This window comes from Haemophilus sp. CCUG 60358 (genome assembly GCF_001679485.1).
Classification (GTDB): domain Bacteria; phylum Pseudomonadota; class Gammaproteobacteria; order Enterobacterales; family Pasteurellaceae; genus Haemophilus_D.
Genome location: NZ_LZOZ01000008.1, coordinates 447 through 200,195, shown reverse-complemented (window position 1 = coordinate 200,195; position 199,749 = coordinate 447). Strand labels below are relative to the sequence as shown.

194 protein-coding genes, 1 other RNA gene, 5 pseudogenes and 1 CRISPR repeat array are annotated in these 199,749 nt (G+C 40.4%); of the genes and pseudogenes, 93 read left to right on the top strand and 107 right to left on the bottom strand.

What is annotated here, in order from left to right; all coding sequences use genetic code 11:
- Window positions 1-173: 173 nt before the first annotated feature.
- From murI to gmk, 5 genes are all read right to left on the bottom strand, one after another.
- Window positions 174-965, bottom strand: coding sequence for a glutamate racemase (gene murI / locus A9500_RS03545; protein WP_065243910.1), 792 nt, complete (start codon window positions 963-965; stop codon window positions 174-176).
- Window positions 966-997: 32 nt separating this feature from the next.
- Window positions 998-3,079 (bottom strand): ATP-dependent DNA helicase RecG, encoded by a 2,082-nt coding sequence (gene recG / locus A9500_RS03540; protein WP_065243909.1) that lies wholly within the window; start codon window positions 3,077-3,079, stop codon window positions 998-1,000.
- Window positions 3,079-5,199, bottom strand: a complete 2,121-nt coding sequence (gene spoT / locus A9500_RS03535; protein WP_049367044.1) for a bifunctional GTP diphosphokinase/guanosine-3',5'-bis pyrophosphate 3'-pyrophosphohydrolase — start codon at window positions 5,197-5,199, stop codon at window positions 3,079-3,081. The genes recG and spoT overlap by 1 nt, the downstream gene beginning before the upstream one ends.
- 75 nt (window positions 5,200-5,274) lie before the next feature.
- Window positions 5,275-5,541: a DNA-directed RNA polymerase subunit omega gene (rpoZ, locus tag A9500_RS03530; protein WP_049367045.1), complete on the bottom strand. Its 267-nt coding sequence runs from the start codon at window positions 5,539-5,541 to the stop codon at window positions 5,275-5,277.
- A gap of 60 nt (window positions 5,542-5,601) precedes the next feature.
- A complete protein-coding gene (gene gmk, locus A9500_RS03525) occupies window positions 5,602-6,228 on the bottom strand; it encodes a guanylate kinase (RefSeq protein WP_041918290.1) in 627 nt (208 codons plus the stop codon).
- Between the two features lie 218 nt (window positions 6,229-6,446).
- On the opposite strand from gmk, the gene gap reads away from it, so the two are divergent.
- Window positions 6,447-7,466: a type I glyceraldehyde-3-phosphate dehydrogenase gene (gap, locus tag A9500_RS03520; protein ID WP_049363694.1), complete on the top strand. Its 1,020-nt coding sequence runs from the start codon at window positions 6,447-6,449 to the stop codon at window positions 7,464-7,466.
- 229 nt (window positions 7,467-7,695) lie between these two features.
- Window positions 7,696-9,513 (top strand): long-chain fatty acid--CoA ligase, encoded by a 1,818-nt coding sequence (locus A9500_RS03515; protein WP_065243908.1) that lies wholly within the window; start codon window positions 7,696-7,698, stop codon window positions 9,511-9,513.
- Window positions 9,514-9,560: 47 nt separating this feature from the next.
- Here the strand turns inward: A9500_RS03515 and selD are convergent, their stop codons facing one another.
- From selD to A9500_RS03500, 3 genes are all read right to left on the bottom strand, one after another.
- Window positions 9,561-10,598, bottom strand: a complete 1,038-nt coding sequence (gene selD, locus A9500_RS03510; RefSeq protein ID WP_083180274.1) for a selenide, water dikinase SelD — start codon at window positions 10,596-10,598, stop codon at window positions 9,561-9,563.
- Window positions 10,599-10,660: 62 nt separating this feature from the next.
- Complete coding sequence (locus tag A9500_RS03505) at window positions 10,661-11,929, bottom strand: HlyC/CorC family transporter (protein WP_065243906.1); 1,269 nt, start codon at window positions 11,927-11,929, stop codon at window positions 10,661-10,663.
- Between the two features lie 78 nt (window positions 11,930-12,007).
- Window positions 12,008-12,793, bottom strand: coding sequence for an inner membrane protein YpjD (locus A9500_RS03500; protein WP_065243905.1), 786 nt, complete (start codon window positions 12,791-12,793; stop codon window positions 12,008-12,010).
- Between the two features lie 139 nt (window positions 12,794-12,932).
- On the opposite strand from A9500_RS03500, the gene ffh reads away from it, so the two are divergent.
- On the top strand, window positions 12,933-14,324 hold the full coding sequence (gene ffh / locus A9500_RS03495) for a signal recognition particle protein (protein ID WP_065243904.1): 1,392 nt from the start codon (window positions 12,933-12,935) through the stop codon (window positions 14,322-14,324).
- A gap of 183 nt (window positions 14,325-14,507) precedes the next feature.
- Window positions 14,508-15,503, top strand: coding sequence for a gluconate operon transcriptional repressor GntR (gntR, locus tag A9500_RS03490; protein WP_049374634.1), 996 nt, complete (start codon window positions 14,508-14,510; stop codon window positions 15,501-15,503).
- A gap of 47 nt (window positions 15,504-15,550) precedes the next feature.
- On the opposite strand, the gene A9500_RS03485 is transcribed toward gntR, so the two are convergent.
- Window positions 15,551-16,081 (bottom strand): gluconokinase, encoded by a 531-nt coding sequence (locus A9500_RS03485; protein ID WP_239660608.1) that lies wholly within the window; start codon window positions 16,079-16,081, stop codon window positions 15,551-15,553.
- Between the two features lie 227 nt (window positions 16,082-16,308).
- Between A9500_RS03485 and A9500_RS03480 the strand changes: the two genes are divergently transcribed.
- From A9500_RS03480 to hda, 6 genes are all read left to right on the top strand, one after another.
- Window positions 16,309-17,658, top strand: a complete 1,350-nt coding sequence (locus A9500_RS03480) for a GntP family permease (protein ID WP_049374633.1) — start codon at window positions 16,309-16,311, stop codon at window positions 17,656-17,658.
- A gap of 332 nt (window positions 17,659-17,990) precedes the next feature.
- The gene (locus tag A9500_RS03475; RefSeq protein ID WP_049385003.1) at window positions 17,991-20,234 is read left to right on the top strand and encodes a nitric-oxide reductase large subunit; all 2,244 of its coding nucleotides are present in this window, start codon (window positions 17,991-17,993) and stop codon (window positions 20,232-20,234) included.
- Between the two features lie 183 nt (window positions 20,235-20,417).
- Window positions 20,418-20,756, top strand: coding sequence for a hypothetical protein (locus A9500_RS03470; protein ID WP_049374631.1), 339 nt, complete (start codon window positions 20,418-20,420; stop codon window positions 20,754-20,756).
- A 121-nt stretch (window positions 20,757-20,877) separates the two neighbouring features.
- Complete coding sequence (gene upp, locus A9500_RS03465) at window positions 20,878-21,504, top strand: uracil phosphoribosyltransferase (protein WP_005695610.1); 627 nt, start codon at window positions 20,878-20,880, stop codon at window positions 21,502-21,504.
- Window positions 21,505-21,624: 120 nt separating this feature from the next.
- Window positions 21,625-22,872 (top strand): NCS2 family protein, encoded by a 1,248-nt coding sequence (locus A9500_RS03460; RefSeq protein ID WP_065243903.1) that lies wholly within the window; start codon window positions 21,625-21,627, stop codon window positions 22,870-22,872.
- Between the two features lie 71 nt (window positions 22,873-22,943).
- Window positions 22,944-23,639 (top strand): DnaA regulatory inactivator Hda, encoded by a 696-nt coding sequence (gene hda, locus A9500_RS03455; protein ID WP_065243902.1) that lies wholly within the window; start codon window positions 22,944-22,946, stop codon window positions 23,637-23,639.
- Between the two features lie 56 nt (window positions 23,640-23,695).
- Here hda and A9500_RS03450 read toward each other — a convergent pair whose 3' ends face one another.
- The 12 genes from A9500_RS03450 to ccmA form a co-directional block, all read right to left on the bottom strand.
- Complete coding sequence (locus A9500_RS03450) at window positions 23,696-24,016, bottom strand: hypothetical protein (RefSeq protein ID WP_257005664.1); 321 nt, start codon at window positions 24,014-24,016, stop codon at window positions 23,696-23,698.
- Complete coding sequence (locus A9500_RS03445) at window positions 24,003-24,596, bottom strand: hypothetical protein (protein ID WP_065243900.1); 594 nt, start codon at window positions 24,594-24,596, stop codon at window positions 24,003-24,005. The genes A9500_RS03450 and A9500_RS03445 overlap by 14 nt, the downstream gene beginning before the upstream one ends.
- A 19-nt stretch (window positions 24,597-24,615) precedes the next feature.
- Window positions 24,616-25,014, bottom strand: a complete 399-nt coding sequence (locus A9500_RS03440; protein WP_065243899.1) for a VOC family protein — start codon at window positions 25,012-25,014, stop codon at window positions 24,616-24,618.
- On the bottom strand, window positions 25,014-25,931 hold the full coding sequence (gene ccmI, locus A9500_RS03435; RefSeq protein WP_065243898.1) for a c-type cytochrome biogenesis protein CcmI: 918 nt from the start codon (window positions 25,929-25,931) through the stop codon (window positions 25,014-25,016). Before ccmI ends, A9500_RS03440 begins: the two co-directional genes overlap by 1 nt.
- On the bottom strand, window positions 25,931-26,395 hold the full coding sequence (locus A9500_RS03430) for a cytochrome c-type biogenesis protein (protein WP_065243897.1): 465 nt from the start codon (window positions 26,393-26,395) through the stop codon (window positions 25,931-25,933). Before A9500_RS03430 ends, ccmI begins: the two co-directional genes overlap by 1 nt.
- Window positions 26,395-26,940 carry a DsbE family thiol:disulfide interchange protein gene (locus tag A9500_RS03425; RefSeq protein WP_065243896.1) on the bottom strand — a complete coding sequence of 182 codons (546 nt, stop codon included), beginning with the start codon at window positions 26,938-26,940 and terminating at the stop codon, window positions 26,395-26,397. The genes A9500_RS03430 and A9500_RS03425 overlap by 1 nt, the downstream gene beginning before the upstream one ends.
- A 54-nt stretch (window positions 26,941-26,994) precedes the next feature.
- Window positions 26,995-28,944 carry a heme lyase CcmF/NrfE family subunit gene (locus A9500_RS03420; RefSeq protein ID WP_065243895.1) on the bottom strand — a complete coding sequence of 650 codons (1,950 nt, stop codon included), beginning with the start codon at window positions 28,942-28,944 and terminating at the stop codon, window positions 26,995-26,997.
- Complete coding sequence (gene ccmE, locus A9500_RS03415) at window positions 28,944-29,474, bottom strand: cytochrome c maturation protein CcmE (protein WP_065243894.1); 531 nt, start codon at window positions 29,472-29,474, stop codon at window positions 28,944-28,946. The genes A9500_RS03420 and ccmE overlap by 1 nt, the downstream gene beginning before the upstream one ends.
- Complete coding sequence (ccmD, locus tag A9500_RS03410; RefSeq protein ID WP_005699972.1) at window positions 29,471-29,674, bottom strand: heme exporter protein CcmD; 204 nt, start codon at window positions 29,672-29,674, stop codon at window positions 29,471-29,473. Before ccmD ends, ccmE begins: the two co-directional genes overlap by 4 nt.
- Before the next feature lie 45 nt (window positions 29,675-29,719).
- A complete protein-coding gene (locus tag A9500_RS03405; protein WP_065243893.1) occupies window positions 29,720-30,460 on the bottom strand; it encodes a heme ABC transporter permease in 741 nt (246 codons plus the stop codon).
- Between the two features lie 68 nt (window positions 30,461-30,528).
- Window positions 30,529-31,194, bottom strand: coding sequence for a heme exporter protein CcmB (ccmB, locus tag A9500_RS03400; RefSeq protein WP_014063992.1), 666 nt, complete (start codon window positions 31,192-31,194; stop codon window positions 30,529-30,531).
- Window positions 31,195-31,200: 6 nt separating this feature from the next.
- Window positions 31,201-31,842: a cytochrome c biogenesis heme-transporting ATPase CcmA gene (ccmA, locus tag A9500_RS03395; RefSeq protein ID WP_014063993.1), complete on the bottom strand. Its 642-nt coding sequence runs from the start codon at window positions 31,840-31,842 to the stop codon at window positions 31,201-31,203.
- Between the two features lie 283 nt (window positions 31,843-32,125).
- Here ccmA and sodA point away from each other — a divergent pair, with 283 nt between their 5' ends.
- On the top strand, window positions 32,126-32,773 hold the full coding sequence (sodA, locus tag A9500_RS03390) for a superoxide dismutase [Mn] (RefSeq protein WP_065243892.1): 648 nt from the start codon (window positions 32,126-32,128) through the stop codon (window positions 32,771-32,773).
- Between the two features lie 55 nt (window positions 32,774-32,828).
- On the opposite strand, the gene A9500_RS03385 is transcribed toward sodA, so the two are convergent.
- The 7 genes from A9500_RS03385 to A9500_RS03355 form a co-directional block, all read right to left on the bottom strand.
- Window positions 32,829-33,272, bottom strand: a complete 444-nt coding sequence (locus tag A9500_RS03385) for an isoprenylcysteine carboxylmethyltransferase family protein (RefSeq protein WP_065243891.1) — start codon at window positions 33,270-33,272, stop codon at window positions 32,829-32,831.
- Window positions 33,273-33,324: 52 nt separating this feature from the next.
- On the bottom strand, window positions 33,325-33,939 hold the full coding sequence (locus A9500_RS03380) for a YfgM family protein (protein ID WP_049356996.1): 615 nt from the start codon (window positions 33,937-33,939) through the stop codon (window positions 33,325-33,327).
- Window positions 33,940-33,957: 18 nt separating this feature from the next.
- Window positions 33,958-35,229, bottom strand: a complete 1,272-nt coding sequence (gene hisS / locus A9500_RS03375) for a histidine--tRNA ligase (protein ID WP_065243890.1) — start codon at window positions 35,227-35,229, stop codon at window positions 33,958-33,960.
- 9 nt (window positions 35,230-35,238) lie between these two features.
- Window positions 35,239-36,345 carry a flavodoxin-dependent (E)-4-hydroxy-3-methylbut-2-enyl-diphosphate synthase gene (gene ispG / locus A9500_RS03370; protein WP_065243889.1) on the bottom strand — a complete coding sequence of 369 codons (1,107 nt, stop codon included), beginning with the start codon at window positions 36,343-36,345 and terminating at the stop codon, window positions 35,239-35,241.
- An 18-nt stretch (window positions 36,346-36,363) separates the two neighbouring features.
- Window positions 36,364-37,392 (bottom strand): RodZ family helix-turn-helix domain-containing protein, encoded by a 1,029-nt coding sequence (locus tag A9500_RS03365; protein ID WP_065243912.1) that lies wholly within the window; start codon window positions 37,390-37,392, stop codon window positions 36,364-36,366.
- A 75-nt stretch (window positions 37,393-37,467) separates the two neighbouring features.
- Entirely contained in the window at window positions 37,468-38,010 is a 543-nt protein-coding gene (gene pilW, locus A9500_RS03360) for a type IV pilus biogenesis/stability protein PilW (RefSeq protein ID WP_065243888.1), read from the bottom strand.
- A 69-nt stretch (window positions 38,011-38,079) separates the two neighbouring features.
- Window positions 38,080-39,228, bottom strand: a complete 1,149-nt coding sequence (locus A9500_RS03355) for a bifunctional tRNA (adenosine(37)-C2)-methyltransferase TrmG/ribosomal RNA large subunit methyltransferase RlmN (RefSeq protein ID WP_049363743.1) — start codon at window positions 39,226-39,228, stop codon at window positions 38,080-38,082.
- Between the two features lie 30 nt (window positions 39,229-39,258).
- On the opposite strand from A9500_RS03355, the gene A9500_RS03350 reads away from it, so the two are divergent.
- The 6 genes from A9500_RS03350 (at window position 39,259) to A9500_RS03325 (ending at window position 44,025) form a co-directional block, all read left to right on the top strand.
- Window positions 39,259-39,441, top strand: coding sequence for a hypothetical protein (locus A9500_RS03350; RefSeq protein WP_049372889.1), 183 nt, complete (start codon window positions 39,259-39,261; stop codon window positions 39,439-39,441).
- 90 nt (window positions 39,442-39,531) lie between these two features.
- On the top strand, window positions 39,532-40,407 hold the full coding sequence (locus A9500_RS03345; RefSeq protein ID WP_049363744.1) for a D-alanyl-D-alanine carboxypeptidase family protein: 876 nt from the start codon (window positions 39,532-39,534) through the stop codon (window positions 40,405-40,407).
- Window positions 40,408-40,560: 153 nt separating this feature from the next.
- Window positions 40,561-41,442 (top strand): metal ABC transporter substrate-binding protein, encoded by an 882-nt coding sequence (locus A9500_RS03340; protein ID WP_065243887.1) that lies wholly within the window; start codon window positions 40,561-40,563, stop codon window positions 41,440-41,442.
- The gene (locus A9500_RS03335) at window positions 41,442-42,344 is read left to right on the top strand and encodes a manganese/iron ABC transporter ATP-binding protein (RefSeq protein WP_065243886.1); all 903 of its coding nucleotides are present in this window, start codon (window positions 41,442-41,444) and stop codon (window positions 42,342-42,344) included. The genes A9500_RS03340 and A9500_RS03335 overlap by 1 nt, the downstream gene beginning before the upstream one ends.
- Before the next feature lie 3 nt (window positions 42,345-42,347).
- Window positions 42,348-43,199 carry a metal ABC transporter permease gene (locus A9500_RS03330; protein WP_065243885.1) on the top strand — a complete coding sequence of 284 codons (852 nt, stop codon included), beginning with the start codon at window positions 42,348-42,350 and terminating at the stop codon, window positions 43,197-43,199.
- A complete protein-coding gene (locus A9500_RS03325; RefSeq protein ID WP_065243884.1) occupies window positions 43,192-44,025 on the top strand; it encodes a metal ABC transporter permease in 834 nt (277 codons plus the stop codon). The genes A9500_RS03330 and A9500_RS03325 overlap by 8 nt, the downstream gene beginning before the upstream one ends.
- A 33-nt stretch (window positions 44,026-44,058) precedes the next feature.
- Here the strand turns inward: A9500_RS03325 and rlmC are convergent, their stop codons facing one another.
- The 12 genes and pseudogenes from rlmC to rpmH all read right to left on the bottom strand — a co-directional run bounded on the left by rlmC (window position 44,059) and on the right by rpmH (window position 53,978).
- Window positions 44,059-45,231: a 23S rRNA (uracil(747)-C(5))-methyltransferase RlmC gene (rlmC, locus tag A9500_RS03320; protein WP_065243883.1), complete on the bottom strand. Its 1,173-nt coding sequence runs from the start codon at window positions 45,229-45,231 to the stop codon at window positions 44,059-44,061.
- Window positions 45,228-46,271 carry a beta-N-acetylhexosaminidase gene (gene nagZ / locus A9500_RS03315; protein ID WP_065243882.1) on the bottom strand — a complete coding sequence of 348 codons (1,044 nt, stop codon included), beginning with the start codon at window positions 46,269-46,271 and terminating at the stop codon, window positions 45,228-45,230. The genes rlmC and nagZ overlap by 4 nt, the downstream gene beginning before the upstream one ends.
- A 3-nt stretch (window positions 46,272-46,274) precedes the next feature.
- A complete protein-coding gene (locus tag A9500_RS03310) occupies window positions 46,275-46,622 on the bottom strand; it encodes a DUF1425 domain-containing protein (RefSeq protein ID WP_005698418.1) in 348 nt (115 codons plus the stop codon).
- Window positions 46,622-46,972, bottom strand: coding sequence for a purine nucleoside phosphoramidase (gene hinT, locus A9500_RS03305; RefSeq protein WP_005695575.1), 351 nt, complete (start codon window positions 46,970-46,972; stop codon window positions 46,622-46,624). The genes A9500_RS03310 and hinT overlap by 1 nt, the downstream gene beginning before the upstream one ends.
- A gap of 100 nt (window positions 46,973-47,072) precedes the next feature.
- Window positions 47,073-48,950 (bottom strand): peptidylprolyl isomerase, encoded by a 1,878-nt coding sequence (gene ppiD, locus A9500_RS03300; RefSeq protein ID WP_065243881.1) that lies wholly within the window; start codon window positions 48,948-48,950, stop codon window positions 47,073-47,075.
- Window positions 48,951-49,017: 67 nt separating this feature from the next.
- A pseudogene (locus A9500_RS03295) lies at window positions 49,018-49,575 on the bottom strand (manganese efflux pump MntP family protein).
- A gap of 10 nt (window positions 49,576-49,585) precedes the next feature.
- Complete coding sequence (gene mnmE / locus A9500_RS03290; RefSeq protein ID WP_065243880.1) at window positions 49,586-50,944, bottom strand: tRNA uridine-5-carboxymethylaminomethyl(34) synthesis GTPase MnmE; 1,359 nt, start codon at window positions 50,942-50,944, stop codon at window positions 49,586-49,588.
- Window positions 50,945-50,997: 53 nt separating this feature from the next.
- Window positions 50,998-51,573 (bottom strand): hypothetical protein, encoded by a 576-nt coding sequence (locus tag A9500_RS03285; protein WP_179854548.1) that lies wholly within the window; start codon window positions 51,571-51,573, stop codon window positions 50,998-51,000.
- A gap of 43 nt (window positions 51,574-51,616) precedes the next feature.
- Window positions 51,617-53,245 (bottom strand): membrane protein insertase YidC, encoded by a 1,629-nt coding sequence (gene yidC, locus A9500_RS03280; RefSeq protein WP_065243878.1) that lies wholly within the window; start codon window positions 53,243-53,245, stop codon window positions 51,617-51,619.
- On the bottom strand, window positions 53,245-53,508 hold the full coding sequence (yidD, locus tag A9500_RS03275) for a membrane protein insertion efficiency factor YidD (protein WP_005695569.1): 264 nt from the start codon (window positions 53,506-53,508) through the stop codon (window positions 53,245-53,247). The genes yidC and yidD overlap by 1 nt, the downstream gene beginning before the upstream one ends.
- Window positions 53,463-53,831 carry a ribonuclease P protein component gene (gene rnpA / locus A9500_RS03270; protein WP_065243877.1) on the bottom strand — a complete coding sequence of 123 codons (369 nt, stop codon included), beginning with the start codon at window positions 53,829-53,831 and terminating at the stop codon, window positions 53,463-53,465. The genes yidD and rnpA overlap by 46 nt, the downstream gene beginning before the upstream one ends.
- A 12-nt stretch (window positions 53,832-53,843) precedes the next feature.
- Window positions 53,844-53,978 (bottom strand): 50S ribosomal protein L34, encoded by a 135-nt coding sequence (gene rpmH / locus A9500_RS03265; RefSeq protein ID WP_005539760.1) that lies wholly within the window; start codon window positions 53,976-53,978, stop codon window positions 53,844-53,846.
- Window positions 53,979-54,296: 318 nt separating this feature from the next.
- Here rpmH and dnaA point away from each other — a divergent pair, with 318 nt between their 5' ends.
- Genes dnaA through recF form a run of 3 tightly spaced genes read left to right on the top strand, consistent with a single transcriptional unit; the run spans window position 54,297 to window position 57,863 of the window.
- The gene (dnaA, locus tag A9500_RS03260; protein ID WP_065243876.1) at window positions 54,297-55,664 is read left to right on the top strand and encodes a chromosomal replication initiator protein DnaA; all 1,368 of its coding nucleotides are present in this window, start codon (window positions 54,297-54,299) and stop codon (window positions 55,662-55,664) included.
- A 10-nt stretch (window positions 55,665-55,674) separates the two neighbouring features.
- A complete protein-coding gene (gene dnaN / locus A9500_RS03255) occupies window positions 55,675-56,775 on the top strand; it encodes a DNA polymerase III subunit beta (protein WP_014064018.1) in 1,101 nt (366 codons plus the stop codon).
- A gap of 5 nt (window positions 56,776-56,780) precedes the next feature.
- Complete coding sequence (gene recF / locus A9500_RS03250) at window positions 56,781-57,863, top strand: DNA replication/repair protein RecF (protein ID WP_065243875.1); 1,083 nt, start codon at window positions 56,781-56,783, stop codon at window positions 57,861-57,863.
- Window positions 57,864-57,926: 63 nt separating this feature from the next.
- On the opposite strand, the gene nagA is transcribed toward recF, so the two are convergent.
- From nagA to A9500_RS03220, 6 genes are all read right to left on the bottom strand, one after another.
- Window positions 57,927-59,072, bottom strand: a complete 1,146-nt coding sequence (nagA, locus tag A9500_RS03245) for an N-acetylglucosamine-6-phosphate deacetylase (protein ID WP_065243874.1) — start codon at window positions 59,070-59,072, stop codon at window positions 57,927-57,929.
- 36 nt (window positions 59,073-59,108) lie between these two features.
- Window positions 59,109-59,912 (bottom strand): glucosamine-6-phosphate deaminase, encoded by an 804-nt coding sequence (gene nagB / locus A9500_RS03240; RefSeq protein WP_065243873.1) that lies wholly within the window; start codon window positions 59,910-59,912, stop codon window positions 59,109-59,111.
- A gap of 90 nt (window positions 59,913-60,002) precedes the next feature.
- Window positions 60,003-60,881, bottom strand: coding sequence for an N-acetylneuraminate lyase (nanA, locus tag A9500_RS03235; protein WP_005695560.1), 879 nt, complete (start codon window positions 60,879-60,881; stop codon window positions 60,003-60,005).
- A 9-nt stretch (window positions 60,882-60,890) separates the two neighbouring features.
- On the bottom strand, window positions 60,891-61,757 hold the full coding sequence (locus A9500_RS03230) for a MurR/RpiR family transcriptional regulator (RefSeq protein WP_005698439.1): 867 nt from the start codon (window positions 61,755-61,757) through the stop codon (window positions 60,891-60,893).
- Entirely contained in the window at window positions 61,750-62,688 is a 939-nt protein-coding gene (locus A9500_RS03225; RefSeq protein WP_065243872.1) for an N-acetylmannosamine kinase, read from the bottom strand. Before A9500_RS03225 ends, A9500_RS03230 begins: the two co-directional genes overlap by 8 nt.
- Window positions 62,689-62,703: 15 nt before the next feature.
- Window positions 62,704-63,393, bottom strand: coding sequence for an N-acetylmannosamine-6-phosphate 2-epimerase (locus A9500_RS03220; protein WP_065243871.1), 690 nt, complete (start codon window positions 63,391-63,393; stop codon window positions 62,704-62,706).
- A gap of 227 nt (window positions 63,394-63,620) precedes the next feature.
- Between A9500_RS03220 and nagE the strand changes: the two genes are divergently transcribed.
- Window positions 63,621-65,087, top strand: coding sequence for an N-acetylglucosamine-specific PTS transporter subunit IIBC (gene nagE, locus A9500_RS03215; RefSeq protein WP_014064025.1), 1,467 nt, complete (start codon window positions 63,621-63,623; stop codon window positions 65,085-65,087).
- 501 nt (window positions 65,088-65,588) lie between these two features.
- Here nagE and crp read toward each other — a convergent pair.
- From crp to coaBC, 5 genes are all read right to left on the bottom strand, one after another.
- Window positions 65,589-66,257: a cAMP-activated global transcriptional regulator CRP gene (gene crp, locus A9500_RS03210; protein WP_065243870.1), complete on the bottom strand. Its 669-nt coding sequence runs from the start codon at window positions 66,255-66,257 to the stop codon at window positions 65,589-65,591.
- Between the two features lie 16 nt (window positions 66,258-66,273).
- A complete protein-coding gene (locus tag A9500_RS03205; protein WP_005695554.1) occupies window positions 66,274-66,492 on the bottom strand; it encodes a YheU family protein in 219 nt (72 codons plus the stop codon).
- Window positions 66,493-66,513: 21 nt separating this feature from the next.
- Entirely contained in the window at window positions 66,514-67,167 is a 654-nt protein-coding gene (gene slmA / locus A9500_RS03200; protein ID WP_005698358.1) for a nucleoid occlusion factor SlmA, read from the bottom strand.
- 3 nt (window positions 67,168-67,170) lie between these two features.
- Window positions 67,171-67,626 carry a dUTP diphosphatase gene (dut, locus tag A9500_RS03195; RefSeq protein ID WP_054419707.1) on the bottom strand — a complete coding sequence of 152 codons (456 nt, stop codon included), beginning with the start codon at window positions 67,624-67,626 and terminating at the stop codon, window positions 67,171-67,173.
- Between the two features lie 73 nt (window positions 67,627-67,699).
- Complete coding sequence (gene coaBC, locus A9500_RS03190) at window positions 67,700-68,902, bottom strand: bifunctional phosphopantothenoylcysteine decarboxylase/phosphopantothenate--cysteine ligase CoaBC (protein ID WP_065243869.1); 1,203 nt, start codon at window positions 68,900-68,902, stop codon at window positions 67,700-67,702.
- Between the two features lie 201 nt (window positions 68,903-69,103).
- Between coaBC and radC the strand changes: the two genes are divergently transcribed.
- From radC to mutM, 4 genes are all read left to right on the top strand, one after another.
- Complete coding sequence (radC, locus tag A9500_RS03185) at window positions 69,104-69,769, top strand: DNA repair protein RadC (RefSeq protein WP_065243868.1); 666 nt, start codon at window positions 69,104-69,106, stop codon at window positions 69,767-69,769.
- Between the two features lie 218 nt (window positions 69,770-69,987).
- Window positions 69,988-70,224, top strand: a complete 237-nt coding sequence (gene rpmB, locus A9500_RS03180) for a 50S ribosomal protein L28 (protein ID WP_005599762.1) — start codon at window positions 69,988-69,990, stop codon at window positions 70,222-70,224.
- Window positions 70,225-70,235: 11 nt separating this feature from the next.
- Window positions 70,236-70,406, top strand: coding sequence for a 50S ribosomal protein L33 (gene rpmG / locus A9500_RS03175; protein WP_005613503.1), 171 nt, complete (start codon window positions 70,236-70,238; stop codon window positions 70,404-70,406).
- Between the two features lie 73 nt (window positions 70,407-70,479).
- Complete coding sequence (gene mutM, locus A9500_RS03170) at window positions 70,480-71,295, top strand: DNA-formamidopyrimidine glycosylase (RefSeq protein WP_065243867.1); 816 nt, start codon at window positions 70,480-70,482, stop codon at window positions 71,293-71,295.
- A gap of 20 nt (window positions 71,296-71,315) precedes the next feature.
- Here mutM and A9500_RS03165 read toward each other — a convergent pair whose 3' ends face one another.
- Both A9500_RS03165 and A9500_RS03160 read right to left on the bottom strand, forming a co-directional pair.
- A complete protein-coding gene (locus A9500_RS03165) occupies window positions 71,316-72,035 on the bottom strand; it encodes a DUF554 domain-containing protein (RefSeq protein WP_065243866.1) in 720 nt (239 codons plus the stop codon).
- A gap of 113 nt (window positions 72,036-72,148) precedes the next feature.
- Complete coding sequence (locus A9500_RS03160; protein ID WP_065243865.1) at window positions 72,149-76,630, bottom strand: YadA-like family protein; 4,482 nt, start codon at window positions 76,628-76,630, stop codon at window positions 72,149-72,151.
- 463 nt (window positions 76,631-77,093) lie between these two features.
- On the opposite strand from A9500_RS03160, the gene nrfA reads away from it, so the two are divergent.
- The 9 genes from nrfA (at window position 77,094) to A9500_RS03115 (ending at window position 87,036) form a co-directional block, all read left to right on the top strand.
- The gene (gene nrfA / locus A9500_RS03155) at window positions 77,094-78,617 is read left to right on the top strand and encodes an ammonia-forming nitrite reductase cytochrome c552 subunit (RefSeq protein ID WP_179854547.1); all 1,524 of its coding nucleotides are present in this window, start codon (window positions 77,094-77,096) and stop codon (window positions 78,615-78,617) included.
- A gap of 72 nt (window positions 78,618-78,689) precedes the next feature.
- Window positions 78,690-79,355, top strand: a complete 666-nt coding sequence (gene nrfB, locus A9500_RS03150; protein WP_014064034.1) for a cytochrome c nitrite reductase pentaheme subunit — start codon at window positions 78,690-78,692, stop codon at window positions 79,353-79,355.
- Window positions 79,355-80,032: a cytochrome c nitrite reductase Fe-S protein gene (gene nrfC, locus A9500_RS03145; protein WP_065243863.1), complete on the top strand. Its 678-nt coding sequence runs from the start codon at window positions 79,355-79,357 to the stop codon at window positions 80,030-80,032. Before nrfB ends, nrfC begins: the two co-directional genes overlap by 1 nt.
- Window positions 80,029-80,994: a cytochrome c nitrite reductase subunit NrfD gene (nrfD, locus tag A9500_RS03140; protein WP_065243862.1), complete on the top strand. Its 966-nt coding sequence runs from the start codon at window positions 80,029-80,031 to the stop codon at window positions 80,992-80,994. The genes nrfC and nrfD overlap by 4 nt, the downstream gene beginning before the upstream one ends.
- A gap of 147 nt (window positions 80,995-81,141) precedes the next feature.
- Complete coding sequence (nrfE, locus tag A9500_RS03135) at window positions 81,142-83,046, top strand: heme lyase NrfEFG subunit NrfE (protein WP_065243861.1); 1,905 nt, start codon at window positions 81,142-81,144, stop codon at window positions 83,044-83,046.
- The gene (locus A9500_RS03130) at window positions 83,039-83,569 is read left to right on the top strand and encodes a DsbE family thiol:disulfide interchange protein (protein WP_065243860.1); all 531 of its coding nucleotides are present in this window, start codon (window positions 83,039-83,041) and stop codon (window positions 83,567-83,569) included. Before nrfE ends, A9500_RS03130 begins: the two co-directional genes overlap by 8 nt.
- A 1-nt stretch (window position 83,570) precedes the next feature.
- Window positions 83,571-84,626: a heme lyase NrfEFG subunit NrfF gene (gene nrfF, locus A9500_RS03125; RefSeq protein WP_065243859.1), complete on the top strand. Its 1,056-nt coding sequence runs from the start codon at window positions 83,571-83,573 to the stop codon at window positions 84,624-84,626.
- A 3-nt stretch (window positions 84,627-84,629) separates the two neighbouring features.
- The gene (locus A9500_RS03120; protein WP_065243858.1) at window positions 84,630-85,832 is read left to right on the top strand and encodes an NAD(P)/FAD-dependent oxidoreductase; all 1,203 of its coding nucleotides are present in this window, start codon (window positions 84,630-84,632) and stop codon (window positions 85,830-85,832) included.
- 109 nt (window positions 85,833-85,941) lie between these two features.
- On the top strand, window positions 85,942-87,036 hold the full coding sequence (locus tag A9500_RS03115; RefSeq protein WP_065243857.1) for a 5-methyltetrahydropteroyltriglutamate--homocysteine S-methyltransferase: 1,095 nt from the start codon (window positions 85,942-85,944) through the stop codon (window positions 87,034-87,036).
- 150 nt (window positions 87,037-87,186) lie between these two features.
- Here the strand turns inward: A9500_RS03115 and A9500_RS03110 are convergent.
- The 4 genes and pseudogenes from A9500_RS03110 to A9500_RS03095 form a co-directional block, all read right to left on the bottom strand.
- Window positions 87,187-88,454, bottom strand: a pseudogene (locus A9500_RS03110) (MFS transporter).
- 101 nt (window positions 88,455-88,555) lie between these two features.
- Window positions 88,556-89,299: a 2-succinyl-6-hydroxy-2,4-cyclohexadiene-1-carboxylate synthase gene (gene menH / locus A9500_RS03105; RefSeq protein ID WP_065243856.1), complete on the bottom strand. Its 744-nt coding sequence runs from the start codon at window positions 89,297-89,299 to the stop codon at window positions 88,556-88,558.
- A 45-nt stretch (window positions 89,300-89,344) separates the two neighbouring features.
- Entirely contained in the window at window positions 89,345-91,051 is a 1,707-nt protein-coding gene (gene menD, locus A9500_RS03100) for a 2-succinyl-5-enolpyruvyl-6-hydroxy-3-cyclohexene-1-carboxylic-acid synthase (protein WP_065243855.1), read from the bottom strand.
- A 5-nt stretch (window positions 91,052-91,056) separates the two neighbouring features.
- Window positions 91,057-92,337 (bottom strand): isochorismate synthase MenF, encoded by a 1,281-nt coding sequence (locus A9500_RS03095; RefSeq protein ID WP_065243854.1) that lies wholly within the window; start codon window positions 92,335-92,337, stop codon window positions 91,057-91,059.
- 154 nt (window positions 92,338-92,491) lie between these two features.
- Here A9500_RS03095 and A9500_RS03090 point away from each other — a divergent pair, with 154 nt between their 5' ends.
- Window positions 92,492-93,706, top strand: a complete 1,215-nt coding sequence (locus A9500_RS03090) for a pyridoxal phosphate-dependent aminotransferase (RefSeq protein WP_054419737.1) — start codon at window positions 92,492-92,494, stop codon at window positions 93,704-93,706.
- A gap of 50 nt (window positions 93,707-93,756) precedes the next feature.
- Here the strand turns inward: A9500_RS03090 and A9500_RS03085 are convergent, their stop codons facing one another.
- The 8 genes from A9500_RS03085 to grcA all read right to left on the bottom strand — a co-directional run bounded on the left by A9500_RS03085 (window position 93,757) and on the right by grcA (window position 101,032).
- Window positions 93,757-94,689, bottom strand: a complete 933-nt coding sequence (locus A9500_RS03085; RefSeq protein ID WP_179854550.1) for a phosphatidate cytidylyltransferase — start codon at window positions 94,687-94,689, stop codon at window positions 93,757-93,759.
- A 9-nt stretch (window positions 94,690-94,698) separates the two neighbouring features.
- Window positions 94,699-95,331, bottom strand: coding sequence for a lysophospholipid acyltransferase family protein (locus A9500_RS03080; RefSeq protein ID WP_065243852.1), 633 nt, complete (start codon window positions 95,329-95,331; stop codon window positions 94,699-94,701).
- A gap of 11 nt (window positions 95,332-95,342) precedes the next feature.
- Window positions 95,343-95,948: a CDP-alcohol phosphatidyltransferase family protein gene (locus A9500_RS03075; RefSeq protein WP_065243851.1), complete on the bottom strand. Its 606-nt coding sequence runs from the start codon at window positions 95,946-95,948 to the stop codon at window positions 95,343-95,345.
- Between the two features lie 77 nt (window positions 95,949-96,025).
- Window positions 96,026-96,940, bottom strand: a complete 915-nt coding sequence (era, locus tag A9500_RS03070) for a GTPase Era (protein WP_065243850.1) — start codon at window positions 96,938-96,940, stop codon at window positions 96,026-96,028.
- Window positions 96,937-97,620 (bottom strand): ribonuclease III, encoded by a 684-nt coding sequence (gene rnc, locus A9500_RS03065; protein WP_049357777.1) that lies wholly within the window; start codon window positions 97,618-97,620, stop codon window positions 96,937-96,939. The genes era and rnc overlap by 4 nt, the downstream gene beginning before the upstream one ends.
- Before the next feature lies 1 nt (window position 97,621).
- Window positions 97,622-98,671, bottom strand: a complete 1,050-nt coding sequence (gene lepB, locus A9500_RS03060; protein WP_065243849.1) for a signal peptidase I — start codon at window positions 98,669-98,671, stop codon at window positions 97,622-97,624.
- 12 nt (window positions 98,672-98,683) lie between these two features.
- Complete coding sequence (lepA, locus tag A9500_RS03055; RefSeq protein WP_054419904.1) at window positions 98,684-100,480, bottom strand: translation elongation factor 4; 1,797 nt, start codon at window positions 100,478-100,480, stop codon at window positions 98,684-98,686.
- Between the two features lie 168 nt (window positions 100,481-100,648).
- Window positions 100,649-101,032, bottom strand: coding sequence for an autonomous glycyl radical cofactor GrcA (gene grcA, locus A9500_RS03050; RefSeq protein ID WP_005697846.1), 384 nt, complete (start codon window positions 101,030-101,032; stop codon window positions 100,649-100,651).
- A gap of 250 nt (window positions 101,033-101,282) precedes the next feature.
- Here grcA and ung point away from each other — a divergent pair, with 250 nt between their 5' ends.
- Window positions 101,283-101,957: a uracil-DNA glycosylase gene (gene ung / locus A9500_RS03045; RefSeq protein WP_257005665.1), complete on the top strand. Its 675-nt coding sequence runs from the start codon at window positions 101,283-101,285 to the stop codon at window positions 101,955-101,957.
- On the opposite strand, the gene tadA is transcribed toward ung, so the two are convergent.
- From tadA to ampD, 6 genes are all read right to left on the bottom strand, one after another.
- Window positions 101,954-102,472 (bottom strand): tRNA adenosine(34) deaminase TadA, encoded by a 519-nt coding sequence (gene tadA / locus A9500_RS03040; RefSeq protein ID WP_143421579.1) that lies wholly within the window; start codon window positions 102,470-102,472, stop codon window positions 101,954-101,956. The two genes, ung and tadA, sit on opposite strands and share 4 nt — an antisense overlap.
- Before the next feature lie 9 nt (window positions 102,473-102,481).
- Complete coding sequence (locus tag A9500_RS03035; RefSeq protein WP_049364941.1) at window positions 102,482-103,333, bottom strand: thymidylate synthase; 852 nt, start codon at window positions 103,331-103,333, stop codon at window positions 102,482-102,484.
- An 11-nt stretch (window positions 103,334-103,344) separates the two neighbouring features.
- On the bottom strand, window positions 103,345-104,154 hold the full coding sequence (gene lgt / locus A9500_RS03030) for a prolipoprotein diacylglyceryl transferase (protein ID WP_065243846.1): 810 nt from the start codon (window positions 104,152-104,154) through the stop codon (window positions 103,345-103,347).
- Between the two features lie 8 nt (window positions 104,155-104,162).
- The gene (locus A9500_RS03025) at window positions 104,163-104,957 is read right to left on the bottom strand and encodes a sulfite exporter TauE/SafE family protein (RefSeq protein WP_065243845.1); all 795 of its coding nucleotides are present in this window, start codon (window positions 104,955-104,957) and stop codon (window positions 104,163-104,165) included.
- Window positions 104,957-105,550, bottom strand: a complete 594-nt coding sequence (gene rppH / locus A9500_RS03020; RefSeq protein ID WP_065243844.1) for an RNA pyrophosphohydrolase — start codon at window positions 105,548-105,550, stop codon at window positions 104,957-104,959. Before rppH ends, A9500_RS03025 begins: the two co-directional genes overlap by 1 nt.
- Before the next feature lie 484 nt (window positions 105,551-106,034).
- The gene (ampD, locus tag A9500_RS03015) at window positions 106,035-106,598 is read right to left on the bottom strand and encodes a 1,6-anhydro-N-acetylmuramyl-L-alanine amidase AmpD (protein ID WP_065243843.1); all 564 of its coding nucleotides are present in this window, start codon (window positions 106,596-106,598) and stop codon (window positions 106,035-106,037) included.
- Between the two features lie 144 nt (window positions 106,599-106,742).
- Between ampD and ppdD the strand changes: the two genes are divergently transcribed.
- The 8 genes from ppdD to rhlB all read left to right on the top strand — a co-directional run bounded on the left by ppdD (window position 106,743) and on the right by rhlB (window position 113,012).
- A complete protein-coding gene (gene ppdD, locus A9500_RS03010; protein WP_065243842.1) occupies window positions 106,743-107,186 on the top strand; it encodes a prepilin peptidase-dependent pilin in 444 nt (147 codons plus the stop codon).
- Between the two features lie 6 nt (window positions 107,187-107,192).
- Entirely contained in the window at window positions 107,193-108,572 is a 1,380-nt protein-coding gene (locus A9500_RS03005; RefSeq protein ID WP_065243841.1) for a GspE/PulE family protein, read from the top strand.
- 8 nt (window positions 108,573-108,580) lie between these two features.
- Entirely contained in the window at window positions 108,581-109,804 is a 1,224-nt protein-coding gene (locus A9500_RS03000; protein WP_065243840.1) for a type II secretion system F family protein, read from the top strand.
- Window positions 109,801-110,478 (top strand): A24 family peptidase, encoded by a 678-nt coding sequence (locus tag A9500_RS02995; protein WP_065243839.1) that lies wholly within the window; start codon window positions 109,801-109,803, stop codon window positions 110,476-110,478. The genes A9500_RS03000 and A9500_RS02995 overlap by 4 nt, the downstream gene beginning before the upstream one ends.
- 86 nt (window positions 110,479-110,564) lie before the next feature.
- Window positions 110,565-111,185, top strand: coding sequence for a dephospho-CoA kinase (gene coaE, locus A9500_RS02990; RefSeq protein ID WP_065243838.1), 621 nt, complete (start codon window positions 110,565-110,567; stop codon window positions 111,183-111,185).
- Window positions 111,178-111,384 carry a DNA gyrase inhibitor YacG gene (gene yacG, locus A9500_RS02985; RefSeq protein ID WP_005695505.1) on the top strand — a complete coding sequence of 69 codons (207 nt, stop codon included), beginning with the start codon at window positions 111,178-111,180 and terminating at the stop codon, window positions 111,382-111,384. The genes coaE and yacG overlap by 8 nt, the downstream gene beginning before the upstream one ends.
- Entirely contained in the window at window positions 111,381-111,662 is a 282-nt protein-coding gene (locus tag A9500_RS02980) for a GNAT family N-acetyltransferase (RefSeq protein WP_065243837.1), read from the top strand. Before yacG ends, A9500_RS02980 begins: the two co-directional genes overlap by 4 nt.
- Before the next feature lie 90 nt (window positions 111,663-111,752).
- Window positions 111,753-113,012 carry an ATP-dependent RNA helicase RhlB gene (gene rhlB, locus A9500_RS02975; RefSeq protein WP_065243836.1) on the top strand — a complete coding sequence of 420 codons (1,260 nt, stop codon included), beginning with the start codon at window positions 111,753-111,755 and terminating at the stop codon, window positions 113,010-113,012.
- A 41-nt stretch (window positions 113,013-113,053) separates the two neighbouring features.
- On the opposite strand, the gene mreD is transcribed toward rhlB, so the two are convergent.
- The 4 genes from mreD to A9500_RS02955 form a co-directional block, all read right to left on the bottom strand.
- A complete protein-coding gene (gene mreD, locus A9500_RS02970; protein WP_065243835.1) occupies window positions 113,054-113,542 on the bottom strand; it encodes a rod shape-determining protein MreD in 489 nt (162 codons plus the stop codon).
- Window positions 113,542-114,606, bottom strand: coding sequence for a rod shape-determining protein MreC (mreC, locus tag A9500_RS02965; protein ID WP_065243834.1), 1,065 nt, complete (start codon window positions 114,604-114,606; stop codon window positions 113,542-113,544). Before mreC ends, mreD begins: the two co-directional genes overlap by 1 nt.
- An 86-nt stretch (window positions 114,607-114,692) precedes the next feature.
- The gene (locus A9500_RS02960; protein ID WP_014064069.1) at window positions 114,693-115,748 is read right to left on the bottom strand and encodes a rod shape-determining protein; all 1,056 of its coding nucleotides are present in this window, start codon (window positions 115,746-115,748) and stop codon (window positions 114,693-114,695) included.
- Window positions 115,749-115,919: 171 nt separating this feature from the next.
- Complete coding sequence (locus A9500_RS02955; RefSeq protein WP_065243833.1) at window positions 115,920-117,710, bottom strand: ABC transporter ATP-binding protein/permease; 1,791 nt, start codon at window positions 117,708-117,710, stop codon at window positions 115,920-115,922.
- Window positions 117,711-117,875: 165 nt separating this feature from the next.
- Between A9500_RS02955 and A9500_RS02950 the strand changes: the two genes are divergently transcribed.
- The 10 genes from A9500_RS02950 (at window position 117,876) to lipA (ending at window position 127,777) form a co-directional block, all read left to right on the top strand.
- Entirely contained in the window at window positions 117,876-119,528 is a 1,653-nt protein-coding gene (locus A9500_RS02950; RefSeq protein ID WP_049364926.1) for a putative transporter, read from the top strand.
- 152 nt (window positions 119,529-119,680) lie between these two features.
- On the top strand, window positions 119,681-119,989 hold the full coding sequence (gene rsfS, locus A9500_RS02945; RefSeq protein WP_049384529.1) for a ribosome silencing factor: 309 nt from the start codon (window positions 119,681-119,683) through the stop codon (window positions 119,987-119,989).
- Window positions 119,990-120,028: 39 nt separating this feature from the next.
- Window positions 120,029-120,496, top strand: coding sequence for a 23S rRNA (pseudouridine(1915)-N(3))-methyltransferase RlmH (gene rlmH / locus A9500_RS02940; protein WP_005695494.1), 468 nt, complete (start codon window positions 120,029-120,031; stop codon window positions 120,494-120,496).
- Window positions 120,497-120,511: 15 nt separating this feature from the next.
- A complete protein-coding gene (mrdA, locus tag A9500_RS02935) occupies window positions 120,512-122,488 on the top strand; it encodes a penicillin-binding protein 2 (RefSeq protein WP_049384530.1) in 1,977 nt (658 codons plus the stop codon).
- Window positions 122,488-123,603 (top strand): rod shape-determining protein RodA, encoded by a 1,116-nt coding sequence (gene rodA / locus A9500_RS02930; protein WP_049364923.1) that lies wholly within the window; start codon window positions 122,488-122,490, stop codon window positions 123,601-123,603. Before mrdA ends, rodA begins: the two co-directional genes overlap by 1 nt.
- A 53-nt stretch (window positions 123,604-123,656) precedes the next feature.
- Complete coding sequence (locus tag A9500_RS02925; RefSeq protein ID WP_065243832.1) at window positions 123,657-124,517, top strand: septal ring lytic transglycosylase RlpA family protein; 861 nt, start codon at window positions 123,657-123,659, stop codon at window positions 124,515-124,517.
- Window positions 124,518-124,535: 18 nt separating this feature from the next.
- Window positions 124,536-125,723, top strand: a complete 1,188-nt coding sequence (locus tag A9500_RS02920) for a D-alanyl-D-alanine carboxypeptidase family protein (RefSeq protein ID WP_065243831.1) — start codon at window positions 124,536-124,538, stop codon at window positions 125,721-125,723.
- Between the two features lie 107 nt (window positions 125,724-125,830).
- Window positions 125,831-126,109 (top strand): DUF493 family protein YbeD, encoded by a 279-nt coding sequence (gene ybeD, locus A9500_RS02915; protein ID WP_065243830.1) that lies wholly within the window; start codon window positions 125,831-125,833, stop codon window positions 126,107-126,109.
- A gap of 1 nt (window position 126,110) precedes the next feature.
- On the top strand, window positions 126,111-126,752 hold the full coding sequence (gene lipB / locus A9500_RS02910; protein ID WP_065243829.1) for a lipoyl(octanoyl) transferase LipB: 642 nt from the start codon (window positions 126,111-126,113) through the stop codon (window positions 126,750-126,752).
- A 62-nt stretch (window positions 126,753-126,814) separates the two neighbouring features.
- On the top strand, window positions 126,815-127,777 hold the full coding sequence (gene lipA, locus A9500_RS02905; protein WP_005697928.1) for a lipoyl synthase: 963 nt from the start codon (window positions 126,815-126,817) through the stop codon (window positions 127,775-127,777).
- Window positions 127,778-127,846: 69 nt separating this feature from the next.
- Here lipA and A9500_RS02900 read toward each other — a convergent pair whose 3' ends face one another.
- The 4 genes from A9500_RS02900 to galE form a co-directional block, all read right to left on the bottom strand.
- Window positions 127,847-129,862 carry a hypothetical protein gene (locus tag A9500_RS02900; protein WP_065243828.1) on the bottom strand — a complete coding sequence of 672 codons (2,016 nt, stop codon included), beginning with the start codon at window positions 129,860-129,862 and terminating at the stop codon, window positions 127,847-127,849.
- A 97-nt stretch (window positions 129,863-129,959) separates the two neighbouring features.
- The gene (gene adk, locus A9500_RS02895) at window positions 129,960-130,604 is read right to left on the bottom strand and encodes an adenylate kinase (protein WP_049374331.1); all 645 of its coding nucleotides are present in this window, start codon (window positions 130,602-130,604) and stop codon (window positions 129,960-129,962) included.
- Window positions 130,605-130,702: 98 nt separating this feature from the next.
- Window positions 130,703-131,977, bottom strand: coding sequence for an MFS transporter (locus A9500_RS02890; protein WP_065243827.1), 1,275 nt, complete (start codon window positions 131,975-131,977; stop codon window positions 130,703-130,705).
- Between the two features lie 80 nt (window positions 131,978-132,057).
- On the bottom strand, window positions 132,058-133,074 hold the full coding sequence (gene galE / locus A9500_RS02885; RefSeq protein ID WP_049357696.1) for a UDP-glucose 4-epimerase GalE: 1,017 nt from the start codon (window positions 133,072-133,074) through the stop codon (window positions 132,058-132,060).
- Between the two features lie 204 nt (window positions 133,075-133,278).
- Here galE and A9500_RS02880 point away from each other — a divergent pair, with 204 nt between their 5' ends.
- Window positions 133,279-136,512 carry a S8 family serine peptidase gene (locus A9500_RS02880; RefSeq protein ID WP_065243826.1) on the top strand — a complete coding sequence of 1,078 codons (3,234 nt, stop codon included), beginning with the start codon at window positions 133,279-133,281 and terminating at the stop codon, window positions 136,510-136,512.
- A 154-nt stretch (window positions 136,513-136,666) separates the two neighbouring features.
- Here the strand turns inward: A9500_RS02880 and fghA are convergent, their stop codons facing one another.
- Together fghA and A9500_RS02870 are read right to left on the bottom strand one after the other, a co-directional pair.
- Window positions 136,667-137,494: an S-formylglutathione hydrolase gene (fghA, locus tag A9500_RS02875; protein WP_065243825.1), complete on the bottom strand. Its 828-nt coding sequence runs from the start codon at window positions 137,492-137,494 to the stop codon at window positions 136,667-136,669.
- 8 nt (window positions 137,495-137,502) lie between these two features.
- Window positions 137,503-138,612: an S-(hydroxymethyl)glutathione dehydrogenase/class III alcohol dehydrogenase gene (locus tag A9500_RS02870; RefSeq protein WP_218836888.1), complete on the bottom strand. Its 1,110-nt coding sequence runs from the start codon at window positions 138,610-138,612 to the stop codon at window positions 137,503-137,505.
- 148 nt (window positions 138,613-138,760) lie between these two features.
- Between A9500_RS02870 and A9500_RS02865 the strand changes: the two genes are divergently transcribed.
- Window positions 138,761-139,168, top strand: a complete 408-nt coding sequence (locus A9500_RS02865; protein WP_049367164.1) for a MerR family transcriptional regulator — start codon at window positions 138,761-138,763, stop codon at window positions 139,166-139,168.
- Window positions 139,169-139,279: 111 nt separating this feature from the next.
- Here A9500_RS02865 and A9500_RS02860 read toward each other — a convergent pair whose 3' ends face one another.
- A complete protein-coding gene (locus A9500_RS02860; RefSeq protein ID WP_005695476.1) occupies window positions 139,280-139,810 on the bottom strand; it encodes an inorganic diphosphatase in 531 nt (176 codons plus the stop codon).
- Between the two features lie 200 nt (window positions 139,811-140,010).
- Between A9500_RS02860 and A9500_RS02855 the strand changes: the two genes are divergently transcribed.
- The 20 genes from A9500_RS02855 to secF all read left to right on the top strand — a co-directional run bounded on the left by A9500_RS02855 (window position 140,011) and on the right by secF (window position 161,718).
- Window positions 140,011-141,327: an NCS2 family permease gene (locus A9500_RS02855; RefSeq protein ID WP_065243823.1), complete on the top strand. Its 1,317-nt coding sequence runs from the start codon at window positions 140,011-140,013 to the stop codon at window positions 141,325-141,327.
- A gap of 180 nt (window positions 141,328-141,507) precedes the next feature.
- On the top strand, window positions 141,508-142,887 hold the full coding sequence (gene yegQ, locus A9500_RS02850; protein WP_049371619.1) for a tRNA 5-hydroxyuridine modification protein YegQ: 1,380 nt from the start codon (window positions 141,508-141,510) through the stop codon (window positions 142,885-142,887).
- Between the two features lie 298 nt (window positions 142,888-143,185).
- Window positions 143,186-145,477 (top strand): CRISPR-associated helicase/endonuclease Cas3, encoded by a 2,292-nt coding sequence (locus tag A9500_RS02845; protein WP_065243822.1) that lies wholly within the window; start codon window positions 143,186-143,188, stop codon window positions 145,475-145,477.
- A 146-nt stretch (window positions 145,478-145,623) separates the two neighbouring features.
- Window positions 145,624-146,028, top strand: coding sequence for a TIR domain-containing protein (locus A9500_RS02840; protein WP_065243821.1), 405 nt, complete (start codon window positions 145,624-145,626; stop codon window positions 146,026-146,028).
- Window positions 146,029-146,040: 12 nt separating this feature from the next.
- Window positions 146,041-146,517: a TIR domain-containing protein gene (locus tag A9500_RS02835; protein WP_065243820.1), complete on the top strand. Its 477-nt coding sequence runs from the start codon at window positions 146,041-146,043 to the stop codon at window positions 146,515-146,517.
- A gap of 9 nt (window positions 146,518-146,526) precedes the next feature.
- Window positions 146,527-147,384: a DUF4231 domain-containing protein gene (locus tag A9500_RS02830; RefSeq protein WP_065243819.1), complete on the top strand. Its 858-nt coding sequence runs from the start codon at window positions 146,527-146,529 to the stop codon at window positions 147,382-147,384.
- A 146-nt stretch (window positions 147,385-147,530) separates the two neighbouring features.
- A complete protein-coding gene (gene cas5c, locus A9500_RS02825) occupies window positions 147,531-148,205 on the top strand; it encodes a type I-C CRISPR-associated protein Cas5c (protein WP_065243818.1) in 675 nt (224 codons plus the stop codon).
- A complete protein-coding gene (gene cas8c / locus A9500_RS02820) occupies window positions 148,202-149,980 on the top strand; it encodes a type I-C CRISPR-associated protein Cas8c/Csd1 (protein WP_065243817.1) in 1,779 nt (592 codons plus the stop codon). Before cas5c ends, cas8c begins: the two co-directional genes overlap by 4 nt.
- A gap of 11 nt (window positions 149,981-149,991) precedes the next feature.
- Entirely contained in the window at window positions 149,992-150,858 is an 867-nt protein-coding gene (cas7c, locus tag A9500_RS02815) for a type I-C CRISPR-associated protein Cas7/Csd2 (protein ID WP_065243816.1), read from the top strand.
- 15 nt (window positions 150,859-150,873) lie between these two features.
- Complete coding sequence (gene cas4 / locus A9500_RS02810) at window positions 150,874-151,524, top strand: CRISPR-associated protein Cas4 (RefSeq protein WP_065243815.1); 651 nt, start codon at window positions 150,874-150,876, stop codon at window positions 151,522-151,524.
- 33 nt (window positions 151,525-151,557) lie between these two features.
- Entirely contained in the window at window positions 151,558-152,508 is a 951-nt protein-coding gene (locus A9500_RS02805; RefSeq protein WP_065243814.1) for a hypothetical protein, read from the top strand.
- 185 nt (window positions 152,509-152,693) lie between these two features.
- On the top strand, window positions 152,694-153,707 hold the full coding sequence (gene cas1c, locus A9500_RS02800; RefSeq protein WP_065243813.1) for a type I-C CRISPR-associated endonuclease Cas1c: 1,014 nt from the start codon (window positions 152,694-152,696) through the stop codon (window positions 153,705-153,707).
- A gap of 3 nt (window positions 153,708-153,710) precedes the next feature.
- Window positions 153,711-154,004, top strand: a complete 294-nt coding sequence (cas2, locus tag A9500_RS02795; protein WP_005702619.1) for a CRISPR-associated endonuclease Cas2 — start codon at window positions 153,711-153,713, stop codon at window positions 154,002-154,004.
- Between the two features lie 191 nt (window positions 154,005-154,195).
- A CRISPR array of direct repeats spans window positions 154,196-155,160; the repeat unit is 32 nt; unit sequence GCAGCCGCCTTCGGGCGGCTGTGTGTTGAAAC.
- A gap of 145 nt (window positions 155,161-155,305) precedes the next feature.
- Window positions 155,306-156,397, top strand: a complete 1,092-nt coding sequence (gene queA / locus A9500_RS02790) for a tRNA preQ1(34) S-adenosylmethionine ribosyltransferase-isomerase QueA (RefSeq protein ID WP_065243812.1) — start codon at window positions 155,306-155,308, stop codon at window positions 156,395-156,397.
- Between the two features lie 112 nt (window positions 156,398-156,509).
- On the top strand, window positions 156,510-157,658 hold the full coding sequence (gene tgt, locus A9500_RS02785) for a tRNA guanosine(34) transglycosylase Tgt (protein ID WP_005695471.1): 1,149 nt from the start codon (window positions 156,510-156,512) through the stop codon (window positions 157,656-157,658).
- Between the two features lie 64 nt (window positions 157,659-157,722).
- Window positions 157,723-158,235, top strand: a complete 513-nt coding sequence (locus A9500_RS02780) for a hemerythrin domain-containing protein (RefSeq protein WP_065243811.1) — start codon at window positions 157,723-157,725, stop codon at window positions 158,233-158,235.
- Between the two features lie 3 nt (window positions 158,236-158,238).
- The gene (locus A9500_RS02775; RefSeq protein WP_065243810.1) at window positions 158,239-158,466 is read left to right on the top strand and encodes a sulfurtransferase TusA family protein; all 228 of its coding nucleotides are present in this window, start codon (window positions 158,239-158,241) and stop codon (window positions 158,464-158,466) included.
- A 102-nt stretch (window positions 158,467-158,568) separates the two neighbouring features.
- Window positions 158,569-158,859: a preprotein translocase subunit YajC gene (gene yajC, locus A9500_RS02770; protein WP_005695468.1), complete on the top strand. Its 291-nt coding sequence runs from the start codon at window positions 158,569-158,571 to the stop codon at window positions 158,857-158,859.
- A 23-nt stretch (window positions 158,860-158,882) separates the two neighbouring features.
- Window positions 158,883-160,733, top strand: coding sequence for a protein translocase subunit SecD (gene secD / locus A9500_RS02765; protein ID WP_065243809.1), 1,851 nt, complete (start codon window positions 158,883-158,885; stop codon window positions 160,731-160,733).
- A 10-nt stretch (window positions 160,734-160,743) separates the two neighbouring features.
- The gene (gene secF, locus A9500_RS02760) at window positions 160,744-161,718 is read left to right on the top strand and encodes a protein translocase subunit SecF (RefSeq protein WP_005697896.1); all 975 of its coding nucleotides are present in this window, start codon (window positions 160,744-160,746) and stop codon (window positions 161,716-161,718) included.
- Between the two features lie 79 nt (window positions 161,719-161,797).
- On the opposite strand, the gene A9500_RS02755 is transcribed toward secF, so the two are convergent.
- From A9500_RS02755 to A9500_RS02725, 7 genes are all read right to left on the bottom strand, one after another.
- Entirely contained in the window at window positions 161,798-162,838 is a 1,041-nt protein-coding gene (locus A9500_RS02755; protein ID WP_065243808.1) for an AI-2E family transporter, read from the bottom strand.
- Window positions 162,838-163,176, bottom strand: coding sequence for a nitrogen regulatory protein P-II (gene glnB / locus A9500_RS02750; protein ID WP_005697836.1), 339 nt, complete (start codon window positions 163,174-163,176; stop codon window positions 162,838-162,840). The genes A9500_RS02755 and glnB overlap by 1 nt, the downstream gene beginning before the upstream one ends.
- A 1-nt stretch (window position 163,177) precedes the next feature.
- A complete protein-coding gene (gene mog, locus A9500_RS02745; protein ID WP_065243807.1) occupies window positions 163,178-163,771 on the bottom strand; it encodes a molybdopterin adenylyltransferase in 594 nt (197 codons plus the stop codon).
- Between the two features lie 113 nt (window positions 163,772-163,884).
- On the bottom strand, window positions 163,885-166,455 hold the full coding sequence (gene clpB, locus A9500_RS02740; protein WP_065243806.1) for an ATP-dependent chaperone ClpB: 2,571 nt from the start codon (window positions 166,453-166,455) through the stop codon (window positions 163,885-163,887).
- Window positions 166,456-166,590: 135 nt separating this feature from the next.
- Window positions 166,591-167,163 (bottom strand): 5-formyltetrahydrofolate cyclo-ligase, encoded by a 573-nt coding sequence (locus A9500_RS02735; RefSeq protein WP_065243911.1) that lies wholly within the window; start codon window positions 167,161-167,163, stop codon window positions 166,591-166,593.
- A 26-nt stretch (window positions 167,164-167,189) separates the two neighbouring features.
- Window positions 167,190-167,387, bottom strand: a non-coding RNA gene (ssrS, locus tag A9500_RS02730) — 6S RNA.
- Window positions 167,388-167,479: 92 nt separating this feature from the next.
- The gene (locus A9500_RS02725; RefSeq protein ID WP_014064094.1) at window positions 167,480-168,271 is read right to left on the bottom strand and encodes an outer membrane protein assembly factor BamD; all 792 of its coding nucleotides are present in this window, start codon (window positions 168,269-168,271) and stop codon (window positions 167,480-167,482) included.
- A 109-nt stretch (window positions 168,272-168,380) separates the two neighbouring features.
- Here A9500_RS02725 and rluD point away from each other — a divergent pair, with 109 nt between their 5' ends.
- Both rluD and pgeF read left to right on the top strand, forming a co-directional pair.
- Window positions 168,381-169,355: a 23S rRNA pseudouridine(1911/1915/1917) synthase RluD gene (rluD, locus tag A9500_RS02720; RefSeq protein ID WP_065243805.1), complete on the top strand. Its 975-nt coding sequence runs from the start codon at window positions 168,381-168,383 to the stop codon at window positions 169,353-169,355.
- Between the two features lies 1 nt (window position 169,356).
- On the top strand, window positions 169,357-170,094 hold the full coding sequence (gene pgeF, locus A9500_RS02715; protein WP_065243804.1) for a peptidoglycan editing factor PgeF: 738 nt from the start codon (window positions 169,357-169,359) through the stop codon (window positions 170,092-170,094).
- 48 nt (window positions 170,095-170,142) lie between these two features.
- Here pgeF and ruvX read toward each other — a convergent pair whose 3' ends face one another.
- The 4 genes from ruvX to fadR are packed head-to-tail and all read right to left on the bottom strand — an operon-like array spanning window position 170,143 to window position 172,643.
- Window positions 170,143-170,562 carry a Holliday junction resolvase RuvX gene (gene ruvX, locus A9500_RS02710; protein ID WP_014064097.1) on the bottom strand — a complete coding sequence of 140 codons (420 nt, stop codon included), beginning with the start codon at window positions 170,560-170,562 and terminating at the stop codon, window positions 170,143-170,145.
- Window positions 170,562-171,122, bottom strand: a complete 561-nt coding sequence (locus A9500_RS02705) for a YqgE/AlgH family protein (protein ID WP_049364895.1) — start codon at window positions 171,120-171,122, stop codon at window positions 170,562-170,564. Before A9500_RS02705 ends, ruvX begins: the two co-directional genes overlap by 1 nt.
- Complete coding sequence (rsmE, locus tag A9500_RS02700) at window positions 171,122-171,856, bottom strand: 16S rRNA (uracil(1498)-N(3))-methyltransferase (RefSeq protein ID WP_065243803.1); 735 nt, start codon at window positions 171,854-171,856, stop codon at window positions 171,122-171,124. Before rsmE ends, A9500_RS02705 begins: the two co-directional genes overlap by 1 nt.
- 58 nt (window positions 171,857-171,914) lie before the next feature.
- Window positions 171,915-172,643: a fatty acid metabolism transcriptional regulator FadR gene (gene fadR / locus A9500_RS02695; protein ID WP_065243802.1), complete on the bottom strand. Its 729-nt coding sequence runs from the start codon at window positions 172,641-172,643 to the stop codon at window positions 171,915-171,917.
- 133 nt (window positions 172,644-172,776) lie between these two features.
- Here fadR and nhaB point away from each other — a divergent pair, with 133 nt between their 5' ends.
- Both nhaB and dsbB read left to right on the top strand, forming a co-directional pair.
- Window positions 172,777-174,315: a Na(+)/H(+) antiporter NhaB gene (nhaB, locus tag A9500_RS02690; RefSeq protein WP_065243801.1), complete on the top strand. Its 1,539-nt coding sequence runs from the start codon at window positions 172,777-172,779 to the stop codon at window positions 174,313-174,315.
- Window positions 174,316-174,334: 19 nt separating this feature from the next.
- On the top strand, window positions 174,335-174,868 hold the full coding sequence (gene dsbB / locus A9500_RS02685) for a disulfide bond formation protein DsbB (RefSeq protein WP_065243800.1): 534 nt from the start codon (window positions 174,335-174,337) through the stop codon (window positions 174,866-174,868).
- A gap of 80 nt (window positions 174,869-174,948) precedes the next feature.
- Here dsbB and A9500_RS02680 read toward each other — a convergent pair.
- From A9500_RS02680 to A9500_RS02640, 9 genes and pseudogenes are all read right to left on the bottom strand, one after another.
- Window positions 174,949-175,224: pseudogene (locus tag A9500_RS02680) on the bottom strand (DUF1294 domain-containing protein).
- Window positions 175,224-176,486 (bottom strand): serine hydroxymethyltransferase, encoded by a 1,263-nt coding sequence (gene glyA / locus A9500_RS02675; protein ID WP_065243799.1) that lies wholly within the window; start codon window positions 176,484-176,486, stop codon window positions 175,224-175,226. The pseudogene A9500_RS02680 and the gene glyA overlap by 1 nt, the downstream one beginning before the upstream one ends.
- A gap of 115 nt (window positions 176,487-176,601) precedes the next feature.
- Window positions 176,602-177,171 carry a hypothetical protein gene (locus tag A9500_RS02670; protein ID WP_065243798.1) on the bottom strand — a complete coding sequence of 190 codons (570 nt, stop codon included), beginning with the start codon at window positions 177,169-177,171 and terminating at the stop codon, window positions 176,602-176,604.
- A 96-nt stretch (window positions 177,172-177,267) separates the two neighbouring features.
- Window positions 177,268-177,813, bottom strand: a complete 546-nt coding sequence (locus tag A9500_RS02665; RefSeq protein ID WP_065243797.1) for a hypothetical protein — start codon at window positions 177,811-177,813, stop codon at window positions 177,268-177,270.
- Between the two features lie 63 nt (window positions 177,814-177,876).
- Window positions 177,877-179,100, bottom strand: a complete 1,224-nt coding sequence (locus A9500_RS02660) for a DUF711 family protein (RefSeq protein ID WP_065243796.1) — start codon at window positions 179,098-179,100, stop codon at window positions 177,877-177,879.
- A gap of 14 nt (window positions 179,101-179,114) precedes the next feature.
- Window positions 179,115-180,410: a phosphoribosylamine--glycine ligase gene (purD, locus tag A9500_RS02655; protein ID WP_065243795.1), complete on the bottom strand. Its 1,296-nt coding sequence runs from the start codon at window positions 180,408-180,410 to the stop codon at window positions 179,115-179,117.
- Window positions 180,411-180,603: 193 nt separating this feature from the next.
- The gene (gene purH / locus A9500_RS02650) at window positions 180,604-182,202 is read right to left on the bottom strand and encodes a bifunctional phosphoribosylaminoimidazolecarboxamide formyltransferase/IMP cyclohydrolase (protein ID WP_065243794.1); all 1,599 of its coding nucleotides are present in this window, start codon (window positions 182,200-182,202) and stop codon (window positions 180,604-180,606) included.
- Between the two features lie 181 nt (window positions 182,203-182,383).
- Window positions 182,384-182,781 (bottom strand): annotated as a pseudogene (locus A9500_RS02645) (DoxX family protein).
- A 117-nt stretch (window positions 182,782-182,898) separates the two neighbouring features.
- Window positions 182,899-184,665 carry a protein-disulfide reductase DsbD gene (locus A9500_RS02640; protein WP_065243793.1) on the bottom strand — a complete coding sequence of 589 codons (1,767 nt, stop codon included), beginning with the start codon at window positions 184,663-184,665 and terminating at the stop codon, window positions 182,899-182,901.
- A 179-nt stretch (window positions 184,666-184,844) separates the two neighbouring features.
- On the opposite strand from A9500_RS02640, the gene arcA reads away from it, so the two are divergent.
- The 4 genes from arcA (at window position 184,845) to ykgO (ending at window position 186,727) form a co-directional block, all read left to right on the top strand.
- Window positions 184,845-185,558 carry a two-component system response regulator ArcA gene (gene arcA, locus A9500_RS02635; protein ID WP_065243792.1) on the top strand — a complete coding sequence of 238 codons (714 nt, stop codon included), beginning with the start codon at window positions 184,845-184,847 and terminating at the stop codon, window positions 185,556-185,558.
- A 112-nt stretch (window positions 185,559-185,670) separates the two neighbouring features.
- Window positions 185,671-186,153 carry an SsrA-binding protein SmpB gene (gene smpB, locus A9500_RS02630; protein ID WP_049357636.1) on the top strand — a complete coding sequence of 161 codons (483 nt, stop codon included), beginning with the start codon at window positions 185,671-185,673 and terminating at the stop codon, window positions 186,151-186,153.
- A 160-nt stretch (window positions 186,154-186,313) separates the two neighbouring features.
- Complete coding sequence (locus A9500_RS02625) at window positions 186,314-186,580, top strand: type B 50S ribosomal protein L31 (protein WP_005695437.1); 267 nt, start codon at window positions 186,314-186,316, stop codon at window positions 186,578-186,580.
- Window positions 186,581-186,589: 9 nt separating this feature from the next.
- Complete coding sequence (gene ykgO, locus A9500_RS02620) at window positions 186,590-186,727, top strand: type B 50S ribosomal protein L36 (protein WP_005695435.1); 138 nt, start codon at window positions 186,590-186,592, stop codon at window positions 186,725-186,727.
- A 50-nt stretch (window positions 186,728-186,777) separates the two neighbouring features.
- Here the strand turns inward: ykgO and cgtA are convergent, their stop codons facing one another.
- The 4 genes from cgtA to rplU all read right to left on the bottom strand — a co-directional run bounded on the left by cgtA (window position 186,778) and on the right by rplU (window position 189,671).
- A complete protein-coding gene (gene cgtA, locus A9500_RS02615) occupies window positions 186,778-187,950 on the bottom strand; it encodes an Obg family GTPase CgtA (RefSeq protein WP_005697855.1) in 1,173 nt (390 codons plus the stop codon).
- 27 nt (window positions 187,951-187,977) lie between these two features.
- Window positions 187,978-188,895 carry a DMT family transporter gene (locus tag A9500_RS02610; protein WP_065243791.1) on the bottom strand — a complete coding sequence of 306 codons (918 nt, stop codon included), beginning with the start codon at window positions 188,893-188,895 and terminating at the stop codon, window positions 187,978-187,980.
- Window positions 188,896-189,081: 186 nt separating this feature from the next.
- Window positions 189,082-189,339 (bottom strand): 50S ribosomal protein L27, encoded by a 258-nt coding sequence (gene rpmA / locus A9500_RS02605; RefSeq protein WP_005539872.1) that lies wholly within the window; start codon window positions 189,337-189,339, stop codon window positions 189,082-189,084.
- A gap of 20 nt (window positions 189,340-189,359) precedes the next feature.
- Window positions 189,360-189,671, bottom strand: coding sequence for a 50S ribosomal protein L21 (gene rplU / locus A9500_RS02600; protein ID WP_065243790.1), 312 nt, complete (start codon window positions 189,669-189,671; stop codon window positions 189,360-189,362).
- A gap of 229 nt (window positions 189,672-189,900) precedes the next feature.
- Between rplU and ispB the strand changes: the two genes are divergently transcribed.
- Window positions 189,901-190,890 (top strand): octaprenyl diphosphate synthase, encoded by a 990-nt coding sequence (gene ispB, locus A9500_RS02595; RefSeq protein ID WP_005697829.1) that lies wholly within the window; start codon window positions 189,901-189,903, stop codon window positions 190,888-190,890.
- Between the two features lies 1 nt (window position 190,891).
- Window positions 190,892-191,632 (top strand): epoxyqueuosine reductase QueH, encoded by a 741-nt coding sequence (locus A9500_RS02590; protein WP_065243789.1) that lies wholly within the window; start codon window positions 190,892-190,894, stop codon window positions 191,630-191,632.
- A 49-nt stretch (window positions 191,633-191,681) separates the two neighbouring features.
- Here A9500_RS02590 and A9500_RS02585 read toward each other — a convergent pair whose 3' ends face one another.
- Entirely contained in the window at window positions 191,682-191,987 is a 306-nt protein-coding gene (locus tag A9500_RS02585) for a cell division protein ZapA (protein ID WP_065243788.1), read from the bottom strand.
- 160 nt (window positions 191,988-192,147) lie between these two features.
- Between A9500_RS02585 and polA the strand changes: the two genes are divergently transcribed.
- The 7 genes and pseudogenes from polA to A9500_RS02550 form a co-directional block, all read left to right on the top strand.
- A complete protein-coding gene (gene polA, locus A9500_RS02580; RefSeq protein WP_065243787.1) occupies window positions 192,148-194,946 on the top strand; it encodes a DNA polymerase I in 2,799 nt (932 codons plus the stop codon).
- Between the two features lie 11 nt (window positions 194,947-194,957).
- Window positions 194,958-195,272 carry a cupin domain-containing protein gene (locus tag A9500_RS02575; protein ID WP_065243786.1) on the top strand — a complete coding sequence of 105 codons (315 nt, stop codon included), beginning with the start codon at window positions 194,958-194,960 and terminating at the stop codon, window positions 195,270-195,272.
- Between the two features lie 18 nt (window positions 195,273-195,290).
- The gene (locus A9500_RS02570; protein WP_065243785.1) at window positions 195,291-196,595 is read left to right on the top strand and encodes a serine dehydratase subunit alpha family protein; all 1,305 of its coding nucleotides are present in this window, start codon (window positions 195,291-195,293) and stop codon (window positions 196,593-196,595) included.
- Window positions 196,596-196,761: 166 nt separating this feature from the next.
- Window positions 196,762-197,805 carry a YeeE/YedE family protein gene (locus tag A9500_RS02565; protein ID WP_065243784.1) on the top strand — a complete coding sequence of 348 codons (1,044 nt, stop codon included), beginning with the start codon at window positions 196,762-196,764 and terminating at the stop codon, window positions 197,803-197,805.
- 9 nt (window positions 197,806-197,814) lie between these two features.
- Entirely contained in the window at window positions 197,815-198,036 is a 222-nt protein-coding gene (locus A9500_RS02560; RefSeq protein WP_005626781.1) for a sulfurtransferase TusA family protein, read from the top strand.
- Window positions 198,037-198,278: 242 nt separating this feature from the next.
- Window positions 198,279-198,755: a hypothetical protein gene (locus tag A9500_RS02555; protein ID WP_065243783.1), complete on the top strand. Its 477-nt coding sequence runs from the start codon at window positions 198,279-198,281 to the stop codon at window positions 198,753-198,755.
- A 20-nt stretch (window positions 198,756-198,775) separates the two neighbouring features.
- A pseudogene (locus A9500_RS02550) lies at window positions 198,776-199,749 on the top strand (cell wall anchor protein); the annotation flags it as partial.

The window sequence follows — 199,749 nt, the reverse complement described above, 5'->3', positions numbered from 1 at the left end:
TATTGTTAAAGAGCAAAAAACAACGACGCACTGGTTTTATAAAGCTTCACAACAGCGCGTCGTTGTGTGGGACGTATTATAGGCATTTCAGATGCCTTTGCAAGATCTTTTTGTAAAAAAATGTAAATTTTTTTGCTATTTGCTTACAAACACACCAACATGACGAGAAAAAATCATTTTAAAACGGTAATTCCATCAAATCCCCAGAGAGCCAACGCTTGTTCTAATTGGTGTTTATTCTCTACATCTTGCGTACAAAAAACCTGATTTTTCACCTCTAATTTTGACCGCACTTCTAATTTATCAAGTAAGAACTGCAATCGCTTGGCAATAGCGAATCCTGGATCCATAAAATTCTTCACTTGAGGTAAGCAAATTTGTATTTCATCTTTTATTAAAGGGAAATGGGTACAGCCTAAACAAATCGTATCTAAGTTCTCTATTGAAGCCCAAGGACTTAATTCATTTTTCAATGCAATCAAATCGACCGATTTCCCTTGGATTTTATGCTCTGCGATTTCAACCAGTTTAGTTGAGCCTAATCGTTCAACTATACAATGGGAGGCAAACTGATGAATAAGATCATTAACATAAGGGCGTTTAACCGTCCCCTTTGTCGCCAATAGTCCAATATGTTTCGTTTGTGAGATTTCTGCTGCTGGCTTAATAGCTGGCACAGTACCTACAATCGGAATAGAAAATTGTTCACGCAAAGGTGGTAACACTACAGTACTCGCAGTATTGCAAGCAATCACAATGGCATCAAGTGGATAATCCTGATTAATTTTTTTACAAATACCCAATGTTCGCTGAATAATTGTTTCTTCTGATTTTTCTGAATAAGGAAAGCCAGCATTGTCAAAGCAATACAAATAATGGTTATCGGGCATCAGCTTTTTCGCTTCGCGATAAACGCTTAAGCCCCCCATTCCAGAATCAAAGAAAAGTACCGTTGATTTATTCATTTATATAAAACTCTTTCAAAAATAACCGCACTTTAGGCATTCGAATAAATTTCTCGATTATTTAGCCAACGGCGGATTAAACTTTCTGCCACATCCGGATATTTTACGATTAATGCCTTAGCATAATGTTGAACTGTTGGGATCATTTTACGATCGCGCATTAAATTCGCCACTTTAAATTCGGCAATTCCTGTCTGTTTAGTGCCCAATACTTCACCTGGGCCACGAATTTCTAAATCTTTCTCTGAAATCACAAAGCCATCTTGGCTATCACGCAATACCTGTAAACGTTTTTGCGACACTTTACCCAACGGCGGTTTATACATTAAGACACAAAAAGACGCCGTACTGCCACGCCCTACTCGTCCACGTAACTGATGGAGTTGTGATAAGCCCAAACGCTCTGCATTTTCAATGATCATAAGACTGGCATTCGGCACATCCACACCCACTTCAATCACGGTTGTAGCCACAAGCAAATCAAGTTCTGCATTTTTAAAGGCAGCCATAATATCTTGTTTTTCTTGCGGTTTCATTCGTCCATGTACAAGACCAATTTTAAGCATCGGCAACGCTTTTATTAAATCTTCCCAAATTGCCTCGGCTGCTTGCGCTTCTAATACTTCAGACTCATCAATCAACGTACAAACCCAATAAGCCTGACGTTTTTCATTAATACAGGCATTTTTGACTCGAGCAACAATTTCATCTCGACGCTCTTCAGAAATAACCACTGTCGTAATCGGCGTTCGACCTGGTGGCAATTCGTCAATAATCGACGTATCAAGATCAGCATAAACCGTCATTGCTAACGTTCTTGGGATTGGCGTTGCTGTCATAATCAGTTGGTGCGGATAAAATCCTGCTTTTTCGCCTTTTTCTCGTAACATTAAACGCTGATGCACACCAAAACGATGCTGTTCATCTATAATTACCAAGGCTAAATCAGCAAATTCCACTTCTTCTTGGAATAAAGCATGTGTGCCCACCACCATTTGGACAGCACCCGATTTAATTTTTTCCAATTCAGCTTGGCGAGCTTTCCCTTTCACCTTACCCGCTAACCAGCCAACTTCAATACCAAAAGGCTCTAACCAACGGCGGAAATTATTCGCATGCTGTTCCGCTAAAATCTCTGTTGGCGCCATTAAAGCCACTTGTTTGCCATTATCAATCGCTAATAAGGCGGCTAATGCTGCTACCAATGTTTTTCCTGAACCTACATCGCCCTGAACAAGTCGCATCATCGGATAATCTTTCGCTAAATCCTGTTCAATATCCGCCACGACTCTATTTTGGGCATTCGTTGGTTGAAAAGGCAAAGATGCAAGAAAACGTTGCTTCAAATCAGTTTGATAATGCAATGGCAACGCTAAAAACTGCTGCGTACCCAACCGCACTTTTTGCATTGCAAGATTGTGTGCAAGCAGCTCTTCAAAGATAAGTCGCAGCTGTGCAGGATGTTGCCCTTTTTCCAAAACATCTAATGAAATGTCTGGCGGCGGACGATGCAAAAATCGAATAGCCTCCTTTAGGCTAAAAGGATGTGGATTAAATTCATTAGGTAAAATTTCCGTTAATTGGATTTTATCGAGTAAAGCCAATGCTTGATCGGTTAGCTTACGTAATGAATTTTGTTTTAAACCTTCCGTTGTGGAATAAATAGGCGTAAGTGTTTCCTCTAAAACCAATGGCGCATTATCCCGTATGATTTGATATTCAGGATGATGAATTTCCGCCATAAAGCGTCCACGTTTAATTTCGCCAAACGCTTTGACGCGCGTACCAATCTGAAAACTGTTTTTCATCCCCGCATTAAAATTGAAAAAACGGAGCATAATCTTGCTCGTTCCATCAGAAAGACTGACGGTTAAAATAGGACGGCGCCCAAACGCGACTTCACAAGTTTGGACAACGCCTTCAATGGTAGCATATTGTTCAGGACGAAGATCGGCAATAGGCATAATTCTCGTGCGATCTTCATAACGGATAGGTAAATGAAAAAGCAAGTCTTGGAGATTATGAATTCCAATACGGCTTAATTTATCGGAGATTGCCGCACCTACACCGGATAAAGTCGTTAAAGGAACGGCATCGAGAAGTTGCGTGCTCATTATGCTTCATTAATATTGCGCTTCAAACGAATCACACTGGTAATTTGTTTGATTTTTCGCATAATGTTTTCTAAATGATAGATATCTCTCGCGCCAACTTGGATAATGACTAATAGCAGATTATTCTCTAATTCTTCCGTCCAAATACTTTGAATATTACTTTCACAAGTCGCGACCGCTGTCATGAGGCTACCTAATACATTTTGTTCATTAAGCATTTCAATGTGTAATTCGGCATCAAAATTGACCGCACTTTCAGCCTCTTCCCATTTTGCCGCGGTGAAATCTTTGGCATTACCTGACGTTAAATTAGAACAAGCTTGATGATGTACAACCACACCTTTCTTCGCCGTACTTAATGCCACGATCGGATCACCCGGAATTGGATGACAACATTGAGCGAAAGACGCTTTCATTTCGCCATCTCGGCTCAATGTTAGTGTACTTTGTGTATTTTCAGACACACCATCCACATCAATTTCAATAGCTTCATCCATTAATTGATGAGCAATGACACTCGACATTTGGTTACCTACGCCGATTTCCTCAAAAAGCTCATTGAGGCTTGAGAGATTCAATTCATTTAGTAACGCTTGGATTTTCTCTTCAGAAACCTCAGAGAGATAATGTGGTTTTAGGGCCATTTCTAGCTGTTTTTTACCAGTTTGAACGGCATCATCTGCACGCAATAATTTTAAGAAATGACGAATACGAGTTCTTGCACGAGCAGTTACTACAAAGTTTAACCAGCTAACGTTTGGATGAGTATTTTCACTGGTCACAATCTCAACGGTTTGACCAGACTCTAAAGCTTGTGATAACGGATAAGGTTTATGCTCTACTACTGCCGCAACACAATGATTTCCCACATCAGAATGCACTGCATAAGCAAAATCGACAGCTGTTGCGCCCATTGGTAATTCAACGATACGACCTTTCGGCGTAAAGACATAGATTTCTTTCGGGAAAAACTCAGATTTTACGTTCTCAATAAACTCAAAGGAGTTACCCACGTTTTGTTGAATATCCACTAAGCTTTGCAACCAACGTTGCGCACGTACTTGAGCGGTGGTGCTATCGTTTTTACCACCTTCTTTATACACCCAATGGGCGGTAACTCCCATTTCAGCAACCTGTTCCATTTCTTCAGTCTGAAGATGAACTTCTACGGGCACCCCATGAGGGCCAATCATTGACGTTTGCAGTGCTTGGTAGCCATTTGCACGAGGCACAGCAATATAATCTTTCACTTTACCAGGGCGAGGTTTATACAAACTATGCATTTGCCCCAACCCGCGATAGCAATCATCAACCGAATTCACAATAACGCGGAAAGCATAAATATCCATAATAGAATGGAATTTCTGATCTTTCGTGCGCATTTTTTGGTAAATTTTATAGAGATGTTTTTCACGTCCCCAAATACGATTTGTAATGCCTACATTATCAAGACGTTGTGAAATATCATTAGATATGCGTTGAATCAATTCTTGACGAGAACCACGCGCTTGTTCGACGAACTTTTTAAGTACTTCATAACGGCGGGGGTGCATAGCTTCAAAAGATAAATCTTCTAATTCATTCTTGATATGTTCGATGCCTAAACGGTGGGCTAAGGGACAGTAAATCTCTAGAGTTTCTTTTGCGATACGACGGCGTTTATCCGGACGCAATGAACCCAACGTTCGCATATTATGGGTACGGTCAGCCAGTTTGATTAAGACGACGCGAATATCTCGAGTCATCGCTAAAATCATTTTGCGGAAGTTTTCAACCTGTGCTTCTTGGCGGGTACGGAATTTCAATTTATCTAGTTTCGATACGCCGTCAACAATTTCGGCTACGCTAGCACCAAATTCATCTTTTAATTGGGATTCGGTATAAGGGGTATCTTCGATAACATCATGCAATAATGCAGCCATGATTGCTTCATGGTCTAAATGCATTTCCGCAATAATTGAAGCTACTGCAACAGGGTGAGTAATGTAAGGTTCGCCGCTTGAGCGAAATTGTCCTTCGTGAGCATCTCGCGCAATGACGAATGCACGTTTGATTAATTCAATTTTATCGGCGGGCAAATACCCCTGAATAATTCGATCTAAATCTGCAAACAATTCCAAAGGACACCTGACTTTTTGTAGAGAGAAAGACTAGGCGATCAAAATAGCTTTAATTTTGACCGCACTTTAATGAGATTATTCTGCGATTAACGCTACAGCCACTTCTTCGCTACGTTGAGAAGCTGCCGCATCTAAATACTCTTTTGCATCCATGATTTCTTGGTTGATTAACCCTTTTTCGATTTCACGTAATGCGATTACAGTTGGTTTATCGTTATCTTCCGGCACTAACGGCTCACTTTGATGTAACTCTAATTGTCTCGCACGACGAGCGGCGGTTAAAATTAAATCAAAACGGTTACCAATTTTTTCTACTGCATCTTGCACAGTCACTCGAGCCATGTTTTACTCCGATGTTAAAAATAATGTCTATAAAGGGAAAATATTGTACTCAATTCAAGCTTATTTTGCTAGTAGCTGATGAATTAAGTCCGCATTTTCTGTTTGTTGATAAGCTTTGGTCAAGCGTTCTGCCTGCAAAATGCTTTGTAAATCTGCCAATGCCTGTTCAAAATTATCATTCACAATCACGTAATCATATTCATCATAATGCGAAATTTCGCTGATTGCTTTTGACATTCGCTCAGCAATGACCTCTTTGCTATCCTGTCCGCGTCCAACCAAGCGACGCTCCAATTCTGGCAATGATGGAGGCAAAATAAAAATGCTTTTTACAGAAGGTACTTTTTGACGAATTTGCTGTGCACCTTGCCAATCAATATCTAAAAACACATCAATACCTTTAGCCAAGTTTTCTTCAATTGCTGGCAATGAAGTGCCGTAATAATTACCGCCAAACACTTTTGCATATTCTAAGAAGTGGCCTTTTTCAATTAAGGTTTCAAATTCTTCTACTGAAACAAAATAATAATGCACACCATGACTTTCGCCTGGTCGAGGTGAACGCGTTGTGTGTGAAATGGACACCATTTTTTTCGTGCCTTGATTTTTTTCTAATAACGCGGAAATTAATGATGACTTGCCCGCCCCACTCGGTGCAGAAAGAATATATAAATTACCTTGAGACATAATTGAAACCTCTTATTGTTGTTTGTTTTTATTATACAAAAAGAAAATGAAAAGTGCGGTCAAATTTTCATTTGTTTTACCAAATTGTTAAAAAGTGATCGAGATCACAAAAAAGTGGTATATACCCTTTTTTTTATCAAAATGCCCATGCTATAATCCACGAGAACTCGTTAGAGCAACGATTTTGTTTAACTTAAAAAATAGAAGGTGAAAATCTTATGGCTATTAAAATTGGTATCAACGGTTTCGGCCGTATCGGTCGTATCGTATTCCGTGCAGCACAACATCGCGATGACATCGAAGTTGTAGGTATCAACGACTTAATCGACGTTGAATACATGGCTTACATGTTGAAATACGATTCAACTCACGGTCGTTTTGACGGTACTGTTGAAGTTAAAGACGGTAACTTAGTCGTAAACGGTAAAACTATCCGTGTTACTTCTGAACGTGATCCTGCAAACCTTAACTGGGGTGCGATCGGCGTTGATGTTGCAGTTGAAGCAACAGGTTTGTTCTTAACTGATGAAACAGCACGCAAACACATCACTGCTGGTGCGAAAAAAGTCGTATTAACTGGTCCTTCTAAAGATAGCACACCAATGTTCGTACGTGGTGTAAACTTTGGTGCATACGCAGGTCAAGATATTGTGTCTAACGCTTCTTGTACTACAAACTGTTTAGCACCTTTAGCACGTGTTGTTCACGAAACTTTCGGTATCAAAGATGGTTTAATGACTACTGTTCACGCAACAACAGCGACTCAAAAAACTGTTGATGGTCCATCAGCTAAAGACTGGCGTGGTGGTCGTGGTGCATCACAAAACATCATCCCTTCATCTACCGGTGCTGCGAAAGCTGTTGGTAAAGTATTACCAGCATTAAACGGTAAATTAACTGGTATGGCGTTCCGTGTTCCTACTCCAAACGTATCTGTAGTTGACTTAACTGTAAACTTAGAAAAACCAGCAACTTACGAACAAATCAAACAAGCAATCAAAGATGCAGCTGAAGGTAAAACTTTCAACGGCGAATTAAAAGGCGTTTTAGGTTACACTGAAGATGCAGTAGTTTCTACAGACTTCAACGGTTGTGCTTTAACTTCTGTATTTGATGCTGATGCGGGTATCGCATTAACTGATTCTTTCGTGAAATTAGTATCTTGGTACGATAACGAAACTGGTTACTCAAACAAAGTATTAGACTTAGTTGCACACGTATACAACTACAAAGGCTAATCAAAATAGCTAAAAAATTAACCGCTCTTTTTAGAGCGGTTTTTTTATTTCTAATCAATTTAGATTTTCTCAATATTTTATATATTCTTTATTGCTCATTTGAATATAATAATAGAAAAATAAATATGTCTATTATTTATTCTATATTCACAAAATAATAACATTTTACTAGATTTTAAATTTATTTAGTTTATATTAGCGTACAGTTGTTCGCTCAAATAAGGCTTATATGAATTTAGAACGTCATTTCGTCAATCGAATTCGCCAGCAGGCAAAAACTCGTCAAAATGCAACCGCACTTCGCCATAAAATTAATGGCTTGTGGAAAGATATTTCGTGGAACGCATTCCAACAACAGCTTGATCAGCTTTCATTAGCTTTTCTTGCTTGCAATATTCAAGTACAAGATAAAATTGCAATTTTTGCGCACAATATGTCACGTTGGACAATCGCAGATATTGCGGCACTTCAAGTCCGAGCTATCACCGTTCCCATTTATGCAACCAATACGGCACAACAGGCAGAATTTATTTTAAATCATGCCGATGTCAAAATTCTGTTTGTTGGCGATCAAGAACAATATGATCAAGCGTTAGAAATTGCACATCAGTGTCCACAATTACAAAAAATTGTGGCCATGAAAGAAAAAATTCAACTGACAGAAACTACCCTTTCCTACCATTGGGACGATTTAATTCAATTAGGTACAGCAGAATTTCAGGCTGAATTTGAAACTCGCTTAGCAAATAAAACGATGGATGATTTATTCACGATCATCTACACCTCTGGCACAACAGGTGAACCGAAAGGCGTAATGCTCGATTACAATAACTTGGCGCATCAACTTGAAGCCCATGATATTGCATTAGATGTTAATCAAGATGAGGTTTCACTTTCTTTTTTACCATTTAGCCACATTTTTGAGCGTGCTTGGGTTGCCTATGTGTTACATCGGGGAGCAATCCTTTGTTATCTCGAAGACACCAATCAAGTACGTGAAGCATTAACGGAAGTGCACCCGACCTTTATGTGTGCGGTACCACGTTTCTATGAAAAAATTTATTCTGCCGTGCTTGATAAAGTACAAAAAGCCCCTTTTATTCGTCAGATGATTTTCCATTGGGCAATTGCAGTGGGACAAAAACGTTTTGATCTTCTCTCTCAAAATAGAAAAGTCCCCTTCTTCTTGCAAAAACGCTATGCACTTGCCGATAAACTGGTGCTGTCTAAACTGCGTTCATTGTTAGGCGGACGAATTAAAATGATGCCTTGCGGTGGTGCAAAATTAGAACCAACCATTGGGCTTTTCTTCCATAGTATTGGGATTAATATCAAACTCGGTTATGGCATGACTGAAACCACGGCAACTGTTTCTTGTTGGGATGATCATCATTTTAATCCAAATTCTATCGGTAAACTGATGCCAAACGCCGAAGTTAAAATTGGTGAAAATAACGAGATTCTGGTTCGTGGCGGTATGGTGATGAAGGGGTACTATAAAAAGCCTGAAGAAACTGCCCAAGCCTTCACCGAAGATGGTTTCTTGAAAACAGGAGATGCCGGTGAGTTTGATGCTGAAGGTAATTTATTTATTACCGATCGTATTAAAGAATTGATGAAAACCTCTAACGGCAAATACATTGCTCCACAATATATCGAAGGTAAAATCGGTAAAGATAAATTTATCGAACAAATTGCGATTATTGCCGATGCCAAAAAATATGTTTCAGCCCTAATCGTGCCTTGTTTTGATAGCGTAGAAGAATATGCGAAAAAACTGAATATTAAGTATCAAGATCGCATGGAATTACTCAAACACTCTGAAATTATTAAAATGTTTGAGAAGCGCATCGAAAGCCTCCAAAAAGAATTGGCGCACTTCGAACAAGTGAAGAAATTTACGCTACTCTCTCAAGCATTTAGCGTAAAACTTGGTGAAATCACCCCTACGCTCAAATTACGCCGAAAAGTGATTATGGAACGCTATCGTCATATTATTGACTCGATGTATTCCAACAACAAAGAAAATAAGGAAAATAAAGAATAAAAAAGGCGGTGAATTTTCACCGCACTTTTTATTTTCACTAAAGCCATTTATTCGACTTCTACTAGTACGCCTGCTTGACGAGGTTTCAATACGCCTACCTCACTAAGCTCAATACCGGCTTTTTTCGCAATCTCTAAAATTTCCGCTTCACTTTCTGGTTTAACCGCAATCAACAAACCACCTGAAGTTTGTGGATCGCAAAGTACCGCCTTTTGATAATCGGTAAGAGGGCCGATTTTATGTCCATAGCTTTCAAAGTTACGATTGGTTCCACCTGGTACACAACCTTCTGCAATGTAATCTGCTACACCATCTAATAATTTGATTTTATCAAAATGCACAACCGCATTAAGATTTGAGCCTTCACAGATTTCAGCCAAGTGCCCTAACAAACCAAACCCTGTTACATCTGTCATAGCGGTTACACCTGCAACTTCTGCAAATTGACTACCAATCAGATTCATTTGGCACATTGCTGCTGTTGCCAATCCTTGATGTTCTGGTTTTAATTTACCTTTTTTCTCTGCAGTAGTCAGCACGCCGATACCCAATGGTTTCGTCAGATAAAGCTTACACCCCACTTCTGCCGAGGCATTACGTTTTACACGATCCGTTGCAATAACGCCTGTTACCGCTAAACCAAAAATAGGTTCTGGTGCATCAATCGAGTGTCCACCCGCTAGCGAAATCCCTGCTTGATGACAAGCAAAACGACCACCATCAACTATTTTTTGAGCCACTTCTGGTGGCAATTTATTAATCGGGAAGCCTAGAATGGCAATTGCCATAATTGGCTTACCACCCATTGCGAAAATATCACTAATGGCATTGGTTGCAGCAATGCGACCAAAATCAAAAGGATCATCCACAATCGGCATGAAGAAATCCGTGGTACTGATAATTGCAGTACCATTACCAAGATCATAAACCGCAGCATCATCCGCTGTTTCGTTACCGACCAATAAATTGGGATCAGCAAATTTTTCGAGTTTAGTCTGTAAAATTGTCCCTAACACCTTAGGCGAAATTTTACAGCCTCAACCTGCGCCGTGGCTGTATTGTGTTAAACGAATCTCATCCGTCATATTCAATCCTTTGTAAAAATAATGTACTTCTTAAACAAAAGAGCGGTTAGAAAAAGCCACATTTAAGAGGCCAATTTCTCTACTTTTGCTTGTTTAATCATATTATCGCTGACTTCTAAAATAGTAATTCGTAAGCCATCGATTTCACAAACGGTTCCTTCATCAGGAATATCTTCAAGATGCTCGAGAATCAGACCATTAAAGGTGCGAGCATCTTCTGTATCTAATTCCCAACCAAACATTTTATTCAAATCACGAAGATTTGCCGAACCTTCAATAATCATTGAGCCATCAGATTGTTGCACCACTTCTTGTTCAATAGTCGGTGCAGTAGTGGTTGTAAAATCCCCTACAATTTCTTCTAAAATATCTTCAAGCGTGACTAATCCTTTAATATCACCATATTCGTCCACCACTAAACCGATACGTTCTTTTTTCGTACGGAAATTCTCTAATTGTGTTTTTAGTGGTGTCCCTTCTGGAATGAAGTACACTTCATCAACTGCACGTAATAAAGTTTCTTTGGTGAATTCATTTTTTTCTAATAACAAACGAAACGCTTCACGCACGCGCAAAATCCCTAATACTTGCTCATCAAGGCTGCCTTTATACAACACAATTCGGTTGTGTGGTGCATGATTAAGCTGGCGCATAATCGCTTTCCAATCGTCATCAATATCAATCCCTGCTATTTCATTACGTGGCACCATGATATCGTCGACCGTCACCGTTTCCATATCTAAAATAGAGAGCAACATTTGTGGATGCTGTTCATCCGGTGTGGCTTCTCCCGCTTCCGATACGATACTACGTAGTTCTTCACGACTAATCACTTGCTTTTGCATATCAGGTTTTAAACCCACCATTCGCATTAATGTCTTCGTGAAAAGATTCATTAACCAAACTAACGGATAAAATATTTTTAATAGCAAGACCAAGATATGACTTGAAAATAATCCCACCTTTTCAGGATGCATTGCCGCGACGGTTTTAGGGAAAATTTCAGAAAAAACAAGCATCACAAAGGTTAATAAACCTGTTGCAATAGCCACACCCGCATCGCCATATAAACGCATACCAATCATGGTTGCAATAGCTGAAGCACTGATGTTAACAAGGTTATTAAAGATCAGAATAAAACTTAACAAGGTATCTGGCTTCTCAAGCAGTTTTTCTGCTTTTTGCGCACCTTTATTACCTTGTTCCGCCATAAAACGAAGGCGATATTTATTGAGAGAGAGTAATCCGGTTTCTGAGCCGGAGAAATAGGCTGATAAAACTAAACAAATAATGAGTGTAATAAATAAAGTACTAAGGGGGATACTGTCCAAGGGTAAATCCTTTTGTTCGTTAATCAACAAAAAGTGCGGTCATTTTCACCGCACTTTTTACCTGTTCTTTGATTTTAATTAAATCAAACGGCTACCAAAATAGCCAATCGTAAGCAGAATGATACCTGAAATTGCGTAAATAATCATCCTTTTTCCACGCCAGCCCAATCGCCAATGACCAAAACAAGCAATACCAAAACTAATCCAAGCTAGGAAAGAGAAAATTGCTTTGTGCAGATTTTCTGGGGTCACTGCTTGCAACACATGATAAGTGCCTGAAATTAACGTCAGCGTGAGTAAAACCTCCCCCATCGCAAATAAACAAAAGAAATGGCGTTCTACTGCCATCAATGGCGGAATTGCTGGCGAAAATTGAATTTTACGTTTTTTCAAATTACGGTCTAACCATACCAATTGGATCACATAAAGCGTTGCAATAAAACAAACTGCATAGGTAAATAGCGACAAGCCAATATGGAATAACATCAACGTATTTTGATTAAGCATTTGAATAATGTGGCTTGATAAGAATGTCGCAAAGATCAAGCTAATGATCGAAAACGCATACACTATCGGTAAAACAAACCACATTGTCGAAACGAGAAACATTGAAAGCGTCGCCAATGCCGCAATAATGACGCTCATTAAGGAAGCGATTTGCATTAGCGTAAAACTTTGCCCTGAAGCAAGATCCTCTAGCAGAGGGAACGTGCTGACTGCATGCAGAACAATTGCTGCAAGTGCGGTCAGAAAAAACGGAATTTTACTTTGACTCAACTTCCCTTCTGATGAATTCATCAAAAACGGGGCGATCAACAATAAACTAAGAATGTAAAAAATAATCGAAAAAAGGGCAAACCACATAATGCTTTCTCTTTACTAGGAATTATTCTTATTTTAACGGATCTTTTCTCTAGATCGCCATAATTTTATTTGAAATGATGAAAAACGCCCAAATTTCGGTATAATCACGTCAATTTTTTAAGAAAAAACAGGATTTAAAATGTTTGAAAATTTATCGGATCGCCTTTCCAAAACGCTACGCAACATTAGCGGTAAAGGGCGTTTAACTGAAGATAATATTAAAGAAACCCTACGCGAAGTGCGCATGGCGTTATTAGAAGCCGACGTTGCTTTGCCTGTCGTACGTGAATTTATTGCTAAAGTAAAAGAAAGCGCGTTAGGCGAAGAAGTCAATAAAAGCTTAACACCAGGCCAAGAGTTCTTAAAAATCGTTCAGCGCGAACTCGAAAAAGCCATGGGTGAAGCTAATGAAAGCTTAAACTTGGCGACACAGCCACCCGCAGTTATTTTAATGGCTGGTTTACAAGGTGCGGGTAAAACCACTAGCGTGGGTAAATTAGCAAAATTCTTACGCGAACGTCATAAAAAGAAAGTGCTTGTAGTATCTGCCGACGTATACCGTCCTGCAGCGATCAAACAACTTGAAACCTTAGCGCAATCTGTTGGCGTGGATTTCTTCCCATCTGATGTTAAACAAAAACCGGTAGAGATTGCCAAAGCGGCACTTGCTGACGCCAAACTCAAATTCTACGATGTGTTAATTGTGGATACCGCGGGTCGCTTACACGTTGATAGCGAGATGATGGATGAAATCAAGCAAGTTCATGCGACATTAAATCCAATTGAGACCCTCTTCACCGTTGATGCAATGACCGGTCAAGACGCAGCAAATACAGCAAAAGCCTTCAATGAAGCTTTGCCACTTACTGGGGTTATCTTAACCAAAGTGGATGGTGATGCACGTGGTGGTGCGGCCTTATCTATCCGTCAAATCACCGGCAAACCGATTAAATTCCTAGGTGTGGGCGAAAAAACAGAAGCCCTCGAGCCATTCCATCCTGATCGCGTAGCGTCGCGTATTTTAGGCATGGGTGATGTGCTTTCCCTTATCGAAGATCTTGAACGTTCAGTAGATCGCGAAAAAGCGGAAAAAATGGCACAGAAATTCAAGAAAGGTGATGATTTCACCCTAGACGATTTCCGTGAGCAGCTCCGTGAGATGAAAAAAATGGGCGGCATGATGTCGATGCTTGAAAAATTACCGGGTGCGAAAAACTTACCGGATCATGTCAAAAATCAAGTAGATGACAAAATGTTTATCAAAATGGAAGCCATCATTAATTCCATGACCTTAAAAGAACGTGCCAATCCAGACATTATCAAAGGATCTCGCCGTCGTCGTATTGCATTAGGTTCTGGTACACAAGTGCAAGATGTGAATAAGTTGCTGAAACAATTTGATGAAATGCAACGTATGATGAAAAAAATGCGTAAAGGCGGAATGGCGAAAATGATGCGTGGTATGCAAGGCTTAATGGGCGGAGGCAGCTTAGGTGGCCTTGGTGGTTTAGGCGGTATGTTTAAACGGTAGTTTCTTTATACAAGATCAACCTATAAAATCAAATAGATCAATTAATAATATTCTGAGTTCTGTATATTACAGAACTCAATTATTTTTACTCAAAATTAATTTATTTTTGATAGAAAGTGCGGTCAAAAAATTAAATGTTTTTTGCTATACTTTCCTACAAAATATTCATAATTACTCATTTCAATGAAACAAAAACGCCCTACTTTACAAGATATTGCCGACCATCTCGGGATGACTAAAATGACGGTAAGCCGTTATTTACGCAATCCTGATTCTGTTGCCAAAGATACCCAACAACGTATCGCTGCAGCCATTGAGCAGTTTGGTTATATACCTAATCGTGCACCAGAAATTTTGTCTAATGCAAAGAGTAAAGCTATTGGCGTGTTACTCCCTTCTTTAACTAATCATGTATTTGCTGATGTATTAAAAGGCATTGAACAAGTTGCTGATATTGCAGGTTATCAGACGATGCTTGCGCACTACGGATATAGTGTCAAAAAAGAAGAAGAACGTATTGAAAGTTTACTTTCTTACAATGTGGATGGATTAATTTTATCGGAAAACTACCACTCTTTACGCACGCTTAAAATGATTGAAATCGCCAATATTCCAGTCATTGAAATCATGGATAGCTCACAAGCAGGTATTCAACAAGTCATTGGTTTTGATAATGTTGCTGCAGCACAAGCTATGGTCGAAACCATGATTCAGCGTGGTTATAAAAATATCGTCTATTTCACGGCAAGAATGGATAAACGAACCCAATTAAAAATGCAAGGTTATGAGCAAGCCATGAAAAAATATGGGTTAGAACCTTATAGCTTGATTACAGAAGCCGCGTCTTCTTTCACATTGGGTGGAAAACAGCTACGTAAAATTTTAGAAGAACATCCAGAAACAAACGGGATCTTTTGTACAAATGATGACTTAGCAATTGGAGCATTATTTGAATGTCAGCGATTAGGGATTGCTGTGCCTAAACAGATTGCAATTGCAGGCTTCCATGGTCATGACGTAGGCTTTTCGGTCACACCTCAGCTCGCAACTGTTATGACCCCTCGTTTAGAAATTGGCAAACTTGCCGCACAAGAATTGTTAGCGAGACTGAATAACGAGCCACTAAAAGAAAAAATAATTGATCTAGGATTTAAAATCCATTTAGGTGAAAGCATATAAGCTGTGCGATCAAAAAATACTAATATTTTGACCGCACTTCTTTTATTTTAGATCAGTGGTTTTAATGCCTCTACACAGCGTTCAACCACTTGCTCAAAACGACCAGAAATATCAACATGAATAACATCTGGTTCATCTTGGCCAGGTACTTCCAATGTCTCAAACTGACTTTTTAGCATATCGGTTTTCATATAATGCCCTTTACGCTGTTTCATTCGCTCAAGTACCAGTTCAAAAGTGCCTTCTAAAAATAAGAATTTTACGTTTCCATTCCCTTCACGAATGAGATCGCGATATTTTTTCTTTAATGCAGAACAAATAATGATCCCCACTTCACTTTTTCGCTCTAGACTAAATGCTGCATCACGAATACGCTCCAACCAAGGCGCGCGGTCTTCATCATTTAACGGATGCCCCTCTCTCATTTTGATGATATTCGCTCTAGGATGAAGATCATCACCATCAATTAATTTTATTCCTAAACGATGAGCTACCTCTGTTCCTACGGAGGTTTTCCCCGTACTTGATACGCCCATTAGAATAAAACTTTTTCCCATCTGTTCTTGTTTATGATTCATCATACACCTCTTCAAATTTTCATTTACCATACTCTAATTACAAACAAAATGTTACCAGTAACATTTTATTTTGTGATCAAGATCACAAAATAAATTCATCACCATAATTAACCGCACTTTTAAAGATAAAAATAATGTGAATGAGATCACAATTTTGAAAAGTAATCGTTTACCAAATGTTAAATCAAGCGTATGTTACGGGTAACAATTCAATTCGGAGAACAACCATGCTCATTGCAATTATGATCGTAGCAATCTTATTGCTACTTTTACTCATTATTAAATTCAAAGTTCATGCTTTTGTGGCATTAATTATTGTGAGTTTACTTACCGCACTCGCTGCTCAGATTCCGGTAGATAAAATCCTGCCAACCTTGCTAGGTGGATTTGGTAATACACTGGCAGCAGTTGCCTTATTGGTAGGTTTGGGTGCAATGATTGGTCGACTTCTTGAAATTACTGGCGGAGCCAAAGTGCTTGCAGATTCACTAATCAATAAATTTGGAGAGAAAAAAGCCCCCTTTGCATTAGGTGTTGCTGCACTACTTTTTGGCTTCCCTATTTTCTTTGATGCGGGGCTTGTCGTGATGTTACCTATCGTCTTTAGTGTCGCTAAACGTTTTGGTGGCTCCGTTTTACGTTATGCCTTTCCTGTTGCAGGCGCATTTGCTGTAATGCACGCTTTTTTACCTCCGCATCCTGGTCCAGTAGCTTCTGGTGATTTATTAGGTGTGAATATCGGTTTATTGGTGATTGTGGGCTTAATTTGTGCGATTCCAACATGGTATATCGGTACTTATTTATTTAGCCTATTCATCAGCAAGAAAGTTCATATTGATTTACCAAAAGCATTTTTAAATGCCACTGCAATCAGTGAAACATCTGTGCAAAATCCACCGAGCTTTGCCCGTGTAATAACAATATTATTACTGCCAATTCTGTTGATCTTATTAGACACTGGCTTAAATACATTAAGCGTGGCAAAAGTCATTGATGGATCACAAACCTGGGTTGAAGCACTTCGCTTAATTGGTAAAACACCTGTTGCACTGTTAATCACCTTAATCGTCGCAATTCTGTTACTAAAAGACCAACGTAGTTATGAACAAATTGAAAAAATTTGTGATAATGCCTTGGGCCCTATCTGTTCTATCGTGCTTGTTACGGGGGCAGGCGGAATGTTTGGTGGTGTATTACGTGCCAGTGGTATTGGCGATGTGCTATCTACGATGCTTTCCAATACAGGAATGCCGATCATTGTTGCCGCTTTCGTTATCGCTATGGTAATGCGTGTCGCACAAGGTTCAGCAACCGTTGCTTTAACCACAGCAGCTGCGCTGATTTCTCCTACCGTTGCTGCGGCAACTGACTTAAGCCAATTTGATCTTTGCTTTATTGTGATCGCTATTGCATCAGGGGCTACTGTGCTTTCTCACGTAAATGACTCAGGTTTCTGGCTAATCAGTCGTTTCTTAGAAATGGATACAAAAACGACTTTAAAAACATGGACATTACTCGAAACCTCAATCGGTGTCGTAGGTTTTATTATTGCATTAATTGGAAGTATCATTCTCTAGTCTCTAAATAAAACCTATTTTCTAAAAATTAATATCTTCCATCCTGAGCTTTACCATCGTAAAGCTCAGTCTTTAATAATCTGGTTGATTTTTCTTAGCCTCTATCCTTTCCTTTTAAATTTAATAACGTCATTCATCACCAAAGAAACACATTATTTTGCTCTGCATTCTCCATTACCTGATTAAATTACTCAATTTTAGGTAATTTTGGTAAAACATACCAGATATAATTGCTCAGGTATTCTACTTGGCGTAGAATCTAGGTTCTGATGATTATCTACGACATTTAATCATCAGGAAGTGATATTTTCTAATAATCTAGGAGTGATAAAATGGGACAGTATAAAAAGTTCTGGTACCTATTAGTCGCCGTATTGATTGGAGCCTTCTCCATTCTCGGTTACTATGGGTTCGAAGTTTATCGTGAAGCACCACCAATTCCGCAACAATATGTTTCTGAATCTGGCGAAAAAGTGATTACTCACGATGATATTTTACATGGTCAAACCGCTTGGCAAACCACTGGTGGTATGCAAGTCGGGTCAGTTTGGGGTCATGGTGCATACCAAGCGCCAGACTGGACGGCAGATTGGCTTCACCGTGAATTAACTAACTGGTTGGATATTACAGCGAATCAAGAATTTGGTAAAAACTTCGCTGATTTAAATGATGAACAACAAACCTTATTAAAAGCGCGTCTAACCAAAGAATATCGTGGTAGCAAAGTTGAAAACGGTACCGTTGTGCTTTCAAACACCCGTTTAGCGGCAATGGAAAAAACAGCACAATACTACATCTCTTTATACGGTGATGATCCTGCAACCAAAGTGACCCGTGAACACTTTGCAATGAAGGATAATACTCTTCCTGATTTACAAGCTCGTAAAGACTTAGCTAAATTCTTCTTCTGGACCGCATGGACTGCATCTGCTGAACGTCCAAATACTCATGCAAGTTATACCAATAACTGGCCACACGAGCCGTTAATTAATAACGTGCCAACTCCAGAAAACGTCATTTGGTCTATTGCGAGTGTGGTATTCCTCATTGCAGGTATTGGTTTCGTGGTATGGATTTGGTCATTCAAAAAACGTGAAGATGAAAAAGAACCACCTACACCTGAGTTCGATCCGCTCACAAAATTACAACTTACCCCTTCTCAACGTTCATTAGGTAAATACCTCTTCACTGTGCTTGCACTTTTCCTCTTGCAAGTCACATTAGGTGCCGTTGTCGCACACTACACGGTTGAAGGTCAAGAGTTCTATGGTATTGATATTTCTCAATACTTCCCATATTCATTAGTACGTACATGGCATATTCAAGCAGCCTTATTCTGGATTGCAATGGCATTCTTAGCTGGTGGTTTATTCCTTGCGCCAATCATTAATGGCGGAAAAGATCCGAAATTCCAAAAATTGGGTGTGGATGTTCTCTACTGGGCATTAGTGGTATTAGTCGTCGGTTCATTCACTGGTAGCTACTTAGCGATTGCGCATATTCTTCCAGAAGAATGGAGCTTCATGTTCGGTCACCAAGGCTATGAATTCATTGACTTAGGTCGTTTCTGGCAAGCAGTGAAATTCGCAGGTATCTTATTCTGGTTAGTCTTAATGCTTCGCGGTACAGTGAACGCATTTAAACAACCGGGTGATAAAAACTTATTGGCATTATTCTTCGCTTCCGTAATTGCGATCGGTTTATTCTATGGCCCTGCATTATTCTATGGCGAGCACACTCACATTTCTGTGATGGAATACTGGCGCTGGTGGGTAGTTCACCTATGGGTAGAAGGCTTCTTCGAAGTATTCTCTGTAGCGGCACTTTCATTCATCTTCGTAAGTTTAGGTTTAGTTTCACGTCGTACTGCGACTGTGGCAACCATTACTGAAGCGGCATTGTTCCTAATCGGTGGTATCCCAGGTACTTTCCACCACTTATACTTCGCAGGTGCAACCACTCCGATTATCGCAGTAGGTGCATCATTCTCTGCACTTGAAGTAGTTCCATTAGTGTTATTAGGTCATGAAGCTTGGGAACACTGGGCAATGAAACAAAAAGCACCTTGGATGGATCGCTTAAAATGGCCTCTTTACTGCTTCGTAGCTGTAGCATTCTGGAATATGCTAGGTGCTGGCGTATTTGGTTTCTTAATCAACCCACCAATTTCGCTTTACTATATCCAAGGCTTGAATACCACTGCCGTTCATGCTCACGCTGCATTATTCGGTGTATATGGTTTCTTAGCATTAGGCTTCGTCTTCTTAATTGCTCGTTACTTACGCCCAGATACACCATTTAACGATAAATTAATGAAATGGGGCTTCTGGTTGTTAAATGGCGGTTTAGTGTTAATGATCGTATCAAGCTTATTACCTATCGGTATTATTCAAGGTTATGCAAGTATCTCTGAAGGCTTATGGTATGCTCGTAGTGAAGAATTTATGCAACAACCTCTATTCGATACCCTACGTTGGGTTCGTTTCGGTGGCGACGTTGTCTTCATCTTCGGTGCACTCGCTTTCTTCTGGCAAATCTTTACGATGATTTTCTTTAAACCGAAAAAAGCAGCGTAATTAAATTAATAATCATGCAAAAGCGGCTAAGCAATTAGCCGCTTTTTATTTATAAAAAATCCATTAAATTTTCTGACCGCACTTTGATCTCTATCAAATCATTTACCTTCTTTTAAGTATGATTAAATTCGTCTTTAGATCTATACTTTCTACACTTTTCAACTTTTCTTATAACATTTCAACATGATTGACAATCCATTCAACGCTAGTTGGTCATCAAAAGGCAATACGCTATGTCTAGGTCATTGGGATATTAGTTATCTCGGTTTACCTGTGGTACTGCCAATTGAACGTCGAGATAAAGATATGGGAACAAATAATATTTATAATTTTATGGATCCCGAAGATGAGCTTTATCGAGAAGGCTTAATGGAAGATGATTGGATTGTGGAAAACATCGATTGGCTTTCTGATGTTTTTATCGAGCACAATATTCCTTTAGAAGAAGAAACCATGCGAGCATTCTATCAAGCGGTGAATAAGGAAGATTGGCGCTGTGGTAGCTGTGGTGGATGTATTTAATAGCAAAGTGCGGTCAATTTTTTCACCGTTTTTATACCGAACTGTCATAATAAAAACACTAGGAAATTCAATATTTCTGATATAGAATTCTTCGATTTGTTTTTTAAAAGGGAGAAAAAAGATGAAACTTGTTGAAGTTAAACATCCGCTTGTTAAACATAAATTAGGCGTGATGCGCGAAGCGGATATTGATACCAAAAAATTCCGTGAACTTGCCACTGAAGTAGGCAGCCTACTTACCTATGAAGCCACTGCCGATCTTGAAACAGAAAAAGTAATTATCGAAGGTTGGAATGGCCCAGTTGAAATTGAACGTATTAAAGGTAAAAAAGTCACCGTTGTGCCAATTTTACGTGCAGGCCTAGGCATGATGGACGGTGTATTAGAACATGTTCCAAGTGCTCGTATCAGTGTGGTTGGCATTTACCGTAATGAAGAAACTCTTGAACCCGTTCCTTATTTCCAAAAACTCGCGAGCGATTTAGAAGAACGTTTAGCTATCGTTGTAGACCCAATGCTTGCAACGGGTGGTTCAATGATCTCTACAATTGATCTATTAAAAGCAAAAGGTTGCCAACATATCAAAGTATTAGTATTAGTAGCTGCACCAGAAGGGATCAAAGCATTAGAAAAAGCACATCCAGATATCGAACTTTATTGTGCATCGATTGATGATCACTTAAATGAACAAGGCTACATCATTCCAGGCTTGGGTGATGCAGGCGATAAGATTTTTGGGACGAAATAATTCCCTTTTAATAAGACGGCATTTATGGCCGTCTTTTTTCCGTGCGTGAAAACACAAAAGCTAAAAAAGCATTAAAACCGACCGCACTTTCAGTTAATTCAAACCGAGAGTTGAAACTAAATGAGTAATCAAACTACAACCGCACCTGTTGAGGTGCAAAGCATGGGCAAACAAGCGTTTGTCGGTTTACAGATGTTATTTGTGGCCTTTGGCGCCTTAGTATTAGTCCCCTTAATCACCGGATTAAATTCTAATACAGCCCTTCTAACCGCAGGTATCGGTACACTACTTTTCCAACTTTGTACCGGTAAACAAGTCCCTATTTTCTTAGCCTCCTCTTTTGCCTTTATTGCGCCTATTCAATATGGCGTACAAACTTGGGGCATTCCAACCACAATGGGTGGACTTGCTTGTGCAGGCTTCGTCTATTTCGCACTATCAACTTTAGTAAAATTGCGTGGTAGTGCTGCACTTGAGCGCATCTTCCCGCCTGTTGTTGTAGGTCCCGTAATTATCATTATCGGTATGGGACTTGCACCCGTTGCTGTGGATATGGCATTAGGTAAAAACAGTGCATATAGCTATGAGCATTCGGTATTAGTTTCTATGATTACCTTGGTCACTACCCTTTCTGTTGCGGTATTTGCTAAAGGTATGATGAAACTGATTCCAATTATGTTTGGTATCGTTGCTGGCTATGTGGTTTGTTTATTCCTAGGATTAATTAACTTCCAACCTGTTTTAGATGCAAAATGGTTTGAATTACCTCAATTAACCAAACCAGAATTTAATTTAGAAGCCATTCTTTATATGCTACCCATTGCTATCGCACCAGCCGTTGAACACGTTGGCGGTATTATGGCAATCAGTTCTGTAACAGGTAAAGATTTCCTTAAAAAACCAGGCTTACACCGCACCCTATTAGGCGATGGTGTTGCAACGGCTGCAGCGTCATTAGTAGGTGGTCCACCAAATACCACTTATGCTGAAGTAACGGGTGCTGTAATGCTAACTCGCAACTTTAATCCAAATATTATGACTTGGGCTGCAGTATGGGCAATTGCAATTTCCTTCTGTGGTAAAGTAGGTGTATTCCTTTCTACTATCCCAACCATCGTAATGGGTGGCATTATGATGTTAGTATTCGGTTCGATTGCCGTTGTCGGGATGAGTACCTTAATTAAAGGTAAAGTGGATGTAACTGAACCTCGCAACCTTTGCATCATTTCTGTGGTGATGACTTTCGGGATCGGTAATATGTTTGTCAACGTCGGCGATGCTGTTTCCCTAAAAGGTATCAGCCTTTGCGCTATCGTCGCGATTGTACTGAACTTGATTTTGCCAAAAGCAAAAAATGAAGTAGAATAAAACGTCCCAAACAAAAGGGTTAAATGAAAATTTAGCCCTTTCTTTTTTATTTTAAATCAACTCGTTAATCCGTGAATCAGCAACTTTCTTTACCTATTCATCAAATTGATGATGAAACACTTGAGAATTTTTATAGTGATAATAATGCATTATTGCTCAATTCTTTGCGTCAAAATATGACTGATTTACAGCAACAATTCTTCTACCTTTGGGGAAACCAAAGCGTCGGAAAAACTCATCTTCTACGCGCACTCTGTAATGAATATATTCAGCAACAACGTAGTGCGATTTATGTTCCATTGAGCAAATCACAATATTTCTCCACTGCGGTTTTTGAACATTTAGAACAGCAAGAGTTGGTTTGCCTGGATGATTTACAAGCAGTTATCGGAAATTCAGAATGGGAAATATCTTTATTTGATCTCTTTAACCGTATTAAAGCTAATGGCAAAACCTTATTGGTTGTCAGTGCAGAGCAATCTCCAGCTGCTCTCCCCGTTAAATTACCAGATCTGGCTTCTCGCTTAAAATGGGGAGAAAGTTATCAATTGATTCCACTCAGCGATGAACAAAAACTCGCTGTATTGAAACAAAATGCCCATCAGCGCGGCATTATGCTTTCAGATGATACTGTCAATTTTATATTTACTCGTCTAGATCGTGATATGGCGACATTAAAAGAGGCATTAGTTCAACTCGATAAAGCCTCATTGCAAGCTAAACGAAATCTGACCATTCCTTTTGTGAAATCTATTTTAGGCTTATAAACAGATAAAAAAATAACCGCACTTTTTCAAGTACGGTTAATTTTTTAGTCATTTAATTACCAGCAGTGATGGCAATAACCAACACCGACACTCGGCATTATTGATACAGGAATGCGAGAATAACCCGTATGTTTAGAACGATGATCACTCGCATTCATTTCATTTGGAACGCTATCTCTTTGTGCAACTTTCGCTTTTTCTCGAGCAGTGACAGTATTACCACTTGTTACACGTGCATTATAATCTTGTACAGTATTCATATCATACGCAGCAGCACCATTGCCAATACTTGAAGCTTCCTGAGGTGCAGTACAAGCTGTTAAAACCGATAATGCTGCAATAGAAATTAATTTTTTCATGCCGTTACCTTTTATCACAAATTACTTTATTAAGTGTTTCTCTACCTTCTTTAATCCGCTCATTCGCTTTTTTTCTGACGTTGGGATCTTCATTTTGCTCAATATATTTTGCTACATTGGCATTTTTGATTGCATAAACAGGGATATACTGTGAATGTTTCGTTTCACCTTTTTTATAAATTGTGGCACCTAAAACACTACCATAATACTCGCTAGCATCATTAGGTTTAATGTAATAATTGCTAGAATTTGTTACATCTACACCATCATCACTTTTAAAGCCACTGCAAATCCCAGCGGGTGAAAGGAAGGTTGTTTTTGAAGCGGCAACTTCGTTAAACTTGTATACCTCAAACTCAACACTATTAGCAAGCTCTTCCATGTCTTTTTCAGACTTAGGATCTAAACTTCTTTGGTCTTTTCCATCAATATATTTCACTGTTTCAGAAATATTACTTTCAGAAACATTGACTGAAACATGATTTTCAGGTGTCTTCGCTTTTGTTGCATATACAACACTACTACCTTCGGCTAAAACAACTGATGATGCTAAAACACAAAAAGAGTAAATCCCAATTTTTTTCTTAATATGACTCATAATAATTTGATTTTCTACGTTAATAATTATTTTCGCATAATTCGATGGGTAAATAATCTGGGTCTCGGAAGAAAGTGTACTTCATTCCCGTTAATTCATCAACTTGAATTGGTTCACAATCAATGCTATTTTCCAAAAGATAAGCGACATATTCATCAATATTTTCGACTTTAAATGCTAAATGTCGCAAACCACAAGCCTCTGGAGTGGTTACTCTTGGTGGTGGATTTGGAAAAGAAAACAACTCTACTTGACTCCCATCGGGAAAACTTAAATCTAGTTTATAGCTATCCCTTTCTGCCCGATAAGTTTCATTTAGCTGTTTAGCGCCTAAAATCTCCATATAAAAATGCTTCGAACGTGCATAGTTCGAAGCAATGATCGCAATATGGTGAAAACCTAATAATTGGGGTTTCATTATTTCTCCGGTGTGACACTCTTCGCTTTTTCTTCTTCCTGTAAAGCGAGTGCATCACGTGCTGCACGAATACTTTTCTCAAGCATTGGCACACGAGGATCATCTGGCTCCAATAAACGTAACATCATCGCCCAGGTGACGGCTGCCATTTTATAATCCTCACCTTCAAAATAACTGAAAGCCAGTAAACTTAATGCTTCAGGATTAGAATGATCTTGACGAATAATCTCACGTAAAAGCTGATTACCTTTCAGTTTATCTGTTTGATCTTCAGAAGACATTAACATACGCGCATAAGAAAGCTTATAATCTAAATTATCCGGCTCAAGCTTATTCGCTTGTTGGTAACTATCAAACGCTAATTTTCCATTACCTAAATTCATCCCTACCTGACCTAACAACCACCATTTTTTAGCATCCTTTGGTGTTTTTTGTAAATCCAAACGAAGTGCGGTCGAAAATTGTTGCATTTCTGCATCCGTCATTGGGTTTGTGTCTTCTTCTTTGATTCGTTCAAAGAAATAAGGTAATTTTGCCAATGTTTTTTCCATCATATCCTCGGCTTTCCAAGATCCCAAAGGGAAATAAGCCCCGCCGGCAATAATGGCCAAACCTAATAAACCAGAAACAAACCACAACTTACCGTAATTTTTGGCATTTTTATCGATAGCTTGTGTTTCTTGTTGAGGAATATCTTCCAACAATGTTTTTTGTAGCTCTTGCTTGAGTTGTTCAACATTTTCAACTAAACCCTGTTGATTATCTTGTTCAATCTCTTGCAAACGAGAAAAATATAACGCCTTATTTAATTCATCACGTTTTTTATCTTCTTTCGCTTTAACAGAACGCAACAATGGATAAAAACAAATCAATGCCACCACTAAAGTGAGCGCAATAATACTTAATGCAAAATTCATTATTTATCCTTTTCTTTGAGTAAAGCCGACAAGCGTGCATTCTCTGCATCATCTAAAACAACGTCAGAATTAACCGCACTTGGGCTTTTCGATTTACGTTTAAATATAAATAAAATGCCAACAAATACTAATAAAATTGGTGCAATCCATAACACCATTGTAGCCATTGTCATAGGTGGGTCATAAGTCACGAAATTGCCATAACGTTGGATCATATAATCTACCACTTCATTTCGATTTTTGCCTTCTTGCAACAATTCAAATACTTTGCCACGCATATCAACAGCAATGGTTGCATTAGAATCGGCAATATTGTTATTTTGACATTGTGGACAACGCAGTTCTTGCGTTAATTGATGATAGTCCTTTTCTTGCTCTGGCGAAGCAAAATTTAGCGCATCAATTGCGGCAGTCGCAGAGACGCTCATAAAAAGTGCGGTCAAAAAAAGCCATGATTTTCTCATTATGGTTTCTCCGCTAATTTGTCATAAATAGGCTTCAATGTCTCATTCCAAACACGTTCATTCACATCACCCGCTAAGCGATAATGAATCACACCTTTACCATCTACAATGAATGTTTCCGGTGCGCCATAAACGCCTAAATCTAATGCAAAAGAACCTTTTTCATCTTTAAGCACAAGGCTATAAGGATTGCCCAAATCTTTCAGCCATTTCATCGCTTTTGGCGATTCATCTTTATAATCTAAACCAATGATTGTTACGCCTTGTTTAGCCAATTGATTCAAATATTGATGTTCTGCATAACAAGTTGGACACCAAGTCGCCCACACATTTAAGAGAATTGGTTTACCTTGTTGGAAAATTTCATTACCGTAGGTTTTATTTTCCAATAAATCCGTTAATGTTTTCTGCGGCACAGGTTTTCCTACCAGGGCAGACTCTAATGCTTTCGGATCATCACCTTGTGCATTGCGTCCAAGCTGAACTAAAAAGGCTATAACAACAGCTAGAAAAATAATAAGTGGGATAAGTAGTTTTTTATTCATAACACGATCAATTTACATCTATTTTTAGGGGCTAAATTTAGCCCCTCATCACAATTAAGACTGTTTTACCAAACGACTAAAACGATAACGACGGTCAAACATACAGAGCAAGCCACCTAGCGCCATAAACAATCCACCAATCCAAATCCAGCGGATAAACGGTTTATAGTAAAGGCGAAGCGCCCATGAGTTATCCTCTATTTTTTCACCCAAAGCAACATAAAGATCGCGGGTAAAGCCCCAATCAATTGCCGCTTCAGTCATTGGCATTTTACTGACGGTATAAAAACGTTTTTCAGCAAATAATGTTGCTTCTGGTTTACCATCTTTTGAAATATCAATTTGTGCTTTGCCACCCATATAGTTTGGACCATTTGCATCACTCACGCCGGTAAATTTGAAGTCATAGTCAGCGATCTGCACTGTATCGCCAACGGCCATTCGCACATCGCGCTCTACACTAAAGTTTTGGCTAAATGCAATTCCCCAAACCGTCATTGCCACACCAAGGTGAGCCAAAATCATCCCCCAATGGGAACGGGAAAGCTTGGTAATACCTTTAAAGAACAATTCTCGGTGTGTTGCACGTTGTTTCATTTCATAAAGGCTTAATAACACAATAATGACGGACATCATGGTGCCAAGCACAACACTAACGGTGAGTTTATTGTGTAGGAAATATGGTAAGGCAAAGCCTGCAATCGCCATTACAACCACACTCACTACAACCGGTGTACGAATTTCAGAGAACTGATCACGACGCCATTTAACTAATGGCCCAATACCTAGTAATAAGGCAAATGGGGTCATAATAATCAAGAACATTTGATCAAAGAACGGGGCACCGATCGAAATGGAGCCCAAACCTAATTGTTTGTGAACTAATGGCAATAACGTCCCTAAGAACACCACACAAAGTGCGGTCATTAATAGGATATTATTCAATAACAATAAGGTTTCGCGAGAATAGCGTTCTGCATTATCACGCGAGCGAATTTGGTTTCCTTTGTAAGCATACAAGGTTAAAGAACCACCAATTACCACAACCAAATAAGCAAGAATATATAAACCACGTGTAGGATCTGAAGCAAAGGCGTGTACTGACACTAAGATACCGGAACGAACTAAGAACGTACCCAGTAAGCAAAGTGAGAAAGCAAGGATTGCTAAAAGCACTGTCCAAGCTTTAAAAGAGCCACGTTTTTCAGTAACCGCTAAAGAGTGGATTAATGCGGTTCCTGCAAGCCAAGGCATTAAAGAAGAGTTTTCTACTGGATCCCAGAACCACCAGCCACCCCAGCCTAACTCATAATAGGCCCACCAAGAACCGAGCACGATCCCGAGTGTTAAAAAGACCCAAGCTGCCATCGTCCAAGGACGAGACCATCTTGCCCAAGCGGAGTCTAATTTCCCTGTCATTAATGATGCAATCGCAAAGGCAAAAGCCACAGAAAAACCAACATATCCCATATAAAGCAATGGAGGATGGAAAATCAAGCCCACATCTTGCAACATTGGGTTGAGTTCTCTACCATCTACTGGGAAATCAGGGAATGTACGGGTAAATGGATTTGAGGTAAATAATACGAAGAGTAAGAAGCCGATGCTAATAATCCCCATAATACCCAACACGCGAGCCACGGCTTCTTGTGGTAAGTGTTTGCTAAATAAGGCAACCGCTGCGCCCCAAAGGGTTAATAACCAAATCCAAAGTAATAATGAGCCCTCGTGTGACCCCCACACCGCAGATAAACGATAATAAATCGGCAAGCTGCTGTTAGAGTTATTTACCACATATTGCACACTGAAATCATTAACAGCAAACAGATAGAATAATGCTGCAAAAGCAATGGTTAAACTGAAAAATAAACCATAAGTCATTGGACGAGCCAATGACATTAATTGAGGGTGACCTTTTTCTGCGCCCCATAACGGGAAAATCGCTAAAAAGAATGAAACGGCAAGACTTAAAGCAAGCGCATAATTTCCTAGTTCAGCAATCATTATTGACCTTCTTGCGGTTTTTGCTGGGTTTCTTTATAACGACGATCAGATTCACTCTCGCCTTTTAACTCTGCGCCCATTGGCTTATGTACTTTCTGCATTTTTTCGCCTAATTCTGGTGGTACATAATTTTCATCGTGTTTAGCAAGCACTTCTGTCGCCTCTAATAAAGTTGGCTCTTTTAATACGCCTTGCGCGACGATACCTTGCCCTTCACGGAAAAGATCAGGAAGAATACCTTCGTATTCTACAGTGATCGATGGACCAATATCATTTAAGTCAAAGCGAACTTTTAAGCTTTTTGGATCGCGTTTTACTGTGCCTTCCACAACCATGCCGCCTACACGGATACGTTGCCCCACTTCAGGTTTTTGATCTGCTTTGCCTTCTTTACCTTCAATGACTTCTGATGGCGTATAAAATAAATCGATATTTTGGCGAAGTGCATAAAGGACTAAACCTGTTGCAATCGAAATACCTAAAATCACAAAGATGATGATCGAAAGTCTTGATTTACGTCTTGGATTCATAGCGTATTTCCTTTATTTGCTTGGTTTAAACGGGCTTCACGTTGTTGCTCGCGTAACACTTCTTTTAATACTGCTTTACGTCCTTTGACGCTTTGTATCGCCAAAATGATCATTGCCACAAGGCTAATGCCGTAGGAAAGCCACACGTAAAAACCGTAGCCTCCCATATTGATAAAATCACTCCAACTTTGGAAAAACATTTTCCGCTCCCTAAAATCCTAAAATCCTAAAATAAAAATGAAAAACTATTTTAGCTTACTTGCTAACTCTTTTACCCATGGACGTTTGCTATCTTCTTTTAGCAATTCAACACGATAACGCACGAGCGTAAACCAAATGGATAAAAATAAAAATCCAAAAATACATAAAATCAGTGGAATTAACATCGGCGTTGCAATAGACGGTTTTTCAAACTTCGTGATACTTGCCCCTTGATGTAAAGTATTCCACCACTCTACCGAGAAGTGAATGATTGGTAAATTAACCACACCAACAATACACAAGATACCCGCTGATTTTGCGCCCACCGCACGATCAGAAAATGCAGAGTAAAGGGCTAATACACCGATATATAAGAAGAAAAGAATGAGTTCTGCGGTTAAACGCGCATCCCACACCCACCAGGTTCCCCACATTGGTTTACCCCAAATTGCGCCTGTGACTAGCGCGATAAAGGTAAACATCGCACCAATTGGTGCCATGGCAACCATCGAAAGGTGTGCGGCTTTAATCTGCCAAACTAACGCAATAATCGCTGCAATCGCCATCGAACCATACACGCCCATTGACCAAATCGCCGCCGGCACATGCACATACATAATTCGGAAACTATTGCCTTGCTGATAATCTGCCGGTGCATAAGCTAAGCCCCACACAATGCCAACAGCCAATAATAAAACCGCAATCACACCAAAAAACGGGCTTAATTTGCCACATAAATGATATTGGGTTTCATGTTTTGCGTAAGGATGTAACCACTTCCACATAAAAGATCCTTAATTCCAAAAAATAAAAAACAGTTAAAAATCTGACCGCACTTTCACCGTAATGATGATTAATTATCTAAACTAATTCGTAGTGCCGCTGCAATAGCAAAAGGCGATAAAGTTATCGCGCCAGCCAAAATAGCGCCTAAAATAGCAAGCTGTCCGCCATAAGGGAGGTTTAACGCGGCGGCATCTAAAATTGCTGAGGCAAAAATTAAAACCGGAATGAATAATGGTACCACAAGTAAACTCAGCAATACGCCACCTTTACGTAATCCTACCGTCAATGCCACGCCAATCGCGCCAATGCAGCTTAAAATTGGTGTTCCTACTAGCAAGGTGACCACCAACGCCCACCAAATATTCACTTCCAACGAAAGCAATAAAGCCGCAATAGGTGAAAGTAAAATCAACGGCAAACCAGTTAATAGCCAGTGTGCAACAACTTTTGCGAGTGCCGTTAGCGCTAAAGGTTGAGCCGTAAGCATCAATTGTTCTAAAGAACCATCAATAAAATCATCTCGGAATAAACGCTCAAAAGACAATAACGCAGAAAGCAATGCCGCTACCCAAGCAACCCCTGGTGCAATACGAGAAAGTAACTTAGGATCCGGCCCAATTACCAATGGAAACAGCGTAATCACGATTAAAAAGAACCAAAGCGGGTTCAATATTTCCGCTTGTTTACGGGTCGCAATCTTCAGCTCACGCTTTATAATCTGTAAAAATATCATAAAAATCTAAGAATTATATTTATAATCAGCAAGATTGATTTTTTTCAATAACGTACTTGGTACTTCTTGGTGGCTCGTTAAAATCACCATTCCACCTTTTTTAGCATGATTTTCAAAAAGTGCGGTCAAAACTTCAACCCCTTTTTTGTCTATTGCTGTAAAAGGTTCATCCAAAATCCAAAGAGGTGCTTCCGAGATCCATAATCTCGCCAAGGCAATGCGCTTTTGCTGACCAGCTGAAAGTTGAGCGGCCGGTAAATCTTCGCGACCGAGTAAGCCCACTGTTTCCAGCACATCCCATAAAATATCGGTGCCTTGCTGGCTTTGACTAATCTGCTGATAAAATTTTAAATTTTCCCATGCCGTTAATTCAGGTTTCACACCAGAATGATGGCCGAGATAAAGCAGCTGATGATGATATTCTTCGCGTTGTTTTGTAATCTCGTCTGAATTCCACCGCACTTTACCTTCTACAGGCTGTGCAAGGCCGGCTAAAATCCGTAATAAACTTGTTTTACCGATACCATTATGCCCTTCAATTTGCACGAAATCACCGCTTTGAAATTGCAGTGAAAGATCAGTAAACAATACACGATCGCCCCGTTGGCACGCTAATTGTTCTAATTGAAGTTGATGAGCAGGAAACATAGTCTCAGCCTTAAAAATAAAACCTTGTTAAAAATCAGCGGGTATTCTACCACAAGGGGAAATTTTGACGAGATTTTAAGGGCTAAAAGGTATAACTATTTAGGCGTAGATCGGTGTGTTTATTGATTTAAAACAAATTAAGTTTTCCTAGCCTATTCATCGGATAATCAAATAATTAAAAGATTTACTGATCTAAATCAAATTTTCTGCTACCATTTAGCTACTTTTTGATGTTGTTTTATCAAAAACATTACCTTAACTTCATTTAAAAAAGGAACATATTATGTCTTATACTCTACCTGAATTAGGTTACGCTTATGATGCGTTAGAACCACATTTTGATGCACAAACAATGGAAATTCATCACACTAAACATCACCAAGCTTATGTAAACAATGCTAACGCGGTGTTAGAAACTTTACCTGCTGAATTTTCTGAAATGTGCTCAGGTCAATTAATCAGCCAATTAGACAAAATCCCAGCTGAAAAACGTACTGCATTACGTAACAACGCAGGCGGTCACGCAAACCACAGCTTATTCTGGAAATCATTGAAAAAAGACACCACTTTACAGGGTGAGTTAAAAGCAGCTATCGAACGTGATTTCGGTTCTGTAGAAAACTTTAAAGCTGAATTTGAAAAAGCAGCAGCAACTCGTTTTGGTTCAGGCTGGGCGTGGTTAGTGATCAACCAAGGTAAATTATCTGTTGTATCAACAGCAAACCAAGATTCTCCATTAATGGGTAAAGAAATCGCAGGTTGTGAAGGTTTCCCACTTTTAGGTTTAGATGTTTGGGAACACGCTTACTACTTGAAATTCCAAAACCGTCGTCCAGACTACATCAAAGAATTCTGGAACGTAGTGAACTGGGATTTCGTTGCGGAGCGTTTAGCTAAAAAATTAGCAGATTGCGGATGTGCAGCTAAATAATAGCTTCTCAAAATATATAAAAAAATCGCCTATTTGTAGGCGATTTTTTTATTGGTTAAATCCAACGTCTGACTTTTTTCTTATAAGCCAAATAAGACTCACCAAACTTCTTCTCTAGCCAGTATTCTTCAGGTTTAATTTGCCATTGTGTGATGAAGTAAATAAACAGAAAAACACCGAGAAAACTGACCGCATTTTGCAAATAAACCGCCCATGCCACTAACAAACCCGCTAAGCTTAAATACATGGGATTACGGCTAAAACGATAAATACCATTTGCCACAAACACATTACTTTTTTCTAAGTGAATTGGATTGATATTCGCTTTACTTTTATAGAATTGCCAAAGGCTGAAAAAAGCAATAGCAGAAGAAACCAATACAATCAAATAAACTACTAATACATTGATTTCGAAAGGATAAGGATTAGGCAAATATGCCATGATAAGTGCACAGCCAATAAAAATGACGGGGGGTGGCACAATAGGTTTCTGAATCATAAGATCAAAAATCTAATAAAAAAGCCCGAGCAATTCGGGCTAAATTAAAATATTACAGATTATTTAATTTCATCTGCGCCATTTGTTTTTCTAACGGGTTACCGCTTTTTTGTGCATTCTCAAAGCTTGCTTTAGCACCATTCACATCGCCTTTTGCGACTTGAATATCGCCCGCTAAAAGATCTTTACGTGCACTAAAGCCTTGGCTTTTCACTTGATTTAGACTTGCTAATGCTGCATCAAATTGACCTTGTTGGAATTGCACCGCAGACAAACGAAGCGCTGCAAGAGAAGTTAAGATATCATCTTGTGATTGAGCAATCGCTTGTTTTAAGCTATTTTCAGCAGAGGCGTAATCTTGTTTTGCAACAAAACCTTTTGCTTCATCTAATAAGCTAAATACCGCATAGCTGGTTTTATCATGCGCTTTCACAAATTCAGCCACTTTAGCTTGTTGTGCAGCAGCATCTTTGTTTGCAGTATAAACTAGAGCATCATATTCAGCAGACGCTTGCATAATTTGATTGGCTTGATAAGACTGCCAATAACGCCAGCCCAACATCCCGCCTACGCCAAGAATAAAAGCGGCAATAATGGTTTTGCCATTGTCTTTCCACCACTCTTTTAACTGGTTCAGTTCTTGTTCTTCTTCAATGGTATATGCCATTTTCCTATCCTTCTAAAATTAAAATTGGGCTTTCACGTGTTCAATTAAATTGTCCACATCAATGGTTTGCTGCTCTGCTCCGCCAAGTAAGTGTTTTACCACAACTTGATTATTTTGCACTTCACTTTCGCCAAGTACAAGGGCTAGAGTCGCACCAGACTTATCTGCGCGTTTAAATTGTTTTTTAAAGTTACCGCCACTGCAATGTAACATTGTGCTTAAGTGCGGTAATTCTGAGCGAAGTTTTTCAGCTAGTTGGAATGCGGCTAATGTTGTACCTTCACCTTGATAAACAACGTAAATATCTACCGCACTTTTTACCGGAATAGATTTATTCACTTCTTGAACGAGTAGCACTAAACGCTCTAAGCCCATTGCGAAACCGACACCACTTGTTGCGTGGCCGCCAAGTTGTTCAACTAAGCCGTCATAGCGTCCACCACCACATACGGTCCCTTGCGCCCCTAATGCGGATGTCACCCATTCAAATACGGTTTTATTATAATAGTCTAAACCACGTACCAATTTGGGATTAATTTCATATTGAATGCCAACTGCATCTAATAGACCGCATAACTGCGCAAAATGCTCGCGACTTTCATCGTCTAAATAATCCAATAATTTTGGCGCGCCGTCCAATACATCTTGTAATGCTTGATTCTTAGTATCCAAAATACGTAATGGATTTTTTACAAGACGTTCTTTCTCTTCTTCGCTCATTAAATCTTGGTGATTTTCTAAGAAGGCCACTAATGCAGAACGATAGTTTGCACGTGCTTCTAATGAACCAATCGAATTTAATTGAAGAGAAACATGTTGATCAATACCTAACGCTTTCCATAAACGTGCAGTTAAAATAATTAACTCCGCATCAATTTCAGCGGTTGCGATACCAAATACTTCGACACCTGCTTGGTGGAATTGACGGTAACGACCTTTTTGTGGACGTTCATGGCGGAACATTGGCCCCATATACCATAAACGTTGTTCATTGTTGTAAATCCAACCGTGTTCAATCGCAGCACGCACGCATCCTGCCGTACCTTCTGGGCGAAGTGTTAATTGTTCATCATTATCCCAGAATGTATACATTTCTTTTGAGACAACATCTGTGACTTCACCGATTGCACGAGCAAATAATGGCGTACTTTCCACGATTGGCATACGCACTTCTGAATAGCCGTAGCTACTTAAAATTTGGCGAACCTGCCCTTCAATCCATTGCCAAAGTGGAGATTCAGTTGGGGAACAGTCATTCATCCCACGAATTGCTTGAATATTTTTTGCCACGAGTTTTCCTTAAATAATTCGATTTTTTGGATCTTGTTGTGCAACTTTGGCACGAATTTTTGCTTCTAATTGGTCAATAATCGCGTCGTTGTCAAAACGTTCTTTTTGACGCTCGCCATCTAAATAATAGCCACTTTTCTTATTACCACCAGTCACGCCAAGGTCAGACACTAATGCTTCACCTGGGCCATTTACCACACAACCGATAATAGACACATCCATTGGGGTGATAATATCCTCTAAACGTTGTTCCAGTGCATTCACCGTGCCGATAACATCAAACTCTTGACGAGAGCAAGTTGGGCAAGCAATAAAATTAATCCCGCGAGAACGAATACGTAACGATTTCAAAATATCAAAACCAACTTTGATTTCTTCTACAGGATCGGCGGCTAAAGAGACACGCAAGGTATCACCAATGCCTTCCGCTAACAACATCCCTAAACCAATCGCTGACTTCACAGAGCCCGCACGCGCGCCACCTGCTTCTGTAATACCTAAATGCAACGGCTGTTTAATGGCTTTTGCCAATAAACGGTAAGATTCTACCGCAAGGAAGACATCGGATGCTTTTACGCTCACTTTAAATTGATCGAAGTTTAAACGATCCAAGATCTCAACGTGGCGTAACGCTGATTCTAATAAGGCTTCTGGTGTTGGTTCACCATATTTCTCTTGAATATCTTTTTCTAATGAGCCAGCATTGACACCAATACGGATCGGGATATTTTTATCACGCGCGCAATCCACCACTGCACGAATACGATCTTCACGACCGATATTGCCTGGATTAATACGTAAGCAATCCACCCCATATTCAGCCACTTTTAACGCAATACGATAGTCAAAATGAATATCCGCCACTAATGGCACATTCACTTGCTGTTTAATGATTTTAAAGGCTTCGGCTGCATCCATGGTCGGAACAGAAACACGCACGATATCTGCGCCCACACGTTCCAAAGATTTAATCTGTGCAACGGTCGCTTCAACATCAGTTGTGCGAGTATTTGTCATGGATTGTACGGCAATCGGTGCATCACCACCGATTGGTACATTGCCCACATAAATTTTTGTCGATTCACGACGTTTGATAGTAGGTTTTACTGCTGACATTCTTTCGTAAATTATTCGTTAAGGTTTTGGTAATTTAAATTTAGCCACACGGCCATCAACTGTAAGCGGATACGCTTCGCCTTTATAAGTAATGCGAACGTTACCTGGCGCACCAATAATCAAAGCATATTCGTCACCATTAAAGGTTAAAACTTCGCCTTGTTTATATTCTTTTTGCGCTAATACTTTACGCTTTTGGTCTTTCACACTAATCCAGCTTGAATTTTTCGTGATCTCAATAACGAGATCGCCTTTCGCTGTAGTTGGTGCTTCAGAAATAGCGGGGTTTTCAACCGCACTTTGTGTATCTGGCACAGTTTGCTCTGTTGTTGGTTCAGTGTTAGGTAACGTTTGTTCCACAACAGGTGCTTGGGCTTGTTCAACGGTAGGTGCTGAAGTTGCAGCGGTTGAAACTTCTGCATTTACTAGTTGAGCTTGATTTTCTTGAGTCGTTGAAACAGCGGGTTCAGCAGCATTATTTGTTTTTTCCGCTACAGACGTAGTTTCATTGCTTGACACCGCAGGCTGACTATTTACTGTTACTGGAATTTCATTCGAATGAGTAGCCGGTAGCTCTGCTGTTTTTTCTTTTTCAACGTAGGTTTGCACTAAATTATCACGTTCTTCGTTTGATTTTTGATAATTTTGCCACCACCATAAGCCAGTCATTCCAACAGCAGCGAGTAAAATAATCGTTGTGAGTGTGCCTACCCAACGGCTGTGAGAAGAATATTGGTTAACTGAACGCGTCGCACGTGTATTTTTACTTAAATCATTTTTATGTGCTTCACCAAAAGTTAAATGAGCCCATTCAGCATCAGGAATACGTAAAAATTTCGCATAACTACGTACGTAACCTCTCAAAAAGGTTGAAGGTACATTTTTTTGGACAAATTCATTATTTTCTAATTTTGCCAAAATGCTTGGACGTAAAGAAATTGCCTTTGCCACATCTTCTAAAGAAAGATTTAATGCTTCGCGTGTTTGGCGAAGTTTATCCCCAAAGGAGATTTCAGTTGTTTCAGTTTGTTCGACGATTGTATTCATAGGTATAAAAATAGAGAAATAGAAATAAAAAACTAAATACCAAATTTTAAAGTCGAAAGGGGCTTTTGGCAATGATTATTTGAGCGTACGGAGCTTTTCCGCTCTAGAAGGATCAACTTGGCGCAATTTCTCCAACGCTTGTTGATAAACATCGGTTTGTTTTCCAGCAAAAGCACAAAGTGCCATGTTTTCGTAAGTATCTGCTTGATGATAATAATTTGGTGCAGCAAGAGCTGCATTAAATTGTGAATAAGCTTGTTCAAACTCACCTTGCCCACATAAAAATGCACCAAAGTTGTTATACACATCGCCTTGCTTATCATCTAACTTAATCGCCTGTAAATAAGCTTGCTTCGCTTTTTCCGTATCGCCTTGTAATTGATAAAAATGCGCAAGTGCCGAGTGCACAAGATAATAGCGGTCATCATGTTCAAAGGCTTTATCTAAATTCAGTTTTGCTTGAACAAAATCCTCTTGTTGCAGATAGCCTAATGCCAACTCAACGCGTGCTTTTGCTGCTTGTTGTTTATTAAAGTCAACTGAAGACTGAGAGACGCAAGCTGAAAAAATAAAAGGAAAAATGACCGCACTTAGAATGTTAATTGGGATTAATTTCATCTTATCACTCCTCTATCTTATCACTCTTCTCCAGGTCATTTTCCCTTTACAAGTCTTGCTATATTTAGCTTAGTTAACCGCTTTTACGTCAATACCTTCACCAAACTTACGTTTCATTGCTGTACGTTTGGTTCGGTCGATCACATCCCCCGCCAACTGACCACAAGCGGCATCAATATCATCACCACGGGTTTTGCGCACAATTACCGTAAAACCGTATTCCATTAATGTTTTTTGGAAACGATCGACACGGCTATTTGAGCTTTTACCATAAGGCGCTTCTGGGAATGGATTCCATGGGATCAAGTTAATTTTACACGGGGTATTTTTTAACACTTGAGCTAATTGATGCGCATGCTCTGTACCATCATTCACATGATCTAATAACACATATTCAATAGTCACTTTACCATGGTTAGCATTTGATACTTCTAAGTATCTGTGTACCGAATCCATCAACATTTTGATGTTATATTTTTTGTTGATCGGCATGATTTCATCACGCAATTCATCGTTCGGTGCGTGAAGCGAGATCGCTAATGCTACATCAATCTTATCACGTAACATATCGAGTGCAGGCACGACTCCTGAAGTGGATAACGTCACGCGTCGTTTAGATAATCCATACGCGAAATCATCGAGCATAATTTCCATCGCGGGTACAACATTGGCTACATTTAACAATGGTTCACCCATACCCATCATTACCACATTGGTAATAGGACGTACACCCGTCACACCAAAATTACCGATAATTTTTGATGCACGCCAAACCTGACCAATAATTTCAGACACCGTTAAATTACGGTTAAAGCCTTGCTGTGCTGTCGAACAGAAAGTACAAGCTAACGCACAGCCTACTTGAGAAGAAACACAAAGTGTTGCGCGATCCGCTTCAGGAATATAGACCGTTTCAACTTGCTGTTCACCTACCTGCATCGCCCATTTAATAGTACCATCCGCAGAGCGTTGCTCAACCGCCACTTCTGGCGCTTTAATTTCAGCGACCGCTTTTAATTTTTCTCGTAATTTTTTATTAATATTGGTCATATTGTCGAAGTTATCTTCGCCAAAATGATAAATCCATTTCACTAATTGATCCGCACGAAATGGTTTCTCGCCTAATTCAGCAAAAAACTCACGCATCTGCTGACGCGTTAAATCCATTAAGTTAATCTTTTTTGTATTCGTTTCGGATGAAAGAGGTTGTTCTAACATAAAGCCTCGTTATTACACATTACGGCGATGATGTTACTCAGAATTGAGCAACAAAAAATTCGCATATTAAAAATGAGCCGAGATTTTACAGATTTACCGACGGATAAGCTAGCAGATTTGAAAAACAAAGAAAATTTTGACCGCACTTCTTTGCGATCGCTATCGCAAAAATCAAAAAAAACAAAAGAAAAAAGTGCGGTTAAAAAACTTTAAATTTTTTCTCTTTCACACATCCCAAACCCTTACAAAAACTGATAGAATACAAGCTTTGTTTTATTCTCTAAGTTGGCTATATTAAAAGATATGTTAAAAAAAGTGCTTTCTGTATTGTGTTTAGTGCCAGCAATGGCAACGGCACAATCTTATGTCGTGTATGATTTCACCCATGATCGCGTGCTCGAAAGTAGCTCACCGAATCATGTTCAACCTATCGCATCCGTCACCAAGTTAATGACTGCAAATGTGTTTCTTGAAAATAATCGAAACGCAAATTGTACTGCATCAATTACTGACGACGATTACGATTACATTAAAGGCACACATACAAAATTACCAAAATACACGCCGATTTCTTGTAATGAATTATTAAAAGCGATGCTTGTCCATTCTGACAACTATGCTGCTCACGCCCTTTCTCGCTCTGCAGGCATGAGCCGTTTGCAATTTATCCAAAAAATGAATGAGAAAGCGAGAGAATTAGGTATGCGCTCTACCCGCTTTTCAGATAGCTCAGGTTTATCTGACAGCAACATTTCAAGTGTGATGGATCTCGTAAAACTGGCTAAATACTCTCTTAACAAAGCACAAATCAAAAACCTATCGAATATGCCAAGCGCTTTCATTCAAGCTGGCGGACGTAGCGTTTTTGTTAAAAACACCAATAAATTAGTGCGTGAAGAAGTGTTTGATGCGGCAATTAATAAAACGGGTTATATTCGCGAATCTGGCTATAATTTAGTCTTTGTGAATAAAAATCCATGTAATCGCGCTACCATTGGGGTGATCAGTTTAAATAACCATTCATCTGCGTTTCGTACTAACTTTACTAAAGGAAAATTGGAACAATACGGTTGTATCGCAGGGCGTAGCATGCACAACTTTACCGTTGATGAAGCCCAATATGAAGAAGGCTATGATGAAGCGGGTATGGATCGCCTAATCCAACAAGTTGGTGGTTAATCATTTCAAAAAAGAGCGGTCATTTTGCACAAAATTTTCCGCTTTTTAATTTTAATTACCTATCGATTTGATAATTATTTTCATTTAAAAGTCTTATAAAAAATGATATTATTCTGCAGAATGCTAATTAATCATTATTTTTAAGGAGATCTCATGAAGCATTTATTTAAAAGCCTATCTGTTATCGCTCTAGGTTTAGCTACTTTACAAGCCGAAGCGAAATTTAAAGTGGTGACCACATTTACGGTTATTCAGGATATCGCACAAAATGTTGCGGGCGATGCCGCGACGGTGGAATCTATCACCAAACCTGGTGCAGAAATTCACGAGTATGAACCGACCCCTAAAGATATTGTAAAAGCTCAATCTGCTGATTTAATTTTATGGAACGGATTAAATTTAGAGCGTTGGTTTGAGCGTTTCTTCCAAAATATCAAAGACAAACCAGCTGTTGTGGTAACCGAAGGCATCACGCCACTTTCTATTTATGAAGGCCCTTATAAAGATGCACCTAACCCACACGCTTGGATGTCGCCATCTAATGCGTTGATTTATGTCGAAAATATTAAAAATGCATTAGTTAAATACGATCCGCAAAATGCTGATACTTATCAAAAAAATGCAGCAGCGTATGCAGAAAAAATCAAACAGCTCGATAAACCTTTACGTGAAAAACTCTCAAAAATTCCTGCCGACCAACGTTGGTTAGTGACCAGTGAAGGCGCCTTTAGTTATTTAGCAAAAGATTATGATCTCAAAGAAGGCTATTTATGGCCAATTAACGCTGAACAACAAGGTACGCCTCAACAAGTGCGTAAACTTATCGATTTAGTGAAAAAAAATCACATTCCAGTGGTATTTAGTGAAAGTACCGTGTCAGCCAAACCTGCTCAACAGGTAGCGAAAGAAAGCGGTGCTAAGTACGGCGGCGTGCTTTATGTAGATTCTCTTTCTGCCGCTGACGGTCCTGTACCAACTTATATTGACTTACTGAATGTCACTGTATCCACCATAGTCAAAGGATTTGAAAAATAATGACCGCACTTTCACTTTCCGCTTCGATTTCCGTTAATGATGTAACTGTGCGTTACAACAACGGGCACACTGCAATTTATGATGTTGCCTTTGCATTACAAGGGGGAACCATCTGTGCTCTTGTCGGCGTAAATGGGAGCGGAAAATCAACGCTATTCAAAAGCATCATGGGCTTAATCAAGCCACAGCAAGGCAATATTGCGCTTTGTGGTTTGCCAATTAATCGAGCATTGAAACAAAATTTGGTTGCCTATGTGCCGCAAGCGGAAGAAGTCGATTGGCAATTTCCAGTCTCCGTTTATGATGTTGTCATGATGGGACGCTACGGCTACATGAATTTCCTACGCATTCCAAAAGCTGAAGACAAACAAAAAGTGCTCGAAGCGATGCAACGAGTAAACATCGAGCATTTAGCTGAACGGCAAATCGGCGAGCTTTCTGGTGGGCAAAAAAAACGCGTATTTTTGGCTCGTGCATTAGCACAACAAAGTAAAATTATCTTGCTTGATGAACCTTTTACAGGTGTGGATGTTAAAACTGAAAATGCCATTGTGGAACTCCTTCGTCAGTTACGTGCTGAAGGGCATTTGATTTTAGTTTCCACCCATAATTTAGGCTCTGTACCAGATTTCTGTGATCAAGTGGTGATGATTAACCGTACTGTGATTGCTGCCGGTAAAACAGAAAATACATTTAATCAGCATAATTTGGAAAAAGTCTTTGGTGGTGTATTACGACACATCAAATTATTAGGTGAAGATCTGCATAATGATGAAGATAAACGTGCTGTCACCGTGCTTACGGATGATGAACGTCCCGTTGTCTTCTATGGTGAAACCAAAAATGATCCGCCTGCAACGGCTGTAAAATCCTGTCGTCTGCCTCCGTCTGACAAGGAATAAGCCATGCTTGAATATTTACTGGAACCTTTCTCCTATGAATATATGCAAAAAGCCATGTGGATAAGTGCCGCAGTTGGTGGCATTTGTGCCTTTCTTTCTGCCTATTTAATGTTGAAAGGTTGGTCATTAATTGGCGACGCGCTCTCTCATTCCGTGGTTCCGGGTGTGGCGATAGCTTATGCCTTTTCACTCCCCTATGCTTTAGGTGCTTTTTTTGCCGGAATTTTGGCCGCACTTTCCATTTTATGGATCAAATCCATTTCTAAACTCAAAGAAGATGCCGTTATCGGCTTTATTTTCAGTACCTTTTTTGCCTTGGGATTGTTAATTATTTCCCTTAATCCAACCTCAATAAACGTGCAAAATATTATTCTCGGTAATATCCTCGGGATTGCCGATGAAGATATTTATCAAGTAGCCATCATTATGTTGATTTGCTTGGTCTTATTGCTTATTTTTTGGAAGGATCTGTTACTGATTTTCTTTGATGAAACACAAGCAATTACAGTTGGACTTTCACCACTGTTTTACAAAGTTCTCTTTTTTACACTCTTGAGTGCTTGTGTCGTTGCGGCATTACAAACTGTCGGGGCGATTTTAGTGATTGCGATGGTAATCACACCAGGCGCAACCGCCTATTTACTTACTGACAAGTTCAAAACTCTTATCAAAATTGCCGTAGCATTAGGCGCAATCACTGGTTTCGTCGGTGTCTATTTAAGCTATTATCTCGATGGAGCCACTGGTGGTATCATCGTGACATTGCAAACCTTGTTATTTTTATTAGCTTTTCTATTTTCGCCAAAATACGGATTAATGAGTCAAAAACGACGTAAGGCGGTGGCCCATGAGTGAAATATTCGCTATTTTCGCTGAGCCATTTCAGTTTGACTTTATGCAAAATGCACTACTCACCGCATTAGTGGTTGCCGTGATCTGTGCGCTACTCTCTTGCTATTTAGTATTGAAAGGATGGTCATTGATGGGCGACGCCATTTCCCATGCCGTCCTGCCTGGTATTGTATTAGCTTTTCTAGCCGGTATTCCATTGGTGATTGGAGCCTTTGTCTCAGGTATTGCCTGTGCCTTAGGTGTAGGTTATTTAAAAGAAAACAGCCGTATAAAAGAAGATACCGCGATGGGGATTGTATTCTCTGGCATGTTTGCCATTGGTTTGGTACTTTTCACCAAAATCCAAACCTCACAACATCTCACACACATCTTATTCGGTAACGTGTTGGGTGTAAGCAGACAAGAGCTGATTCAAACAGCAATCATTGCCTTGATCATTTTTATTTTGCTTGGCTTAAAGCGTCGTGATTTCCTTCTCTACTGCTTTGATCCTAGCCATGCCCGTGTTGCAGGTCTTTCGCCTAAATTATTACATTATGGACTACTCACACTACTTGCACTCACCATTGTGAGTACGATGCAAGTTGTTGGGGTTATCTTAGTTGTAGCGATGCTAATTGCACCGGGCATCACTGCGCTAACACTGACCAATCGCTTCGATAAGATGCTTATTATCGCAATCATCAGCGCTGTAACTGCAAGTCTATTAGGCGTGCTACTTAGCTATCATTTTGATGCATCCACTGGTGCATGCATTATTTTGTTACAGGCCGTATTTTTCTTAATTGCCCTAGTTTATAGCAAAATAAAAGTGCGGTTAAATTTTTAAATAAAAAAGCTAACAGAGATGTTAGCTTTTTTATTAGGAATTGAGTTTCAGCAATGTCAGTACTTCATAATGCGCTGTATGCGGAAACATATCAAATAATTGAATTTGAGTAAGTTTATAATTGGTTAGATGCTGCAAATCTTTTCCCATGGAAATCGAGTTGCAACTAGAATAAAGAATAAAGTGCGGTTGCATTTCATTGAGAAATTCAGCGAGTTCCTTTCCGATACCTCGACGAGGCGGGTTGACGATCACCAAATCCGGTTTATTTTCATCTTGTGCTAAAGCAAAATTAGCGGCATCCAAAGATTGGAATTTAACGTTGTTTAGCCCTAACACCTGAGCAGATTGAGTCGCCGCTTGAATAGCAGATGGAGAAATTTCAATCCCGATCAATTCCACTTCTTGTTGATGTTTATCCTGTAAAGCTTTAGCACAATGAAGTCCAAAGCCCCCAACGCCACAAAAGAGATCCCAAAGTTTAGTAATCGGCAAATCTTGCACCCAATCTTGCGCCGTTGCATATAATCCTTGTGCTACTAGTGGGTTCGTTTGAAAGAAACCTTGAGGGCGAATAAAGAGCGGAATACCATTAAAACTTTCCAATAAAGTATGTTGGTTCGTCAAAAAGATTTCTTTCTCACCTTCTAAGATCGCTGCATGTTGGGGTTGAATATTCACACTCACCACTTCAAGTTGTGGTAATTTTTCCAATAGCCCTGCAAATTCACGTTGAATTAACGGCAATTTAGTTTCTGAACGTAATACAAAACGCAACATCAATTTTTTTGTATGTTGGCTTTCTGTGAGCAGAATATATTTGAGCTCACCTTTTTGTTTAGCCACGTTATAAGGGACTAAACCCGCGCGTCCAATAAAATCTTTTAGAATCGGAAAGAGTTCAGCAAAGCGTTGCGGATAAAGCGGGCAATCACATAAATCCACCGCACTTTGTGGATCATTCGGGTCTTGTAAAATACCTAAAATGGGACGTTCTACCGCCCCACTCACAACCATTTTTGCTTTATTACGAAAGGCTGACTCGGAGGAATAAAAAGGCGGATGCCAAATTAAATTATCACAATCTAATTTGGCAAGTTGTTGTTTTAGATGCTCTTCTTTCTTGGCAAGTTGCTGTTCATAAGGCATTTCAAGCCATTGACAAGAACGGCAATCGCCTTTTTGATAATGATGGCAATCAGTCATTTAGAAGCAAGCCACTCTTGTTGAAGTGCGGTCAGTTTTTGATGATTTTCAATCCAACGCGAAGTTTTTGTGAGTTCTGACCAATCAAAGGATTTTTGTTTAAAGAGAGATTTCAAGCGAGCTTGGCGTGCTGCGAAATGCTCTGTGGTTTCCTCTAACTTGAGATTATCAAGCACTTGAATGACACCTTCACGTTCATTACAAAGCAATAATAAGTCACAACCAGCATTCAAGGCTTTTTCACTACGAGCCACAAAATCGCCCATAAAGCCTGCGCCTTTCATGCCTAAATCATCAGAGAAAATCGCCCCCTGGAAGCCTAACTGTTTACGCAAAATTTCTTTTAACCAATAACTCGAACCACTTGCTGGTTGACTATCACATTGTGTATAAATCACGTGAGCCGGCATAATCGCATCAAGCTTACTCTGTTGAATTAATTGCTGGAATGGCAAAATATCATGATTAAAAACCGCTTCCTTTGCACGCTCATCATAAGGGGTTTCAAGATGAGAATCGGCTAAAACATGACCGTGTCCCGGGAAGTGTTTTCCTGTTGTTGCCATGCCTGCTTGGTGCATACCATCAATAAAAGCAGCCGCCAAATTGACCGCACTTTTTACATCACAGCCAAAACTACGATCGCCAATCGCACGACATTCATGCCCCAAATCCAACACCGGAGCAAAACTCAAATCAATATCTAGCGCCACCATTTCAGCCGCCATTTGCCAACCCGCTTCTTTTGCTATTTGTTGTTGCTGAGTTGAATCCTTAACTAATGCCGCAAACGCCTGCATTGCGGGGAGCTGAGTGAAACCTTCACGGAAACGTTGTACTCTACCACCTTCTTGATCGACCGTGATCAATAAAGGCTTTTTTACTCGCTGACGAATGGATTTAATTAACTCTTGAACTTGCTGACGATCATAAAAATTGCGGGTAAATAAAATCAAACCGGCAACTAAAGGATGTTCCAGTAATTCAACTTCTTCTTGTTTGAGTTCATGACCTTCAAGGTCAATTAATAGTGTGGACATAAACTATTGTAAATAAAGACGATAATTAGTACTTTCTGTGCTTGGTTTTGGTAGTTCAAACACTTTCTTCTCTTGTGGTTGTAATAAAATATTGCCTGATTGGCTTTCTTGCTGATTCGGCCAAACTTGCGTTACACCTTGTGTGTTATACCAATAAAGATGGTAAAGCACATTGAGTTGTTGTGTAGTTTTATTTTTTAAGGCTGCGGTATTATCAGACAAATCAACATCTAAAGCTGGTGCTAAATTTGCCGCCATATTTAAAATTGGCTTATTGGTTCCCACAATATTTGGTGCAGATGAACAAGCCGTTAAAAATAATACCGTTGCTGTAATTAGGATCTTTTTCATTATTTCGCCAACATTCTACCTAAAGGTTCACCACCAACAAGATGCATATGAATATGGAATACTTCTTGTCCACCATGTTTATTACAGTTCACAATTAAACGGTAACCGTCTTCGGCAATGCCTTCTTCTTTAGCAATTTTAGCCGCAACAGTAAATAAGCGACCCAAGGTAACTTCATCTTGTTCCGTCACATCATTAACCGTTGGAATGACTTTATTTGGGATAATCAAAATATGGGTTTTCGCTTGCGGTGAAATATCACGGAATGCGGTTACTAATTCATCTTGATAAACAATATTGGCAGGAATTTCTTTACGAATAATTTTGCTGAAAATGGTTTCTTGAGCCATCGTCTTCTCCTTATTTTATATAAAAAAGTGCGGTCAAAATTTACCGCACTTTGCTTTTATTTTCCATCAGAAATTGATGATGAATGACATTTCAATCAGCTTAGTGAGCCGCACCTTCTTCTGAATCATCTTGATTAATAAAGCTGGTATTAATCTCGATTTGTGCTTTTTCACGCAATGCTTGCATTAACTGTCCTTGCAATTCGCCTTGACGTGCACGAACAAGTTGAGTGCTAAATTTCGCTAATTCTTGTTCACTTAAAGTAGGCTCTTCTACACGTTCAAGAGCAACCACAACCATATCACCTTTGCTGTTACGAGCAACTTGATAAGCCACTTTACCATCTTGTGGTTTTGCAATGGCAAATACACCTTCATAAAGCACCGGATCTTTATTATCCACTAACGTAAAGGTTTGTGGCTCACCAAAACTAATACCTGCAGGTAATTTGGTTGGATCGGCAGATAGCGCTTTAACCGCTTGCTCTGCTTTTTCAGCTAATACTTTATCGGCTTTTTCACGTTTTAAGAACTGCTCAATCGTTAATTTCGCTTCATCAAGGCTTTGTAAACCTTCAGCTTTATGATCCACGACACGTACCACAACAAATTCATTTTCACCAACCGTTAATGGCTCAGAATTTGCACCGCCGTTTGCAATATCTGATTCAAAAATGGTAGAAGTCACATTTGGGAAATTTAATGCCGCAGGGACATTATTTTTACCGAAATAATCTGTTTCTTCCACTTTCACGCCTGCTGCTTCTGCTACCGCAGCTAAAGAATCACTGCTTTCTGCTGCTTTTGCACGAACCGCTTTTTCTACCGCTTGGAAACGACTTCCTGCTAAGTTTTTACGTACGATATCCGCGATTTGCTCTTTTACTTCATCTAACGTACGTTCTTTACGATCTTGCACTAAAATAATATGGTAAGCCCCATCTACATTAACTGGTGTGCTGTATTGACCAACATTTAATAATAATGCCGCATCTTCAAAGTTTTTCGGTAATTCGTTGTCTTTTACCCAACCTAATTCACCGCCTTGTGCACCAGAAAGTTTATCCACGGATTTCGCTTTTGCTAACTCAGCAAAATCAGCGCCTTTTTGCAGTTCTTGATAAACCGCATCCGCTTCTTTCTCAGTGGCTAATTGGATATGTGCTAATTTTTGGCTAATAAATTGCGCTTTATTTTCTTGATAATATTGCGCAATTTGTGTTTCAGTGACAGGTTGTAATTTACCTAATTCATTCGCTGAAACGCGAATATATTGCACTTTCGCCTGTTCAGGTTGAACAAGCGATTTCGCATTCGCATCGTAATACGCTTTAATTTCTTCTTCTGTAACCTTTTGTTTTGCCACTTCATCAGCTAATGGAAGGGTTGCAAGACGAGCGATACGTTTTTGGAAAAAGGTTTGTGCACTATCTTTTACTTGAGCCGGCACAACAAATTCACTGTCAGCCAAACCGTTTTGCATTTGTTCAAGTGTTAATGCATTACGTAAAATAGCCGCATAAGTATCTGACGTTAAACCATTTTGAGTCAATAATTGTTGATAACGAGCGTTATCAAATTTACCGTTAGATTGTAAGTTAGGATCGCTTACAATCGCACGTTTGATCATGTCGTCACTTACACCTAATTTTAATTCTTTGGCATATTGACGGATTAATTCTTGATCAACTAAACGTTGAATTAAATTTTGACGAAGTGCGGTCACAAATTCCACAGAATCAGTTTTCGCTAAGAAACTCTCGCCTTCTTGTTGTGCTCGCGCTTCAAACTCTTGGTTGTAACGATTTAAGAAATCTTGTTGAGAGATAGTTTCGCCATTTACTTTTGCAGCAAAACTCTCGTTGCCACCATACAAATAGCCTGACATCCCACCGATTAAAAATGAAACTGGAAGTAAAGCAAAGATCGCTTTCCCGATAAAGCTATGGGCGACGCCATGCATTTTTTCAATTAACATTCAATTATTACCCTTTTAAAAAAGACAAAGTTCGTAAGATTATAATCTAAAAGGCGAAAATTCGCACTTAAAAAACACCATGTTCGTGTAGGATTTTCACGGCCATGACGAATAACACTAAACCGCCAAAAATCTCTGCTTTGCTTTTGAATTTTTTCCCTAAAAAATGACCGCTCTTTACACCAATAAAAGAGATGACAAAGGTTGTTAAACCTATGATGAAAACAGCCAATAAAATGTCCACGGAAAGAAAAGCAAAAGAGACACCGACGGCTAACGCATCAATACTCGTTGCCACACCAAGTGTTAGCAAGTGTTTTAAACTAATCAATGAGGGAGTAGGTTCATCATCCGAGCTAAGTCCTTCTCGAATCATATTCACACCGATGAGCGCAAGCAAAACAAAGGCAATCCAATGATCTCAATTTTGAATCATCTGACTAAATTGCAGTCCGACAACATAGCCTATCGCAGGCATGATGCCTTGGAATAACCCAAAACAGCATGCGATAGCTAATGCTTGTTTCCATCGAAAAGCGCGCATTGCTAAGCCTTTAGAGATGGAAACTGCAAAGGCATCCATCGAAAGACCAAGCGCAATGACCCACAACATATGAAAAGTCATAAACTACAGTTTATTTTCCAATACAGAAAGAACTGAAAATATTGCCGAGCAAATCATCCGAAGTAAATTGCCCCGTAATTTCACTTAAGTTAGCTTGTACTAAACGAAGTTCTTCCGCCAATAATTCACCTGCATGAAATTCAGTTAATTGGACTAACCCAATTTGTAAATGTTCAGCCGCTTTTTCTAAGGCATCAAGATGACGACGGCGTGCTAAGAAACCACCTTCCATCCCTGTTTGGAAGCCCATAGCCTGTTTTAAATGCTCACGCAATAAATCTACACCCTGATGTGTTTGGGCGGATAAACAAACGGTCGTTGTTCCATTTTCTTCTTTTAGCCCAACGGCCTCGCCACTTAAATCTACTTTATTGCGAACGATAGTCACCGGCATATTATTCGGCAATTTTGATAAAAATTCTGACCGCACTTTTTCAATATTTTGGCTATCAGGATCGCTACTGTCTAACATTAAGATAATACGATCGGCTTGCTCAATCTCCGTCCAGGCACGCGAAATCCCAATACGTTCAACTTCATCTGTCGCTTCACGAAGCCCTGCGGTATCAATAATATGTAAAGGCATGCCATCAATATGAATATGCTCACGCAACACATCGCGCGTTGTTCCTGCAATATCTGTCACAATGGCTGCTTCTCTGCCCGCTAAAGCATTCAGTAAACTTGATTTACCAGCATTTGGACGACCGGCAATCACCACTTTCATCCCTTCACGCAAAATCGAGCCTTGTTTCGCTTCACTACGAACTAAATCAAGTTGATCAATAATTTCTCGTAATTTTGCTTCGATTTTACCGTCTGCCAAAAAGTCAATTTCTTCATCGGGGAAATCAATCGACGCTTCCACATAAGTACGCAGATAAATCACGGAATCCACTAACTGATTCACTTTATTGGAAAATTCACCTTGTAGCGATTTTAATGCAGAACGAGCGGCTTGCTCCGAAGTCGCATCAATTAAATCCGCGATCGCTTCTGCTTGAGCTAAATCTAACTTATCATTTAAAAAAGCCTGTTCAGAAAATTCACCTGGACGTGCAAGACGAACGCCATCAAGTTGTAAGATTCGTTTTAGCAACAAATCTAATACCACTTGTCCACCATGGCCTTGCAATTCCAATACGTCTTCACCGGTAAAGGAATTCGGTGATTTAAAATAAAGCGCAATGCCTTGATCTAATACTGTGCCATCAGCATCTTTAAAAGGTAGATAATCTGCCATGCGTGGTTTAGGACATTTACCTAGTACCGCTTGTGCTACTTCAACCACTTTCGGGCCGGATACACGCAAAATACCAATACCGCCACGTCCTGGCGCTGTCGCTTGTGCGACGATTGTTTCTTTCATAAAAACTCACTAAAAATTGACCGCTCTAATATTGCGGTTATCTTGAGGAAAAATTAATTGGAAAGAGCATTAAGTTTCATTACTTCAGATGCATCAATATAGGAGAGCGAGCTCGTTCTTTTTTTATAAATTTGGAGTATTTGCCCATTCTCTACCGAATTATAAACCTTTTTAGAAGTGAATCTTTCATTTCCATATTGATTAGATGAAATATTAATACTATATATCGATTTGTTTTTACGCTTATAAGTAACCTCGGCTATATAGTTTTCTTCTTGTCCCCAAATGGAAACATAGAACGTTAATAAAGTGTTTGAAAGTAAGAAAAAGCAACAAAAAAAACCACTACACATAATAATATACCCCAATACTTTCATGAGTATGTGATAAAAAATATTTTCTTTGGATTTCTTTTTATTGGAAGCTCTTTTAGGCTTTGCCTTTCTTTGTAAAAGGACATTTTCCACTTCCCAATAAATCACGACAAAAAAAAGAAGAATGCTTAATACAAGGGAAACATAAACATCAAGACGTGCACCAGGAAGTAGGGTCTTATCTGAAAACGTAGGATATATAATTAACCCAATTAAAATAAATAACGAAATGACTTTTAGTCTTGTATTGAACATTATTAACATATGTAAAAACCGCACCCAAAGATGCGGTTAGTGATTATTTTTTACGGGTATGTAACCCTTTTTTCTCTAAACCACGGTAGATCATTTGTTGTTGTACGATAGTGATTAAGTTAGACACTAACCAGTAAAGTACTAGACCTGCTGGGAACCAGAGGAAGAAGAACATGAAGATCAACGGCATAAAGTTCATCACCTTTTGTTGCATTGGATCTGCAACTGGTGTCGGTGACATTTTTTGTAACAAGAACATTGATCCGCCCATTAAGATTGGGAGAATGTAGTAAGGGTCTTGTGCCGATAAATCTTGAATCCAACCAAAGAATGGCGCATGGCGAAGTTCAACCGCTTCCATAAACGTCCAGTATAATGCGATGAAAATTGGCATTTGAAGGATTAATGGTAAGCAACCGCCAAGTGGATTTACTTTTTCTTCTTTGTAAAGTTTCATCATTTCTTGGCTCATACGTTGGCGATCATCACCAAAACGTTCGCGCATTTCTTGCATTTTCGGTTGCAACATACGCATTTTCGCCATAGAAGTGTATTGTGCTTTTGTAAGCGGATATAAAATCGCTTTCACCACTAAGGTGACACAAATAATTGCCACACCCCAGTTAGATACAATACTTTGAATGAAGGTTAATAACCAGAATAATGGTTTTGCGATGAACCATGCCCAACCGTAATCGACGGTTAAATCTAAGTGGTTAGCCACTTCAGCCATTTTGTTTTGTAATTTTGGACCTGTCCATAATGAGCTGGTAATTTTTTCTGTTGCCCCCGCTGGAACAGATACTACTGGACCACGATAACCAATAGACGCAACGTTATTTTTGCTGTCTGTAATACTATAAAGTTGGTTATTTACATCTTGATTTGGGATCCAAGCTGATACGAAATAGTGTTGTAAAATAGCAACCCAACCTGCTTTGGTATCGATAGAAAGATTTTTGTCTTTCATATCGCTGAAGCTGTATTTTTTGTAATTTGTTTCAGAAGAAGAATACGCACCACCAGTATAAGTAGGCATTGCCACGTTACCGCTGCTTTCAACTAATGTATGTTTTAATTGGCCGTAAGGTTCAACTTCAATTGCGCTACCACTTTGGTTCACAATTTCAAAGTTAACACCTACATCGTAGCTATCGCGTTTTAATACAAAGATTTTACGATAAGTCACACCGTCTTTTTCAAATGTTAATGGTACAGAAAGTTCATTTTGACCTTCTGCTAATTTGAAATTGTCGCCAGTCACTTGATATTGCGCGCGACCTGCTTTTGTATCGATCCCGTTTTTACCGATTAAGCCGCTTTGTGCAATGTAAACATTCTCGTTTGTATCTTTTAACAAAACGAAAGGTTCTTTTGAATTTAATTCTGCATCATATTTTAATAATTCAGAACTAATTACATCACCACCTAATGTATCCACTTTCAAACGGAATACATCATTTTCTAATGTGATAATGTGACCTTTGGTTTGTGAGTCTGCCACTACTTCGGCAGATGAAGAAGAACTTGCCGGTACATCAGAAGAGGCGGTTGTTGTTTGTTCCGTGGTCTGTTGTTGAACCGGTGGATTTTTATCAAGTTGCCATTGCTGATAAACAAGGAAAGAAATAAAGAGTAGTGCAAGCACTAATAGGCTACGTCTTGAGTCCATTATTTTTTCTCATCGTTATTATTAATCTTTTTCGGCGGAACAGGATCGAATCCACCGGCGCTTAAGGGGTGACATTTTAATACACGTTTTAGCGTAAGCCAACTACCTTTTAACAATCCATGTGTTTTTAACGCCTCAATACCATAGCAAGAACAGGTTGGCACAAAACGACAACGCGGCCCAATTAAAGGGCTAATCGCTACTTGATAAAACTTAATTAAAGCGATGAGGATTTTTGTGCCAAACGAATGTGACGTGCCCATAATTTATCCAAAGTTTGTAAAAACGTTTGATTATCAAGCTGACCAATGCCACGTTTCGCCACAAAGACAAAGTCACAAGAAGGCAAATTATGTTGAGATAAACGAAAACTTTCACGAACTAAACGTTTAATACGATTACGATCATGCGCTCGTTTAAGATGTTTTTTAGCCACGGTTAAACCTAAGCGTGGATGCTCAAGATTATTTTTGCGTGCGAGAACGGTAATTTCAGGGGTGCTTGCTCGAAACGGTTGTTCGAAGACATTTTTGAATTGAGTGGGAGTTAACAATCGTAACTCCCGAGAGAAGTTTAGCTTAATCACTAAAAACGGTGATTATGCAGATAAACTCTTACGACCTTTAGCACGACGACGAGCTAAAACTTGACGGCCGTTTTTAGTTGCCATACGAGCACGGAAACCGTGAGTACGGCTACGTTTTAATACAGAAGGTTGAAATGTACGTTTCATTGTAATCTACCTAAATCAAAATGGTTTACTGTTTTGATATTCAAAACACAACAAGGGTTATAAAAAATAGACCGCAATTTTAATCATAAATTGGGCTTTCGTCAAATAAGAAAAGAGAAAATTCCGAAATAATCTTCCGTTTCTTCTAAAATCGTGGGGATTATACGGATTTTGGGCAAAATCTCAAGCAACCTTTTTGTCTTTTTTTAATGAGCAACAGAAGATCTTTTGCCTAAATTATTGTAAAATTCTCTTCGATTTTTAACCGCACTTTTGCGGCTTTTATTTTATACGCATATAACATAAGGATAATTTATCGTGAGCCTTTCTACCCTATGGCAAGATTGCTTATCTCAACTACAAGATCAGGTTTCCCCGATGGATCTCAGTACTTGGTTACGCCCACTACAAGCGGATGTAATCTCGCAAGATCAAGTGGTGTTATATGCGTCCAATATGTTTGTGAAAAGCTGGGTAGAAAATCATTACTTGGCTCAAATTCATCAAATTTGCCAAGCCCTTGCTAAAAATCCAAATTTACAAATTATCGTAAAAGAAGGGGTAAAACCTGCACCAAAAGCAATTGAACCAACCCCGAGTCAATCATCTAATCATCAAGAAAGTGCGGTGAGTTTTCAGCAAGAGTCTGATGCGCCGACTAAATTTGAATCACACCTAAATCGTAAACATTTATTTGAAAACTTTGTTGAAGGTAAATCAAACCAACTCGCCCGTGCAGTAGGTCAAAAACTTGCTCTTGCACCAGGTGAACCAACAGCAAACCCATTCTTTTTATATGGCGGGACAGGTTTAGGTAAAACCCACTTATTACACGCAATCGGTAATGGCATTTTAGCGAATAAACCAAATGCCCGCGTGCTTTATATCCATGCTAATAATTTTATGCAGCACATGGTCAAAGCGATGCGTGATAATAAAATGGATCAATTCAAAAAATTCTATCGTTCTCTTGATGCATTATTAGTGGATGATATTCAATTCTTCGCAGAGAAAGAAAAGACACAAGAGGAATTTTTCCATATTTTCAATAGCTTATTTGAAACTGGCCGTCAAATTATTTTGACCTCTGACCGCTATCCAAAAGAAATTGAGAAAATTGAAGAACGCCTAAAATCTCGTTTCGGCTGGGGTTTAACCACTGCGATTGAACCACCTGATTTAGAAACTCGTGTTGCGATTTTGCTGAAAAAAGCAGAAGAACATAATATGGAGCTGCCGGAAGAAGTGGCATTCTTTATTGCCCAACGCTTACGCACCAATGTTCGTGAATTAGAAGGTGCGTTAAACCGTGTGAAAGCGATGCAAGACTTCAAAGGTGGTCACATTGATATTGATTTTGTGCGTGACACATTAAAAGATATTCTCGCCTTACAAGAACGTTTGGTCACCATTGAAAACATTCAAAAAGTCGTGGCAGAATACTATCGAATTAAAGTGGCGGATTTAAAATCAAAAAGCAGAGCGAGATCCGTCACTCGCCCACGCCAAGTTGCGATGGCGTTAGCAAAAGAATTAACCAATAAAAGTTTACCGGAAATTGGCCGTGCCTTTGAACGCGACCATACGACAGTCTTAAATGCCTGCCGTGAAGTGCCCAAATTCCGTGAAAAAGATAGCAGTATTCAAGAAGATTGGGCGAATTTAATTCGCACATTATCTGCATAAGGAGCCAATGATGCAATTTAGCATTTCAAGAGAAAATCTATTAAAACCCTTACAGCAAGTTTGTGGCGTATTGAGCAATCGTCCGAATATTCCTGTATTAAATAACGTGTTATTACAAATTGAAGATAACCGTTTAACCATTACAGGTACAGACCTTGAAGTTGAGCTTTCTAGCTATACTCAACTTTCTTCTTCAACCGCTGATGGCGCGTTCACCATTCCGGCTAAAAAATTCTTAGATATTTGCCGCACGCTATCAGATGAATTTGAAATTACAGTTACCTTTGAAGAAGATCGCGCCATTGTGGAGTCTGGTCGCAGTAAGTTTAATCTCACTACTCTGCCCGCTGAAGAATATCCAAATCTAACAGATTGGCAATCTGAAGTGGATTTTGCCTTACCGCAAAGCACCTTACGTCGCTTAATTGAAGCCACCCAATTTTCAATGGCAAACCAGGATGCCCGCTATTTCTTAAACGGCATGAAATTTGAAACGGAAGGTAATTTATTACGTACTGTTGCAACTGACGGTCACCGTCTTGCTGTTTGTACGATCGAATTAGATCAAGATCTGCAAACCCATTCAGTTATTCTCCCTCGCAAAGGTGTATTAGAACTGAATCGCTTATTAGAAAGCAGTGACGAACTTGCTCGTTTGCAAATCGGCACGAATAATCTTCGTATTCACTTAAACCACATTGTGTTTACCTCAAAACTCATTGATGGTCGCTTCCCGGATTACCGTCGTGTATTACCACGTAATGCAACGCGTATCGTAGAAGGTAACTGGGAAACCTTAAAACAAGCCTTTGTACGTGCTTCGATCCTTTCTAATGAGCGTGTACGTAGCGTGCGTTTAAACTTAAGTGAAAACCAACTTAAAATTACCGCATCGAACCCAGAACACGAAGTGGCAGAAGAAATCGTGGATGTGAATTATCAAGGTGAAGAAATGGAAGTAGGCTTTAATGTGACTTACATTTTAGATGTATTAAATGCCTTAAAATGCCAACAAGTACGCATTCGCCTCACAGATGCGTCATCAAGCTGCTTAATTGAAAACAGCGAAGATGCAAGCGCAGAATACGTCATTATGCCAATGCGCCTCTAGAAATAATGGCCATTTCCCGCTTAATTGTTGAAAAATTTAGAAATCTAAATGCCGTGGATCTTGAATTTGATCACGGCTTTAACTTTTTAGTCGGCAATAACGGCAGCGGAAAAACGAGCTTATTAGAAGCTATTTTTTATCTCGGGCATGGACGCTCTTTCAAAAGTGCGGTTTCTAATCGCATCATTTCTTACGACGAACCTCATTTCACGCTTTTTGGACAAATTCAAGAAAGCCAACATCAATGGTCTGTTGGCTTACAAAAACTTCGTCAAGGTAATACCATCGCAAAAATAAACGGTGAAGATGGCAATAAAATTGCCGATCTTGCTCATCTTTTACCGATGCAATTAATTACGCCAGAGGGACTTACCCTATTAAATGGCGGACCGAGCTTTCGACGCGCATTTTTAGATTGGGGCTTATTCCACCACCATAACAGTTTTCACTCCTCTTGGGTCGCATTAAACCGCTTATTAAAACAGCGAAATGCCGCATTAAGTCAAAATCAGCCTTATTCTGCAATAAAAATATGGGATATTGAATTAGCTAAATTAGCCCACCAAGTGAGTGATTGGCGTGCTGAATATGCAGAAGCCTTACGCCCAGAAATTGAAAAAACCTGCCAGTTATTTTTACCCGAATTAGAAATTACTGTTAGCTTTCATCAAGGCTGGGAGAAAGAGACAGAATATGGTGAATTACTGGCGCAAAACTTTGAGAGAGACAAAGCCATTGGCTATACGGTTTCAGGACCACAAAAAGCGGACTTCCGTTTTAAAGCCAATGGATTACCTGTAGAAGATGTGCTCTCTCGTGGTCAATTAAAATTATTGATGTGTGCGCTACGTTTAGCGCAAGGTGAACATTTAATGATTCAAAAACAGCGTCATTGTATCTTCCTAATTGATGACTTTGCCTCAGAGTTGGATCAACATAAACGTGCCTTGCTTGCGGAACGCTTGCAACAAAGTGGATCTCAAGTCTTTGTTACTGCCATCACTCAAGGTCAACTCAAAGAGATGCAAGTGGGAAAAGGAAAATTGTTCCAAGTGGATACCGGTAAGATCACCGTACTACAGTCATAAAAAATAATCCGATCTGTTTAAAGATCGGATTACGTTTAAAACAATACTATTTTTGACCGCACTTTAGTTTGGTTTCCATTCGCCGTTTAATACGGTACCAATCACATCATAATCTTTTGTGAACACTGCCAAGTTTGCTACCTTACCTGCTTCAACTGAGCCTAAACGATCATCTACGCCAATCGCTCTCGCAGGGTAAAGATTACTCATACGAATTGCTTCTGCTAATGGAATTTCCACATATTCCACGGCATTTTTAATAGATTCCATCATGGTAATTGATGCGCCTGCAATAGTACTATTTGCATCGTAGCAACGACCATCTTTCACATAAATTGGTTTTCCTACAAAGGTAAAGGTTTCCAATTCAGGTGGTGCACCTGCAGCAGCAAGAGAATCGGTTACAATGCAAAGTTTGTCACCTTTCGCTTTTTTATCTAAGCGAACGTTACCAAAGTTCACATGCACGCCATCTACAATAATCCCCGTGTAAACATCAGAATCTAACACTGCACCAACTACGCCCATTGCTCGTCCTGAACTGATCGGCGACATGGCATTGTGTAAGTGAGTAGCAAACGTCGCACCTTTATGAAAGGCAGCTTTTGCCACTTCATAAGTTGCATTAGAATGGCCAATAGACACGATAATGCCAGCTTTCACAAAATCAGGAATATATTGCACCGTTGGGTTTTCAGCGGCAATTGTCAGTTTAGTGATGACATCCGCATTATCACATAAGAAATCTTTCATCTCAGGCGTCGCTTCACGGATATATTCCGGGCGATGTACGCCTTTTTTCTCTAAGCTCAAATAAGGGCCTTCGATGTGTAAACCAAGCGCTTGATTTTTATGCTTATTCAAATACTCTCGCATGATACTTACTGCGCGTTTGATATCTTCATCCGGTGCAGTAATAAACGTTGGTAAGAAACTAGTACAGCCTGATTTCAAATTAGTCGCTTGCATAATTTCTAATGTTTCTACGCTTGTTTGATCGTTAAACATCACGCCACCACAACCGTTTAATTGCAGATCAATAAAGCCTGCCGTGAGATTATGACCTTGCAAATCAATGGTTTTAATCCCACTTTCTAATTCGCTTTGTGGAATAACGGATTGAATATATTCCCCTTCAATAACCACCGCATAATCTCTTAACACCTCATTTTTGGTGTAGATTACGCTGTTAATTAATGCATACTTCATCATACCTTCCTAAAATCAAATTAAAATTAACCGCACTTATAACACACTATGAATCGCACGACCTTCCAATTCAGTAAAATATTTCACTGTTTTCACTTTTAATTCTTGCAGAGCAGGCTCATCACATACTAAAACAAAATGGCGATGGAGCTGTAAGGCACTCACTGTCCAAAGGTGATTAATACCGCCTTCTACTGCAGCTTGCACGGCTAACGCTTTATTATGGCCCGTTGCTAAAATCATCACTTCTTCAGCATCAAGTAATGTACCCACACCGATTGTTAAAGCATATTTTGGTACTTGATTTACATCGTTATTAAAGAAACGAGAATTCGCAATAATGGTATCTGGTGTTAAGGTTTTAATACGGGTGCGCGAACTTAAAGAAGACGCAGGTTCGTTAAAGGCAATATGGCCATCAACACCTACGCCGCCCATAAATAAATGAATCTTGCCGTAAGATTTAATTTTTTCTTCATAACGACGACATTCTTCATCATGGTCAGCTGTGTTACCATTCAAAATATTGATATTTTGTGGTTGAATATCAATATGGTTGAAGAAATTATTATGCATAAAACTGTGATAACTTTCTGGATGTTCTTTTGGCAAACCCACATATTCATCCATATTAAAGGTCACCACATGTTTAAAACTCACTTCTCCCGCTTGATTTAATTTAATCAATTCTTGATAGGTCTTAAGTGGTGTACTGCCTGTTGGTAAACCTAATACAAAAGGACGTTCTGCTGTAGGTTTAAAATGATTAATTCGATCAGCAATATGACGCGCCGCCCAACGGCTGACTTGTTGTTCATTGTTCAGAGGAATGAGACGCATAATAACCTTCCTTATCCGTACCACACTGACACTCTTTCCTCCCCGCTATAGAGGGAGGAAAGAAGTAAGTGCGGTCACTTTTCCATTAATTTATAAATATTTTGCTTTTAACTCTTTCGCTTTTGCTAATTGCTCTGGTGTTGCTTTTGCTGTCATTGGTTCACGGCAATAACCTGCATCCACACCATCTAGTTTCAATAACTCTTTGATAGTGAGATATAAGCCATTCGCTAAAATGCCTTCGATAAGGTCATTAGTCACGTGTTGAACTTGAAGTGCATCAGCCAATTTACCTTGTTTGGTTAATTCAAAGATTTGTCTTGCACGCACACCGTTTACGTTGAATGTACTACCGATCGCACCATCTACACCGAGAGAGACTGCAGGTACCATCATTTCATCAAAACCAGCCCAAATGAGGTGATTTGGATAAGCTTTTTTCAAGCGCTCTAATAGATAGAAATCCCCAGCGGTAAATTTCACACCAAGCACTTTCGGGTTTTTATAAAGTTCGCCGAATTGCTCAATACCCATGTTCACGCCAGTTAAGAACGGAATTGAGTACACGATCATGTTATTGCCTGTTTCCGCAATAATAGTATCGTAGTAATGTTTGATTTCAGGGAAGCTGAATTTATAGTAGAACGGGGTTACTGCAGAAAGACTGTCATAGCCTAATTCCGTTGCATATTTACCTAATTCCACTGCTTCATGTAAGTTCACACTACCCACTTGTGCGATTAGCGCAACTTGGTCTTTTGCTTCATCTTTCGCGATACGGAAAATTTGTTTTTTCTCTTCCGTAGAAAGCATGAAGTTTTCACCTGTTGAACCGCCTACATATAAACCATCAATTTTCATCTTATCAATGTTATAGCGAATAATTTCACGCAAACCTTTCTCATTGATAGAGCCATCTTCATTGAATGATACTAATAACGCACTAAAAATACCTTTTAAGTTACGCATTTTTCTCTCCTATTTGATACGTTGTTCTAAAATGACATTTAATGTTTTTTGCTTTATTTTGACCGCACTTTCCTGTGATGCCTGTACTAATAAAGCGTAAATCAAATCTAATACGAATAATTGAGCGATCTTCGTGCCGATAGAGTCGCCTTGTAGCTTACCTTGTTTATTCCCATTCACTAAAACAAGATCGGCATATTCTGTGATGGGTGAACGCAAACTGTGCGTAATCGCAATGGTTTTGGCACCGTTTTCTTTGGCGATTTTCATGGTATGAGTGGTTTCTTGAGAATAACCGGAATGGCTCAAACCAATTGCCACATCCTTTTTCGTCAATAACGATGCCTGCATATACATAAAATGATTGTTACCCGTGGCATCCACTTGCACACCGATACGCATCAGTTTATTTTTGGCATCTTCCGCAGTAATACCAGATGTCCCCACACCAAATAAGAAAACACGATTCGCTTGTTGAATGGCTTTTACTGCCTCTTCCAACTGCTCAAAATCTAATAAATTAATGGTTTCATCCATCACGTTATTGATGGCAGATTTCAGCTTATGCGCAATATTCAATGAGTTGTCAGAATCGGTAATATCAGAATCTAATACAGTGTTATCTTTGCCATCTTTTGTGGCAAGCTCGATGGATAATTCCAATTTAAAATCACTGAATCCTTTAAAGCCGAGAGTACGGCAAAAACGTACAAAGGTCGCCTCCCCCACTTCTAAATGAGCGGCAATTTCAGCTAAAGGAGCTTGCACCGCAAGATCGGGATTCAACAAAATCGCATCCGCAATTTTTTTCTCTGTTTTCGTTAAACTACGATATAACGAGCTGATGGTATTTAAAATATTGCCGTTTTTAGCCATAAACCACTCCCGTATTTTTTGCTTGTAATAAGCAATCTTTTACCCAGTAAGCCGCGCCAATCAAGCCTGCATCTTGTCCAAATTGAGCACTTTCTAATTCGCAATGATAAACAGCGGGAAGTTCACTTAATAAAGATTGAACTAGCGGTAAATAACCTTCTGCCAACCCTACGCTACCACCAACCACGACTTTTTGCATGTCTAATCCAATCTTCAAATCTGCAATTAAATTCGCAATAGCTTGGGCTGAACGAGTCACAAGTGCGGTTGCTTTTTCATCATTTTGACGGAAACGCGCAAAGACTTCTTTCGGATCACAAGGATCATCCCATTGAGAAGAAACCGCTTCAATCGCGCGACCTGATGCAATAGCTTCAACACAACCACGGCGACCACAGCCACAAACTGGGCCATTAGGATCGGCTAAAGTATGACCTATATGCCCAGCAATGCCGTTTGGCTCAGTAAGTAAACGATGATTTAGAATTAAACCGCCCCCTACGCCTGTAGAAACAGTAATAAAGGTAAAGTTTTGAACATCATTAGGATTTTGTAGTTGATACTCTGCATAGGCTGCCGCTTGCACATCATTAAGTAAGCCAATTGGTTTATCGGTGTGCTGTGCAATACTGTCTTTTAATGGGAATTGGGCTAATCCACCCAAATTTTTAGGATTAAGTGCGGTCAGAATGCCTTGATTAATAATGCCCGTTGAAGCAACAGCGACATAATCAAACTGCCCTTCATATTCTTTTAACAACTGAGCAAGGGTTTGATGCATCGCTTGCGCAGCATCATCTTGTGGCGTGGAAATCTGTTTTCGCTGTTGAATTTCACCATTTTTCACTATAGCAGAAGCGATTTTCGTGCCACCAATATCTAATGCCAAACAACACTGTAATGTCTGACCACTATCCACTGTTAATGACATATCTTCTTCCTTTATTTATTTTTTCGCTGAATGAATGGCTTGTGCAAACCAGCTTACAATATGCTCTAAGCGAGTTAATGCAGAACCTACGGTCACACAATAAGCACCAATTTCAATTGCAGTTTTCGCCAACTCCGGGGTGTTATAACGTCCTTCCGCCATGACTCGGCAACCTGCTGCTTTCAAATCTTTAACCAATTGATAATCAGGCTCCTCTGGCACAGTACCACCTGTGTAGCCAGACATCGTACTGCCCACAATATCAAAATCGAGTTTTTGACAGTACAAGCCTTCTTCTAAATTCGAACAATCCGCCATGGCTAAACAGCCTAATTCGTGGATTTTTTTGACCGCACTTTCAATATCTACTGGTCTAGGGCGATTTGTCCCATCCACGGCAATAATGTCTGCACCCGCTTTCGCTAAATCTTCAATATCATGCAAAAACGGGGTAATTCGTACAGGGCTGTCAGGTAAATCACGTTTCACAATACCAATAATCGGCACATTCACAGTAGGACGTGTTGCTTTAAGATTTTCTATGCCCTCGATACGCAATCCAGCGGCACCACCAACAACAGAAGCCTGTGCCATGGCTGCCACGATTTCTGGTTTATCCATCGGGCCGTCATCGACAGGCTGACAAGAAGCAATAAGACCAAATTTGATTTTATCTAAGACTTCATTATGTGATAATTTCGACATATAAACTCCTACATTAGACAGTAACACTTGGTTTCCATTTTGGCTTTCTGGTCATTATAGTAAAACGCAGTAAAACTTGCACCATAAAAAAATATTTTTTGAAGTACAATTTCAAAATTTGTGATCGGCTTCTCAATTTTGAGATAAAGTTACCACATTTGTACAAAATATTTTTTTTTACTTTAGAATATGAAGTAATACTTCATTACTATAAATAGGAGAAAAAAATGAATGTGTTAGGTTATGCGCAAAAAATTGGGCAAGCCTTAATGGTACCTGTTGCGGTCTTACCAGCAGCGGCAGTACTGATGGGTATTGGTTATTGGCTTGACCCAGATGGCTGGGGAGCTAACAGTCAACTTGCTGCATTTTTAATTAAATCAGGCGGTGCTATCATTGATAACATGGGCTTGCTTTTTGCCGTTGGCGTTGCTTTCGGTTTATCTAAGGACAAACATGGTTCTGCTGCACTTTCAGGTTTAGTGGGTTACTATGTGGTAACAACTCTACTTTCACCTGGCAGTGTTGCTCAGCTGCAACATATCGATGTAAGTGAAGTGCCAGCCGCCTTCGGGAAAATTAATAACCAATTTATTGGGATTTTGATCGGGGTGATTTCAGCTGAACTTTATAACCGCTTCTATCAAGTAGAATTGCCAAAAGCGCTTTCCTTCTTTAGCGGAAAACGTCTTGTGCCAATCGTCGTTTCTTTTGTCATGATGTTCATCAGCTTCGTATTGCTTTACATCTGGCCATATATTTTCGGCGGTTTAGTGTCATTCGGTGAAAGCATTAAAGACTTAGGCGCTGTTGGTGCTGGTCTTTACGGTTTCTTCAACCGCTTACTCATTCCTGTTGGCTTACACCATGCATTGAACTCCGTATTCTGGTTTGACGTCGCTGGCATCAATGACATTCCAAACTTCTTAGGTGGTGCAAAATCACTTGCTGAAGGCACTGCAACGGTTGGTGTAACGGGTATGTATCAAGCTGGTTTCTTCCCTGTTATGATGTTCGGTTTACCGGGTGCCGCATTAGCGATTTATCTCAGCGCTAAACCAAGTCAAAGAACTAAAGTGGCATCAATCATGCTTGCGGGTGCATTTGCCTCATTCTTCACTGGTATCACCGAGCCATTAGAATTCTCTTTCATGTTTGTTGCACCAGTGCTTTACTTCATCCACGCGGTATTAACTGGTATTTCTGTCTTTATCGCGGCAACAATGCATTGGATCGCAGGCTTCGGTTTCAGTGCAGGTCTCGTGGATATGGTACTTTCATCACGCAACCCATTAGCCGTTGAATGGTATATGCTAATCGTACAAGGCTTAGTATTCTTCGTGATTTACTATGCAGTATTCCGTTTTGCAATTAAGGCTTTCAACTTAAAAACATTAGGTCGTACAGAAGAAGCAGAAGAAACCACTGCAGCACAACCAGCAGCGAGCCAATCTCGTGAAGAAAGAGCGGTCAAATTTATTGATGCTTTAGGTGGTGCTGATAACTTCAAAAATATTGATGCTTGTATCACTCGCTTACGTTTAAGCTTAGTGGACCAACACAAAATTAATGAAGAACAGCTCAAGTCTCTTGGCGCAAAAGGTATCGTGAAAATCGGTAACGATGGCTTACAAGTGGTTCTCGGCCCTGAAGCTGAACTTGTGGCAGAAGCTATGAAACAAAAAGTGAAATAACACACACCAAATGAAATACCGACTCAGAAATGGGTCGGTATTTTTTTGCCAAAAACAAAGTAAAAATGACCGCACTTTAGCTGAGAATTTGTTGCTCGAGTTGAGTTAAATGAAAGTTTGAAAATTGTTTCGAAGGGTGGTGGAACTAAGCAGAATTGGTCTTAACAGCAAGTGGCTTACTGCATCGCATCCCTGCGGGATTTCTACCTAGCCCACCATAGATTTAAAGCATCTCTGGGGTTCCAGTCTGCGATATAAAATTAAAAGATTAAGAATCTTTTAAAAGCCACTTATATATTCAGGAGACCAATCCTGACTTCCAAAGAAACTACATTGGAAGGCAGTGGTATGATAGAAGTCTTCCGCTATTTTGTCAATTAAGATATTGCACTAAAAGAAGTATTTTTTCGCTTTTCGTATAAAAATTAACAAAGGCATTTCAACTATCACATCAATGTAACAAAAACAAAATAACCGTCTTATTAAAGACGGTTATTTTTACTATCGAGTGCCGTAAACCACAATGGTTTTACCGTGCGCATGAATTAGATTTTGATCTTCCAGCATCTTAATTATTCGCCCTACGGTTTCACGTGAACAGCCCACCATTTGACCAATTTCCTGACGCGTAATTTTAATCTGCATGCCATCCGGATGAGTCATGGCTTCAGGTTGTTTTGCTAGATGCATAAGCGCCTGAGCAATACGCCCCGCCACATCCAAAAAGGCCAGGTTAGTCACTTGTCGAGATGTATTTTGCAAGCGTTTTGATAACTGAGAAGTAAGGAACATTAAAATCTCAGGATTAATTTGGATAAGCTGACGATATTTTTTATAAGAAATTTCTGCAATTTCACAAGGGGTTTTCGTTTTCACCCAAGCTGAACGTTTCGAACCTTCATCAAATAAACCCGCTTCACCAAAAAATTGTCCAGCACCTAAATAAGATAAAATCATCTCTTTGCCTTCATCATCTTTCGATGAAACCATCACGCTTCCTTTAATTAAGAAATATAAAATATTGGCATCTTCCCCTGCATGGATTAAGGTCGATTTTGCCGGATATTTATGCAAATGACAGTGGGTTAGGAACCAATCCAGAGCAGGATCGCGTTGCTGATCATCGTCTTGTAACTTTTGTTCTTCAAGTAATTCTACATCTTCTGACATATAAGCTCCTATTGATTCATTTTAGAAATTCCATTTTATCTTTTATATCAATGGATTCATGTAATTCTGACCAAACAATCACTGCACTTCCATTGTGAATCTTATTTAGTAGGTGTTGTTTTTTTTGTTCTAAAGAAAATTCGTGTGAACCATAATCGGTGCCTTCCCTAAGTACCACACTTTCCACAATATTTTCTAAGGTTTCTGTTGGCAGTTCTTGCCATGGAATAATCATATATTTATCAACTAAAGTCAATTAAGCAAAAAGCGGTTCAAGAAAACGCCATTGCTGTTCAAAACTTTGATTTGCGCCTAAACGGAAATTTGTACGGACATAACGCATAAACTGCCCTTCACAAAGCGTCACTAAATGCCCCGCAATAATGCGTTCATCGACGTTAAAACCGCGCCCTTCGCGTAATTTTCGCATTTGTAAAATATTCACAAATTGCATTTCAAGACGATCGAAAAATTGCGCAACACGAGCCTGTAAAAGTGGTTCTTCAAACATCAATGCATGTCCGGTTAAAATACGTGTCAAACCTGGGTTTTTACGCGCAAAGTCAAGGATCATCTGCATAATGTCACGCACTCGATTCATGGTGTTTGTTTCATTACGAATTGATGTGGTGATACGGCTAAATAAATTCGCTTCGATATTATCGATCAACGCTTCAAACATTTTGGTTTTACTTGGGAAGTAACGATAAAGCGCCGCCTCTGACACACCCACTTCTTCCGCCAAACGCGCTGTTGTCATACGCTCCATTCCGCGTTCAGAATGTAGCATATGCGTAAGCACCGTCAACACTTGTTGACGACGTTCTTTTACCGTGCGTTTTTCGATTTTTGGCGGTTTAATTTCCGCGGCAATCTCATCAACTTCTACGAGAGATAATTGTTCTACCATAGTTTATTTTTTACCTGAATGACCAAAACCGCCCTCACCGCGTTCAGTTTCGGTAAATTCGCTGACAATATTGAATTCCGCTTGTACGACTGGCACAAAGACTAACTGTGCGATGCGATCGCCGACTTCAATTTTGAACGATTCATGGCCACGATTCCATACAGACACCATTAATGGACCTTGGTAATCTGAATCAATTAAGCCCACTAAGTTACCCAATACGATACCGTGTTTATGACCTAAACCCGAACGAGGCAAAATCACTGCTGCAAGATTTGGATCGGCAATATAAATTGAAAGGCCTGTTGGGATAAGTTTGGTTTCGCCTGGTTGAATTTCGATGCCTTCTTCAAGCAACGCACGTAAATCCAAACCTGCTGAACCTTCGGTTGCATAGGTTGGTAAAGGAAATTCGTTGCCAATACGGCTATCTAAAATTTTTACATCAATTTTTTTCATGCTTATTTATCCTTTAAAAGAAATCTGTCATACAAAAGTGCGGTCACAAAATTCAACGAATTTTGAACGTATTTTATTTGTGATAATGCTCAACAATTTCAGTGACCAACACTTCTGCCAATTTATTTTTATCAGCTAACGGCAACGCTTTTTCGCCTGTTTTCCAAAAGATCTGCAAGGCATTTTGATCTTGTCCGAATACTTGCCCACCCGATACATCATTGGCACAAATCATATCTAAATTTTTGCGTTGAAGTTTGCTCTTCGCATACTCAGCGACATTTTGCGTTTCAGCAGCAAAGCCCACAACAAATGGACGATCTTTTTCTAAACTTGCCACACTTGCGATAATGTCTGGATTTTTCACCAATTTAAGAGAAAGCTCATCGTTATCATTGGTTTTCTTAATTTTTTGATCAGCAACTTCCGCAACTCGATAATCAGCCACCGCAGCACAGCCAATAAAGATGCGATTTTTGACCGCACTTTCAAGGGAGGCTTGCCACATTTCATGGGCGGTTGTCACATCAATGCGATGAACATTTTTCGGTGTAGCCAGATTAACAGGCCCTGCAATTAAGGTGACATTTGCTCCACGTTTTGCAAAGGCCTCGGCAATTGCAAAGCCCATTTTACCTGAGCTGTGATTAGAAATATAACGAACAGGATCGATAGCCTCACGCGTTGGGCCTGCCGTAATGGTGACACTTAAATCGGCTAAATCCTGCTGAACAGCAAAAAGTGATTGAAGCGACGCAAAAATTTCAGCCGGTTCAGACATTCTGCCTGCGCCCACATCGCCACAAGCTTGAAAGCCACTATTTGGCCCAACAAAATGAATACCTCGCACAGAAAGAGCGGTCAAATTTTGTTGTGTAATCGCCTGGCGGTACATTTGCTGATTCATCGCCGGTGCGAGCAAAATAGGGGCACTTGTCGCGAGACAAATCGTACTGAGTAAATCATTAGCCATTCCAACGGTTAAACGCGCAATAAAATCGGCGCTAGCCGGCGCAATCACAATCGCATCAGCCCATTTGGCCAGCTCAATATGTCCCATGGCTAATTCAGCTTGTGGATCAAGTAAAGATTGAGAAACCGCATTACCCGAAATGGCTTGTAGCGTTAAAGGTGTGACAAATTCAGCAGCGGCTGGCGTTAAAGCCACTCGAACTTCTGCGTTAGATTTGCGTAATAAACGAATAAACTCAATGGTTTTATAGGCGGCGATGCCTCCTGTAATCCCGACAACAATACGCTTTCCGCTCAAGCTCATTTGCTACTCCGCTGCAACTTAATAGAATGGATCTGTTTTGTGTGTTAGTACTTAACAACTTAAGGTCGCCTATTTTACTTCAAATTTCGCCAATAAAAAATTTTATTTTTGCGATCTCGATTTCAAAAATAAAACTAGTTTCTCGCAAAGATTGAAAACATCCTGAAAATTGACCGCACTTTTTTCTTTTCATTAATTAATATGCAAACAAACACTCCTTTAATGCCTCGTGAAAAATTGTTGAAATATGGCGTTGAAGCCCTAGAAGATCACGAATTACTCGCTATTTTCTTACGTACAGGGATTAAAGGCTGCCCTGTCATGGAATTATCACATAACGTGCTGCAACATTTTGGCTCTCTTCGAAGCTTATTAAGCGCAGATAAAGAAGCCTTTTGCAAAGTAAAAGGATTAGGCATTACGCAGTTTATTCAACTGCAAGCCACCACAGAAATGACAAAACGCTATCTGAAGCAAGAATTACTGATAGAGCATGTATTTAGCGACACATCTACGGTAAAGCTTTATCTTCAAGCGGAGCTTCACCACGAAGAACGTGAAATTTTTATGGTGTTATTTCTAGATAATCAACATCGTTTGATTAAAAAAGAGCGGTTATTTTTAGGCACAATTAATGTGACGAATGTTTATCCTCGTGAAATCATCAAAGAAAGCCTTTACTGCAATGCAGCCGCCTTAATTTTGGCTCACAACCACCCTTCTGGCCTAGCAGAACCGAGCTATTCCGACAAAATGATCACACAAAAAATTATTGAGGCTGCTGAGTTAATGGATATTCGTATTTTGGATCATTTTATTGTCGGCAAAGGGACTTGTTATTCTTTTGCAGAACATAATCTGTTATAGTTTTAGGGAATTTGATGATTTTTTTATCGTTCATTTCCATTTAAAGACGGAAAAATCGCTTTTGGACTTGAGAAATGAAAATAAAGTCAGTATAATTTGCGACCTTTAATATAGTAAGTGGGTCGGATACTGCGACCTGACGAGGAAGCAAGCTTAGTTTTAAGCTTCATTATCCGAACCATAAGCTCGAGCTTATATTTAAATTATTGGAGATTATTATGTCTAGAGTTTGTCAAGTAACAGGCAAGCGTCCAGCTGTGGGTAACAACCGCTCACACGCGTTGAATGCGACACGTCGTCGTTTTCTTCCAAACCTTCACACTCACCGTTTCTGGGTTGAAAGTGAAAACCGTTTCGTGACCTTACGTTTAACTGCGAAAGGTATGCGTATTATCGATAAAAAAGGCATTGATGCAGTGTTAGCTGAAATCCGTGCTCGTGGCGAAAAAATCTAAGGAGCTAAAACATGGCAGCTAAAGGCGCTCGTGAGAAAATCCGTTTAGTTTCTACTGCAGAGACCGGTCACTTCTACACAACTGATAAAAACAAACGTAATATGCCTGAAAAAATGGAAATCAAAAAATTTGATCCAGTAGTGCGTAAACACGTTATCTATAAAGAAGCAAAAATCAAATAATTTTGCTGATTTTGAAAAAAGCCCGACATTGTTCGGGTTTTTTTATATCACAAATTCATTACCGAGATTATCTATGCCTGAACTTCCTGAAGTCGAAACAGCCCTACGCGGTGTCAGTCCCTATTTAAAAGGTTTTACCATTGAAAAAATTGTAGTGCGTCAACCACAATTACGCTGGGTTGTCTCTCCTGAATTAACAACGCTCAAAAACGTCAAAATTTTAGATACTTCTCGCCGTGCGAAATACCTCATTATTCATACTGAAAAAGGTTATATCATTGGCCATTTAGGCATGTCTGGCTCTGTTCGAATTGTGCCGCACGATAGTCCTATTGATAAACACGATCACCTTGATATTGTAATGAATAATGGCAAATTACTGCGTTATAATGACCCGAGACGCTTCGGTGCATGGTTATGGACGGAAAGCTTAGGTGACTTTCATCTTTTTCTAAAACTTGGTCCAGAACCACTTTCTGATGAATTTAATGCGGAATACCTTTTTAAAAAATCACGCAAGAAATCGACCGCACTTAAAACCTTTTTAATGGATAATGCTGTCGTCGTGGGCGTAGGAAATATTTATGCCAATGAAACACTCTTTTTATGTGGTTTGCATCCGATGAAATTAGCCGAAAATCTCACACGAAACCAATGTGCCTTACTCGTTGAAACGATTAAAAACGTATTAGCGAAAGCCATTACACAAGGTGGTACAACATTAAAAGATTTCTTACAACCCGATGGCCGTCCAGGTTATTTTGCTCAGGAATTGTTAGTGTACGGAAACAAAGATAAACCTTGTCCTAAATGTGGCACTAAGATTGAAAGTATGATTATTGGGCAACGCAATAGCTTTTATTGCCCTCATTGTCAGAAAAAGAAATAGGCGTTATACACGCCTATTTTTTAGAAAAAGGTACTCCAGAAATGAGAAATTGGCATGGCGAGAAAAAGAGCCGGCAACATATTCGCCACATGGAACATTTGGATATTACAAATGCGAAAGCCCGCCGCAATCATTAGCATACCGCCTACCGCAGCAAAATCACCTCGCATTTCAGGTGTTACAAAAGGAATAATAAACACCGCAGAATAAGCTAAAATCACTTGAACCAATGTTTGTGGCACAAAAATACTTGCCACAGAAATGCCAAGCGATGTGGCAAAGATCATCGCGGTGAAAAAATCTAAAAAGGATTTCACAATGAGGATATCAAAATTACCACTCATCCCCTCATTCATCGCCCCGAAAATCCCCGTTCCACTAAATGAAAATAAAACTACAATCGCAACAAATTTAGATAAGAACTCTTCTTGGCTATGCATGCTACTTGGCTTATCAGGAAACATCTTTTCAACAATACCTTTGGCTGATGATGCCAGTTTATTGATCCCCTGTTCCAATAAAAGCAACTCGCCAATTATCGTCCCTAATAACACCGATAAAATCATTGCTGGCATATTGGTGGTTTTCGCCACCATCACAATACCCATGCCCATGGAACACAAGCCAAAGATTAAGGTTAGATTAGTGCGTAAACGCTCTGGAATGCGTCCACCGAGCGCCGCACCGATAACTGCGCCACTAATAATCGCCAGTGCGTTGATATAAGGTCCGATAATCATATTCTTCTCCAAGTTGACTTACCCTATTATACGAAAAACAAGATGAAAATCGACCGCACTTTTGGCAATAAAAAAGGCATGGTTTCCCATGCCTTTTATTTATTAACAATAAATTACCAGTGGTAACCTGCACCAACTGCTACACCCACTTTACCTTGTGTATCGCTAGTACCTGCTAAACGAATAATGATTTTACCGTTATCTGAAATACGTGACATACCTAATGCCACTGCATTTTGACCTTGGTAATTACCCGCTGCCACAGATACCATGCTCTTACCTGGAATGTAAGCTTGTGGTAATTGAGACGCCGCTAACGCGCTTGCTGTACCTGCATTTACACGCTTACCTAACTTGTTCACTTGACCATTTAACTTATTGATCTTGTTATTCATGTCAGCTTTTACTTCGTGTAATTGGCTGCCGTTTACCGCATCAGTACTGTCTGCTGCAATGCGCCCTGGTGCAACATTGGTAATTTGTTTATTACCTGCATCAATACCATTTTTAGTCATGCTTGGACCATTTTTAATGGTTACGCCATTGCCATCAATCACAGTATCACCCGCAGTGAATTTATTCGCTGTTACAGTATTCACTTTAAGATCTTTATTTAGCTTAACGTTAACACCTTTAGGGTTAGCCACTGTAGTGATATTATCATCACCAGTAATCTCAACTTCATCGCCTAATTTTTTCACATCAGATTTATTACTATCACCAACAAAAGTTAAGCCTTTTGAGCTAATTGCCGTATTAGCATCTGCACCTTTTTGGATGTCATTTTTGGTTTTTTGCGATAAATCAAGATAATAATTAGTCACAGATGTACCGTTGATATCTTTCTCACCTCTGTTTTCAACGACTAATGCTTCTGATGTAGTTACATTCGCTGAAGTATCCTTGGCACTAACACTATAAATAATTTGGCCGTTAGCTCCAATTCTTGATGTAACAGTCGTATTTTTACCCTCTTCAACTTCTGTTTTGGCTGACTTTAATTGTGCTACATTAACAGCATCGGTATCTTTTACACCAGCCGTAACGTTACTAATTGCTTTGCTCCCTGCATCAATTCCCATTGATGTCATGCTTGGACCATTATTAATAGCGACACGATTGTCCTCAATAACAGTATTGCCTGCAGTAAATTTATCCGCTGTCACATTTCCTGCTTTCAAGTCTTTCGTGGTTGAAATCGTGAAGTTAATACCATTTTGTTCAAGTTTGATATTATCACCTGCGATATAGTTAACTGTCGCCCCAGGTGCTACATTCGCAACTTCGGTTCCAGTCACTTCGCCTGTTGTTCCTTCTTTCTTCGTTGCTGTTGCATTCCAGCCTTTACCCACAAGTTCTTTCACATCTTTCAATTGTGAAACATTCACCGCATCTGTGTCATCGGTACCTGCTGCAACATTGCTAATTTTATTACCAGCAGCATTAATGCCAGTTTTAGTGACACTTGGACCACCGTTAACAATTAAACCATTATTGTTAATGGTTGTGTCACCTGCTTTTACACTATCTACTGCAATATTTTTATTTAATGTTACCTCAACTTGGCTTCCGCTTGCTTTGGTAGCGATATTTTTATCTCCCTTAATTACAACTTCGTTATCAAGTTTTCTCGCATCAGTTTTAGTACCGTTATCGCCTTTAAAAGTTAAACCTTTATTGGTGACAGTATTGTGAGCATCCACACCTTTGTCGATATCTGCTTTGGTCTTATCTGACAAATCAATATCATACTTAGTAATTGTTGTATTACCATCTAAAGTCGGCTTGCCTGCAGCTACTTTTAAAGCACCAGAAGTGCTTGTCACACTCGCAGATGTATCTACTGCATCAACTGTATAAGTACTTTCACCATTAGTGCCTGTAGTTTTCGTAACTGTCGTGTTTTTACCCGCTTCCACAGAAGTTTTAGCTGCATTGACGACTTTGTTCAACTGCGAAACATTCACCGCGTCAGTATCAGCCTTGCCCGCTGCAACACCTGTGATTTTATTACCAGCCGCATTAATACCTGATTTAGTGACACTTGGACCATTAGAAATCGTTAAACCATTATCATTAATGATTGTATCACCTGCTTTTACACTATCTACTGCAATATTTTTATTTAATGTTACCTCAACTTGGCTTCCGCTTGCTTTGGTAGTGATATTTTTATCTCCCTTGATTGCAACTTCGTCATCAAGTTTTCTCACACCAGTTTTAGTACCGTTATCGCCTGTGAAAGTTAAACCTTTCTTGGTGACAGTATCATGAGCATCAACACCTTTTTTAATATCATCTTTTGTTGCTTGAGAAAGATCCACAGCATACTCTGTTACTTCTACACCATCCTTATTTTTAGCTGGAGTTTTTGCTGTTACAGAAACTGTTGATGAACCAGAAACCGAAGCTGATACTTCTTTTGCAGAGCTTGCATCATCAATTTTTTTACGAGTTTCTTCATCAATCTTAACTTCAATTCCATTGCCAGTTGCAACTGTCGTTAAACCATTTGAACCTTTGATATTTAAAGATTCACCTAATTTTTTGACCGCACTTCCGCTATTGCCATTAAATGTCATTTGTAAATTACGTACTTCATTAATTGTCTTAACAACATCACCTGCAGTTACAACATTATTTGAATTATCAGCTGCAGCTACATTGCCTTGTCCATCAGTCGTGATATTCGTTGTCTTCACATCAAATTTCACAATGGTGTCATTTGAAGTTTTAGTCACATTCGCGGTAGTTAAACTTCCATCTTTGAAGCTCACTACACCATTATTATTTATACGAGAACGTGGAGTATCATTTTCTTGTATATTAAAACCGCTATTGTTTAATACTGCGTGAAGTTGAGAACCATTTACCGCATCCGTTGACGTCGCAGAAATACGACCCGCAGCGACATTATGGATTTGGCGCTCATTGCCTGCTTTACCAACAGAAACTGCCCCACCAATGCTAGATGAACTTGCTGCAAATCTCACTTCTGAATTTAAACCTGCATCATTTTTAAATACAGCACTTGTTGAGTTAGCATCAAACATATTTGTCCCTGCTTCAGAATCAGCACCTAGGGCAATAGATTTATATGCTGTACTTTTAGCATGTGGTCCCAGAGCAACGGCACTGTTCGCACTTGCATTAGCGAATGAACCTAATGCCATCGCATCTCGATCTGTTGCTTTGGCTGTATAACCTAATGCTATAGCCGCTCGTTGAGTCGCTTCAGAATAAGCCCCTTGAGAAATAGTGAAAGCCTCTGCTGCATTAGCAGAATACCCCATTGCAATAGAATGCTCTATCGCAGCCTTCGTATCTTGGCCAATTGCAATTGAATATCGACCTGATGAATTTGCACCTAAGCCAAACGCCATCGCAGAATAATCAGTCGCTTTACTCCCTTGTCCTAAAGCCACGGTATTTACACCACTTGCTAATGAATTAACACCGATAGCAATTGTTGTCTCATTCGACGCGTTTGAGTTGGCGCCAAAAGCCATTGCATTAACTCCAGATGCCTTTGATTGCACACCCATCGAAACTGAGTTGGTTGCATTAGCCATTGAATCTTGACCTAATGCCATTGACTTTTCACCCAATGCTTTAGCTAGTGTCCCCAATGCCATAGAATCAGTGTTTGAAGCATTTGATGAAACTCCCATGGCGATTGCATTAACGCCATCTGCAATAGAGCCTACACCTAAAGCAATCGCTCTCACACCTGAAGCTGTGGTATTGGCTCCCAATGCTGAGGCATGCACTCCCGTAGCATTAGCACTCAATCCAAGAGCAACAGCATACGATGCATTTGCATTTGCTAGATAACCAATACCGACTGAAACACCACCTTCAGCATTGGCTTTATGCCCCATCGCAACAGAATAACCTCCATTAGCGGTAGACAATTCCCCAATAGCAACATCCGAATATCCAAGTGCCTTACTATTAACACCCATCGTCACCGAAGTTGCCCCAGCACTTAAGGCATTACGACCGATCGCAACAGTTTCACTTGATGAGGCATTTGCTTTATTACCAATCGCAATCGTCCCCCACGAATTTGTACTTGCCGCATCACCAATAGCAATTGCATTGTCGTGAGATGCATTCGTTGAATTACCAATGGCAATAGAAGCAGTACCATTTGATGATGCTTTATAGCCTAATGACAGACCATATCTCGCGGTCGATGTGGCATCGGGTCCAATAGAAACAATTTTATTTTCAGCTGCTGTTGCGTTTAAGCCCATAGCAATCGAATCTGCATGAGTAGTGCTCGCATTTACACCAATAGCAATTGAATTAACACTATTAGCATTCGTATTCACATCTCCGATACCAATACTTGAAGCATTAACATTTGATTCAATAACATCCCCTAAAAAAACTTTTGCTTGTACAGGCGCCATGGCTGCCATTAAAGAAAGCGTAAATGCAGAGAGTTTAAAAAGAGAAGATAAACGTGTCTCATTTGTTACACGCAGTTCTGAGTTTGAAGAGGCTTTTACTGCCCCTTTCGCTAATTCTGATGTCACAACAAATAATTGTGTCGTTTTATTCCAAATAATTTTAAATATTTTGTTCATAATACATTGTTTTCCTCAAGTAATACCGCTCTCAAAACAAATAAATGAGCGGTATATAAAACCGCTAAAGTTATATTTTACCTCCTTATTTACGGCAAGTTAATGTTTTCTTTTTATACTAATCTTTACAAAAGATTTACATTTAAAATCAAGCAAGTGATTGCATAAAAAGGAGTTTAATGAATACGGGTAGCATTCCAAAGAACTATCTCCTTGTAAGTAAAAATGAACCGCACTTTTTAACCTACACACAAATTATCGTAGAGTTAGCATACCCTTTTATGAGTATTTTGATTTTAAAGTTTGATCAACCTCAAACTTTTGGAAGATAACCTTAGAAAAACTACTGCTTTTTGGTATCTTATGCTTGCACTGAACTATTTTTATGAGTGAATTCAAAAGCTTAATAGGAATTGTTTGCATTTAAAATTGTTTTTTATTCTTTCCTAATGGAGTGATTATCGTGAACGCATTGAGAAAAAGCCTTGTTTTGGCCACTTCTTTCGCAGCTTTAGGTGTATATAACTCAGCGATGGCTGAAATGGTATACAAGCCTGTTGAACAACCTGTGGAAGCACCAAACCCTAATTTAAAAATCGAAGCAGTGAATGAAAAATTTGCTGAGAAATATCCTAGCCAATTCAATTCGTGGAAAGCGACTGAAAAAGGCGACAAAATCATCTATGCAGATGAACAAGATCCACGTTTAATCGTGTTATGGGGCGGTTATGCTTTTGCGAAAGAATATAACGCACCTCGTGGTCACGTTTATGCGGTAAAAGACGTACGTGATATTTTACGTACTGGCGCACCGAAAACTGCGACTGATGGCCCACAACCAATGGCATGTTGGACTTGTAAAGGTCCAGACGTTCCACGTTTAATCGCGGAATGGGGTGAAGATGGCTACTTTAGCGGTAAATGGGCTAAAGGCGGCGCAGAAGTGGTTAACTCAATCGGTTGTGCTGACTGTCACGATACTACATCAAAAGACTTTGCTGAAGGCAAACCTGCATTACGTATTGCTCGTCCACACGTTCTTCGTGCATTAGATCACTTAAACACTGCACTTCAAGCGAAAGCAAAAGCTGAAGGTAAAGAACAACCTAACTTAAGCTTTAACACTGCTGCACGTACAGAACAACGTGCTGAAGTTTGTGCTAACTGTCACGTTGAGTACTACTTCGCAGGTGATTTAAAACAAGTAACCTTCCCTTGGGATAACGGTCAAACTGTTGATGACATCGAAAAATACTACGATGATATCGGCTTCAGTGACTGGACTCACTCTCTTTCTAAAGCACCAATGTTAAAAGCTCAACACCCTGACTTTGAAATTTGGTCTTTAGGTATGCACGGTAAAAACGGCGTAACTTGTATCGACTGTCACATGCCTAAAGTACAAGGTAAAGACGGTAAAGTTTACACCGACCACCAAATCCAAAACCCATTCGATGCATTTGATACCACATGTGCAAACTGTCACGATCAAAGCAAAGAAAAACTTAAAGACATCGTCGCTTCACGTAAAAAAGAAGTGAAAGATGTAATGGGTCGCTTAGAAGATCAAGTTGTTCGCGCTCACTTTGAAGCAAAAGCTGCATGGGATGCTGGTGCAACTAAAGAAGAAATGGAACCTGCTTTAATGGATATCCGTCACGCTCAATGGCGTTGGGACTACTCTGCAGCAAGCCACGGTGGCCACATGCACGCTCCTGATGTAATGCTCCGCGTATTAGGTTCTGGTTTAGACAAAGCAGCGGATGCACGTGCTAAACTTGCAGCAATCTTAACTAAACACGGCGTGAAAACTCCGGTTGAAGTACCAGATATTTCTACAGCTGATAAAGCATGGAAAGTAATGGGTATTGATATCGAGAAAGAACGTAAAGCGAAAAAAGAATTCTTAGAAACTGTTGTACCTCAATGGGTAAAAGAAGCGAAAGCCAATGGCAAATTAGCTGAAGATACCGCAACAAAACAATAAAAAAAGAACCGCACTTTGTAACTAAAGTGTCGAAGTGCGGTCATTTTTAACCATATATTTGAGGTAATCAGAATGAATTTAACTTCTTTAATCAGCAAATCGGCAAAATCCCTTGCATTGCTTGCAATGCTTGCGGCAATGCCAATGGCTGCAAGTGCGGAAGAGATGGCAAAAACACCTGCCTCTCAACTCACTTATGAGCCACAATTGGATAACCAACGTGATCCAAACCAATATTGTGCGAAATGTCACAAATTTGACCAAGTTGATAAAAACCAAACTTTAGATCAATCTGGTGGTGAATTACACTTTGGTAAATTCCACGGCGCACACTTAAATCAAAAAAGCCCTAACACAGGTAAACCGATTAACTGTGTAAACTGTCACGGTAATATTTCGGAAGATCACCGTCGTGGTGCAAAAGATGTGATGCGTTTTGATGGCGATATCTTTGGTGATAAAAAACCAATGTACACAGCACAAGAACAAAACCAAGTTTGTTTTGCTTGTCACCAACCAGCAAAACTTCGTGAAAAACTTTGGGCGCACGATGTTCACGCAATGAAATTGCCTTGTGCAAGCTGCCACACATTACACCCGAAAGATGATGCGATGAAAGGTATTCAACCGAAAAATCGTGTGAAACTTTGTGTAGATTGCCACGGCGAACAACAAAAACGCAAAGCGGCAAAAGAAGCACAATCACAAACGCAATCAACCGAACAAAAGGATAAATAATGACAGCTTGTTCACGCCGAAACTTTGTTTCCGGCATGGGGGCATTAATCCTTATGACGGGGACATCAGTTACCTCTTTAGCGAAAGAGGAAAAGGCGGATAAACCGAAACGCTATGCAATGGTACACGACGAAACAGCTTGTATCGGCTGTACCGCTTGTATGGATGCTTGTCGTGAAACTAACCACGTTCCTAAAGGCGTTTCACGTTTGGAAATTCTCCGTAGCGAACCTTATGGCGAATTCCCAAATCAAGAATACGAGTTTTTCCGTCAATCTTGCCAACATTGTACAAACGCCCCTTGTGTGGCTGTTTGTCCAACCGGTGCATCATTTATTGATCCTGAAACAGGTATCGTTGATGTAACTAAAGATCTTTGCGTGGGTTGCCAATACTGTATCGCAGTTTGTCCTTATCGCGTACGTTTCATTCATCCAGAGCATCTTACTGCGGATAAATGTAACTTCTGTCGCGATACAAACTTAGCAGCTGGCAAACAACCTGCTTGTGTAGAAGCTTGTCCAACCAAAGCATTAACCTTTGGTGATATGAATGACCCAAGCAGCGAAGTGTCCCGCAAAGTGAAAGAAAAACCGGTTTATCGCACGAAAGTGGAATTAGGTACTCAACCAAATCTCTACCATATTCCATTCCAACACGGGGAGCCAAGAAGATGACATTAGATTATCCTGTTCCGTTTCACACACCTAATTTGGTGTGGGATTCAACAATCGCTATCTATTTGTTCTTACTTGGTATTTCTTCCGGTGCGGTACAATTAGCGATTGCTTATAAACGTAGTCACAAATTAGAAAATCCTAGCAAAAACTGGATTATCAGAGCAGCCGCCGTTTTAGGTTCTGTGCCAACATTAATTGGTTTAACCCTGTTAATTTTCCACTTGGCACGTCCTTGGACATTCTGGAAATTGATGTTTAACTATCAATTCAACTCTGTAATGTCTATGGGGGTAATGTTATTCCAAGTTTATATGCTGTTCTTGGTATGTTGGTGTGCGGTTATCTTCAAAGAAGATATCATGGCGTTCATCCAACGTTTTATGCCAAAACTTGGCTTTGTCGGTAAAATTATCAATGTATTAGAACGTTTAACTGGTCCTGTAGAAGTCATTCTCTTCATCTTAGCTGCTGTACTAGGGGCTTATACCGGTTTCTTACTTTCAGCATTGATTAGTTACCCAATGTTAAATAACCCTGTTCTACCAGCGTTATTCTTGGCTTCAGGCACATCTTCAGGTATTGCTGCAACCTTCTTATTTATCCTCATTGCAGGTAAATTAAAAGGTGATAGCCATGAATCACACTTCATTCATAAATTTGAAGTGCCAATCATGGTAACTGAGCTTGGTTTATTAGTTTGTTTCTTCGTGGGTCTTTATTTTGGTGGTGGCCAAAAAGTGGTTGCCTTACAGAATGCATTATCTGGCTTCTGGGGTGCAGTCTTCTGGATTGGGGTATTCTTAATTGGTATCTTAATTCCACTACTTGCCAACCTTGCCGTAAAAGACAACTTAAAATACAACAAGAACTTTATTATCCTTGTGTCAATCTTCGACTTAATCGGGGTTCTCTGCTTACGTTACTTCATCTTGTACGGCGGACAACTTACCGTTGCGTAAGGATAAACTTCTTATTTAATCAAAAGGCGTATACAATACGCCTTTTGTTTATTTAAAAGACTAAAGTGCGGTTAATTTTACGTATGTTTTTCATACTTAAAATTAACCTTATTTTGTCAAATACAACCATTAATACTGAAGAATACTATGCTTCCCGAACTCGGATTTCTCTCATTACTCTTTGCTACCACCGCGGCGATCTTACTTTCCATCGTGCCGCAAATAGGTATTTGGCAAAATAAACCCTCTCTCACCAACACTGCTTGGGGATTAAGTTATTGCTTCGGTATTTTTACGAGCGTCTCAATCGGTATTCTTGCCTACTCTTTTGCAACGGATGACTTCACTTTGGAATACGTGGCAGCGCACTCCAATTCTCAACTCCCGACATTTTTTAAAGTCGCCGCCACCTGGGGCGGACATGAAGGTTCCATTTTATTTTGGCTTTTCACATTAAGTCTTTGGTTAGTGGCTTTTGCCTTTTTCTCTCGTAAAAATGACCGCACTTTTTCTGCACAAACCCTTTCTTTACTCGGCTTAATTTGTCTTGGTTTTGCTATTTTCATTTTATTCTACTCCAATCCATTTGGACGTGCTTTTCCTGCCCCTGTAGAAGGGCGAGATCTCAATCCAATGCTGCAAGATATTGGCTTAATTTTCCATCCACCACTGTTATATGTGGGTTATGTGGGCTTTGCCGTTAACTTTGCCATGTCAATTTCTGCCTTAATCTTTAATCGTTCTGCACAAGCAATCGCGCGTGCGATGCGAGCTTGGGTTCTCGTTTCTTGGTTATTCTTAACGTTAGGGATCGTTCTCGGTGCCTGGTGGGCATATTACGAATTAGGCTGGGGTGGCTGGTGGTTCTGGGACCCTGTAGAAAACGCCTCACTTATGCCATGGTTATTAGGACTTGCACTTTTACACAGCTTAATGGTGACTGAAAGACAAGGCATGTTTAGCTACTGGACAACACTCTTTTCCCTACTCGCTTTTGCATTTAGTATATTAGGCACATTTATTGTCCGTTCAGGTGCATTAACCTCTGTTCATGCTTTTGCTTTAGATAGCTCCCGTGGTTATGCACTATTACTTATTTTCTTCTTATTGACTGTCGGCTCACTCAGTTTATTTGCCCTACGCACAAATACCAATGAAAGTGCGGTCAAATTTCCACTCATTTCTAAAACTGGGGCTATTTTAGGTTTAAACATCGTATTGACCGTCGCAACCGTCAGTACCTTCTTAGGCACTTTCTATCCAATGCTATTCCAAGCCATGAATTGGGGAAGTATTTCTGTGGGGGCCCCTTACTTTAATAGTATTTTCTTGCCCTTGCTCACGTTAGTACTTTTTGCCATGGCGGGTACACTTTGCTTAAACTGGTTTAAATCAGACAAAAAACGCTTTTTCAAACGTCTGTTATTACTTATTCCCGCTGCAGTAATTGCTTATGGCATGATTTGGAACGCGTTGCAAAATGACAGTGCGTTACGTTTCCATTTCTTTGCTTATGTATTACTCACCCTCGCTATTTGGGTCTTATTCGTCACCTTATGGCAAAATTGGGCAAAAGTAAGACTTGCTTATTTCGGGATGATTCTCGCACACTGTGGCGTGGCGATTGCCACAATGGGTGCCGTAATGAGTAGTTACTTTGGCAGTGAGTTAGGTGTTAGGCTTGCACCACAACAAAGCCAACAATTAGGTCAATTTGAATTCCATTACGATCGTTTTTCCAATGAAATTGGGTCAAACTTTACCGCCGAAGTCGCTTTCGTTAGCGTGTCAAAACAAGGCAAACCGTACGCTGAAATTGTACCGGAACGCCGTTATTATGATGTTCGAACTATGACCATGAGTGAAGTAGGGTTAGATGCTGGCTTTTGGGGCGATTTATACATTGTTATGGGTGATAACTTAGGCAAAGGAGAGTTCACATTCCGCTTGCATTACAAACCGCTTATTCGCTGGTTATGGCTCGGGGGCATTTTAATGGCACTTGGCGCATTATGTTCAGCCATCAATTTGAAGAGAAAACGTGATGAATAAAAAGTTTATTTTGTTTTTACCGCTGATTTTGTTATTAAGCATTTGCTTACTGCTTTTTGTTGGCTTACATAAAGATCCAAAACAAATTGCCTCTGCACTCATTAATAAGCCAGTACCGGAATTCTATCAAGCAAATCTACTTGAACCGAGTCAAATCGTCAGCCCAAGAGATTTCCCGAAAAAGCCTTTTCTACTTAATGTGTGGGGAAGTTGGTGTGGCTATTGCCAACAGGAACACCCTCTTTTGATGGAAATTTCAAAAGAAGTGCCAATTGTGGGCTTCGACTATCGTGACAAACCACAAAACGGTATTGCAATGCTCGAACGCATGGGCAATCCATTTATACTCACTATTGACGATAGCCGTGGTGAATTTGCGATGCAATTAGGCGTAGATGGCGCACCAGAAACCTATGTCGTCGATGAGCACGGCATGATCCGTTATCGTCATTCTGGCTATATGGATCGCAAAGCATGGCTCACTGAGATCAAACCAAAACTTGATGAATTAACTAAAAAGTAAAATGAAAAAATTAACCCGATTTCTGACCGCACTTTTACTGACGTTTGCCCTTTTTGCTCACGCAGAAATGGTCGACACCTATGCGTTTAAAAACCAAACCGATCGCACTCGTGCTGTTGAGCTGGCAAAATCCTTACGCTGCCCGCAATGCCAGAATCAAAACTTAGTTGAGTCCAATTCACCGATTGCTTATGACTTACGCATTGAAGTCTATAAAATGGTGGATGAAGGAAAAACAAATCAGCAAATTATCGACACGATGACAGCTCGTTTCGGTAATTTCGTAAACTATAAGCCACCTTTCCAATGGAATACAGCACTACTCTGGCTATTGCCTATTTTGTTATTAATTGGGGCTTTTGCATTAATTTTATTTTCTACTAAAAAATCAGAAGGCGAGCCAAAACAACTCGAAAATCAACCTCATACTGCCCCTAAAGAAGAAAAAAGTGCGGTCAAATTTAAAACCAAATCCGCCATTTGGGTCTTTGCTATTTTATTAATTCTTCCCTTAAGTTATTACTTCTCCCTTGATCGTTTTGAACGTGTTCAACAAGGCGAAAAAGAGATGCTTGAGCTTGCCAATAAAAAAACAGATACATCAATGGTGCATCAAAAAGAAGATATGGTACTCAAAATTCAAAATAAAATTCGAGAAGATGTAAATAACCCTGAGCTTTGGGCTCAGCTAGGTGATGCCTACATGCAAAATGATGAATTTGATCATGCACTCATCGCCTATAACAATGCAGAAAAAATTTCAGGCACAACACCCGCTATTTTAGGCTTAAAAGCGACCGCACTTTATTACCAAGCAGGCCAAACTATCACGCCTGAAATCCAGCAAGTAATGGACGAAGCCTTAAAACAGGATAAAAATGAAATTTCAGTCCTCACGTTATTAGCGACTGAGGCCTTTAAAAATCATGAAGCTGAAAAAGCCAAAGCTTATTGGCAGCAATTATTAGATTCGGGTAATGCTGCCGTGGATCGCCGTACTGTCATCCAACGAATCAAAATGATAGACTATTTTGAAAAAGGACAAACCTCACAATAAGCTATGTCTCATTATTCAGAAAATATCATTATTGGAGCCGGTGCTTCTGGCTTATTTTGTGCCGCCCAGTTAGGCAAACTGGGCAAACAAGCCACCATTTTTGATAACGGTAAGAAAATTGGTCGAAAAATTTTAATGTCTGGCGGTGGATTCTGTAATTTCACCAATATGGAAATCACATCTAGCCGTTATATCAGCCAAAACAAACACTTCGTCAAATCCGCCTTAAAACGTTATACACAATGGGACTTCATTGCTTTAGTCGCCGAATACGGCATTCCTTACCACGAAAAAGAATTAGGTCAGTTATTTTGCGATAATGGCGCAGAAGATATAGTGAAGATGCTCAGAGCCGAATGTGACAAATATGGTGTCAACATTCAACTACGAAGCGAAGTGAATGATGTTGAAGCCGTTGAAAACGGCCCTAGCGTACGATTCAAATTAAAGGTAAATGCAGTTGAATGGCAATGTCAGAATTTGATTATTGCCACGGGCGGCCTCTCTATGCCTGGCTTAGGCGCTTCGCCTTTTGGCTATCAAATTGCAGAACAATTTGGGTTAAATGTGATTCCTCCGCGTGCAAGCCTTGTGCCATTCACGTGGCGAGAAAGTGACAAATTCTACTCTGTACTCTCTGGTGTTTCATTAGATGTCGCGGCGACGAATCAAAACAAAACCTTTACTCATCAAATGCTGTTCACCCATCGTGGCTTATCAGGCCCTGCTATTTTACAAATCTCCAATTATTGGCAACCTAGTGAAAGCATTCATTTAGATTTATTGCCTTATAACAATATTCGACATCACCTAGATGAGATGCGTCAATCTTCGCCAAAATTGCAGTTAAAAACCGTATTAAGTCGCTTATTACCGAAAAAATTAGTCGAGCTTTGGTTAGAACAAGGTCTGATTCAAGATGAAGTGATTGCGAACTTAAGTAAAGTGCGGTTAGAAAATTTAGAGAATTTAATCCACAACTGGCAATTTATTCCTAATGGCACTGAGGGCTACCGAACGGCTGAAGTGACGATGGGTGGTGTCGATACTCATGAGATCTCATCTAAAACCATGGAGGCGACAAAGATTAAAGGTCTCTATTTTATCGGTGAGGTACTGGATGTTGTCGGCTGGTTAGGTGGCTACAACTTCCAATGGGCATGGAGTTCGGCTGCTGTTTGTGCAATGGGGATTGCTGAAAGCTAATATTTCTCTGTATTAATTATTTTCATCATGAATGAAAAAATCATTACTTTGATCATGAAATATCCTTACGTTAAAATTATCATGCTAAAATTAAAAGAAGGATATAAACATGACATCAAAAACACTTCCTTTCCACGCTGATACTGTGGGCTCATACTTACGTTCTCAACCTTTAAAAGAAGCCCGTGCAAAATTTGCAGCAGGCGAACTTTCTCGTGAACAATTAACGGAAGTTGAAGATCAAGAAATTGCTAAATTAGTACAAGCACAATTAGATGCAGGTATCCAAGTCATCACGGATGGGGAATATCGCCGTGCGTTTTGGCACATCGATTTCTTAGAAAACTTAAATGGTATCGAAGGTTATCACCCTGAACACGGTTATAAATTTAATGGTGTGGAAACCAAACCTTACAATACACGTTGCTGCGGTAAAATCTCTTGGAATCCCAACCATCCATTTATCGAACATTTTAAAAAATTAAAAGACATTGTTGGGGATCGTGGCGTCGTAAAATATACCATTCCAAGCCCAAATCAATTAATGTATCCAATCCAATGGGATACGGGCGTTTATGCTACACGTGCAGAATTTGCCAAAGATGTTCAACAGGCTTATAAAGATGCGATCAAAGCCTTCTATGATGCGGGTTGCCGTTATTTACAATTTGATGATGTGTATTGGGGTTCACTCTGTAACAATCACCTAAAACCAGAATTTGAAGCAGATAAAGCACAAGCGCTTGAAAATATTCAAGTTGTATTAGCCGCTAAACCAGCAGATATGGTTATCACAACGCACGTTTGCCGTGGCAACTTCCGTTCAACTTATTTATTAACTGGTGCATACGATCCTATTGCGGATGCTTTATTTGGCCAAACCCAATACGATGGCTACTTTCTGGAATATGATGATGAGCGTTCTGGTGGGTTCGAACCATTAAAACACTTTGCCAATAATCCACACAAAGGCCGTGTTGTATTGGGTTTAATCAGTTCAAAATTCCCTGAATTAGAAGATAAAGCGGCTATTAAAGCACGCATTGAAGAAGCGACGCAATATGTTCCACTTGAACAGCTTTGCTTAAGCCCACAATGTGGTTTTGCCTCAACAGAAGAAGGGAATATCATGACGGAAGCACAGCAATGGGCTAAAGTTCGTTACGTTGAAGAAATTGCTAAAGAAGTATGGGGTGAAGATTAATTCTTTCATACATTACGCTAAAAACACGCTGTTTTTAACCGCACTTTTATCGACTGAGAGCGTAGCAATACGCTCTTTTTTATTGCATTCTTTCAACAAATAAAAAAAGCTGATGTTATTTACATCAGCTTCTTCATGATTAATTTGTCACTAGATTTGCGTTAAATCGACATTTTTCGTTTCTTTTGAAGCTAATAATGCTAACAAGGTTAAGAATGCATTAATGGCTAAATAAATCCCCACGCCCATTAAGCCATAAAGCGCATTGATTTTTAATGAAATCATTGCTGCAATAGTTGCCCCGATAATCGATGCAATGTTGTAAGCTAAAGAGGCACCAGAATAACGCACTTCTGTTGGGAATAATTCAGGCAATAACGCTGCCATTGGGCCAAATGTCATGCCCATTAATGCCATACCAATTACCAAGAAAGCAAATACGGAGGTTGGAGTACCATTTCCAAGGAATAATGGCATGCATAACGCGAAAATAAAAATGCTGATCGTTGTCCAAATCAACCATTTACGGCGACCAATTTTATCTGCATAAAGACCAGAAATGCTGATAAAAATCGCAAAAACGATTGCACTCATTAAAAGTAATCCGGTGAAGGTATTGGCAGGAATGCCTAACCCCATTGGATAACCCGCTTCTGAAAGGGTTGACGGTGTACGAGAATACGCTTGTGCAAAGGCAGTCATAATATAGAATAAGGAATAAGTCGCCACCATAATAAAGGTACCAATCACCATCGGTTTAAAGTGTTTAGTGAATACCACACTCACCGGTGCTTTTAATTTTTTCCCCTTTTCTTCCGCTTCAATGAATACATGGCTTTCATGTAAGGTTAAACGAACATATAACCCAACTAAAACTAAGGCTAAAGAAGAGATAAACGGAATACGCCATGCCCACTCAACAAGGGCTTGTTGGTCCCAGAAATAGCTCACTAAGAAGAAGGTCGCATTAGCCACAAATAAACCTATTGGCGCACCTAATTGAGGGAATGTACCATACCAAGCACGTTTTCCTTCTGAGGCATTTTCTGTTGCGACTAGAGCTGTGCCCTCCATTGGCCACCAAGGCCAATTCCTTGACCGACACGGCAGATACATAAAAAAATCGGGGCCCAAATACCAATTTGAGAATAAATCGGCAACAAGCCGATAACGACTGTAGATCCGCCCATTAAAACCAAAGAGGCGACCAAGGTTTTATTACGACCGATCTTGTCACCAAAGTGGCCAAATAAAGTGAAGCCAATTGGACGAGCAAAGAACGCTAAGGCTAATATGGAAAGAGAAAGTAAATCATCTGAAAGCGGATCGCCGCTATGGAAGAATTGCGTGTTAAAAACTAATACAGCCGCAGCTGCATAGATATAATAATCAAAGAATTCAATTGCAGTACCCACCATGGATGCCAAAGCAACCTTAAATGGATCATTACGAAGTTATGAGGACATTTTGCTTCCTTAAGAGTCAAATAAAATGAAAGGGCTAAATCCTAGCATTTCCCTTAAGGATTAGCGATTTTTAAAATGATATCTTCAATTTTTTTCGCAAAATATGTCGAATTTTCTAAATGAGCATTATGCCCAGCATGAGGGATAAGCGTTAAATCGAGTTGATTATCCTCTGCCATTTGACGAAACTTTTGATCTCGCTCACCGCAAAAATAGAAAAATGGCAGCAAACTTGACCGCACTTTCTCTCGAAAATCAGGCTGTTTGGCAAGGCTAGTTGCTAATAACATCTTACCAATATTTGCCCCGCAATTAACTTTTCGCTTTTCAATTAACGACTTACGTTGCTGTTCATTTAAATGAGAAAACACAGGCTGTTGATACCAATCGTCTAGCACGGTTTCAGGGTTTTCATGGAAAAAACGCTCAGCCCACATTTTGTCATTAATTAAACGGCTTTGTTTTTCTTGCTTAGACTGCAAACCTAAATTCGCCCCTTCTAAAATCACTGCTTGTAAATTACCTCTTTGCACTTGAGCCTGCAATACATAATATTGTGCGATTCGCCCACCAAGTGAATAACCTATAAGGATATAAGGTTCATCTTTTATGAGACTTTGTATTTGGCTTTCAAGAAATTGAGCCGTTTGCTCAAAATCTTCAACCGCTACAGCTTTATTCTCTCCATGAAACGGTAAATCGAGAGAGAGACAACGAAAGTGCGGTAGATTTTCGATGACTTTTTGCCAGTCCGATTTTGTACCAAGTAATCCGTGGAGGAAGATAAGATTCATCATAATGCCATATAAAAAAATCCCCTCTGATTTAAGAGGGGAAATGAATTATTCACCAACTACAGCGTGGCTGATTTGTTCAATCAAGCGCTTATAAGTTGCACTGCCATCGCTAGGGTTCGTTTTTATCTCAATGAGCGTAGCACGACGACGTGTGTAAGCCTGTTTCAACACTGCACTTAAATCCGCCCAGGTGTAAGGTAAGGCGTATTTCAAGCCAAACATATTCGCAATTTGTGAGAAATCACCATTATGTGGCAAGCGATAGAATTGTTCTTTTACCTCTTCATCAACCGGCAACATATCAAAGATCGCACCACCATTATTATTGATCACAAAAATAATGGTTGGTTGAGTCACGTTCTTAAATAATGCTAAAGAGTTCAAATCATAAAGCGTGGACGTATCGCCAATCATCGCCACTACAGGTTGATTCGAACCAATACCAATCCCCGCAGCGGTTGCTAATAAACCGTCAATTCCGCTTGCACCACGATTAGTGAAAATTGGATATCCTTCTGGTAGTTTCGTTAACGCATCAACCAAGCGCACAAAAAGGCTATTTCCTAAGAACAAAATACCATTGTAAGGCAATACACGCTCAATATGATGGGCTAATGAGGCTTCATTAAGATTGCCGCCGACTTGTTGCTCAATAAAAGTTGAACAGAATTTTGAAAGCGCAAGTGGTTCGAGTAACCAAGGTTTTTGACGCAATGGCGGATGTGCTCGCAACCAATGATGTGCTTTTGCATTAAAGCGAGTTTGGGTATGGTGGCTTGGATCAACTGCATTTTGACTTTGCTCTACTACCCAAAACTCGCCTTGGAATTCCGCTAAGAATTGGTTAATACGTTTACTGATAAAACGAGAACCAAATTGGATTACGATATCTGCTTGAAGCAATTTTTGCTTCACGGTTTGATTTGCTAGCCAAATATCTGCATAAGGGGTAAGTGGCTCGACGCCAGATTGAATATCCGTCAGCAAAATCCAGCCCATGGTATTTGCCCACGAGTTAATCCCCATTGCCTGTTCTGGGGTTAATTGCCCTGCCACAATCACACCACGTTTTGTACGCCAGCTATCCCAATTCTCGTGCATCAACACTTCTTGTTGCAATGGCTGATGGTCAACCCAATTTTTAGGCTGACTTAACCAACGTTGAATTGGCATTAACCATGGATGACCGTCAATTTCTTGATCTTGGGCATTATAAAGTGGCTCAGTAAAAGGTACATTAATATGCACCACGCCTGGTTGTTGCTTTTGTTTATAGCAAGCTTGTTCTAACGTAGAAATTAACCATTTCGCCGCATAATCGGCTTGAGGCTTCGGTAAATTGACACTTGCCACTGGATAATCTGCAAACATATTTTGTTGCACGATCGCTTGATTCGCACCACATTCCCATAATTCAGGTGGACGATCAGCGGTAAGAATAATTAAATTCACGCCTGTTTGGCGAGCTTCAATAATCGCTGGATATAAATTTGCTGCCGCAGTCCCTGAGGTCACAATCACAGCAACAGGCGCTTGCGTAAATTTTGCAATACCCAAGGCAAAAAAGCCTAAGCCACGTTCATCAAAGTGACTATGACACGTTGCTCGAGAGGCATTTTGTAAACGCACAGCTTCTAGCGTTAAAGGTGTTGATCGTGAACCTGGCGCAATACAAAAGTGACTAACCCCTTGGCGAACCAGGGTTTCTAAGATCACCTTTGACCAACAACGATTAAATACGCTTACAGACATTCTTCTTATTCTCCGTTATTCTCTGCAAACAGGGAAATGAGCCCTGCCGCTTTACGTTCAATTTCCAACCACTCTTCTACAGGTTGTGAGCCTTCCACAATACCGGCGCCAGCAAATACACGCACTTGGTTTTCTTCAATAAAAGCTGAACGAATGGTGACACAAAATTCCGAGAGATTTGGGGTCATCAATCCTAATGTTCCCGCATACCAACTACGATCAAAAGTTTCAATTTCAGCCAGTGCTTTCTTCGCTTGTTGTTGAGGTAAGCCTGACACTGCGGCCGTTGGATGGATCGCTTTCAACAAATCTGCATCCGTACAAAGTGCGGTCAACTTTGCTTGCATTTTTCGAATCAAATGCTGCACTTTTCGCAATGGCTTTAATGCGACATCATCAACGGTAATTTGTTCCACTAAGTGACTGATATTTTGTGAAATATCCTCAACTACCAACCAGTTTTCATTGAGATTTTTTTCATCATTTAGCAGCCAATTTGCTCGTTCATCATTTTCAAGTGGATTATCGCTAACAGGAGCAGTGCCCGCAAGGGCTTCTGTAAATAACAGACGATTATCTCGTGCAAACAGGCGCTCTGGTGTCGATCCCACAAAACAGTTTTGGGCGTTATCTGCCCATAGAAAATGGTAACAACCGCTATTTTTGGCTTGGCTTGCAGCAAGAAAATCTTTTCCGTTTAATTCGCCCTGAATGTGAAATACCGTTTCATTTGCTAAGACAAGCTTGGTTAATTCCCCTTGTCGAATTCGAGTGAGCGCTTGATTGACCCAATCACACCACGTGTCTTGATTCGCTTTTGGCGCTACACTTTCGATGGTTAATTGATTGAGCGGTAAAAGTGCGGTCATTTTTTCAAATGAATTCAAAATCGTTTTTGCCGAAGCAAGCTCATTTGTTTCAACCAAAACTGAAACCACGGTCTCACCATTTTGCTGTTCAATTAAAACTTGAGGCAAAATAAACTGACTTTCACCTTGGAACTGTAAACCACCCACTAAAGGGAAATCATGCTCTTGAATAAATTGCTGTGCCAAATTCACATCTGAAAATGACCGCACTTTACCCACGGCAGCGACGGTTTTAGCTTTATCACGAAAACGCAAATAAAATTGCGGATAGACTGACTGCCCTTTCATCCACGCCAAAAGATCAACATCCGATTCCACCTTCGTTTGAAGATGTACAATAGATGCTTGCTGATCCGTTGTCGCCAAAGCGTCAAATTGGCGAATTATCGCAGATTTAGCTTGTTCTAAAGGGCCCATGAAAAATAATAAAATACACAAAAAATTAGCCCATATTCTACCGCACTTTAATACATTCAAAAAATTTTTTTATTAAATCTTTTCAAGATAAGAATTTAAGCGTAAATTAGACACAATTTTTGAATGAAAATCTAATTATCATAGGATGTTATTAATGCGCTCATTTCCAAAATCAGACAAATTAGAACACGTTTGCTACGATATTCGCGGACCGGTTCACAAAGAAGCTTTACGCCTAGAAGAAGAAGGCAACAAAATCTTAAAACTGAATATCGGTAACCCTGCCCCATTTGGCTTTGAAGCGCCAGATGAAATTTTAGTCGATGTAATCCGCAACTTACCTTCTGCACAAGGTTATTGTGACTCTAAAGGCTTGTATTCCGCACGTAAAGCTATCGTGCAATACTACCAATCCAAAGGTATTCATGATTCAACGGTAAACGATGTGTACATCGGGAATGGTGTGTCTGAATTGATTACCATGTCAATGCAAGCCCTTCTTAATGATGGTGATGAGGTATTAGTCCCAATGCCAGATTATCCGTTATGGACAGCGGCTGTGACGCTTTCTGGTGGAAAAGCGGTACATTATTTATGTGATGAAGAAGCAGGCTGGTTCCCTGCTATTGATGATATTCGCGCGAAAGTCAATGCCAAAACAAAAGCTATCGTGGTGATCAACCCAAATAACCCGACTGGTGCGGTATACAGTAAAGCATTGCTCGAAGAAATTATCGAAGTAGCACGTGAAAATAATCTGATTATTTTTGCGGATGAAATTTATGACAAAATTCTCTACGATGGTGCTGTCCACCATCATATCGCCGCCCTTGCACCAGATGTATTAACGATTACATTCAATGGTTTATCAAAAGCGTATCGGGTTGCGGGTTTCCGTCAAGGCTGGATGATTTTAAATGGTCCAAAACAACACGCAAAAGGCTATATTGAAGGCTTAGATATGCTGGCATCTATGCGTTTATGCGCAAACGTACCAATGCAGCATGCGATTCAAACCGCATTAGGTGGCTATCAAAGCATTAATGAATTTATTCAACCTGGCGGTCGTTTACTTGAGCAACGTAATAAAGCCTACGAGTTGCTCACTCAAATCCCTGGTGTTAGCTGCGTAAAACCAATGGGGGCAATGTATATGTTCCCGAAACTCGACATCAAAAAATTCAACATTCATAGTGATGAAAAATTTGTACTCGATTTACTACGCAAAGAGAAAGTGCTTTTAGTACATGGTAAAGGCTTTAACTGGCACTCGCCTGATCACTTCCGTGTGGTGACTCTCCCTTATGCTGGCCAATTAGAAGAAGCGATTGGCAAACTGGCTCGGTTCTTAGAAACTTATCAGCAATAATAAAAAAGAGCGGTTAATTAACCGCTCTTTTTTTATTTTATGATTTATGACTAAGCCCAGAAATAACGCACAACATGGAAGAAAATTGGTGCGGAGAAACAAAGCGAATCCATACGATCTAAAATACCGCCATGACCGCTGATCATATTCCCCCAGTCTTTCACGCCCATACTGCGTTTCATTGCTGACATCACGAGTCCACCCAAGAATCCCATTAGGCAAATTAACATGCTCATTAAAAACGCCTGCCATGCATTAAATGGTGTCATCCAATGAAGTAGCATACCTAATAAACTTGCACTTAATACACCGCCAACAAAGCCTTCTACTGTTTTGGATGGGGATAAGGTTGGCGCAATTTTATGTTTGCCGAAGAGTTTACCCCAAACGTATTGCAACACATCACTAGACTGTACCACCAAGATTAAGAAAATCATTAATAAAAGATTTTTTCCTTCATAACCAGAGATATCAAGTGTCAGTAAAGCCGGAATATGTGAAATACAAAATACACTAATCATCAATGCCCACTGAATTTTCGTAGAACGATCTAAGAAATTCGCAGGGTCACCCAGTAATGCTGAAAGAATCGGTAAAAATAAGAAGCCATATACTGGAATGAAGATAGTAAACATACTAAACCAATCAATGGCGACTAAAAAATATTGCAATGGCAAGATCACATAAAAACAGGCGGCGAGTGCAAGATGATCGCCTCGACGAATATTCAATAGAGAAAGAAACTCACGCAATCCCATAAATGAAATGATCAAAAAGAGCACAATCACGCCATAAAAGCCTAATAAGCTCGCAATAAAGATAATCCCAATCATCACCCACCAAGCATTGATGCGTGCATTCAGGTTATCAATAACGCTATTTGGTGTATCCACGCCCGATCTGCGTTTTAAAATATATCCCACGGTGGAAGCAAAAATTAAGGCGATAAATAAACCACCGAAGAGTTGCCATATTTCCGTCATCATTTACTCCTAAGATTTGCCTTTTTCACTGATGTTTAAACTTAATAATGCCGATTGAGCGCGTGTTAAAAATTCACCTTTAGTCTCATCTATCTCAAGCTTTAATGGTTCACCTACATAAAGATCACATAACAATGGGATCGGCAAAATAAAGCCTTTTGGTAAAACATTATTCATATTACTAATCCAAACTGGGACAAATTCACAATCAAGATTTTCTTTTGCTAGATAATACAAGCCACTTTTAAAGGGTTGGAGAGGCAAATCATCATCCGTTTTACGGGTTCCTTCAGGGAAAAGAATAAGCGAATCATTCTCCAATGCTTCCGTCATTTGTCGTATTGCCGCTTGTGGATCTTGGCTATTACGCTCAATAAGCAACATATTAAACACTTTATTGGCTAAAAAACGACGAATTGCGCCTTTTGTCCAATAATCTTTGCCTGCGACAGGGCGAGTTTGTTTTCTCACTTCATAAGGTAATGAAATCCAAAGTAAGATGAAATCACCATAGCTGTTATGATTGGCAAAATAGACACGATGCCCTTCTGAAGATTGTTCAGCTATCGCTGCTTGAGGTCGAACACCTGTAATAAAAGAGGCAAAACGACACAATAAAAAATCGATTAATCTCGCGATCATATTTACTCCTATTACTCCGCAACTTCCGCTAATCCATTTTTTACTCGCTTAATACAAGTCACGATGAGCAAGATAATCAGGATATTGGCTACCCACCAGAAAAGTGAATGCAAGCTACCATTCACCGCATAGAGTAAACCGAGTACACCAAACACAAACGCACGATCGCTTTTACCCATTGGACCATCATAACGACGTGTTTTGCCTTGAACTTGCCCCAAGATTCCACATAACTCACTCAACGCCGCAAGCCAAATAATACTTGAGATTTGAACTCCATCAAAAGGCGCGACAAAAGCAAAAGGAAGGTAAAGTGCTGCATCAGAGACGACATCAGTAATTTCATTAAGATAACCCCCTAATCGACTTTTTTGATTAAACTCACGCGCTAGCATGCCATCAACAGCATTTAACGCCATACGCAAAAACAACCAAATAGGAATAAGGAAGAAAAGAGTTGAAAATGTCGGGAATAGTGCGAGAACCACACCTAATAAAATTGAAAGTAAGCAAGCAATTAGCGTAACTTGATTTGCTGTTACGCCTTTTGCTGCTAATTGCCTAACTAAAGGCCGAAGTAAATTCTGAAATTTGGGTTTTAAGGCATAGATACTCATCTACCATCTCCTTGTTTTTATTAGTAAACATAAAAATTTCGCTAATAATAGAATAGTATAGAGTATTACTCAAGTTTTTATTCGTCCATATACCCCAAACTTCTTAAGGCGCGTTCATCGTCCGCCCAACCAGACTTCACTTTGACCCAAAGTTCTAGATGTACTTTATTATCAAATAAGCGTTCCATGTCAGCGCGCGCTTCCATACCAATGGTTTTAATTTTTTGTCCTTGAGCACCAATCACCATTTTCTTTTGACCTTCACGCTCAACTAAAATCAAACCATTAATCTCGTAAGTACCACGCTCATTTACTTTGAATTGTTCAATTTCAACAGTCACAGAATAAGGTAATTCCTCACCGGTAAAGCGCATCAATTTTTCACGGATAATTTCCGACGCCATAAAACGTTGTGAACGATCGGTCACGTAATCTTCAGGGAAGTGATGAACGCCTTTACGTAAGGACTGACGAACAATTTTCTCTAATTGATGCACGTTATTACCACGTTGTGCAGAAATCGGCACAATGTGTGCGAAATCAAACTTACTGCCTAATTCTGTAATAAATGGCAATAAATCATCTTTATTCTTAACATTGTCAACTTTGTTGATAGCGAGTACAACAGGCGCTTTGGCATTACGTAATTTGTTTAACACCATTTCATCATCGGCATTCCAATGTGTGCCATCCACGACAAAAATAATAAGATCCACATCCCCGATCGCTGAGCTGGCTGCACGATTCATTAAACGGTTAATCGCCCGTTTTTCTTCGATATGAAGTCCCGGCGTATCCACATAAATTTCTTGGTAGATGCCTTCGGTTTTAATTCCCACAATACGGTGACGCGTGGTTTGTGCCTTGCGGGAAGTAATCGAGATTTTTTGACCCAAAATTTTGTTTAACAGGGTGGATTTCCCTACATTTGGGCGGCCTACAATGGCAATAAAACCACAATAGGTCTCTTGTTCTTGATTTAATTCGATCATTTTATTTCCAATATTTTTAAAATTTGTTCTGCGGCCGCTTGTTCTGCTTTACGGCGGCTAGAACCTTTTGCAATAAAAGTGCGGTCAATATTTGGTACGTTTTTTACCGTACATTCCACGGTGAAGGTTTGGCAATGAGCCTCCCCTTCAATTTTAATCACTTCATAAGTTGGCAAGGCGAAATGCTTACCTTGTAAATACTCTTGTAAACGTGTTTTGGCATCTTTTTGGTTATCGCCTGGCTTAATTTCAGCCAATAAGGTTTTATACCAACTACGCACTATATCTGCCGCTTTATCAAAGCTTGAATCCAATGCCATTGCGCCAATTACCGCTTCAACACAATCAGCTAAAATAGATTCTCGGCGAAAGCCCCCGCTTTTTAGCTCACCAGAGCCTAAGGACATATAATCCCCAAGCTCAAAATTTCGGGCAATCATTGCCAGTGTAGGCTCACGCACTAATGTTGCGCGCATACGGCTAAGTTCACCTTCATTACAACGAGGAAATTGATGATAAAGCGCGTCTGCAATGACATAATTGAGAATCGAATCGCCTAGAAATTCTAGGCGTTCATTATGTTGAGTGGAGGCACTGCGGTGTGTCAGTGCCAATTTTAAGTGTTTTAGATCGGAAAATTGATAACCAATTTTTCGTTCTAATCGATCTAAATGATTCATATTAATTAATTTTCGTAAAGAAACGGTCGAAACGGAAGCCCGTTGGCCACTCATTTGGTTCTTTTTCTAAACTCATCCAAATATAAGTGGCTTTACCCACAATATTTTTTTCCGGTACAAATCCCCAAAAACGGCTGTCATCACTATGATCACGGTTATCACCCATCACAAAATACTGCCCTTCAGGCACAATCCATTCTGCAGCAGGTAAACCTTCTTGTGGATAGAACTCAATCCCCGAATAACGGCGCATTGGCTCAACTAAAATCGTATGTGTCACATCGCCGATTTCCAGATATTCCACTTGAGTTGGGAATGCTGGATTAGTTGGTTCTTGTTTATATTCAAACACTTTCGCTTGGCAGTCTATTTCACAAGGTTTGCCATCTTTACCATGAACAATTGTTAAAGCACTTTTTTCAACATCAAGGATAATTCGATCGCCACCTTTACCCACAATACGTTTAATATAATCTACGCCTGACATATTGTCTTTGGATGTTAACGCAAGATTTTCAGCATACGCTGCTCTCGTTGTACCTAAGCTTGTATGAAGTAATGCTTGCTCTGGAGCTTTGAATACAATTACATCACCACGTTCTGGCTTATTACCTTCAATAATCGTATTTTGGAAAATCGGATCTTTGATACCATAAGTGTATTTATTAACAACAAGGAAATCCCCTACACGCAATGTTGCTTCCATTGATCCTGATGGAATTTGAAACGGCTCAAAAATAAATGAACGTACAAGAAACACTACAGATAACACAGGGAAAAGTGAAGAAATAAATTCCGAACCTTCTGAAATTGGCTCAATTTTTGCTTTTTCTTCATCCGTTAACGCTTTGCCTGAACGTTGTTCTGCTCGTGCGATTTGACGACGACGTCTCGGCATCACGGCGAAACGGTGATAGCACCATAAAATGCCAGAAAGTGCGGTCAAAATCAGCAATAAAATACTGAATGTGTTAGGCAGCTGGAAATGGTCTAACGCTTTCCAACCAGCAAATCCCACGGCTAACAACAGAATAAAAAATACATTCGACATTACTCTACTTTCCTATTTATCTTTACCTACATGTAAGATCGCTAAAAACGCTTCTTGCGGTACTTCCACGTTACCTAAAGACTTCATTCGTTTTTTACCCTCTTTCTGTTTCTGTAAGAGTTTTTTCTTACGACTCACGTCACCACCATAACATTTTGCTAATACGTTTTTACGCAATTGTTTTACGGTTGAACGCGCAATAATGTGGTTACCAATCGCAGCTTGGATCGCGATATCAAATTGTTGACGTGGAATCAGCTCACGCATTTTTTCAACTAACTCACGACCACGATAAGGTGCATTATCTTTATGAACAATTAACGCTAACGCATCAACACGATCACCGTTGATCATAATATCCACTCGCACCATGTCCGCCGCTTGGAAACGTTTGAAACCATAATCCAAAGACGCATAACCACGCGATGTTGATTTCAAGCGGTCGAAGAAATCCAATACCACTTCGCCCATTGGGATTTCATAAGTTAACGCAATTTGGTTACCGTGATACACCATATTGGTCTGTACGCCACGTTTTTCCACACAAAGGGTAATTACGTTACCTAAGAATTCCTGTGGTACCAACATATTACATTCCGCGATAGGCTCGCGAATCTCTGAAATATTATTCAATGGCGGTAATTTCGCTGGACTGTCCACATAAACCACTTCACCACTCGTCATTTCAACTTCATAAATTACAGTTGGCGCTGTGGTAATCAAATCAAGATCATATTCACGCTCTAAACGCTCTTGAATGATCTCCATGTGTAAAAGCCCTAAGAAACCACAACGGAAACCAAAACCTAAAGCGGTTGAATTCTCTGGTTCATAGAAAAGTGATGCATCGTTTAGGCTTAATTTACCCAACGCATCACGGAAAGCTTCATAATCGTCAGAGCTAACTGGGAATAATCCAGCATAAACCTGCGGTTTTACTTTCTTAAAGCCTGGTAATACATGGCTTGCAGGATTGTGTTGATGCGTTAAGGTATCTCCTACCGGTGCACCTAAAATATCTTTAATTGCACAAACAACCCAACCCACTTCGCCGGTATTTAATATCGTCGTATCCACTTGTTTTGGCGTAAAAATCCCTAAACGATCAACGTTGTAAGCCTGTCCGGTAGACATTACTTTGATTTTATCGCCTTTACGCAACACGCCATTTTTGATACGAACTAATGACACCACGCCTAAATAGTTATCGAACCAAGAGTCAATAATCAATGCTTGTAACGGTGCATCAGGATCACCTTCTGGCGCAGGAATTTTCGCAACGATTTCTTCTAATACATCTTCGATACCCACACCGGTTTTAGCTGAACAACGTACCGCTTCCATCGCATCAATACCCACGATGTCTTCAATTTCTTCTGCAACACGTTCAGGATCTGCCGCTGGTAAGTCGATTTTATTCAAAATCGGTACTACTTCTAAATCCATTTCAATGGCAGTATAGCAGTTTGCCAAGGTTTGGGCTTCTACGCCTTGTCCCGCATCCACAACTAACAATGCCCCTTCACAAGCCGCAAGAGAACGCGATACTTCATAAGAGAAGTCCACGTGTCCTGGTGTATCGATAAAGTTTAATTGGTATGTTTCACCGTCTTTGGCTTGATAATTTAAGGTTACGCTCTGCGCTTTAATGGTAATACCGCGCTCACGCTCAAGATCCATGGAATCCAACACTTGCGCTTCCATTTCACGATCCGAAAGGCCCCCACAGGTCTGAATTAATCGATCAGAAAGGGTCGATTTACCGTGGTCAATATGGGCAATAATAGAAAAGTTGCGAATATTCTTCATAAATAGATTAGTTTTCTCAAAAATCATTAAATTTAACTGGCGGATTGTACCTGAAAAGCGCGGAAATCGCTAGGGATGAAAGGGAAAAGTGCGGTCAAATTTTCAAACCTTTTAGATAAAACAAAACCCCGAATTACTTCGGGGTTTCTTTTTTCATTCAAACTGAAATTATAGGCTTTCAGTGAAAGTACGAGTAATAACGTCGCGTTGTTGTTCTGGTGTTAAAGAGTTGAAACGTACTGCGTAACCAGAAACACGGATAGTTAATTGTGGGTATTTATCCGGGTTGTTTACTGCATCTTCTAACGTTTCACGACGTAATACGTTTACGTTTAAGTGTTGACCACCTTCAACTTTAACAGTTGGTGCTACATTTACCGGTAATTCACGATATTCGATTTGACCTAATTCGCTTACTGCTACTACTTGGTCTTCTGCGAATTCAGCTTTTGCACATAAACAACGAGCTTCATTTTTTTCGCTGTCTAATAACCAGAATGAGTTTAAAAGATTGTCATTTGCTGCTTGAGTAATTTGAATACCTTTGATCATAAAGTGCCTCCTAATTTGGCGGTTGTATATTTATTAAACTGTGCAAATTTTATCAAACTATTTGAAGAATTCAATTAATTTTGACCTAAAACAGGTTCTTTTTTATGACTAATTTTTTAAAATTGATCTAGATTAAAGTTTTAGTCGTAACAAAAACTCAATATGCCCATGATTTTAACAAAATATTAACATTGTTCTCAAATAAAGCCTTTCTCAGCAATTTCATTTATAATGTCTCCAAGCTTATCCAATAAGGAAATACAGAATGAAAACCTGGACAGATGTTATCGGTCAAGAGAAAGAAAAACCTTACTTTAAACACATTCTACAACAAGTGCATCAAGAGCGACTTGCCGGAAAAACCATTTACCCACCACAAGACGAAGTGTTTAATGCCTTTAAATATACGGCATTTGATGAGGTGAAAGTTGTCATTTTAGGACAGGATCCCTATCACGGCCCAAATCAAGCGCACGGCTTAGCTTTTTCGGTGAAACCTGAGGTTGCAATTCCCCCTTCTTTACTGAATATGTATAAAGAATTGGCTAACGACATTCCTGGTTTTCAAATGCCAAATCATGGTTACTTGGTGAAATGGGCGGAGCAAGGTGTACTGTTGCTTAACACTGTGCTAACTGTAGAGCGCGGCATGGCACATTCACACGCTAAATTTGGTTGGGAAGTATTTACGGATCAAGTGATTGCGGCACTTAATGAACACCGTGAAAAAGTAGTATTTTTACTTTGGGGAAGTCATGCACAGAAAAAAGGGCAATTTATTGATCGCAATCGTCATTATGTTTTAACTGCCCCGCACCCTTCCCCTCTTTCTGCACATCGTGGTTTTCTAGGATGCCATCACTTTTCTAAAGCCAACGAATACTTAAAACAACATGGTTTAACTGAAATTGATTGGCAAGTTTAAGATTGTGGCTCAACATCAAGCGGGAGATTTTTTTCCCGCTTCTCTTCCTTTTTCTGTTCTCGTCTTTTTTTGAAAAAATCACTCAATTTCTGACCGCACTTTTCTGCCAACACACCAGATGTAATTTCTAGTGCGTGATTCATTTTATAATCATCAAAGAAGTGGAAACGAGAGCCTACAGCGCCCGTTTTATAATCTGACGCCCCAAAGACTAAACGTTTAATGCGGCTATGCAAAATCGCGCCAGCACACATGGTACAAGGCTCAAGGGTGACATAGAGTGTGGTATTGAGCAGACGATAATTTTGAATATGTTGTGCGGCATTACGCAATGCGACAATTTCAGCGTGAGCGGTCGGATCATTTTCAATGATAGATAAATTCCAGCCTTCACCGAGAATATTTCCTTCATCATCCACTAACACCGCCCCGACTGGAATCTCGCCGAGTGCCTCTGCACGATCGGCAAGCATCAGAGCGTGTTGCATAAATTTCTCGTCTAAATCTGACCGCACTTTGAATGCCTAAACTGAGAAAGGATATTTAATTGGTTCGTGAGATTGATACCCCACCACCTTGAAATCATCCATCGTGACCCAAGTTTCAAGATCTTCAAGGGTTTTAATATCAGGATTAATTTCTAATTGTGGTGAAGGGAATGGTTCACGTTTTAATTGCACATCACGCATTAACTCAAGTTGGTCTTCATAAATATGCGCATTTACAATTTTATGATATGCCTTACCCGGTTTATTGCCGGTAATTTGCGCCATCAAAGCAAGGAAAGTAAAGACCTGAATTTGATTGAAGTTTAAGCCAAGTGGCACATCACAAGAGCGTTGGTAGCTCGTTAAGTGCAATGTATCGCCTACTAAAGAGAAAGTATGTGTGTGCATGCAAGGGCGCAAGCAGCCTAGATCAAATTCGCCTGGATTGAAGAAAGTCAAAATTTCACCGCGGTCATCAATCCCTCGGCTTAAATTGTTCACAATTTTACGAAGTTGATCGATGGTTTCGCCATTCGGTTTACGCCATGCTCTACCTTGCACACCATAAACGCGTCCCATATCATCGGTGCCTTTACGATGTGGATTGGCAAGCCAAGCGGCATTTTCATTGGCATTTGCATCCCATGTTTTGGTGCCAAGCTTGCGGAAGTCCGCGGCATTATCATAACCACGGATATAACCTAAAAATTCCGCAATCGCTGCTTTCCAATAGCTTTTTCGCGTGGTAATTAAGGGGAATTGATTATTGGCAACATCATATTCTAAATCTGCATTAATCACAGTAAGGCAACGCTTGCCAGTACGCTCATTAGCAACCCACTCACCTTCATTCACAATGCGTCGACAAAGATCTAAATATTGTTTCATAAAAAAACTCCTTACTGATGAACCGCACTTTTTGCGCGATTGTATGCCCATGCCATAATTAATCCACCACCAATAATCATCGGTAAGCTAAGAGCTTGGCCACGTGTCATGATGCCTAAGAAAGATTCAACTTCCGGCTCACGGACATATTCAACGATAAAACGGAAAATCCCGTAACCAACAAGGAATAATCCTGCTACCGAACCTGCTGGGCGAGACTTTTTAATAAAGACATTCAGAATAATAAACAGTACAAAACCTTCTAAAAATGCTTCATAAAGCTGTGAAGGATGGCGTGGTAATAACAATGGATCATTTGGGAAAATCATAGCCCAAGGAACATTGGTTTCTCGTCCCCAAAGTTCTAAATTAATGAAGTTACCAATTCGTCCCATCCCTAAACCAAATGGAATCAAAGGCGCTACAAAATCTGCCGTTTGCCAAAAGCTTCTTTTTTGAGAATAAGAGGTCCAAATCATTGAGATAATCACCCCAATTAATCCACCGTGGAATGACATTCCCCCTTCCCAAACACGAAATAAATACAGCGGATCTTGCACAAAATGATCAAAATTATAGAAGAAGACATCCCCAATGCGACCACCTAAGAACACGCCCATAAAGCCATTAAAAAGTAACGTATCCACTTGATCCACAGTCCAACCACTATTTGGTTGATTGGCACGACGAACCGCTAGCCAGCGCGCAAAGATAAAGCCTAATAGATACATTAAGCCATACCAACGCAGCCCTATATTGCTATTACCAAAAGTAAAAATAGTCGGATCAAAATGCGGAAGCATCAAAAATTCTGAATTCATAACATTCCTTATTTAATAAACATATCAACTGCGATCGCAACTAATAGCAAGGCAAAGCCTTTTTTCAAGGTTGGGACAGGGAGTTTGGAGGTGGCTGTTGCCCCTAGTTTAGAAGTGAAGAATGAAGTGCCCGTAATACCAAGCACGGCAGGCAAATAAACATAGCCTAGGGAATAATCTGGCATGGTAGGATTACCCCAACCACTCACCATAAAGCTAAACATGCCTGATAAACCAAGAAGTGCCCCACAGAATGCAGAAGAACCGATGGCTTTTTTCATATCAATCCCGCGGGAATTTAAAAATGGCACGATAAAACCACCACCGCCAACGCCTGCTGCACTTGATGCCATCCCAATTAAAATACCACCGATAACAGATGCTTGTGTTGTTAAAGGTTTGGTTTTCCCTGTGTTTTTCTTAATAGAAATCACCATTTTTGCCGCTAAATATACGACTAAACAGGCAAAGATTTTGGCTGATACATCACGATCAAGTTTGCCAATAAACAAACCAGAGATAAAGACTGAGATCATCACCATCGGTGCCAATACTTTCACGGCACTCCAGACTATATTGCCTAGTTTATGATGACGCTGCGCAGAAGAAAATCCGGTAATCACAATGGTCGCAAATGAAGTTCCTAATGCAGCGGACATCAGCAAGGGTTCAGGCACACCTATCATCGGCAATAAATAAACCAAGGTTGGGACGATAATTAACCCACCACCAATGCCAAATAATCCAGCGAGAAAACCAACAACCGACCCGACAAGTAAACAAAGTAGAATAAAAGTGAGCATTATTGCCCCCTTGATTTATAAAATGAACGTTTTTGATATTTAGAAGAACCATTTTTACGTGGCGCATGATAAGGTTTATTTGTCTCATGCTCCTGCGTATTTTCAAGTAATGTTTTTTCGTTGCCAAACATCACTTGAGCAAACTCTTTCATCGCTTTGCGATAAACATCTTTCTTAAAGGACACAACCTGACGTACGGGATACCAAAAACTCACCCAACGCCAACCATCAAATTCGGGGGATTTAGTTGTGTTCATATTAATATTTTTTTCATCACCCACTAATTGCAACAAAAACCAACGTTGTTTTTGCCCAATACACACGGGTTTGCTGTCATAACGCAGCAATCTTTTCGGCAGCTTATAACGCAACCAATGTTTAGACGCGTAAAGCACCTTCACATCTTTGGGTTGCAAACCAACCTCTTCATATAATTCACGATACATGGCTTGTTCGGCACTTTCATTATCATTAATTCCGCCTTGCGGGAATTGCCACGAATTCTGCCCGTATCGTTTAGCCCAAAGCACCTGCCCTTTGCGATTACAAATGACAATGCCTACATTTGGACGGTAGCCATCAAAATCGATCACTATCGTTCACCTTAAATTTTGTACAAAAATAATTTGCAGATTGTTTCATAAATTCGCTTTTTTATCAACCGAATGGGCATATTTACCCTATTGTGGATAACTCTGTGGGTAACGCTTGGATAGTCTAAATTTAACTGTGTATAAAAATTAAAAACCGCTTTTCACACTTCATTTTTTTCATTTTTGCATAACCTTTAATCAAAAATTTTCCAAAAAAAATGACCGCACTTTTTCTCATCAAAGTGCGGTCAAAAATTCAGCCATTTTTTAGTTTAAACATTCCTGGCTTGGTGAAGAAATAACAGCTGTGAGTTATTCAATATTTCTGTGGATAAAATTGTGATTGAGCAAATGGTGACTGTTGCATAACTCTTCTTAGCATTTTACCATCGATTTTTGAGAAGAAATTTTATCTTTAATTTCATTAAGATAATGCTTATTCACAGAAATCATCTTATTCACACTCAAGTAAAAATTTTAGTGGTTATTTTTCATCCAAACCTTTTTTGACTAACGCTAAATAGCGTTCCCATTCAAAATATTGACCTGGATCGATCTTACGACCAGGCGAAATATCGCAATGCCCGACAATACGATCGAGCGTTATTTTCGGATAAGCTTGCATGATATCTCGTGTTAATGCAGCAAGCACTTGGTATTGTTCCGCTGTAAAAGGTTGTTCATTACTGCCCTCTAGCTCAATCCCAATCGCAAAATCATTGCATTTATCCCGACCTTCAAAGCAAGAAAGCCCCGCATGCCATGCTCTATCATCGAAACTCACATATTGCGTCACCTTGCCATCCCGTTCAATTAAACAATGGGCAGACACGCGAAATTGATAAATCTCTTCAAAATAAGGATGGATAGTGGGATCGAGTTTTCCTTGGAAAAAATCATCTACATATCCCCCACCAAATTGTTCTGGCGGCAAACTGATGTAATGAATGACGAGTAATGAAATATCCTCTACATCAGGACGTTCATCAAAATGTGGTGAAATTACTTTTCTTGTTTGGCTTAACCAGCCATTTTTTATCTTATTCATCTGTTTTTCTGCGATTAAATTTCATTTTTGCGATCTCGATCGCAAAAGAAGTGCGGTCAGTTTTACTTTCATCTTTCCCTTTTACACAATGTTGCAGCCAAAATTCTGGCATTTTTTTATTCAACCAAAAGGAAATTTAATTTAATGAAACTGACTTTTTCTAAACCCTTACATAAAGGTTTTACGTTAATTGAATTGATGATCGTGATTGCGATTATTGCTATTCTCGCGACGATCGCCATTCCGTCTTATCAAAATTATACCAAAAAAGCAGCCATCTCCGAATTGTTGCAAGCTTCTGCACCTTATAAATCTGATGTGGAATTATGTGTCTATAGCACCAATGCCCCAACAAACTGTTCTGGTGGTTCAAATGGCATTGCAGCAGACATCACTACTGCAAAAGGCTATGTTAAATCCATTACCACGAAATCGGGTGTGATTACGGTAACAGGAAATGGCACATTGGATGGGATCAGTTATTCTTTAACGGCGACAGGCTCAACCTCATCAGGTGTCACTTGGACAACCGCTTGCCCAAGCAATGTGGATTTATTCCCTGCGGGTTTCTGCTCTCCTACCAAATAGCGAAACATGGCCTATCAAGCAATCGCAAAAAATGGCGAGATTTATCATATCTCGCCACAATATTGGCAACAAAACCAACAGCAACAAGCATTGCTGTTACGTTACTTTGCGCTCCCTCTTAAAGAAGACGAGCACCATTTATGGCTTGCCGTGGATTCGCTGAATAATCTTGCGGCTTGTGAAACCTTTGCTTTTTTAAGTGGAAAATTAGTTGAACCGATTTTATTTGAAACAGCCCAACTCAAACAACTTTTACAATCCCTTGCCCCTAAAGCCAATCAAATAGAAGAGCAAACGACGTTTTATCATCATTCAGAAGACGAAAGCACTGCTAATTTATCTAATGAAGATGAACCCGTTATTCAATTATTAAATGGTATTTTTGAAACAGCCCTGCAAAAAAATGCCTCCGATATTCATTTAGAAACTCAACCAAATGGGCTTTTAATTCGTTTACGTATTGATGGTGTACTCCAACCACAGCCGATTATCAGTAAAGCACTCGCCAATCGTGTGATTTCTCGTTTAAAACTCTTAGCCAAACTAGATATCAGTGAAACTCGGCTACCACAAGATGGCCGCTTTCAATTCAAAACGACATTCTCCGATATTTTAGATTTCCGCCTTTCTACCTTACCCACGCATTGGGGAGAAAAAGCGGTATTACGGTTACAACAAAATAAACCTGTCCAACTAAGTTTTGCTGAGTTGGGTATGACACAAAACCAACAAAGCCAATTTCAACATGCACTCAGCCAACCGCAAGGTTTAATTCTTGTGACTGGACCAACGGGAAGCGGAAAAAGTATCTCACTTTATACCGCACTTCAATGGCTCAATACGCCAGATAAACATATTATGACGGCAGAGGATCCCGTTGAAATTGAATTAGAAGGCATCATTCAAACTCAAGTGAATCCGCAAATCGGTTTAGACTTTAGTCGATTACTTCGTACATTTTTACGGCAAGACCCCGACATTATTATGCTTGGTGAAATTCGAGATGAAGAAAGTGCATTAATGGCATTAAGAGCAGCTCAAACCGGCCATTTAGTGCTTTCTACCTTACATACCAACGATGCCCTCTCAGCAATTTCACGCTTGCAACAACTAGGCATTCAATCTCATGAAATTGAAAATAGTCTCTTATTAGTTATCGCACAGCGATTGGTGCGTAAACGTTGCTTAAAGTGCAGTCAACATTTTAGTGAGTCTTGCGATTGCCATCAGGGGTATCAAGGGCGTATTGGGGTGTATCAATTTTTACAATGTGAAAATAACTGTTACCAAACTGATTTCGATTCACTTTATCAAAGTGCATTAGAAAAAGTAAAAGATAACATCACCGATCTTGATGAAATTCAACGTGTGTTAGGTAAAAAATAGGAGTCTCTATGGCAAAGCAAAAACTCTTTTATTTCCAAGCCTATGATCAGCGGCAACAATGGCAAAAAGGCAGTCTTGTTGCACAATCTAAACAAGCCGCACAATTTCTGTTAATTGCAAAAGGTTTTAGTCACATTCGCTTGCAACAAGATTGGCAACTTAATCAGAAACCGAAAAATGCAGAAATCAGTGCTTTATTGAATCAACTGGCTACATTGCTCAGTTCTGCCATTCCATTAAAAAATGCATTACATATTTTGCAAGACAACTGCACACAATTGGGTTTGCATCAGTGGCTTAGCGCCTTAATTGAGTTAATTGAAAGTGGTCTTCCGTTTTCACAAAGCTTGGAAATACAAGGAAAGTATTTAAACTTTCAAGAGATTCAACTTATTCAAGTGGGAGAAATGACCGGAAAACTGGCAGAGGTATGCACTAAAATTGCAGAACGTCGAACGCAATCATTAACGCTTCAACGCAAATTGCAAAAAATTATGCTTTATCCTGCCATGGTATTAGGTATTTCGCTTTCACTTACGTTGATTTTATTACTCTTCGTTGTACCGCAATTTGCTGAAATGTATGGCGAAAATTCCACTGAATTGCCTACATTAACTGCCGTATTATTAACTATGTCTCAATTCCTACAACATCATTTTGTTGCGTTAATGATTGCCTGCACTTTCGCTATTTTTATGTTGAAGATGGCATTAAAACATTCCCTTTGGCTGAATCAAAAAAAGAATGCGCTAGTTAATCGTATGCCGATTTGGGGCAATATCATTTGCCTTTCTCGTTTAATCAGTTTTAGCCATAACCTGCAATTAATGCTTCAATCCGGGGTGGCATTAACACCTGCGTTAAATAGCTTCCTCCCAAAACAACAAACCTGGCAAACACAACGTACCTTAAAAGGTGATATTCTGCTACAACAAGAAGTGCGGTCAATTTTACAGTGGGTTTCGCAAGGTTATCCATTTTCAGAAAGTGTCAGTAGTCATCTTTTCCCAATGGAAGCACAACAAATGCTACAGATTGGAGAAAAAAGTGGAAAACTTGCGTTGATGTTGCGTCATATTGCTGATAACTATCAAGAAAAGCTCAATCATCAAATTGATTTACTTTCCCAACTTTTAGAGCCTTTAATGATGCTCATCATTGGTAGTTTAATCGGTATTATTATGATGGGCATGTATCTGCCGATTTTTAATATGGGATCCGTAATCCAATGATGACATTAGCCTTTTTCTTATTGGGTGGTTTAGCGGGTATCTTTGCTTGGCTTTATATCGATCGTTTTATCCCCAATCTCCAACAAGAAATTTATCAGAACTATATTGAACTTTATCCTGAAAACAGGTACTTATTTCACAGCAAAAAAGCAGCAATTAAATCTCAAAAGTGCGGTCATATTTTTCTTTATTTTTTAGGATTTGGACTCAGTTTTGCCGTACTCTATTACTTTCTACAAGATGAATTATTTACTTTATGGCTAGCAATTACGCTTAGTCTGCTTTTTGCCATCAGTTGGCTAGACTGGCATTATCAACTGATTTCACCGACACCTTGCCTCTTTTTATTTTTCCTAGGTTTATTCGGCGCACATCAAGAATTTTCAATTCTGACACTTTCTCAAAGTTTAGAAAGTGCAGTTAGTTTTTTCAGTGTTTTTTGCATCATTTATTATTTGTCTAAATGGTTTTATAAGAAGGAAGCCTTAGGCCGTGGCGATTATTGGCTCGCTTTAGGAATAGGCACTTATCTCACCATCGCACACTTACCACTTTTCTTATTCACTGCCTGTTTATTAGGCATCATAGTCTATTGGATTTCTCGTAAGTCCGTTTTACCTTTCGGTCCCTTTCTTTGCTTATCTTTAATCATCACCAGTGCAATAACCCTATAAATGTAATATATTGGCAACATTGAAAAATATTGTGTTTAGGGGATAGATGTAAAACATCCCCCCTAAATCAAGTAGCAAGGAATATTATGACTTATATTGTAGGCCTCACTGGCGGCATCGGTAGTGGAAAAAGCACGATTGCAAATCTCTTTGTTGAACTTGGTGTCCCCATTGTTGATGCCGATATTGTGGCAAGAGAAGTGGTTGAAAAAGGCTCGCCGCTGCTTGCTCAAATTGCTGAGCACTTTGGAAAATCAATTTTGACTGAAGAAGGCGAATTAAATCGGGCTGAGCTACGAAAAAAAGTATTTGCAGACGAAAATGAGAAAAACTGGCTCAATCATTTATTACATCCCGCTATTCGCGAAAGAATGTTGGCACAGTTAAACAGTCAGAGTGCTCCTTATACGTTATTTGTCGTCCCACTGCTCATTGAAAATAAGCTCACCACGCTTTGTGACCGCATACTTGTTGTCGATGTAAAACCTGAAACTCAGCTGGCTCGAGCGTCATCTAGAGATCATAATAATATTCAGCAAATTCAAGCTATTATGAATGCACAAGTCAGCCGTGAAGAACGATTAAAATGGGCGGATGATATTATTTCAAATGATGAAAAATTGCCTGAAAACTTACCGCACTTAAAACAAAAAGTGCTAGAATTACACCAATTTTATTTAAGTGAATCGAGAAAGAAAAATGTCTGATGAAATTTTTGAAGTCCCCTGCCCGACATGCCAAAAGCCTGTACCTTGGACACAAGAAAGCCAATTTCGCCCTTTTTGTAGCAAACGCTGCCAACTCATTGATTTAGGGGAATGGGCTGCAGAAGAAAAAGCCATTCCAAGTGATACAGCAGATTTTGCCATGGATCCCAATCTCAGTGATGAATGGAGTATCAAATGACTCTTCAACATCACGATAATGGTGAACAGGGCGAGTTTTTCTTACTCGATGAGCAAGGGAAGAAAATCGCGAAACTTACCTATTTTTATGAAACATCGGATACCATTAATGCTAATCATACATTTGTTGATGATTCTCTTCGAGGGCAAGGTGTGGCAGACAAACTCTATCAAGCCTTAATTCATTTTATCCAAGCTAAAAAGCTCACTTTGCACCCAACTTGTAGCTATATTGCAAGAAAATGGGAACGAACCCAATCTGCTCAATCACAAGCTTAATCCTATTAATAAGCGAGTCATTTTTAAGGATATTTTTCTGACTTCGTGCTATCCTTAGCCCCATTTATTTATGAGAACCTGTTATTTATTATGCAAGAAAATTATTTAAGTCAGCAGCGGTTTGCTGATCTTCCATTACATCCTATCGTACAAAAAGCCCTACAAGACAAGGGATTTGAATATTGTACTCCGATTCAAGCTTTATCATTACCTATCACATTACAAGGAAAAGATGTTGCTGGCCAAGCGCAAACCGGCACAGGTAAAACAATGGCATTTTTAACGGCAACATTTCATCACTTATTAACACATCAACCTGATTTTGCCACCAATCAACCCCGTGCATTAATTCTTGCACCAACCCGTGAACTGGCCGTGCAAATTAATCATGATGCTGAGTTATTAGCAAAAACAAGTGGATTACGAACCGCACTGGCTTATGGTGGTGATGGCTATGATAAACAACTTAAAGCGATTGAAGCCGGTGTGGATATTTTAATTGGTACAACTGGTCGTGTGATTGACTACGTGAAACAAGGGATTATCCGTTTAGATGATATCCAAGTCGTAGTATTGGATGAAGCGGATCGTATGTTTGATTTAGGTTTCATTCGTGATATTCGTTATTTATTACGTAAATGTCCTTCTCCGCAAGAACGACTCACCATGCTCTTTTCTGCAACGCTCTCTTACAAAGTGCGCGAACTTGCCTTTGAAGATATGAATTCCCCAGAATACATTGAAATTGAACCAGAACAAAAAACGGGGCATCGAATTAAAGAGGAACTATTCTATCCCTCAAATGAAGACAAAATTCCTCTCTTGCTCACGTTAATGGAAGAGGAATGGCCAGAGCGTTGCATTGTTTTTGCGAATACTAAACATAAATGTGAAGAAATTTGGGGCTATTTAGCCGCAGATGGTCATCGAGTAGGATTACTCACAGGTGATGTAGCACAGAAAAAACGTCTTTCATTGCTCAAGCAATTTACCGATGGTGAACTCGATGTTCTCGTCGCAACCGATGTTGCCGCGCGTGGATTACATATTTCAGACGTGACTCATGTCTTTAACTTTGATTTACCTGATGATCGAGAAGATTACGTTCACCGTATTGGCCGTACTGGTCGAGCGGGTGAAAGTGGTGTATCTATCAGCTTTGCTTGTGAAGAATATGCGATGAATTTACCGGCAATTGAAGAATACATTGGTCATTCTATTCCGGTCAGTCAATATGATCCGAATTCATTGATTAGTGATATTCCTAAACCTTATCGTTTAAAACGCAATCCTACGCCTCAAACGAGAAATACTACGATGAGAAAAACAAACTATCGTCGTAAAAACTAAAAAGAAAAGCTGATGAACTCCTTCATCAGCTTTTTTTATGATTAATACAATCCGACTCTTCGACGTGCAGTACGCATCAATAAGAAAACCCATGGCCATAACACACCTGATGCGATGGCACCAAAGATTTCCTGCCAGTTGAAAAATGCCCCATGCAAAGAGAATTCAACCAAGAAAATAACCACTCGAATCGCAAAAACAAAAAGAAGTACCAATAAACTTTGGAACCAAAGAGAAAGGTTGCGCAAAATTAGGTAATATTTGGAAACAAAATAGAAAGCAACAGAAAGCACCAGTGCATGAACCCCAAGAATAGAGCCTAGCACGATATCCCATAAAACCCCGAGTAAAAATGCCCAACCAATGCTTACTCTATCAGGTAACGCAAGGGTCCAATAAAGCAAAACTAAAACCAACCAAGACGGTTTAAAAGCTTGAAAGCCTGCTGGCCATGGGGCTAATTCCATAATTAATGCTACAACAAAGAAGCATAAAATGGTCGCCCATTGAAAAATAAAACGCCCTTGCATTAGTCTTCTTCCCTATGTTGTTGCTGATCTGGAGAAATGGGTTCCTCTTGTTGAGGCATTGTGGTCGGAATATCAGGATCCACAATTTCTTTTCCTGTATGCGGCTGCGCTCCATCCTCTTGATCATCTGTAATTTTGGTTTTACTCACAGAATGTGTCGCTTCATGGGCTTGGCTTTCTAAACGTTGCTGTACTAAACGACGCACTTCTTCTGGTGACATGGATTTCACTTTCGACATATCAAGATTGCTCGGCCAGAGTAAAAGTAAATAACGTAAACGATCTAATTCAGCCAAAGGTTTCGCTTTTACCGTCGCAAAATAATTAGAACCATCACGAGACACACTTTGTACCACTGCCACTGGATAGCCTTCCACAAAACGGCCACCCAAACCTGAAGTTACTAATAAATCGCCTTTTTCAATATCTACGGAACGAGGCACATTATCTAAGGTAAGTTCATCAGAATGCCCCGTACCACTCGCTATCACACGCACATCATTACGTAAAACTTGTACTGGAATTGAATGGGTTACATCCGTTAAAAGCAATACGCGACTCGTATTTTCACCCACAGATATAATCTGCCCAATCATTCCTTTTTCATCAATCACGGGCTGACCAACATAAGCGCCATCACGTTCCCCTTGATTAATCACCACTTGTTGACGATAAACATCAGTTTCAGCGGTAAGCACTTCGGCAATTTTTTTGTATTCATCTGTGCGTAAAGGCGAATTAAGCAGTAAACGAAGACGTTGGTTTTCTACTTTGAGTTGATCCAATAATAAAAGATCAGCATTTTTCTCACGCAATTGCTCACGCAATACTTTATTTTCAATAAGCAGTTTATTGGTATCAACCAAGTTGCTTGATACACCATCTAGAACTGTTCTTGGCCCATTCGCAAGGTAATACAATCCTCCAACGGCAGTTTCCATCACACTACGCGCCTTCGTCATTGATGAAGTTTGTCCATCAACTAAAATGAGTGTCATCGAAGCAATCACCGCTAATGCGAGTCGGATACCTAATGGTGGTGCTTTACCAAAAATGGGTTTCATTCACTGTCCTAGGGTTAAAAGGAAAAGTGCGGTCAAAAAATCAGACGAATTAAAAACGCCGATTTTTCTGACCGCACTTTTAGAGATTAAATTTCGTCGCTAAAAATATCGCCGCCGTGCATATCGATCATTTCGATTGCTTCACCGCCGCCACGAGCCACACAAGTTAATGGTTCTTCTGCGATGATTGCCGGTACGCCACATTCTTTTGATAACAATACATCAATGTTGCGTAATAAGGCACCACCACCCGTTAACACCATACCACGTTCAAAAATATCCGCTGCGTGTTCTGGTTGGCATTCTTCAAGCGCTGTGCGCACCGCTGCAACAATACCATTTAATGGTTGTTGAAGAGCTTCTTGTACATCTCGAGAGGTTAATTTGAATGAGCGAGGCGCACCTTCAGCAAGGTTATGACCGTGCACTTCCATTTCTAAAATTTCATCACCTTCTTGAATGTAAGCTGAACCAATTTCATGCTTGATACGCTCTGCAGTTGGTTCACCAATCACAGAACCAAAAGTACGACGAACATAAGAAATGATTGCTTCATCAAAACGGTCACCACCAATACGTACAGAAGAGGAATACACAATACCGTTTAAAGAAATCACTGCCACTTCAGTGGTACCACCACCGATATCAATTACCATTGAACCGATCGCTGTAGAAACCGGCAAGTTTGCACCGATTGCTGCCGCCATTGGCTCTTCAATTAAATACACTTCACGCGCACCTGCACCTAATGCTGATTCTTTAATAGCACGACGTTCAACTTGAGTCGCGCCAGCCGGTACACAAACGAGCACACGCGGGCTCGGACGCATGAAGTTACCACTATGTACTTGTTTAATAAAATATTGCAACATTTTTTCAGTCACAGAGAAATCGGCAATTACACCATCTTTCATCGGACGAATTGCAACAATGCTTTTTGGTGTACGACCAAGCATTTGTTTTGCTTCTTTACCTACAGCCGCAATGCTTTTGTATGCGCCCATACGGTCTTGACGAATTGCCACTACTGAAGGCTCATCAAGTACGATACCTTGGCCTTTCACATAAATTAATGTATTTGCTGTACCTAGATCGATAGAAAGATCGTTTGAAAATAAACCACGAATTTTTTTGAATAACATAAGAATTCCGTCATTAGTTTGGTGAAAAATTACTCATTTCTGAGCATAGAAAAAAATTGTGCTAAATGTACCAAAAAATCGAGCTTGATAACAGGATTTTTTGCCTTGATCCTCTACACTTACCTCGCGATTTTTTCTAACAAGGTAAGTGCGGTCAATTTTAGTGGTATTTTATACCTGATTTCGATCAGTGAATTGCCACTTACCGTTACCTAAAATTATCAATTGTTGCTGATGGAAAGCCTGCAAGGTTGAACGATGCCCCACGCTAATAACCGTTGTATGAGGTAAGCGTTCTTTTAACAGACAATACATCGTATCTTCTAAGCCTTCATCCATACTAGCCGTGGCTTCGTCCAGGAATGCGACTTTCGGCTTATGTAATAGCAAACGAGCAAAAGCCAAACGCTGTTGCTCACCTAGCGAAAGAATACGTGTCCAATCTTGCTCTTGATCTAAACGATCTTGTAAATGCCCTAAAGACACTTGTTTTAATACATCAATCATCTCATCACGATTAAATTCCTTTTCTTCATTCGGATAAGCCAGTGCCGTTAACAAACTACCTTGCGGTAAATAAGGCTTTTGCGATAAGAAAAGCTGATGAGTGGGACAATACACATCCCCTTCAGAATACGCCCAAAGCCCTGCTACGGTTCTCAACAACGTGGTTTTACCCACACCTGAATTACCTTGAATTAATAGGGTTGAACCTTGTGGCAGTGTTAAATTTAAATTCTCAATTAAGGTTTTTCCAAATGGATTACTGATGCTTAAATCCTTAAAGATCACGTCAGTTTCATGTTCGTGTAAATGGGAGGTAGATTGATGATTCGCCATATCAATCGCATAACTAAAGCCTGTTAAACGATCTAATGTGGCTTTATATCCGGCAAAACCATCGTAAGAATTACGGAAGAACGAAAGATTTGAATGCAATTTACCAAATACTTGTAGCGTTTGCATCAGATCGCCGAGTTTAATTTGCTTCTCAAAATAACGCCCCACTTGAATTAACAAAGGGAACACAACGGAAACTTGGCTTACTACTAGGTTAAAACCAGAGAATTTTAAGGTTCGATAAACAATATCCCACATGTTATTGATCACTGCGCCAAATTGTTTATAAAGTTGGCTACTCTCAACTTTCTCACCCGCATAAAATGCCACACTTTCCGCATATTCTTTGATACGAATTAAAGAATAACGATAGTTAGCGTTTAAGCGTTCGTTGACGAAATTCAACATAATTAATGGACGCCCTAAACGGAATGCAATCGCGGTAGTGATAATCACATAAGCAAATACCAAGAACACCATCATGCGTGGAATTTCAGTACCAAATACCATCATTGGTCCCGCTAATCCCCACAATAAGATTGTATAAGAAATCATGGAGGTGACAGCATCAATTACCCCGGTACTTAAAGAGAGCGTGGTTCGCACATAGGATTGCACATCTTGTTGAATACGTTGATCGGGGTTATCTAAGTTAGCGGAAACATACTGCGTTTTATAGTACGCGCGATTATTCATCCATTTATCGACTAACTGACCATTCAACCATTCGATCCAATCAATAGAAAAACGTTGCTCTAAATAATAGCTAAGCAATGCGGCAATCACTGAACTTGTCGCAATCACACAAAACAGCACCATTTGATCCCAAAACACAGGTTCATTAAATTCCTGCAAGGATGTGTACATATTGTTATACCACTCAGAATGGACCAAGCTAATACGCACACTGACTAATGTCATCGCTACAATTAATAAGAAAAATAGCAAAGGTTTAATACTTCGACGTGGTGAAAGATACCCACTCGCAAATTGCCAAAATTGTTTACCCCAGTGGGTAAAACGGACTAATAAGAAAATACCAAAGCTAAACACGACAGCCGTCATCGCTAGTGTTTTTACTATCCATAAAAGCGAATTAATGGCCTCTTGAGCGTAATCCATAATCAACCTATAAAATCAAAAAAGTGCGGTCATTTTAGGCGGTGTTTATTTTTAAGCAAGAAAAAATGTGATGGAGATAACATTTTTTGACTTTGTCACAAGCGGGTAAGAAATCTAATTGATATAATCCGAAATAGTTAAATTTTTAATAAATTAGAGGTCGGTATGAGTGAAACTGCGATTACCATTAGTTTGCTTGCCCTCGTTGCCGTGATTGGCCTATGGATCGGGCATTTTAAAATTAAAGGTGTAGGTCTGGGTATTGGGGGCGTGCTATTTGGTGGGATTTTAGTTGCCCATTTTACCACTCAATATGGCATTAAATTAGATAGCCATACATTACATTTCGTGCAAGAGTTCGGCTTAATTCTGTTTGTTTATACGATTGGTATTCAAGTGGGGCCGGGCTTTTTTGCTTCCTTACGAAAATCAGGCTTAACCTTAAATGGATTAGGCATTTTAATCGTTGCACTTGGTGCAGTGGTGACAATACTCATTTATAAGCTTGCGGATATTCCTCTTGATGTCGCGCTTGGTATTTACTCCGGTGCGGTCACCAATACCCCCTCTCTCGGTGCGGGTCAGCAAATTCTTTCTGAATTAGGCATGTCGCAAACGACGTCTAACATGGGGATGGCCTATGCAATGGCTTATCCTTTTGGAATTTGTGGCATTTTACTTTCTATGTGGCTTATTCGTCTTTTCTTTAAAATTAAAGTGGATGAGGAAGCAGCAAATTTTGAAAAAGAAAGTGGTCATGACAAAGAAGCACTCAAAAGCATGTCTCTGAAAGTCACCAATACTAATCTCAATGGTATCCATTTGATTGAAATTCCAGGTTTTGATGATGAAGATGTCGTCTGCTCTCGCTTGAAACGGGGTGAGCTTGTTATTGTGCCGAAAGCGGATACCGATGTTCAACTTGGGGATATTTTACATTTGGTCGGCAATCCTGAAGGCTTGAAAAAAATGCACCTTATCATTGGGGAAGAAGTTGATATCCCGGTAGCAAGTTTGAGTGGAGAGATTCGTTCTGAGCGCGTGGTCGTCACCAATGAAAAAGTACTCGGAAAACAAATTCGTCATCTCGGCATTCATCAAAAATATGGTGTTGTCATTTCGCGTTTAAACCGTGCAGGTGTGGAATTGGTACCAACTGCCCATACTACCCTTCAATTTGGTGACGTATTACACATGGTTGGAAAAACTGACATTCTCAACCAAGCCATTTCAGTTATTGGTAACGCTAAACAAAAACTACTTCAAGTTCAAATGTTACCAGTGTTTATTGGGATTGGCTTAGGGGTATTACTCGGCTCCATTCCTTTCTATATTCCAGGTTTCCCTGTGGCATTAAAATTAGGGCTAGCAGGTGGACCATTAGTCGTCGCATTGATCTTGGCTCGAATTGGGTCTATCGGAAAACTCTATTGGTTTATGCCGCCGAGTGCGAACTTGGCATTGCGCGAAATTGGTATTGTGCTCTTCCTTGCTGTAGTCGGTTTAAAATCTGGCGGTAGCTTTGTTGACACACTCACCAATGGTTCAGGTCTCGAATGGATGGGATACGGTATTTTCATCACCCTTGTACCATTAATGATTGTAGGTATCATTGCACGTTTATATGTAAAATTAAATTATCTTTCTCTTTGTGGCCTGTTAGCAGGGTCGATGACAGATCCACCAGCGCTTGCTTTCGCGAATGAACTGAAAGAAGGAAGCGGTGCCGCCGCACTCTCCTATGCGACAGTCTATCCGCTCACCATGTTCTTACGGATCATTTCACCGCAATTGTTAGCGATTCTTTTATGGGTTTAATACCCTTTCAAACTTGGGGCAGAATAGCTGCCCCAATATTCATGCTAAGCACTATGACTGCCATAAAACAATTCAAATAAAATCAGCCCCAAGCCTACCCCTTTCCCTCATTCAATGATAGAATTCATCGCTTTATTTAAATAGGAAAAGAAATGTCATTAGTTGAATTTGTAATTGATAAACTCGATGATTTAAAAGGCACCGAAATTGTGCATTTTGATGTAAAAGGCAAATCATCGATTACTGAAAATATGATTATTTGTACCGGTACATCTAGCCGCCAAGTCGCAGCTATGGCCGATAACCTTATCGTGGAATGTAAAAAAGCCGGTTATGAAACCTTTGGTGAAGAAGGTCGTAACACAGCGGATTGGATCGTGGTTGATCTCGGTCAAACCATCGTTCACATTATGCAGCGCGATGCACGTGAAATATATCAATTAGAAAAACTTTGGGCATAAAGTGCGGTCAATTTTGACGGTGTTTTAAAAGGGAAAAGGATGAAAATCACATTAATTGCAGTGGGCACAAAAATGCCGGCTTGGGTTACCACCGGATTTGAAGAATACCAACGTCGTTTTCCTAAAGACATGCCTTTTGAACTCATTGAAATTCCTGCAGGTAAACGTGGAAAAAATGCAGATATTAAACGCATCTTAGAGCAAGAAGGCAAAGCGATGCTAGCCGCTTGTGGAAAAGGCAAAGTCGTGACATTAGATATCCCTGGCAAACCTTGGACAACACCACAACTTGCTGAGCAATTAGAGGGTTGGAAAAATGATGGTCGTGATGTGTGCTTACTCATTGGCGGGCCTGAAGGTTTATCCCCAGAATGCAAAGCGGCAGCAGAACAAAGTTGGTCACTTTCACCACTCACACTTCCCCATCCGTTAGTGCGAGTTGTCGTGGCAGAAAGTTTATACCGCGCGTGGTCACTGACGACAAACCACCCTTATCATAGAGAATAACGTATTACATTACCGATGAATTTAAAAAAATTCTTTTCTGCACCTACCAATGAACCGATTCGCGATAAAAAAGCGGAGCGGAACTTGTTTGCACGTCGAACATTGGTGGCATTCATCGGTATTTTAGCCCTAAGTGGCGTGCTATTTGCCAATATTTACCATCTTCAGGTGGTGAATTACGACATGTACCAAACTCGCTCTAATGGTAACCGTATTAAATTACTTCCGCTTCCTCCTACTCGCGGATTAATTTACGACCGTTACGGCGAATTACTGGCTGAAAACCTCACTTTTTTCGGTTTATATATCGTGCCGGAAAAAACAGAAAATTTAGACCGCACTTTTGAAGAATTGCGCTATGTTGTGGGACTCACTGATGAAGACATTGAACATTTCAAAAAAGAGCGTCGTCGTGGTACTCGCTATACGCCGATTTTACTCAAGCCTAGCCTAACGGAAGAACAAATTGCCCGTTTTGCGGTAAATCAATATAAATATCCAAGCCTTGATGTACGTCCTTATTTCAAACGAAATTACCTATATGGCGAAGCCATGACTCATATATTGGGTTATGTTGGACGCATTAATGACCGAGATGTTGAGCGACTAAAAAAAGAAGAAAAATTTGCTAACTATTCCGGTTCTACGGACATGGGGAAACTGGGTATTGAACGTTATTACGAAGAACAACTCCATGGTACAACCGGTTTCGAAGAGGTTGAAATTAATAACCGTGGTAAAGTTATTCGTAAACTACGTGAACAACCAGCCACCGCGGGTAAAAGTATTCATCTGACTATCGATTTTACCCTTCAACGCTATATTATGTCGCTCCTTTCAGGTCAAAAAGGCGCTGTTGTCGTGCTTGATCCAAAAGACAACAGTGTATTGGCGATGGTTTCCACACCAAGCTATGACAATAATTTATTTGTCGATGGCATTTCTTCTAGCGATTACAAACGTTTACTCGAAGATCCAACTCGACCACTTTACAGTCGTGCGACACAAGGTGTGTACCCGCCTGCCTCTACGGTAAAACCATTCGTTGCTGTTGCAGCATTAACTGAAGGGGTGATTACGCCTAATACCACAATTTTTGACCCAGGCTACTGGACATTGCCAAACTCAACAAAACGTTTCCGAGATTGGAAAAAAACAGGACATGGTTATACGGATTTAAACAAGGCCATTACTGAATCATCGGATACCTTCTTCTATCAAACCGCCTTTAATTTAGGTATTGATCGTTTCTCCATGTGGATGAAACGTTTTGGGTTTGGTATGCCAACAGGTATTGAAATTCAAGAAGAAGCCACGGCCAATATGCCGAGTAAAGAATGGAAACAAAAACGTTATAAAAAACCGTGGGTGCAAGGCGATACAATCTCAGTGGGGATTGGTCAAGGTTATTGGACAGCGACACCATTACAAGTGGCAAAAGCCACCTCTATCGTGGTCAATAACGGTAAAATTCATACGCCACATTTAATGAAATCAGTTGAAGGCGCCACCATTGAGCCGTATCAAGACCCGCTTTTATATGAAGATATTACCGATCCGAAACAAGCTTATTGGGATGCGGCTAAGCGCGGCATGTTCAATGTAGTGAATTCAGGTGCAGGGACTGGACGAAAAGCCTTTATCGGCACGAATTACCATGTAGCAGGGAAATCTGGTACCGCACAGGTATTCAGCTTAAAAGAAAACCAAAAATATAATGCAGCGGGATTGAAAAAAGAATTACATGACCATGCTTGGTTTACGGCTTATGCGCCTTATGAAGATCCGAAATTAGTTGTGACGATTATTTTAGAAAACGCGGGCGGTGGTTCAAGTAATGCAGCACCAATTGCACGTCAAATTATGGATTTCTATTTGAATAAACGCTTGCCACAAATTGAACGTCAAGAAAATGCTGAAAAAGAGAAAAAGACGGGCCAAACTGATTTAGATGCGCCAGCACTAGAATCTCAACCAAGTGAGAATGAATAATGGAAGAAAAAGTGCCTTTATGCTTGCGATTATGGCAACGCTTACATATTGATTTTTTATTATTTATTGGATTAGCCGCTATTACGGCTTATGGCATGCTTGTGCTTTATAGTGCATCAGGCGCCAGTGAAGTCATGTTCCAAAATCGTATTATTCAGGTCATATTAGGTTTTGCTGTGATGATGATTATGGCGCAACTTCCTCCTAAATTTTATCAGCGACTCGCCCCTTACTTATATTTGGTGGGTTTTATCATGCTGATTTTGGTTGATGCTATCGGTACAACCAGTAAAGGGGCACAACGTTGGTTAGATCTTGGATTTATTCGCTTTCAGCCTTCTGAAATTGTCAAACTCGCGGTACCATTAATGGTCGCGGTATATTTAGGTAACCGTCCATTACCACCGAAAATGAGCGAAACCTTTATTGCTATCGCCATGATTATTGTGCCAACTTTACTTGTGGCTATTCAACCAGACTTAGGTACATCAATTCTGGTTAGTGCATCAGGCTTATTCGTGGTATTCTTAGCAGGGATGAGTTGGTGGCTTATTCTTGCTGCAGTAGTTGGCTTAGCGGCATTTATTCCTATCATGTGGATGTATTTAATGCATGACTACCAACGCATGCGTGTATTAACCTTACTTGACCCCGAGAAAGATCCACTTGGGGCGGGTTACCATATTTTACAATCCAAAATTGCTATCGGTTCAGGCGGTATATCTGGCAAAGGATGGATGCAAGGGACACAATCCCAATTAGAATTTTTGCCTGAACCACACACTGATTTTATTTTTGCCGTGATGAGTGAAGAACATGGAATGGTCGGTTTTCTTATTCTGATGGCAATTTATTTGTTTATTATTATCCGTGGCTTAATAATTGCGGTAAATGCAGAAACCTCTTTCGGGCGTATTCTTGCTGGTGCAACCACACTGATATTCTTCGTTTATGTCTTCGTGAATATTGGTATGGTGAGTGGCATTTTGCCTGTTGTAGGGGTGCCTTTACCACTCTTTAGCTACGGCGGTACCTCATATGTCGCCATCATGGCAAGCTTTGGTTTAGTGATGTCCATTCATACTCACAAACCTCGCTTTATGAAAGGGAACTAATTTCCCTTTTGGCTTTCTTATGAAGAGCACCGATAATCTTGAAAGTAATAAGTATGACATTAAAAAATATCTTAAAAACGACCGCACTTTTCACCTTGATAAGCAGCTCAAGTTTTTCTGCTTTTGCCGATACGCAAAAAATGTATGGTATTCAAGGGGATTCGCTGTCGATTACTACGACCGTTCAAGCGCCACAAAGCTATGAAGTGAATGGTAAAACATATACCACACAAGGTGATGAGGCAAAGTCCTATTCAAAAGAAGGGACAGCAAGTTATTACCACCATAAATTTAATGGTCGTAAAACAGCTAATGGTGAACGCTATGATTCGGCACTTTTCACTGCCGCACATAAAACCTTACCTTTGAATTCTTATGCGGTTGTTACAAACTTACATAACAATCGCAAGGTGATTGTGCGAATTAATGATCGTGGTCCGTTTAGTGAGAAACGTATCATTGACTTATCCCATTCTGCTGCGAAAGAATTGGGTCTTATTGCTCGTGGTACAGGGCAAGTAAGAATTGAAGCGTTACATGTGGATCATAAAGGTCAAATTTCAGGTGCGGGGGCAAAAACACTTACCAAGCATGCTAAAACGCAAGAAGCCAGTGATCGTTTAGCCATCAATAAAAATAGCGAAAAAAAAAATCAGAATTCAGACAGCACAAGCGATGCAAAAACTGTCTTCAAGCTAAAACTACTCGCGCTGTCGTCAAAAAATCAAGCAGAAAGCATCATCACAAAGCTCGCATTAGATGACATAAAAACCGAAATTAACCAAAATGGACGAAACTACGAAATCCATTTTGGCCCAATTGCGGATCAAGCGGATATGAATCAATTAAAAACAAAATTACAAAAAACGATCAATGGGCAACCTGTAATCGTTTATACTTATAAAAACCAATAAGCTATTAAAGGAAATGCTATGTTAAAACAATCTGCAAAATTGAAAAAAATTGTTCTATTCTCGGGATTAATGGCTGCCTCAACATTCGCTACAGCTGAAGATCTTCAATACGGTATTGCTGTACCAGAAGTAAATGCGCAAACCTATGTTTTAATGGATTACAATTCTGGTGCGGTACTTGCATCACTTAACCCAGATCAGCGCCAATACCCTGCTTCATTAACTAAAATGATGACTAGCTACGTGGTTGGTGCGGCATTAAAACAAGGTAAAATCCACAATGAAGATATGGTAACGATTAGCGAAACCGCTTGGGGTAGAAATTTCCCTGATTCTTCAAAAATGTTCTTAAATTTAAATCAACAAGTGTCTGTAGGTGATTTAAACAAAGGGATTATCATTGTTTCTGGTAATGACGCTTGTGTGGCAGTGGCTGAACATATTTCGGGCACAGTAGCTAACTTCGTTGATACTATGAATAAATACGTTCAACAATTTGGCTTAAAAAATACTAACTTCACTACACCACATGGTTTAGACGATCCAAACCAATATTCAACTGCACGTGATATGGCGATTATTGGTACACACATTATTCGTGATTTACCAGAAGAATATAAAATCTACGCTGAAAAAGACTTTACTTTCAACAAAATCAAACAACCTAACCGTAATGGATTATTATGGGATAAAACCATTAACGTTGATGGGATGAAAACCGGCCACACAAGCCAAGCTGGCTATAACCTTGTCGCATCGGCAACAAGTCCAAACAATATGCGTTTGATTTCTGTTGTCATGGGTGTACCAACCTATAAAGGCCGTGAAGTAGAAAGTAAAAAACTCTTACAATGGGGTTTTGCTAACTTTGAAACATTAAAAACCCAAAAAGCAGGCGAGGAAATTTCAAAACAATCTGTTTACTACGGTGATAAAGGTGACGTTAAACTTGGTGTCTTAGAAGATGGTTTTATTACTGTACCAAAAGGTAAGCAAACTGACTTAAAAGCACGTTACGAATTAGATAACAAATACTTACAAGCACCTTTAACAAAAGGTCAGGTTGTTGGTAAAATCGTTTATCAACTAGATGGCAAGGATGTGGCAATTGTTAATCTTCAAGCATTAGAAGACGTGCAAGAAGGTGGTTTCTTAGGTAAAGGTTGGGACTGGTTAGTGTTAACGATTAAAGGATTATTTGACTAAACACCTTGAAAATTAACCGCACATCCCCATTTATATCACATCAATAAATTCGTAAGGTGTGTGAATTTAACTGACTCACGCACCTTACTCTTAAATAAGGAAGCAACATGACAACAGAAAATGATTATGAAAAACTAAAAGAAGTAATGGAATTCCCTGCTGCAATGACATTTAAAGTCGCAGGTGTTGACCGTGAGAACTTAGCGCAAGACATCGTTGCGGTGATACAAAAATATTTACCGGGTGATTATATTCCAAAAGAAAAACGCAGTAGCAAAGGAACCTATAATTCAGTTTCAATTGATATCGTGGCACAAAACTTTGAGCAAGTAGAAACGCTTTACAAAGAACTTGCAAAAGTTGAAGGCGTCAAAATGGTTATCTAATATGAACAATACTGATTTGGTTGTCCGTCAATTAGGATTACAAGATTATCAGGAAATCTGGCATAAAATGCAGAAATTCACCGATAATCGAAATGCAGAAACCACCGATGAAATTTGGTTAGTTGAGCATCATCCTGTTTTCACACAAGGCCAAGCAGGCAAACCAGAGCACTTATTACAAAGTAGTAATATACCTGTTGTTCAATCCGATCGTGGTGGTCAAATTACTTATCATGGCCCAGGTCAGCAGATCATGTATGTGCTCATTGATATTAAACGTCATGAACATTTAAATGTCCGTCAATTAGTGACCGCACTTGAACAATCTGTCGTGAAAACCCTCGCAGACTATGGCATTGAAGGTTATCCAAAACCTGATGCACCAGGCGTATATATTGACGGCAAAAAAATCTGTTCATTAGGCTTACGTATCCGTAAAGGCTGTTCTTTCCACGGTTTGGCATTTAATATCAATATGGATCTCAACCCTTTCCATTACATTAATCCTTGTGGCTATGCAGGGCTTGAAATGTGTCAGCTTGCTGACTTTATTGGTAAAGAAGAGGCGACACTTGACAAGGTTTCCCCAAAATTAATTAAACACTTTGCCGAACTTTTGGGCTATAATGTTACAAATTTATAACATTCACTTTTATAACACATTTAAAAATGCCTGAATCAGGCATTTTTCTTTAGGAAAGAACAATGTCAACGCCTTTTAAAATGGAACGCGGTGTGAAATACCGCGATGCTGCCAAAACATCAATTATCCCTGTTAAAAATATCGATCCTAACCAAGAATTATTGAAAAAGCCGGAATGGATGAAGATCAAATTGCCGTCTAGCTCATTAAAGATCGAAACGATTAAAAACGGGATGCGTCGTCATGGCCTACATTCTGTATGCGAAGAAGCTTCTTGTCCAAATTTACACGAGTGCTTTAACCATGGTACGGCAACCTTTATGATTCTAGGCGCAATTTGTACTCGTCGCTGCCCTTTCTGTGATGTTGCACATGGTAAACCCTTACCACCTGATCCGGATGAACCACGTAAATTAGCTGAAACCATTCAAGATATGAAGTTGAAATATGTGGTGATTACCTCTGTAGACCGCGATGATTTACCTGATCGTGGTGCAGGCCATTTTGCTGAATGTGTAAAAGAAGTACGCGCATTAAATCCCGGTATTAAAATTGAGATTTTAGTGCCTGATTTCCGTGGTCGTATTACTCAGGCCTTAGAAAAATTAAAAGACAATCCACCAGATGTATTCAACCACAACTTGGAAAATGTGCCACGCTTGTATAAAGAAATTCGTCCAGGTGCTGATTATCAATGGTCTTTAAAATTACTTCATGATTTCAAAGAAATGTTCCCAAACATTCCAACTAAATCAGGCTTAATGGTTGGATTAGGTGAAACCAATGAGGAAATCCTTGAAGTGATGGAAGACTTACGTGCAAATGGCGTAACCATGCTTACACTTGGCCAATATCTCCAACCAAGTCGTCATCACTTACCGGTTGCCCGTTATGTGCCACCAGCAGAGTTTGATGAATTCCGTGATAAAGCCAACGCAATGGGCTTTGAACACGCAGCTTGTGGTCCATTTGTTCGCTCTTCCTACCATGCTGATTTACAAGCAAGTGGTGGATTAGTGAAGTAATCAAAAACAGATAAAAAATGACCGCACCTTGAATCTCAAGTGAGGTCATTTTTTATATTATCCTTTCAACTAGTCAGTTGCGGTGGGCTTCCCTTCTTCGCCTTCATCACTCTCCATCATGCTTTCTTGACGAAGATCTTCAAGAGTACGACCATTAATTAAGTAGCCATTTTCTGTTTTTTCCACTCTAGAAACGTAATTATCCCCCTCTTCCAGAAATTCTCGGTGAAGTTTTCCATCATATTTCACAAAGCTACTTAAATATTGCCAAAAGTATGAATTTTCCTTAATGGCTAAGGCTTTTTCATTTTGATCATCAAACAACATTTTACTTAATGTCAGATTAAATGTGCCTTCAATATTATCTGGAATCATGTCTGATGAATCTACTTGAGGCACAATACCACTGACTTCCAATTTAACTGGATAAGCAGTAGTTTCAGGATAAGTATTTAAATTGAAATTTAACGTTGCATTATCAACGATTAAATCGAGCTCTTTCCAGGAGTTTTTGATATATTTCTCAAATGTTGCTGACGTTAAATGCGTGTTACACAACGCACCATAAAAAGGCGCTGAGCAAAATCTTGCTGATAAATGCGCTTTGCTATGATTAACTTTAAATGGCGCATCCACAGATAATTTCTCAAATTGGAAACCCGCACTTGGATAACCAATTTTATTCGCAGACAACGTGATATGTTCATTATATTGGTCATTGTCTAATGTTTCTGTCTTATCACTGGCTGATATGTTATCAAGCACTAAATCGGCCATATTAAATGATTTTAATGCGGCTTCAATATTGGTTTTACCACTAAATTCTTTTACCCATTTATCTTTGGCATTTAAGAAATCTTTATTGTCTTTTGACGGCGCTTCTTTCTCTGCAATGGTATCTAATAAAAATGGTACAAACGCTAGTTCATTTGCCACATTGTAATCATCTAACTGAATATTAACCTTACCACCTTTGGCTTCCCATTTACGGTCTTCATCGGCAGGCGTTTGCTTCACACTTTCAACATTCAGTTTAAAATCCACATTGGCTTTAGTTAAATCAGTATTCGCCAACTTAAGTTCAAGACCTGCATTTTCTAAGTTAAAGTAAGGTTGATTATTTTTAGGGACATTAACAGAAAGCACAGATAACGAACTATCAAAACGATCGTTTTGTGTAAAAATTTTTGTTAACAAATTGACGCCATCTTTAATGCTTAATGAACCATCACTTAATTTTTTAAATTCATGATGAAAATTGATCGAACTTGGCACACCGTTTTGCTTAACCAGTAAATTTAAACCACCTGCTGTTGCTTGACTTTCTTCTGTTGTGCGGCTTTTATTGGCTACGCGCAAAATATCACTGCTGAATTTTGTGCTCAGATCACGTTTATCTGCCTCGCCTGGTTTTACATCAAAATGGTAAGTCGCATTTTTAAGATAAATATGTGTATTTTCACCATTTAACAATGCTAATTCGGCATTTTTCGCGGTTAATTCTATACTTGATAGGTCATACTGATTTGCATCGACAGGCACTAGACGAGCTTCACCTTCAATTTGTTCTAGTTTAGTGTCTTTATCGTAATTAAAACCACTAAGGGTTGTTTTTAGCTCAACTTCTTTATTTTTTAAGAAATGAAGACCGATAGAAAGGTTTTGGGACTTATTCGCAAAATCACGGAATTCCGTCAAAATATCAGACTGTAAATAATCCCCTACTGGAGAAAATTTACTGTTAATTGTATTTTTATCAATCGTGATATTTAATGTTTTATTTAATTGACGAACTAATTGATCGGATAACTGTGACTCAGCCGTAATAAAGAAAGGCAACGCGGTAAGCTTGGTTGAAATCACACTCGTGTTTTTCGACTCGCTATTTTTTACGCTAAAGATTAACTCACGAATAAAAAAGTTTTTCGCAGTTTGCGTCACATTCAATGTTGCTTGATTATCCAAAGAGTAAGGGAAATTTTTTAATACCTGATCGATTTTGTGATTGGTATAAAATTGTGCGCCGATCCCAAGTGCCACTGCGATAGCCGAAATCGTCAATGTTATTGTTTTTTTCTTGCTCATAACGTCCCCAGATGCGATCTCAATTTATGATCTCAAAATCCTTTTGAAAAATTAACCGCACTTTTCTCTTCAAAGTGCGGTCAGTTTTCAATCTTTTTTAGCCTAAGATTTTATCTAATTCTTGGCTTACAGCTTCCACTTTTTGAGTACCATCTAAACGGAAATATTGCGTATTACCTGCTTTCGCTTCAGCTTGGTAATAATCAATTAATGGACTGGTTTGTTTGTGGTAAACCGCTAAACGATCTAATACCGTTTCTGGTTTATCATCTGCACGGATAATTAAATCTTCACCCGTCACATCATCTTTACCTTCCACTTTTGGTGGGTTGTAAACGATGTGGTAAGAACGTCCAGATGCTTGGTGTACACGACGACCACTCATACGTTCAACGATCACTTCATCTGGTACATCAAACTCTAAAACGTAGTCAATTTTCACGCCTGACTCTTTTAATGCATCCGCTTGTGGAATCGTACGTGGGAAACCATCTAATAAGAAACCATTTGCACAATCTGGTTGAGAAATACGATCTTTTACTAACGCCACAGTTAATTCATCCGGTACTAATTTCCCTTCATCCATTAATGCTTTTGCTTGTTTGCCTAATTCTGTCCCCGCTTTAATCGCTGCACGGAACATATCCCCTGTTGAAATTTGTGGGATACCAAACTTGTTCATAATAAATTGTGCTTGTGTGCCTTTTCCTGCACCAGGTGCACCTAAAAGAATAATTTTCATACAAATCTCCAATAAATAATAGACCCGTTTAAAATACCGTTAAAGCCTTGTTTGGTCAAATGATTTTACTGTTAATTTTGACCGCACTTTATTTTATTTTAAGCTTTTTCATTTCCTTTTTCATTCCATGGTGCCACCCAGAATAAACAAATCATTCCTGGGATAGCGAGGAATAAACAAATCCAGAAAAAATGATAGTAGCCCACTGCTTTAACCAAGTAACCAGATAACATACCAAGCCCTTTACTTGGTAAAGCAGAAAGGCTGGTAAATAAAGCTAACTGAGTGGCTGTATAAAGCGGATTCGTTTCGCGAGCCATAAAGGCGACAAAGGCAGCAGTACCGAGACCAACACCGATATATTCACCCGCAATCACGAAACCTAATTTCCAAAGTTCTGCAGCACCGATATGGTCAAAATGCCCAAATGCAGCCAACCAAATAAATCCACCAATGGTAATCAATTGGATAAAACCAAATACCCATAATGCGCGGTTAATGCCTAGGCGTAACATAATCACGCCACCCACGAGACCGGCTGAGATACTTGCCCAAAGAGAGGTACTTTTTACCACCAATGCAATATGCTCTTTTTCAAAGCCCATGTCATAGACGAATTTAGTTTGTAACGTAGTAGCAAACGAATCACCAAATTTATACAAGAACAAAAAGAGTAAAAAACCGATGGCTTGCGCGACACCTTTACGTTGGAAGAACTCTTTCAAGGGTATCCCAAACACCATATAGAAAGGTTGATCACGATCGACCTGTGCAATGTTTGGTTCTTTCGCTAAAAAGAGCGTCATAAATATGCCCGCTAGCATACAAAGTGCGGTCAATAAAAAGACGGTTTCCCATGGATAAATCGTCGCTAAATAAAGCGACAGCCCCCCAGGAATTAAACCTGCAACACGATAAGCATTGATATGGATGGTGTTTCCCAATCCTAATTCATTATCGGTCAAAATTTCACGGCGATAAGCATCAAGCACAATATCTTGTGTCGCAGATACAAAGGCAATAAATGTCGCAAGTTTAGCCACTGTTCCCAACTGTGCCACTGGATCAAACTGACTAATCGCATAAAGCGAAATCAGCAAAATCACTTGAGAAATCAATAACCAACTACGACGACGCCCTAAAAAATGCGGGAAATAGCGATCTAATAACGGTGCCCATAAAAATTTCAAACCGTATGGCACCATCACTCCTGTCAAGGCACCGATTAATTCAACGGAAAGTCCTTTATCTGTCAGCCACACTGGCAACATTTGCAATAACACGAAAAGTGGTAAGCCCGAGCTAAATCCAGTAAAGACACAGATCAGCATTTTTCGGGTAAATATTTGACTAGAAAGGGATTGTTCTGACATAAAGTGCGGTTATTTTTGAGCGTGTTTTATCTGATTAAAATAGTAAGGGCGGAATGATACTCCGCCCAACAAAAGTGAGATTAATCTCTGTATCCTTTCGGATTATTTTTTTGCCAATTCCATGTATCTTTCATCATTTGCTCAAGACCACGTTCAGCTGTCCAATTTAACTCTTTTGCTGCAAGACTTGGATCGGAATAGCATGTTGCAATATCACCAGGACGACGTGCAACAAGACGATATGGAATTTCGATATTGTTTGCTTGTTCAAACGCTTTCACCATATCAAGCACAGAATAACCCGTACCTGTACCTAAGTTATAAATGTGTAAACCTGCGTCATTTTCATGACGATTTAACGCTTTTAAGTGACCGATGGCTAAATCCACCACGTGGATATAATCACGCACGCCAGTACCATCATGGGTATCATAATCGCTACCAAACACCGAAAGTTGCGGTAATTTACCGATCGCAACTTGGCTGATGTAAGGCAATAGATTATTTGGAATGCCATTTGGATCTTCACCAATCAAGCCACTTGCGTGAGCGCCCACTGGGTTGAAATAACGTAAGATCGTCATACTAAATTGCGGTTCAGCTTTCGCAACATCAGTCAGAATTTGTTCCACCATGTATTTAGAGGTACCGTAAGGGTTGGTTGTGCCGCCCACTTTGCAGTCTTCTGTAATTGGAATAATTTCAGGATCGCCATAAACCGTTGCAGATGAACTAAATACAAAGTTCCACACGCCTGCTTTTTTCATTTCTTGAATGAGAACAATCGTACCTGCGACGTTATTCATATAGTATTCAGCGGGTTTCTGGACACTTTCACCCACAGCTTTTAAACCCGCAAAATGGATGACCGATTGAATGCTGTTTTCAGCAAAGATTTTTTGTAATAAAGCACGATCTAAAATATCGCCTTCATAAAATTTCACGTCTTTACCAGTGATCTCTTTTACACGTTCTAAAGATTTTGGGGAGGAATTGCATAAATTATCCAATACCACCACTTCTTTATTTGCATTTAATAATTCCACTACGGTGTGTGAACCGATATAGCCGGCTCCACCTGTTACTAAAATCGCCATGGGTTGCTCCTTAATCATTTTGTTCGTGAATTATAACATTGATTTCTACGATACATAAATTTATCCCCTTTTTTGACCGCACTTTGGTGTGATCGTTGTCACAGAATAAACATTTTTCTATAGGAATTTGATTTGGGTCATTGAAGCCCCTCTCGATGAAGCGAATAATAGCCTGCGAAAATCGAAAAGATAAAGGAAGACAACATGAAACCTCAAACACTTCAAAAAACCGCACTCGCACTACTTGTTGGTTGGTATGCCGCCAATGCAGCCGCTTATTCTGAACAAGGCCAAGCCGGTAATACCAAAAGCTGGGAAAGTGCCGAATACCTCAAAGACTGGGGCTTGACCTCAATGAATGCCTCCACGGCTTATGCTCTTGGCTTTAATGGTTCAGGCGTTAAAATCGGCGTGATGGATTCAGGTGTGCTATTAAACCACCCTGAATTTCAAGATGGTCGAATCCACGTTGTAAAAACGGAAGGGACTTATAGTAAAGACGGGATGCGTTATCCCGATTCATCGGTAGGAAATGGTCCAATTAATAAAAATGAACCCGTAAAAAACGGCAAACGCAATTTTGATAAAACAGATAATGGCATCTTCACTAAAGGTAAAGCCTTCAATATTGACGGTGCATGGCATAAATATACCAATGATGCGCACGGTACGCACGTTGGCGGGACAATGGCGGCAAGCCGTGACGGCAATGAAATGCACGGTGTGGCTTTCGGCGCTAACCTCTATTCTGCCAATACCGGTGGTAACGACAACATGACCTATGGTCCAAATCAAGACTATGGTTTCTTCTTACAAGGCTACTCTGCCCTAGCAGATGCCGGCGCCAAAGTGATTAATAACAGTTGGGGGTCAAACCGTCGTGTTAATTCATCCTTTGCTGGCGCACAAGGCTACAAACCTAAATATGATTGGCGTGATGTGCCTGAATATGGCGTGCAATATTATGATGTACCAAAAGCACCTGAGCCAATATCTAGTCCTGCGGCACATATTTATTTAAGTAACTTAGGCGAGGCTGAAAAAGCTTATTATCAATTTGTCACGAGTGGTGAGAAAAACTTTGTTGATGCGGCTTATGAAGTGGCAAAAAATAAACAAGTGATTCAAGTTTTTACAGCGGGTAACCGCAGTATGATGGCTGAGTCCTTTACGCGTGCGATGTTGCCTTATTTCAGACCTGATGCAGAAAAATACTGGGTAAACGTCACTGGGCAAGTCGGTGGTGAAGGCTATCCTAATGATTCAAATGACGATGTGAGTGATGAAAAAGCAGGCGCAGATATTCAAGAATTTAACCTAGCCGGCCATTCAAAATGGTGGACGATTGCTGCGCCATCTGCCAACATCTATTCCGCCTACATTCAATTACAAGACAACAATACTTATGGTGACCCTATTTACAAATCAGCTGGTGGTACTTCAATGGCTGCCCCACACGTAAGTGGTGCATTAGGTGTCATCTTTTCTCGCTATCCATATATGACAACCGATCAAGCGCGCGATGTTATGCTCACTACTGCGAGACAAACCACACTTCGTAAAGGGCTTGAAGGTAAACCGTTAGAACGTTGGGAAACTGAACAAGGTGTACCGAGTAACGTTTGGGGTTGGGGGATTTTAGATCTTGGTAAAGCCATGTTTGGCCCAGGTCAATTCTTAGGAAACATGAAAATCAACCTCAATCAAAATGATGTTTGGTCAAATGACATTAGCGATAAAGCCATCAAAGCACGTCAAGTTGAAGATCAAGCTGAAGCCGCAACTTGGACAACTCGCAAAGCAGAATTACAAGCGTTAATGCAAAATCGTGCGGGCGCAACAGCAGAAGAAAAAGCAGAATATCAAGTAGGTTTAGCGCGTGAAGTGGCTCGTAATGAACGTGCCGCACAAGGTTATGTTGGTGCCTTAACTAAAAATGGTTCTGGTACCTTAACACTCACAGGCGATAACAGTTTCACTGGCGCAATTACCGTGAATGAAGGTCAACTTTCAGGGTTAAATCAATCCCTTGGTTCGGCACAACAAGTCATCGTAAAACAAGGTGCAACATTGGAAGTATTACCGAAAGCGGAAGTCACTAAACCAAGTGAGAATGGATTTGTCACCGAAACCTTAACCAGCACCGCGAAAACGGTCACTGCAACAGTGGAAAAAGGTGGTCGTTTCTTACTGAATAATGGTATTGTTAACGTCAATGCAACCTTTGCTGACGGCTCTATTTTAGTGCCAAATAAATTTGACGAAGAAATTCTGCCTCAATTACAACAAGATCCACAAAAAGTGGTTTCAGTACAAGGTACTGGCTCATTTGTAGGAGCTGAAAATGCAGTAGTTGAAACACCTCGCACTTATGATTTCTTTGCCGTTAAAAATGAAAGTAATGCAAATGTGCTGAAAGTAACCGTTCAGAAAAAAGCCCTTTCATCTGCAGCAACCACTGAAAATGAGGTAGCTATCGCCAATGCCTTAGATGCAGCAACAAACAGTGCAGCGTATCAAAGTCTCATTTGGGGAACAAAAGAGAATGCTCGCCAAGCTTTTGCTCGTTTAAGCTATGATGAAGATCTCGCAGCTCAACAACACAACGTGTTAAATGGCTTATTGCTTCGTCAGCAACTTGCTCAACCAGGCGCAGTAAGAGCGCAACTTAATGCAGGTACACAAATTTGGACAAGTGGCACCTTCACCCACTTCAGCACAGATAGCTTAAGCAGCCATGCGTACAATCAACTTGTGGGTATTGATGCGACCATTGATACAAACAAACATTTAGGTGTATTTGTCGGCTCAACACAAAACAGCCACAAAATTGACCGCACTTCGAAAGATCGTGCCGTACATTTAGGCTTAACAGCTGAACATCGTTTCAACGTGTTAACACCGAAAATTGGCTTTATTCAAAGCTGGGGGAAACATGAACAACGTGCTGAATTTGCACAAGGCGTGAAAAGCCATAGCCAAACACAAAATGTCTTTGCTGAACTTGCCTACACAGGCTTAAAAAGCGAACATTTTGCGATTGAACCTTATGCTGGCTTAAGCTATATGCACATCAAAAACAAAGGTGTGACAAAAGACGAAGTGCAGTTAAAAGACAACAATCGTGATTTAATCGTCACCTCTGTAGGTTTACGTCCATCCATTCCATTTGCAATTGGTGGCGTTCAATTAAATCTATTAGGTGATGTGGCGTATCATCGTTTCCATAAAGATAAAGCCGCTGAAGGCAGCTTGGTGCTCAATAACCAAAGTGTAGCAAATCTTTATGGTAAAGAATTGAAAAATATTGTCACGACAGGTGTGGCATTACAAGCGCAATTCACACCAGCATTTAGCATAAAAGTCGGCTATCAAGGTGCTTACAACCATGACACCAAAGCAAATAATGTGAATGCAGAATTACGTTTATCGTTTTAACGATATTCAATAAGACAAAAGTGCGGTCAAAATTGACCGCACTTTTGCCCATAGATAAATAAAAAGGCATCAATCTGATGCCTTTTCAATTCATTAAAATGAAAAATTAACGTTTATACCAATATTGGGTCGATTCACGAATCACTTCTTCGACTTACTTCAAAAATGCCGCATGATAGGCAATATGCTCACCAATAAAACTGGCGATGAAGTAATAGCTATGATCGTAGCCTTTGTGGAAGCGCACATCGGCCGGTTGATTTGCCGCACGACAGGTTTCAATAAAATCTTCGGTACGCAATTGTGTTGGTAAAAACTCATCTTCCAAGCCCTGATCAATGCGCATACCTTGCACTTTATAGCCTTGTTGGATGAGCGAGTTGGCATCATATTGCTGCCATTTTTCGCGATCTTTTCCTAAATAGGCAGAAAAGGCTTTTTCTCCCCAAGGCACAAGGCTTGGCGACAAAATGGGCGAAAAGGCAGAAACACTTTGATAACGTTCTCGGTTTCGCAGTGCCAATACCAATGCGCCGTGTCCGCCCATTGAATGTCCCATAATGGAACGTTTGCCGTTGGTAGGGAAATTTGCTTCAATCAGATCAGGCAATTCATTCAAAATATAATCATACATTTGATAATTCGTCGCCCAAGGTTGCTCGGTCGCATTCAGATAAAAGCCCGCACCCTGCCCTAAATCGTAAGCAGCATCGTTCGGCACTTGCTCTCCGCGAGGGCTGGTATCAGGCGCAACCACAATCACTTGATGTTCTGCCGCATAACGCTGAAAACCTGATTTGGTAATGAAATTTTGTTCCGTACACGTTAAGCCGGAAAGCCAATAAATCACACCAAGCGGTCGATTCTCCTGATTATCCGGCAAATAGACGGCAAATTTCATTTCGCATTGCAGCGTTTGGGCATGGTGAGCCCAAACTTGTTGCGAACCACCAAAAATTTGATGTTGTTCAATCAGTTTCATCGCGTACCTTAGTAATGAATAACAGCACGGATCGATTTACCTTCATGCATTAAATCAAAGGCTTCATTGATTTGATCAAGTGTCATTGTGTGGGTCACAAATGGTTCTAACTCGATGTTGCCTTTCATTGAATCTTCCACCATTTTCGGCAGTTCAGAGCGACCTTTCACACCACCAAACGCCGAGCCTTTCCAAACACGACCTGTTACCAACTGGAACGGACGAGTTGAAATTTCTTGGCCTGCACCCGCTACGCCGATGATAATGGATTGTCCCCAGCCACGGTGTGCACTTTCTAAGGCCTGACGCATTACGTTTACGTTGCCGATACATTCAAAGGTATGGTCAATGCCCCATTTATTGATGTCTAACAACACATCTTTAATCGGTTTATCGTAATCGTTCGGGTTCAAACAATCAGTTACACCAAACTGTTTTGCCAACTCGAATTTTGAGGGATTGGTATCAATAGCAATAATGCGGCCGGCTTTGGCTTGACGCGCACCTTGCACCACCGCCAAACCAATCGCCCCCAAGCCAAACACAGCAACAGAGTCGCCCTCTTGCACTTTTGCTGTGTTATGTACCGCACCAATACCTGTGGTAACGCCGCAGCCGAGTAAACATACTTGTTCATGGTTGGCTTCTGGATTAATTTTTGCCAGTGAAACTTCTGCAACAACAGAGTATTCACTGAAAGTCGAACAGCCCATATAGTGATAGATCGGCTGGCCTTGATAAGAAAAACGCGTCGTGCCGTCCGGCATTAAACCTTTACCTTGCGTATCACGCACTGAGACGCATAAGTTGGTTTTACCTGAACGACAAAACTCACATTCGCCACATTCAGCGGTATAAAGAGGAATAACGTGATCACCTGGTTTTACGCTTAACACGCCTTCGCCCACAGCAACAACCACACCCGCACCTTCGTGCCCAAGCACTACTGGGAATACGCCTTCAGGATCACTTCCTGATAATGTAAATGCATCAGTATGGCACACGCCCGTGTGAGTGTTGCGGATTAACACTTCGCCTTTGCGTGGCATTTCTACGTCGATTTCTACAATTTGTAAAGGTTGATTTGGGGCGAATGCCACCGCTGCTCGAGATTTGATCGTTGAATTGATTTGTTTAATTTCCATTGTTTTTCCTCTTAATTCATTGACAAAGTTGCCTTGCCTAAGCAAGATAGTAATAGTTTATACTTTAGAGCTCACTCTAAGGCAAGCGTTTTTTGCAACTTTTTATTTGGAAGGAAGGGAAATGACTTACACCACAGCTAAAGCTGCCGAAAAAATCGGTATTTCTGCCCACACTTTACGCTTTTACGACAAAGAGGGCTTATTGCCTAACGTTGGACGCGATGAACACGGTAATCGCCGTTTTACAGATAACGACTTGCAATGGTTGAGTTTATTACAATGCTTGAAAAATACAGGAATGAGCTTAAAAGACATCAAACGCTTCGCTGAATGCACCACTATTGGCGACGATACCATTGACGAACGCCTTGCATTATTTGAAAGCCAAACAGAAAATGTGAAGCGCCAAATTGCCGAATTAAAACGCTATCTAAACTTGCTGGAATACAAGTTAGCATTTTATCAAAAAGCCAAAGCATTAGGCTCGGTGGAAGCCGTGAATTTACCACAAATTCCTGAAACGACCTAAGTTAGACGTTGGGTCCAACTTTTTGGGTTGGTCAAAATTGACCGCACTTTTGCTCATAGATAAATAAAAAGGCATCAACCTGATGCCTTTTAAATTCATTAACATGAAAAACTAACGTTCGTTCCAACGTTTGATTGATTCACGAATCACTTCTTTTGCTTCTTCTACATCGCCCCAGTGAGTCACTTTCGTTGAACCTGGTTTTTTCAATGCTTTGTAGTTGTTGAAGTGGAATTCAATTTGTTTGATTAATTGCGCAGGCACATCTGCAAGGCTGTTGTATGCATTGCCGGTATCGCGATCATCTGCTGGCACACAAACGATTTTATCGTCCACTTCGCCATCATCAACGAATTTCATCACACCGATTACTTTTGCCTCAAGGAATACACCTGTTGCAAGTGGTTGGCGAGTTAATAATAAAACATCTAACTCATCGCCATCTTCGTCTAAAGTTTGTGGAATGAAACCATAGTTAGTTGGTTTTGCGAAGATCGCTGGCTCAACACGGTCTAATTGGAACGCTGCAACTTTACGGTTCCATTCGATTTTGTGGCAGCTACCTTCTGGAATTTCATTTACCACATTGATAATGCCGGCATCGACATCGCCCGGCGTTAAAATTTGATTAAAATCAGCCATTGTTTTTCCTTTTTTGATTACGTTAAAAACGTTCAGAGTATAGCAGTTTTTAGTCGATAAAAAAATATGCGAAAAACATCCTCAAAACCAACTGCACTTTCCCGCCAGACTGACAAAAAACGATTGCGCAAACGTTTACTTTTAAATAATTTGCTATAAAATAGCACGTCTTTTTTTTGATTATTAACCTAGGGGACTTTATGTCAAGTTTAGAAAAAACCTTTGAACTCAGCAAACGCGGTTCAACGGTTCGTCAAGAAATCATTGCGGGTTTAACCACCTTCTTAGCCATGGTGTATTCCGTGATTGTTGTGCCTAAAATGCTTGGTGATGCAGGCTTTCCGGCTGAATCAGTGTTTATCGCAACCTGTTTAGTGGCGGGGCTTGGTTCGATTTTAATCGGCTTTTGGGCAAATGCGCCAATGGCGATCGGATGTGCCATTTCATTAACCGCTTTCACCGCATTTAGCTTAGTCATTGGGCAAGGTGTTTCTATTCCTGTGGCATTAGGTGCTGTATTCCTTATGGGTTTGGTGTTCACCTTAATTTCGGCAACAGGTATTCGTTCATGGATCTTACGTAACCTGCCATCAAGTATCGCGCATGGTGCAGGGATCGGGATCGGCTTATTCTTACTTTTAATCGCCGCAAACGGCGTAGGCTTAGTGGTCGGCAACCAAGCGGGTTTACCAGTTAAATTAGGTGATTTCACCTCGTTCCCAGTAATGATGTCCTTAATCGGTCTTGCATTCATTATCGGTTTAGAAAAAATGAAAGTGAAAGGCGGAATTTTATGGGTCATCATCGCGATTACTATCGTCGGTTTAATCTTCGATCCAAACGTCACATTCAATGGCCAAATCTTCAAAATGCCAACCTTTGGTGAAAACTCACTTTTCTTACAATTAGATTTACAAGGTGCATTACAACCTGCCATTTTACCCATTGTCTTTGCTTTAGTGATGACTGCCGTATTTGATGCAACAGGTACGATTCGTGCCGTTGCAGGACAAGCGGACTTATTAGACAAAGACGGACAAATCATCAACGGTGGCAAAGCCTTAACCTCTGACTCTGTAAGTAGCTTATTCTCAGGTTTATTTGGTACTGCGCCAGCCGCTGTTTATATCGAATCAGCAGCAGGGACAGCCGCAGGCGGTAAAACGGGTATCACCGCTATCGTGGTCGGCGTATTATTCTTATTAATGTTATTCTTCCAACCACTTGCATTCTTAGTGCCAGGTTACGCAACTGCACCGGCGTTAATGTATGTGGGCTTATTAATGCTAAGCAATGTGAGCAAATTAGACTTCGATGATTTCGTGGGCGCAATGAGCGGCTTAGTTTGTGCAGTATTCATCGTATTAACGGCAAACATCGTAACGGGTATCATGCTTGGCTTTGCAGCGTTAGTGATTGGTCGTATCGTGAGTGGCGATGTGAAAAAACTCAACATCGGTACAATTATCATCGCCATTGTACTTGTCGCATTCTATGCTGGCGGCTGGGCGATTTAATTAAATATCATCATGATAAGGCGAACGAATAGTTCGCCTTTTTTATTTCTAGCCTAAAAAAACAATCGAAAAACCAACCGCACTTTTACTTTACAAATCCCTAAATCCGCCTAAAATACAGGCCTTTACTACGGCTTGCCAAAAGCAAGCTACTGACCTGAAATCAGACAAGAGAACATTATGACAACCCCATTTAAACCTGAATTACTCTCCCCTGCGGGCTCCCTTAAAAATATGCGCTACGCCTTCGCGTATGGCGCGGATGCAGTTTATGCAGGCCAACCACGTTATAGCTTACGTGTACGCAATAATGAATTTAATCACGCCAATTTAAAAATCGGGATCGATGAAGCCCATGCGCTTGGCAAAAAATTCTATGTAGTAGTGAACATTGCGCCGCATAACTCCAAACTCAAAACCTTTATTAAAGATTTACAACCTGTCATCGACATGGGCCCTGATGCCTTAATTATGTCTGACCCAGGCTTAATCATGTTGGTGCGTGAAAACTTCCCGGATATTGATATTCACCTTTCAGTACAAGCGAATGCGGTAAACTGGGCAACGGTGAAATTCTGGAAACAAATGGGGTTAACCCGTGTGATTTTGTCACGCGAATTATCCATTGAAGAGATCGCTGAAATTCGCCAACATGTGCCAGATATCGAACTCGAAATTTTCGTACACGGTGCGTTGTGCATGGCGTATTCTGGCCGTTGCTTGCTTTCTGGCTATATCAACAAACGCGACCCAAACCAAGGTACCTGTACCAATGCTTGCCGTTGGGAATACAAAATGGAAGAAGGCACTACGGATGAAGTAGGCAACATTGTGCCTAAAATCGATCCCGCTCAACAAATTGAAGTGAAAAATGTGGCGCCAACCTTGGGCGAAGGTGCGGTAACAGATAAAGTCTTCCTTTATACCGAATCACAAAAGCCAGATGAGCAAATGACAGCGTTTGAAGATGAGCATGGCACCTACTTTATGAACTCAAAGGATCTGCGTGCAGTACAACACGTGGAAAAATTGACCGCACTTGGTGTGCATTCTCTAAAAATCGAAGGCCGTACTAAATCATTCTATTACTGCGCAAGAACCGCACAAGTTTATCGCAAAGCCATTGATGACGCAGCTGCGGGCAAACCATTTGATGAAAGCTTAATGGATACCTTGGAATCCCTTGCGCATCGTGGTTATACCGAAGGTTTCTTACGTCGTCATACGCACGATGAATACCAAAATTACGAATATGGCTACTCTATCTCTGAACGCCAACAATTTGTCGGTGAATTTACCGGTAAACGTAATGAACAAGGTATGGCCGAAGTCGCAGTGAAAAACAAATTCTTGCTTGGTGATGAAGTAGAAATGATGACTCCACAAGGCAACATCGTCTTTAAAATTGAAAAAATGCTCAATCGCAAAAACGAAAATGTGGAAGCTGCACTCGGCGATGGACACTTTGTTTTTTTAGATGTGCCACAAGACGTCCAACTTGATTATGCATTGTTGATGCGTAACTTGGTCAACACCAACACACGCAATCCACACAATTAATTTGTTAAAAAAATGTTGCATTTGTTAATGAATGCACTATAATACATCCCATACCTGATTTGTTAATTCAACAACTCATAGTATGACTCCAAATATTTTGCCCTTTCACCTTTTTGAAAGGGCTTTTTTTATGCCCTAAAAAGGCACTCCAAAATCATATAAATCACTCCATTTTAAAATCAATTAACTTCATATTATTTATAATAAATATATAAAAAATGATTCTTGACATTAAAATGAGATTAGGAGTAAATTAAGCAAAGTAATTAAAGTAATCATAAATATAAGGGATTATTTTATGTTTGCGAAACTCTCCTACTACGCCCATTCCGCCCAAGACGAACTCGGAAATCTCTTGCCTTACGAACATTGGCAAACCTTGCAAAGCCATTCGGTCAATGTTGGTGAAATGGCGGCGGAGTTTGCTCAGGTATTTGGTGCGCAGGAAATTGCCTGTCAGACGGGGCAGCTTCATGACTTAGGGAAATATTCGGAACCCTTTAATCACCGATTACATGGTGGCCCATCAGTCGATCATGCTACCGCAGGAGCCAAAATTGCTATCGAGCGTTGGGGAAAAGTTATTGGTAAGCTGATGGCGTTTTGCATTGCGGGGCATCATGCGGGATTGGCAAATGGAAACGGTGAAGGCGATAACCGCAGTACTTTGAAACAGCGTTTGGCATTGCAATTTGGTGCAGATATTCCCACTCTCGATAATCTGTGGCAACAAGAAATCAAGCTCCCTCAAAACCTATCCGCCCCACCACTCAAAGCCGATGCGCATCATCCTTTTTTCTCCTACGCCTTCTTCACTCGAATGCTCTATTCCTGCTTGGTGGATGCTGATTACCTCGACACAGAAGCCTTTTATTCAAACCTAGAAAACAAAGCCGTCGAGCGCGGGGGTTATCCCGATTTAAACGCCTTACAACACAATTTCAATCAATTTATCAACGATTTCAGACGACGTATCGCCCAAGCTCCAGAGCAAACCGAAGCCGAAAAACGCAACTCTGCCTTAAACCGCCTGCGCAGCGAAATTCTCGATCATGCCGTAGAACAAGCGGCACAGCCGCAAGGGCTGTTCTCGCTCACCGTGCCGACCGGCGGTGGTAAAACCTTCACTTCCATGGCATTTGCGCTGGAACATGCCAAACATCACGGAATGCGGCGCGTCATTTACGTCATCCCATTCACCAGCATCATCGAGCAAAACGCCGCTGAGTTTCGCAAAGCCTTTGGCGAATTAGGCGAACAAGCCGTGTTGGAGCACCACAGCACTTTTGACGACGGCAAACTGCAAAATGAGGCCACCAAAGACAAATTGCGCCTTGCCTCGGAAAACTGGGACGCGCCGATTGTCGTGACCACCGCCGTGCAATTCTTCGAATCCCTCTTTGCCGACCGCTCCTCGCGCTGCCGCAAACTGCACAACATCGCAGGCTCCGTCATCATTCTCGACGAAGCGCAAATGCTGCCGCTCAATCTTTTGCTACCCATCATGCAAGCCATCAAAGAATTGGCGCAAAACTACCATTGCTCTGTCGTCATGTGCACCGCCACCCAGCCAGCCGTGCAAGCCGAAAACGGCTTCTATCGCGGCTTTGAAAACGTGCGCGAAATAGCCCCAAAACCGACCGCACTTTTCGACAAACTGCGCCGCACCACCGTGCAACACATCGGCACACAAACCGACGCCGACCTGCTCGCCAAACTTGCCGAACACCCGCAAATGCTCGTTATCGTCAATAACCGCCGCCACGCCCGCAGCCTGTACGACCAAGCCAAACACCTTGACGGCACATTCCATCTGACCACCTTAATGTGTGCCAAACACCGTAGCCAAAAGCTCGATGAAATCCTAGGCCGTCTGAAAAACGACGAACCCTGCCGCGTTATCGCCACCTCCTTAATTGAAGCAGGTGTGGATGTAGATTTTCCGCTGGTGATGCGCGCCGAAGCAGGTTTAGATAGCGTTGCCCAAGCTGCAGGACGTTGCAACCGCGAAGGCAAAAGGCCGTCTGAAAACAGTTTTGTCTGGATATTTACGCCAGAAGAACAATGGAAAGCTCCGCCTGAACTTGCCGCCCAAGCCGCTGTTATACGCTTGATTGCCGATGAGTTTTCAGACGACCTCTTATCCACCCAAGCCGTCGCCGCCTATTTCGCCGAACTTTATCAATTAAAAGGCGGCGAACTGGACAATAAAAAAATTCTGAAAATGCACAACGATACAGGGCAAAGCCTCGATTTCCCATTTCAAACCATCGCCGACAAATTCCGCATGATCGAAAGCCACATGCAGCCGCTGATTATTCCGTTCGACAAAGAGGCCGAAAACCTCATCAGCAGCCTGCACCACGCCGACCACATCGGCGGACTCTTACGCAAACTGCAACCCTACACCGTCCAAATCCCCGAAAAAGCCTTCGCCGCCTTGTATAAAGCAGGGCGTATCGAACCGATTAACGAGAAAAACTTCGGCAAACAGTTTTATACGCTGATTGGATTGGATTTGTATGATGATGTGGCGGGTTTGAGTTGGGAGGATACGGAGTTTTTGAAGGGGGAGAGTTTGGTGTTTTAAGTTTGGTTTATAAGGAAAATAATTTAACTTCTTTAGAAGTTGATTTTTGAGAAATGCAAGAGTAATATATCCATAAAGTCATTAGAGCTGTTTGAGAATACATAGTGGCTAAATAACGTTTAGATAATTAATAAAAGAAACTAATTATGGTTAAAACATATAGTATTTTTGTTAGTCATTCTTGGGATCATTCAAATGATCTTGTTAGTCTTCATAACTTATTAAGTAGCCGAGGATATTTTTACTATGATCCACAAGAGGTTACTAAAAATAACCCTATAAATTCCGTAAATGCAATTTATATTAAGCAGCAATTGAAAGAGAGAATAAAAAATTCAGATATTCTTCTTGCTCTTGCTGGAATCTATGCAAGCCATAGTGATTGGATGAAGTGGGAAATAGAAACGGCAAGAGCGTTAGGCATCCCTATTGTAGGCATTATTCCTCGTGGACAAGAACGAATTTCTAAAGTTGTTTTTGATAATTCGATTATAGATATTCGTTGGAATACTGAATCAATTGTTCAAGCTATTCGCAGTTACGCCAAATGATAGGAGTTAAAAATGGGTTTACCTAGAACATTTGTTGGTTTCAGTAGCACAGATATTCATTATTATCGGCTTATGTGTGCCTGGAAAAATAATTCAAAAATTGATTTCAATTTTGTTGATTGTCAGTTAGCTCAAGAAATTAATTCTGAAAATGAAGCGTATATTAAAAAGAAATGTAGAGAACGCATTAATATGGCTGGAACTTTTATTTCTTTAATTGGCCAAGACACAAGATCTAAACATAAGTATGTATGTTGGGAATTAGAAGTTGCCTTGGAAAAAGGCTGCCGGATTATTGGGGTAAATCTTGATAGATCTCGTTATATGAATCCAAATACTTGTCCTAAAATCATTCAGGGTGTTGGTGCTATCTTTGTACCATTTTCTCCTCAAATTATTGCTTATGCTTTGGAGAATTATCAAATGAAGGATAGTGGAAATTGGATCTATAAGGATTTTGTATATAAAAATCTAGGCTATAAAATTTAGGAGGTATAAATGGAAAAACAAGATTTTCCTGCATTGTATCGTGATGCTGATTCACTTTCTTTAAAATCACAAAAACATTTCTTTAAGTTTTTAAAAATTCATATATGTGCTTTAGTGGTTAGCGCAATTTTATCTATATTCAATTCAAACTACTGGTGGCTGGCTATAGCTCAATGCATTGCTTTTTTATTCACTTTAAGTTGTTCTATTTATCTATTTAAAGAAAGACCAGATCGCGATTGGTATGCTGGACGTGCTTTAGCCGAATCAATAAAAACGTTAACTTGGAGATACATCTGTAGAGCAGAGCCTTTTCAGGATAATGAAATGGCGCAAGCTGAATTTAGAAATAAACTAAAGCAAATCTATGAACAAAATAAATCTATTTGTCAAAAATTTATAGAGCATCTTGGTGAAAGTCAAACTACAGATAAAATGAATGAAATAAGAGAGCTTCCATTGCAAGAAAGGATAGATTTTTATAAGCAATACAGAATTCAAGAGCAATTATTGTGGTATCAAAAAAAATCTAAATTGAACACAGAAAAAGCCAGTTTATTTTTTTGGTTATTAATTGCAGCAAATTCTATTGCTCTTATTTTATCTATATTCAAGATAAAGTATGGTGATTTAGTTTTACCTATTGATGTAATGATTGCTATTGCAGGTGGCTTGTTAAGTTGGATACAGGCAAAAAGATTTACTGAGCTATCTGCATCATATGCCCTTACTGCTCATGAAATAGTATTTATTAATGAACAATTAGCAACAATAGACAAGGAAAATAGATTTTCCGAATTTGTAGGCGATGCAGAAAATGCTTTTAGCCGTGAGCATACACAATGGGCTGCAAGAAGAGATGTTTAGGATTCTTAGTTGTTAATTGTATTAATCAGTGTCATCTGAAAACTTTTCGCACTTAACCGTGCGTGGATTGAAACTAAAGTAGTTAGATTAGTCAGCTAATCCGCCCCTTCTTTATGAAGGGGCGTGTGTACAAAAAGGAGAACCAAATGAACCAAATCCGCCTACACATTTGGGGCGATTATGCCTGTTTTACCCGTCCGGAGATGAAGGTGGAGCGGGTGTCTTATGATGTCATCACGCCGTCGGCGGCGCGCGGGATTTTGGCGGCGGTGCATTGGAAGCCGGCGATTCGGTGGGTGATTGACCGGATTTATGTGTTGAAGCCGATTCGGTTTGAGTCGGTGCGGCGCAATGAGTTGGGTGGCAAGATTTCGGCGGGTAAGGTCAGCGGCGCGATGAAGCGCAAGAGCGTTGCCGATTTATATACGCTGATTGAAGACGATCGCCAGCAGCGCGCAGCGACGGTGCTTAAAGACGTGGCGTATGTGATTGAAGCCCATGCGGTGCTGACAGCAAAAGCGGGGGCGGATGAGACCGTTACCAAGCATATTGAAATGTTCAAACGCCGTGCGAAAAAAGGGCAATGCTTTCAGCAGCCTTGTTTGGGCGTGCGTGAGTTTCCTGCCGATTTTGCCTTGATTGACGAGGGCGAACCGCTGCCGCCGTCCGATTTATCGGAAAGCGAGGCAAACCGTGATTTGGGCTGGATGCTGCACGACATTGATTTTGACCACGGCAACACGCCGCATTTTTTCCGTGCACAAATGAAAGACGGTGTGATTGATGTGCCGCCGTTTTACGCCGAGGAGGTGAAAGCATGATTCTTGCGTCCCTTGCCCGCTATTACCGCCGTTTGGCAGCGGAAACCGATGAAATGGGCAACCCGAAAGTGCCGCCTTATGGCTTTAGCGAGGAGAAAATCGGCTGGATTTTGGTATTGGATAAAGAAGGCCGTCTGAAAACCGTTGTGCCGAATCTGACAGCCGATAAAAAGCCGCAACCGAAGCTGATGAGCGTGCCGCGCCCTGAAAAACGCACGTCGGGTATCAAACCGAATTTTTTGTGGGACAAAACCGCCTACGCGCTTGGCGTGGAAGCCAATAAAAACAAAGCCGAAGCAAAAGAAAAACCGTTTACTCCGTCTGAAAAAACTTTTGAAGCCTTCAAGCAATACCACCTCGATTTACTGCAAAACAGCGAAGATGAAGGCTTGCAAGCCTTGTGCCGTTTTCTGCAAAACTGGCAGCCTGAAAATTTTGCTACCGAAAATCTACCTGCCGAAATGCTGGATGCCAACATTGCATTTTCTCTTGAAAAACCGACCGCACTTATCCACAAACGCGAAGCCGCGCAAAGCTTGTGGGCAGGTTGCCTGAAAAGCGACGAAGCACTCGAAGGCTTGTGCCTGATTAGTGGCGACACTGCCCCGATTGCACGGCTGCATCCGGCGATTAAAGGCGTATTTGGCGGACAAAGCTCCGGCGGTTCGATTATTTCGTTCAACAAAGAAGCCTTTGCTTCGTTCGGCAAGGAGCAAGGCGCAAATGCACCCGTTTCCGAACAATCTGCGTTTGCCTACACCACTGCGCTGAACTATCTGTTGCGCCGCGAAAACAATCACTGCTTGACCATTGGCGATGCTAGCACGGTCTTTTGGGCGGAAGCGGATGATAACGCCACAGCGCAGGCTGCCGAAGGCTTCTTCGCGCAAGTGTTCACGCCGCCGGATGATGAACAAGAAAGCGCCAAAGTTTTCAATGTATTGGAACAAATGGGCAAAGGCCGTCCGCTGCAAGAAATTGCGCCCGAACTCTCTCCCAATACCCGTTTTTATATCTTAGGGCTTACCCCCAATGCCGCGCGGATTTCTGTTCGGTTTTGGCTGGACACCACGTTTGGGCAGCTGGCGGAAAATTTGGCGCAGCATTGGCAAGATTTAGCCCTTGAGCCTTGCGCGTGGAAAACGCCGCCGTCTATTTGGCGACTCTTATTGCAAACTGCTGTATTGGGCAAAAGCGAAAATATCTCGCCTGTATTGGCTGGTGAAATGACCCGCGCCGTGATTTGCGGCACGCCGTACCCCTTGAGTTTGCTGTCGCAACTGATTACCCGAATCCGCGCCGACGGCGACGTGAACGGCCTGCGCGTGGCAATGATGAAAGCCGTATTAGAGCGGCGTTTTAGAAAAGGTTTTATCGAAGAAGGAGTTCCTATGAGTTTGAACAATGAAAGCCCGAATCGCGCCTATCTTTTAGGGCGGCTGTTTGCCGTGCTCGAGCGCATTCAATATCAGGCGCTGGGCGAATTAAATGCCGGCATCGCCGACCGCTATTACGGCTCTGCATCCGCCGTGCCGTTTTCGGTTTTTCCGCGCCTTTTGTCGGGCGCAAAACACCATTTATCGCGCTTGCGTAAAGACAAAGCCGGTATGGCGGTGAATTTGGATAAAGATTTGGGCGAAATCATTGCCAAACTGCCCGAAACCTTTCCGCGCCATTTGAGCATTGACGAGCAAGGCCGATTCGCCATCGGCTATTACCATCAAAAACAAAGCTATTTTGTTAAAAAAGAAACCGCTGAAACTATTGAAAACTAAGGAGCCAGAAAATGTCTGCCATTCAAAACCGCTATGAATTTGTTTACTTTTTTGATGTTACCAACGGCAACCCCAACGGCGATCCCGATGCGGGCAATATGCCGCGTCTTGATCCCGAATCCAGCAAAGGTTTGGTAACCGATGTCTGCTTAAAACGCAAAATCCGTAATTTTGTGGAAATCAGCAGCGAAAACGAAGTCGGTTACGAAATCTATGTGAAAGAAAAAAGCGTATTGAACCTGCAAAACAAACTCGCTTATGAAGCACTCGGCATTGAATCTGAAGCCAAAAAACTGCCCAAAGACGAAGCCAAAGCCCGCGACATTACCGCGTGGATGTGCAAAAACTTCTTCGATATCCGCACCTTCGGCGCCGTGATGACCACCGAAGTCAACAGCGGACAAGTGCGCGGCCCGGTACAACTGGCGTTCGCCCAATCCATCGACCCGATTGTGCCGCTGGAAGTTTCCATCACCCGCATGGCAGTCACCAATGAAAAAGACTTGGAAAAAGAACGCACCATGGGGCGCAAATATATCGTCCCTTACGCGCTCTACCGCGTGCACGGCTTTATCTCCGCCAACCTTGCCGCTAAAACCGGTTTTTCAGACGACGACTTAGCCAAACTCTGGCAAGCCCTGACACTGATGTTTGAACACGACCGCTCCGCCGCCCGTGGCGAAATGGCGGCGCGCAAACTGATTGTGTTCAAACACGACAGCGCACTCGGCAGCCAGCCTGCACATAAACTGTTTGACGCCGTGAAAGTCGAACGCGTAAACGGCGAATCAGGTACGCCGGCAAGCGGTTTTGGCGATTACAAAATCAGCGTGGTTTCAGACGGCCTCAATGGCGTGAGTGTGGAAGAGTTGCTTTAAAAAACATTTGAAAAGATGACCGCACTTTCAACCGAAACCCAAGGGGAAAATCAGGACATGCGCCTGATTCCTCTTTCTGCCCTGCAACACTATGCCTTTTGCCCGCGCCAATGCGCGTTGATTCACAACGAGCAGGCGTGGGCGGAGAACTATTTGACCGCGCAGGGCAAAGCGCTGCATGAGCGGGTGGATTCGGGCGAGCCGGAAACGCGCAAGGGTGTGCGTTTTGAGCGGACAGTGCATGTGTCGGCGGAGAAACTGGGCATTAGCGGCGTGTTGGATTTGGTGGAAGTGGAAACGAAAACAGGCCGTCTGAAACCCGTGGAATACAAACGCGGCAAGCCTAAACCTGATCCGATGGATGAAATCCAGCTTTGCGCCCAAGGCTTGTGCCTAGAAGAAATGACGGAGCAAACCATCTCTGAGGGCGCGCTGTGGTATATGCAAACCCGACACCGCGTCCCCGTCGTGTTTTCAGACGACCTGCGCACCCAAACGCTCTCCATCATCGCCGCCGTGCGTGAACTCCTAAATAGTGGTCAAACTCCGCCGCCTAACTACGGCAAACGCTGCAAAGCCTGCTCACTGGTGGAGATTTGCCAGCCGGAGTTGTTGGGGAAAAGGGATAGGAGTTTGGGGTATGTTGAGGGGTTGTTTGGGGAGTAATTTAAATATATTAATTTTTAATGAGGTAATCTTATGGATTGGAATTGGTTCTTTAGTTCTTTTGCACAGTCATCAGCCGCTATTGTCGGAATATTTGGTGCATTTTTAATCACAAAAATATTAAATAACCAAGCGTTATTTTCTCAAAAAAATAGCAGAGCTAAGGATGTAATTGTTGAGTGTAAAAGAGTAATGGATTTAAGTAAAAATAGATATTTTAATTGGTATAATGAACATATAAATAAAGAAGAATATGAAAAGTTGAGAAAAATGTTAAAAAAAGGTAGTGATTTATCTGCTACTGAACTTTATTCAGAATTAAATTTTTCTATCTTTACACCTAAAGATGATGTTGTTCAAAATATTCAAATCATAATAAATAACTATGAAGAAGAGAAAAGAAAAAAAGAAGAGGAATTCAAACAACGCGCCGCCTTATATGCTACTAAGGGTGTTTATACAGAGATCGCTATGCACAACGATTTTATACCGCCAATTAATATTAATATAATAGGAGAATTAAATAGAGAAAGAGAACTTATTGATGCCACTTTAAGTGATGTTAAGCATCACATTAGAATAGCTCAAAACATGATGAATGAAATTTCAGGAGATCCAGAGTGTTCTAGCCTAATTACAAAAATGTTGGTATTTGTTAGTTTGTTATTCTTTTTAGGAGTCATATATCCACTTAGTTTCTTACCAGCAAGTGTAGGTGAAGAAATAAGTTTGTATTTTGATTATTCTATAATTATTTCTCACATAGTTTCTATAAAAGGGATTTTTCTTATATTGTTATCTGTTGTATTTTCTTCGATTTTGATTACATTCTTCTTATTAAATATAAATCTAAAATATTCAAATGAATTAGTTTTAGAACTTATGGAGTGTAAAAAACTTTCTTCATATTCAGAATATTTTGCCATCATGGAAGAAAATGAACAAAAAAATAGAAAGAATAGTGAGTCTAATATTTCACAATAATAGGTGTAATTAGCATGAGTAGGTCGGATACTCGTATTCGACGATCATTTGATATTTATATAATTTAAAATCGTTTCTATAACTTTGGAAATGTCGGATTCGAGAATCCGACCTACCGTTTTTCAGGTAGCTCACCCCTATTAAATACCCAAAAAAGTGCGGTCAAAACCCAAGGAGTTTCCCCCATGCGCAAACTGCAAAACACGCTCTATATCACCACCCAAGGCAGTTATCTGCATAAGGAGCGGGAAACGCTGGTGGTGGAGCAGGAGCGTAAGAAGGTGGCGCAGTTGCCGGTGCATTCCATCGGGCATATTTTCTGTTTTGGGAATGTGCTGGTGTCGCCGTTTTTACTGGGATTTTGCGGCGAAAATAATGTGAATTTGGCGTTTTTTACGGAAAGCGGACGTTTCTTGGGGCGGCTTCAGGGGAGGCAGAGTGGTAATGTGCTACTGCGTCGGGCGCAGTATCGGGTGTCGGAGCAAAATCCCGTGCCGATTGCGCGCAATATCATTGCGGCGAAGATTCAGGCGAGTAAGCGGGTGCTTCAGCGGCAGATTCGCAATTATGGCGAGAATGTGGCGATTCAAAGTGCGGTTGATTCTCTGAACATTTCGCTGCGGCAGTTGAAGGGCACGGCGGAGCTGGACGTGGTGCGCGGCATTGAAGGCGATGCGGCGGCACGTTATTTCGGCGTGTTCGGGCAACTTTTGAGCGAAAAAAGCGGCTTTTCTTTTGACGGGCGCAACCGCCGCCCGCCCAGAGACGGGGTGAACGCGCTGTTGTCGTTTGTGTACAGTCTGTTGGGCAAGGACATCAGCGGCGCGCTGCAAGGCGTAGGGCTGGACCCGCAGGTAGGCTTTTTGCACGCCGACCGGCCGGGGCGAGACAGTTTGGCGCAGGATATTTTGGAAGAATTCCGCGCATGGTGGGCGGATAGGTTGGTGTTGTCGCTGATTAACCGAGGGCAAATCAAACCGCAGGATTTCGTTACCGAGGCGAGCGGCGCGGTAAGCCTGAAAGCGGATGCGCGTAAGCTGTTGTTCCAAGCCTTGCAGGCGAAAAAACAGGAAAAAGTTGTTCATCCGTTTTTAGGCGAGGAAGTGGAAATCGGCTTGCTACCATATATTCAGGCAATGCTGCTGGCGCGGCATTTACGCGGGGATTTGGCGGAATACCCGCCGTTTTTGATGAGATAAGCTATGTTAATGCTGATTACTTACGACATTTCTTTTGACGACCCAAACGGGCAAGCACGATTGCGCCGTATCGCAAAACATTGCTTAGATTACGGCGTGCGAGCACAATATTCAGTATTTGAATGTGATGTCACACCTGACCAGTGGGTTATGTTGAAAAACAAACTGTTGGAAACTTACGACCCCACGTGTGACAGTCTGCGTTTTTACCACTTGGGCAGTAAGTGGCGTAATAAAGTGGAGCATCATGGGGCAAAACCGGCAGTAGATGTATTTAAAGACGTGCTTGTCATTTAGTTCGCTAACCTGTTGTTCTCATTAAAACCCTGATGGGATAGCGAACCTTATTTTCTTTAACAATTTGAATGAATTAATCTATTTGTATAACGGCGATGCGGCCGTTATACTGACTAAACTCCTTATCATAAAATCCGTTAGCGAAATACAGTGTTTAATACGCTGATTTTTCTTGCTTTTTTAGGTAGGGAGCAGCCGCCTTCGGGCGGCTGTGTGTTGAAACTTATTTTCTTTATAATCAGATAAACAAGATAAAAAGGCAGCCGCCTTCGGGCGGCTGTGTGTTGAAACGCTGATCTTGTCGTGGATTTCCTCGCCTAATTTCGCAGCCGCCTTCGGGCGGCTGTGTGTTGAAACACGATAATTGACATAAGCTCTACTCATTTATCTATGCAGCCGCCTTCGGGCGGCTGTGTGTTGAAACTGACGGTCTGTAATACCATTTTTTCTTTTGACTTGCAGCCGCCTTCGGGCGGCTGTGTGTTGAAACAACAAAACAGATTCCCACATAGTGGGAATTTCCAGCAGCCGCCTTCGGGCGGCTGTGTGTTGAAACCAGTCTAACCCGATTCCCTCAACAATCTCACGCAGCAGCCGCCTTCGGGCGGCTGTGTGTTGAAACTCTTATTGTCGGCTCCATGCTGTCTGTAGGCACGCAGCCGCCTTCGGGCGGCTGTGTGTTGAAACTTAATTGTTGCTTTTTCTGTAAAGAAATTTCTTTCGCAGCCGCCTTCGGGCGGCTGTGTGTTGAAACAATATTTGATGCGGTGCAAGGTATAAAATGAACCAGGCAGCCGCCTTCGGGCGGCTGTGTGTTGAAACTTGTTTGGTGACCTGACAAATACGTTGATATAAACGCAGCCGCCTTCGGGCGGCTGTGTGTTGAAACGCTAAAGCTTCTTGGCTGATGGTTGCTACTTTTACGCAGCCGCCTTCGGGCGGCTGTGTGTTGAAACTTGTTTGGTGACCTGACAAATACGTTGATATAAACGCAGCCGCCTTCGGGCGGCTGTGTGTTGAAACAATCCAAATAGCACGGATTTTGTGGGCAATGTTGGCAGCCGCCTTCGGGCGGCTGTGTGTTGAAACAGTAAAAGACGATGGCTCGATTGCTTTTGCCCTCGGCAGCCGCCTTCGGGCGGCTGTGTGTTGAAACAAAACTTAATAAATTTGAATAGTATAATATTTACCTTCCTACTCTATCTCTCAACCCGATTCATACCCAACAACATTTCCCCCTTGTTTTTCCTCCTTATTCGCTCTAGACTATGCCCCATTTTTAGCTTTCATTATTTACAATTATGCGTGTTTCTGACTTTCATTTTGACTTACCAGATGAGCTGATTGCTCGTTACCCTAAAGAAGATCGCTCTTCTTGCCGATTGTTACAACTCAATGGTGAAAACGGGGAAATTTCTCACCGCACTTTTACCGATGTATTGGATTTAATCGACGAAGGGGATTTGTTGATTTTTAACAATACGCGCGTGATTCCTGCTCGTATGTTTGGTCGTAAAGCCAGTGGCGGAAAAATTGAAGTATTGGTTGAACGTGTTTTAAGTGAACATCATTTCTTAGCGCATATTCGTTCGTCAAAAGCACCAAAAGAAGGCGCAGAATTATTTTTAGGTGAAGATAAGCTAGGAGAAAATAATGGCGTAAAAGCCATTATGGTTGGTCGTCAAGATGCCCTTTTTGAAGTGGAATTAGCGGATAAAAGTCGCAATGTACTTGATGTGTTGCAAGAAATCGGTCATATGCCGTTACCGCCTTATATTGATCGCCCAGATGAAGAAGCAGATCAAGAATGCTATCAAACCGTGTATAACAAAGTGCCTGGCGCCGTGGCAGCCCCAACAGCTGGCTTGCATTTTGATGATGAACTGTTACAAAAGCTACATGAAAAAGGCGTTAATTTTGAATTTGTGACTTTGCACGTGGGCGCAGGTACATTCCAACCCGTACGTGTTGAAAATATCGAAGATCACATTATGCACGCGGAATATGTGGAGCTTTCTCAAGAAGTCTGCAATGCCATTATTGAAACGAAAAAAGCAGGTAAACGTGTCATTGCGGTAGGCACAACATCAGTGCGTTCTGTTGAAACCGCTGCCCTATCGGCAGAAGAAAATGGCAATCCAGATTTAATTGAACCTTATTTTTCTGATACGTCCATTTTTATTTACCCAGGCAAATCCTTCCGTGTGGTGGATGCGTTGATTACCAACTTTCACTTACCAGAAAGCACATTGATTATGTTGGTATCTGCCTTTGCAGGCTTTAGCCATACCATGAACGCCTATAAAAGTGCGGTCGAAAATCGCTACCGTTTTTTCAGTTATGGCGATGCGATGTTCATTACCAAAAATCCCAATGTAAAAGGCTTAGAATAAGTGGTTTGACTTATTTTCAACCAACTCATAAAATACCTATCAAGAAGCCTGTACTAACAGGCTTTTTTATTGAATAACAACCTACGAACTGTTTATTCGTTGAGGAAAGAAAATGAAGTATGAATTAGATAAAACCAGCGGCAGTGCACGTCGTGGTCGCTTGGTATTTGAACGTCCCCAAGGCACGTTCAGCGTAGAAACCCCTGCATTTATGCCAGTGGGCACTTATGGCACCGTAAAAGGCATGACGCCTGAAGAAGTGCGTGCGACAGGTGCAGAAATTTTATTGGGTAATACCTTCCATTTATGGCTTCGTCCAGGTCAAGAAGTCATGCGTAAACACGGTGATTTACATGACTTTATGCAATGGCATCGTCCGATTTTGACTGACAGTGGCGGCTTCCAAGTATTTAGTTTAGGTAAATTGCGTAAAATCACTGAAGAAGGCGTGAAATTCCAAAACCCAATTAATGGTGAGCGTATTTTCCTTTCGCCTGAAAAGTCTATGGAAATTCAATATGATTTAGGGTCTGACATCGTGATGATTTTCGATGAATGTACGCCTTATCCAGCGACTTTCGATTATGCGAAAAAATCTATGGAAATGTCTCTTCGTTGGGCAAAACGCAGCCGCGATCGCTTTGATGAATTAGGCAATAAAAATGCGCTATTCGGTATTATTCAAGGCGGCGTGTTTGAAGAATTACGCAAAGTATCATTAGAAGGCTTAGTGAATATTGGCTTTGACGGTTATGCGGTGGGCGGTTTAGCGGTAGGCGAACCAAAAGAAGATATGCACCGCATTTTAGAATACATCTGCCCACAAATTCCGGCTGATAAACCGCGTTATTTAATGGGCGTAGGTAAACCAGAAGATTTAGTGGAAGGTGTGCGTCGTGGTATTGATATGTTTGACTGCGTAATGCCAACTCGTAACGCGCGTAACGGCCATTTATTCGTGACTGACGGCATTGTTAAAATCCGTAATGCAAAATACCGTGATGATACCAGCCCATTGGATCCTGAATGTGATTGCTACACCTGTAAAAACTACACCAAAGCCTATTTATATCATTTAGATAAATGCGGTGAAATTTTAGGTGCACGCTTAAATACCATTCACAATTTACGCTATTATCAACGTTTAATGGCGGAAATTCGCCAAGCTATCGAAGACGATCGTTTTGATGATTTTGTGGTGGAATTCTATGCTCGCATGGGCAAACCTGTTCCACCATTGCAATTAGCGGATAAATCATAATTGATGAAAGTGCGGTAGAAAAATGAAATGTTTTTTGACTGCACTTTTTAACAAAGGAAACCTTATGCAAATCCTCGAACCTCAACAATTTGCCACTTGGAATGAACCGATTGATATGCTTTATGCCTGTCATAGCAAGGTAAAACGCTTTTGCAAGCAACTTACGATTCTTCCTGGCTACTTAGAAAAAAATGGCGTGAATCAAGCCGTATTAAATGATGTGAAAACCATTTTGCAGTATTTTAATCACGCGGCACCACTTCATCATGATGACGAAGAAAAAGACTTTTTCCCCGCTTTAATTGAAAAAGCACCTCAAGCGAAAGAGTCGGTGGATGAATTAGAACGCCAGCATGTTACTTTGCATGAAAATTGGGCAAAGCTTTCGGAGCAGCTAGAAGAATTGATTGCAGAGAAACGCACTGATGTAGATGAAAGGCTGATTACGCTGTTTGTGGCGAGCTACGATAGACACATTGCCCTTGAAGAGCCGCTATTTGAGCTTGGTAAGCAATATTTATCAGCAGAACAACTCACGGCTATGGGCAAAATTATGTTTGCTCGTCGCCAAGCTTAAATCATGAAATATCAATTAAATTTGACCGCACTTTCCTGCCCGATTCCACTTTTAACCGCGAAGAAGGCTTTGGCAAATTTAGCGCTAAATGATGAATTAATTTTGCAATTAAATCGCCAAAGTGCGGTAGAAAATTTTGTTGTTTTTTGTGAAGAAAATCAATGTGAATTAGTGGATCAGCATTGGCTTTCCGAGCAAATCTTCGAAGTTTGCTTGAAAAAAATCAATTAATTCCAAAATTCTAGTTGTTATTGCCTTCATCGGCTTTTACTGAATGCCGTTTTATGGTATTTTACGCACACTTTTAACTTTTCATTTTATAAGGAAAACACAATGGAAGCACAAAGCCCAATGTCCACGTTATTTATTTTCGTGATCTTCGGTTTAATTTTTTATTTTATGATTTACCGCCCACAAGCGAAACGTAACAAAGAACACAAAAAATTAATGTCTGAATTAGCGAAAGGCACTGAAGTATTAACCGCTGGTGGTTTGATTGGTAAAATCACTAAAGTAACCGAAGGTGCTGAAATTGTTATCGCTTTAAACGATACTACTGAAATCACGATTAACCGTAACTACATCGTTTCAGTATTACCGAAAGGTTCTGTAAAATCTCTCTAATTTAAATTCCTAAAGGGAAAACTATGTTAAATCGTTACCCATTATGGAAGAATCTAATGGTGATCCTTGTGGTCGCCATTGGTGCTTTATACTCTCTTCCAAATATCTATGGTGAAGATCCTGCGGTGCAAATTTCCGGTACACGCGGACAACAAGCAGACACCACCGCATTAACTGAAGTACAAAACGTACTGAAAGAAAATAACCTTCCAACCAAATCTATCGTTCTTGAAAATGGCTCCATTCTTGCCCGTTTCACCAACACAGATGACCAACTTCTTGCCAAAGATAAAATTGCAGAAAAACTTGGCAACAACTACACCACGGCATTAAACCTTGCACCTGCAACACCGGCTTGGTTAAGCAGCATTGGTGCTAATCCGATGAAATGGGGTTTGGACTTACGTGGTGGTGTACGCTTCTTAATGGAAGTGGACATGAATTCTGCGCTTGCTAAACGTCAAGAACAGTTACAAGACACATTACGCAACGAATTACGTAAAGAAAAAATTCAGTTTACGGCGATTAAAAATGGCGACAAATTTGGTACAACGGTCACATTAGAAAATGCTGACCAAATGTCAAAAGCAGCGCGTATTATTCGTCAGTTACACCCAACATTAGAAGTGTCTGATATTGGTGACAACACCTTAAACCTTGCCCTTTCTGAAGCGGCATTAACAGAATCACGTAACTTAGCGATCGAGCAAAACTTAACGATTTTACGTAAACGTGTTGCTGAATTAGGCGTAGCTGAAGCGGTTATCCAACGTCAAGGTGCTGAACGTATCGTAATCGAATTACCGGGTGTTCAAGATACTGCGCGTGCAAAAGAAATCTTAGGGGCAACTGCAACACTTGAATTCCGCATTGTGAATTCGTTGGTAAACCCAGAATCAGCAGCGCGTGGTATGTTACCTTCTGACACAGAAATCAAATATGACCGTCAAGGTAGACCTGTTGCACTTTACAAACGTGCGGTATTGGGTGGTGAACACATCATCAACTCAAGCTCGGGCTTAGACCAAAATACTAATACGCCACAAGTAAGTGTAACCTTGGATAGTGAAGGCGGCGAAATCATGTCGCAAACCACCAAGAAATACTATAAAAAACCGATGGCAACCTTGTATGTAGAATACAAAGACAACGGTAAAAAAGACGAAAATGGCAAAACCATTTTAGAGAAAAATGAAGAAGTCATTAACGTCGCAACCATTCAAGGTCGCTTTAGTTCTAACTTCCAAATTACGGGTGTAAGCAGCTCTGCGGAAGCACAAAACCTTTCTATGTTATTAAAATCAGGTGCATTAATCGCGCCAGTGCAAATTGTTGAAGAGCGTACAATTGGTCCTTCACTGGGTGCACAAAACGTAGAACAAGGTATCAATGCAAGCTTCTGGGGATTAATTGTAGTTATCCTCTTCATGTTGATTTACTACAAAATCTTCGGCGTTATCGCAAGCTTCGCATTAGTGATTAACATCGTTTTATTAGTCGGTTTAATGTCTATCCTACCTGGGGCAACACTTTCCATGCCAGGGATTGCGGGTATCGTATTAACCTTGGGGATGTCGGTGGATGCCAACGTACTTATTTTTGAGCGTATCAAAGAAGAAATTCGTAATGGTCGTCCAATCCAGCAAGCCATTAACGAAGGTTATAACGGTGCATTCTCCTCTATCTTCGATGCGAACTTAACCACAATTTTAACGGCGATTATTCTTTATGCTGTCGGTACCGGCCCTATTCAAGGCTTCGCGGTAACCCTTGCATTAGGTGTGGCAATTTCAATGTTTACAGCGATTACTGGAACACGTGCTATCGTGAACTTCCTATACGGCGGTAAACGCCTTGAAAAATTATCAATTTAGGTAGGATAAGATGAGATTATTTGCAAAAGATAAAAACGGACATTTTATCCGTGAAGTGAATGGGATTAAATTGCCATTCCCTCTCACTGAATTTATGAAAGTGAGATTTGTAGGGTATGCATTTTCCGCAATTTTAATGGCGATTTCCCTCTTCTTCATTGTGACAAAAGGCTTCAACTGGGGCTTGGATTTTACCGGTGGTGTGGTATTTGATACTCACTTCTCACAACCGGCTGATTTAGAGAAAATCCGTGGCACATTAAATCAAAATGGGATTGCAAGTCCAATTGTACAAACAACCGGTTCTGTACAAGACGTGATGATCCGCTTACCGGCTGATAATAACGATTCTGCTATTGGTGATCACGTTAAAAGCATGCTCCAAACAATTGACCCTAATATTCATATTAACAGTATCGAATTCGTCGGTCCAAACGTGGGTGAAGAACTGGCTCAAGGTGCGGTTTATGCGACCCTTGCAACCCTAGCAATGATGTTAATTTACGTGGGCTCACGTTTTGAATGGCGTTTAGGTTTTGGTGGTATTGCCTCACTTGCGCATGACGTGGTGATTACGCTTGGTGTATTCTCTGCATTACAAGTCGAAATGGATTTAACCTTCGTGGCGGCAATTCTTTCCGTTGTAGGTTATTCCATCAACGATAGTATCGTGGTATTTGACCGTGTGCGTGAAAACTTCCGTAAAATTCGCCGTGTAGAAACCATCGATATTATTGATATTTCCTTAACACAAACCTTATCGAGAACCATCATGACATCTCTCACAACGCTTCTTGTTGTGATTGCCTTGTTCTTCTTTGGTGGTCCATCAATTCATAACTTCTCATTAGCGTTATTAATTGGTATCGGTTTTGGTACTTACTCATCAATCTTTATTGCAATTGCGATTGCTTATGATATCGGCCTACGCCGTGAACATATGATTCCACCAAAAGTGGATAAAGAAGTAGATGATTTACCTTAATCTATCGAACATGAGATAAAAAGAAAGCCACCAATGGTGGCTTTTTTATTGCTAAAATTACGTGATTTTTGACCACACTTTAGTCATTTACATCACCTAATAAAGCCGCATATTTCTTCGTTGATTCAGAGCTTTCCAAAGTGATTTTAAACGCCATTGTCAGCGGCACTGAAAGCAACATACCAACCGTACCGAGCAACCATCCCCAGAAAAGCAATGAAAAGAATACGACCAAGGTAGAAAGCCCTAAGGTTTTTCCCATCATTTTCGGTTCAATAATATTACCGATCACAATATTTGATGCAATGATACCGACGGTTACACCCATACCCACACCAAATCCATTCAGCAATAACGCTTGAACAACAATCGGCACGGCTGCAATAATCGAACCAATATTTGGAATGTAATTTAATAGGAAGCTTAAGGTTGCCCATAAAATCGCATATTGGACATCCATTACATCCAACAAAATCCACGTCGAAACGCCGGTAAGCAGACTAATCACCGTTTTCACACCAAGATAACTAATCACACCGTCTAAAATACGATCGATGTGATGTTCTTCCGCGACAACATCATGTTCATTATCACTTAAAACTAAAGCAAGTTTATGCTTCATGGTTGGTGCTTCAAGCAGCATAAAAATCACCGCTAAGATCAACACAAAAACATTCGTCACCACACCAGAAAAGTTTAATAACAAACGGCTCACAAAGTTCATGATCACACTTGGGTCAAAATGCTCCATAATGGCTTCGCGAGAAATTACAATCGGCAATTTCAGTTTTTGAGCTAATGCCATGGCGTCATTTATACGCTCTGAAAGCAACACTTTATATTGAGGAATTGAGCGAGTGAATTCCTGCACACTGCTGTTAATTAATCCCGCCAGGAAAAAGAATACGATTAAAATTAAGATAAACAACAAGGCAATCGCAATACCATGTGGCACTTTGCGTTGTGTCATCGCTTTAATTACCGGCGAACAAATAATGGCGATAAATAATGCCAATAAAAAAGGCACGACAATCTCCGCCGCCAATTTAATTCCCGCAAATACAATCACTAAAGCTGCCATTGCGACTAAAGTGCGGTTAAAATTTACGTTTTTTTCCACTAAATGGCTTCCTCATTTTCTTCGCCTGTACGAACACGGATCACGCGTTCTACATCATAAACAAAGATCTTCCCATCACCGATTTTCCCTGTTTGGCAAGTTTCAACAATGGTTTCAAGACATTGTTCAAGTAAATCATCCGGCACGACAATTTCCATTTTCACTTTAGGTAGAAAATCCACCATATATTCCGCACCGCGATAAAGCTCTGTATGCCCTTTTTGGCGGCCAAAACCACGAACTTCAGTCACGGTCATTCCGCTAATGCCAATATCAGATAAATTTTCACGTACATCATCTAATTTAAATGGCTTAATAATGGCTTCGATTTTTTTCATCTTATTTCTCCAAATTTTCACGGCGCGCGGCTTTCGGGCGGAAGCTTGTAATCACTTCAGGTTTGGTATCAATATAAATACCATCGATTAATTGCAAGCAATAAGGCACTGCACTAAAAATCCCTTTCACTAAGACTTTGCCTTGTTCATCTTTCACGCCTTCTAAGGTTTCTTTGATGGCTTTTGGTTGACCCGGTAAATTCAAGATGAGACTATTTTTACGAATCACACCAACTTGACGAGATAGAATCGCTGTCGGCACAAAATGCAAACTTACTTGACGCATTTGCTCGCCAAATCCTGGCATTTCACGATCGGCTACCGCTAACGTTGCATCTGGTGTCACATCACGTTTTGCCGGCCCTGTACCACCAGTGGTTAGCACTAAATGACAATGGTGCTCATCCACCAATTCTTTCAACGTTTGTTCAATTAATGGCTGCTCGTCTGGAATTAATCGCGTTTCTACTTCAAAAGGATCCACCAACGCCTGCTCTAACCATTGTTGTAACTCGGGAATCCCTTGATCTTGATACACACCACTTGATGCGCGATCAGAGATCGAAACCAAACCAATTTTTAAAAGTGCGGTCATTTTCTTTCCTCATTTTTATATGCAATAAACAGGATCATTCTACCCTATTTTCTCTTTTACCAAAGCATAAAAAAGCCATTTAGCTTTCACTAAATGGCTTTTTATTTTACACATTATTGTCTGGCTTGAACTTTGCCATCTACATAATCGATTGTGACTACTTTGCCTGGTAATAATTGACCAGATAGAACTTGTTGTGCCAAGCTGTTTTCGATCTCTTGTTGGATTGCACGTTTTAATGGACGCGCCCCATAAATTGGGTCGTAACCGACTTCACCAATGAAATCTAATAACGCTTCAGTAAACACTAATTCGTAACCACGAGTTTCCATACGTTTTGCTAAGCGTTCTAATTGAATACTTGCAATTGCACGGATATTTTCTTTATCAAGTGGATGGAATACCACAGTTTCGTCAATACGGTTGATAAATTCCGGACGGAAATGTTGGCTCACCACTGACATCACTAAGGCTTTCATTTCGCCATAGCTTTCGTTTTTGCTACCTTGGATTAAATCAGAGCCCAAGTTAGAGGTCATAATCACCACGGTGTTACGGAAGTCCACAGTACGACCTTGACCATCAGTTAAACGGCCATCATCCAATACTTGTAATAAGATATTGAATACGTCCGCATGTGCTTTTTCCACTTCATCCAATAAAATCACCGAATATGGACGACGACGTACCGCTTCAGTTAAGTAACCACCTTCTTCATAGCCGACATAGCCTGGAGGTGCCCCCACTAAACGAGATACACTGTGTTTTTCCATAAACTCTGACATATCAATACGTACCATCGCATCTTCACTGTCAAAGAGGAATTTCGCCAAGGTTTTACAAAGCTCTGTTTTACCCACACCTGTTGGTCCTAAGAATAAGAACGAACCAATTGGTCGGTTAGGATCAGAAAGCCCCGCACGGCTACGACGAATCGCGTTCGCTACGGCATCTACTGCTTCCTCTTGACCGATCACACGTTTGTGCAATTCTTCTTCCATGCGTAAGAGTTTTTCTTTCTCGCCTTCCATCATTTTAGAAACAGGAATACCGGTTGCTTTAGAAAGCACTTCCGCAATTTCTTCATCTGTCACACGATAGCGTAATAGACTCATTTCTTTGCCTTCACCGGTTTCAGCGGCAGCAAGTTGTTTTTCCAATTCTGGAATACGACCGTATTGAAGCTCAGACATTTTGCTTAAATCGCCAGCACGACGCGCTTGTTCCATTTCAGTTTTTGCCGCATCTAACGCTTGTTTGATGTGTTGAGAACCTGAAAGTGCTGCTTTTTCTGACTTCCATACTTCTTCAAGTTCAGCATATTCACGTTCTTTATCAGAAAGTTCTTTTTCTAACATTTCTAAACGTTTACGACTTGCTTCGTCTTCTTCTTTTTGTAATGCCTGTTGTTCCAATTTTAATTGGATGATACGGCGTTCAAGACGATCGAGTGGCTCTGGTTTAGAGTCAATTTCCATACGAATACTAGAAGCCGCCTCATCGATTAAGTCGATGGCTTTATCCGGCAATTGACGATCGGAAATATAACGATGCGAAAGTGTTGCCGCTGCTACGATTGCTGGGTCAGTAATATCTACATGGTGATGGATCTCATAACGCTCTTTCAAACCACGTAAGATCGCAATGGTATCTTCTACACTTGGTTCATCTACAAAGACTTTTTGGAAACGACGTTCAAGCGCCGCATCTTTCTCGATATATTGACGATATTCGTCTAACGTTGTTGCACCCACACAGTGTAATTCACCACGTGCCAAACTTGGTTTTAATAAGTTACCTGCATCCATCGCACCATCAGTTTTACCTGCACCAACCATGGTATGGATTTCATCAATAAAGAGGATCACGCGACCTTCTTCTTTTGCAAGTTCATTTAATACCGCTTTTAAACGTTCTTCAAATTCACCACGATATTTTGCACCCGCAATCAAGGCACCCATATCTAAAGAAAGCACACGTTTGTTTTTCAAGCCTTCCGGTACTTCACCATTGACAATACGTTGTGCCAACCCTTCCACGATAGCGGTTTTACCTACACCAGGTTCACCGATTAATACTGGGTTGTTTTTGGTACGACGTTGCAATACTTGAATGGCTCGACGGATTTCTTCATCACGGCCAATAACCGGGTCGAGTTTGCCACTTTCAGCACGAGCTGTTAAATCAATCGTATATTTTTCAAGAGCTTGTCTGCTTTCTTCTGCATTTTGATCGTTCACGCTTTGTCCTCCGCGAATATGTTGAATCGCTTGTAAAATTTGTTCTTTTTTAGCACCACATTTTTTCAAAATGTCATTTAATGCGCCACGCTCTTCAAGCGCCGCTAATAAGAACAATTCACTGGAAATAAATTTATCTTGTTTTTGTTGTGCTAATTTGTCACATAAATTCAATAAGTTGAGTAATTGACGAGAAATTTGCACGTCTCCGCCATTACCTGACACTTGTGGCAATTTATTCAATTCTGCGTTTAATTCATTACGTAATAACGCGACATTCACGCCACTTGCTGTCAAAATCGGTGCAATTGAACCGTCTTGTTGATTTAAAAGTGCGGCCAATAAATGCACTGGTTCGATAAACTGATTATCTTTACCAAGCGCTAATGACTGCGCTTCACTGAGTGCTTGTTGGAATTTAGTGGTAAATTTTTCAATATTCATATCTTATCTTCTCCTGCATAAAATTGTTGGGGTCATCCCCTTTATGAGTAATTAAATAAGACCCTTTTTTGGTATTTCAAGAGAAAAAATCAACTATTTTTAATTTTTTCTATCAAACTTTACTTCTTGATAGGTTTAAGCAACTAAGATTTGATGAAGTGGCACGTCCCACACTTCTGTTGGAAGCTGTTCGACTTGCTGACATTGATGGGCTAATCCCACGGGGATAAAAGGAGACTTCTGCCAATGTTGTAAGGTGCGATCATAAAAACCACCGCCCATGCCAAGGCGATTCCCTTGTCTATCAAACGCAACGAGTGGTGTAAAAAGAATATCTAATTCATCCAAAGGCAATACATTTTGCACATTGAGTTTTGGCTCCCAAATGCCAAATTTATTTTTCAGCATTGGTGTATCTGGCAAATAACGTAAGAACAAAAGATGATTAGGATTGAAAGGGTGCAATACCGGCAAATAAACGTGTTTATCTTGTGCCCAAAGGGTTTTAATAAGTTTATCTGTGGAGATTTCACCATCAAAGGAAACATACAAGGCAACATGCTGCGCATTTTGTGCTTCAATTAATGCAAGCGCTTGTTGAGTAATGGAATTCTCTGCCTGTTGCTGCTGAAGTGCGGTCAAATTTGCTCGTGTTTTACGAATTTGTTGACGGAGTTGATTGCGAAGCGTTTGCTGTGTTGATTTCATTCGATTGGAAAGAATGGATTTTAAAGGAAGGTCCCAGAGTGCCGCTACGAGTAGTAGTCCTTGAACCCGACGGTCCAAGGAAACCGGTAAGGCCATTTTTAGGTTTCTTTAGTCCAATGACAAAGTCAAAGGTCAAGCCTACACACCAATGGCGGGAAACCGATTTATAAAGTTCTAAGTATCGGCTCAGGGACATAACCCATCCACGAACACCCCAGGAAATCTTTTAAATTTATACTAGCTCAATTTGATTAGTTTGACTAGCCTTTATTTGAATAATTTTGCTTATTCAAGCTCGTCCCACAAGGGACGAGAATTATTTTTTAACTGGTTGAGTTAAATCAGACTCTTCCGGTTTTTTCACTTCCGCAAATTGTTTATCTTTATTCGCATCGATAACTTGCTGGGTTTGGTTCGCTAATTGTTGTAAACCCATTTTCTCGTATGCTTCTTTCATTAAGAATAAACCTTCGTAAGTCGCTTTTGCATCCGGATATTGTTGCAACATACCCACTACACGGTTTGATACCGCGACCCATGCATCACGTTTTGCATAGAATTTCGCAATTTCTAATTCATGACGCGCTAATGAGTCTTTGATGTATGCCATACGTGCTACTGCATCTTGTGAATATGGGCTATTTGGGAACGCTCGCACTAAGCTTTGGAAGTTTGAAAACGCAGTTTTCATTGAAGTCGTTTCACGCGTTGCACGATCGATGCCAAAGAAATCTTGGATCATGTTATCAGCCGTTGCTAAGTTTGTTAAACCCGCCATATACACTGCATAGTCACGGTTTGGACTTTGTGGGAATTGCTGTAAGAAGTTATCTACAGTAACCAACGTTGCTGTGTAATCTTGTGTTTTATAGTTTGCATAAATTAAATCAAGCATTGCTTGTTCTTGGTAAGTACTACCCGGGAAACGCTCTGTCGCTGCTTTTAAATAACGAATCGAATCAGAATAGCTTCCTTCTTGTAATGCAGCCGCGCCTTTTGCATAAAGCTCATCAACAGAAGCTTGCTCCACTTCTTTATTACCACTGCTACAAGCTGCAATAGCGAATGAGGTAAGTGCAATAAGCACGAGAGATTTTATTTTACGCATTCTTTTTTCCTTAATTTTTACGAAAATCAATAAATAAGTTACAATTAACGAATATTGTATAGAACATTACACAATAAGCCAACTTTTTAAATTTTTAGATGGATTTTTTATGCCACAAATTACCTTAACGGCTGAAATTCAGCCCGAACAAATGGGACAGCGTTTAGACCAAACCCTCGCAGAGTTGTTCCCAGAATATTCCCGTTCGCGTTTAAAAACCTGGATTGAAGCAAAACAGGTAAAAATAAACGGTGAAATTGCCGATATTCCCCGTGCAAAAGTTTATGGCGGAGAGCAAATTGAAATTTCGGTAGAAGTGGAAGATGAAAACCGTTTTGAGCCACAAAATATTCCACTCAATATCGTTTATGAAGATGACGATATTATCGTGATTAACAAACCTAAAGATCTCGTGGTTCACCCAGGTGCAGGCAATCCGGATGGTACCGTGCTTAATGCGCTACTCTATCACTATCCACCTATTGCTGAAGTACCGCGCGCAGGGATTGTGCATCGTTTAGATAAAGACACGACAGGTCTCATGGTTGTCGCTAAAACCATTCCAGCACAAACGAAGCTTGTGCGTGATTTACAAAAACGTAAGATCACTCGTGAATACGAAGCCGTTGCAAGTGGTATTATGACTAAAGGTGGAACCGTAGATCAGCCAATGGCTCGTCACGCCACCAAACGTACATTGATGGCGGTTCACCCAATGGGCAAACCGGCTGTGACGCACTATCGCATCATGGAGAATTTCCGTAATTACACCCGCTTACGCTTACGTTTAGAAACGGGTCGTACTCACCAAATTCGTGTACACATGGCACATATTGCGCATCCACTATTGGGTGATCAAACTTACGGAGGCCGTCCTCGCCCACCTAAAAATGCAAGCGAAGCCTTCACTGAGGTGCTACGCAATTTTAAACGCCAAGCCCTACATGCGGTTATGTTGCGTTTAGCTCATCCTATCACAGGTGAAATGATGGAATGGTATGCCCCATTGCCGGATGACTTTGTCGAATTACTTCATGCCTTAAAAGCGGATTACCTCGAACATAAAGACGAATTGGATTATTAAGATGAAAACTATTGTTCCAAACTGGAATGTTCCACCACATATCCAAGCTTTTACAACCACAAGAGAAGGTGGCGTAAGCCTGCCGCCTTTCGATAGTTTCAATTTGGGTGATCATGTCGAAGACAATAAAAGTGCGGTCAAAACTAACCGCACTTTATTGGTCGAAAAATTTAATCTGCCACATTTCCCGTTATTTTTAACTCAAACACATAGCACTCGTGTGATTACGGTGCCTTATGAGGGCAATGATTTAGAGGCTGATGCGGTTTACACCAATCAACCTAACCAAGTATGTTTGGTGATGACAGCTGATTGCTTACCGGTTTTATTCACCAATAAGCAAGGGACTGAAGTGGCTGCGGCACACGCAGGTTGGCGCGGACTCTGTGATGGTGTATTAGAAGAAACGGTAAAATGTTTCCAATCTGCCCCTGAAGAGATTATTGCGTGGTTTGGGCCTGCTATCGGACCTAATGCGTTCCAAGTAGGCAAAGAAGTGATTGAGCAATTTATGGCTTTTGACCCGATTGCAGAAACGGCTTTCCGACCCGACCCGAATGAATCAGGAAAATACCTCGGCAATCTTTATCAAATCGCCACACAACGCCTCAACAAATTAGGGATTACCCAAATTTACGGTGGGGAGCATTGCACATTCAATGAAAAAGAGAGCTTCTTTTCCTATCGTCGAGATGGCAAAACAGGCCGAATGGCGAGTCTGATTTGGATAAAAAAATAAACCTATCAATGCAATAAACCGCACCTTAAAGTGCGGTTTATTTTTGGCTTATTCTGAATAGTTTTCAAACCAACTTTCTAAAATCAAGCAAGCAGAAATTCCATCGACTTTGCCTTTATTGAGAGCTCGATAACCGCCACGCTGGAAAATTTCATCTCGAGCAGAAACCGTCGTTAAGCGCTCATCTTGCAGTTCTACTTTGATACCGAAACGACCATTTAAGCGGTTGGCAAATTTTTTCGCACGAAGTGTTAAATCTTGCTCGGTTCCATCCATATTTAAAGGCAATCCCACCACAATAACATCAGGTTTCCAGTCTTTTAAGCATTTCTCAATAGCATCCCAGTTTGGAATTCCATCTTGCGCTTTAAATGCAGGTAAGGCTTGCGCCGTACCCGTGATACTTTGCCCGACTGCACAACCAATGCTTTTTGTGCCAAAATCAAACGCGATTGCTGTGATGCCCATTAACTGTGCCCCACTTGTGAAAAGACAAAATTATGAGGATTAATCCCTAATAATTGATTCGCGGCAGGATAACGATCTTCATAAATAGTTTCAAATAAAATGGTATCTGAAGCTGGTGCCACTAACCAGGCATTATCTGCAATCTCTTGTTCTAACTGTCCTGCTGTCCAACTTGCACAACCGAGCGCAACAAGATATTTTTCGGGTGCATCCTCTGAACCAAAGGTTTCCACAATATCTGCCGAAGTGGTTAGAAACATCTCATCGGTAATTTTATAACTGTGCTCAAATTCTTTCGCGGTTTTCTTATGCAGAATAAAACCACGCTCAGAATGTACTGGGCCACCCGCAAGTACAAGTTCATTGCTAAAAGTGCGGTCATTTTTCATCATAAAATTCATTTTTGAATACAGTTCAGCAATGCTTAAATCGGTGGGTTGATTAATCACTAAGCCCATTGAGCCTTGCTCATTATGCTCACACATATACACCACGGTATTTTGGAAATAATCTTCCAACTGTGGCATCGCAATTAAAAATTGCCCTTGTAAATCCATCATTATCCCAAATCTCCAAAACAAATTTGTAACGCACTAATCGCCGCTAAAGAGGCTGTTTCTGTACGTAACACACGCTTTCCTAATAAAATTTCAGTAAATCCTTGTTGTTCAGTTTGAGCGATTTCTTGAGGTGATAAACCACCTTCTGAACCAATAAGCAAACGAACCCCTTCTTTTGGAATAGAAGGCAAGGTTTTAATTGAATATTGGGCTCTTGGATGTAAATTCAATTTCAACGCGCCATCATTTTCTGCACACCAATCTTGTAATTTCATTAATGGACGAATTTCTGGCACAACGTTACGGCCACATTGTTCACAAGCCGCAATGGCAATTTTTTGCCATTGTTGGATTTTCTTATCCATACGTTCACCATCCAACTTCACGCCACAGCGTTCTGACCATAATGGTGTAATCACATTCACGCCCAATTCCACAGATTTTTGAATGGTAAATTCCATTCGATCGCCGCGTGAAATAACCTGCCCTAAATGAATCGATAAATTAGACTCCTTATCACTCAATTCACAACCAAGAATTTCCACTTTAACGGCTTTTTTGCTCGCTTCAATAATTTTTGCTAGATAAATATGATTACTACCATCAAATAATTCAATTTGCTCACCTTCAGTCATGCGAAGTACACGCCCTACATGATTAGCCGCATCCTCTGAAAGTTGGCAAGTAGATTGATTTTTAAGGGATTCTGGATGATAAATTCTTGGAATACGCATAATATTGAGTCTTTGATATAAGGAAAAAGTGCGGTCATTTTCAACCGCACTTTTAATATTATTCTGTTGCTAAATTTTTCGGTAAACTTTCTAAAATGGCTCGCCAATAAGCGGACGTCACTTGCTTATGTTTACGAATACATTCCACCACTAAATCGGATTGACCACTTTCACAAATATCGCGCAATTCAACATAGAAATCATGAGTGACTTGGCGATGTTTTTCTTCGCTGAAAAACAATAAACCAATTTTATGATAAACCCCACGTAAACTATTAAAAATCAAACGATAGAAAGGTTTATTAGCCATTACTGTAAATTGACGGAATAAGGCATAGTCAAACTCCATGTAACTTTCAGCGGTGTTTTCTAATGAATCTAGCCCTTTAAACAAAGCAACTGAGGCTTTAGGCGAATTTTTTACAGCTTCATAAATATAAGATTCTGACATGCGACTACGCAATGACAACATATTTTCAATAATTAGCGGTGCACTTTGACGATCTAGGGTAATTAAGGTTTCAATGATGCTTGGACCAGCTGTATCCCAAATATCATTGACTTTTGTCGGCTTGCCGTGTTGAATGGTAAGCCAGCCATCACGAGCCAAACGCTGTAATACTTCACGTAATGTGGTGCGTGTTACGCCGATTTTATCAGCTAAATCACGCTCAGAAGGAAGATTGGTGCCTGCGGGAAATACATTATCCCAAATACTCCTAACAATATATTCTTCGGCAAGAGCGGCTGGGCTTTGAGCCCGTAAAAGGGTATTATCTGTTTGCATGAGTATGAAATAAATATAAAAAAGTCTAAAAAGATCAAAAAAATGTGATTTATTGAATAAATCTTTAACTGGTCTATTATCCTTTAAAGCAGTATATATTACAATGATAGGACTATAAAAAACGGAGTTCAATATGACTTACACACAAGCTTTTATAAAAAACTTTCTGGGCTCGAGCCCTGATTGGTATAAATTAACTATTATTGCCTTCTTGGTAATTAACCCAATTTTATTCTTTTGGGTAAGCCCATTTGTGGCGGGTTGGGTACTCGTGGCTGAGTTTATTTTCACCCTAGCAATGGCATTAAAATGCTATCCTCTTCAACCGGGTGGTTTATTAGCCGTTGAAGCTATTGCTATTGGTATGACGAATGCAGAGCATGTTAAAGCCGAGATCATGGCAAACTTTGAAGTCGTTTTACTTTTAATCTTTATGGTGGCCGGTATTTACTTTATGAAGCAACTTTTGCTTTATGTGTTCACCAAATTATTAGTCCGTATCCGTTCTAAAATCGTCCTTTCTGTCGCCTTCTGTTTTAGTGCTGCATTTCTTTCAGCTTTCTTAGATGCACTTACTGTTGTTGCAGTAATTATCAGCGTAGCTATGGGTTTCTATGGGGTTTATCACAAAGTCGCATCCGGTAAAACACTACAAGATGCGGTTGATATTTCTGATGATAACAAAATTAAAAACCACGAAACTCTCGAAAAATTCCGTTCTTTCTTACGTAGCTTAATGATGCATGCAGGCGTGGGGACAGCTCTCGGTGGTGTAATGACCATGGTGGGGGAACCACAAAACCTAATCATTGCAGAACAAGCAAAATGGAACTTCATTGAGTTCTTCTTCCGTATGGCGCCAGTGACCGTTCCTGTCTTTATCTGTGGATTACTCACTTGTGTTTTAGTGGAAAAATTTAAAGTATTTGGCTATGGCGAAAAATTACCAGAAGAAGTATGGAAAATCTTGTCTGATTTAGATCGCGAAAACACACAAAAAATGTCTAAACAAGATAAAGTTCGCCTTTCTGTTCAAGGTCTTATCGCGATTTGGTTAATCTTAGGTCTAGCCTTCCATTTGGCTGCGGTAGGTCTAATCGGTTTAAGTGTGATTATTCTTGCAACAACTTTTACTGGCGTAACAGACGAGCATGCCATTGGAAAATCATTCCAAGAAAGCTTACCTTTCACTGCATTATTAGTGGTATTCTTCTCTATCGTTGCGGTGATTATTGATCAAAAACTCTTTGGTCCAATTATCCACTTCGTATTAGGTGCAGAAGAGAAAACCCAGTTAGCCCTATTCTATGGTTTCAACGGTTTACTTTCTGCTATTTCTGATAACGTATTCGTTGCAACGGTTTACATTAATGAGGCGAAAAATGCGCTTACAGCTGGAGCGATTGAGCCACACCAATTTGAATTACTTGCGGTCGCAATCAATACAGGTACAAACTTACCTTCTGTAGCAACGCCAAACGGTCAAGCCGCATTCTTGTTCTTACTGACATCCTCTCTTGCACCGTTAATTAAACTTTCCTATGGTAGAATGGTCTATATGGCATTGCCTTACACCATCGTATTAACCGTGGTGGGTTTCCTTGCTATCGAATTTATCTTACCATATATGACAATTTTGCTTGCGAACCTTGGCTTAATTCTTCCTATTTAGTGAAGCATAAGGAGAAAGAATGCTCGACTTTTTTAAGCAATTATCCCTTAAACGTTCAGCGTGGATCTTTTTGGCATTTACCGCATTTGCCTTAGAATCGACCGCACTTTATTTTCAATACGGCATGGGTTTACAACCTTGCGTACTTTGTGTTTATGAACGTTTAGCTGTTGTGGGTTTATTCGTCGCTGGTCTTATCGGCGCCTTAGCTCCAAGTTCGCTTATTATCCGCATTCTTGCTCTTATTGTGGGTTTATTTGGTGCAATTAAAGGATTAATGATATCTATCCGTCACCTTGATTTACAAATGAACCCTGTACCGTGGAAACAATGTGAATTTATCCCAAACTTTCCGGAAACTTTACCATTCCATAAATGGCTACCTGCAGTCTTCAATCCAACAGGCAGCTGTAACGAAAGCCAATGGTCACTCTTCGGTATTACTATGGTGCAATGGCTCGTGTTTATTTTTGCTGTTTATGTCCTTGTGTTGGGATTAATCACTATTTCACAAGTGAAGAAAAGCAGAAAAAGACGCCTCATTTTTAAATAATCTAATTACATGCTAAAAAGCCTAGAGATATTCTCTAGGCTTTTTTATTCTCATTGATAAAAATTATTCTGAATTTAAAACTACTCAAGAAAGAAATACCAATAAGGCATTAAGACTAGCCAAATAAAGGCACTGAGAATAACAACAAATTTAAAACTGAAGTGTTTGGTTTTATGGCGAAAGCGTTTCATCCCGTAATAAACACCAATAAACCCACCAAGAAGGCTTAATAGAAAGAAGGTGTTTTCAGAAATTCGTCAGCCGTGACGAACCGCGCGGACTTTATCTTTCCACATTAAAAAATAAGCGGCGATATTTACCGCCGCTAGCATCACAAATAAAAGCTGAATCAGCATTATGCGTAAACAGGAAGACGTTTGCAGATTGCCAATACTTTTTCTTTGGTTGCAGCAATCACTTGTTCTTCGTTTTCTTTGCCTAATGCATCTAATACATCGCACATCCAACCGGCTAATTCACGACAGTCTTGCTCGTTAAAGCCTCGACGAGTCACCGCTGGTGTACCAACACGAATACCAGAAGTCACAAATGGTTTTTGTGGATCATTTGGTACGGAGTTTTTATTCACCGTAATATTCGCTTTACCTAGCGCTGCATCTGCTGCTTTACCGGTTAAGCCTTGTTTGATGAAGCTCACTAAGAATAAATGGTTTTCTGTGCCATTTGAAACCACGTCATAACCACGTTGTTTAAACACTTCCACCATCGCTTTCGCATTTTTAATCACGTTTGCTTGATATTCTTTATAAGCTGGTTCTAACGCTTCTTTGAAACATACTGCTTTCGCCGCAATAATGTGCACTAATGGACCACCTTGGTTTGCAGGGAAAACAGAAGATTGTAAGCGTTTATAAAGCTCTTCATCACCACAAGAAGAAAGGATTAAACCACCACGTGGACCACCTAAGGTTTTATGGGTAGTCGTTGTCACAACGTGTGCGTATGGTAATGGGTTTGGATATAAACCTGCTGCAATTAAGCCCGCAACGTGAGCCATATCAACGAATAAATACGCGCCAACTTCATCTGCGATTTCACGCATTTTTTTCCAATCTACCACTTGAGAATAAGCGGAAAAACCTGCCACGATCATTTTTGGTTTATGTTCTAATGCTTTTTGACGCACATCTTCATAGTCAATTAAACCATCTGCAGTGATACCATAAAGTACAGAATTATAGATTTTACCGGAGAAGCTCACTTTCGCCCCGTGGGTTAAGTGACCACCGTGTGCTAAATCCATCCCTAAAATGGTATCGCCCGCATTGATTAATGCACCATATACTGCCGCATTGGCTTGTGAACCTGAGTGTGGTTGTACGTTCACATAATCCGCACCAAATAACTCTTTCGCGCGATCAATCGCCAACTGTTCCACAATGTCTGCGTACTCACAACCGCCGTAGTAACGTTTACCTGGATAGCCTTCTGCATATTTGTTAGTAAACTGAGAACCTTGCGCTTCCATTACTCGTGGACTCGCATAGTTTTCAGATGCGATAAGCTCGATATGCTCTTCTTGACGACGATTTTCGTCCTGAATGGCTTGCCATAAAACCGGATCGTAATCAGCGATGTTCATACTTTTTTTAAACATTGTGTTTTCCTCGTTGTTTGAATTATTTGTGTATAGTTTACCTGTTTCCAGGCAAAAACTTAACCAAAAATTTCGACCATATTTTTCATTATTACAATGAAAAACATTCATTTATCTAAATCGAGCCTTTTTCTTTTACTAATTTTTCAATTAATTTAACTTCTTTTGTTTTCTCGCCCGCACTGAGTTTGCGGCATTGGCTGGTTTCTTTCGTATAAGTATTAAAATTTGTCATCCTTGTTGGACTTTTCATTTTAATCTTCATATCCAAATGATCACCACAACGATCACAAGGTGAAACAAATTCCTTCTCATAGTCTTTAAACTCTGGAACTTGCTCTATGATTTTCGCAACTTGTGGTGAATGGGCGGTTTTAAATAGACGATCGGTAAAATCATAACTCAATTTACCATCACCTGCCTGCCATTTGGCTTTGGCTTGCAATAAATAACGCATCCAACCTTCTTTTGTATCAATCTGAGAGATACCACGCATCAGCACAGTTTGATCCGCTCGATAGGTGATGTAATCAAAATACTCGACTGGTAAAGGGGCTTTTGCCGCAGGCTTAACATGGCAAATCCAATCGCCCACCAATGCTTTTTCCTGTTCAGTTTGCTGATGTGCCGTTGCGCATCCCGAGAGCAATACAGCGACAAGACTACCTAATACTAATTTTTTCATAGTAATACTCCTTTTATTAAGTTGATTTCCGCACTATCAAAAATAAAGTGCGGTTAAAATCACGCTTGTTTTTTATCAAGCTTAAAATAATTGTATTTATTTCGCCACAAACCACTGATTCAATAACTGAATATCTTTGTCATTTTCGGTGACTCGTCGGCAAGTCGCAAAATCCTTACCTAAAATTAGTTGATTGCCATTCTGTTTAAGTTCAATTGGCATATTCACGTGATCGCCTGATTTGCTATAAAACGTAGCTAATTTCTCTTTTTCTTGTTTTTGTAATTTCTTATCTTGCTTGATGGCTTTAGCCACATTGTTACTATGCGCAGGCACCATCGCGCGATTAACAAAATCAAAACTCAAGACATTATTTTGGCTCTGCCATTTCACCTTACCTTTTGTTAAATAACGAACAGTCGTTTCTTTATCCAATTCAATGTAGGAAATGCCTCGCAAGGCGCCTGTTCCATCTGGCTTTAAGACAAAGTGATCTAAGCGATCGTAAGTTTGTTTATCTTGTGTCGGGATAGTATGACAAATCCACTCGCCATCTAACGTTGAGCTTTGTGAGACATTTGAAGCCCCCGAGCAACCCGTTAATAATACAGCAACAAGGCTACCTAATATTAATTTTCTCATGAGATACTCCTTTTATTGACAGTAGGGATAACGTTGATCACAACAAAATAGGGAAATTTTCGTTTAATCAGGAATGTGTAAAAGGCGGCAGTTACATAAATCATCACTCTCAAATTCTGATATTTCACCTGCAACCTTATTCGGAATGGGAAATAAACGCACAGTTAGTGGTTTATTTAAGCGAAATGCCATCATTCCCGTATCGCGCATAATAGCGGCAATGCTTTCTGCCTTGACATCTCCCGCCACTGGGACTGTGTCTAAACCGATACCACATACTGCACTATAAGTCAGTAAAGCACGGATATCAAAATAGTGTTTTTGTGTCCCTTCGGCTAAACCTAAATCTTCTGTCACCGCCAACATTAATCCAGAAAACCCAACCAATGGCACACGTTGGATTGATTTAAACACTTTTGTCAGTAAAGCAGAAACTTCTACTGAACCAGCCGCACCAAAATATGGCAATCCCATTAATTCATAAACTTTTGTCATGGATGCACAATTTTTAGATGGTGCCGCCGAACTATCAATGCCTGCAAATTCAAATTCACCTGATAATTTGACCGCACTTAACATCTCTAATACTTGATCTACATGATATTGCAGAGCCTGCGACATAGCTTGATAGCAATCTGCATAAAATTGATTATGAGGAGACTTTGGTACAGATTTTAATACTTCGACTAATAAATCGGGTGTTTCTAAACCAATGACAAAACTGTTTGGTAAATGACTTAGATGATAACCGGCAGGGAAATAAGGAATAAATGGCTTGCAGTTAAAATTCACCGTAAAGTTAAAATTACCTTCACCACGCGGTGTGATATTCGCAATTTTTTGTACGACATAAACAGATTGCTCAATGAGTTCATTATCTAACACACCATTTTCATCTAATGGCACGTTGACACAAGCATTACACAAGTCACCATAAGCCGCGATTAGCTCTGGTAATAAAGCAATTTCCTCTTTATTTCTCGCTGCGCCTATTGCAAATCGAATACGAATTCCACTTTCATTAAATTTATTCAATAACTCCGTTAAATACTGTAAATCTGCTTTTGCTGTCTGCAAATTGGTTAAATCCAAATATTCACCAAAAGGATTGGTAATGACCCGAATAGATTGCAAGGTATAACCAGTTTTCTGCACAGCAGGCAATAACAAATCAACATCACGTTTCACCGAATAAAGGGCGTCTTCCCATTGCGATTTATCTTTATGTAATGTTAGAAAAAAGCTTATTGTGCGAATACGACATAATTCTTTATTTTTATAATCCATGCGATTCCTTAATATTAAATATGATCTATTTGTTCACGTTGAACAGCACGATAACCAATGTCTCGACGATAAAAACGTCCAGACCATTGAATTTGTTCAGCGAGTTTTAAGGCTTTTTGTTGTGCTTCAAATACACTTTCGCCTAATGCGGTAACACAAAGCACGCGACCACCGTTCGTAACTAACTTGCCTTCTTGTTCTGCAACGCCCGCTAAGAAAACTTTCTCATTTTCGACCGCACTTTGTGGCAAACCGGTGATTTCATCGCCCTTGCGATAATCGCCTGGATAGCCTTCAGCCGCCAAAACAATCCCTAAGGAAGATTTTGGATTCCATTGGGATTTCACTTCGTTCAATTTACCATCGCAAGCTTTAAGACAAAATCCTACCAGATCTGATTCAAGGCGTAACATAATTGGCTGGGTTTCTGGATCGCCAAAACGACAGTTAAATTCAATCACTTTTGGCTGACCGCTCGGCATAATCATTAATCCTGCGTATAGGAAACCTGTGTAAACATTGCCTTCCGCTGCCATGCCATTGACTGTTGGATAAATCACTTCTCGCATAATGCGCTCATGAATTTCTTGTGTCACCACTGGCGCAGGCGAATACGCGCCCATACCGCCAGTATTTAAGCCTGTATCATTTTCGCCCACGCGTTTATGATCTTGACTAGTCGCCATAGGTTCGACGTTTTTACCATCTACCATGACGATAAAACTGGCTTCTTCGCCATCTAGAAACTCTTCAATCACCACTCGGCTACCCGCTTCGCCAAAAGCATTGCCAGAAAGCATATCACGCACAGCTTCTTCCGCTTCTTGCAATGTCATTGCAACGATTACGCCTTTGCCCGCCGCCAAACCATCTGCTTTGACGACAATTGGCGCACCTTTTTCACGCAAGTACGCCAATGCAGGTTCTACTTCGGTGAAGTTTTGATATTCTGCCGTTGGAATTTTGTGACGAGCGAGGAAGTCTTTGGTGAATGCTTTTGAACCTTCCAATTGCGCAGCCGCTTTAGTTGGACCAAAAATTTTCAATCCAGCTTCACGAAATGCATCAACTACCCCAATCACTAGCGGAGCTTCAGGGCCAACAATGGTTAATCCAATTTGCTTATCTTGAGCAAATTTCACTAATGCGGGGATATCTGTTGCAGAAATATTCACGTTTTCTACTTTTTGCTCTAATGCTGTACCCGCATTGCCCGGTGCAACGAAAACTTTGTCCGCTAATGGAGATTGTGCAGCTTTCCAAGCCAAGGCGTGTTCACGACCGCCATTTCCGATGATGAGGATGTTCATAATGCTCCTTGTATCTTTTTGAATTTAACCCCCTCTTTAGCAAAGAGGGGAAGGGGAGATTTGGCAGAAGTTATTTCAACCTCATAGTATATTTAGCATCGTTTAAATCTCCCCCAGCCCCCTCTTTACGAAAGAGGGGGGGGAGGAATAAGTAAAAAAGTAATTCGCTCATTGAGCGAAGTTACGATATAAATTAATGTCTAAAATGACGCATTCCAGTTAATACCATCACCATATTATGTTCATCTGCTGCATCGATGACTTCTTGATCGCGCATTGAGCCACCTGGATGGATCACACATTGAATCCCTACTTTCGCCGCAGCATCAATGCCGTCACGGAATGGGAAGAAAGCATCAGATGCCATCACACAACCAGCCACGGTTAAGCCTTCATCCTGTGCTTTGATACCTGCAATTTTGGCCGAATACACACGGCTCATTTGGCCAGCACCAATGCCGATGGTTTGGTTATCTTTGGCGTAAACAATGGCATTGGATTTCACGAATTTCGCCACTTTCCAGCAGAATAATAAGTCTTTTAATTCTTGTTCAGTTGGTTGACGTTTACTCACCACTTTTAAATCATCCACACCAACCATGCCTAAATCCGCATCTTGTACTAATAAACCGCCGTTTACACGTTTGAAATCCAAACGTTCAGAACGAGAGGTCCATTCACCACATTCAAGCAAACGAACATTTTTCTTACGTTTCACGACTTCTTGTGCTTCAGCAGAAACTTTCGGCGCAATAATCACTTCAACGAATTGACGCTCTACAATTTCATTCGCCGTTTTTTCGTCTAATTCACGGTTGAAAGCAATAATGCCGCCAAATGCAGAAGTTGGATCGGTTTGGTAAGCGCGATTATAGGCGTCTAAAATATCTTTACCTAAAGCCACACCGCATGGATTGGCATGTTTAACGATCACACAAGCTGGCTCATCAAATTCTTTCACGCATTCAAGTGCCGCATCGGTGTCTGCAATATTATTGTAAGACAAAGCTTTACCTTGGAGTTGATTAGCCGTAGCCACACTCGCTTCTTTCACATTCAAATCAACATAGAAGGCAGCATTTTGATGGGCATTTTCGCCGTAACGCATGGTTTGTTTACGCACGAAGTTAAGGTTTAAAGTCCGTGGGAATTGACCGCACTTCGCATTGGCATCTTCTTCCTCTGCCACATGATATGGTTTCACCATTTGTCCAAAGTAGTTGGCAATCATGGAGTCATATTGAGCAGTATGTTCAAATGCTTTAATCGCAAGGTCAAAACGAGTTTCAAGCGTTAGGCTGTTCTGATGTTTATCCATCTCTGCAAGAATTGCATTGAAATCACCATTATTTACCACAATCGCCACATCTTTATGGTTTTTCGCGGCAGAACGCACCATGGTTGGTCCACCGATATCGATATTTTCTACCGCATCAGCCAAGGTGCAATCTGGTTTAGCCACGGTGGCTGCAAACGGATATAAATTCACGACGACCATATCAATGCCTTCAATGCCATGTTGCTGCATGATGGCATCATCTGTACCACGACGACCAAGAATCCCACCATGTACTTTTGGATGTAAGGTTTTCACTCGACCGTCCATCATTTCAGGGAATCCCGTATAATCAGACACTTCAGTCACCGGCAAACCATGTTGCTCCAACAATTTTGCAGTACCGCCTGTGGAAAGTAGTTTTACACCACGCTGTACTAAGCCTTGAGCAAATTCTACGATACCGGTTTTATCAGAAACACTCAGTAAAGCCTGACGAATTGGACGATCTGTCATTACATTTTCCTTTAATTAAATGGTTAAAAATAAGCGCGGGGAATTATAACGCAAACGTTTGCGTTTATGTAGAAAAAATTTTCCTAGTAAGCGCACTTCAACGTTCGGCTGCTTATTTAGGAGGTTTAAAAAACAAAAAAGCCCGCAAAATGCGGGCAACCTAACAGTGTGAATAATGTGATTAACGTTTGCGGTTATCTAAAGAAAATGCACCGGCACCGGCAAACACAAAATAGAAGAATACGAGAGAGTAAAGTAAAGCAAGTTCACCACCGTTCGCGATTGGGAAGAATAAATTCCCTTTACCTGCTACAGCATAAAGAAATATGCATAAGCCATTTGACCCGAAAGGATAAATGCCGCAGGGCGAACAAATAAGCCTAAAATTAATAGGATTGAACCGACAATCTCGATTACTCCACCGACGATCATCATTGGATCGCCCACTGCACCGTTACCGCTCGTCATTGAAATTGGGAATTCCCAGAATTTCGCTGTACCGTGTAAGATAAACATATACGCAGCGATGATACGTAATAAAGCTAAAACATACGGAGAGTATTTTTCTAAGTTTTTCATAAAGTTTTCCTAATAAAAAATAAAAAGTGATTTGAGAACGGGGCGTATATTAATGATTAACTTAAAGCTAAACAATACCTCAAATCGAAAATGACTTTTTACTATTAGGAAATAATCTTACGCTTTGCTGATTTTCTCAATCCATTGTAAAAATTCAACAGCTGGCATAAATCCATTAACACGACTGCCTTCAATTTCTTCTCCATCTTGGTTAAAGAATAAAATTGTCGGTAAACCTAACACTTTATATTTTGTCATTAAAGCTCGGTTTTCTTCGGAGTTTTTTGTCATATCGACTTGAAGAAGCAGCATGTCACCAAAGGCTTTTTGTACACTTGGATCACTAAATGTTTCTTTTTCAAACTCTTTACAAGCGACACACCAATCCGCATAAAGATCGAGCATCACAAGTGATTTGTTATTTTCAGCAAGTGCTTGTTGCAATTCAGCTTCGCTTTTCACTTTCTTAAATTCAACATGGGAAACCACTTTATTTTCGACCGCACTTGGTGTTGAGGTTTCGCCCCAAACCCAAGTTTGAAGTGGTTTAACACTAATCATTGCCGCCACTAAAAAGAGAATTCGGAATACCCAACCTGTACCATTTTTTGGCATTTGGAAAGCAAACCAAATGAAAAATGCGGTACCGAGCATCGCCCATAATCTTGGTGTCCATTCATCTGGCAAAATACGAGAAATTAAGAATACCGGTAATGCAAGCATCACAAAGCCAAAAAGCTTTTTAACGGTTTCCATCCACATGCCTGATTTAGGCAGGATTTTATTCCCAAATAAAGTGATTAAAATCAGTGGTACGCCCATGCCCAACGCGAGCAAATAAAGCGTGATCGCACCAGTAAATAAATCACCACTCTGCGCCACATAAAGCAAGGCGCCAGAAAGCGGTGCTGATGTGCAAGGTGAAGCCACAAGTCCTGCAATCATGCCCATTAAGAACACGCCACCCAAAGCGCCGGCTTTTTGCTGTTGGCTAAGTAAAGAGAGTTTTGTTTGTAAGGAGCTTGGGAGCTGTAAGGTAAATACACCGAACATCGATAAGGCTAACAAGACAAAGATGATTGATAAACCAATTATCACATAAGGATGTTGTAAAGCCACTTGGAACGGTAAACCAATTGCGGCGACAACCAAGCCTAGCAAGGTATAAGTCAGCGCCATCCCCTGCACATACACAAAGCTTAATGCAAAAGCGCGCCACATATTAGGACGCTGATTTTGGCCAATCACTATCGCTGAAAGCAGTGGTAGCATTGGCAACACACAAGGGGTAAAGGCCAAACCTAATCCTAACAAGAAAAAACCAAATACAGCATATTTGCTGTTAAATAAACTTTCCGCTAAACGGTCTTGTTCTGCTTTAGGTTGCACTGAAAGTGCGGTCGAGTTTTCCGATGTTTTTTCAGTATTAGCTACCTGTGCAATAGGCAAATCTGCCACTTTAATTTCTTTCACTTCAGGCGGATAACAAAAGCCCTCAGTACAACCTTGGTAAGCAATTTCAACCACATCTTCTGCTTTTAATGGCGGCTGACTCGCTTTAAAAATAGCTTTCACGGGCTTTTTGAAAATCTTCATCAAGCCGAAATAAGGATCGTTATAATCTTCGGGTGAAATAGAAAATGTAGCTACATCAAATGATGCATTTTCTTCTTGATTGAGCTTCACGGAAATTTTCTCTTGATAGAGATAATACCCTTCTGCAATCGACCAATTAACGATCACATTTTCTTGATTCTCGCTTTTCGCAGCTGAAAATTGAAAAGCTTCATCCACAGGTAAGAAAGCCGGTTTCTTATCAAAAAGACCGGCTTGAGTGGAAAGTGCGGTAAAAATAAAAAATAAAAAAAGAAGAATTCGCTTCATCATAAAGTTCCAACTATTGTTCCTGCTAAAATTCTAGCATAGATAAGCGGAATGTTAATAATTTATGACTTAGATCATAAAATTAAATGTAATTTAAACAATGACTGCACTTTTCTGTTGTTACAGCAATGTTACAACTATAGAATACGCTCATAACAAAATATAACAAGGAGCAATGAATGGCTACCCCGAAAATTCTCATCGTGGAAGATGAAGCGGTAACCCGTAATACGTTAAGAGGAATTTTTGAAGCTGAGGGCTATGAGGTATTACAAGCACAAGATGGTGCGGAAATGTATCGTCAGTTAAACTCAGAAACGGTCAATCTCATCGTATTAGATATCAACTTACCTGGTAAAAATGGTTTATTACTAGGGCGTGAGTTACGTGAGAAAGCTGCAATTCCATTAATCTTCCTCACGGGACGAGATAACGAGGTCGATAAAATTTTAGGCTTGGAAATTGGGGCAGATGATTATCTCACTAAACCATTTAACCCAAGAGAACTCACCATTCGTGCACGAAATTTATTGCATCGCACCATGACACTAAATGGCAAAGAAACCCATTTACAACGTGAGAACTATCGTTTTAATGGGTGGACACTGGATTTAAATAGCCACAATTTAATCACACCTGAAGGCGTTGAATTTAAACTGCCTCGTAGTGAATTCCGTGCCATGTTGCACTTCTGCGAAAACCCTGGCAAATTGCAAACTCGTGAAGAATTATTGCTAAAAATGACAGGACGTGAATTAAAACCACAAGATCGTACTGTGGATGTAACAATTCGTCGTATTCGAAAACATTTTGAAGATCATCCTAATACCCCAGAAATCATTGCTACCGTACATGGAGAAGGCTATCGTTTCTGTGGTGAGTTAGAAGAATAATTGATCATTAAGTAATAAAAGGCTGAGTCAAATCAGCCTTTTGTTTTTTGCTATCCACGGCGAGATTCGGTAAAATCAACGCCAATTTACGATTAATAAACAACGGATAACAATGACCAAGAAAAAAGTCAAAGTCGGCTCCAACACCATTGCGTTAAATAAACGAGCTCGACACGAATATTTTATTGAAGATGAAATTGAAGCCGGCCTTGAATTACAAGGTTGGGAAGTAAAATCAATGCGCGCAGGTAAAGCCAATATCAGCGACAGCTATATCATTTTTAAAAACGGGGAAGCCTATTTATTTGGTGCAACCATTCAACCATTAAGCTTGGCTTCTACCCACGTGGTTTGCGATCCGACGCGTACGCGTAAGCTTTTATTGAATAAACGTGAACTGGATAATCTTTTCGGTAAATCAAGCCGTGATGGTTTTACCATTGTTGCCCTTTCTCTTTATTGGAAAGGTGCTTGGGCAAAGATCAAAATCGGTCTTGCGAAAGGTAAAAAACAACATGATAAACGTGATGATATTAAAGAGCGTGAATGGAAAGTGGCGAAAGAGCGTATTATGAAAAACGCACATCGTGGATAACTCTCCCTCCAAACTGACAAAATGCCTTTCAACCGAAAGGCATTTTTCTTTTTCTCAATATGAAAAAAATTCTCATGACTATGAATAAAACTATATTGATAATCATTCTCTTTTGAGTTAGTATCTTCGCCCAATTCTTTTCGTTATATAAGGAGCTCTAATGAAAAAAGGCATTCACCCTGAAAATTATCGTACCGTTTTATTTTACGATTCCAACGCGAAACAAGGCTTTCTCATTCGTTCTTGTGCTAAAACCAACAACACCATGAAATGGGAAGATGGTAATGAATACCCTGTATTTATGTGCGATACCTCATCAGCTTCTCACCCATTTTATACCGGTAAAACTCGTCAAATTGGTAATGAAGGTCGTGCAAGTGAATTTGCAAACCGCTACGGTAAATTTGGCGCATTTAAATCAAAATAGGAATGTTCAATGAAAGTATTATCTTCACTCAAAAGCGCAAAAAACCGTCCTGGCTGCAAAATTGTTCGTCGCCACGGTGTCGTCTATGTCATTTCGAAAACCAACCCTCGCTTTAAAGCGCGTCAAGGTGGGAAAAAGAAAGGTTAACCCCAATAAAAAAAGAGCGGTCAAATTTCCGCTCTTTTTTCATTTAGGTATTAAGGTTTGTAAATAAACTCAACGCCTTCTTCATCTTCTTCGTCCCAATCATCCCAGTCGTCATCTTCATCATCAAATTGATGTTCAGCAAGCTGTTCTTGATGGTAATCTTCCCATTTGAATTTCACTTCTTCTGGTTTATTTTCTTCCACTTCCGCATCACGTGGATTCGCTTCAATGAAATCCATAATATCACGACAAAGTGGTGGCACATTTTTACCGGTTGCGGCAGAAATAAGGTGATACCCTTCTTCCCAACCAAGACGTTCAGTAATCTCTTGTGCTCGTTCATGTGCTTCTTCTTCGGTCATCGTATCAATTTTGTTGAAGACTAACCAACGCGGTTTATCTGCCAATTTTTCGCTATATTGGAATAATTCTGACTCGATGATCGCAATATTATCTGCCGGATCGGATTCATCAATTGGGTTAATATCCACTAAATGAATTAACACACGACAGCGTTCTAAATGTTTTAAGAAACGAATTCCTAAACCTGCACCATCCGATGCACCTTCAATCAATCCAGGAATATCTGCCACCACAAAGCTGTGGCTCTCATCCACTTTCACTACGCCTAAACTTGGCACTAAAGTGGTAAATGGATAATCAGCGACTTTTGGTTTTGCAGCTGAAACGGCACGAATAAAAGTGGATTTACCTGCATTTGGTAAACCGAGCATCCCGACATCCGCAAGAAGCATTAATTCTAATAATAAATCGCGTTTTTCACCTGGTGTACCCATGGTTTTTTGGCGAGGAGCACGGTTCACTGAAGATTTAAAACGTGTGTTCCCTAAACCATGATAACCGCCTTTCGCCACTAACATTTTGGCGCCATGCTTTGTTAAATCACCAAGCACTTCTTTAGTGTCATTATCAATTGCACGCGTTCCCACTGGCACACGTAACGTAATATCTTTACCGCGGCGACCTGTACAATCTGAGCTATGGCCATTCTCACCACGCTCTGCAGCAAAACGTTTTGTAAAGCGATAATCGATCAAGGTATTTAAGTTTTCGTCTGCAACCAAATAAACATCACCGCCATCACCGCCATCACCGCCATCAGGGCCACCTTTGGGGATAAATTTTTCACGGCGGAAACTTACACAACCGTTTCCACCATCCCCTGCTTCCACACGAATCAGGGCTTCATCAATAAATTTCATAAAAACTCTCCAATATTTAACCGCACTTTACTTTGATTGCGGTAATAACTTATGTCCGATTGCTGACAAAATTGCTCCGCATACTACAACAAACGCTCCGATATAGCTAATCATATTTAATTCTGGCGCGGCAAAATTATCAGGGCTCGCATAATGCGCAAGATGAGCAAAGAAAATTGTAAATAGTGGTACTAAGGTAATCACAACGCTTACTTTAGAAACTTCCCAACGATTAAGGGCTTCAGCATAAGCGCCATAACCAAATAAGGTATTTAAGCAACAATAAGCCAAACAACCAAATGCTAACGGACTGAGCTCTCTCACTAGGGAAAATTCAGCAACAGGCGTAAATACTAACAGACAACCGAAATACATCATTAATAAAATTTGTTGTGAACTAAAACGACGAAGCATTAATTTCTGTGCCATTCCATAAGTAACCCAAACTAATGAAGCTGTTAGGCTTAGCAAGACGCCCGTTAAATAACCACTCTCTCCTTTAAACACCTCAAATTTATCATTGAAGAAAAGCACTAACCCAGCCAATAACAGACCTAAACCAATCTTTTGATGTAATCCAAGCTTTTCTTTAAAGACAAAAATACCGCAAATCAACATGCCAAAAGAGGAAAAATGAATAAAAATTTGAGCTGAAGGAGGATCGATAAAGTTAAGTGAGCTATTAAATAAAAAGAAATTACCCGATAATCCTGCAACACCAATGAGCACAAGCCAAATGAATCGACCACCTTTCAAAAATTGTGGCAATTTTTTCTTATAGGCAAGCAAAATAAAGAGCGCTAGAAATGCCACAATAAAGCGATACCACACGATCGTTTGTGGCGTCATCACGGATAAAACCTGTTTTAACGCAATAGGTAAAGATCCCCATGCCATCGCTGTAATTAAAGCAAATAGAAATCCTAAAAGAGGTTGTTGTTTCATGATGTCTTCCTTTATTTGGCTAAAGCACAGTTAGGAATTCAGGTAAATTTCATTCTAAGAAATATTAAAGAGAATGAATGACAGTGCCAAGATAACAGATTTGATTAATGATTGTAAATCATAGGTAAGAAAACAAAGAAAACGCCCCACAGATAATGCGGGGCGTTTATCAAATCAGATGTAAAATTATTCAGTTACAATACTTACGTATTTACGGCTTTTCTCGCCTTTCACTTCAAATTTTACTTTACCGTCTGCGGTAGCAAATAAGGTGTGGTCACGGCCCATACCTACGTTGTTACCTGCGTGGAATTTAGTACCACGTTGACGTACAATGATGCTACCTGCTAACACAGATTCGCCACCGAAACGTTTAACACCAAGGCGTTTAGCTTCAGAATCACGACCGTTACGAGTTGAACCACCAGCTTTTTTAGTTGCCATCTACTTGATCTCCTCTGAAATTATGCTTGAATCCCAGTGATTTTCACTTCTGTGAACCACTGACGATGACCTTGTTGTTTACGGCTGTGTTTACGACGACGGAACTTAACGATTTTAACTTTATCGCCACGACCTTGTGCCACAACTTCAGCCACTACTTTCGCGCCAGCTACTACTGGTGCACCAATTTTAATATCTTCACCATTAACGACCATCAACACTGAGTCGAACTCAACTGTTGAGCCAGTTGCAAGTTCAAGTTTTTCTAAACGAACTACTTGACCTTCGCTCACACGGTGTTGTTTACCGCCACTTTGGAAAACTGCGTACATAAATACTCCGCTATAATTGTGCTTCTCCGTTACTATTTTCGGTCCGCACTTCAAAATTCATATAAATAGGTCGCAAATTCTACGGAAAAAACAACTCGATCGCAAGCACTTATTTGCAATAAAATAAAAAAAAGCGCTTTTCCTCGAGTTTAATTTCAGAAACTTTGAAAAATCGGGTAAAATTCACCGCACTTTTCTTTAATATACACAACCATCGAACCAAATGAAGATGAACAAACAAGATTTAATGGATATGCATGCAATCCAAGCATTAACCGATGCGGATATGCAGAAAGTCAACCAAGCTATTTTAGCACAAATTAACTCAGACGTGCCGATGGTTAATCAGCTTGGTTTTTATATTGTACAGGGTGGCGGAAAACGTATTCGACCACTTATTGCGGTTTTAGCAGCGCGTGCATTAGGCTACGAAAGCGATAAAGTGGCCACTTGTGCGACCTTTGTAGAATTTATTCACACCGCTTCTTTATTACATGATGATGTGGTGGATGAGTCTGATATGCGTCGAGGCCGCGCAACGGCAAACTCTGCCTTTGGTAATGCCGCTAGCGTATTAGTGGGCGACTTCATTTATACTCGTGCATTCCAATTAGTGGCGCAGTTACAATCGCTAGATATTCTTCGCATTATGGCAGATGCCACCAACGTGTTGGCTGAAGGTGAAGTTCAACAATTGATGAATGTGAATGATCCGGATACCACAGAAGAAAGCTATATGCGCGTGATTTATAGTAAAACAGCACGCTTATTTGAAGTGGCGGCACAATCTGTTGCGATTGTCGCGGGTGCTGAAAAATCAATTGAAACCGCATTTCAAGAATATGGTCGCTATCTCGGTACCGCATTCCAATTAGTAGATGACGTGCTAGATTACAGCGCCAACGCTGCAGCATTAGGCAAAAATGTGGGTGACGACCTCGCCGAAGGTAAACCAACTCTTCCTTTATTACACGCAATGCGTCACGGTAATCCACAACAAGCCGCGCTTATTCGCGAAGCCATTGAACAAGGCGGAAAACGTGATGCGATCGATGAAGTGCTTGCGATTATGGCTGAACATAAATCCCTTGATTATGCGATGGATCGTGCGAAACAAGAAGCCAAAAAAGCGGTTGATGCTATTGCCTTATTACCTGAAAGCGAATACAAAAAAGCCTTAATTTCACTGGCTTATTTATCGGTAGACCGAACTTATTAATATGACTGAAGAACAAATTCAACCGCAAAGTGCGGTCGATTCTCAAGCTAAATTTCAAAAACCGCGTAAACAAAAAGTGCGCAAGGATCCCAATGCGCCTTTTATTCGTGAAAAACTCGAATTACCCGAAGGACATAATAAGTTACTTCTCCACTCCTGCTGTGCGCCTTGCTCAGGTGAAGTGATGGAAGCCATTTTGGCCTCGGGTATTGAATTTACGATTTATTTTTACAACCCGAATATTCATCCATTAAAAGAATATTTAATTCGTAAAGAAGAAAATATCCGCTTTGCCCAAAAATTTGGGATTCCGTTTATTGATGCTGATTACGATCGTCAACAATGGTTTGATCGCGCAAAAGGCATGGAATGGGAACCTGAACGTGGCATCCGTTGCACCATGTGTTTTGATATGCGTTTTGAAAAAGCCGCTGAATATGCTCATGAGCATGGTTTCCCTGTGTTTACTAGTTGCCTTGGTATTTCTCGCTGGAAAGACATGGATCAAATCAACGGTTGCGGTCACCGTGCGGCTGAAAAATATGATGATGTGATTTATTGGGATTACAACTGGCGTAAAGCTGGCGGATCGCAACGCATGATCGAAATCAGTAAGCGTGAACGTTTTTATCAGCAAGAATATTGTGGCTGCGTTTATTCTTTACGAGACAGCAATAAATGGCGTGAAGAAACAGGGCGACAAAAAATTGAAATTGGTAAACTCTATTACACGCCCGATTAAAAATACATAAAAAAAGAACCGCACTTTCAACATGCGGTTCTTTTTTTATTTAATCAACGATAAGGCGCCCACCTAATGCATTCTCTAAAGAATGATCTAACTGCTGAATTCGCGTACATAACACGTTTTCAATCTGGACATTTTTATTCTTTTCTTGGGTTAATTCAAAACTTAAATTCAAGGCAACAATAGAAAGCACACGGTCTAATTGCAATAAACCTGTACGCTCTTTCATTTCAGACACTTGAAGATCTAAATTGCGCGCTGCTTGACGCAAAATCTCTTCTTGTTTGGCAGGGACATTCAAGCGCAGCACTTGCCCTAATACAACAACTTCAACCAGTTTTAATGACATGTTATTCCCTTATGTTGAATGCTCAAGTGTTCCTATTATGCCACAGCCAAATGCCTTCGTCATAATTTTTACGTTTAATTGACCGCACTTTATCCGTTCGCCCCATTTCGCAATTTACGCTATAATGCGACACTTTTCATTATTTTTGAACGGAATATTTATGCCAACTATCGCTCCTAATCCATTAGTCCTAGTGGACGGTTCATCTTATTTATATCGTGCTTTCCATGCATTTCCGCCACTCACCAATTCAGCCGGCGAACCGACTGGCGCCATGTACGGTGTATTGAACATGCTCAAAAGCCTGATTTCACAAGTGCAACCGAGCCATATTGCGGTAGTCTTTGATGCGAAAGGCAAAACTTTCCGTGATGAAATGTTTGAACAATATAAATCCCATCGTCCACCGATGCCAGATGATCTGCGCAAACAAATTCAACCGTTACACGATATTATCCGTGCCCTTGGCATTCCTCTTTTAGTCATTGAAGGTGTTGAAGCTGATGATGTCATCGGTACTCTAGCAGTAGCGGCTTCCAAAGCCAATCAAAAAGTCTTGATCAGCACCGGCGATAAAGACATGGCGCAGCTAGTGGATGACAACATTATGTTGATCAACACCATGAATAATACCTTATTAGATCGCGAGGCCGTGATTGAAAAATACGGTATTCCACCGGAACTCATCATCGATTACTTAGCGCTAATGGGCGATAGCGCCGATAATATTCCAGGCGTAGCGGGTGTGGGTGAAAAAACCGCTCTTGGCCTCTTGCAGGGTATCGGCAGCATGGCAGAAATTTATGCCAACTTAGACAAAGTGGCTGAATTGCCAATTCGTGGGGCAAAAAAATTAGGGGATAAATTATTGGCTGAAAAAGAAATGGCCGACTTATCCTATCGCCTTGCCACCATCAAAACCGATGTTGCCCTCGATATTACTCCAGAGCAACTCACTCTTGGCGCAAGCAATAACGATCAACTCACTGAATATTTCGGCCGTTATGAATTTAAACGTTGGCTCAATGAAGTGATGAATGGTGCTGATTCCATCACCAATAATAACGAACAACCAACCAAGATTAATCACTATCAAGTTACGCCTGCGCTCGCTCAATACAATAGCGATGAAACATTGCCGGCAATTCAAATTGATCGCAGCCGTTATGAAACCTTGCTCACAGAAGCGGATTTAAATCGTTGGGTGGACAAACTCAAACAAGCCAAACTTTTTGCCTTAGATACTGAAACCGATAATTTAGATTATATGGCCGCCAACTTGGTGGGCATTTCCTTTGCCCTAGAAAACGGTGAAGCTGCTTATTTACCGCTACAATTAGATTATTTAGGCGCACCAAAAACTCTCGAAAAAACAACCGCACTTGCTCTGTTAAAACCGATTTTAGAAAATCCAGCCATTCAAAAAGTCGGTCAAAACTTCAAATACGATCTCACCATCTTTGCCCGTAATGGCATTGATGTGCAAGGTGTGGCTTTCGATACCATGCTGGAGTCCTATGTGCTCAATAGCACCGGTCGCCACAATATGGACGATCTGGCGAAACGTTATTTAGGGCATCAAACAATCACTTTTGAAGAGATTGCAGGCAAAGGTAAAAATCAGCTGACCTTCAACCAAATTCCATTGGAAAAAGCCGCCGAGTACGCAGCGGAAGATGCTGATGTAACGATGAAGCTGCAACAAGTGCTATGGGAAAAACTCTCTAAAGAACCCACTCTGGAAAAACTCTTTAAAGAAATGGAATTGCCGTTGTTAGGCGTACTTTCCCGTATGGAACGTCGTGGTGTCTTAATTGATAGCGATGCACTATTCCTACAATCTAACGAAATCGCTAACCGTTTAAGTGAATTAGAAGAACAGGCCTATGTCTTGGCGGGGCAGCCATTTAATTTGGCCTCAACCAAACAATTACAGGAAATTTTATTTGATAAATTAGGTTTGCCGGTTATTCAAAAAACACCAAAAGGTGCGCCATCTACTAACGAGGAAGTATTGGAGGAACTGGCATTTAGCCATGAATTACCGAAAGTGTTGGTAGAACATCGTGGTCTCAGCAAACTAAAATCCACCTACACCGACAAATTACCGCAAATGGTGAATCCACAAACGGGTAGAGTGCATACTTCCTACCATCAAGCGGTGACAGCCACTGGTCGTCTTTCATCAAGCGATCCGAATCTGCAAAACATTCCGATTCGTAATGAAGAAGGTCGCCGTATTCGTCAAGCTTTTATCGCCCGCGAAGGATTTACTGTTGTTGCGGCCGACTATTCACAAATCGAACTACGCATTATGGCGCACCTATCACAGGATCAAGGCTTAATTAACGCCTTTACCCAAGGCAAAGATATTCACCGCTCTACCGCAGCAGAAATCTTTGGCGTGGCACTGGATGAAGTGACGTCCGAACAACGCCGCAATGCTAAGGCCATTAACTTCGGTTTAATTTATGGTATGTCTGCCTTTGGCTTATCGCGTCAACTCGGTATTGGCCGTGCGGATGCCCAGAGCTATATGGATTTGTATTTCAAACGCTATCCTGGCGTACAAACCTTTATGCATGATATTCGTGAAAAAGCCAAAGCCCAAGGCTATGTGGAAACCCTATTCGGCCGTCGTTTATATCTACCGGATATCAACTCTTCTAACGGTATGCGCCGTAAAGCTGCCGAACGTGTCGCGATCAATGCACCAATGCAAGGCACCGCCGCAGACATTATCAAACGTGCCATGATTCAATTGGATCAAACACTACAAAACGATCCCGATATTGCAATGATTATGCAAGTGCACGATGAATTGGTGTTTGAAGTGCGGTCAGAAAAAGTCGCGTTTTATAGCGAGCTCATCAAAACACAAATGGAAAGTGCGACTAATTTAGTGGTGCCATTGATTGTAGATGTGGGGCAAGGCAACAACTGGGATGAGGCTCACTAACAAATTTAGTCATGAATAAAGTTATTAGAAGTCACCTCTTTACGGCTGAACGCGCTTGGGGAGCCCTTGATATTACCAATATGAATGGCATCTCCGTGCGTCTTCACTGGACAGATAAGCCTTACAAATGGCATATCAATGACGGTGAAGAAGTCTTTGCTGTCATGGATGGGACGGTGGAAATGCGCTACAAAGAAGACGGCCAAGAGAAAACCGTATTGCTCCATACAGGTGATATTTTTTATGCGGGTATCGGTACCGAACACGTTGCTCATCCACAAGGTGAAGCGCGCATATTAGTCATAGAGAAAGAAGACAGCATTTAACAGATTAAAAAGAATTTTATGAATCAAGAAAGACTCAACGAAATCGAAAAATCATTAATTCAAATTGTAGAACGCGATGTGGTTCCGGCACTTGGCTGTACTGAACCTATCTCTTTGGCGCTTGCAGCAGCAACAGCGGCTAAATATTTAGGCAAAGCACCTGAACGTATTGAAGCCAAGGTATCACCAAACTTAATGAAAAATGGATTAGGTGTTGCTGTGCCTGGAACAGGCATGGTGGGCTTACCTATTGCCGCGGCGATTGGTGCTTTAGGTGGCGACCCAGAGGGTGAATTAGAAGTATTAAAGCACATCACGCCAGAACAAGTATCCCAAGCCAAGGCGATGCTTGATAAAAAGCTCGTTAATGTGGATATTCATCAAACCGATCATATCTTATATTCAGAAGCCGTGTTGTTTGCCGATAATGACCGAGTGAAAGTAGCGATTCAAGATCAACACACAAACATCATTTTAATTGAAAAAAATGGCGAAGTTGTTTTTGAGAAAGAACATGATGAATGTGCTGATTGCGATCCTTATGATATTTTCAAACAGGTGAGCGCACGTGAAATCTTTAAATTTTCTTGTGAAGTTGAGCTCGATAAAATCCGCTTTATCGGACAAGCTGCCGCTCTAAACCGAGCGCTGTCTAACGAAGGATTACGTGAAAATTACGGCTTACACATTGGCAGAACATTACGCAAACAAGTTGGTAGCGGTTTAATGTCAGACGATTTGCTCAGCAAAATTATGATCGAAACCACTGCAGCCTCCGATGCGCGTATGGGCGGGGCAACATTACCAGCAATGAGTAATTCAGGCTCTGGCAATCAAGGTATTGCCGCCACTATGCCCGTGGTTGTGGTCGCCGATTATTTAAACGTGAGTGAAGAAAAACGTCTCCGCGCTCTCTTCTTATCACACTTAATGGCCATTTATATCCACAGTAAATTACCCAAACTGTCTGCCCTTTGCGCAGTAACAACCGCATCAATGGGAAGCTGTGCGGGTATTGCCTATTTACTTACGGGGAAATTCGAAACAGTGAGCATGGGTATTTGCAGTATGATCGGCGATATCAGTGGCATTATCTGTGATGGTGCATCCAATAGCTGTGCAATGAAAGTGTCCACCAGTGTGGCTTCTGGCTATAAATCAGTACTCATGGCCATGGATGAAACCCATGTGACGGGTAATGAAGGCATTGTTGAACACGATCTCGATCGTACTATCGACAATCTATGCTCAATTGCGTCTAAGAGTATGCATCATATTGATCGCCAAGTGATTGAAATTATGGTGAGTAAACCCTGTCCTTAATATCGTGATAACTTACGATAAAGTGCGGTCAGAAAAACACACAAATTTCTGACCGCACTTTTTTTATATCAAAAAAACATATTTTCTAGCCAAAAGTTATTGGCGCTACCTTCTTATTTTTTTAGAAAATACCAACCTACTTAGTTCTAAAAGAGAAGGAATATTTATGCTTTTAACCGGATTACTTTGCGGAATTTTACTCGGATTTGTGATGCAGCGTGGGCGCTTTTGTATTACTGGCGCATTTCGCGATATGTATGTCACCAAAAATAACAAAATGTTTGTAGCCCTTCTATTGGCGATTACCGTGCAATCCATCGGTTTCTTTCTCTTAAAAGAAATCGGTGTATTAAATGTCGATCCGGCTGAAAATTTTACCTTTTTAGCGGTAATTATCGGTGCCTTTGTGTTTGGCATCGGTATTGTTCTTGCTGGCGGTTGTGCGACAGGTACGTGGTACCGTGCTGCGGAAGGCTTAGTCGGCAGTTGGGTTGCGTTATTCACTTATATGTTATTAAGTGCCATCATGCGTACTGGCCCATTAGGCGAACTCAATAAAACTTTACGCAGTATCAATATCGAACAACGCAACATTTACGATACATTCGGTATCTCACCTTGGTGGTTAGTCGCATTATTAACTTTAGTGACAGCTTTCTATGTGTACAAACATCTCAGTAAACCAAGCGTAAAAGTCGCGACATTAAAACCGAAGAAAACGGGACTTGCTCACTTATTATTTGAAAAACGCTGGCACCCATTTTTCTCTGCCGTATTAATCGGATTAATCGCACTTGTCGCTTGGCCACTCAGTGTCGCTACAGGTCGTGAGTTTGGACTTGGGATCACTGGTCCCTCAGCCAATATCATGCAATTCCTCGTTACTGGCGATGGTAAATTTATTAACTGGGGCGTATTCTTAGTTTTAGGGATTTTTATTGGATCATTCATCGGCGCGAAAGCAAGCAATGAATTTCGTGTCCGCGTACCGGATGCCACCACGATTCTACGCAGCGGACTCGGTGGTATTCTCATGGGCATTGGTGCAACCCTTGCGGGTGGCTGTTCTATCGGTAATGGCTTAGTCGAAACTGCCTTTTTCTCTTGGCAAGGTTGGGTCTCATTGCCATTGATGATTCTCGGCACTTGGGTAGCAGCCTACTTCACCATTATCCGTCCACAACGTTTAAAATTAGCAAAAGCATCATAAGGAGTTTATATGATCGTTAAATTACCAACACTCGGCCTTGTTTGCCCCTTTCCTCTCGTTGAAGCCAAGGAAGCTATGGCTAAGTTAAACAAAGGCGATGGCCTAGAAATTGAATTCGACTGCACACAAGCCACTGAAGCCATTCCCGCTTGGGCGGCTGAAGAAGGTTATGAAGTGACCAACTTCGAACAAATTGATGATGCAAAATGGTCAATTACGGTGGTCAAATAATCAATAAATCTTTATTCAAGAAAGAACTGTCTCTTTACCTTTTGGCTTGGTTACTTCCATAATCAAGCCATATAAAACAAAGGGTTAAAAAATTGTATAAATTTAGTACAAAAAAAACTATAAATAGTCTTCCTTTATTATAAATTTCAGCTAGAATCTCCCATCGAGCACGAGCAACATCTGTGCGATTTTTAGTCTCTACAGACTGTAATTATTATCATTATATTAGGAGGAACCTACCTATGAAGCTTTCTAAATTATTAACTGCAGTCTTTACTGCCTCCATGTTAGCTGCTTGTACATTAAGCAATGAAAGATGGTCAAATTTTGATAATCAATCAGCTAATGTTAACCCGCAAGAAAATCATGCAGGTTTAGTATTTTTCCGTACTGATGCTGGTTCAAACTCTATTGCTGTGAATATTAAAGTAAATGGAGAATACCTTTCTTCTCTTCAAGTCGGTGGTTTCACCAAAACAGAAATTTGTGCAAAACCAACCGCACTTGAAGCTTATTATGTTGCAATGAAGCCAGGAACAAACTTAAATGTAAACCTAGCGAAACAATCTGTGCATTATTTCTACGTAGATACGTCTAATGCATCGAAACCACAATTAAAAGAGGTAGATGCAGAAACAGCACAAGACATATTAAAAACAATCAAACATCAAGCACACACTATCTCTCGTGTAAATAACACGGCTTGTACAACTCATTAATCAATGAAAGGATATGATTTATGTCAAGAAATATTAGCGTAAAGATTAATAACGGTAATGAAACTATTGAAACCGTAAAATTAAATGCGGCAAATAAAAAAGTTATCATCAAAGCACAACCCAATGTGAACTATGAATTGGTTGACGAAGCAACACAATATGCACCTGAAATGATCGACACCAAACGTGTTGGAAACGATCTTCATATTGCATTTGAAGGTACCGATATCAATAAAGAAAGCGATTTAGTACTTGAAGGCTATTATGAGCATGATAATACTGAATTATTATTAGGTATGGCTGAAGATGGACAATACTACGCTTACGTTCCTCAAAGCGGTATGGAAAGCGATGCAGTGACATTGCTTGCCGATCAAGTTTTTGCACCACAAGCATTAGGTGGAAATAGCGTAGCTGCACCATTCTGGGCATTCAATCCAAACTGGTTATGGATGGCGGCAGGTGTGGCTGCTGTAGGTGGTATTATCGCAGCAGCAAGTGGCAGTAACGGTGGCGGCTCGTCAAATAACGCTAATAACAATAGCAATACTGCTAAAGACACAACAGCACCAGCTAAACCAACTGTTGAAGCGAAAGACAACGGCTCAGTAGAAGTGACTCCTCCTGCAGATGCAGATACCAAGTCTGTAGAAGTGAACTACACCGATGAAGCAGGCACACCGAAAACTGCAACCTTGACTAAAGGTAACGACGGCAACTGGACTTCAAACAACCCAGATGTTGCAGTAGATCCTGTTAGCGGTAAAGCAACCATCCCAGCAGATAAAGTGAAAGATGGCTCTCCAGTGACGGCGAAAGCAACTGACAACGCAGGTAACACAGGTGAAGAAGGTACCGTGAATGCAGGTAATAACTCAGCAACACCAGATACGACTGCACCAAGCGCACCGGAAGTGACTCCATCAACCACTGATGGCTCAGTGAAAGTGAAAGTACCTGGTGATGCTGAAGTCGGTGATACTGTAGAAGTAAC

Bases quoted from the DNA above. Each gene is read 5' to 3' on its own strand.
- A9500_RS03325 (WP_065243884.1), top strand. From the start codon at position 43,192: ATGAGTGAAATATTCGCTATTTTCGCTGAGCCATTTCAGTTTGACTTT.
- queA (WP_065243812.1), top strand. From the start codon at position 155,306: ATGCGTGTTTCTGACTTTCATTTTGACTTACCAGATGAGCTGATTGCT.
- nagZ (WP_065243882.1), bottom strand. From the start codon at position 46,271: ATGTCCACACTATTAATTGACCTTGAAGGTCATGAACTCAAACAAGAA.
- smpB (WP_049357636.1), top strand. From the start codon at position 185,671: ATGACCAAGAAAAAAGTCAAAGTCGGCTCCAACACCATTGCGTTAAAT.
- ispG (WP_065243889.1), bottom strand. From the start codon at position 36,345: ATGTCAGCAGTAAAACCTACTATCAAACGTCGTGAATCGACAAAAATT.
- A9500_RS02995 (WP_065243839.1), top strand. From the start codon at position 109,801: ATGATGACATTAGCCTTTTTCTTATTGGGTGGTTTAGCGGGTATCTTT.
- rlmH (WP_005695494.1), top strand. From the start codon at position 120,029: ATGAAAATCACATTAATTGCAGTGGGCACAAAAATGCCGGCTTGGGTT.
- A9500_RS03025 (WP_065243845.1), bottom strand. From the start codon at position 104,957: ATGCTCACTTTTATTCTACTTTGTTTACTTGTCGGGTCGGTTGTTGGT.
- mrdA (WP_049384530.1), top strand. From the start codon at position 120,512: ATGAATTTAAAAAAATTCTTTTCTGCACCTACCAATGAACCGATTCGC.
- A9500_RS02805 (WP_065243814.1), top strand. From the start codon at position 151,558: ATGGATTGGAATTGGTTCTTTAGTTCTTTTGCACAGTCATCAGCCGCT.
- A9500_RS02830 (WP_065243819.1), top strand. From the start codon at position 146,527: ATGGAAAAACAAGATTTTCCTGCATTGTATCGTGATGCTGATTCACTT.
- era (WP_065243850.1), bottom strand. From the start codon at position 96,940: ATGATCGAATTAAATCAAGAACAAGAGACCTATTGTGGTTTTATTGCC.
- A9500_RS03225 (WP_065243872.1), bottom strand. From the start codon at position 62,688: ATGTCATTAACAGTGGATAGTGGTCAGACATTACAGTGTTGTTTGGCA.
- A9500_RS03095 (WP_065243854.1), bottom strand. From the start codon at position 92,337: ATGGGCCCTTTAGAACAAGCTAAATCTGCGATAATTCGCCAATTTGAC.
- A9500_RS03470 (WP_049374631.1), top strand. From the start codon at position 20,418: ATGATTGACAATCCATTCAACGCTAGTTGGTCATCAAAAGGCAATACG.
- purH (WP_065243794.1), bottom strand. From the start codon at position 182,202: ATGACAGATCGTCCAATTCGTCAGGCTTTACTGAGTGTTTCTGATAAA.
- dsbB (WP_065243800.1), top strand. From the start codon at position 174,335: ATGCTCGACTTTTTTAAGCAATTATCCCTTAAACGTTCAGCGTGGATC.
- nrfD (WP_065243862.1), top strand. From the start codon at position 80,029: ATGACATTAGATTATCCTGTTCCGTTTCACACACCTAATTTGGTGTGG.
- dut (WP_054419707.1), bottom strand. From the start codon at position 67,626: ATGAAAAAAATTGATGTAAAAATTTTAGATAGCCGTATTGGCAACGAA.
- rpmA (WP_005539872.1), bottom strand. From the start codon at position 189,339: ATGGCAACTAAAAAAGCTGGTGGTTCAACTCGTAACGGTCGTGATTCT.
- A9500_RS03220 (WP_065243871.1), bottom strand. From the start codon at position 63,393: ATGTCGAAATTATCACATAATGAAGTCTTAGATAAAATCAAATTTGGT.
- rpmB (WP_005599762.1), top strand. From the start codon at position 69,988: ATGTCTAGAGTTTGTCAAGTAACAGGCAAGCGTCCAGCTGTGGGTAAC.
- menH (WP_065243856.1), bottom strand. From the start codon at position 89,299: ATGATGAATCTTATCTTCCTCCACGGATTACTTGGTACAAAATCGGAC.
- A9500_RS02880 (WP_065243826.1), top strand. From the start codon at position 133,279: ATGAAACCTCAAACACTTCAAAAAACCGCACTCGCACTACTTGTTGGT.
- gap (WP_049363694.1), top strand. From the start codon at position 6,447: ATGGCTATTAAAATTGGTATCAACGGTTTCGGCCGTATCGGTCGTATC.
- A9500_RS02705 (WP_049364895.1), bottom strand. From the start codon at position 171,122: ATGATGGATTTACAAGGGCAATTTTTAATTGCGATGCCACAGTTGGAA.
- ccmA (WP_014063993.1), bottom strand. From the start codon at position 31,842: ATGTTTCCTGCTCATCAACTTCAATTAGAACAATTAGCGTGCCAACGG.
- coaBC (WP_065243869.1), bottom strand. From the start codon at position 68,902: ATGAGCTTGAGCGGAAAGCGTATTGTTGTCGGGATTACAGGAGGCATC.
- A9500_RS03160 (WP_065243865.1), bottom strand. From the start codon at position 76,630: ATGAACAAAATATTTAAAATTATTTGGAATAAAACGACACAATTATTT.
- menD (WP_065243855.1), bottom strand. From the start codon at position 91,051: ATGTCTGTAAGCGTATTTAATCGTTGTTGGTCAAAGGTGATCTTAGAA.
- A9500_RS03080 (WP_065243852.1), bottom strand. From the start codon at position 95,331: ATGATCGCGAGATTAATCGATTTTTTATTGTGTCGTTTTGCCTCTTTT.
- nhaB (WP_065243801.1), top strand. From the start codon at position 172,777: ATGACTTACACACAAGCTTTTATAAAAAACTTTCTGGGCTCGAGCCCT.
- sodA (WP_065243892.1), top strand. From the start codon at position 32,126: ATGTCTTATACTCTACCTGAATTAGGTTACGCTTATGATGCGTTAGAA.
- mreC (WP_065243834.1), bottom strand. From the start codon at position 114,606: ATGAAACCCATTTTTGGTAAAGCACCACCATTAGGTATCCGACTCGCA.
- cas7c (WP_065243816.1), top strand. From the start codon at position 149,992: ATGTCTGCCATTCAAAACCGCTATGAATTTGTTTACTTTTTTGATGTT.
- A9500_RS02960 (WP_014064069.1), bottom strand. From the start codon at position 115,748: ATGTTATTCAAAAAAATTCGTGGTTTATTTTCAAACGATCTTTCTATC.
- A9500_RS03515 (WP_065243908.1), top strand. From the start codon at position 7,696: ATGAATTTAGAACGTCATTTCGTCAATCGAATTCGCCAGCAGGCAAAA.
- secD (WP_065243809.1), top strand. From the start codon at position 158,883: ATGTTAAATCGTTACCCATTATGGAAGAATCTAATGGTGATCCTTGTG.
- mnmE (WP_065243880.1), bottom strand. From the start codon at position 50,944: ATGAAAGAAACAATCGTCGCACAAGCGACAGCGCCAGGACGTGGCGGT.
- cas5c (WP_065243818.1), top strand. From the start codon at position 147,531: ATGAACCAAATCCGCCTACACATTTGGGGCGATTATGCCTGTTTTACC.
- A9500_RS03420 (WP_065243895.1), bottom strand. From the start codon at position 28,944: ATGATTGCTGAACTAGGAAATTATGCGCTTGCTTTAAGTCTTGCCGTT.
- nrfC (WP_065243863.1), top strand. From the start codon at position 79,355: ATGACAGCTTGTTCACGCCGAAACTTTGTTTCCGGCATGGGGGCATTA.
- A9500_RS02575 (WP_065243786.1), top strand. From the start codon at position 194,958: ATGAATAAAGTTATTAGAAGTCACCTCTTTACGGCTGAACGCGCTTGG.
- A9500_RS02665 (WP_065243797.1), bottom strand. From the start codon at position 177,813: ATGAGAAAATTAATATTAGGTAGCCTTGTTGCTGTATTATTAACGGGT.
- cas4 (WP_065243815.1), top strand. From the start codon at position 150,874: ATGACCGCACTTTCAACCGAAACCCAAGGGGAAAATCAGGACATGCGC.
- grcA (WP_005697846.1), bottom strand. From the start codon at position 101,032: ATGATCAAAGGTATTCAAATTACTCAAGCAGCAAATGACAATCTTTTA.
- A9500_RS02775 (WP_065243810.1), top strand. From the start codon at position 158,239: ATGAAATATCAATTAAATTTGACCGCACTTTCCTGCCCGATTCCACTT.
- A9500_RS03480 (WP_049374633.1), top strand. From the start codon at position 16,309: ATGCTCATTGCAATTATGATCGTAGCAATCTTATTGCTACTTTTACTC.
- A9500_RS03205 (WP_005695554.1), bottom strand. From the start codon at position 66,492: ATGATTATTCCATGGCAAGAACTGCCAACAGAAACCTTAGAAAATATT.
- A9500_RS03350 (WP_049372889.1), top strand. From the start codon at position 39,259: ATGTTACTCAGAATTGAGCAACAAAAAATTCGCATATTAAAAATGAGC.
- yajC (WP_005695468.1), top strand. From the start codon at position 158,569: ATGGAAGCACAAAGCCCAATGTCCACGTTATTTATTTTCGTGATCTTC.
- ccmI (WP_065243898.1), bottom strand. From the start codon at position 25,931: ATGAATTTTGCATTAAGTATTATTGCGCTCACTTTAGTGGTGGCATTG.
- yacG (WP_005695505.1), top strand. From the start codon at position 111,178: ATGTCTGATGAAATTTTTGAAGTCCCCTGCCCGACATGCCAAAAGCCT.
- A9500_RS02735 (WP_065243911.1), bottom strand. From the start codon at position 167,163: ATGAAATCAACACAGCAAACGCTTCGCAATCAACTCCGTCAACAAATT.
- ispB (WP_005697829.1), top strand. From the start codon at position 189,901: ATGAACAAACAAGATTTAATGGATATGCATGCAATCCAAGCATTAACC.
- mog (WP_065243807.1), bottom strand. From the start codon at position 163,771: ATGACCGCACTTTTAAAAATTGGTTTGGTTTCGATCTCTGATCGCGCA.
- cas1c (WP_065243813.1), top strand. From the start codon at position 152,694: ATGCGCAAACTGCAAAACACGCTCTATATCACCACCCAAGGCAGTTAT.
- slmA (WP_005698358.1), bottom strand. From the start codon at position 67,167: ATGGTAGAACAATTATCTCTCGTAGAAGTTGATGAGATTGCCGCGGAA.
- yidD (WP_005695569.1), bottom strand. From the start codon at position 53,508: ATGGGCACGTCACATTCGTTTGGCACAAAAATCCTCATCGCTTTAATT.
- A9500_RS03035 (WP_049364941.1), bottom strand. From the start codon at position 103,333: ATGAAACAATATTTAGATCTTTGTCGACGCATTGTGAATGAAGGTGAG.
- A9500_RS03120 (WP_065243858.1), top strand. From the start codon at position 84,630: ATGTCTCATTATTCAGAAAATATCATTATTGGAGCCGGTGCTTCTGGC.
- A9500_RS02780 (WP_065243811.1), top strand. From the start codon at position 157,723: ATGCAAATCCTCGAACCTCAACAATTTGCCACTTGGAATGAACCGATT.
- crp (WP_065243870.1), bottom strand. From the start codon at position 66,257: ATGTCAGAAGATGTAGAATTACTTGAAGAACAAAAGTTACAAGACGAT.
- A9500_RS02845 (WP_065243822.1), top strand. From the start codon at position 143,186: ATGTTTGCGAAACTCTCCTACTACGCCCATTCCGCCCAAGACGAACTC.
- A9500_RS03405 (WP_065243893.1), bottom strand. From the start codon at position 30,460: ATGTGGAAGTGGTTACATCCTTACGCAAAACATGAAACCCAATATCAT.
- galE (WP_049357696.1), bottom strand. From the start codon at position 133,074: ATGGCGATTTTAGTAACAGGTGGAGCCGGCTATATCGGTTCACACACC.
- rplU (WP_065243790.1), bottom strand. From the start codon at position 189,671: ATGTACGCAGTTTTCCAAAGTGGCGGTAAACAACACCGTGTGAGCGAA.
- lgt (WP_065243846.1), bottom strand. From the start codon at position 104,154: ATGAATTCAGAATTTTTGATGCTTCCGCATTTTGATCCGACTATTTTT.
- mutM (WP_065243867.1), top strand. From the start codon at position 70,480: ATGCCTGAACTTCCTGAAGTCGAAACAGCCCTACGCGGTGTCAGTCCC.
- A9500_RS03345 (WP_049363744.1), top strand. From the start codon at position 39,532: ATGTTAAAAAAAGTGCTTTCTGTATTGTGTTTAGTGCCAGCAATGGCA.
- nagB (WP_065243873.1), bottom strand. From the start codon at position 59,912: ATGCGTCTCATTCCTCTGAACAATGAACAACAAGTCAGCCGTTGGGCG.
- A9500_RS03460 (WP_065243903.1), top strand. From the start codon at position 21,625: ATGAGTAATCAAACTACAACCGCACCTGTTGAGGTGCAAAGCATGGGC.
- ruvX (WP_014064097.1), bottom strand. From the start codon at position 170,562: ATGGGCATCACAGCAATCGCGTTTGATTTTGGCACAAAAAGCATTGGT.
- A9500_RS03430 (WP_065243897.1), bottom strand. From the start codon at position 26,395: ATGAGAAAATCATGGCTTTTTTTGACCGCACTTTTTATGAGCGTCTCT.
- A9500_RS02955 (WP_065243833.1), bottom strand. From the start codon at position 117,710: ATGGATTACGCTCAAGAGGCCATTAATTCGCTTTTATGGATAGTAAAA.
- ccmB (WP_014063992.1), bottom strand. From the start codon at position 31,194: ATGATATTTTTACAGATTATAAAGCGTGAGCTGAAGATTGCGACCCGT.
- A9500_RS02590 (WP_065243789.1), top strand. From the start codon at position 190,892: ATGACTGAAGAACAAATTCAACCGCAAAGTGCGGTCGATTCTCAAGCT.
- A9500_RS02925 (WP_065243832.1), top strand. From the start codon at position 123,657: ATGACATTAAAAAATATCTTAAAAACGACCGCACTTTTCACCTTGATA.
- A9500_RS02855 (WP_065243823.1), top strand. From the start codon at position 140,011: ATGTCAAGTTTAGAAAAAACCTTTGAACTCAGCAAACGCGGTTCAACG.
- A9500_RS03365 (WP_065243912.1), bottom strand. From the start codon at position 37,392: ATGAATACAATCGTCGAACAAACTGAAACAACTGAAATCTCCTTTGGG.
- glnB (WP_005697836.1), bottom strand. From the start codon at position 163,176: ATGAAAAAAATCGAAGCCATTATTAAGCCATTTAAATTAGATGATGTA.
- ykgO (WP_005695435.1), top strand. From the start codon at position 186,590: ATGAAAGTATTATCTTCACTCAAAAGCGCAAAAAACCGTCCTGGCTGC.
- arcA (WP_065243792.1), top strand. From the start codon at position 184,845: ATGGCTACCCCGAAAATTCTCATCGTGGAAGATGAAGCGGTAACCCGT.
- coaE (WP_065243838.1), top strand. From the start codon at position 110,565: ATGACTTATATTGTAGGCCTCACTGGCGGCATCGGTAGTGGAAAAAGC.
- lipB (WP_065243829.1), top strand. From the start codon at position 126,111: ATGAACAATACTGATTTGGTTGTCCGTCAATTAGGATTACAAGATTAT.
- hinT (WP_005695575.1), bottom strand. From the start codon at position 46,972: ATGGCTCAAGAAACCATTTTCAGCAAAATTATTCGTAAAGAAATTCCT.
- tgt (WP_005695471.1), top strand. From the start codon at position 156,510: ATGAAGTATGAATTAGATAAAACCAGCGGCAGTGCACGTCGTGGTCGC.
- fghA (WP_065243825.1), bottom strand. From the start codon at position 137,494: ATGAAACTGATTGAACAACATCAAATTTTTGGTGGTTCGCAACAAGTT.
- A9500_RS03075 (WP_065243851.1), bottom strand. From the start codon at position 95,948: ATGAGTATCTATGCCTTAAAACCCAAATTTCAGAATTTACTTCGGCCT.
- A9500_RS03355 (WP_049363743.1), bottom strand. From the start codon at position 39,228: ATGTTAGAACAACCTCTTTCATCCGAAACGAATACAAAAAAGATTAAC.
- A9500_RS03130 (WP_065243860.1), top strand. From the start codon at position 83,039: ATGAATAAAAAGTTTATTTTGTTTTTACCGCTGATTTTGTTATTAAGC.
- A9500_RS03335 (WP_065243886.1), top strand. From the start codon at position 41,442: ATGACCGCACTTTCACTTTCCGCTTCGATTTCCGTTAATGATGTAACT.
- rsfS (WP_049384529.1), top strand. From the start codon at position 119,681: ATGTCATTAGTTGAATTTGTAATTGATAAACTCGATGATTTAAAAGGC.
- upp (WP_005695610.1), top strand. From the start codon at position 20,878: ATGAAACTTGTTGAAGTTAAACATCCGCTTGTTAAACATAAATTAGGC.
- A9500_RS02865 (WP_049367164.1), top strand. From the start codon at position 138,761: ATGACTTACACCACAGCTAAAGCTGCCGAAAAAATCGGTATTTCTGCC.
- recF (WP_065243875.1), top strand. From the start codon at position 56,781: ATGGCCATTTCCCGCTTAATTGTTGAAAAATTTAGAAATCTAAATGCC.
- radC (WP_065243868.1), top strand. From the start codon at position 69,104: ATGCAAACAAACACTCCTTTAATGCCTCGTGAAAAATTGTTGAAATAT.
- A9500_RS03440 (WP_065243899.1), bottom strand. From the start codon at position 25,014: ATGAAACCCCAATTATTAGGTTTTCACCATATTGCGATCATTGCTTCG.
- mreD (WP_065243835.1), bottom strand. From the start codon at position 113,542: ATGCAAGGGCGTTTTATTTTTCAATGGGCGACCATTTTATGCTTCTTT.
- A9500_RS02565 (WP_065243784.1), top strand. From the start codon at position 196,762: ATGCTTTTAACCGGATTACTTTGCGGAATTTTACTCGGATTTGTGATG.
- lepA (WP_054419904.1), bottom strand. From the start codon at position 100,480: ATGAAGAATATTCGCAACTTTTCTATTATTGCCCATATTGACCACGGT.
- nrfF (WP_065243859.1), top strand. From the start codon at position 83,571: ATGAAAAAATTAACCCGATTTCTGACCGCACTTTTACTGACGTTTGCC.
- ppiD (WP_065243881.1), bottom strand. From the start codon at position 48,950: ATGTTAATTGAAAAAATGCATGGCGTCGCCCATAGCTTTATCGGGAAA.
- nagA (WP_065243874.1), bottom strand. From the start codon at position 59,072: ATGAAGTATGCATTAATTAACAGCGTAATCTACACCAAAAATGAGGTG.
- gntR (WP_049374634.1), top strand. From the start codon at position 14,508: ATGAAACAAAAACGCCCTACTTTACAAGATATTGCCGACCATCTCGGG.
- rpmH (WP_005539760.1), bottom strand. From the start codon at position 53,978: ATGAAACGTACATTTCAACCTTCTGTATTAAAACGTAGCCGTACTCAC.
- rpoZ (WP_049367045.1), bottom strand. From the start codon at position 5,541: ATGGCTCGAGTGACTGTGCAAGATGCAGTAGAAAAAATTGGTAACCGT.
- A9500_RS02725 (WP_014064094.1), bottom strand. From the start codon at position 168,271: ATGCGTAAAATAAAATCTCTCGTGCTTATTGCACTTACCTCATTCGCT.
- A9500_RS02555 (WP_065243783.1), top strand. From the start codon at position 198,279: ATGAAGCTTTCTAAATTATTAACTGCAGTCTTTACTGCCTCCATGTTA.
- ppdD (WP_065243842.1), top strand. From the start codon at position 106,743: ATGAAACTGACTTTTTCTAAACCCTTACATAAAGGTTTTACGTTAATT.
- A9500_RS02625 (WP_005695437.1), top strand. From the start codon at position 186,314: ATGAAAAAAGGCATTCACCCTGAAAATTATCGTACCGTTTTATTTTAC.
- yegQ (WP_049371619.1), top strand. From the start codon at position 141,508: ATGACAACCCCATTTAAACCTGAATTACTCTCCCCTGCGGGCTCCCTT.
- rodA (WP_049364923.1), top strand. From the start codon at position 122,488: ATGGAAGAAAAAGTGCCTTTATGCTTGCGATTATGGCAACGCTTACAT.
- A9500_RS02660 (WP_065243796.1), bottom strand. From the start codon at position 179,100: ATGGATTATAAAAATAAAGAATTATGTCGTATTCGCACAATAAGCTTT.
- dnaN (WP_014064018.1), top strand. From the start codon at position 55,675: ATGCAATTTAGCATTTCAAGAGAAAATCTATTAAAACCCTTACAGCAA.
- A9500_RS03230 (WP_005698439.1), bottom strand. From the start codon at position 61,757: ATGGCTAAAAACGGCAATATTTTAAATACCATCAGCTCGTTATATCGT.
- purD (WP_065243795.1), bottom strand. From the start codon at position 180,410: ATGAACATCCTCATCATCGGAAATGGCGGTCGTGAACACGCCTTGGCT.
- rnc (WP_049357777.1), bottom strand. From the start codon at position 97,620: ATGAATCATTTAGATCGATTAGAACGAAAAATTGGTTATCAATTTTCC.
- A9500_RS02920 (WP_065243831.1), top strand. From the start codon at position 124,536: ATGTTAAAACAATCTGCAAAATTGAAAAAAATTGTTCTATTCTCGGGA.
- A9500_RS03005 (WP_065243841.1), top strand. From the start codon at position 107,193: ATGGCCTATCAAGCAATCGCAAAAAATGGCGAGATTTATCATATCTCG.
- A9500_RS03330 (WP_065243885.1), top strand. From the start codon at position 42,348: ATGCTTGAATATTTACTGGAACCTTTCTCCTATGAATATATGCAAAAA.
- cgtA (WP_005697855.1), bottom strand. From the start codon at position 187,950: ATGAAATTTATTGATGAAGCCCTGATTCGTGTGGAAGCAGGGGATGGT.
- A9500_RS03115 (WP_065243857.1), top strand. From the start codon at position 85,942: ATGACATCAAAAACACTTCCTTTCCACGCTGATACTGTGGGCTCATAC.
- clpB (WP_065243806.1), bottom strand. From the start codon at position 166,455: ATGAATATTGAAAAATTTACCACTAAATTCCAACAAGCACTCAGTGAA.
- rhlB (WP_065243836.1), top strand. From the start codon at position 111,753: ATGCAAGAAAATTATTTAAGTCAGCAGCGGTTTGCTGATCTTCCATTA.
- A9500_RS02860 (WP_005695476.1), bottom strand. From the start codon at position 139,810: ATGGCTGATTTTAATCAAATTTTAACGCCGGGCGATGTCGATGCCGGC.
- A9500_RS02890 (WP_065243827.1), bottom strand. From the start codon at position 131,977: ATGTCAGAACAATCCCTTTCTAGTCAAATATTTACCCGAAAAATGCTG.
- A9500_RS03385 (WP_065243891.1), bottom strand. From the start codon at position 33,272: ATGATTCAGAAACCTATTGTGCCACCCCCCGTCATTTTTATTGGCTGT.
- A9500_RS02670 (WP_065243798.1), bottom strand. From the start codon at position 177,171: ATGAAAAAATTAGTATTAGGTAGTCTTGTCGCTGTATTGCTCTCGGGA.
- pilW (WP_065243888.1), bottom strand. From the start codon at position 38,010: ATGAAATTAATCCCAATTAACATTCTAAGTGCGGTCATTTTTCCTTTT.
- pgeF (WP_065243804.1), top strand. From the start codon at position 169,357: ATGAAAACTATTGTTCCAAACTGGAATGTTCCACCACATATCCAAGCT.
- A9500_RS02840 (WP_065243821.1), top strand. From the start codon at position 145,624: ATGGTTAAAACATATAGTATTTTTGTTAGTCATTCTTGGGATCATTCA.
- nrfB (WP_014064034.1), top strand. From the start codon at position 78,690: ATGAATTTAACTTCTTTAATCAGCAAATCGGCAAAATCCCTTGCATTG.
- A9500_RS03000 (WP_065243840.1), top strand. From the start codon at position 108,581: ATGGCAAAGCAAAAACTCTTTTATTTCCAAGCCTATGATCAGCGGCAA.
- A9500_RS02950 (WP_049364926.1), top strand. From the start codon at position 117,876: ATGAGTGAAACTGCGATTACCATTAGTTTGCTTGCCCTCGTTGCCGTG.
- A9500_RS03085 (WP_179854550.1), bottom strand. From the start codon at position 94,689: ATGACGGAAATATGGCAACTCTTCGGTGGTTTATTTATCGCCTTAATT.
- rlmC (WP_065243883.1), bottom strand. From the start codon at position 45,231: ATGACTGATTGCCATCATTATCAAAAAGGCGATTGCCGTTCTTGTCAA.
- ampD (WP_065243843.1), bottom strand. From the start codon at position 106,598: ATGAATAAGATAAAAAATGGCTGGTTAAGCCAAACAAGAAAAGTAATT.
- rpmG (WP_005613503.1), top strand. From the start codon at position 70,236: ATGGCAGCTAAAGGCGCTCGTGAGAAAATCCGTTTAGTTTCTACTGCA.
- A9500_RS03485 (WP_239660608.1), bottom strand. From the start codon at position 16,081: ATGAATCATAAACAAGAACAGATGGGAAAAAGTTTTATTCTAATGGGC.
- A9500_RS03500 (WP_065243905.1), bottom strand. From the start codon at position 12,793: ATGTGGTTTGCCCTTTTTTCGATTATTTTTTACATTCTTAGTTTATTG.
- gmk (WP_041918290.1), bottom strand. From the start codon at position 6,228: ATGTCTCAAGGTAATTTATATATTCTTTCTGCACCGAGTGGGGCGGGC.
- A9500_RS02570 (WP_065243785.1), top strand. From the start codon at position 195,291: ATGAATCAAGAAAGACTCAACGAAATCGAAAAATCATTAATTCAAATT.
- A9500_RS02585 (WP_065243788.1), bottom strand. From the start codon at position 191,987: ATGTCATTAAAACTGGTTGAAGTTGTTGTATTAGGGCAAGTGCTGCGC.
- polA (WP_065243787.1), top strand. From the start codon at position 192,148: ATGCCAACTATCGCTCCTAATCCATTAGTCCTAGTGGACGGTTCATCT.
- fadR (WP_065243802.1), bottom strand. From the start codon at position 172,643: ATGCAAACAGATAATACCCTTTTACGGGCTCAAAGCCCAGCCGCTCTT.
- A9500_RS02835 (WP_065243820.1), top strand. From the start codon at position 146,041: ATGGGTTTACCTAGAACATTTGTTGGTTTCAGTAGCACAGATATTCAT.
- lepB (WP_065243849.1), bottom strand. From the start codon at position 98,671: ATGTCGAATGTATTTTTTATTCTGTTGTTAGCCGTGGGATTTGCTGGT.
- nanA (WP_005695560.1), bottom strand. From the start codon at position 60,881: ATGCGTAACTTAAAAGGTATTTTTAGTGCGTTATTAGTATCATTCAAT.
- yidC (WP_065243878.1), bottom strand. From the start codon at position 53,245: ATGGACTCAAGACGTAGCCTATTAGTGCTTGCACTACTCTTTATTTCT.
- cas2 (WP_005702619.1), top strand. From the start codon at position 153,711: ATGTTAATGCTGATTACTTACGACATTTCTTTTGACGACCCAAACGGG.
- A9500_RS02900 (WP_065243828.1), bottom strand. From the start codon at position 129,862: ATGAGCAAGAAAAAAACAATAACATTGACGATTTCGGCTATCGCAGTG.
- recG (WP_065243909.1), bottom strand. From the start codon at position 3,079: ATGAGCACGCAACTTCTCGATGCCGTTCCTTTAACGACTTTATCCGGT.
- murI (WP_065243910.1), bottom strand. From the start codon at position 965: ATGAATAAATCAACGGTACTTTTCTTTGATTCTGGAATGGGGGGCTTA.
- secF (WP_005697896.1), top strand. From the start codon at position 160,744: ATGAGATTATTTGCAAAAGATAAAAACGGACATTTTATCCGTGAAGTG.
- A9500_RS03340 (WP_065243887.1), top strand. From the start codon at position 40,561: ATGAAGCATTTATTTAAAAGCCTATCTGTTATCGCTCTAGGTTTAGCT.
- ccmD (WP_005699972.1), bottom strand. From the start codon at position 29,674: ATGTTTTTCCAAAGTTGGAGTGATTTTATCAATATGGGAGGCTACGGT.
- nrfE (WP_065243861.1), top strand. From the start codon at position 81,142: ATGCTTCCCGAACTCGGATTTCTCTCATTACTCTTTGCTACCACCGCG.
- rsmE (WP_065243803.1), bottom strand. From the start codon at position 171,856: ATGCGTATTCCAAGAATTTATCATCCAGAATCCCTTAAAAATCAATCT.
- ccmE (WP_065243894.1), bottom strand. From the start codon at position 29,474: ATGAATCCAAGACGTAAATCAAGACTTTCGATCATCATCTTTGTGATT.
- A9500_RS03310 (WP_005698418.1), bottom strand. From the start codon at position 46,622: ATGAAAAAGATCCTAATTACAGCAACGGTATTATTTTTAACGGCTTGT.
- rluD (WP_065243805.1), top strand. From the start codon at position 168,381: ATGCCACAAATTACCTTAACGGCTGAAATTCAGCCCGAACAAATGGGA.
- A9500_RS03425 (WP_065243896.1), bottom strand. From the start codon at position 26,940: ATGAATAAAAAACTACTTATCCCACTTATTATTTTTCTAGCTGTTGTT.
- A9500_RS03090 (WP_054419737.1), top strand. From the start codon at position 92,492: ATGCGCTCATTTCCAAAATCAGACAAATTAGAACACGTTTGCTACGAT.
- A9500_RS03380 (WP_049356996.1), bottom strand. From the start codon at position 33,939: ATGGCATATACCATTGAAGAAGAACAAGAACTGAACCAGTTAAAAGAG.
- A9500_RS02980 (WP_065243837.1), top strand. From the start codon at position 111,381: ATGACTCTTCAACATCACGATAATGGTGAACAGGGCGAGTTTTTCTTA.
- glyA (WP_065243799.1), bottom strand. From the start codon at position 176,486: ATGTTTAAAAAAAGTATGAACATCGCTGATTACGATCCGGTTTTATGG.
- A9500_RS02560 (WP_005626781.1), top strand. From the start codon at position 197,815: ATGATCGTTAAATTACCAACACTCGGCCTTGTTTGCCCCTTTCCTCTC.
- lipA (WP_005697928.1), top strand. From the start codon at position 126,815: ATGTCAACGCCTTTTAAAATGGAACGCGGTGTGAAATACCGCGATGCT.
- adk (WP_049374331.1), bottom strand. From the start codon at position 130,604: ATGAAAATTATTCTTTTAGGTGCACCTGGTGCAGGAAAAGGCACACAA.
- A9500_RS03165 (WP_065243866.1), bottom strand. From the start codon at position 72,035: ATGATTATCGGACCTTATATCAACGCACTGGCGATTATTAGTGGCGCA.
- cas8c (WP_065243817.1), top strand. From the start codon at position 148,202: ATGATTCTTGCGTCCCTTGCCCGCTATTACCGCCGTTTGGCAGCGGAA.
- A9500_RS02610 (WP_065243791.1), bottom strand. From the start codon at position 188,895: ATGAAACAACAACCTCTTTTAGGATTTCTATTTGCTTTAATTACAGCG.
- A9500_RS03285 (WP_179854548.1), bottom strand. From the start codon at position 51,573: ATGTTCAATACAAGACTAAAAGTCATTTCGTTATTTATTTTAATTGGG.
- A9500_RS03445 (WP_065243900.1), bottom strand. From the start codon at position 24,596: ATGAGTCATATTAAGAAAAAAATTGGGATTTACTCTTTTTGTGTTTTA.
- A9500_RS02640 (WP_065243793.1), bottom strand. From the start codon at position 184,665: ATGAAGCGAATTCTTCTTTTTTTATTTTTTATTTTTACCGCACTTTCC.
- A9500_RS03475 (WP_049385003.1), top strand. From the start codon at position 17,991: ATGGGACAGTATAAAAAGTTCTGGTACCTATTAGTCGCCGTATTGATT.
- ybeD (WP_065243830.1), top strand. From the start codon at position 125,831: ATGACAACAGAAAATGATTATGAAAAACTAAAAGAAGTAATGGAATTC.
- nagE (WP_014064025.1), top strand. From the start codon at position 63,621: ATGAATGTGTTAGGTTATGCGCAAAAAATTGGGCAAGCCTTAATGGTA.
- ffh (WP_065243904.1), top strand. From the start codon at position 12,933: ATGTTTGAAAATTTATCGGATCGCCTTTCCAAAACGCTACGCAACATT.